The sequence below is a fragment of the Anaerostipes hadrus ATCC 29173 = JCM 17467 genome, assembly GCF_030296915.1.
GTDB classification, from domain to species: Bacteria; Bacillota; Clostridia; order Lachnospirales; family Lachnospiraceae; genus Anaerostipes; species Anaerostipes hadrus.
This window is the reverse complement of sequence record NZ_AP028031.1, coordinates 188,015-418,700: the sequence shown is the minus strand read 5'-3', so window position 1 is coordinate 418,700 and position 230,686 is coordinate 188,015. Positions and strand designations below refer to the sequence as shown.

At 38.1% G+C, this 230,686-nt stretch carries 207 protein-coding genes, 1 tRNA gene, 5 pseudogenes, 2 riboswitches and 2 other annotated features (1 of these 217 only partly in view); of the genes and pseudogenes, 28 read left to right on the top strand and 185 right to left on the bottom strand.

What is annotated here, in order from left to right; translation table 11 throughout:
• Positions 1 to 157 precede the first annotated feature (157 nt).
• Positions 158 to 1,030 carry a MerR family transcriptional regulator gene (locus QUE18_RS01965; RefSeq protein WP_081018796.1) on the top strand — a complete coding sequence of 291 codons (873 nt, stop codon included), beginning with the start codon at positions 158 to 160 and terminating at the stop codon, positions 1,028 to 1,030.
• Positions 1,031 to 1,160: 130 nt separating this feature from the next.
• Here the strand turns inward: QUE18_RS01965 and QUE18_RS01960 are convergent, their stop codons facing one another.
• The 15 genes and pseudogenes from QUE18_RS01960 to QUE18_RS01895 form a co-directional block, all read right to left on the bottom strand.
• A complete protein-coding gene (locus QUE18_RS01960; protein WP_009203270.1) occupies positions 1,161 to 1,532 on the bottom strand; it encodes a hotdog fold domain-containing protein in 372 nt (123 codons plus the stop codon).
• Between the two features lie 30 nt (positions 1,533 to 1,562).
• Positions 1,563 to 2,027 carry a hypothetical protein gene (locus tag QUE18_RS01955; RefSeq protein ID WP_009264568.1) on the bottom strand — a complete coding sequence of 155 codons (465 nt, stop codon included), beginning with the start codon at positions 2,025 to 2,027 and terminating at the stop codon, positions 1,563 to 1,565.
• 28 nt (positions 2,028 to 2,055) lie between these two features.
• Positions 2,056 to 3,237: a CaiB/BaiF CoA transferase family protein gene (locus QUE18_RS01950; RefSeq protein WP_008393996.1), complete on the bottom strand. Its 1,182-nt coding sequence runs from the start codon at positions 3,235 to 3,237 to the stop codon at positions 2,056 to 2,058.
• 21 nt (positions 3,238 to 3,258) lie between these two features.
• A complete protein-coding gene (locus tag QUE18_RS01945; protein WP_009203271.1) occupies positions 3,259 to 4,401 on the bottom strand; it encodes an acyl-CoA dehydrogenase family protein in 1,143 nt (380 codons plus the stop codon).
• A gap of 193 nt (positions 4,402 to 4,594) precedes the next feature.
• On the bottom strand, positions 4,595 to 5,008 hold the full coding sequence (atpC, locus tag QUE18_RS01940; RefSeq protein WP_008393994.1) for an ATP synthase F1 subunit epsilon: 414 nt from the start codon (positions 5,006 to 5,008) through the stop codon (positions 4,595 to 4,597).
• A complete protein-coding gene (atpD, locus tag QUE18_RS01935; protein WP_008393993.1) occupies positions 5,009 to 6,397 on the bottom strand; it encodes a F0F1 ATP synthase subunit beta in 1,389 nt (462 codons plus the stop codon). It abuts the gene before it with no gap.
• 21 nt (positions 6,398 to 6,418) lie between these two features.
• Positions 6,419 to 7,288, bottom strand: coding sequence for an ATP synthase F1 subunit gamma (gene atpG, locus QUE18_RS01930; protein ID WP_022091061.1), 870 nt, complete (start codon positions 7,286 to 7,288; stop codon positions 6,419 to 6,421).
• A 9-nt stretch (positions 7,289 to 7,297) separates the two neighbouring features.
• Positions 7,298 to 8,797, bottom strand: a complete 1,500-nt coding sequence (atpA, locus tag QUE18_RS01925; RefSeq protein WP_008393991.1) for a F0F1 ATP synthase subunit alpha — start codon at positions 8,795 to 8,797, stop codon at positions 7,298 to 7,300.
• Between the two features lie 7 nt (positions 8,798 to 8,804).
• Positions 8,805 to 9,308 (bottom strand): ATP synthase F1 subunit delta, encoded by a 504-nt coding sequence (gene atpH / locus QUE18_RS01920; protein WP_009203273.1) that lies wholly within the window; start codon positions 9,306 to 9,308, stop codon positions 8,805 to 8,807.
• Positions 9,309 to 9,311: 3 nt separating this feature from the next.
• Positions 9,312 to 9,794, bottom strand: a complete 483-nt coding sequence (gene atpF, locus QUE18_RS01915; protein ID WP_009203274.1) for a F0F1 ATP synthase subunit B — start codon at positions 9,792 to 9,794, stop codon at positions 9,312 to 9,314.
• A gap of 18 nt (positions 9,795 to 9,812) precedes the next feature.
• A complete protein-coding gene (atpE, locus tag QUE18_RS01910) occupies positions 9,813 to 10,031 on the bottom strand; it encodes an ATP synthase F0 subunit C (RefSeq protein WP_008393988.1) in 219 nt (72 codons plus the stop codon).
• A gap of 55 nt (positions 10,032 to 10,086) precedes the next feature.
• Positions 10,087 to 10,770 (bottom strand): F0F1 ATP synthase subunit A, encoded by a 684-nt coding sequence (locus QUE18_RS01905; protein ID WP_008393987.1) that lies wholly within the window; start codon positions 10,768 to 10,770, stop codon positions 10,087 to 10,089.
• 456 nt (positions 10,771 to 11,226) lie between these two features.
• Positions 11,227 to 11,655, bottom strand: a complete 429-nt coding sequence (rpiB, locus tag QUE18_RS13930; RefSeq protein ID WP_039862249.1) for a ribose 5-phosphate isomerase B — start codon at positions 11,653 to 11,655, stop codon at positions 11,227 to 11,229.
• Between the two features lie 90 nt (positions 11,656 to 11,745).
• Positions 11,746 to 12,096 (bottom strand): annotated as a pseudogene (locus QUE18_RS13925) (arsenate reductase/protein-tyrosine-phosphatase family protein); the annotation flags it as partial.
• Between the two features lie 28 nt (positions 12,097 to 12,124).
• The gene (locus QUE18_RS01895) at positions 12,125 to 13,177 is read right to left on the bottom strand and encodes an L-threonylcarbamoyladenylate synthase (RefSeq protein ID WP_009203275.1); all 1,053 of its coding nucleotides are present in this window, start codon (positions 13,175 to 13,177) and stop codon (positions 12,125 to 12,127) included.
• Between the two features lie 173 nt (positions 13,178 to 13,350).
• Between QUE18_RS01895 and QUE18_RS01890 the strand changes: the two genes are divergently transcribed.
• Positions 13,351 to 14,034 carry an N-acetylmuramoyl-L-alanine amidase gene (locus tag QUE18_RS01890; RefSeq protein ID WP_022091059.1) on the top strand — a complete coding sequence of 228 codons (684 nt, stop codon included), beginning with the start codon at positions 13,351 to 13,353 and terminating at the stop codon, positions 14,032 to 14,034.
• Positions 14,035 to 14,162: 128 nt separating this feature from the next.
• On the opposite strand, the gene QUE18_RS01885 is transcribed toward QUE18_RS01890, so the two are convergent.
• Together QUE18_RS01885 and QUE18_RS01880 are read right to left on the bottom strand one after the other, a co-directional pair.
• Positions 14,163 to 14,408: a hypothetical protein gene (locus QUE18_RS01885; protein WP_008393953.1), complete on the bottom strand. Its 246-nt coding sequence runs from the start codon at positions 14,406 to 14,408 to the stop codon at positions 14,163 to 14,165.
• Between the two features lie 316 nt (positions 14,409 to 14,724).
• Entirely contained in the window at positions 14,725 to 14,919 is a 195-nt protein-coding gene (locus QUE18_RS01880) for a hypothetical protein (protein WP_008393951.1), read from the bottom strand.
• A 276-nt stretch (positions 14,920 to 15,195) separates the two neighbouring features.
• Between QUE18_RS01880 and QUE18_RS01875 the strand changes: the two genes are divergently transcribed.
• On the top strand, positions 15,196 to 15,912 hold the full coding sequence (locus tag QUE18_RS01875) for an adaptor protein MecA (protein WP_015530665.1): 717 nt from the start codon (positions 15,196 to 15,198) through the stop codon (positions 15,910 to 15,912).
• Between the two features lie 225 nt (positions 15,913 to 16,137).
• Here QUE18_RS01875 and QUE18_RS01870 read toward each other — a convergent pair whose 3' ends face one another.
• From QUE18_RS01870 to QUE18_RS01800, 15 genes are all read right to left on the bottom strand, one after another.
• Positions 16,138 to 17,184 (bottom strand): galactitol-1-phosphate 5-dehydrogenase, encoded by a 1,047-nt coding sequence (locus QUE18_RS01870; protein WP_008393949.1) that lies wholly within the window; start codon positions 17,182 to 17,184, stop codon positions 16,138 to 16,140.
• 69 nt (positions 17,185 to 17,253) lie between these two features.
• Entirely contained in the window at positions 17,254 to 17,724 is a 471-nt protein-coding gene (locus QUE18_RS01865; RefSeq protein WP_008393948.1) for a PTS sugar transporter subunit IIB, read from the bottom strand.
• 13 nt (positions 17,725 to 17,737) lie between these two features.
• On the bottom strand, positions 17,738 to 18,736 hold the full coding sequence (locus tag QUE18_RS01860; protein ID WP_009203277.1) for a galactitol-1-phosphate 5-dehydrogenase: 999 nt from the start codon (positions 18,734 to 18,736) through the stop codon (positions 17,738 to 17,740).
• A 145-nt stretch (positions 18,737 to 18,881) separates the two neighbouring features.
• Complete coding sequence (hxlB, locus tag QUE18_RS01855) at positions 18,882 to 19,442, bottom strand: 6-phospho-3-hexuloisomerase (protein WP_040344104.1); 561 nt, start codon at positions 19,440 to 19,442, stop codon at positions 18,882 to 18,884.
• 9 nt (positions 19,443 to 19,451) lie between these two features.
• A complete protein-coding gene (gene alsE, locus QUE18_RS01850; RefSeq protein WP_008393944.1) occupies positions 19,452 to 20,147 on the bottom strand; it encodes a D-allulose 6-phosphate 3-epimerase in 696 nt (231 codons plus the stop codon).
• On the bottom strand, positions 20,131 to 21,195 hold the full coding sequence (locus QUE18_RS01845; RefSeq protein WP_008393943.1) for a galactitol-1-phosphate 5-dehydrogenase: 1,065 nt from the start codon (positions 21,193 to 21,195) through the stop codon (positions 20,131 to 20,133). The genes alsE and QUE18_RS01845 overlap by 17 nt, the downstream gene beginning before the upstream one ends.
• Before the next feature lie 10 nt (positions 21,196 to 21,205).
• Positions 21,206 to 21,595 (bottom strand): PTS sugar transporter subunit IIA, encoded by a 390-nt coding sequence (locus QUE18_RS01840; RefSeq protein WP_008393942.1) that lies wholly within the window; start codon positions 21,593 to 21,595, stop codon positions 21,206 to 21,208.
• Positions 21,596 to 21,650: 55 nt separating this feature from the next.
• Complete coding sequence (locus tag QUE18_RS01835; protein WP_008393941.1) at positions 21,651 to 22,487, bottom strand: PTS system mannose/fructose/sorbose family transporter subunit IID; 837 nt, start codon at positions 22,485 to 22,487, stop codon at positions 21,651 to 21,653.
• Between the two features lie 3 nt (positions 22,488 to 22,490).
• Positions 22,491 to 23,237, bottom strand: a complete 747-nt coding sequence (locus QUE18_RS01830; RefSeq protein ID WP_040344106.1) for a PTS mannose/fructose/sorbose/N-acetylgalactosamine transporter subunit IIC — start codon at positions 23,235 to 23,237, stop codon at positions 22,491 to 22,493.
• A 111-nt stretch (positions 23,238 to 23,348) separates the two neighbouring features.
• Positions 23,349 to 24,359: a zinc-dependent alcohol dehydrogenase family protein gene (locus tag QUE18_RS01825; RefSeq protein WP_009203280.1), complete on the bottom strand. Its 1,011-nt coding sequence runs from the start codon at positions 24,357 to 24,359 to the stop codon at positions 23,349 to 23,351.
• Between the two features lie 102 nt (positions 24,360 to 24,461).
• Complete coding sequence (locus tag QUE18_RS01820) at positions 24,462 to 25,892, bottom strand: PTS ascorbate transporter subunit IIC (RefSeq protein WP_009203281.1); 1,431 nt, start codon at positions 25,890 to 25,892, stop codon at positions 24,462 to 24,464.
• On the bottom strand, positions 25,889 to 26,185 hold the full coding sequence (locus QUE18_RS01815) for a PTS sugar transporter subunit IIB (RefSeq protein WP_008393935.1): 297 nt from the start codon (positions 26,183 to 26,185) through the stop codon (positions 25,889 to 25,891). Before QUE18_RS01815 ends, QUE18_RS01820 begins: the two co-directional genes overlap by 4 nt.
• 1 nt (position 26,186) lies before the next feature.
• Entirely contained in the window at positions 26,187 to 26,597 is a 411-nt protein-coding gene (locus QUE18_RS01810; RefSeq protein ID WP_242852702.1) for a PTS sugar transporter subunit IIA, read from the bottom strand.
• A gap of 10 nt (positions 26,598 to 26,607) precedes the next feature.
• Positions 26,608 to 28,530 (bottom strand): BglG family transcription antiterminator, encoded by a 1,923-nt coding sequence (locus QUE18_RS01805; protein WP_009203283.1) that lies wholly within the window; start codon positions 28,528 to 28,530, stop codon positions 26,608 to 26,610.
• 492 nt (positions 28,531 to 29,022) lie between these two features.
• Positions 29,023 to 29,229, bottom strand: a complete 207-nt coding sequence (locus QUE18_RS01800; protein WP_009264587.1) for a DUF1858 domain-containing protein — start codon at positions 29,227 to 29,229, stop codon at positions 29,023 to 29,025.
• Between the two features lie 266 nt (positions 29,230 to 29,495).
• On the opposite strand from QUE18_RS01800, the gene QUE18_RS01795 reads away from it, so the two are divergent.
• Positions 29,496 to 29,666 (top strand): DUF362 domain-containing protein, encoded by a 171-nt coding sequence (locus QUE18_RS01795; protein ID WP_008393929.1) that lies wholly within the window; start codon positions 29,496 to 29,498, stop codon positions 29,664 to 29,666.
• Between the two features lie 46 nt (positions 29,667 to 29,712).
• On the opposite strand, the gene QUE18_RS01790 is transcribed toward QUE18_RS01795, so the two are convergent.
• The 14 genes and pseudogenes from QUE18_RS01790 to QUE18_RS01725 form a co-directional block, all read right to left on the bottom strand.
• Positions 29,713 to 30,693, bottom strand: a complete 981-nt coding sequence (locus QUE18_RS01790) for a ribokinase (RefSeq protein WP_009203285.1) — start codon at positions 30,691 to 30,693, stop codon at positions 29,713 to 29,715.
• Positions 30,694 to 30,791: 98 nt separating this feature from the next.
• A complete protein-coding gene (locus QUE18_RS01785; protein WP_015530659.1) occupies positions 30,792 to 31,325 on the bottom strand; it encodes a helix-turn-helix domain-containing protein in 534 nt (177 codons plus the stop codon).
• Between the two features lie 113 nt (positions 31,326 to 31,438).
• A complete protein-coding gene (recD2, locus tag QUE18_RS01780; protein WP_009264588.1) occupies positions 31,439 to 33,706 on the bottom strand; it encodes an SF1B family DNA helicase RecD2 in 2,268 nt (755 codons plus the stop codon).
• A gap of 88 nt (positions 33,707 to 33,794) precedes the next feature.
• Complete coding sequence (gene mreB, locus QUE18_RS01775; RefSeq protein ID WP_008393923.1) at positions 33,795 to 34,805, bottom strand: rod shape-determining protein; 1,011 nt, start codon at positions 34,803 to 34,805, stop codon at positions 33,795 to 33,797.
• Positions 34,806 to 34,976: 171 nt separating this feature from the next.
• On the bottom strand, positions 34,977 to 35,837 hold the full coding sequence (locus tag QUE18_RS01770; protein ID WP_008393922.1) for a class I SAM-dependent methyltransferase: 861 nt from the start codon (positions 35,835 to 35,837) through the stop codon (positions 34,977 to 34,979).
• A gap of 178 nt (positions 35,838 to 36,015) precedes the next feature.
• A complete protein-coding gene (locus tag QUE18_RS01765) occupies positions 36,016 to 37,323 on the bottom strand; it encodes an ATP-binding protein (RefSeq protein ID WP_009203288.1) in 1,308 nt (435 codons plus the stop codon).
• 212 nt (positions 37,324 to 37,535) lie between these two features.
• Positions 37,536 to 38,753 (bottom strand): ATP-binding protein, encoded by a 1,218-nt coding sequence (locus QUE18_RS01760; RefSeq protein WP_009203289.1) that lies wholly within the window; start codon positions 38,751 to 38,753, stop codon positions 37,536 to 37,538.
• Between the two features lie 247 nt (positions 38,754 to 39,000).
• Positions 39,001 to 39,405 (bottom strand): glycerate kinase, encoded by a 405-nt coding sequence (locus tag QUE18_RS01755; RefSeq protein WP_040344108.1) that lies wholly within the window; start codon positions 39,403 to 39,405, stop codon positions 39,001 to 39,003.
• An 11-nt stretch (positions 39,406 to 39,416) separates the two neighbouring features.
• The gene (locus QUE18_RS01750) at positions 39,417 to 42,077 is read right to left on the bottom strand and encodes a calcium-translocating P-type ATPase, PMCA-type (protein WP_009203291.1); all 2,661 of its coding nucleotides are present in this window, start codon (positions 42,075 to 42,077) and stop codon (positions 39,417 to 39,419) included.
• A gap of 176 nt (positions 42,078 to 42,253) precedes the next feature.
• Complete coding sequence (locus QUE18_RS01745; protein WP_286259913.1) at positions 42,254 to 43,000, bottom strand: RNA-guided endonuclease InsQ/TnpB family protein; 747 nt, start codon at positions 42,998 to 43,000, stop codon at positions 42,254 to 42,256.
• Between the two features lie 117 nt (positions 43,001 to 43,117).
• A pseudogene (locus QUE18_RS01740) lies at positions 43,118 to 43,402 on the bottom strand (MerR family DNA-binding transcriptional regulator); the annotation flags it as partial.
• Positions 43,403 to 43,796: 394 nt separating this feature from the next.
• A complete protein-coding gene (locus QUE18_RS01735; protein ID WP_242852744.1) occupies positions 43,797 to 45,728 on the bottom strand; it encodes a DUF2207 domain-containing protein in 1,932 nt (643 codons plus the stop codon).
• 23 nt (positions 45,729 to 45,751) lie between these two features.
• Positions 45,752 to 46,348 carry a LemA family protein gene (locus QUE18_RS01730; RefSeq protein ID WP_009204263.1) on the bottom strand — a complete coding sequence of 199 codons (597 nt, stop codon included), beginning with the start codon at positions 46,346 to 46,348 and terminating at the stop codon, positions 45,752 to 45,754.
• A 26-nt stretch (positions 46,349 to 46,374) separates the two neighbouring features.
• Complete coding sequence (locus QUE18_RS01725) at positions 46,375 to 46,968, bottom strand: DUF5688 family protein (protein ID WP_242844375.1); 594 nt, start codon at positions 46,966 to 46,968, stop codon at positions 46,375 to 46,377.
• 118 nt (positions 46,969 to 47,086) lie between these two features.
• Between QUE18_RS01725 and QUE18_RS01720 the strand changes: the two genes are divergently transcribed.
• A complete protein-coding gene (locus tag QUE18_RS01720) occupies positions 47,087 to 47,434 on the top strand; it encodes a helix-turn-helix domain-containing protein (protein ID WP_008393914.1) in 348 nt (115 codons plus the stop codon).
• Between the two features lie 142 nt (positions 47,435 to 47,576).
• Here QUE18_RS01720 and QUE18_RS01715 read toward each other — a convergent pair whose 3' ends face one another.
• The 9 genes from QUE18_RS01715 to QUE18_RS01675 form a co-directional block, all read right to left on the bottom strand.
• Complete coding sequence (locus QUE18_RS01715) at positions 47,577 to 48,314, bottom strand: GTP-binding protein (RefSeq protein ID WP_154663019.1); 738 nt, start codon at positions 48,312 to 48,314, stop codon at positions 47,577 to 47,579.
• A gap of 69 nt (positions 48,315 to 48,383) precedes the next feature.
• Positions 48,384 to 50,063: an AAA family ATPase gene (locus QUE18_RS01710; RefSeq protein WP_173756780.1), complete on the bottom strand. Its 1,680-nt coding sequence runs from the start codon at positions 50,061 to 50,063 to the stop codon at positions 48,384 to 48,386.
• A 141-nt stretch (positions 50,064 to 50,204) separates the two neighbouring features.
• Positions 50,205 to 50,807, bottom strand: a complete 603-nt coding sequence (locus QUE18_RS01705; protein ID WP_009204259.1) for a P-loop nucleotide/nucleoside kinase family protein — start codon at positions 50,805 to 50,807, stop codon at positions 50,205 to 50,207.
• A complete protein-coding gene (locus QUE18_RS01700; protein WP_009204258.1) occupies positions 50,807 to 51,592 on the bottom strand; it encodes an SDR family NAD(P)-dependent oxidoreductase in 786 nt (261 codons plus the stop codon). Before QUE18_RS01700 ends, QUE18_RS01705 begins: the two co-directional genes overlap by 1 nt.
• Before the next feature lie 11 nt (positions 51,593 to 51,603).
• Positions 51,604 to 52,077 (bottom strand): PTS sugar transporter subunit IIB, encoded by a 474-nt coding sequence (locus QUE18_RS01695; RefSeq protein ID WP_009204257.1) that lies wholly within the window; start codon positions 52,075 to 52,077, stop codon positions 51,604 to 51,606.
• Positions 52,049 to 52,486 carry a PTS sugar transporter subunit IIA gene (locus tag QUE18_RS01690; protein WP_009204256.1) on the bottom strand — a complete coding sequence of 146 codons (438 nt, stop codon included), beginning with the start codon at positions 52,484 to 52,486 and terminating at the stop codon, positions 52,049 to 52,051. The genes QUE18_RS01695 and QUE18_RS01690 overlap by 29 nt, the downstream gene beginning before the upstream one ends.
• A gap of 37 nt (positions 52,487 to 52,523) precedes the next feature.
• Positions 52,524 to 54,194, bottom strand: a complete 1,671-nt coding sequence (locus tag QUE18_RS01685; RefSeq protein WP_009204255.1) for a PTS system mannose/fructose/sorbose family transporter subunit IID — start codon at positions 54,192 to 54,194, stop codon at positions 52,524 to 52,526.
• A gap of 12 nt (positions 54,195 to 54,206) precedes the next feature.
• Positions 54,207 to 55,211, bottom strand: a complete 1,005-nt coding sequence (locus QUE18_RS01680; RefSeq protein ID WP_009204254.1) for a zinc-dependent alcohol dehydrogenase family protein — start codon at positions 55,209 to 55,211, stop codon at positions 54,207 to 54,209.
• A gap of 14 nt (positions 55,212 to 55,225) precedes the next feature.
• On the bottom strand, positions 55,226 to 56,071 hold the full coding sequence (locus QUE18_RS01675; protein WP_009204253.1) for a class II fructose-bisphosphate aldolase: 846 nt from the start codon (positions 56,069 to 56,071) through the stop codon (positions 55,226 to 55,228).
• 272 nt (positions 56,072 to 56,343) lie between these two features.
• Here QUE18_RS01675 and QUE18_RS01670 point away from each other — a divergent pair, with 272 nt between their 5' ends.
• On the top strand, positions 56,344 to 57,105 hold the full coding sequence (locus QUE18_RS01670) for a MurR/RpiR family transcriptional regulator (protein ID WP_009204252.1): 762 nt from the start codon (positions 56,344 to 56,346) through the stop codon (positions 57,103 to 57,105).
• Positions 57,106 to 57,664: 559 nt separating this feature from the next.
• Here QUE18_RS01670 and tuf read toward each other — a convergent pair.
• From tuf to rpoB, 6 genes are all read right to left on the bottom strand, one after another.
• The gene (gene tuf / locus QUE18_RS01665; protein ID WP_008393909.1) at positions 57,665 to 58,858 is read right to left on the bottom strand and encodes an elongation factor Tu; all 1,194 of its coding nucleotides are present in this window, start codon (positions 58,856 to 58,858) and stop codon (positions 57,665 to 57,667) included.
• Positions 58,859 to 59,024: 166 nt separating this feature from the next.
• Positions 59,025 to 61,136, bottom strand: coding sequence for an elongation factor G (gene fusA / locus QUE18_RS01660; RefSeq protein WP_080786952.1), 2,112 nt, complete (start codon positions 61,134 to 61,136; stop codon positions 59,025 to 59,027).
• Positions 61,137 to 61,204: 68 nt separating this feature from the next.
• Positions 61,205 to 61,675, bottom strand: a complete 471-nt coding sequence (gene rpsG / locus QUE18_RS01655; RefSeq protein WP_022092081.1) for a 30S ribosomal protein S7 — start codon at positions 61,673 to 61,675, stop codon at positions 61,205 to 61,207.
• A 170-nt stretch (positions 61,676 to 61,845) separates the two neighbouring features.
• A complete protein-coding gene (gene rpsL, locus QUE18_RS01650) occupies positions 61,846 to 62,262 on the bottom strand; it encodes a 30S ribosomal protein S12 (RefSeq protein ID WP_015530650.1) in 417 nt (138 codons plus the stop codon).
• A gap of 1,503 nt (positions 62,263 to 63,765) precedes the next feature.
• Positions 63,766 to 67,365 (bottom strand): DNA-directed RNA polymerase subunit beta', encoded by a 3,600-nt coding sequence (gene rpoC, locus QUE18_RS01645; RefSeq protein WP_009204249.1) that lies wholly within the window; start codon positions 67,363 to 67,365, stop codon positions 63,766 to 63,768.
• A gap of 33 nt (positions 67,366 to 67,398) precedes the next feature.
• Positions 67,399 to 71,196 (bottom strand): DNA-directed RNA polymerase subunit beta, encoded by a 3,798-nt coding sequence (gene rpoB / locus QUE18_RS01640; protein WP_009204248.1) that lies wholly within the window; start codon positions 71,194 to 71,196, stop codon positions 67,399 to 67,401.
• Positions 71,197 to 71,566: 370 nt separating this feature from the next.
• Between rpoB and QUE18_RS01635 the strand changes: the two genes are divergently transcribed.
• From QUE18_RS01635 to QUE18_RS13890, 3 genes and pseudogenes are all read left to right on the top strand, one after another.
• Positions 71,567 to 71,878 (top strand): hypothetical protein, encoded by a 312-nt coding sequence (locus QUE18_RS01635; protein ID WP_242852742.1) that lies wholly within the window; start codon positions 71,567 to 71,569, stop codon positions 71,876 to 71,878.
• Positions 71,879 to 71,887: 9 nt separating this feature from the next.
• Positions 71,888 to 72,064 carry a hypothetical protein gene (locus QUE18_RS01630; RefSeq protein ID WP_009204246.1) on the top strand — a complete coding sequence of 59 codons (177 nt, stop codon included), beginning with the start codon at positions 71,888 to 71,890 and terminating at the stop codon, positions 72,062 to 72,064.
• Positions 72,054 to 72,681 (top strand): annotated as a pseudogene (locus QUE18_RS13890) (carbon-nitrogen hydrolase family protein). The gene QUE18_RS01630 and the pseudogene QUE18_RS13890 overlap by 11 nt, the downstream one beginning before the upstream one ends.
• 94 nt (positions 72,682 to 72,775) lie before the next feature.
• Here the strand turns inward: QUE18_RS13890 and QUE18_RS01615 are convergent.
• The 16 genes from QUE18_RS01615 to QUE18_RS01540 form a co-directional block, all read right to left on the bottom strand.
• Positions 72,776 to 73,432 carry an HAD family hydrolase gene (locus QUE18_RS01615; protein ID WP_009204243.1) on the bottom strand — a complete coding sequence of 219 codons (657 nt, stop codon included), beginning with the start codon at positions 73,430 to 73,432 and terminating at the stop codon, positions 72,776 to 72,778.
• Positions 73,433 to 73,502: 70 nt separating this feature from the next.
• A complete protein-coding gene (locus QUE18_RS01610) occupies positions 73,503 to 74,858 on the bottom strand; it encodes a sodium-dependent transporter (RefSeq protein ID WP_008393898.1) in 1,356 nt (451 codons plus the stop codon).
• A 120-nt stretch (positions 74,859 to 74,978) separates the two neighbouring features.
• Positions 74,979 to 76,280: a phosphomethylpyrimidine synthase ThiC gene (gene thiC, locus QUE18_RS01605; RefSeq protein WP_008393897.1), complete on the bottom strand. Its 1,302-nt coding sequence runs from the start codon at positions 76,278 to 76,280 to the stop codon at positions 74,979 to 74,981.
• Positions 76,281 to 76,415: 135 nt separating this feature from the next.
• A riboswitch (TPP riboswitch) is annotated at positions 76,416 to 76,527 on the bottom strand.
• A 90-nt stretch (positions 76,528 to 76,617) separates the two neighbouring features.
• Positions 76,618 to 77,979 carry an NlpC/P60 family protein gene (locus tag QUE18_RS01600; protein WP_009204242.1) on the bottom strand — a complete coding sequence of 454 codons (1,362 nt, stop codon included), beginning with the start codon at positions 77,977 to 77,979 and terminating at the stop codon, positions 76,618 to 76,620.
• A 42-nt stretch (positions 77,980 to 78,021) separates the two neighbouring features.
• Entirely contained in the window at positions 78,022 to 78,966 is a 945-nt protein-coding gene (locus QUE18_RS01595) for a 2-hydroxyacid dehydrogenase (protein WP_009204241.1), read from the bottom strand.
• A 208-nt stretch (positions 78,967 to 79,174) separates the two neighbouring features.
• Positions 79,175 to 79,537: a 50S ribosomal protein L7/L12 gene (gene rplL / locus QUE18_RS01590; protein ID WP_008393894.1), complete on the bottom strand. Its 363-nt coding sequence runs from the start codon at positions 79,535 to 79,537 to the stop codon at positions 79,175 to 79,177.
• A 42-nt stretch (positions 79,538 to 79,579) separates the two neighbouring features.
• Complete coding sequence (rplJ, locus tag QUE18_RS01585) at positions 79,580 to 80,083, bottom strand: 50S ribosomal protein L10 (protein WP_008393893.1); 504 nt, start codon at positions 80,081 to 80,083, stop codon at positions 79,580 to 79,582.
• A 41-nt stretch (positions 80,084 to 80,124) separates the two neighbouring features.
• Positions 80,125 to 80,259: a sequence feature (ribosomal protein L10 leader region), on the bottom strand.
• Positions 80,260 to 80,405: 146 nt separating this feature from the next.
• On the bottom strand, positions 80,406 to 81,098 hold the full coding sequence (rplA, locus tag QUE18_RS01580; RefSeq protein ID WP_008393892.1) for a 50S ribosomal protein L1: 693 nt from the start codon (positions 81,096 to 81,098) through the stop codon (positions 80,406 to 80,408).
• A 63-nt stretch (positions 81,099 to 81,161) separates the two neighbouring features.
• Positions 81,162 to 81,587 carry a 50S ribosomal protein L11 gene (gene rplK, locus QUE18_RS01575; protein ID WP_008393891.1) on the bottom strand — a complete coding sequence of 142 codons (426 nt, stop codon included), beginning with the start codon at positions 81,585 to 81,587 and terminating at the stop codon, positions 81,162 to 81,164.
• 85 nt (positions 81,588 to 81,672) lie between these two features.
• The gene (gene nusG, locus QUE18_RS01570) at positions 81,673 to 82,218 is read right to left on the bottom strand and encodes a transcription termination/antitermination protein NusG (protein WP_008393890.1); all 546 of its coding nucleotides are present in this window, start codon (positions 82,216 to 82,218) and stop codon (positions 81,673 to 81,675) included.
• A gap of 15 nt (positions 82,219 to 82,233) precedes the next feature.
• Positions 82,234 to 82,431 (bottom strand): preprotein translocase subunit SecE, encoded by a 198-nt coding sequence (gene secE, locus QUE18_RS01565; protein WP_009204240.1) that lies wholly within the window; start codon positions 82,429 to 82,431, stop codon positions 82,234 to 82,236.
• Positions 82,432 to 82,470: 39 nt separating this feature from the next.
• Positions 82,471 to 82,635, bottom strand: a complete 165-nt coding sequence (gene rpmG / locus QUE18_RS01560) for a 50S ribosomal protein L33 (RefSeq protein ID WP_179976028.1) — start codon at positions 82,633 to 82,635, stop codon at positions 82,471 to 82,473.
• Positions 82,636 to 82,954: 319 nt separating this feature from the next.
• On the bottom strand, positions 82,955 to 84,160 hold the full coding sequence (locus tag QUE18_RS01555; protein WP_008393886.1) for a hypothetical protein: 1,206 nt from the start codon (positions 84,158 to 84,160) through the stop codon (positions 82,955 to 82,957).
• An 11-nt stretch (positions 84,161 to 84,171) separates the two neighbouring features.
• Positions 84,172 to 85,116: a fibronectin type III domain-containing protein gene (locus tag QUE18_RS01550; protein ID WP_009204239.1), complete on the bottom strand. Its 945-nt coding sequence runs from the start codon at positions 85,114 to 85,116 to the stop codon at positions 84,172 to 84,174.
• A gap of 29 nt (positions 85,117 to 85,145) precedes the next feature.
• Positions 85,146 to 85,643, bottom strand: a complete 498-nt coding sequence (gene queF / locus QUE18_RS01545; RefSeq protein WP_008393884.1) for a preQ(1) synthase — start codon at positions 85,641 to 85,643, stop codon at positions 85,146 to 85,148.
• A gap of 43 nt (positions 85,644 to 85,686) precedes the next feature.
• Positions 85,687 to 88,506: a bifunctional diguanylate cyclase/phosphodiesterase gene (locus QUE18_RS01540; RefSeq protein WP_286258596.1), complete on the bottom strand. Its 2,820-nt coding sequence runs from the start codon at positions 88,504 to 88,506 to the stop codon at positions 85,687 to 85,689.
• A gap of 348 nt (positions 88,507 to 88,854) precedes the next feature.
• Here QUE18_RS01540 and hydG point away from each other — a divergent pair, with 348 nt between their 5' ends.
• Positions 88,855 to 90,273, top strand: coding sequence for a [FeFe] hydrogenase H-cluster radical SAM maturase HydG (gene hydG, locus QUE18_RS01535; RefSeq protein WP_009204237.1), 1,419 nt, complete (start codon positions 88,855 to 88,857; stop codon positions 90,271 to 90,273).
• Positions 90,274 to 90,282: 9 nt separating this feature from the next.
• Positions 90,283 to 90,876 carry an NUDIX hydrolase gene (locus QUE18_RS01530; RefSeq protein WP_009204236.1) on the top strand — a complete coding sequence of 198 codons (594 nt, stop codon included), beginning with the start codon at positions 90,283 to 90,285 and terminating at the stop codon, positions 90,874 to 90,876.
• Positions 90,877 to 91,088: 212 nt separating this feature from the next.
• Here QUE18_RS01530 and QUE18_RS01525 read toward each other — a convergent pair whose 3' ends face one another.
• The gene (locus QUE18_RS01525) at positions 91,089 to 92,219 is read right to left on the bottom strand and encodes a type II toxin-antitoxin system HipA family toxin (RefSeq protein WP_009204235.1); all 1,131 of its coding nucleotides are present in this window, start codon (positions 92,217 to 92,219) and stop codon (positions 91,089 to 91,091) included.
• Positions 92,206 to 92,484 (bottom strand): helix-turn-helix domain-containing protein, encoded by a 279-nt coding sequence (locus QUE18_RS01520; RefSeq protein WP_009204234.1) that lies wholly within the window; start codon positions 92,482 to 92,484, stop codon positions 92,206 to 92,208. Before QUE18_RS01520 ends, QUE18_RS01525 begins: the two co-directional genes overlap by 14 nt.
• A gap of 367 nt (positions 92,485 to 92,851) precedes the next feature.
• Here QUE18_RS01520 and QUE18_RS01515 point away from each other — a divergent pair, with 367 nt between their 5' ends.
• Complete coding sequence (locus QUE18_RS01515) at positions 92,852 to 94,573, top strand: ABC transporter ATP-binding protein (protein WP_009204232.1); 1,722 nt, start codon at positions 92,852 to 92,854, stop codon at positions 94,571 to 94,573.
• A gap of 186 nt (positions 94,574 to 94,759) precedes the next feature.
• On the opposite strand, the gene QUE18_RS01510 is transcribed toward QUE18_RS01515, so the two are convergent.
• The 15 genes and pseudogenes from QUE18_RS01510 to QUE18_RS01440 all read right to left on the bottom strand — a co-directional run bounded on the left by QUE18_RS01510 (position 94,760) and on the right by QUE18_RS01440 (position 115,142).
• Positions 94,760 to 95,668 carry an Rpn family recombination-promoting nuclease/putative transposase gene (locus QUE18_RS01510; RefSeq protein ID WP_009204231.1) on the bottom strand — a complete coding sequence of 303 codons (909 nt, stop codon included), beginning with the start codon at positions 95,666 to 95,668 and terminating at the stop codon, positions 94,760 to 94,762.
• Between the two features lie 345 nt (positions 95,669 to 96,013).
• On the bottom strand, positions 96,014 to 97,648 hold the full coding sequence (locus QUE18_RS01505; protein ID WP_009204230.1) for a putative manganese-dependent inorganic diphosphatase: 1,635 nt from the start codon (positions 97,646 to 97,648) through the stop codon (positions 96,014 to 96,016).
• Positions 97,645 to 98,778, bottom strand: a complete 1,134-nt coding sequence (locus QUE18_RS01500; RefSeq protein ID WP_039862620.1) for a sensor histidine kinase — start codon at positions 98,776 to 98,778, stop codon at positions 97,645 to 97,647. Before QUE18_RS01500 ends, QUE18_RS01505 begins: the two co-directional genes overlap by 4 nt.
• Positions 98,768 to 99,469: a VanR-ABDEGLN family response regulator transcription factor gene (vanR, locus tag QUE18_RS01495; protein WP_008393877.1), complete on the bottom strand. Its 702-nt coding sequence runs from the start codon at positions 99,467 to 99,469 to the stop codon at positions 98,768 to 98,770. Before vanR ends, QUE18_RS01500 begins: the two co-directional genes overlap by 11 nt.
• Positions 99,470 to 99,480: 11 nt before the next feature.
• Positions 99,481 to 100,509, bottom strand: coding sequence for a hypothetical protein (locus QUE18_RS01490; protein ID WP_009204229.1), 1,029 nt, complete (start codon positions 100,507 to 100,509; stop codon positions 99,481 to 99,483).
• Between the two features lie 84 nt (positions 100,510 to 100,593).
• Positions 100,594 to 101,427, bottom strand: a complete 834-nt coding sequence (locus tag QUE18_RS01485; RefSeq protein ID WP_008393875.1) for a patatin-like phospholipase family protein — start codon at positions 101,425 to 101,427, stop codon at positions 100,594 to 100,596.
• 181 nt (positions 101,428 to 101,608) lie between these two features.
• Entirely contained in the window at positions 101,609 to 104,557 is a 2,949-nt protein-coding gene (locus tag QUE18_RS01480) for a hybrid sensor histidine kinase/response regulator (protein ID WP_009204228.1), read from the bottom strand.
• Between the two features lie 5 nt (positions 104,558 to 104,562).
• Positions 104,563 to 106,404, bottom strand: a complete 1,842-nt coding sequence (locus tag QUE18_RS01475; protein ID WP_009204227.1) for an extracellular solute-binding protein — start codon at positions 106,402 to 106,404, stop codon at positions 104,563 to 104,565.
• A complete protein-coding gene (locus QUE18_RS01470) occupies positions 106,404 to 108,584 on the bottom strand; it encodes a hybrid sensor histidine kinase/response regulator (protein WP_009204226.1) in 2,181 nt (726 codons plus the stop codon). Before QUE18_RS01470 ends, QUE18_RS01475 begins: the two co-directional genes overlap by 1 nt.
• Complete coding sequence (locus QUE18_RS01465) at positions 108,568 to 109,383, bottom strand: substrate-binding periplasmic protein (protein WP_009204225.1); 816 nt, start codon at positions 109,381 to 109,383, stop codon at positions 108,568 to 108,570. The genes QUE18_RS01470 and QUE18_RS01465 overlap by 17 nt, the downstream gene beginning before the upstream one ends.
• Positions 109,384 to 109,455: 72 nt before the next feature.
• Positions 109,456 to 109,531, bottom strand: a riboswitch (cyclic di-GMP riboswitch).
• A 49-nt stretch (positions 109,532 to 109,580) separates the two neighbouring features.
• Entirely contained in the window at positions 109,581 to 110,984 is a 1,404-nt protein-coding gene (locus tag QUE18_RS01460; RefSeq protein ID WP_009204224.1) for an alanine/glycine:cation symporter family protein, read from the bottom strand.
• 305 nt (positions 110,985 to 111,289) lie between these two features.
• Positions 111,290 to 112,651 (bottom strand): MATE family efflux transporter, encoded by a 1,362-nt coding sequence (locus QUE18_RS01455; RefSeq protein ID WP_207641999.1) that lies wholly within the window; start codon positions 112,649 to 112,651, stop codon positions 111,290 to 111,292.
• Positions 112,652 to 112,830: 179 nt separating this feature from the next.
• The gene (locus tag QUE18_RS01450) at positions 112,831 to 114,006 is read right to left on the bottom strand and encodes an RNA-guided endonuclease InsQ/TnpB family protein (protein WP_173775250.1); all 1,176 of its coding nucleotides are present in this window, start codon (positions 114,004 to 114,006) and stop codon (positions 112,831 to 112,833) included.
• A pseudogene (locus QUE18_RS01445) lies at positions 113,969 to 114,364 on the bottom strand (IS607 family transposase); the annotation flags it as partial. The gene QUE18_RS01450 and the pseudogene QUE18_RS01445, both read right to left, overlap by 38 nt.
• Positions 114,365 to 114,467: 103 nt before the next feature.
• The gene (locus QUE18_RS01440) at positions 114,468 to 115,142 is read right to left on the bottom strand and encodes a Crp/Fnr family transcriptional regulator (RefSeq protein ID WP_009202749.1); all 675 of its coding nucleotides are present in this window, start codon (positions 115,140 to 115,142) and stop codon (positions 114,468 to 114,470) included.
• A 137-nt stretch (positions 115,143 to 115,279) separates the two neighbouring features.
• On the opposite strand from QUE18_RS01440, the gene hcp reads away from it, so the two are divergent.
• The gene (gene hcp / locus QUE18_RS01435) at positions 115,280 to 116,887 is read left to right on the top strand and encodes a hydroxylamine reductase (protein ID WP_009202750.1); all 1,608 of its coding nucleotides are present in this window, start codon (positions 115,280 to 115,282) and stop codon (positions 116,885 to 116,887) included.
• 182 nt (positions 116,888 to 117,069) lie between these two features.
• Complete coding sequence (locus QUE18_RS01430; protein WP_008393860.1) at positions 117,070 to 117,585, top strand: helix-turn-helix domain-containing protein; 516 nt, start codon at positions 117,070 to 117,072, stop codon at positions 117,583 to 117,585.
• Positions 117,586 to 117,638: 53 nt separating this feature from the next.
• On the opposite strand, the gene QUE18_RS01425 is transcribed toward QUE18_RS01430, so the two are convergent.
• The 8 genes from QUE18_RS01425 to QUE18_RS01390 form a co-directional block, all read right to left on the bottom strand.
• Positions 117,639 to 118,055 (bottom strand): hypothetical protein, encoded by a 417-nt coding sequence (locus tag QUE18_RS01425; RefSeq protein ID WP_009202751.1) that lies wholly within the window; start codon positions 118,053 to 118,055, stop codon positions 117,639 to 117,641.
• Between the two features lie 21 nt (positions 118,056 to 118,076).
• Positions 118,077 to 118,292 carry a hypothetical protein gene (locus QUE18_RS01420; protein WP_021906719.1) on the bottom strand — a complete coding sequence of 72 codons (216 nt, stop codon included), beginning with the start codon at positions 118,290 to 118,292 and terminating at the stop codon, positions 118,077 to 118,079.
• Between the two features lie 385 nt (positions 118,293 to 118,677).
• Positions 118,678 to 118,929, bottom strand: a complete 252-nt coding sequence (locus tag QUE18_RS01415) for a DUF3991 domain-containing protein (protein ID WP_009202754.1) — start codon at positions 118,927 to 118,929, stop codon at positions 118,678 to 118,680.
• A 37-nt stretch (positions 118,930 to 118,966) separates the two neighbouring features.
• The gene (locus QUE18_RS01410) at positions 118,967 to 119,110 is read right to left on the bottom strand and encodes a hypothetical protein (protein WP_244091185.1); all 144 of its coding nucleotides are present in this window, start codon (positions 119,108 to 119,110) and stop codon (positions 118,967 to 118,969) included.
• Between the two features lie 141 nt (positions 119,111 to 119,251).
• Entirely contained in the window at positions 119,252 to 120,160 is a 909-nt protein-coding gene (locus QUE18_RS01405) for a radical SAM mobile pair protein B (RefSeq protein ID WP_009202755.1), read from the bottom strand.
• Entirely contained in the window at positions 120,148 to 120,837 is a 690-nt protein-coding gene (locus QUE18_RS01400; protein WP_009202756.1) for a radical SAM mobile pair protein A, read from the bottom strand. The genes QUE18_RS01405 and QUE18_RS01400 overlap by 13 nt, the downstream gene beginning before the upstream one ends.
• Positions 120,834 to 121,271 (bottom strand): radical SAM mobile pair system MarR family transcriptional regulator, encoded by a 438-nt coding sequence (locus QUE18_RS01395; protein WP_009202757.1) that lies wholly within the window; start codon positions 121,269 to 121,271, stop codon positions 120,834 to 120,836. The genes QUE18_RS01400 and QUE18_RS01395 overlap by 4 nt, the downstream gene beginning before the upstream one ends.
• A 144-nt stretch (positions 121,272 to 121,415) precedes the next feature.
• Positions 121,416 to 121,748, bottom strand: coding sequence for a winged helix-turn-helix transcriptional regulator (locus QUE18_RS01390; protein WP_009202758.1), 333 nt, complete (start codon positions 121,746 to 121,748; stop codon positions 121,416 to 121,418).
• Positions 121,749 to 121,888: 140 nt separating this feature from the next.
• Here QUE18_RS01390 and QUE18_RS01385 point away from each other — a divergent pair, with 140 nt between their 5' ends.
• Complete coding sequence (locus QUE18_RS01385; protein ID WP_040343662.1) at positions 121,889 to 122,242, top strand: cupin domain-containing protein; 354 nt, start codon at positions 121,889 to 121,891, stop codon at positions 122,240 to 122,242.
• A 95-nt stretch (positions 122,243 to 122,337) separates the two neighbouring features.
• Here the strand turns inward: QUE18_RS01385 and QUE18_RS01380 are convergent.
• From QUE18_RS01380 to QUE18_RS01300, 17 genes and pseudogenes are all read right to left on the bottom strand, one after another.
• Positions 122,338 to 122,457 (bottom strand): annotated as a pseudogene (locus QUE18_RS01380) (DUF3784 domain-containing protein); the annotation flags it as partial.
• Positions 122,458 to 122,532: 75 nt separating this feature from the next.
• Positions 122,533 to 123,675, bottom strand: a complete 1,143-nt coding sequence (locus tag QUE18_RS01375; protein ID WP_009202761.1) for a GGDEF domain-containing protein — start codon at positions 123,673 to 123,675, stop codon at positions 122,533 to 122,535.
• A gap of 118 nt (positions 123,676 to 123,793) precedes the next feature.
• Complete coding sequence (gene lysS / locus QUE18_RS01370) at positions 123,794 to 125,710, bottom strand: lysine--tRNA ligase (RefSeq protein ID WP_009202762.1); 1,917 nt, start codon at positions 125,708 to 125,710, stop codon at positions 123,794 to 123,796.
• A 15-nt stretch (positions 125,711 to 125,725) separates the two neighbouring features.
• Positions 125,726 to 126,205, bottom strand: a complete 480-nt coding sequence (gene greA, locus QUE18_RS01365) for a transcription elongation factor GreA (RefSeq protein ID WP_008393842.1) — start codon at positions 126,203 to 126,205, stop codon at positions 125,726 to 125,728.
• Positions 126,206 to 126,274: 69 nt separating this feature from the next.
• On the bottom strand, positions 126,275 to 127,273 hold the full coding sequence (gene dusB, locus QUE18_RS01360; protein WP_009202763.1) for a tRNA dihydrouridine synthase DusB: 999 nt from the start codon (positions 127,271 to 127,273) through the stop codon (positions 126,275 to 126,277).
• Positions 127,260 to 128,024, bottom strand: coding sequence for a type III pantothenate kinase (locus QUE18_RS01355; RefSeq protein WP_008393840.1), 765 nt, complete (start codon positions 128,022 to 128,024; stop codon positions 127,260 to 127,262). Before QUE18_RS01355 ends, dusB begins: the two co-directional genes overlap by 14 nt.
• Positions 128,025 to 128,027: 3 nt before the next feature.
• Positions 128,028 to 128,360 carry a DUF6145 family protein gene (locus tag QUE18_RS01350; protein ID WP_008393839.1) on the bottom strand — a complete coding sequence of 111 codons (333 nt, stop codon included), beginning with the start codon at positions 128,358 to 128,360 and terminating at the stop codon, positions 128,028 to 128,030.
• A 45-nt stretch (positions 128,361 to 128,405) separates the two neighbouring features.
• Positions 128,406 to 129,386 carry a biotin--[acetyl-CoA-carboxylase] ligase gene (locus QUE18_RS01345; protein WP_009202764.1) on the bottom strand — a complete coding sequence of 327 codons (981 nt, stop codon included), beginning with the start codon at positions 129,384 to 129,386 and terminating at the stop codon, positions 128,406 to 128,408.
• Between the two features lie 15 nt (positions 129,387 to 129,401).
• Entirely contained in the window at positions 129,402 to 130,355 is a 954-nt protein-coding gene (gene argF / locus QUE18_RS01340; RefSeq protein ID WP_015530642.1) for an ornithine carbamoyltransferase, read from the bottom strand.
• Positions 130,356 to 130,467: 112 nt separating this feature from the next.
• Positions 130,468 to 131,118 (bottom strand): SGNH/GDSL hydrolase family protein, encoded by a 651-nt coding sequence (locus QUE18_RS01335; protein ID WP_008393833.1) that lies wholly within the window; start codon positions 131,116 to 131,118, stop codon positions 130,468 to 130,470.
• Positions 131,119 to 131,222: 104 nt separating this feature from the next.
• Positions 131,223 to 132,203, bottom strand: a complete 981-nt coding sequence (locus tag QUE18_RS01330) for an SPFH domain-containing protein (protein ID WP_008393832.1) — start codon at positions 132,201 to 132,203, stop codon at positions 131,223 to 131,225.
• A gap of 7 nt (positions 132,204 to 132,210) precedes the next feature.
• Entirely contained in the window at positions 132,211 to 132,642 is a 432-nt protein-coding gene (locus QUE18_RS01325; RefSeq protein WP_009202766.1) for an NfeD family protein, read from the bottom strand.
• A complete protein-coding gene (locus tag QUE18_RS01320) occupies positions 132,643 to 133,416 on the bottom strand; it encodes a TrmH family RNA methyltransferase (RefSeq protein WP_040343666.1) in 774 nt (257 codons plus the stop codon).
• 22 nt (positions 133,417 to 133,438) lie between these two features.
• Complete coding sequence (locus QUE18_RS01315; RefSeq protein WP_008393829.1) at positions 133,439 to 134,086, bottom strand: potassium channel family protein; 648 nt, start codon at positions 134,084 to 134,086, stop codon at positions 133,439 to 133,441.
• A 53-nt stretch (positions 134,087 to 134,139) separates the two neighbouring features.
• On the bottom strand, positions 134,140 to 135,492 hold the full coding sequence (locus QUE18_RS01310; protein ID WP_009202768.1) for a TrkH family potassium uptake protein: 1,353 nt from the start codon (positions 135,490 to 135,492) through the stop codon (positions 134,140 to 134,142).
• A 71-nt stretch (positions 135,493 to 135,563) separates the two neighbouring features.
• Positions 135,564 to 136,553: a 6-phosphofructokinase gene (gene pfkA / locus QUE18_RS01305; RefSeq protein ID WP_009265852.1), complete on the bottom strand. Its 990-nt coding sequence runs from the start codon at positions 136,551 to 136,553 to the stop codon at positions 135,564 to 135,566.
• Positions 136,554 to 136,640: 87 nt separating this feature from the next.
• The gene (locus tag QUE18_RS01300) at positions 136,641 to 140,096 is read right to left on the bottom strand and encodes a DNA polymerase III subunit alpha (RefSeq protein ID WP_008393826.1); all 3,456 of its coding nucleotides are present in this window, start codon (positions 140,094 to 140,096) and stop codon (positions 136,641 to 136,643) included.
• 161 nt (positions 140,097 to 140,257) lie between these two features.
• On the opposite strand from QUE18_RS01300, the gene QUE18_RS01295 reads away from it, so the two are divergent.
• Both QUE18_RS01295 and QUE18_RS01290 read left to right on the top strand, forming a co-directional pair.
• On the top strand, positions 140,258 to 141,616 hold the full coding sequence (locus tag QUE18_RS01295) for a UDP-N-acetylmuramoyl-tripeptide--D-alanyl-D-alanine ligase (RefSeq protein ID WP_009202769.1): 1,359 nt from the start codon (positions 140,258 to 140,260) through the stop codon (positions 141,614 to 141,616).
• 73 nt (positions 141,617 to 141,689) lie between these two features.
• Positions 141,690 to 141,931, top strand: a binding site (T-box leader).
• A 110-nt stretch (positions 141,932 to 142,041) separates the two neighbouring features.
• Complete coding sequence (locus QUE18_RS01290) at positions 142,042 to 143,745, top strand: carbon starvation CstA family protein (protein WP_008393823.1); 1,704 nt, start codon at positions 142,042 to 142,044, stop codon at positions 143,743 to 143,745.
• Positions 143,746 to 144,115: 370 nt separating this feature from the next.
• Here QUE18_RS01290 and QUE18_RS01285 read toward each other — a convergent pair whose 3' ends face one another.
• Complete coding sequence (locus QUE18_RS01285; protein ID WP_009202770.1) at positions 144,116 to 145,483, bottom strand: sodium-dependent transporter; 1,368 nt, start codon at positions 145,481 to 145,483, stop codon at positions 144,116 to 144,118.
• 241 nt (positions 145,484 to 145,724) lie between these two features.
• Here QUE18_RS01285 and QUE18_RS01280 point away from each other — a divergent pair, with 241 nt between their 5' ends.
• The 3 genes from QUE18_RS01280 (at position 145,725) to QUE18_RS01270 (ending at position 149,832) form a co-directional block, all read left to right on the top strand.
• A complete protein-coding gene (locus QUE18_RS01280; protein WP_009202771.1) occupies positions 145,725 to 146,432 on the top strand; it encodes a hypothetical protein in 708 nt (235 codons plus the stop codon).
• 154 nt (positions 146,433 to 146,586) lie between these two features.
• On the top strand, positions 146,587 to 148,170 hold the full coding sequence (locus tag QUE18_RS01275) for a glucose-6-phosphate isomerase (protein WP_040343681.1): 1,584 nt from the start codon (positions 146,587 to 146,589) through the stop codon (positions 148,168 to 148,170).
• A 162-nt stretch (positions 148,171 to 148,332) separates the two neighbouring features.
• The gene (locus tag QUE18_RS01270; protein WP_242852681.1) at positions 148,333 to 149,832 is read left to right on the top strand and encodes a M15 family metallopeptidase; all 1,500 of its coding nucleotides are present in this window, start codon (positions 148,333 to 148,335) and stop codon (positions 149,830 to 149,832) included.
• Positions 149,833 to 149,880: 48 nt separating this feature from the next.
• Here QUE18_RS01270 and QUE18_RS01265 read toward each other — a convergent pair.
• From QUE18_RS01265 to QUE18_RS01205, 13 genes are all read right to left on the bottom strand, one after another.
• Positions 149,881 to 149,953, bottom strand: a tRNA-Thr gene (locus QUE18_RS01265).
• A 26-nt stretch (positions 149,954 to 149,979) separates the two neighbouring features.
• On the bottom strand, positions 149,980 to 150,243 hold the full coding sequence (locus QUE18_RS01260; RefSeq protein ID WP_009202774.1) for an HPr family phosphocarrier protein: 264 nt from the start codon (positions 150,241 to 150,243) through the stop codon (positions 149,980 to 149,982).
• Positions 150,240 to 151,166 (bottom strand): DNA-binding protein WhiA, encoded by a 927-nt coding sequence (gene whiA, locus QUE18_RS01255; RefSeq protein WP_009202775.1) that lies wholly within the window; start codon positions 151,164 to 151,166, stop codon positions 150,240 to 150,242. The genes QUE18_RS01260 and whiA overlap by 4 nt, the downstream gene beginning before the upstream one ends.
• Before the next feature lie 3 nt (positions 151,167 to 151,169).
• Positions 151,170 to 152,024 (bottom strand): RNase adapter RapZ, encoded by an 855-nt coding sequence (gene rapZ, locus QUE18_RS01250; protein WP_009202776.1) that lies wholly within the window; start codon positions 152,022 to 152,024, stop codon positions 151,170 to 151,172.
• 15 nt (positions 152,025 to 152,039) lie between these two features.
• The gene (murB, locus tag QUE18_RS01245; protein ID WP_008393811.1) at positions 152,040 to 152,948 is read right to left on the bottom strand and encodes a UDP-N-acetylmuramate dehydrogenase; all 909 of its coding nucleotides are present in this window, start codon (positions 152,946 to 152,948) and stop codon (positions 152,040 to 152,042) included.
• A gap of 69 nt (positions 152,949 to 153,017) precedes the next feature.
• Positions 153,018 to 153,953 (bottom strand): ROK family glucokinase, encoded by a 936-nt coding sequence (locus QUE18_RS01240; RefSeq protein ID WP_009202777.1) that lies wholly within the window; start codon positions 153,951 to 153,953, stop codon positions 153,018 to 153,020.
• A 5-nt stretch (positions 153,954 to 153,958) separates the two neighbouring features.
• Positions 153,959 to 154,894, bottom strand: a complete 936-nt coding sequence (gene hprK / locus QUE18_RS01235) for an HPr(Ser) kinase/phosphatase (RefSeq protein ID WP_022091348.1) — start codon at positions 154,892 to 154,894, stop codon at positions 153,959 to 153,961.
• 61 nt (positions 154,895 to 154,955) lie between these two features.
• Positions 154,956 to 156,824, bottom strand: a complete 1,869-nt coding sequence (gene uvrC, locus QUE18_RS01230; RefSeq protein WP_009202779.1) for an excinuclease ABC subunit UvrC — start codon at positions 156,822 to 156,824, stop codon at positions 154,956 to 154,958.
• 788 nt (positions 156,825 to 157,612) lie between these two features.
• Positions 157,613 to 158,146 (bottom strand): anaerobic ribonucleoside-triphosphate reductase activating protein, encoded by a 534-nt coding sequence (gene nrdG, locus QUE18_RS01225; protein WP_008393806.1) that lies wholly within the window; start codon positions 158,144 to 158,146, stop codon positions 157,613 to 157,615.
• On the bottom strand, positions 158,106 to 160,226 hold the full coding sequence (gene nrdD, locus QUE18_RS01220; RefSeq protein ID WP_009203988.1) for an anaerobic ribonucleoside-triphosphate reductase: 2,121 nt from the start codon (positions 160,224 to 160,226) through the stop codon (positions 158,106 to 158,108). Before nrdD ends, nrdG begins: the two co-directional genes overlap by 41 nt.
• 157 nt (positions 160,227 to 160,383) lie before the next feature.
• Positions 160,384 to 160,899 (bottom strand): Ger(x)C family spore germination protein, encoded by a 516-nt coding sequence (locus QUE18_RS01215; protein WP_009203987.1) that lies wholly within the window; start codon positions 160,897 to 160,899, stop codon positions 160,384 to 160,386.
• Complete coding sequence (locus QUE18_RS01210) at positions 160,886 to 161,941, bottom strand: GerAB/ArcD/ProY family transporter (protein ID WP_009203986.1); 1,056 nt, start codon at positions 161,939 to 161,941, stop codon at positions 160,886 to 160,888. The genes QUE18_RS01215 and QUE18_RS01210 overlap by 14 nt, the downstream gene beginning before the upstream one ends.
• Positions 161,931 to 163,442, bottom strand: a complete 1,512-nt coding sequence (locus tag QUE18_RS01205) for a spore germination protein (protein ID WP_009203985.1) — start codon at positions 163,440 to 163,442, stop codon at positions 161,931 to 161,933. Before QUE18_RS01205 ends, QUE18_RS01210 begins: the two co-directional genes overlap by 11 nt.
• 312 nt (positions 163,443 to 163,754) lie before the next feature.
• On the opposite strand from QUE18_RS01205, the gene QUE18_RS01200 reads away from it, so the two are divergent.
• The gene (locus QUE18_RS01200) at positions 163,755 to 164,399 is read left to right on the top strand and encodes an Rpn family recombination-promoting nuclease/putative transposase (protein WP_009203984.1); all 645 of its coding nucleotides are present in this window, start codon (positions 163,755 to 163,757) and stop codon (positions 164,397 to 164,399) included.
• Between the two features lie 340 nt (positions 164,400 to 164,739).
• On the opposite strand, the gene QUE18_RS01195 is transcribed toward QUE18_RS01200, so the two are convergent.
• The 6 genes from QUE18_RS01195 to QUE18_RS01170 form a co-directional block, all read right to left on the bottom strand.
• On the bottom strand, positions 164,740 to 166,470 hold the full coding sequence (locus tag QUE18_RS01195; protein ID WP_009203983.1) for an ABC transporter ATP-binding protein: 1,731 nt from the start codon (positions 166,468 to 166,470) through the stop codon (positions 164,740 to 164,742).
• A 2-nt stretch (positions 166,471 to 166,472) separates the two neighbouring features.
• Positions 166,473 to 168,260 (bottom strand): ABC transporter ATP-binding protein, encoded by a 1,788-nt coding sequence (locus QUE18_RS01190; protein ID WP_009203982.1) that lies wholly within the window; start codon positions 168,258 to 168,260, stop codon positions 166,473 to 166,475.
• An 18-nt stretch (positions 168,261 to 168,278) separates the two neighbouring features.
• Positions 168,279 to 169,241 carry a helix-turn-helix domain-containing protein gene (locus QUE18_RS01185; RefSeq protein ID WP_008392439.1) on the bottom strand — a complete coding sequence of 321 codons (963 nt, stop codon included), beginning with the start codon at positions 169,239 to 169,241 and terminating at the stop codon, positions 168,279 to 168,281.
• 244 nt (positions 169,242 to 169,485) lie between these two features.
• A complete protein-coding gene (locus QUE18_RS01180) occupies positions 169,486 to 170,343 on the bottom strand; it encodes a polysaccharide deacetylase family protein (protein ID WP_009203980.1) in 858 nt (285 codons plus the stop codon).
• 18 nt (positions 170,344 to 170,361) lie between these two features.
• The gene (gene ade / locus QUE18_RS01175; protein ID WP_009203979.1) at positions 170,362 to 172,017 is read right to left on the bottom strand and encodes an adenine deaminase; all 1,656 of its coding nucleotides are present in this window, start codon (positions 172,015 to 172,017) and stop codon (positions 170,362 to 170,364) included.
• A complete protein-coding gene (locus tag QUE18_RS01170) occupies positions 172,014 to 172,634 on the bottom strand; it encodes a hypothetical protein (RefSeq protein WP_009203978.1) in 621 nt (206 codons plus the stop codon). Before QUE18_RS01170 ends, ade begins: the two co-directional genes overlap by 4 nt.
• A 117-nt stretch (positions 172,635 to 172,751) precedes the next feature.
• Between QUE18_RS01170 and QUE18_RS01165 the strand changes: the two genes are divergently transcribed.
• Together QUE18_RS01165 and QUE18_RS01160 are read left to right on the top strand one after the other, a co-directional pair.
• The gene (locus tag QUE18_RS01165) at positions 172,752 to 173,375 is read left to right on the top strand and encodes a TIGR01906 family membrane protein (protein ID WP_009203977.1); all 624 of its coding nucleotides are present in this window, start codon (positions 172,752 to 172,754) and stop codon (positions 173,373 to 173,375) included.
• A gap of 60 nt (positions 173,376 to 173,435) precedes the next feature.
• A complete protein-coding gene (locus QUE18_RS01160) occupies positions 173,436 to 174,491 on the top strand; it encodes a phosphatidylinositol-specific phospholipase C/glycerophosphodiester phosphodiesterase family protein (protein ID WP_009203976.1) in 1,056 nt (351 codons plus the stop codon).
• A gap of 822 nt (positions 174,492 to 175,313) precedes the next feature.
• Here QUE18_RS01160 and QUE18_RS01155 read toward each other — a convergent pair.
• The 16 genes from QUE18_RS01155 to QUE18_RS01080 all read right to left on the bottom strand — a co-directional run bounded on the left by QUE18_RS01155 (position 175,314) and on the right by QUE18_RS01080 (position 191,968).
• Complete coding sequence (locus QUE18_RS01155) at positions 175,314 to 176,432, bottom strand: IS110 family RNA-guided transposase (RefSeq protein ID WP_022091477.1); 1,119 nt, start codon at positions 176,430 to 176,432, stop codon at positions 175,314 to 175,316.
• A gap of 367 nt (positions 176,433 to 176,799) precedes the next feature.
• Positions 176,800 to 177,831 (bottom strand): P-loop NTPase family protein, encoded by a 1,032-nt coding sequence (locus QUE18_RS01150; RefSeq protein ID WP_009204328.1) that lies wholly within the window; start codon positions 177,829 to 177,831, stop codon positions 176,800 to 176,802.
• 102 nt (positions 177,832 to 177,933) lie between these two features.
• Positions 177,934 to 178,416: a GNAT family N-acetyltransferase gene (locus QUE18_RS01145; protein ID WP_009204329.1), complete on the bottom strand. Its 483-nt coding sequence runs from the start codon at positions 178,414 to 178,416 to the stop codon at positions 177,934 to 177,936.
• 192 nt (positions 178,417 to 178,608) lie between these two features.
• A complete protein-coding gene (locus tag QUE18_RS01140; protein ID WP_022092030.1) occupies positions 178,609 to 179,283 on the bottom strand; it encodes a GntR family transcriptional regulator in 675 nt (224 codons plus the stop codon).
• Positions 179,284 to 179,348: 65 nt separating this feature from the next.
• On the bottom strand, positions 179,349 to 180,215 hold the full coding sequence (gene ispE / locus QUE18_RS01135) for a 4-(cytidine 5'-diphospho)-2-C-methyl-D-erythritol kinase (protein WP_009204330.1): 867 nt from the start codon (positions 180,213 to 180,215) through the stop codon (positions 179,349 to 179,351).
• 95 nt (positions 180,216 to 180,310) lie between these two features.
• On the bottom strand, positions 180,311 to 181,870 hold the full coding sequence (locus QUE18_RS01130; RefSeq protein ID WP_009204331.1) for a DUF3794 and LysM peptidoglycan-binding domain-containing protein: 1,560 nt from the start codon (positions 181,868 to 181,870) through the stop codon (positions 180,311 to 180,313).
• Between the two features lie 66 nt (positions 181,871 to 181,936).
• Positions 181,937 to 182,185 carry a Veg family protein gene (locus QUE18_RS01125; RefSeq protein ID WP_008392426.1) on the bottom strand — a complete coding sequence of 83 codons (249 nt, stop codon included), beginning with the start codon at positions 182,183 to 182,185 and terminating at the stop codon, positions 181,937 to 181,939.
• A gap of 203 nt (positions 182,186 to 182,388) precedes the next feature.
• Positions 182,389 to 183,738 (bottom strand): dicarboxylate/amino acid:cation symporter, encoded by a 1,350-nt coding sequence (locus QUE18_RS01120; RefSeq protein ID WP_008392425.1) that lies wholly within the window; start codon positions 183,736 to 183,738, stop codon positions 182,389 to 182,391.
• A 64-nt stretch (positions 183,739 to 183,802) separates the two neighbouring features.
• Entirely contained in the window at positions 183,803 to 184,555 is a 753-nt protein-coding gene (locus tag QUE18_RS01115; protein ID WP_008392424.1) for a DeoR/GlpR family DNA-binding transcription regulator, read from the bottom strand.
• Between the two features lie 177 nt (positions 184,556 to 184,732).
• Positions 184,733 to 185,725, bottom strand: a complete 993-nt coding sequence (gene ydjG, locus QUE18_RS01110) for an NADH-dependent methylglyoxal reductase (RefSeq protein WP_015530635.1) — start codon at positions 185,723 to 185,725, stop codon at positions 184,733 to 184,735.
• 42 nt (positions 185,726 to 185,767) lie between these two features.
• Positions 185,768 to 186,736 carry a carbohydrate kinase family protein gene (locus QUE18_RS01105; protein WP_008392422.1) on the bottom strand — a complete coding sequence of 323 codons (969 nt, stop codon included), beginning with the start codon at positions 186,734 to 186,736 and terminating at the stop codon, positions 185,768 to 185,770.
• Complete coding sequence (locus QUE18_RS01100) at positions 186,729 to 187,568, bottom strand: class II fructose-bisphosphate aldolase (protein ID WP_008392421.1); 840 nt, start codon at positions 187,566 to 187,568, stop codon at positions 186,729 to 186,731. Before QUE18_RS01100 ends, QUE18_RS01105 begins: the two co-directional genes overlap by 8 nt.
• A gap of 36 nt (positions 187,569 to 187,604) precedes the next feature.
• A complete protein-coding gene (locus QUE18_RS01095; protein WP_015530634.1) occupies positions 187,605 to 188,660 on the bottom strand; it encodes an NAD(P)-dependent alcohol dehydrogenase in 1,056 nt (351 codons plus the stop codon).
• 105 nt (positions 188,661 to 188,765) lie between these two features.
• Positions 188,766 to 190,142 carry an MFS transporter gene (locus QUE18_RS01090; RefSeq protein ID WP_008392419.1) on the bottom strand — a complete coding sequence of 459 codons (1,377 nt, stop codon included), beginning with the start codon at positions 190,140 to 190,142 and terminating at the stop codon, positions 188,766 to 188,768.
• Positions 190,143 to 190,162: 20 nt separating this feature from the next.
• Complete coding sequence (locus QUE18_RS01085) at positions 190,163 to 190,843, bottom strand: beta/alpha barrel domain-containing protein (protein ID WP_008392418.1); 681 nt, start codon at positions 190,841 to 190,843, stop codon at positions 190,163 to 190,165.
• Between the two features lie 48 nt (positions 190,844 to 190,891).
• Positions 190,892 to 191,968, bottom strand: coding sequence for a zinc-binding dehydrogenase (locus tag QUE18_RS01080; protein ID WP_008392417.1), 1,077 nt, complete (start codon positions 191,966 to 191,968; stop codon positions 190,892 to 190,894).
• A gap of 557 nt (positions 191,969 to 192,525) precedes the next feature.
• Between QUE18_RS01080 and QUE18_RS01075 the strand changes: the two genes are divergently transcribed.
• Positions 192,526 to 193,116, top strand: a complete 591-nt coding sequence (locus QUE18_RS01075; RefSeq protein ID WP_008392416.1) for an SDR family NAD(P)-dependent oxidoreductase — start codon at positions 192,526 to 192,528, stop codon at positions 193,114 to 193,116.
• Between the two features lie 148 nt (positions 193,117 to 193,264).
• Here the strand turns inward: QUE18_RS01075 and ftsH are convergent, their stop codons facing one another.
• From ftsH to QUE18_RS01035, 8 genes are all read right to left on the bottom strand, one after another.
• Positions 193,265 to 195,304, bottom strand: a complete 2,040-nt coding sequence (gene ftsH / locus QUE18_RS01070) for an ATP-dependent zinc metalloprotease FtsH (RefSeq protein ID WP_009204334.1) — start codon at positions 195,302 to 195,304, stop codon at positions 193,265 to 193,267.
• A gap of 87 nt (positions 195,305 to 195,391) precedes the next feature.
• A complete protein-coding gene (locus QUE18_RS01065) occupies positions 195,392 to 195,796 on the bottom strand; it encodes a protease complex subunit PrcB family protein (protein ID WP_009204335.1) in 405 nt (134 codons plus the stop codon).
• Positions 195,797 to 195,833: 37 nt separating this feature from the next.
• Entirely contained in the window at positions 195,834 to 197,138 is a 1,305-nt protein-coding gene (locus tag QUE18_RS01060) for a pyrimidine-nucleoside phosphorylase (RefSeq protein ID WP_207642000.1), read from the bottom strand.
• A 461-nt stretch (positions 197,139 to 197,599) separates the two neighbouring features.
• Complete coding sequence (locus tag QUE18_RS01055; RefSeq protein WP_242852730.1) at positions 197,600 to 198,343, bottom strand: hypothetical protein; 744 nt, start codon at positions 198,341 to 198,343, stop codon at positions 197,600 to 197,602.
• A gap of 659 nt (positions 198,344 to 199,002) precedes the next feature.
• The gene (locus QUE18_RS01050; protein ID WP_008392411.1) at positions 199,003 to 200,100 is read right to left on the bottom strand and encodes an iron-containing alcohol dehydrogenase family protein; all 1,098 of its coding nucleotides are present in this window, start codon (positions 200,098 to 200,100) and stop codon (positions 199,003 to 199,005) included.
• 114 nt (positions 200,101 to 200,214) lie between these two features.
• Entirely contained in the window at positions 200,215 to 200,724 is a 510-nt protein-coding gene (locus QUE18_RS01045) for a prolyl-tRNA synthetase associated domain-containing protein (RefSeq protein WP_008392409.1), read from the bottom strand.
• On the bottom strand, positions 200,724 to 201,617 hold the full coding sequence (locus tag QUE18_RS01040) for an aldo/keto reductase (protein WP_008392408.1): 894 nt from the start codon (positions 201,615 to 201,617) through the stop codon (positions 200,724 to 200,726). Before QUE18_RS01040 ends, QUE18_RS01045 begins: the two co-directional genes overlap by 1 nt.
• Before the next feature lie 1,326 nt (positions 201,618 to 202,943).
• Complete coding sequence (locus tag QUE18_RS01035) at positions 202,944 to 203,405, bottom strand: nucleolar protein 3 (protein ID WP_179976380.1); 462 nt, start codon at positions 203,403 to 203,405, stop codon at positions 202,944 to 202,946.
• On the opposite strand from QUE18_RS01035, the gene QUE18_RS01030 reads away from it, so the two are divergent.
• The 3 genes from QUE18_RS01030 to QUE18_RS13885 all read left to right on the top strand — a co-directional run bounded on the left by QUE18_RS01030 (position 203,371) and on the right by QUE18_RS13885 (position 207,086).
• Positions 203,371 to 204,507 (top strand): phosphotransferase, encoded by a 1,137-nt coding sequence (locus QUE18_RS01030; RefSeq protein ID WP_009203769.1) that lies wholly within the window; start codon positions 203,371 to 203,373, stop codon positions 204,505 to 204,507. The genes QUE18_RS01035 and QUE18_RS01030 overlap by 35 nt on opposite strands.
• A gap of 56 nt (positions 204,508 to 204,563) precedes the next feature.
• Entirely contained in the window at positions 204,564 to 206,288 is a 1,725-nt protein-coding gene (locus QUE18_RS01025; RefSeq protein ID WP_009203768.1) for a phospho-sugar mutase, read from the top strand.
• A gap of 447 nt (positions 206,289 to 206,735) precedes the next feature.
• A complete protein-coding gene (locus QUE18_RS13885) occupies positions 206,736 to 207,086 on the top strand; it encodes a DeoR/GlpR family DNA-binding transcription regulator (protein WP_081018805.1) in 351 nt (116 codons plus the stop codon).
• 57 nt (positions 207,087 to 207,143) lie between these two features.
• On the opposite strand, the gene QUE18_RS01020 is transcribed toward QUE18_RS13885, so the two are convergent.
• From QUE18_RS01020 to QUE18_RS00920, 21 genes are all read right to left on the bottom strand, one after another.
• Positions 207,144 to 208,253: a peptidylprolyl isomerase gene (locus tag QUE18_RS01020; protein WP_008392394.1), complete on the bottom strand. Its 1,110-nt coding sequence runs from the start codon at positions 208,251 to 208,253 to the stop codon at positions 207,144 to 207,146.
• 63 nt (positions 208,254 to 208,316) lie between these two features.
• Complete coding sequence (gene mfd / locus QUE18_RS01015; protein WP_009203766.1) at positions 208,317 to 211,838, bottom strand: transcription-repair coupling factor; 3,522 nt, start codon at positions 211,836 to 211,838, stop codon at positions 208,317 to 208,319.
• Positions 211,839 to 211,847: 9 nt separating this feature from the next.
• Positions 211,848 to 212,414, bottom strand: coding sequence for an aminoacyl-tRNA hydrolase (gene pth, locus QUE18_RS01010; protein WP_008392392.1), 567 nt, complete (start codon positions 212,412 to 212,414; stop codon positions 211,848 to 211,850).
• A gap of 134 nt (positions 212,415 to 212,548) precedes the next feature.
• Complete coding sequence (aroF, locus tag QUE18_RS01005) at positions 212,549 to 213,556, bottom strand: 3-deoxy-7-phosphoheptulonate synthase (RefSeq protein WP_008392391.1); 1,008 nt, start codon at positions 213,554 to 213,556, stop codon at positions 212,549 to 212,551.
• 372 nt (positions 213,557 to 213,928) lie between these two features.
• Entirely contained in the window at positions 213,929 to 215,050 is a 1,122-nt protein-coding gene (locus QUE18_RS01000; protein ID WP_009203765.1) for a YibE/F family protein, read from the bottom strand.
• Positions 215,051 to 215,190: 140 nt separating this feature from the next.
• Positions 215,191 to 217,305: a metallophosphoesterase gene (locus QUE18_RS00995; RefSeq protein WP_242852727.1), complete on the bottom strand. Its 2,115-nt coding sequence runs from the start codon at positions 217,303 to 217,305 to the stop codon at positions 215,191 to 215,193.
• Between the two features lie 634 nt (positions 217,306 to 217,939).
• Positions 217,940 to 218,515 (bottom strand): xanthine phosphoribosyltransferase, encoded by a 576-nt coding sequence (locus QUE18_RS00990; protein WP_009203763.1) that lies wholly within the window; start codon positions 218,513 to 218,515, stop codon positions 217,940 to 217,942.
• A 39-nt stretch (positions 218,516 to 218,554) separates the two neighbouring features.
• The gene (locus tag QUE18_RS00985) at positions 218,555 to 219,169 is read right to left on the bottom strand and encodes a nucleotidyltransferase family protein (RefSeq protein WP_009203762.1); all 615 of its coding nucleotides are present in this window, start codon (positions 219,167 to 219,169) and stop codon (positions 218,555 to 218,557) included.
• 6 nt (positions 219,170 to 219,175) lie between these two features.
• On the bottom strand, positions 219,176 to 221,461 hold the full coding sequence (locus QUE18_RS00980) for a xanthine dehydrogenase family protein molybdopterin-binding subunit (RefSeq protein ID WP_009203761.1): 2,286 nt from the start codon (positions 221,459 to 221,461) through the stop codon (positions 219,176 to 219,178).
• A complete protein-coding gene (locus QUE18_RS00975; protein ID WP_008392385.1) occupies positions 221,458 to 221,931 on the bottom strand; it encodes a (2Fe-2S)-binding protein in 474 nt (157 codons plus the stop codon). Before QUE18_RS00975 ends, QUE18_RS00980 begins: the two co-directional genes overlap by 4 nt.
• A gap of 2 nt (positions 221,932 to 221,933) precedes the next feature.
• Entirely contained in the window at positions 221,934 to 222,731 is a 798-nt protein-coding gene (locus tag QUE18_RS00970) for an FAD binding domain-containing protein (RefSeq protein ID WP_009203760.1), read from the bottom strand.
• Between the two features lie 125 nt (positions 222,732 to 222,856).
• Complete coding sequence (locus QUE18_RS00965) at positions 222,857 to 223,612, bottom strand: anthrax toxin lethal factor-related metalloendopeptidase (protein WP_009203759.1); 756 nt, start codon at positions 223,610 to 223,612, stop codon at positions 222,857 to 222,859.
• A gap of 21 nt (positions 223,613 to 223,633) precedes the next feature.
• Positions 223,634 to 223,723: a YSIRK-type signal peptide-containing protein gene (locus QUE18_RS00960; protein WP_226796598.1), complete on the bottom strand. Its 90-nt coding sequence runs from the start codon at positions 223,721 to 223,723 to the stop codon at positions 223,634 to 223,636.
• A gap of 161 nt (positions 223,724 to 223,884) precedes the next feature.
• Positions 223,885 to 224,943 carry a type IV pilus twitching motility protein PilT gene (locus QUE18_RS00955; RefSeq protein WP_009203758.1) on the bottom strand — a complete coding sequence of 353 codons (1,059 nt, stop codon included), beginning with the start codon at positions 224,941 to 224,943 and terminating at the stop codon, positions 223,885 to 223,887.
• Between the two features lie 11 nt (positions 224,944 to 224,954).
• The gene (locus QUE18_RS00950) at positions 224,955 to 225,440 is read right to left on the bottom strand and encodes a hypothetical protein (protein ID WP_009203757.1); all 486 of its coding nucleotides are present in this window, start codon (positions 225,438 to 225,440) and stop codon (positions 224,955 to 224,957) included.
• The gene (locus tag QUE18_RS00945) at positions 225,427 to 225,867 is read right to left on the bottom strand and encodes a hypothetical protein (protein WP_009203756.1); all 441 of its coding nucleotides are present in this window, start codon (positions 225,865 to 225,867) and stop codon (positions 225,427 to 225,429) included. The genes QUE18_RS00950 and QUE18_RS00945 overlap by 14 nt, the downstream gene beginning before the upstream one ends.
• A gap of 8 nt (positions 225,868 to 225,875) precedes the next feature.
• Positions 225,876 to 226,331, bottom strand: a complete 456-nt coding sequence (locus tag QUE18_RS00940) for a DUF4860 domain-containing protein (RefSeq protein WP_015530629.1) — start codon at positions 226,329 to 226,331, stop codon at positions 225,876 to 225,878.
• A 23-nt stretch (positions 226,332 to 226,354) separates the two neighbouring features.
• Positions 226,355 to 226,690, bottom strand: coding sequence for a hypothetical protein (locus QUE18_RS00935; protein ID WP_009203755.1), 336 nt, complete (start codon positions 226,688 to 226,690; stop codon positions 226,355 to 226,357).
• 12 nt (positions 226,691 to 226,702) lie between these two features.
• Positions 226,703 to 227,743, bottom strand: a complete 1,041-nt coding sequence (locus QUE18_RS00930) for a type II secretion system F family protein (RefSeq protein ID WP_009203754.1) — start codon at positions 227,741 to 227,743, stop codon at positions 226,703 to 226,705.
• A 12-nt stretch (positions 227,744 to 227,755) separates the two neighbouring features.
• Complete coding sequence (locus QUE18_RS00925; protein WP_242852726.1) at positions 227,756 to 228,661, bottom strand: transglutaminase domain-containing protein; 906 nt, start codon at positions 228,659 to 228,661, stop codon at positions 227,756 to 227,758.
• A 63-nt stretch (positions 228,662 to 228,724) separates the two neighbouring features.
• Positions 228,725 to 229,591 (bottom strand): LysR family transcriptional regulator, encoded by an 867-nt coding sequence (locus QUE18_RS00920; protein WP_008392375.1) that lies wholly within the window; start codon positions 229,589 to 229,591, stop codon positions 228,725 to 228,727.
• A gap of 160 nt (positions 229,592 to 229,751) precedes the next feature.
• On the opposite strand from QUE18_RS00920, the gene QUE18_RS00915 reads away from it, so the two are divergent.
• The gene (locus QUE18_RS00915) at positions 229,752 to 230,411 is read left to right on the top strand and encodes a YczE/YyaS/YitT family protein (RefSeq protein WP_022091581.1); all 660 of its coding nucleotides are present in this window, start codon (positions 229,752 to 229,754) and stop codon (positions 230,409 to 230,411) included.
• An 81-nt stretch (positions 230,412 to 230,492) separates the two neighbouring features.
• Here QUE18_RS00915 and QUE18_RS00910 read toward each other — a convergent pair whose 3' ends face one another.
• Positions 230,493 to 230,686 carry the 3' portion of a CAP domain-containing protein gene (locus QUE18_RS00910; protein WP_009203752.1) on the bottom strand. Its footprint extends 712 nt past the window's final position, so the window shows 194 of its 906 coding nt (coding positions 713-906); the start codon falls outside the window, past its right edge; the stop codon is at positions 230,493 to 230,495.

Genomic DNA, 230,686 nt, shown 5'->3' with positions numbered 1-230,686 from the left:
TGTATTTTATACAATTTCTATAAGAATTATCTTTTTATTTTTATGCATTTTGAATAAAATCATCTATGATTTATCCATCTTTTATGATATAATGAACAGATAGGTAATATTTATTTTATGATTCGCATTCTTATTGCTTATGAATCGGAGGTAATTTATGTCAGCTAAAAAAGCGCGCTACTGTATCGGCGAATTATCGACCCTCTGTAATATACCCCAGAAGACTTTACGCTATTACGATGAGATCGGATTATTCACACCAGACTATCGAGACGACAGTACGCACTACCGTTATTATTCAAAATCACAGATCGTCAATCTGATGATCATTAAAACTTTAAAACAAATGGGCTTTCCATTAAAAGATATCCGGCAGATCATATCTGAGAACGATGCTCAGTCCCTTGAGGCGAATATCAATTCACATCTTGAGACGATGCGAGATGATATCATGAAGCGGATCGAGCAGTACACCGAATGCAGCTATCTGCTCCAAAAGATTCAAAATGGAATTGATATTCTAGAAGCATCTTCTTCTCTTCCTTCCGAAGACCTTGCAATCTCTATTGAACATATTCCTAAGATCAGTTTAATGTATGACCGTTCTGAAATGGAAGGATATGATTACTCTGAGATGTCCTTAGACCGATGGATCTCCATTCTTCGGAAAGCAGAGCATTCCAAACATAAGATCATGGGACCTGTTTATGTAACATTTTATGAAGATAATATCATGAACAAGTTCCTCTCAGCAAACTCCATGGTCGAATTTGCAGTCCATATCGAGGATACTTCTTCTACCGATGATATTCGTGATTTCGGGGATTTTGATGCCGTAACCATGATCCATATCGGTAACTATGAGGATATCCCGACTTCTTATATCCAGATGATGAAATGGATCCGCCAGAATGGCTACACTGTTACAGGACCAGCAACAGAAGAATTCATCCTTTCCCCTCTGGATGTCAACGATGAAACTCGCAGGGTGACTAAGATCATTATCCCTGTCGAGAAAGAGAGTAAATAAATTAATATTTGTTATACAAAATAAGAATGCACACCAAAAAGGCTGTAAACTTCTTTGCTTACCCCAAAGAATTTACAGCCTTTTTGCCAGGTTTATTATTTATTAATACTATGAATGAGCTTTATAAGATCTAATATTCATACCAGAACTGTACAACTGTTGATAATGGTGGATCTTCCAGAACATCAATAGAACTTGGATATGGAGGATCTGCTGGTACTTCAATTATCCTAAAAGAACGGACTTCGATCAGTACTTTATTTCCTTCCTGTTTTCTGATTCCAGCGATATATTCCATATAATCTCCGGCAAAACATGGTGTGTAAAGACGAACTTTTTTAACTTCTACACATCTTCCTGTATTTCCAAATGTTTTTGCCATCAAACGTTTTGCTGCATCTTCCATCAGTGTGATACTTCTGGCACCATTTACAACTCCACCACCGTAAAATACGTCACGGTCTGACATTCTATAACGAAAAGTGATTGTATCTTTCATCATTCTTTCTCCTTTCAATCTGTCTTATGTACTTTATTCATCTTCTGGAAAATCATCCAGATGACGCCATGGATCAATAACTGCTCCATCTGGTTGTTCTCCACGTTGTAAGTGTTTCTTAACAACCAGTCTTACATTACCTTCTGTACATAATACAGGCTCATCAAACCATACCATATCTCCTGGTTTGTAGTCTTCTTTCCCAGCTCTGTATGCTGGTGTAGCCAGCTTAAATACTTCAATCCTACAGTCTCTTGATGTATTTCCGATATGTGTTAAAGTAGCTTTGTACTCCATCATATCTCCTACATACACATCCTGATAGATCTTTACATCTTCATATCCCAGACAGAGAGATTCATCTCCATCTACCAAGATCATTTCTTCTGTTTCAACATCTCCGATAAAGTCAAACTGACGTCCAACTGGTACGATTCCATCTGGATTATTTGCATCCGCTGTCGTCATATTGTAACTTAAATAAGATACTTTTCTCATGTTGCTCCTCCTTATGAAATAAAAGTAATTAAATTACGCCTTCTTCTTTTAACTGTGCTTCTTCTTCTTCGGTTAATCCAAAGATCTCTCTGTTATGCTCTCCTAGAAGTGGGGAAGGCGTTTCTACAACTCCTGGAGTTTCTGACATCTTCGTAACACATCCCTGGAAATAAAGATCTCCTGCCGTAGGATGTTCGCAGTGAACCATCATCTCTCTTGCCTGTGTATGTGGATGTTCGATCGCTTCTTTTACATCTAATACCGGTCCACATGGAATTCCTGCTTCATCCATGATATATTCAATCTCTTTCTTTGTATGTTCCATACACCATCCACGGATCAGTTCCTGCAGTTCCGGCAGGTAATTCTTACACCTTAGATCATTGGTTTCGTATCTTGGATCACCAAGCAGCTCTTCATGTCCGATCGTATGACAAAATGTATCAAATAATCTGTCATTTCCTACCCCGAGTGCTGTAAATCCGTCCTTACAAGGGAAAATATCAAATGGAGCAATGGATGGGTCTATGTTTCCATTTCTCTGCGATATCTCCCCTGCCATTGTATAATTCACTAAGGCATTTTCAAGAAGACTGAATATTGTATCAAACATAGATACATCAACCTGCTGCCCTTCTCCGGTCATATCACGATGATGAAGGGCTGCCAATACACCAACTGTTAAATAAATCCCTGATACATGGTCTGCGACAGATGGACCAACTTTGACTGGATCTGTATCTTTAAAACCAGTCAGATTCACCATTCCGCCCATTGCCTGCGCCACGATATCATAGCAGGCTCTGTGTGTTAATGGTCCATACTGTCCAAATCCGGAACAGGATGCATAGATAATGGATGGATTGATCTTCTTTACCGTCTCATAATCAATCCCCAGCTTCTTTGTAACCCCGCCACGATAATTCTCAACAAGAATATCTGCATCCTTTACCAGATCATAAAACATCTGCTTTCCTTTTTCAGATTTCAGGTTTAATGTTGCACCCTTTTTATTTCTGTTTACATAACAGTAAAATCCGCTCTCTCCGCTCTTTTCATCAATTGGACCCCATGTTCTGCACTGATCTCCGTGTAGAGGCTCGATTTTTAATACGTCCGCTCCATAATCAGCTAACATCATCGTGCAAAACGGTCCACTTAAAGCTGAAGTAAGATCAACTACCTTAATTCCTTCCAATGCTTTTTTCATTTCGACACCTCCTATTTGTTCTTATTTACGAAACATATTTCCGCTGATGACAAGTTTCTGAATTTCATTTGTTCCTTCGTAGATCTGTGTGATCTTAGCATCACGCAGCATTCTTTCTACATGATATTCTTTCATATATCCATTTCCACCCAGCATCTGTACAGCTTCTGTGGCTACATGCATTGCTGCATCTGTACAAACCATCTTCGCTTTAGCCGCTGGTACACTGTAGCTTCTGCCTTCCTGCTTATCTGTTGCTGCTTTGTATAACATATACTGAGCCATCTCGATCTCTGTCTCTAACTCAGCCATCTTAAATGCTAAATACTGATTCTTGTATAATGGTTTTCCGAACTGTTCTCTCTCTTTTAAATAATTAAATGCGATGTCGTAAGCTCCTTTGGCAATTCCAAGTCCCTGGGCTGCAACACCAATACGTCCTCCATCCAGGTCTTTCATTGCAACAGCAAATCCTTTTCCTTCTTCTCCGAGCATGTTCTCTTTTGGAACTCTTACATTATCAAAGATGACCTCAGATACCTGTGCACATCTGATTCCGCACTTATCTTCGATCTTACCAATGGATACACCCTCCCATTCACGTTCTACGATGAATGCTGTTAATCCTTTTGTCTTTAATTCTGGATTCGTAAGAGCAACTACCATATAGTAATCTGCTAATGGTCCATTTGTAATGAAGCATTTTAATCCATTCAGAATATATTCTTTTCCATTCCAGATCGCTGTTGTTTTACATCCTGCTGCATCAGAACCTGCATCTGGTTCTGTTAAACAAAATGATCCCATTTTCTTTCCAGACAGAACTTCTGGCAGATATTTTTTCTTCTGTTCTTCATTTCCATCATTGATCAGAGCACCAGAGTATAATGAAGTACATACAGAATAAGCAATTCCTACAGATGAATTGATCTTGGAGATTTCTTCTAATGCTAATACATAGGATAAATAATCTCCTCCCTGACCACCATATTCTTTTGGAAATGGAAGCCCGACAAATCCCATTTCTCCCATTTTCTTATATGCTTCTTCTGGGAAACATCCTGCTGCATCATCTTCAAGAACTGTTTCCTGTAATACAGTCTGAGCAAACTGTCTTGCACTCTGCTGAACTGCCTTCTGCTGTGGAGTTAATTCAAAATTCATAGTTTCATCCTTTCTGCATATTGCACATTTTATTTTCTACCTCGTATATTTGTAGTGTAGTCTATCCTTTCAGTGCAGAGTCAAGCAGTATTCTTGATATTTTTTATGCAGATTGTACAAAAAAAAGACCAACTTTCCACTTACTGGATAGTTGATCTTTTTTCTCATTTAGCTATATTTGTCTTCTCAGACTCTATTTTTTCACATATTTTGATGTAACTTTCAGTCGTGCCATAGCACGTGACAATGCTGCCTGTGTATGATAGTACTGCAAACGGCTTTGTTTCTGTTTGAGTCGTTCTTCTGCTCTTGTTTTGGCCTCTCTTGCACGGATGATGTCAATGTCTTCTGGGCGTTCCACCGTATCTACCACGATGACTACGAAATCTCTGGTGACATCTGCGAATCCTTCACCAACAACACAAACTTTCCATTCCCCATCAACTTTAAAACGAAGCTCTCCTGCAACAACGGCCGTTACTGTATCTTCATGGTTTGCTAATACACCGTAAAGTCCGTCCACTGCTGGGAAAATGACGTGTTCACAAGCTCCGCTGTAGAACTTTTTGTCACTGGCAATGATCTCAAAATAAAAGGTTTCTGCCATTTACATCACCTCTTTTGCCTTTTCCTTTACATCATCAATTGTTCCGACCATCAAGAAGGCCTGTTCTGGATATTCATCCATTTCTCCATCTAAGATCGCTTTGAATCCTCGAATCGTTTCTTTGACAGGAACGTATTTACCAGGGATTCCTGTAAATGTTTCTGCTACGTTAAATGGCTGAGATAAGAATTTCTGAATCTTTCTTGCACGGTATACTGTGATCTTATCTTCTTCGTCTAATTCTTCCATACCAAGGATCGCAATGATATCCTGTAATTCTTTGTATCTCTGAAGTGCTTCTTCTACACGTCTTGCTACTTCATAGTGTTCTTCTCCAACGATGTCTGGCTCTAAGATACGAGAGCTTGATTCCAGTGGGTCTACGGCTGGATAGATACCCTGTTCAGAAATCGCTCTTGATAATACAGTTGTTGCATCCAGATGGGCAAATGTTGTTGCTGGCGCTGGGTCAGTTAAATCATCGGCTGGCACATAAACTGCCTGTACAGATGTGATAGATCCGTTCTTTGTAGATGTGATACGTTCCTGTAAGGCACCGACTTCATTTGCCAGTGTTGGCTGGTAACCTACAGCTGATGGCATACGTCCTAACAGGGCTGATACCTCTGATCCTGCCTGTACATAACGGAAAATGTTATCGATGAATAATAACACGTTCTGTTTTTCCTGATCACGGAAATATTCGGCCATTGTAAGTCCTGTCTGGGCAACTCTCATACGAGATCCAGGTGGCTCATTCATCTGTCCAAAGACTAAGGCTGTATTTTTGATAACTCCGGATTCTGTCATTTCATTCCAGAGGTCATTTCCTTCTCTTGAACGTTCTCCTACACCTGTGAAGATGGAATATCCACCATGTTCTGTTGCGATATTATGAATCAGTTCCTGAATTAAGACTGTCTTACCAACTCCAGCACCACCAAACAGACCAATCTTACCACCTTTTGCATATGGAGCTAAAAGGTCGATGACTTTAATACCTGTCTCAAACATTTCTACAACAGGGCTCTGGTCTTCAAATTTAGGTGGTTCACGATGGATCGCCCATTTTTCTTCTGATTCTACAGGTTCTCCTTTATCAATTGCTTCTCCAAGTACGTTAAACATACGTCCTAATGTCTGTTTTCCAACTGGAACTTTGATTGGTCCACCAGTTGCTGTGACTTCCATTCCTTTGTGAAGTCCTTCACTGGCTGCTAACAGGATACAGCGTACAGTACGATTTCCCATATGCTGTTCCACTTCCATAACAACTTCTTTTCCTTTATTAACAACGGTCAAGGCGTCATGAATCAAAGGGAGCTGTTCAGTTTCAAATTCTACGTCGATTACTGGACCAAGAATCTGTACGATTTTTCCTTTTTCCATTTTATTTCCCTTCCTTCACTGTTACTCTTTCTTTAATGATTTAGCTCCGGCACACACCTCAGTGATCTCCTGAGTGATCGCTGCCTGACGAGCACGGTTATACATAAGTCCCAGTGATCTTATCATTTCTCTCGCACTCTTGCTTGCACCTTCCATCGCCATCATTCTGGCGTTTAATTCACTGGAAAATGATTCTACCATCGCACCATAGACAAGTCCTTTGATATAGTTTGGTGCCAGGCGGTCAAGCACCGCCTTTACGGATGGCTGAAATTCTGTCATATGTGATCTCTTTCCTTTTCCTGCAAACTCATACTGATCTGGGTTTAATGGTAACACACGGATCATCTTTGGTTCTGAGGTAATGGATGTGATCATCTTAGTATAAATAATATAGACTTCGTCAAGTTCTCCTGATACATATTCCTCGATCATTTTTTCTGCAATTCTTCTTGCTCTGTAAATCGTAGGATCCTGTGTTGTATAGAAGAAATCCTCGTCCATCTGGGCTGCATTTCTTCGTCCGAAATAATTACGTCCCATATATCCGATCACGAACAGTTTGTCATCTTCATTAATATTCTCTTCTGCCATTTTTGTAATGTTATGATTATAGGCCCCGGCAAGTCCACGGTCTGCAGTCATCACAAGATATCCTTTTTTTGGATGTTCTTTCTTTCTTTTGTTTAAGAAAATGTGCTGAAGATCTGGCGTATGTGCCATGATATCAAGCAGAGATGCCTGAAGCATTTCAAAGTATGGAGTTGTGGCATCTAACTGCTTTCTTGCTTTCTTTAATTTGGAAGATGAGATCAGATACATCGCATTTGTGATCTTTAATGTATCTTCGATACTGTTCATCCTTGTTTTAATTTCTCTGATATTTGCCATAGTGATCACCTACTTTAAATAGGCTTCTATCGCCTCTTGGATCTCTTTTGCAATGTCATCTGTTAAGACTTTGCCTTCGTCGATCTTCTTCACTGTCTCTGGATATTTCTGTTCAAAGAATGCTGTCATTTCTTCTGTCTCTGCCTTTAATTCTTTGACTGGAACATCATTTAACATCTTATGACCTGCTGCAAACAGAAGTAAAATCTGTTTATGTAATGCCATTGGATGGTACAATGGCTGTTTTAACAGTTCAATCAGATGAGATCCATAATTTAATGTTGCTTTTGTTCCATCGTCAAGGTCTGAACTAAACTGTGTAAATACCTCAAGTTCTCGATACTGAGCTAAGTCAATACGAAGGTTTCCGGCTACTTTCTTCATAATCTTTGTCTGGGCTGCTCCACCTACACGGGATACAGAAAGTCCGACATTGACCGCTGGTCTTACACCGGAGAAGAATAACTCACTTTCAAGGAAGATCTGTCCGTCTGTGATAGAGATTACGTTTGTAGGAATGTACGCGGATACGTCTCCTGCCTGTGTTTCGATGATCGGTAATGCTGTGATAGATCCACCACCAAGTTCATCACTTAATCGGCAAGAACGCTCTAGTAATCTTGAATGTAAGTAGAATACATCTCCAGGGTAAGCTTCACGTCCAGGTGGACGATCCAGCAGTAAGGAAATTGCACGATAAGCAACGGCGTGCTTAGACAGATCATCATATACGATCAAAACGTCTTTTCCCTGATGCATAAAATGCTCTGCGATCGCTGTTCCTGCATATGGTGCAATGTACTGTAAAGATGCAAGGTCACTTGCAGATGCGGATACAACGATAGAGTAATCCATAGCACCATGTTTACTTAATGTTGTTACGATCTGTGATACTGTTGATGCTTTCTGTCCGATCGCTACATAAATACAGATAACATCCTGTCCTTTTTGATTTAAGATCGTATCAACTGCGATCGATGTTTTACCTGTCTGACGGTCACCGATGATCAGCTCACGCTGTCCACGTCCGATCGGGAACATAGAGTCGATCGCTAAGATACCTGTCTGTAATGGCTGGTCAACAGATTTTCTGTCGATAACTCCTGCTGCCTCATGTTCGATTGGTCTTCTCTCGTCAGTTTTAATCTCACCTTTTCCATCGATTGGTTCTCCGATCGCATTAACGACACGTCCGATCATAGCATCTCCAACCGGGATATCTGCCTGTACGCCGGTTCTTGCTACTTTAGATCCTTCCATTAATCCATGATCGGAACCAAGTAAAACACAACCGATACAGTTTCTTTCAACATTCAGTACAAGTCCGTGGACACCTGTTTCAAAAATAACAAGTTCTCCATACATTGCCTGGTCCATTCCATAGACTGTTGCAATACCGTCTGCGATCTGAATGATTCTTCCTTCTTCTTTGACCTCAGTTTTCTGGTCATAGTTTTCAATTTGATCTTTTAATACAGAAACGACTGTTTCTGGATTGATACTGCTCACCTGATCCTCACCTCCATGTAAGTTTCTGCTGTAATTTTCTCATTTTTCCACTCAGGCTGTTATCATAAACGTGGTCTCCAACTTTCAGTACAAAACCACCGATCAAGTCTTTCTCTTCTTTTAAAGTAAGCTCTACCTTGTCCGCCTGATATTGTTTCATAAGATACTGTTTGATTCGCTCAAGCTGTTCGTCTTTTGGCATTGTCACATAGTCAAACTCTGCCTTAATGATCTTATCTGTCTTGCGTTTTAGTTCATCATAATACTCAACTGCCTCGTCAAAACAAGCGATATCATCATTATCACATACAACTTTTAAGAAACTTTTTATATCATCAGAAAACAACTTTTCCACCACATTTTCTTTTTCTTTCTTTGTGATCGTTGGATTCTCTAATGCACTTAAAAGTTCTTCATTTTCATGAAGCATGTCCTGTGCTTTTTGCAAACTTTCTTTTTTGATTCCAAGTTCAAACAATACCTGTCCATACGTCATGGAAATTCTCTTCATATGCTAGACACCTGCCTCTTTCAGGAAATCATCCAAAAGCTTCTCGTTGCCTTTGTCGTTTGCTTCTTTTTCCACAACTTTCGAAGCTGCCATAAGTGCGATACCTGCGATCTCTGTCTGAAGACCTGCGATCGTCTTTTGTTTCTCAGCTTCAATATCTTTACGGGCATTTTCTTTCATAAGAGCAATCTCTTCTTTTGTCTGATCCATCTTATTCTGGTATTCATTCTTGGCTCTTGCTCTTGCGTCGGAAACGATCTGTCCTGCCTCATCCTTTGCCTGTGCAAGGTTTTTCTCGTATTCCTGCTTGATCTCTTCTGCTTCAGCTTTCGTCTGTGCTGCATCATCTAAGTCACTTGAGATCATTTTTTTTCTTTTCTCCATGACCTCACTGACTGGACCAAATAAGAATTTTCTAAGCAACAGATAAAATACGACAATGTTGACGATCGGCCAGATAATGCCCCAGTCTAATTTCAGAAACATATCTTCCGCCTCCTACTTCTATTTCATTACGATTAACAGAATCGCAACAACCAATCCATAAATTGATGTAGCTTCGGCTAATGCACAACCAAGTAATAATGTTTTATTGATATTTCCAGCTTCTTCTGGCTGTCTTGCGATCGCTCCAAGTGCTCCATTTGTTGCAACACCGATACCAATACCTGCTCCTAAACCTGTTAATACTGCAATTCCTGCTCCAATAGCTGCTAATCCCATAGTTCTAATCTCCTTTTAAATAAAAATTAAATTTGTGTATCTGTCATGATACATCTTACTCAATTGATTCACTGATAAACAGTGATGTTAACAATACAAATACATATGCCTGCAACAACCCATCGAAAAAGTCGAAGTAACAACTAAATGGTAATGGCACGATTGCTGGTGCGATATGTGTGATCAATTCCATCAAAACGAATGCTCCTAAGACATTTCCAAAAAGTCGCATACACAGTGATAACGGTCTTGTAAATAATTCAAGGATGTTAATGGCCGCCATCATTGGCATAGGTTCCACATAACTGTGTATATATCCCTTCAATCCTTTCTCGTGGATTCCGGAATATATGATCAAAAACAAACTGATGATCGCTAATCCTGCGGTAACATTCAGATCTTTCGTTGGCGGTTTTGCTCTGAAAAATCCCGAAATATTTGCACAGCCAAGATAAATCAGAATTGTTCCAAGAAACGGTATGTAACGTTTCCCTTTTTCGCCGACCAGACCACCGATGAAGTTATAGATGAAACCAACTAAGGCTTCCACATAAACTTGCGGTCCTTCTGGTATGACTTTCAGGTTCCGTACGAATATGATGCAGAGCAACACTACGATTGCCATGATCACCCATGTTGTTACGGCTGACTGCGGTACTGGAATACCTCCACCGATGGGGATCGTAAAGCTTGTCTTAAGTGACAACTCTTCCATCAGATAATCTCCCAATGAACCCATTTTCTCCTCACCTTCTTTAATTTTAATTTTTTGCAGAGATTCAAGGGTTTAATTCCTGCAAAAGTAAAAGAGTGTCTACGATATATCTTGTAAACACCCTTGTTCTGGAAGTTATTTTATTCCTCAAATTTTTATTTGTCAATTCTTTTTCCGTTAAGATTGTGTTTGTTTTTTGTTTAATACTTACAAAGAACCACTTCTAAATTTAGTAAAAAGCACCAAAACATAAGGGTTTTCAGTGTATACAAATGAACATTGGTCAGTTTTTTTCGTGTTAAGATCTGATAATTTTTTTCTGCTTCTTAACTGAATCTTAACTGTTTTTTATCATCTTCAAAGTGATTTTGTATACAAAAAAAGACATGCAAACTGTTGATCACTTCTAAAAAACTGTCTGCATATCTTATTTATTCATATGGCTTATATCTTATTTTTATATAACTTTGATTTTCTCTTCTAGTCTTCGATCATATTGATACGACGAATGTGTCTCTCATCATTTGAGAATTCTGTCTCAAGGAATGTATCAACGATATCAAGTGCTAAACCTTCTCCAACAACACGTGCTCCCATTGCAAGAATGTTTGCATCATTATGTTCTCTTGTTGCGTGTGCGCTGAATGTGTCACTGCAAAGTGCTGCACGGATTCCTTTGATCTTATTCGCTGTAATAGAGATTCCGATTCCTGTTCCACAGATTAAGATTCCCTGTTTTACTTCTCCGTCTTTGACTGCATTCGCAACTGCTTTTGCATAAACTGGATAATCGCAGGATTCTTCTGAATAGCATCCATAATCTTTCACTGCATATCCTTTTTCTTCCAGATGTTTGATAACTGCCTGTTTTAATGCATACCCACCGTGATCACTACCAATACCTATCATTTTGTTTCCTCCTAGTCTTTCTTGCCATATTTTCTTAACTAAACGGGCAATCTGTTCAAAACAGCGCTCGTAGTCGTCATCTTCCATGCCGTATGGGTCAATGATCGCACCTTCCACTCTGGCATATTCGTTCAATGTCGCGATCTCTTTGTATCCATGATATTCTTCTAAGATCTTATCTTTCTGCTCTTCTGTCATGGTTAAGATCAGATCGCTTTCTTCTACTTCTTCCTGCGTAAGCTGCGCCGACCGAAAATCAAGACTTTCAATCCCGCATGTCTTTATTACCATGTCTGCTGCTTTGACATGGACAGGTTCTGGAAATAATACGACCAGCCCTCTTGAGATCACTTCAACATTCTTCTGATCTGCATCCAAAAGATACTGGCGAAGGATCGACTCTGCAATAAAGCTTCGGCACGTATTATTCGTACTCACCATTATTATCTTCTTCAAAATATTCTCCTTTTTAAATACGGAGGATTTCATGTCCTGCTGCTTTTACCATACGGTTCATAATCGCCTCACTTAAGGGTTCACCTTCAAATCCTTCGGAATAGATCATATCAACATCCTTATGGTCAAATTCTCTTAATACATCATATAAATGTGCTGTTACTGTCTCGAGATGTGCTCTCTGTCCTACAGAAACAACTTCATCTGCCTGATAGAGGTCTTTTGTCTCATCCGATGCAATGATTCCTATCTTCTTACCCTGTTCCTTTTGTTCTTTCGCAAGCTGATTGATATGATCAACGACTTTCTCCTGATCATCGCCTAATACAAGCACCATCTCCGCCTTTGGTGCATAGTGTTTGTACTTCATTCCAGGTGCTCTTGGAATTCCGTGATCGCTTGCTTTTAAAGATGTATTCATCAATACTTCACACCCAAGAAATTCTTCCATGGACTCCTTTGTGATCCATCCTGGTCTTAGGATCACTGGAACTATTTCTGTAAAATCAATGATCGTTGATTCTACACCTACCATAACAGCTCCCCCATCTAAGATCATCGGAATCTTTCCATGAAGATCTTCCATGACATGTTCTGCTTTTGTCGGACTTGGACGCCCAGATGTATTCGCACTTGGTGCTGCGATCGGCACTCCTGATCTTCTGATCAGCTCTAATGCAACTGGATGATCCGGCATACGGATCGCTACTGTATCAAGTCCGCCTGTCACACAATCTGGTACCTGATCCGCTTTCTGCAAGATTACCGTCATAGGTCCCGGCCAGAAATGTTCCATCGCACGTCTTGCATTATCTGGAATCTCTTTGACCAGAGATTCTACCATCTGCATATCACATACGTGAAGAATCAATGGATTATCAGAAGGTCTTCCCTTCGCTGCATAGATCTTCTTTGCCGCATCAGGAAGTAATCCATTTCCTCCAAGACCATAGACTGTCTCTGTTGGAAATGCAACAAGTTCGCCTGCTTTGATCAGCTCTCCTGCTTCTTCCATGTCCTTTTTGCAATCTTCCATATTATTAATTTTTACAAGTCTTGTTTCCATATTAAACTCTCCTGACTTTTAATCTTTCTTCAATGATTAAATGTAGTCATTTGGATTTATTATAACATTAAATATGGAAAAAATAAAGTATTGCACCATTGAGACTTTGCAATTTATACTTTTGATACTTACATCATATAATGATTAATAAAAAGAAAAAGGATGTTCTTCCTATGAATCAACAACATCGTTTCATCTTCTGGGGTGTTCTTCTGATCGTCGTTTTATTATCTGTTTCTTCTATTACATTCCCTATCTTTGTTGCACAGACTGTCAAGAATCAGAATGTGATCTGTATCGATGCCGGACATGGCGGTTCTGATCCTGGGAAGGTTGGAAATTCGAATATTTTAGAAAAGGATATCAATCTTTCTCTTGCATTAAAGCTTCAAAAACTTCTGGAAAAGAAAAATTATAAAGTATATATGACAAGAAATGGGGACTATAATCTTGCGGATTCGAAAGAAAATGAGAAACGAAGTGATCTATCCAATCGAAAGCAGCTCATTTTTGAGAATGATCCTATGGCAGTGATCAGCATTCATCAGAATAGTTATCCAAGCAGTGATGTCCATGGAGCTCAGGTTTTCTATCCGCAAGGGTCTGAAAAATCAAAGCAGTTAGCGGATCATATCCAGTCTGCTTTGATCAAGGGGCTTGATCCGAACAATCACAGGGAGGCAAAGGCAAATGCTGAGTATTATCTGTTTCGAGATAATCCTTATCCGATCGTGATCGTGGAATGTGGTTTTTTATCTAATCCTGAGGAATTGAAAGCTCTTCAGGATGATGGGTATCAGAAAAAAGCTGTTCAATGTATCTTAGATGGCATTGAAAGCTATCTAGCAGATATATAATGATAAGAGTGTCAATAAGTATAAATTGCTTATTTGTGCAAGCACACAATTTATACTTTTGACACTTACATCATATAGTTATGAAAAGCCATTGCGGTTATATCAACCACAATGGCTTTTCATTAATTTTATATCTTTTTCCCGCAGTACGGACAATAGTCTGGTGAGAATCCTCTTAAATTCAATAATCCTCTACAGTAAGGACATCTCATAAAACAAATTGCAATAATATTTCCAAAAATAACAATTATTATTCCAATAGCGATCACAATTTTTTGCATCTTCTCATCTGGTAACAAAGCACCGAATACTACGATAACAGAAGCTAACAACCAACAAATCCAATAAATTTTTCTAACTTTTCGATGATCCATAATAGTTTTCCTTTATTTTATATTTTACAAAATCACTTGAATTAATATTATATCATATTCCAGATGGACTAGGTGGATTGGATAATATTTCATACGCTCAAGTTATCATACCTAAACAAATAGTTCAATCTATTTTACATCCATTTAGCTATACTTTTACATTATATTAACTTAATCTAACATAAAATTTACAATCATATAATTTATTCAAAAACTGTTTCTCCTAATTCAGTAAAACGTATTATATATTATTATCAGAATATAATAATAATGAGCTGGGAAATTAATCTCCCAGCTCTGCTATACTCTTTGCATATTATTCTTTGATTTTCTGATATTCTATGGCGTAGATCTCTCCTTCCTGATCGTTGACATACTCTTTCATGTAAGAATCATCTTCGTTGAGTATTAGATTTAGATGTTCCAGATTCGCATCACTTATTGTAATGCCGTCCACACGGATCGCCAGTCCTTGTGACAGATAATAAGATAATTCATCATGACTTGTCATACGTACCCTCCAATCTTATTAAGCAGATGTTTCTTGTTACAATTTCCTACCATATATAATGAAAGTTTCTTCCTTACATGGTCAGTGTTTCTTGTGGTATATAAAAATTCCGCACTGTTTCCAAATGTAAGTCTTGTCGCGACATAATGTAATTATATACATAATTGGAAATTATTTCAAGCTATTTATGGATAAAATTGTAAATTTCTTGAAAAAGCTTTACACACCGCAAAAGTAATACTATAATAACATCAAAGTAGTAAAGGAGTGATGATTATGAAAATAGAACGTATCAGTGATAATCAGATCCGATGTACTTTAAATAAAGAAGACTTAGAAGGAAAGGAAACTCTGTTAAGTGAACTGGCTTTTGGTTCTGAGAAGGCAAAGGGTCTGTTCCGGGAATTGATGAATAAGGCAGCCACAGAGCTTGGATTTGAAACAAGTGAAGATAATCCTTTGATGGTTGAGGCAATTCCTGTATCCAAAGAATGTCTGATCCTTGTGATCACAAGAGTGGATAACCCGGAGGATTTCCGTGAACATTATAAAAAACTGCCGAAAAGTCTATTGGCTGGACAGCTCGCGGGAGCTGATGAAGACATTTTATCTAATCTTCCAGATCTGCTTTCAGACTTTGGAAAATCCGCATTTTCAGCAGATTCAGGAAATGATATGAAACGTGTACTCGCCGATGATGGAGTTGGCATCTTTGCTTTTACTTCTCTCGATGACGTTGCATTTGCTTCAAAGTTACTGAACAAGTACAGCCTGTCCAGTACTTTATATAAAGATTCTGAAAACCAGTGCTACTATCTTTCATTGACGGATCTTGACGATTCGCCGAACAGCACGGTCATGGATGAGATTCATCAGCTTTTATCAGAATATTGCAAACGTCTGCCAAACACATATGCAACGAAAGCTTTATTTAATGAACATCTGACGACGATTATTGAAAAACAGGCCGTTGAAGAAATGGCTGCTTATTAAAACAAAAATAAACTTAAAACAAGAAAAAGGAATTCCCGTGGAGATTGGAATTCCTTTTTCTTTCTCAATTTATGATACATAGTATACCTAAGAACAATATAGTAATATATTTGTTCCGTTATTTGCACAATAACACACTCGTTGATAAGAGACAATATTGAAATCATATTTTTATAAAAATGGCATACTATAATCGTTCATTTTACAGTATGCCATTTCTAAATTCTATTCTCTATCTGTATAAATTGCTTTGCAGATTGTTACCTTATGATCATGAATATCATCAAATAATTGTTTCAAATGATCTAAATCTGAACGGTGTGTAATCAAATCTAATACTTCCAGTTTTCCTTCATTTAACATATCAACAGTATATTTCCATTCATTAAATGGAAGATCGCTGTAATAGTTATTCCATACACCTGTAAAACGTAATTCTTTTCGAAGGATCATACTGTGCTGGTCTAATTTGATCGTTGTATCTCTATGTGGATTTCCAAGAAGTGTTACCATCGCAAATGGTTTGCTACACTCAATGGCCTGATTCAAAGCTGCTGATGTACCAGTTCCTTCAATAACTACATCCGCCATTTTTCCTTTTGTCAACTTGCTGACTTCTTCCACACAATCCTGTTTCATGGCATTAATCACTGTAAATCCGCGTTCTCTTGCAAATTCCGCTTTTTCTTCATCAATATCTACAAGAATCACTTTCGTTCCAAACATCTTACACCATCTTCCGATCAGAATACCGATTGGACCAGCTCCGAATACAACAACAGTGTCTCCACCCTTGACTTCTCCTTTTCGAATGGCATGAAGTGCTACAGTTGCAGGTTCAACAATTGATAATTCTTCCATTGTTGTCTTAGGATTATTGGAAACAACCAAATGCCAATCGGATGGAAGCAGGCAATATTCTGCAAATCCACCATCAGTTCTTGAACCTAGATTATGATAATCACTACACTGTGCATACTGACCAATCTGACAGCTATCACATTGTCCACACGGAACAACTGGATATACAGCTCCAACCTTACCAATCAGATCAGGATCTGCATCTTCTCCAACAGCTACAACAGTTCCGGCATATTCATGTCCAAGTGTCACTGGGTATACTTTAGTTCCAAGTTCATATACTCGCGGAATATCTGATCCACAAATTCCACAAGCTCCAACTTTGATCAGGATTTCTTTTCCCCTTGGCTGTGGTTTTTCCACTTCTTCTAAACGAAAATCATTGATTGCATGCAATCGCATCGCTTTCATGGTCCTACCTTCTTTCTTCTACTCAGTTCTTTTCTGTCCGATATCTTCTATCTTTGTACTCGGTGTCTATTATAAAATGTCTTTGACTTCTACAACTTTGTCTGCAGGAATTACCTGAATCTTAACATCAATTCCTTTATCTAAGAATTCTTTAATTGCTTCTCTTTCTGCTGGACTTGCTGCAATATTTTTATACAGTGTTGTTCTGTCGTTGTTGATTCCCATTCCACCAAGGTTGATCGCTTCAAGTTCTACTCCACGATCGATTATTCCTTTGTATGAAACTGGTGATTTTGCAAGAAGAATTGTTGGTTTGCTTAATCCTGCTTGTAATACTTCTGCTGCTTTTTCTTCTGTAAATACTTTTACTTTCACGCCAGTTGGTGCTGCCATTTCAAGTACTGTGATCATAAATTCATCTTTGGCTACTTTATTATCAATTACTATGATTTCTTTTGCTGGAAGTAATTTCATCCATGCTGTCATAACCTGTCCGTGAATTAATCGATCGTCTACTCTTGCTAATAATACATTTTCCATATGTATACCCTCCTTACATTTCTGGTTTGATTAATATTTTATAGAAAAATTCTGATTTATCTTTCATCAGTTTCACTGCTTTTAATGTGTCTTCTAATGGTATTCTGTGAGAAATGAACGGTTCTGTTTTGATCACTCCTGCATTTATTGCATCAAGGCTCTGTTTCCATGCATGATGCGGGAATTCTTTGAATTCAAAACTCCATGTACCTTTGATCGTAATCTGAAAACGTAAGATCTTTTCAAATGTCTGGTTTTCAATCTCTAAAGAATGTACTGGTCTTCCTACCAGTCCTAAAGTTCCTTCCATTCTTAATAAGCTGATTGCCTGTTTAAATGCTGCACCTGCACCTGATGCTTCAAATGCCCGGTCGATTCCTGTTCCATTTGTTTTTTCTTTTACGATTGCATCAATATCATCTTTTCCGATGCATAGTGCATCAACTAATCCCATGGATTTTGCGATTTCAACTTTCTTTTCATCAAGATCGATCGCAAATACATGTTTTGCTCCAAATGCTTTTGCCCACTGTGCTACGAAGATTCCGATGGCCCAGAGTCCAAAGACTGCTACACTGTCACCATAATTAACTCTGCAGTTCTGCACAACATGAAGTGCCACACTGATCGGCTCTAAGAATGCAACTGCCTCTTCATCTACATTTTCTGGTACAAATAACAGATTAGATTCTGGTACTTTTACATATTCTGCAAATCCACCATCATTTCTTGATCCTAAAAAATCATAATGTTCGCACTGTGCATACTGACCTGTTTCACAAGATTTACATGTCTTACATGGAATCAATGGAATCACTGCAACTCTTTTTCCACAGAGTTCTTTGGATACTCCTGATCCTGCTTCTGCAATCGTTCCTCCAAATTCATGTCCTGGAATTGTTGGGAAATGATATGTTCCTGTTTCTAATACTCGTGGAATATCTGATCCACAAACACCACATGCGGAAACTTTTACTAAAACATCTTTTTCTCTAAGTTCTGGAATTGGCACCTATTCACACACTAAATCTCCTACACCGTGTAAAACTGCTGCTTTCATTGTTCCTTCCATTTTTATGTCAGTCCCTTCCTAATCTGATTCTTTCTTCTGTCTTACTTCATTTGGTCTTTGTTTTAACTTTAATAAAATTTTGTATTTATTCTAAGTTTGCATGCATCTTCCATAACGCATGAACATCTTCAATCTGCTTCTTCTCTACGATCATGCTCGCCACAGAATCTTCTAATAATAAAAGGCTCTGTTCAAACAAGCTACTCATAACCTGCTCTGATTTTACTTCATCTTCCAAACCTAATTTCGTACTGCATGGAATTCGTACAAATAAGTCTTCATATTCTTTCATGGAACTGTGTTCATTGGAACCAATATGCACAATCTTTGCATTGTATTTCTTTGCGATCTTCATGATCTCAAGTGGTACGACACTTTCTCCAGAACCAGATCCTACAACTAGTACATCATGTTCTGTAATCGCTGGTTCATCGATTGCTCCTACATAGTTTGCTTTGATTCCAAGATGGTTTAAACGTTTTGCAAATGCCTGAAGCATAAGTAACACTCTTCCGACACCTACGACAAATACCTGTTGGGCATCACAGATCATATCAACAAACTGTTCTACCTCTTCTTCTTTCACAGCCCCAAGGCTTTTTTCTAATTCATCTAATACAATTTGTTTCTTTTCCTGATATCCCATAATATTCACCTAGCCTATTGCCTCATCAAAATTATGTTTCATTATCTCTACTGCCTTGTGAATATCTGAATCAATGCTAAATAAACCTGATCCGCCTAAAATATAGATATCTGCTCCTGCTTCTTTTAAGCGTTTGAATGTTTTTGGATTACAAGATCCATCAATCTGAATCTTATAATGATATCCATTTTCTTCACGAAGTTTCTTTGCTTCTGCAATCTTATCTAACATTTCTTCAATAAATGGTTGCCCTGAAAATCCTACATCGACTGTCATAATCGTTAACAGATCGACTCTGTTTAAATAATGTTTTACAGATTCCAGCGTTGTCGCTGGATTTAATACCAGTCCTCTCTTGCAGCCTAATCTTTCAATTTCATTATAGATACGGTATGCATCTCCATTGATGGTTTCTGCATGTACAGAAATGATATCTGCTCCCGCTTCTGCGACTGTTTCAATCCAGTCATTTGGTTCGGTTGTCATCAAATGTACATCCATTGGTAATTTGCTGACTTTTTTAAACGATTTGATTAAATCTGGGGAGAGTGTGATATTCTTACAGAAATGTCCGTCCATGATATCGATATGGTACATTCCCACAGATTCATTTAATACTTCTAACTGTTCTTTAATCTTTAAAAAATCCATACACATTAAAGATACTGCAATCTGATCTTTGTTCATCTTATTCATCCTTTCCATCTTCTTTACTGCTGTACATTGCTTTACAAATCGTGATATTATGCTGATAAATATCGGTAAACAGCCGTTCCATCTGATCAAGTGGTGCTTTATGTGTAATCAGGTCATCGACTTTGAATTTCTCCTGATCCATCATCTCCACTGTATATTTCCATTCATTTCTTGGTGTACTTGCATAATAGGAATTCCATACACCATGAATGTTGATTTCTTTTCTTAGGATCTGGCTGTGGTTTGCCAGCTGGATTTCTGTATTTTTGTTTGGATTTCCAAGCAGTGCGATCGTTCCAAATGGTTTTACATATTCAATGGATTGATTAAAACCTGCTGAACTTCCTGTTCCTTCAATCACCGCATCTACCTGTTTTTTTCCAGTTACTTTTTCCAGATAATCGCCAATATCTTCTTTCAGTGAATTTACAATATTTAAATCTCTTTCTTTTGCAAATTCTGTTTTTTGCTCATCAATGTCTACCAGTATGACATGTTTTGCTCCAAAAATTTCTGCCCATCTTGCTGCCATAATTCCAATTGGTCCGGCTCCAAAGATCAATACGTTATCTCCTGCAGTCACCTCAGCACGTCTCACTGCGTGCTGGGCAACGGTTGCAGGTTCTACCATGGCAAGTGCTTCACTCGTGACATCTTTATTTTCTGAAAAGATCAGGTGCCACTTTGATGGAATGATACAATACTGCGCAAATCCTCCATCACATCTTGAGCCAAGATAATTATAGTTTGTACACTGGGCATAATGCCCTGTCTCGCAACTTTCACATTGTCTGCAAGGAATTAACGGAAATACACTTGCCTTCTTCCCTATGATGTCTTTATCTTCCTGTCTTGCTGTATCGACGATAACCCCTGAGAATTCATGTCCGATCGTAATCGGAAATGTATGAGCTCCAAGTTCAAATACTCTCGGAATGTCGGAACCGCAGATTCCACAGGCTTCCACCTTCATTAAAATTTCATCATCTTTGATATCTCTTAATTCAACATCTTCATACTTGAAATCACCAATTTTATGTAATCTCATTGCTTTCATATTAAAACGCCTACCTTTTTAATGTTTTGATTCCTTCTGTTCCTGCCTGTTCACAAAGGATTGCCAGTTCATCCATCGTAATCTCATCAGATTTTTGCAGTGCTGCTGTAATCAGCATTGCCATATTTAATCCTGTTACGATATGAACATTTAATTCTTCACTTAGCATACAGATCGTATTAAATGGTGTACCACCCATTAAGTCAACGAATACTACAACTCCATCTCCAGTATCTAATCTCTGAATCGTTTCTCTTAATTCTTCTTTGTATGTATCTGGGCTGACTCCTGGCTTTAAGGAAACACTTTCTGTTTGCTCCATTGTTCCTGCTACCATGGAAACACTATCTAAAATTCCTTCACATAATCCTCCATGGCTGATTACTGCGATTCCTACCATTTTTATTTCTCCTTCTATAACTTACAATTCATTCTCCTATCATTTTCTTCTTATCTTATGAAGCAACGGCTAAGATTCCTGTTAAGGAAGCAATGATTCCGACTACAAATAAGATAACGATAATATAGGTTGCTTTTACTTTCTTGTTCAATAATTTCCATACTAATAATGTTGCTAATAATGGAAGCATTCCTGGTAATAGTGAATCCAAAATGTTCTGGAAGTTGATTGCTACCTGACCAATCTTAAATGCGATTGGTGTCTTGATCGTTACACGGGTTGCTGCCATGTTTCCGACTACCATCAGACCTACGATACTAAAGATTTCTGTGATCTTATTTAATGTTCCCGCACTTAAAATTTTTAAGATTGCTGATTTACCTTGTTTATATCCCATCATGTACATTGCATATCCCATACCTAACATTAAGATCTTATATGCAATTTCAAAGATGATTGGTCCTGCAATATTTCCTGCTAATGCAAGACTACATGCGATACCAGCAAGGATTGGATAAGCGATTCCCTGTGAAACTGTATCACCGATACCAGCCATAGGTCCCATCAGACCTGTACGTACTGCATTGATATCTTCTGCATCAATATCTGCACCATTGGCTGCCTGCTCTTCCATAGATGCTGCAACACCATGGATAACTGTTCCGATCCAAGATGGCTCTGTGTTGAAGAATACTGTGTATTTCTTTAATGCTTTTGCCTGTTCTTCTTTTGTCTTATATAAACGACGTACGATTGGTACCATTGCATTTGTAGTTCCAAGTGCCTGAAGTCGTTCATAGTTGTAGCAGGTTTCACTGGAATATCCTAACAACCAGTGTTTTACCAAATCTTTTTTCTGTAATTTTACCTGTTCTTTCTTTTCTTCTGCCATTGTTTATTCCTCCTCTCCTTCTTTCTTCATTGTGAATAAGTAGATTAAGACACCAACGCATGCTGCGAAGATTGTGATTGCCATTGTGTCCAATTTGGCATATACAGTTGCGAAGTATCCAATGAAGAAAAATGCAACGATCTTTTTCTTAGCAAGAAAACTTAATAACATTGCGATTCCTAATGCTGGCATTAATGCACCTACAACGTTTAATGCATCGATGATATTCTGTGGAATTGCTGCAAGTGCTTTTGTTGCAAAATCTCCTCCGAAATAAACTAAGCAAAATGCTGGCACTCCATAAAGAATTGTTGATGTGATTCCTGATGGTACATAGTTCATTAAACGAACACCTGTAATATTTCCCTGTTCCAGATATTTATCTGCTTTATGTACCCAAAAAGCGTTGATAGTCATATATGCCTGATTGATCAAAATACCTAATAAACTAAATGGCACTGCAAATGTTGGTGCTAAACTTGGTGATGCTCCAGAAATAATTGTTAATGCTGTACCGAAGACTCCGGCTACCATTAAGTTTCCTGGCATTGTACCTCCGGCTGTGATCCATCCTAAATAAGTAAGCTGGATGTAAGCGGCTGCTTTCATACCATTGATTGGGTCCCCCATAACGACTGCTACCATGAATCCTGCCCAGATTGGATACAGCCATGTTCTTGTGATTGTGTGGCTGAACCACCATTGGCTTCCGATCGCAATAAGGGCAACTAAGATTGCTGAAATTAACATATACATATCCTCCTTTGCGTTAATTTTTGCTGATTTATTTTATGTCTATATTGTATCGTTACTCGTACACTGCTGCCATACCAATTGATTTCATCAATGTGGCAACTTCTATCAGGAAATGTGTACCAGAACTTTTCCGTATCTTGAATCCTTTTGTGTTCTCAGCTCTACTTCCGCTTCTTCTAACTGGATTTCTTTGCTGATAAACATAGAAGCTGAGAACTGATTACTTGATAATAAACGTACGGCACGCTCCATTGTATGCGGATTTACATAGGATGCACGGATCGTCAGTTCTTTTCTAAATGCTTCATATGGATAAAAATCGATGGCTTCTCCTTCTTTACCAAGGCCAAATAAAACAATCGTCGCACATTTTCCTGCAACCTCAAATGCTGTCCGCATTGTTACCTTTGCACCAACACATTCCATGACTTTATCAACATTTTGAATTCCATTTTGTGCAATTACCGTTTCCACATTTTCCACATTTGGATTGATAAATAAAGTTGCGCCGTAATCTTTGGCACTTTCTCTTTTATTTTCCTGTGTTTCTATGACGATGATATGTGATGCACCAGCAATACTGCAAAGTTTTACCATCATACTTCCGATCATTCCCATTCCAATCACTACAACAACATCGCCTAACTTCACATCCAGCAGATCCATTCCATGAAGGCAGCAGGATAATGGCTCCGCCAGTGCTGCTTCTCTAAGGCTTAAATGATCAGGAATATGATATACATTTGACTCTGGAGGGCAAATATATTGTGCAAATCCTTTTACCACACCTTTTCCGTTCTCGCACATATGCGGCATATTATTTTTACAAAAAAAACATGCCCCACATCCCCAGTTTGGATCAGCGACTACGCGGTCTCCAACTTTAAAATGTGTTACATGTTTTCCTGTTTCTACAACAACTCCAGACACTTCATGACCTAAAGGAACTGGCGGTTTCATTGGATGTGATCCACACTGTCCATGAAATTTGTGTACATCTGTCCCACAGACTCCGCAATACTTCACTGCGATCTTTACACCATCTTCCTTAAGCTCTGGTTCTGGAAATTCTGCCACTCTGAAATCTTCTACACCGTAATAAACTCCTGCTTTCATTTTAAAACCTCCTACTCATTTTGTGTAAGTTTATTTTAAACACTGTCAAAAACCTTTATCCAGTCCAATTGATTTCCTCTAATGTGGCAATCTATTCTTTATTCATTTATTTTTGCCTTGCGGCTTTTTATTTTTTCTTGGTTTATTCTTTTTATTCTTCTCTGGTTTCATTCCATACTGATACCATTCTTCCCCTTCTTCACGATTTACAAGCATCTCTGGAATCAAGATGATGATGATAATGATACCGATCAAGATCGTCAGCATTCCCCATGGACCAACCCTCTTGATATACTTTCCAAGAATCAATCCTACAAGTCCGATATCTGGTTCCGGAAATGTAACATGCTCTGTGGCAAACTGCCCGATATATGGAAGAAATAATTCCGGAAGTACTGACATTATCACACCTGCCACAAAACCTCCAAGCACTGCTCCTCGTCTTCCACCTGTGGAATTACCGTATACTCCGGCAGTTGCCCCGACAAAGAAATGTGCCATAATCCCTGGAATAATAACTGTGATCTGGCATGCGATCATCACACCCATGGATACTAATCCTCCAACAAATGATGCAAGGAACCCTACCATCAGGGAATTCGGTGCATAAGTAAATACAACCGGACAATCAACTGCTGGCTTTGCATCTGGAATCCATGTGTCCGCAATACCTTTGATCGCAGGTACAATCTCATTGATAAACCAACGGATTCCCGTTGTGATTATCACAAATCCTACCGTAAATGTCAGTGCCTGTAAAACAGCATAGGTCAGGTAACTCTTTCCATCTGATAAGTTTGATTCCACATAAGATCTTCCACTTGCACATGCTGCAACCACATAAAATAAGATCATAGTAACCGATACGGTAATAGATGAATCACGCAAAAAGGCCAGTTTCTTCGGGAATTTCATATCTTCTGCAGATTTTGAATTCTCTCCGTATATCTTTCCAAGCCATGCTGCTAGAAAATACACCATACCACCAAAATGTCCCACTGCTATCTTATCTGTCTTGCATATTTTTTCTGTATATGATTGTAATACTGCCGGTGAAAATACCATAGAAATTCCGAGAGCCAGACTTCCTAACACATAAACCATGATTCCATGAACATTCATTGAAGTTAATACGACAACGATCATGCTCGCCATGTAAAGCGTCTGCTGTCCTGTCAGAAACACATAATGGAATCTCGTGATCCTTGCCAGAACCAGATTTACCAACATTCCAAGGATCATGATCACTGCAATCTGTGTTCCATAACGATCCACTACAATTCCTGAAATTCCTTCAACACTCAGGATCAATCCAGTGGTATGAAAACCTCTCTTCATCATAAGTCCAAACGATGCTACTGCTTCTGATATGATATTCCCGCCGATACTGATGATCATAAATCCGATCATCGCTTTTAACGTTCCTTTTACAACGACCTCAAATCCTTTTCGCTGTAAAACCAAACCGATAAATACGATGACACCAATCAAGATTACCGGTTCTAATAAGAAGTCACGGACTATATCGATCATTCAAACGTCTCCTCTATATCTGCTTTTAATTTGTCATATAACTTATGTTCCAGCTCATCCATATCCACAATGGAATCCAATACGATCAGATTCGGAAGATAACTCAGCGTATCTTCCAGATCTTTTGCTGTAATGAAATAATCTGCATCTTCTTCTGACACCTCAAATACTGCTCCATGCGTTGTCTTATACTTATCCTGAAGTCCCCATTTTTGAAGCAGTGTTCCAATATTGATTTCTACAAAAAAACTTGATCCGAGTCCTGTTCCACATACTGTCATTATAGTCTTCATATCATTCTCCTATCAATTCCAAGAGTTCTTTCTCATCCTTGATTTCTTCTAATCTTTTCATTTTCTCTTCATCGTTGCAAAAATTAGCAATTCGATGAAGATTCTTAAAATGTTCCATCTCACCCTTTGCTGCGATCGTGATGAAAACTCTTACCTGATTATTGAAAAATCTGACTTTATTTTTTACCATCAATACGCACATTCCTGATTTTATTGCCCCGTCCTCTGTCCTGGCATGTGGCATGCAGATTCCTTTGCCAAGGTAAAAATATCCGCCGTATTTCTCGATATTATCTAAAATTGCCTGATAATAAGTATGGTTGACCGCCCCCTTCTCTTCCAGAATATCACAAGTCATCTTAATTGCACTCTGATAATCTTTAACCTCCTCTATCACTCGTGTACAAATCATATCCAGTCTCCTATCTGATTTCCCTGATGTCATCATAATTTGTTACATTCTTAAGCTTTGCTACATTGTCTTCTTTCATTAAAATCTGCATAAGTTCCACAAGATTCTTGTTCTCTTCTTTGCTTGCGATCACAATGATCACTTTCACATCTACCTTGCTTTTTGTCCCGAATTCAATTGGTTTGGCAAGTTTCAGCAATGACATATGATCTTCATTCACATGCTCTGGTGATGCATGCACAAATGCAATCTCTGGAATAAATACCATGTAGTTTCCTATCGTCTGAATGATCTTTATGATGTCATCAACATACTCTTTCTGAATATAATTATATTGTATCAATGGATCTGCCGCAACCTGTAGAGCCTCTTTCCAATCTGAAATTTTGAGATTAAACTTACAACAATCTTTTTGGAATAACTCTTCCATTGGCATCTTATGAATTGCCTCCATCTGCTTTGCCAAGTGCTCATTTCTTCGATTATAAGATAAATTGGTAAGGTTCCTTCGGATCACATTGACATCTTCTGCATTTAGAAGTGGATTTACCTCGATCACTTTATATTGATTCATTTTCAATGGTACTGTACTGATGATAAAATCCGGATTGATATTTTCTGCCTCTTTTATCACATCACTGACTCTGCAGGTAGAAATAACATTCAGTTCCGGAACGATCATATGTAACCGCTGTTTTAACAGCACTGCCGTTGATAATCCGCTGTTGCATACAACAATGACATTTACTGTAAAGTTCATATTATAATTTTCCTGAAACAATGTCTCAAAATACATCGTAGTATATGCGATCTCTGTTTCTGGAAATACTACGTCAAACATGGCTTCGTATTCTCTTAAGATCTTCTTTGTGATTTCATACACAAATAAAGAAGAATATTTAATATCTTCCATCAGAGGATTTTCAATCTCAATGTGATTCTTCAGACGATAAATAGCTACTTTTAGATGCATCATGATCTGAGTACTGATATCCTGTCCTATTTTCATATCAATCTTCGTAATCCTGCAAAATTCCTGAATCAGACTCTGCGTTGCCATCATGATCTTTCGGTCCTCGATTGTGTCTTCCAGAGATATTCCTTTAATCTTCTTTGATGCATTGAGCAGCATGATCATATATAAAATATCACCTTCTGTTACTTGTATTTCTTCTCTTTTAAGGATCTCTTCTATGATCTGAAAATTATCTGGCTTTTCTCTTCCTCTAAGATATCCTGTATCTCCTCCCATATAAAATCCGTCAAAAGCCCTGTTTAACGTTATCAGAATCATGTTCTTTAACTCTTTTACAGAATCATCCGAATACTTAATCCTCTCATTATCCTCAATCTTATAGATAATCTCTTCTGGAATCTCTTCTTTGATCACTGTATATTCTTTAATAATCTCATCCAGATTGATCGTCTTTTGTTTTGTGATCTTTAAATAGATATTAAATACCATATTTCGGATTTTTTCTTCATCTCCGCTGATCGTTAATCCATAATACGACTTTCTTTCCAATGTAATTCCATAATATTCAAATAATGCTTCGACACTGTTTAAATCTTCCACCAGTGTATTCTTGCTCACTTCCATCTGATCTGCTAACTGTTCGATCGTTGTCTTGTCAGTTAAGATCAGCATCATTGCAATCACGACCGCACGCTCATCTCTGGAATATTCTTTCATATCATTCGTATACAAAATGGAATCCAGTCCTACCTTCTCCAGAAATTCAAGACGGATTCCAAGTCTTGGTGTTCTCTCAATCTTGATTGGTAAATCTTTTGTTGAATATTCAATGGCGTCCAGATCATTTCGGATTGTTCTGGAACTGATGGAAAATTCCTCTGCCAGTTCTTTGGTTGTTGTATATTCTTCTCGTTTTTCCAGATATTTTAGTAATTCTATCTGCCTTGTTGTCAACATCTGCTTTTCACCTCATATCTTATTTTGGTGTTATTTTATCCTTATCACAAACGATATTCCAAAAAGGACAGATATTTTAAAGAAACAAAAATACCTATCCTCTTTTTCTATGAGCTATGCTACACCAATTTTCAATTCATTTCTATACCAAACTTTTTCCTTATATGTGGAAATCATTCGTGATTCTCCCATAAAATCAAAACCTCCAGCTTAACCTGTATGTGCTAAACTATCGATATCCATTTGGATAACTTCCTTTGATTTTATGTGGTTGGTGAACCATCATAATTATATCACTGGAGGTTTTTTACTGTAAGCTTAAGCAATGCTGACTTACCGGCCTAGCCGGTGGTTTATTCGTTCAGCACAGTTCCGTTTCTCTTCTGAGAAACGGAACTGTGCTGAACAGGCTTAAAGCCTAACAATAAAAAAATCCCACCTTACAACATTATCGAAATGCCATAAGATGGTATTTATCATTCTTAAGATTAATTATGCTTCTTTTGTCTGAGCATATTCGTTTAATCTTCCAAGCAGTTCATCTAAGTCCATTCCATGAACATAAGCTGCCTGTTCAATGCTTTCTCCCTGAGATGATGGGCATCCCACACATCCCATTCCAGATGCCATAAGAATTGCTGCGTAGTTTGGATCTAATGCGATCAGATCTGCGATGATCATATCTTTTGAAATTGCCATTTCGTTTGTTCCTCCATAAAATTTAATAATATTTTCAGAAAATATGTTTTGCGATACATGTTTTCTAAAATAGTTCAAACTAACATTCATAGTATAATACATTCTGTTCAAAGTGTCAAAATAACTTTATAAATTTTCCACTTATTATTGTTAAAAATACAACAAAATTACTTGATATTCCTTCCTAAGTATATTAAAATAGAAATGGTCGAGCGGGGTTTACCCGCTACTAATGATTATACTATTTATATAAGGAGGATATAACTATGGCATATGTAATTTCAGACGCTTGTATTTCTTGTGGAGCTTGCGAAGGAACTTGCCCAGCAGGAGCTATCAGCGAAGGAGATGGACAGTACGTAATCGATGCAGATACATGCATGGAATGTGGAGCTTGCGCAGACGGATGTCCAGCAGGAGCTATCAGCCAGGAATAATTTCCAGGTACGTATATTGTTCAAGCAACAAAAAAGAGATGCATTTTTATGCATCTCTTTTTTGTTCCATATATTCTCTTACTTGTTTCGATGTTGGCAGAGATTCTATTGCCCCTTCTGTTGCAATAGATAAAGCTGCTGTATAATTCGCGATCGTCAGCACTTTTCCAATAGAATCATCCGTACAGATCCTTGTACAGAATGCCCCGATAAATGCATCTCCTGCGGCTCTTGGATCGACCACCTCTACATCTTCGATCGCTTTCTTATAGTAAAAACGTTCTGGTGTGTTCATGATCACACCCTTTTCAGCCAATGTGATCAGTACTGTTGGTATTCCTCGTCCACGGATCACCGCAGATGCAACTCTTGCTTCATCGAGATTAAATCTTGTCCATTCCCTCTTCCAATCACTATGGATCTTAATACCTGTCATTGATTTTGCTGCCTGCTCATTGACGATCAGGTATGTAACGCACTCCATAAGTTCTTTTGAAAGCTTCTTTGCCGGAATAGGATTCAATACTACATCAACTTCATGTTTATATGCATAGCCCGCAATTGCTTCATTGACTTCCATCGGTATCGCATTCTGAAGCACAACGAGATCATATTTGTCCATCTCATCTTCCAGATATGCGATCTCATCAACCGTTAATTGTGTTGTTGCCCCTGGTATAACGATCGATCTTTTCTTTACTTTCTGTCCTGGAACAGTCTCTAATAATACAATCGAAGATCCTGTTGGGAGCACATCATCATAAATGATCTGTTCCGTGTTCACTCCTGCTTCCTTACATACTTTAACCAGTTCTTCTCCATCCCTGTCTCTTCCGATCTTACCGATCAACGTAACATCTGCCCCAAGGCGAGCCATCTGTACTGCCTGATTAGCCCCCTTGCCTCCGGGTGATTTCTTAATATCTTCACCCATCACTGTCTGTCCTTCTTCTGGGATCACAGATGTTTCTATGCCTTGATTCATCATAAGACTTCCGACTACCAGAATCTTTGGTCGTTTCTTCATATTCGAATTCCTCACTCTATCTATTCACTCCTCATCTGTTACAGATCAGAGCTGATAAATTTATTATAATATTGTCTGAATCCAAATACAATCTTTACTTATCTTTCTTTTCGTTTTCTTCTGAAAAATCTTCGTTTTTCTCTGGATGCTGCAATTTCTTCTCTTGCTTTTTGCTGATTTCTGATCATCTCATCCAATTTCTGAAATCTTTTTTCTTCTTCAGCTTCTCTTAGCCGAAACTGATAATCCATTTCTTTTACTACTCTGTCTGAAACCTTAGAACTGATCTGATCTGCAATATGATCTTTCTGTTCCAGAATCGCCTGTCCCATGATCTTTACCAACACTTTTTGAAACTGCATCATTTTATCAGACGTATTCATCTGTTTTTCTTCCGGAAATGGAATGATATTTCCGGATAATTTCTGTTTAATCTCTTCGCTGTCTAATCCAGCATTTCTCATATCACGGATCTGTTCAAATGTATGTATTTCTTTGTCTCCATAACAACGATATCCTTTTTCATTTCGAGGGATCGTTAAGGAAAATTCTTCTTCCCATGTTCTTAAATGATATGTTTCAAGGCCTAACTGCCTGGCTGCTTCTGATATCATACGTCTTTTTTCTTTCATATGTCCCTTCCTTTCCTCCCCTTCATTATAAGGTTTGAAAAGGACTTCAAACAAGAAAAACCGTCCTCTAAAAGATGACGGTTTCTGGCATTTTTCTCTTTATTTTTTACTTTTTATATTCCAAGATCATCCATCGGACCGCTTTCTTCGGATTCATTTGCGATCTGATCTAAGCGCAGTGCAAGGGTTGTATACCTCCGTTGCTCATTGACATTCTGGATCATGGAAAATAACATATTTCTGTCTCCTACGATCGTTAAACAGTTTTTTGCTCTTGTGACTCCTGTATACAGAAGGTTTCTGTGGAATAATACTCTTGGTCCGCTTAAGATCGGCATCACAACCGCTGGGTATTCGCTTCCCTGTGATTTGTGGATTGTGACTGCATATGCAAGTTCTAATTCATCAAGACTTGCATACGGATACTGGACTTCCCTCGTCTCATCAAATAAGACTGTGATCTTCTCTGTGTAATCATTGATTTCTGTGATGATTCCCATATCACCATTGAATACTCCAACTCCCTTATCTACGGTGAATCCTTTGCTATTTCGCATTTCCCATTCAATCTGATAATTGTTCTTGATCTGCATGACTTTGTCACCTTCCCGGAACAATCCAAAGGCGATCTCTTTTTCTTTCTTCTCATCAGATGGTGGATTCAAATATTGCTGCATGACCTGATTGAGCCTCTCAACACCAAGTTCACCTTTTCGCATTGGTGTTAAGATCTGGATATCATATGGTTTCACATGGACATATCCTGGTAGTTTATCCCGTACTAAATATACTAAAACTCCCAGTACATCCTGAATATTATTTCTCTGTAAGAAGAAAAAATCTCGGCTCTTATTATCTAATTCAACTGGTCTTCCCTGATGGATCAGATGGGCATTTCTTACGATATGGCTGCCTTCTTCCTGACGGAAGATCTGGTTTAATTCCACGACTTTAAACTGTCCTGATGCGATCATATCTTTTAAGACATTTCCAGCACCGATCGATGGCAACTGATTGGCATCTCCTACAATGACCAATCTTGTTCCAGGCACCATAGCTTGCAGGAGTGCATTCATCAGATATAGGTCTACCATGGACATCTCGTCAATGATGATCACATCCGTTTCTAATGGATTACCCGCATTGCGTTCAAACATGGATGCATTTCCCTTTTTCATGTCACGTTCCCTGTCTGCTTCCCCATTGATCTCTAACATACGATGAATCGTCATTGCCTCATATCCTGTTGCCTCTGTCATACGCTTTGCTGCTCTTCCTGTTGGTGCTGCCAGACGGATATCCAGCCCTTCATGTTCAAAATACTGGATCATTCCATTAATCGTTGTCGTCTTACCAGTTCCCGGACCTCCAGTTAAGACAACAATACTATCCTGTGCCACTGCATGGATCGCTTCTTTCTGTTTTTCAGCAAATGTGATCTGCTCTGTCTCTTCGATCATTGCGATCATTGTCTCCACCTCAGAAATGGAAACATCATAATGGATATTTAAATCCAGCAGCATTCTTGCCGTATTGACTTCCATATGATACTGTGGTGCTGCATAAACTCTTGTCTCTTCATCCTCTTCAATGACAATCTTGCGATCGATCATCATTTCTAATAAATGCTCTTCGATATCTTCTGGTGTTACCCCTAAGATATGAGCTGCATTTCTGCACAAAATACGTTTTGGCAAAAATACATGGCCTTCATTTAGTGCCCGCATTAAGGTGTAAAAAATTCCAGAAATGATGCGGTAATCTGAGTTACTTCCAATCCCGACTTTCTTTGCGATCTCATCTGCGATCTTAAATCCGACTCCTGCAATATCATCCGTCATCTTATATGGATTTTCCTGAATGATCGTATACAAATGATCCCCATATTCTTTATAAATCTTCACAGCAAGATTATTATTGATTCCATATCCAGACAGAAACATCATCGCCTGACGCATTTCCTGCTTCTCACTGAATTCCACGGCGATCGCTCTGGCTTTCTTCTCGCTGATTCCTTTTACTTCTGCAAGACGTTCTGGCTCCTCTTCGATAACTCGGAAGGTATCCATCTTAAACTTCTTTGTAATACGTTTTGCAAGTGCAGGTCCGACTCCTTTGATCGCTCCGGAACCTAAATAACGTTCCATGCTGTCAATATCATCTGGAGCCACAATCTCATAAGTTCTCATCTGAAATTGTGGTCCATGCACTGGGTGATCGACATAATCTCCTTCCAAAGATATGTATTCTCCATCATTTAAGAAAGGAAATGATCCAACGACAGTCTCTTCATCTCCATCGACATCAAGGCTTAATACAGTATATCCGTTATCTTCATTCCGAAAACGTATATGATCTACGTATCCTTTCAAATATGCCATTGTTTTCTCTCCTTTCTTCTGATCTACAGTATAACGTGAATTAAGGCCAGGATGAATTGCCATCCTGGCCTCTTTGAATCTCTAATGATTATTTGTTCTTTGATTTTTTATCATCATCTGCTAAATATTCGATATATTTTCCTGTACCGATTGCTACAGCTGTTAAAGGATCTTCTGCTGTCATTGTGTTGATTCCAGTCTTCTCTTCGATCAGTTCTTCTAATCCCTGAATTAAAGATCCACCACCTGTTAAAACGATTCCACGATCAGAAATATCAGCTGCTAATTCTGGTGGAGTTCTCTCCAGTACATTGTGTACTGCGTCTACGATCTGGTATGCAGGTTCTCTTAAAGCTTCTTCTGTTTCTTCAGATGTCACAGTCACTGTCTTTGGAAGTCCTGTTACAAGGTTACGTCCGCGAACGTCCATTGTAAGATTTTCTGGGCGTTTGTATACTGTACCTACATTGATCTTGATCTCTTCTGCTGTACGTTCTCCAATTAATAAGTTATGTTTCTTACGCATGAAACGTACGATTGCTTCGTCAAAGTCATCTCCAGCTACTTTGATAGAGTTGCTTACTACGACTCCACCTAAAGAGATAACTGCGATATCAGCTGTACCACCACCGATATCAACGATCATATTTCCACAAGGTTTTGCAATGTCGATTCCTGCACCGATCGCTGCTGCTACTGGCTCTTCGATGATGGAAACTTCTCTTGCTCCTGCCTGATATGTTGCATCTTCTACGGCTTTCTTCTCTACTTCAGTTGCACCACTTGGTACACAAACACTGATGCGAGGTTTTCTTCCAAATAAAGACTTACCAACTGTTCTGCTGATAAAATAACTTAACATCTTCTCTGTAACTGTATAATCAGAGATAACTCCCTGACGTAATGGACGAACTGCCACGATATTACCTGGTGTTCTTCCTAACATTAAACGTGCTTCTTCTCCGATCGCTTTGATCTTGTTTGTATTTCTATCAAATGCCACTACAGATGGCTCTTTTAATACTACACCTTTTCCTTTGACGTAAACTAATACGCTGGCGGTTCCTAAATCAATTCCAATATCTGTTCCTGCTGCCATAGCAAAAATTCCCCTTTCGCTTTCTCTTATCTATCATTATTATGTTATTTCTACTTTATCCGTATACGTGCAGTTCTACACACGTACACATACTCTCTTATTATAAACATTTTCCAAGAAAATTCAACGATTTTTTACATATTCTGCGAAATTTCAGTAAATCTTAAGAACTTACTTTTCCCAGCGTCCAGATGCCCCACATGGAAGGACCAATCCGTTGGATGAAACTGGTAATCCGATCTCATCTGAGACTACTTTTCCACCAAATTTCGCTGCTACCTGAGTCTCTAACATATAAGTTAAAACTGCTGGCTGTAAACCTGTTGTATAGGAGTTTACAAGGAAGAATAATGGGTCATCGGACAGAATCTTTGTACATAGTTCAATGAATGGATAAATCTTCTCTTCGATCTTCCAGATCTCACCCTTTGGTCCTCTTCCATAAGATGGAGGGTCCATGATGATCCCATCATAATGATTACCTCTTCGGATCTCACGTTCTACAAACTTCACACAGTCATCGACTAACCAGCGGATTGGTTTCTCTCTTAATCCAGAAAGCTGTGCATTCTCCTTTGCCCAATTTACCATACCTTTGGATGCGTCAACGTGTGTGACTGATGCTCCTGCTGCTGCCGCTGCAAGTGTTGCCCCTCCTGTGTAGGCAAATAAGTTTAATACTTTTACTGGACGATTTGCTTTTCTGATTTTATCTGAAAACCAGTCCCAGTTCACTGCCTGTTCTGGGAATAATCCTGTATGTTTGAAGCTGAATGGCTGTAAGTGGAATTTTAATTCTTTGTACTGAATATCCCATGTCTTAGGAAGATCAAAGAATTCCCACTGTCCGCCGCCTTTGTGACTTCTGTGATAATGTCCATTTGGCTTCTTCCACTGTCTTAACTTCTTTGGGGTGTCCCATAGAACCTGTGGGTCTGGCCTTACCAGAAAATAATCTCCCCAGCGTTCTAATTTCTCACCGTTTGATGTATCTAAGACTTCATAGTCTTTCCATTGGTCTGCTAACCACATATTGTATATTCTCACTTTCTGTTTCTTCTATAAAATATCATCTTGTGCATGTATCTACATACTTATGTTTATTATAGCCTAAAGACAAATTCTTTCGCAAGGGTTCCATATAGAAAAAAAGAACTTTCTGCATCTTTTCCATGCAGAAAGTTCTTAAACTATGTAATTCCTATGATTTTTAAGCCTGAAGTCCCATCAAATGATTGATAAACTGCTGTGCCGTACGTCCAGAGATTCCTCCGTGGCTTAATTCCCATTTATTTGCTTCGAGTTTCAGTTCATCTTCTCCCATCTTGATTCCTGCTTTGTGGGCAAGTTCGAAAACGATCTCGAAGTATTCTTTCTGACTTGGTTTTGAGTAGTTAATTGTAACACCAAAACGGTTTACCAGAGATAATTTTTCTTCCATTGTATCGGATCTGTGCATTCCGTTGCTGTTTTCCACATCAGATCTGTCATTCCATGTCTCTTTGATAAGATGACGACGGTTAGATGTTGCATAGATTAAAATGTTTTCTGGTTTTGTTTCCACGCCACCTTCGATGACTGCTTTTAAGAATTTGTATTCAATCTCAAATTCTTCGAAAGAAAGATCATCCATGTAGATGATGAATCTGTAGTTTCTGTTCTTGATCTGTGCGATCACATTGGAAAGATCTTTAAACTGATGTTTGTAGATCTCGATCATGCGCAGGCCCTGATCATAGTATTCATTTACAATCGCTTTGATACTTGTGGATTTACCTGTACCACTGTCACCAAATAACAGAACATTGTTTGCTTTTCTTCCTTCTACAAATGCTTCTGTATTCTCAACAAGTTTCTGTTTCTGAATCTCATATCCGACAAGATCGGATAATACAACTTTGTCCATGTTATTGATCGCACGGAAGCGGATGTTGTTGTCTCCACATTCTTCGATACGGAATGCTTTGTTAAGACCGAACATACCAACTCCATAGGCTTTGTAGAAGTCTGTGACCATGTCAAAGAATTCATTCTCATCTTTGGCTGTCTCTAATCTCTCGCTTAATGCCTGAACTTTCTCGCTGACATTCTTATTGTACATTAATTCTGGTTTACCGATTGCCTGATAATCAGAGATTCTGCTGAAGCAATCTACACCTAATTCATCTTCGATTCTGCTAAAGTCAAAGTCAAATAATTCTTTAAATGCCTTAAAATCACTCTTTGCAAAGTGGTTGACACTTCCTTCACTTGCTCCGACTTTCTCGCATGTGATACTGAATGGATTTTCATTTGTGATCAGTAAGTATGTTAAATAGTTGTGCCACAGATTCTTGTCAAATGCATAGTCTGTTGCAACTTCTAAGATTCTCTTTACCTGTTTAAATACTCTTGTTCTTAAAACATCTTTTGTCTGTGATCCTTCGTCCATGCAGCGGAAAATATCACTTAACTGCATTAAGATGGATTCTTCGTCCATGTCACCGTAGATCAGTAATTTTGATACGATATTATACATCTTTTTTATCCCCCAAACTTTCTCCTAAAATCATTCTTTTGTAACTGTTCTTAATTGTTACATTTATTTTGGTCTTAGGTACGATTTTATACCTTTTGGTTTGTAGTTTTCAATAGTTTTGAAAGATTTTCATGTAAAAGTTTATGTTTTTAGAAATCTGTCGTGCATCGTTTTACAATATCACATGGCACCTTAAGATTCTGGCCGATTTCTTATTCTGTTTTTCCAATCAGCCAGTCAAGCGCATTGATTCTTCTGATTCCTTCATAATCCGCTTCTGGATCTTCATCCAGTGTTAACAAAATCTTTTGATAATGGTCATGGATCTTTTGAAGCGGCAATAATTCTCTCTTTAATGTTTTTTCATCCCGTACTGTAGCAGCTACCTGATAATAGATGGTTCTTTTTTGATCCATACAAACAAAATCAACTTCCAAATCATCAAGTTTTCCTACATATACGTCATATCCTCTTCGAATTAATTCCAAATATATAACATTTTCCAATATATGCCCAACATCCGTTGATCTGCTTCCTAATAACATATATCTTAATCCAATATCTGCAACATAATATTTCTCCAATGTTTTTAAATATTGTTTTCCTTTGATATTATATCTTTTTGCCTGATATATAACATAACTTTCCATAAATGCAGCCAAATATTTTTCTACTGCTCTTACATCTATTTTTCTTCCATCGGAAGTCATTGTATCTGCGATCTTTTTCGTGGATAATTGGTTTCCTATATTATCAAAAATAAATCTCGTAACACTTTCCAACATCATCGTATCCGTGATCTTATGTCTTTGTGCAATATCTTTCACTATAATCGTATTATAAATTCCATCTAGATAATCTCTGATTTCTTTCGGATGTCCAGCTAACTCCAATGCATATGGAAAGGAACTATTTTCAAGATATGTTGTATATTTTCTTTGTAGATCATTCTCATTCCCAGTACTTTCTACATATTCTTTAAAGGACAATGGCAGCATTTTAATTTCTACATATCTTCCAGATAATAATGTTGCAATTTCAGATGATAACATATTAGCATTTGAACCTGTCACATATAAATCAACATTATTCTTTATATACAAACTATCTACAACTCTTGGAAAATCTTCACATTGCTGAATTTCATCCAAAAATATATAGTTCATTTGATCTGGCAGTAATCGTTCTTTGATATATGCATAAAGTTTTTTAGGATCTCTCAAATCGTAAAAATCATAATCCTCAAGATTTATTGCTATAATCTGCTTCTTTGTTACATTCATTTCTTTTTGCAAATAATCCTGATAAATTTCCATAATTGTAGATTTTCCACATCTTCGGATTCCAGTAATAACTTTAATCAACTGCTTATCTTTAAATGCAATTAACTTATTTAAATAATCATCACGACTGATTCTCTTGCTTACCATTTTACCATCCTCCTTTTATAAGTTTTATTATATTTTAGCTTTTTATTTTATTATTTTCAATAGTTTTATGCAATTAATGTATAAAACTTTTTAATTTTATATAATTTCTGCATTTTTTTGCTTTATTTTATTATAATTAACAAACTTTTGAAATATATTTTTTGTAAAAAGCAATATATTCATACAAAAATAGTGAGACCAGAATTTTTATTTATTCTTATCTCACTATTTTTTACTTACGATATTTTTATTTTAATGCTTTTATCACACGGAACACTTGCTCTACCGTATCTATCAAATTCTCCTGTGCATTTTTCTTCTTCATAGCATCTTCTAATGATACCGCAGATCTTACAATTGGAAAATATGCATCAATCCCTGCTTCATTGCAAGCAGTTGCACCTTTGGTCACTGCCCCTGAGAATCCCAAGACTAATTTCCCATATTTCTTCGCAAGTTTCGCTACTCCGATTGGTGCTTTTCCCATCGCTGTCTGGGCATCTAAGCATCCTTCTCCACCATCTGCAAGAGGTTTTATGACTACTTCTGCTTCTAAATCGACTTTTTTTATTCCTTTTTCTATAGCTTCTCCCGCCTGAATTGATGTTAAGCTTCCTTTTAGTGAATCAATCGCTACTACTATTTTCATCATAAAAACCTCGCCTATTTTCCACAACCAAACAGAAATTTTCTCAGACAATCCACAGGAATCATCGTCATTGATAACAATACTGTAACAATCCAGCCTTTTGCTCCAAATGGAATACAACTAAACATCTTTCCGATCCATATAAATACTTGAAATGGAATTGCCGCTGCGTTTACGATCATAATCTGTACCAGCATGATAATAAAAAATACTTTCAGAAAATCCGGGTTCTCATTTAATCTTTTGAAAATCCCAAATCGTTCATCCCTGACATTAAATCCGTTAAATAATGCACTAAAGATAAATAAAACAAAATATGCTGTTAAATGCTGTGCTTTATTATCAAATAGATTCGTGATCACTGGTAATTTTAAGAATAAGAAACTTAATATAACCAGCCATATCCCCATAAATCCTATCTGCGTCATCATATCTTTGCTGATAATACCCTCATCACGTCTTCTCGGTGCTTCTTTCATATATTTTGAAAGTGCTGGTTCATTTCCAAGCATCATTGCTCCGAGCCCGTCCATCACAAGGTTTACAAATAATAAATGTGTGACTTTTAATGGTTCTTCTATTCCCAAAAATGGTGCAACTGCACTGACAACAACTGCTGTCACATTGATTACTAACTGGAATTTACAGAACTTCAAGATATTATGATAGATCGTTCTTCCATACCAGATTGCATCCTTGATTGATGAGAAGTTATCATCCAAAATAACAATCTTTCCTGCCTCTTTCGCAGCCTCTGTTCCACTTCCCATTGCAAATCCAACATCTGCACGTTTCAATGCTGGGGAGTCATTCACTCCATCACCTGTCATACCTACAACAAGATTCATTTCCTGACACAGGCGCACCATTCTTGACTTATCCGTTGGCAATGCTCTTGCGATCACACGGATCTGCGGTAAAATAGCTTTGACTTCCTCATCACTCATCTGATTTAACTGTGCAGAAGATAAAGCTCTATCTGATTCATTTTTTAACAATCCTGCATCTTTTGCGATTGCTACTGCCGTCTCCAGGCGGTCTCCTGTGATCATAACAACCTGAATTCCAGCTTCCTGTACCTGCCTGATGGCATCTTTGGCTGATGGTCTGACATCGTCTCTGATCGCCACTAGTCCAATGATCACAAGGTCGTCGTTGATCTGATTCTTCACAAGCTCTTTTTCTGAATATCCAAAAGCAAGAACACGCATTGCTTTCGCTGCCAGAGAATCAATCTTTTGATTTAATGCTTTCTGATTGATCTCTTTGATCTGTCCATCACCATCTAAATATTTTGTTGCTTTTGCAAGCAATCGTTCGGGTGCTCCTTTATAAAATGTCTTGCCTATGCTCTCAATTCTCGCCTGACTGAACTTATTGGAAGAATTGAATCCTTGATGGGCACTGACCTTACATCCGTCATTCCCATCCAACATACAAAATGTCTCTTCACCAATAAATTTCAACAACGCCTGATCCGTTGCATTTCCACCAATGACCTTATGATAAACATCAAACATCGCCTGTGTATTCTTCCCGATCGCAAGATCTAACAGCCCTTTCACCTTCCCATGATGTCTTAATTCATTTGCAGAAATTGAAGTTCCATCCGCTGTAAAGAAATCTACAACTTCCAATTCTCCCTTTGTGATCGTTCCTGTCTTATCACTGAATAAAATATTTAAAGATCCTGCTGTCTCAATTCCTTCTGCCTTACGAACTAATACATTATGATCTAGCATTTTACTTGTATTTTGCATTAATACAAGAGATATCATAAGCGGCAATCCTTCTGGTACTGCACATACAATGATCACAACCGCAAGTGACACTGCATCGATCAAATCCTGCACGACCTTTGCTGGTCCCATAGAAAAATATGCCTGAAATCCACCTGCCATTATAATAAAATATACAAAATACATAACTGCGATCACGATCGCACCGATATATCCAAACTTCGATATCTGATCAGCAAGTTTTGAAAGTTTTACCTTCAATGGAGAATCTGGTTCTTCTTCCTGCATCTCCTCAGCCATCTTCCCCATCATCGTATGAAGTCCAACCTTCTGAACATCCATTATACCTTCACCATCAAAGATCACAGCTCCACGAAACAGAGAATATGAATCAACAAATGTATCTCCTGTAATCTCTTCTGCAAGATAAACACCCTCTCCGGCTGCTTTCTTCTCACACTCCTCTGCTTCTCCATTTAAAGCAGAATTATTGACTTTCAGGTTTCCTGTATGCAAAATACCATCCGCAGGAATCTTATCCCCAGACTGCAGTAAAACCTGATCCCCAACAACCACGTCATCAACATCGATCACTGCAACCACACCATTTCTGTGTACCTTACACTGATCCTTCTTCGTACTCTTCTTCAACTCTCGGTACTTTGTATCACTCGCAACCCCTGTCTTCGCCGTAACAAAAGCAACGATCAACACCGCAATGATCGTCCCCATCGGTTCATAAATCTCAGCATATCCAAAGAAAAACATCACGATCATCAACACCGCGATCGCAAGCAAAATTCGAATCATCGGATCCTGAAACGTCTCTTTAAACTCCTGCCAAAACGTCGTAGGTTCTGAATCTGGAATCTCATTGGAACCAAACTTCTCTCTCGATTCCTTAACTTCTTTATCTGTAAGCCCTTTTATATCCATGTCGCTCCGTTACTGAAAACTTATAAAAAATTATAAACCTTTATGTTTCATTCCTACTTCAACGAGTATGCTTTTGTAACGAATCAATTCATGTACTACTCACAAGTTCCTGTACTCTCCATAGGCGTTAATTCCTGACTAACGTATCAGTACATATCTGTAATCACTTGAATATATTATGCTACAGATCGTTTCAGAACATCCTCTCCATATTTTTTAAGATTCAAAGCTGCCTGAAGATCTCTGTCAATTACATTTCCACATTCACATTTGTAAATACGTTCTGATAACTTCAGATCTTTTTTGATCTTTCCACAACAACTGCATAATTTAGAACTTGGAAAAAATCGATCTGCAATGATCACCTGAATATTGTTCCACTTAGATTTATATTCCATCTGCCGCCTAAATTCATAAAATCCCTGTTGTTGAACTGTTTTGGATAAATGTCTGTTTTTCATCATTCCATTTACATTTAGATCTTCGATACAGATAAAACTTGGTTCTCGTTTTACGATCTCTGATGTTATATGATGTAAATGATCATGACGGATATTGGTTAGTCTATGATTTAATATTAATAAAAGTTTTTCCTTTTTGATCACATTCTTCGTTTTACAGTATTCCTTTCCTTGTTTATTGTTCTCGTATGAACGAGAGATGCTACGCTGTAATCTGCGTTTTTGTTTCTCTAGTTTCTTAACTTTTTTCGTTTTATTGATGTTCTTATATTTATTGTCATCAGAACATATCGCTAAATCTTTGATCCCTAAATCAATCCCTATCCCATCATTGGAGGGAACGGTAACAGAGTCTTCGTATTCAATGCCTACTGTGATCCACCAGTTGATCCCATCATATCTAATACGGGGATTACTATAGTTACAATCCATAGGTATCCGATTCTTTTCCGCAAGTCTGATCCAGTTTATCTATTCTGTTTATTATTTGGGATCAGCATGACTCGAATTGTTTTTATCATCTTCTTCACCACCATCATCTATCAGTTCTTTTACAAGTTTTCTTGCTTTATTGGCACGTTTGCCCTGTGCAGTAAGATAGAATTTCATATTCTCTATTTGTCGTTCCAGATCATCTTTTTGTTTATTACTTGAAACTCTGCAATAACCTATTACAATTCTATCTAAATTAAGTTTTACATTCATAACTTGATTTAATTGCTCATGCGAATAATATCTATATCCATTACTGGAAGTGTGATGTGGATGAAGTTTACCCTTTTTATCCCAATTCCTTAATGTTTGAGCCGATACACCTAATATTTTTGAAAATTTATTGATAGAATAATATTTATAATTTTTTATAAGATTATTTTAACAGTTAAACACCTCCTAACCAAATAGCTCGTCAAATTGACTTTCAATTTTCTTTAGTATAACAGAAAATCAAAAGAATGAAACATTTTTGTAACATTTTAGCTATTTTTTTGCAGAAGAGACTTCATCGAAATTTCCTATGAAATAAAAAATGGGCTGCTTCTATGCAGCCCAATCTAATGAAAAGAGAGGATTAAAATATATATGAAAAACTATGTCTTAAGTATACCAAAATCCCCACTCCATTCAATATTCTAAATCTAAACAATTCTAAAGAAAATATAAACTTCTATAAAGAGAAAATTATCCACAGTCGGATTTAGTGTCCGCTACGCGCGAATCCGAGCGAGAGCGCATCACCAGATAGTTTATATGAAGCGGTCTACCAACTGCCGCCTCCTCCGCCTCCGAAGCCGCCTCCTGAGAATCCTCCATCTCCTCCAGAAAAGAATTCTCCAACTCCTCCAGATTCTGATGGTTCTACAACTGTCAGGTTCTCAGAGACCACATGATCCATGTAGTGCCCCATCATATAATAATGGAAATAAGGATCACTGCCGCCATAGACATACCAGTCTGGCGCAGGAAGTTTTAATGCATCAAGTTTCTTTGCATAAAGATCAAACAACCCAAATACCATGGAATAAGGCAGAATATGATAAAACATGTCTGGATGATCTTTCGCCAATACCTTCATTCGGTCTAATTCCGCAGTTTCAATAAAATCACGAAGTCCTGCTAGATATCCCATCCATTCCACACATTGATGGGTTCTCTTCTTCATAAATGCAGTCAGGATCACTCCGATAAATGATACTGCAACGATCACAAGATACACATGGAAGAAATCAAATAATTCTCCTCTTTGTATCTTCACATAATAATATAATCCATAGAAAATAAATCCAAGAATAGACAATACTGCCGATGCGATCGGAAGTCCCGTTCTTGCTCCCTTTGAAATCGCATACCATTTATCTACACTGTGACATGCAAGAAACATTCCTATAAAATACAATACCCACGCCATCAATGGAAGGATCAGATTTAAGATCCCATCTGGACTAAATATCATCATAATAAATGCAAATAAACAGATTGGAAGCTGCAACAATACAAAGGATACGATCCTTGCAACTTTCGAGGATGTTGCATAAATATTTTTCTTATAATCATATTTGATATCATCTTTCACTACCTGCACGGTATCTGCAAATTTGTACTGTAAAGAAGAAGCTTTCACTTTTTTTCTGTTCTTAAATAAAGCTTCAAACATTGTTTTCTGATATCTTGGTTCTGAGTCTGGAATATCTTTGAGTTTGATAAATTCCATGTCCTTTTGACCTTTTTCCTTCATCTTCAGGTAGCCCTTATCGGCCCAATAAAGGATCAAAGAAATAACATCCTTATCATCCACAGAACCGTCCAGAACATATCCGACAACTGCACTGTCCATTCCTTCTGGCGGCTGATATTGAATCGATGGGATGATCTTTTCATCACGTCCGAACAAAACAAATAAGGCAGCTGTGATCACAAGAATTCCTATTGATAGTCCAAAAATCCATCGATCTACTCCGATTTCATGTTTTGCTGTAAAATACCCATCACCCAGATCACTATAGCATGTCAATCCATTTTTAAATGGCAGTGTCTTCTTTAATGTTCCTTGGATCTGGTTCTTCTCCTCATCATATTTCAAAGTGATCACATCTTTTGCATACTTTGATTCCCCATAACGTCCATAATAGAAATTTACGCCCTTAAGATCTGTTTTCTTTGGAAAATGAATTGTAAAAGTACTTCCTTCTGGAATCTTATTTCTCCAAAGTGTCGGGAAAATATTGTAGTACAAATAATCGTAGGTATCTCCCTGATATTTAGGGATCAGTTGATACGTAAATCTATAGTTTCCTTTACTTACGGTATAATCCGCAGAACCAAACCTCAATACCTGACTATTACCGTCAGAATCTTCATCTACATCTGTCTTACTGTCATTTGATAACAGTGTAAAATCCGCATAATAAAGTAGTTTTTTCTGATCTCCATTTTTATCGCTTGTTATCACCTTCCCTTTGTATGGGATATAACGATAAATTCCATGCCTCGGATTGACAAACTTGACTTTGATATTCTCTGTTACTGTATAACTTCCATCTTCTCCGACTTTGACATCTACATCAAATTTCTTTGTCTGCATATTAGAGTCATAAGTGACTTCATCATTTGCAAACACATTGTTTCCTGTCCCCATAAAAATCATGGCAGCCATCATGACTGCCATTATGGTACAGGTGATCCACTTTCTCATAGTGCTTTCCCCCTGTCCGTTCCTTAGAATTTTACTTGTACATTCTCACGCTCAGATTCATTCGAAACTTCAAATAATGGTTTTCTCTTAAATCCAAAAATTCCTGCGATGATATTGCCTGGGAATAATTCTGTCTTGGTATTATAGCGGTTTACAACTCCATTATAATATCTTCTGGAACCTGCGATCTCTTCTTCTAATCTCTGAAGCTGATCCTGCAATTTATTAAAGTTCTCATTAGCTTTTAATTCTGGATAGCTTTCAGACACTGCAAATAAAGATTTCAGTGCTCCTGACAGTGCATTTTCCTGTTTGATCTTATCATCGATATTTGTCGCTGTCATCGCCTGATTTCTTGCGGCTACGACTTTCTCTAATGTCTCTGATTCGTGTTTCGCATAACCTTTGACGGTTTCTACATAGTTTGGAATCAAGTCGTAACGCTTCTTTAATGACACATCGATTGCTGAAAATGCCTCTTCTGTCTTATTTCTTAATGTTACAAATCCATTGTAGGAACTGATCAGCCATATCACAATGACAAGCACGATCACTCCGATTACGATCCCTGGTATCATAAGCTCTACCCCTTTCTTTGTTTGGTCAGTTTTCTTTATCATACGTTATTCGTACCAAAACTTCAACATTAAAATAAACTGATCAACTCTCCCATATATTTGTCATAATAATAGATATTATCGGACAGAAATTCTTCTTTGCTTAATTGCTGATCAGACTTCTCTAGTATATGCAATAGATCCTCTTCCTGATCTTCTCCGTCATCAAACAGTAATAACATTTCATGAATACTGGTTGGCAGAAGATACAAACTCTTATTATATTTTCTTGAAATGTCGCCTAGAAAATCTTCATAGCAAATCACACCTGCTCCATATCTCTGTATTTTGTTTGACACCATAAATACCGGTCTGTCTTCGGTATGTCCTCGAAAATCTTTATATACAGGCTCAAATTTAGCAGGCAGAAACTGTTTTGTATTCTTCTTTGCACTCTCCCATAAAAACTGATCCGACCATTGTTCTTTGTTTGCCTTTTTATGATCGATTCTTTGTATGGATCGATCATCCAGATCAAGAATATCAAAAACAATTGCCATATCTTCCAAGAGTAAATATGGTCTCTCACTCCACTCCTTATCCTTCTCATCAAAATGCATCAAATGATAGATAATACGCTCGTTTTCTCTCTGCATAACTCCTTCTTTCTCGTTTTTTCTCATTTTCCTATCTATCATAACATTCAATGTTGCTGTCAGCAATATTTATAGTTGCCACTATCACTGTTGGATAGTGGTTTTTCATAACTCCTGGTAATACTATTTTTTATGGAGGTATTTTATGAAAATCGATTTAAAAGAATTAGGAAAACGCATCAAACTTACCCGAAAAGGGCAAGATCTGACACAGGAAATGCTTGCTGAAAAAGCTGGTGTCAGTCAGCATTATATCTATGAAATCGAAGCTGGACGCAAAGCCATGTCTATTCATAGTTTTGCTTCTCTTACTACTGCATTGGATGTATCTGCTGATTATCTTTTATTTGGTGATGGGCAAAGAATATTTGATGTTGATACCCCGGCTCATCACAATAATCAATTGATGGAAATTGCAGCTGAACTTAATCCATCACAGAGAGATCATGTGCTTGAGATTCTGGAAGTGATGGTTCCTTATATTAAAAATTGATTGATTGCAAAATACGATAGATTTTTCTAACGTAAAATAGTGCCAAGATTTTTATTGATCTTGACACTATTTTTATTTGATCTGATATTTATTTTTTGATTTTTACTTTTTTTACACTACTCCATGAAGAATAGTGTAAGAATTACTCGATGATCGTAGCAACTCTTCCCAATCCAACCGTACATTCATCATCACGAATGATAAAAGGTTCTTCTTCTGTTATCTTAATTGGTTGAATTAATTCAATTGTTATATCCAGTGTTTCCCCTGGCATAGCCATATCTATTTCTATTGGCAATTGAATCTCTCCTGTTACATCTGTCGTTTTGAAATAAAACTGCAGACGGTCATCATCAAAGTATCCTGTGTCTCGTCCACCTTCATTGATATCTAACATGTATACTTCTGCTGTAAACTTTGTATGTATAGAGGAAGCTTGATCTATTTCAGACTGTGAATCTGGAATATATTTATCCACCGCATCCATCAATTCCATGATCTTATCTCCCCATTCTCCATCTGGACCTTCAAGGGCTTTTAAAGCAGATCCATAGATAAACGGAATATCAGATCCAACAAATCCACACTGATATAGTTGGTCACGAATCTCCATTTCTACCAATTCCAGCATTTCCATATCATCTACCATATCACATTTATTCATAAATACTACGATATGTTGCATTCCCATATGATGAGCAATCATGATCTGTTCTGCTGTTTGTGACATGATTCCATCTATTGCAGATACTACTAGGATAGCTCCATATTCAATGCTAGATGTCAAGCTTATATTTCTCTCTTCTCTTGTTGTAAGAGTTTTTTTAATTGCATCTGTTAAAGTCGTTTTTCCATGACCTCGATGTCCAATTATTCCTATCGTGCAATGAGTTTTTTTCCTTCAAATGTTTCTTTCCCCATATTTATATCTCCCATCATCAGTTGTTTTTTATTCTTCATAAATCATGACTTTACAGTCTTTCTTATAACAAGCAACACCATATTTAATGAAATTTCGCATTCCATCTTGCTTCAATTTAGCAATATAGTCTTTATCTTCAATCTGTTTTAAAGCCTGCTTGCACGCTGCATCCATATTTCCATCTTCGGCATACTTTAATTCAATGACGATTCCCGTTCGATTCTCCGGAGCCTCTATCAGAATATCACTGTATCCGATTCCTGATTCTGCATTTGACTTTATCAGCCAGCTTGACTTATATCCAAGAAGACCGAGTAAAATTCCGTGATAAAAATTTTCTTTCTTCTCTTTTGCGATTGCTGTATCTCTTATACTGATCGTATTCCATAGATAATCTCCAAAAAGCTGTTCAATTTTTTCTGGTTTTTTCTCTATAAACGCATTACAAAATATTTCTAGTGTTTTTCCATCATTTTTTGAAACATCACTAAACCATTCTTTGATCTTTTTTGTAAATAGATTTCTTATCTCTGTATTTGGTATCGACAAAAGATATTTACCATTTTGAGTTCGTCCCTGTTGTGTTAGATATCCTGTTGTAAAAAGCACACTCCACAAATTTTCTATACTCTTATCCAACTCATTATAGGTAAGCTCCTCTACAATTTCCTTTTCAATACACTCTCCACTGATCAAACGCTCAATCTCATTCTTTGTCTGAATATCTGCCTTATCTATAAATCTGCGAACAATTTCATTTCCACTAGAATTAGACCAAAAATCTTCTGGTAATGCATCGGGATCCGCACATAGACTTTTACAATAACGAATCACATCCCATGGGCAATAGATATCTGTATTTCCGAAACGATAACCATCATACCACTCCCTAATCTGAAGGTAATGATCTGATAAATTATAATCGCTAAGAATCTTTTTCACTTCTGTATCGGTAAATCCAAAACATTCATCATACTGAACATTGAGAATAGATAAAACTTCAAAATTATTAAGTCCGGTGAAAATGCTTTCTTTCGAAATTCTAAGACATCCTGTCAAAACTGCAAATTGTAGAAAATCATTTGTTTTTAGTACTTGCCCCAAAAGACCTCTCATAAGTTCAACCATTTCATCATAATAGCCTTTCTGAAAAGCTTTATCTAGCGGAACATCATATTCATCAATAAGGATAATCGTCTTTTTCCCATAATGTTTGCACAAAAGTTCTGATAATAGTCTGATACTATCTGTTATATCATCAGCTTTTCCATCTAAAAGGCTCTGAAATTGCTTAATCTCTTCTTCTATTAATTTATCACTATTTTTTAGATAATGGTGTCTTCGTGCTTCATTTTTAATAACCGTTGTAATCCGAATAATCGCTTCTTCAAAAGTTAATCCATCGATTCCTTTCAATGACAGAAAGATTACTGGATACTTACCCATATATTCATCACATAATTCTTTATTTTTAGAAATATATAGGCCTTCAAAAAGTGATTTATCTATACCAATTTCAAAAAAAGTACGTAACATACTCATATTGAGTGTCTTTCCAAAACGACGTGGTCGTGTAAACAGATTTACTTTTCCCCAATTTTGTAAGAGCTGTTCAATTAATTTTGTCTTATCTATATAATAAAATCCTAGCTTGCGAATATCTTCAAAATTCTCAATTCCAACTGGCAGCTTTAATGTTTGATTCATTCGGATCCTCCTATTAATTTTGCCTTACGACCAATGTTTCCTTTTTATTATAACTTGTTTTATATTTACTCACAACAAAGAATCCATTATAGAGAGATTAAATGAAGCAAAAAACAGGAGAATTAAAATTCCCCTGTTTTTTCACACTCTGTCTTCTAACCACTGTAGTATCTTTGGATATTCAATTTTCTCATAATCACTGACATCTACTTCTATCGTATCTCCCAAATCAAATTCGCCATAACCTCTTTGCGTACATCTTTTATAAAATTCTGTATAATCTAAAAGGTTGTCCGCATTTTTACGTTCTATTTTACTATCTGATCTATGGTAACTTGTTAAAATATGCCCTAAATGTCTGGAATCATCCAAATCTCTTTGTTTTTGTCTTTCAAATAAAACTTCAATCTGTCCAATAAGACGAATCGTACATACCTGATATCCATATTGTTTTGTCAACTTTTCCAATGTTGGTTTTTGTTTTAAGCTAAAAGGATAATCAGAAATCAAACTTTTCCCATGTAAAAAATCTTGTTCCATTTCATCATAGTATGTGTTCCATGCTCTCACAATTAATTCTTCTTTTTGTTCTAAAGTATCAAACCCATATTTATCCCAAAATTTTTCTTTTATATCATCTGGTGACAATAATCTTAATTCTGGAAAGTTTTTAATAATGATATTTGCCATATAACTTTTTCCAGTTCCTGGATATCCAGCTAAAAGAATCAATGTCTTTTTCATTAATCCATCCACTCTCCACCAACTAAATTAATAGATTGACCTGTTAAATAAGAAGAACAATCTGTCAGTAAAAAGATGGCTGCCTGAATCACATCTTGAAGATCTACCAATTTATGCATTGGAATGTTTTTCTTAAAATAAGGTAGTACTTCCTCTGGATCTAAATCACGTTTTTTCGCATATTCATATTTCAATCGATCCCACATTTCCGTATGTACAATTCCTGGACAAATAGAATTTACACGAATATTCTTGTCCGCAAATTCTTTTGCGATAGACTGTGTTAATCCCTGTACTCCAAATTTACTTGCACAATAGATTGTCTGCCATGAGCTCGCTTTTTTCCCTGACAGAGAAGACATATTAAGGATTGTTCCTCCACCATTTTTTAACATTTTATCAATTGCTACCTGACAACATAAAAATGTTCCTTTTAAATTAACATTCATCGTAAGATCCCAAAGTTCTTCATCACAATCAAGAAATGGTAACATCTTTGAAACTCCTGCAGAATTTACCCAAGATGTGATTGGTCCAAATTTTTCTTCTACATCTGAAGCTGCCGTCTCAATCTGTGTTTTGTTTGTGATATCTGTCTTATAAAATGTTGCAACACCACCTGCTGCCTCAATTTCTTTTATAACTTCCTGCGCTTTTTCTTCATTCATATCAAGAATCGCTACTTTGGCTTCTCTTGCTGAAAAGTCTTTTGCCATTGCTGCTCCCATTCCACTTGCTGCTCCTGTAATGACAATAACCTTTCCTGTTAATTTTTCTGTATTCATATGATCACTCCTTATTTTAAATAGCTACTGATATCTACTGGTTTGTTGTTTGGCATTACCTGAATAAAAACATTGACATTTTTACCTAATAATGCTCTGAACTGATCATTTTCTTCTGAACTAGTAGAGATATTTTTGTATAATACACTTCTATCATTTCCAGCTCCCATTCCTCCAACATCAACTTCTTCAATGTTGATTCCATGGTCTACCAGATAATTTAATACTTCCGGTCCTTTCACAAGAAGTATCGTTGGTTCATCTAATCCTTGTGAAAAGAATGTAACACCATCTTCTTTGTTGAAGATTCCGATGGCAATTTCTTCTGGAATTGCCATCTCTAAAACTTCGATCATGTAATCATCTTCTGCTACAAGATCATCTACGATCACCACCTGTGTTGCTTTTTTATTTTTGATCCATGCTGTCATTACCTGTCCATGAATCAAACGATCATCAATCCTTGTTAATACTAAGTTTTCCACGACGCTTTGTTTCTCCTTTCTCAAATAAAGTTCCTTGAATTCCATGATAATCCGGATTTGTTGCAATCTCAATTAAGTCTTTTAGTGTACTGCTTTCAGTTCTTTCGGAGGCAACTGCAACCAGCATTGGCATATTCATTCCTGATACCAGACCGATCTTATGTGTTTTTGACATATATGCTGCACTCTGAAATGGTGTTCCAAAAACAATATCTGCTAAGATCAGTGTTCCTTCTGAATTCTCATTTTCTAAAATTATCTGATCTAGTTTTTCCCTATATGTATCTGCCGTCATTCCAGGATACAACGCTAATGTTTTGATTCCATAATCGTCTCCTGTTACCATGATCAGTGATTTTAATAGTCCCTCACAAAACTCTCCATGACTGATCAAAATTATGTTTACCATATTTCTTGCCTCCTATTTTTGCTTTATCTCCTTTTTATTATCCTACATATCCTAAAATTCCTGTATAGTATCCAATGATACCAACAACAAAGATCGCTACGATGATCCATAATGTATTTACTTTCTTTCGAAGCATCCACCATACAAGCATTGTAATTCCAAGTGGGATTAATCCCGGTGCTAATGAATTTAAAACTGTCTGGATTTTTGTAACTCCCTCACCAACTTTAATTGCTAATGGTGTATCTACTGCTACACGAGTTGCTGCCATAGAACCTACTACCATTAATCCAACAATACTGAAAGAATTAATAATTTTATCTACTGTTCCATCTTTTAAAATCTTTAACAGTGAAGTTTTTCCTTGTTTATATCCTGTCATAAACATAAAATATCCACATGCAAAAATCAATACTTCAAATACAACTGTCGCGAAAATTGGTCCAAGATAACTTCCATCTAATGCCATTGAGCATCCAATTCCAAATAAGATTGGGAAAAGGATTCCCTGCATTACTGTATCTCCAATACCTGCTACTGGTCCCATCAATCCTGTTCTTACTGAGTTGATATCTTTTGCTGTAACATTTTCTCCGTTCGCTCTTGCCTCTTCCATTGAACATGTAATACCATTAATGATCGGTCCAATTGTAAATACTTCTGAATTATAAAATACAAGGTATTTCTTTAATTCTGCTACCTGATCTTCTACTTTGTCATATAATGCTCTGATCGGTGTGATCATTAAGTTCGCAATTCCTAGTGCCTGTAATCTTTCATAATTGTAACATGCTTCTGTACTTGTAGTTAAAAGCCAAGTCTTGATCAATGTTTTCTTTGATAATTTCTTTTTCGGTCCATCAATTGTTTTTGTAATTTCCTCAGCTACTTCTGTACTCTGACCTACCTCTTTTACTTCTACTTTCTTATTTACAGACAAACGTCTAACTTTCTTCTTTTCTCCCTGCTGCGCTGTTGTAGTTTTCTTATCATTAAAATATAAAATGATCGCTATGACCGCTGCAAAGATTGAAACTGCTGTCAAATCAAGTTTGCTATATTCTGTCAAGAAAAATCCTGCGAAAAACCATGGCATTAATGTTTTTTTACCAAGATAATTTAATAACATTGCAATACCTAAGGCAGGCATGATTCCTCCAACAACCTCTAATGCATTGATGATGCTTCCTGGAATCGCATTTAACATAGACTGTGACCAATCACTTCCAAACATGATCATTGCAAAAACTGGTACTCCATATAAGAGTAATGCCATACAAAATGATGGCAGGTAGTTCATGATCCTTACACCTTTAATGTTTCCTTTTTCCAATAACTTGTCTGCTTGATGAATCCATGCTGCATTTACTGTCATATATACCTGATTTAATAATAATCCAAGCATACTAAATGGGATAGCAAATGTTACAGCCATTTTAGGGTCTGCTCCAGACATGATCGTAAGTGCTGTACCAAAAATTCCAGCTACGATCGTATTACTTGGCATGGTACCTCCTGCTGAGATCCATCCAAGATATATTAACTGAATGGTCGCTCCTGCGATCATACCAGTCATAGGTTCTCCCATAAATACACCAACCAATGTACCAGTTGTTAATGGATAAACTAAACATTTTGTGATTGGCCCAAAGAACCACCATTGTCCACATGTTGCTAATAAACCTACTAAAATTGCAGATATAACCATATATTATCCTCCTTAATGTTTCCCACTAAGAGAAACCATTACTTTTCCTTTCCTTGAGTACTTCTTTGTTTTGAGTTCTTCCCCCATCTCCTCTAATGATAATCTTGCACTAATGATTTTCTTTGTATCGATTACTCCACTTTCAAGCAATGAAATTGCTTTTCTGCTCGTATGTGGATTTAAATAAGATGTATAAATGCTCAATTCTTTTGTATATGCTTCAAATTGATTAAATGATACATTTTCTTCTGGATCACCTAATCCAAATAACAACACCTTTGCTCGTTTTCCCGCAATATGAATCGCCTGTTCCATTGTATTTTTTAAGCCTATACACTCTATCACATAATCGACATTTAATTTGTCAGCAATTTCTTCTATCTCTTGATCTGTACATGCCTTCGTTGCACCCAATTCTATTGCTAACTCTTGTTTATTCTCTTCTCGTTCAACAACGATCAGATTTTTTGGAGCTGTTAATTTTAGCAGTTGTAACATTAAACTTCCAATAGATCCCATACCATACATAACAATGTTAGAACCACTTTCTATATTCAGAAGATCCATCCCATGTAATACACATGATAAAGGTTCTGTAAATGCTGCATCTTCTAAATCCAGAGAATGATCAATTTTATATACATTTTCTTCTGGCGGATAAACATATTCTGCAAAACCTTTTGCTACACCATGTCTATGAATACAGAAATTTTGATATCCTTTTTTACACCACTCGCACCTTCCACAGCCCCAGCTTGGATCACAAGCTACCCTGTCTCCAGGTTTAAAATTTTCACAATTTTCTCCGACTTCTGTGACAATTCCTGAACATTCATGTCCTAAAATAATTGGAGGTACGACAACACTCGCTCCATTTTTTCCTTCAAACTTATGAATATCTGTTCCACAAAGTCCACACCACGCAACTTCAATCTTTACTTCATGATCTACTGGCTTGCGGTCTTTTATTTCTTTCACTTCATAAGTATGATTTCCTAGATAAAATCCAGCTTTCATTGTTGCCCTCCTTATTATTTTATATTTTTAAATAAGTTAATCTTTCGTTCAACAATTTCATCTATCGTATTTAAACATGGAACAACATTTTCTCTGTTTGAAATATTTTCTTTATTTTTATCATAACATTCCTTTGCTTTTTTGTTCCATCCAACAAGAAGTTCTGTTCCTACATTAAATTTACGAATTCCTAAATTAATGACTTTCTTAACGTCTTCTTCTTTGACTCCAGTCCCCCCATGAATGACAAGTGGAATATCAATAACTTCTTTAATTTCTTTCAGTCTTTCAAAATTAATATTTGTTTTTGATTTATATTGTCCATGATTTGTACCAATTGCTACTGCTAATGCATCTATTCCTGTCTGTTTCACAAATTCTACAGCATCTTGTGGATCTGTATAACAAACATCTTTTTGATCAACAACAACTCCATCTTCTGTTCCACCAACAGTTCCTAATTCAGCTTCTACACTAACACCATTTTTCTTTGCATACTCAACCACTCTTTTTGTTCCAAGAATGTTATCTTTTAGTGGCAAGGATGATCCATCAAACATAACAGAACTATATCCGGCATCAATTGCTTTTCTAATCTCATCATAGTCTTTTGCATGATCTAGATGAAGAACTACATCAATTCCATATTGTTCTGCCATAGATTTGCAGACACTGACCAAATTTTTATGTCCAATATAATTTGCTGTTCCGCAACTTGTCTGAATGATCACGGGTGTTCTCTGATTAACTGCTGCCTTAATAATTGATGGTAACATTTCTAAATTATGTGTATTAAATGCTCCAATAGCCATATTAAGATCTTCTGCTTCCTTGAGTACTTCCTTTAATGTTGTATACATATTTCCTCCTTATTCTTTTTCATTGACTTTTCTTATCACGTTGTCACATCAAGTTATTCATGGCCATTGAATTTCTCATTTGTTTTACCTGATGTAGTTATTTTAATCAATTTTGAAAAAGAAATAAATAGATTTTGACCGAAAATACTTTCATCCTTAAGCCTTCATGAAATTAATTATGAAACGATTTTCATCCATAAATTGAAATTATTTTCGTGTACATGGTACAATTATTATAAATATTTAAACTCACTATTTATGGAGGTCCTATCATGATTTTTCAAATTGATAAAACTATATATGAACAGTTATCAGAAACCGAACGATATATTGTTGATTTTATTAGCCAAAATGAAGACAAAATTTCTTATCTGTCCATTACAAATATTGCCGATAAAACATTTTCATCCCCAGCCACAGTATCTAGAACAATTCAAAAATGTGGTTTTAAGGGAATCGCAGAATTGCGTTATCTAATTTCAAAAGAGGATAAGGATAAAAGTAAAAATGTATCTCCTTATGCCATCAATAAGTTATTAGATAAGGTCTATCAGGAATCTACACAAACAATTGAAAATATTCCAATCCCTGCAATTTTAAAAGCCATAGATCATATTAATAATGCTGAAAAAATTTTCATCTATGCCCGAGGTTTTACAGCGATGTTTGCAGAACATTTTCAGATGTATCTCCAATTAATGGGATATAATGCTGTCGTTGTCAAAGACGTAAAATGGATGGAACAAACAAAAAATTTAGTTACTTCTGCAGACACTGTGTTTGTCTTATCTGTGAGAAATACGACTCCAGAACTTGCTCAATCTCTCCGTGTCGCTCGTCACATTGGTGCAAGAACTGTTGTATGTTGCTGCAAGTCTATGACTGAATTAGAAAAATATGCAGATGTTGTTTTAATTGGACATTCCAATGTTATCATGGAAGAAAAGGGTCTTACTGTGTATTCTCATCTTCCTCTATTGATCATTACAGAAACCATTATTAATTATCTTAGTACAGATGCTGAAGCTTTGTAAAATTCCATTTTCTTATCAAAAAAAGGAATACAAAAGGTCTAAGCCTTCTCTCTCCTTCCGTTTCCTTAAAATACTTCACTGTATTTTTCAATTCATCATAAAACATATCTATAGAACTTGTACATCGAAAATCATGCATCAATTTTCCAACAGGATCATCATCATTCTTATAACTTCCATTCACATAAATTATATGTGAGCCATCTTCAAATCTTTCCTTCGTTTCTTGTATAATTCGTTCTACATGATATAATGGCAAACCTTTGTCCATATAATCATTCTATGTAATGAAAATTACATATGAATCATGAAGTTCCTTAAACTTCTGTTTTGCTTTTAACATCTTTGTATCTAACATGCTACTATGAAATCTTGCTCTATGAGCATCTGCTCCCACATCGGCTCTTTGAACTTCAATATTTCGATCATGTTATTGTTGTAATATTAATTATATTATAATCATTTTAAAAGTATATGCATTTATCTAAAAAAGACCCAGAAAGCCTAAACTTTCTGAGTCTCATAAATATTATCCTAAATTCAATCGTAGAAGTAAGAATTACTCGATGATTGTAGCAACTCTTCCTGATCCTACTGTACGTCCACCTTCACGGATAGCGAAAGATAATCCCTGAGCCATAGCGATTGGGTGAATTAATTCGATAGTCATTTCTACGTTGTCACCAGGCATGCACATTTCTGTTCCTTCTGGTAATTCGATAACACCTGTAACGTCTGTTGTTCTGAAGTAGAACTGTGGACGATAGTTGTTGAAGAATGGAGTATGACGTCCACCTTCATCTTTTGTTAAAACGTATACCTGAGCTGTGAATTTTGTATGGCATGTGATTGAACCTGGCTGGCAAAGAACCTGTCCTCTTTCGATTTCGTCTCTCTGAACACCACGTAATAATGCACCAATGTTATCTCCAGCCTGAGCTTCGTCTAACAGTTTACGGAACATTTCTACACCAGTTACAACAACTTTTCTTGTTTCTTCTTTGATACCAACGATTTCAACTTCGTCAGATACGTGAAGAACACCACTTTCTACTCTACCAGTTGCTACTGTACCACGTCCTGTGATAGAGAATACGTCTTCGACTGGCATTAAGAAAGGTTTGTCTGTATCACGCTGTGGATCTGGAATGTAGCTGTCAACAGCATCCATTAATTCCATGATCTTATCTCCCCATGGTCCAGCTGGATCTTCGATAGCTTTTAAAGCAGATCCCTGGATGATAGGAATATCGTCTCCTGGGAATTCGTATTCATTTAATAATTCACGAATTTCCATTTCTACTAATTCTAATAATTCTTCATCGTCTACCATATCACATTTGTTCATGAATACTACGATGTAAGGAACACCTACCTGACGAGATAACAGGATATGTTCTTTTGTCTGAGCCATTACACCATCAGTAGCAGCTACTACTAAGATAGCTCCGTCCATCTGAGCTGCACCAGTGATCATGTTCTTTACATAATCGGCATGGCCTGGGCAGTCAACGTGAGCGTAGTGACGTTTTTCTGTTTCATACTCAACATGAGCTGTAGAGATTGTGATACCACGTTCTCTTTCTTCTGGAGCTTTATCGATATCTTCAAAGTTCTCAGCTGTGTTTCCTTCTACTCTTTCAGCTAAAACTTTAGTGATTGCTGCTGTTAAAGTTGTTTTACCATGGTCAACGTGTCCAATAGTACCAATGTTGCAATGAGGTTTAGTTCTCTCAAACTTTTCTTTTGCCATTTTAATTGTCCTCCTTATTCGCCCTATGGGCAATTACAATAATGTTTCAAACTTCAATATAGTTGCCCAGCAAAGGGCCGTCCTAAATTTGATTATATTTCATTTAAACAAATATTTCAAGACTATTTTGACAAAATAGCCTCGAAATATTTATATATTAATTTTCTTACTTGTCAGCAAGTACTTTTTCCTGTACGTTCTTTGGTACTGGTTCGTATTTTTCAAAGAACATAGAGTAGTTACCACGTCCCTGAGTTCTAGAACGTAAGTCTGTAGAATATCCGAACATTTCAGATAATGGAACGAATGCACGAACCATCTTACCGCTCGCGATATCATCCATACCTTCGATACGTCCACGACGAGAGTTGATATCTCCGATAACGTCTCCCATGTATTCTTCAGGCATTGTAACTTCGACTCTCATGATTGGCTCAAGCAAGATAGCTCCAGCTTTCTGCATAGCCTCTTTAAATGCCATAGATCCGGCAATGTGGAAGGCCATTTCACTAGAATCGACATCATGGTAAGATCCATCATATACTGTAGCTTTAACACCAAGTACTGGGAATCCTCCTAAGATACCAGACTGAGCTGCTTCTTCGATACCTTCTCCAACTGCTGGGATATATTCTTTAGGAATAGATCCACCAACAACTGTAGATTCGAATTTGAACAGTTCTTCTCCATTGGCATCCATTGGCTCAAAGTGAACTTTACAGTGACCATACTGACCACGACCACCAGACTGTTTAGCATATTTGCTGTCAACGTCAACTGCTTTTGTAAATGTTTCTTTGTATGCTACCTGAGGAGCACCAACGTTAGCTTCTACTTTGAATTCACGAAGCAGACGGTCAACGATGATTTCCAGATGAAGTTCACCCATTCCGGAAATGATTGTCTGTCCTGTTTCATGATCTGTATGAGCTCTGAATGTAGGATCTTCTTCAGCAAGCTTAGCAAGTGCTTCAGCCATTTTACCCTGATCACCTTTAGTTTTAGGTTCGATCGCTACGTCGATAACTGGTTCTGGGAATTCCATGGATTCCAGAATTACAGGATGCTGTTCATCACAGATTGTATCACCAGTTGTTGTAGATTTGAAACCTACTGCAGCTGCGATATCTCCTGAATATACGATATCTAATTCTTCACGCTTGTTAGCATGCATCTGTAAGATACGTCCAACACGCTCTTTTTTGTTCTTTGTTGCATTTAATACGTAAGATCCTGATTTGCATGTTCCAGAGTAAACACGGAAGAATGCAAGTTTACCTACGAATGGGTCTGTCATAATCTTAAATGCTAAAGCTGAGAATGGTTCATCATCAGATGAATGTCTTTCAACTTCGTTACCATCTTCATCGACACCTTTGATAGCTGGGATGTCTGTTGGAGCTGGCATAAATTCGATAATAGCATCCAGTAATTTCTGAACACCTTTATTTCTATATGCTGTACCACAGCATACTGGAACTGCTTTACATTCGCATGTTCCTTTTCTTAATGCAGCTTTTAAATCATCAACACTTGGTTCTTCACCTTCAAGGTACTGCATCATCAGATCGTCGTCTAATTCACAGATCTTTTCGATTAATTCTGTGTGATAAAGTTCTGCTTCTTCTTTCATATCTTCTGGGATTTCAACGATAGAGATGTCTTCACCTTTTTCATCATTGTAGATGTAGGCTTCCATCTCGAATAAGTCGATGATTCCTTTGAAGTCGTCTTCTTTACCGATAGGTAACTGAAGTACTGCTACGTTAGCTCCCAGACGATCTTTCATCTGATCAACTGCTCCGTAGAAGTTAGCACCTAAGATATCCATCTTATTGATGAATGCCATTCTAGGTACGTTATAAGTATCAGCCTGTCTCCATACGTTTTCAGACTGAGGCTCTACTCCACCTTTTGCACAGAAGACTGCTACTGCACCATCAAGTACACGCAGAGAACGTTCTACTTCAACTGTGAAGTCAACGTGCCCTGGAGTATCAATGATATTGATACGATGCTCTAAAGCACCTTTTTTAGGCTTGCAATGATCCTGCAGTGTCCAATGACATGTTGTAGCTGCAGAAGTGATTGTGATACCTCTTTCCTGTTCCTGCTCCATCCAGTCCATAGTAGCAGTACCATCATGAGTATCACCGATTTTATAGTTTACACCAGTGTAATAAAGGATACGCTCTGTTGTTGTTGTTTTACCAGCATCAATATGAGCCATGATTCCGATATTTCTGGTTCTCTCTAATGGATATTCTCTTCCAGCCAAGATTTTTTCCTCCTATAAGTTTTAACATAGAAGCATATCTGGCAAGACGCCAGAACAGATTCTTGAAATTAGAATCTGTAATGTGCGAATGCTTTGTTTGCTTCTGCCATCTTGTGCATATCTTCTTTTTTCTTTACAGATGCTCCTGTATTGTTGGAAGCGTCAAGAAGTTCTTTTGCAAGACGTTCTTCCATTGTTCTTTCTCCTCTTTTACGTGAGAAAGTTGTGATCCAACGAAGCGCTAATGCCTGTCTTCTGTCTGGTCTAACGTCGATAGGCACCTGATATGTTGCTCCACCGATACGTCTAGCTTTTACTTCAAGAACTGGCATGATGTTGTTCATAGCTTCTTCGAATACTTCTAAAGCTGGTTTTCCAGCTTCTTCTTCGATACGGGCAAATGCTCCGTATACGATTTTCTGAGCAACTCCTTTTTTACCATCTAACATAATGTTGTTGATTAATTTTGTCACAACCTTATTGTTGTAAATAGGATCTGCTAATACGTCTCTTTTCGCAATATGTCCTTTACGTGGCACGGTTCTTCCCTCCTTAATAATCATTAATTCATCGGTACTCATACTTAGTTATTGCATGTTCGTGCAGGACTTTTATATCTCCTGTAACCTTTGTAGGAAACAATAAAGTTCCGGCACAACTATACAAGGTAGCGTTTAATTACGCTGCTTTGTACCAATTTAGTTTTGTTTTATTTTTTCTTAGGTCTTTTAGCTCCATATTTGGAACGAGCCTGCATTCTGTTAGCTACACCTGCTGTATCAAGTGTACCTCTAACGATATGGTAACGAGTACCTGGTAAGTCCTTAACACGACCACCACGAATCAGAACAACACTATGTTCCTGTAAGTTATGTCCTTCACCTGGGATATAACTTGTTACTTCGATTCCGTTAGAAAGACGAACTCTGGCGATCTTACGTAAAGCAGAGTTAGGCTTTTTAGGAGTTGCAGTTTTAACAGCTGTACATACACCTCTCTTCTGTGGTGAGCTTGTGTCTGTAGCTTTCTTCTTTAAAGAGTTAAATCCTTTCTGAAGTGCTGGTGCTGTAGATTTCTTTACAGATGTTTTTCTCCCTTTTCTAACTAATTGGTTAAAAGTTGGCATTGATTTCACCTCCATACATGTTTTCTACTGTGGTTACTTAAATTCACCTTGTGACTATACATGCACTTCTTGGTTTTGCTCCCCAAAAAGGCATGCTAGGCTATTATAAAATGCCTGCATGCCTTTGTCAAGACCTTTTCCCAAGATTTTTATTAATTTCTATATATTTTTATCTTTTTGGAAATCTCATTCTATGGATCTTATTCGAAATCTTTTCTTATCCTACTGCCTTCAGAAATGCTTTCTCGTCACATCTCTGATATCAACCCTGACAGCTTCTATTCTGATCTCTTTTCTTGATCTCAATGTTTCGATTTCTTTGTTATATGGCTTCTTTACGCCATTTTCTTAATATATAAAAATCAATCTCTTATTCTTGAGAAAATATTTAGTTAATAAGTTCCAAATTATTTTGTTAACGGGTTACACTTTGCTTTAGTTACTAGTTACAAATTTTTTAAATGCTCCACCGGTCAGCTGATCGAATGTTTGTTGATCTCTTATCTGAATCTTTCTTGTTTTGATTCCTCGTCTCTTGGAATCTTTCTTGTTTGGATTCTTTTTCTTTGATCATCTTCTGATCTTATCTTAAGATCTTGTTCATTCTCTCTATTCTTCGTATTATCTTTATGAGGTTGACTCCTTTACCGTTCTATCCGCTTCTAGGACTCTTATGTTCTCTCCCGAGATCATAATATCCTGTTGAGTCAGTCTCATGATTCCCAATCATCTTAATACTTCTGATCCATCAGCTGCCGGTTTTAAAAGCCTTTCCGTTAGCCTTATGGAGCAACTTGGGCGATTCTCCTTTCTTTTAAAACTTATCTTTCATTTGTTGATTTTATTATATCAATATCTGTTTACTTTGTCAATTAAATAGTTTTTTCAGATTTCTTAAGGATTTTACATACAATAAACAGATTATAGTTTGATAGACTGAAGTTGGTGGAATATTATAAAAATGGTTATCTGTCTGCGACGCGCTTTCGCTCGACTCACACGTAACTGTACTAAGCTCCTGAATGGTCATCCGACCATCCACTCGCTAAGTGCAGACGTGTTCCTACGGTCGCCAACAGATAACCATTTTTATAATATTCAATAATTTCAGTTATCGAAACCACTATGAGATATGTATGTTGAACGGTATTGGCTTGCGCTCTGGGTATCGATAAATGAAGATAAAATATTTTACGTATGCACCAAATACTGTAATTGTCCACACTATAGTCTTCTGGTATATGATAAAAAATAAATAAAAAACCACAAACGCAGCATTGGAATTTTGCCATATTTTGAATAAATTCGCAGCCCAATTGGACGATTGTCTGAGCTTCAGAGACTCTTGTCTTAGATAAACTTCAGAGCGAGTTATCGTAGGAAATTGGGCGGATAAGCGATTTGTTCAAAATATGAGCAAAAATTCCACCGCTGCGTTTGTGGTTTTTTATTTATTTTTTATCATATACTCAAAGCCTACAGTTGGCCAACTACAAATTCAAATTATTCTTCAATATCAAATTCTTCATCATCGAAATCGATTTCATCTCCGATCGTGAAATCATTTTCGTCTGTGCTGATCTTGACATCTCTGTAACGTCTCATACCTGTTCCGGCTGGAATCAATTTACCAAGGATTACGTTTTCTTTTAATCCTACTAATGGATCGACTTTTCCTTTGATCGCTGCATCTGTAAGAACTTTTGTTGTCTCCTGGAAAGAAGCTGCTGATAAGAAGGAATCTGTTGCCAAAGATGCTTTTGTGATACCAAGCATGATCTGGTCTGCTATTGCAGTCTGAAGACCCTGTTCTTCCATCTCTTTGTTTCTCTTCTCAAGTTCTAATACATCAACCATTGCTCCTGGTAAGTATCCTGTGTCTCCACCGTCTTCGATACGTACTTTCTTAAGCATCTGACGTACGATAACCTCAACGTGCTTGTCGTTGATATCTACACCCTGTAAACGGTATACTCTCTGTACTTCGCGGATCATGTAATCCTGTACTGCACGGATTCCCTTGATTCTTAATAAATCGTGAGGGTTGATAGAACCTTCTGTAAGTTCATCTCCGGCTTCAAGGATCTGTCCTTCCTGTACTTTCAGACGAGATCCGTAAGGGATCAGATATGTCTTCACATCGCCAGTTTCTCTGTTTGTGATGATGACTTCACGTTTCTTCTTTGTATCTTTTAACTGCACTTCTCCACCAAATTCTGCGATGATCGCAAGTCCTTTTGGTTTACGTGCTTCAAATAACTCTTCGACACGAGGAAGACCCTGTGTGATATCATCACCGGCTACTCCACCGGCATGGAATGTTCTCATTGTAAGCTGTGTACCTGGCTCACCGATTGACTGTGCTGCGATGATTCCGACAGCTTCTCCAACCTGTACGGCCTGACCTGTTGCCATGTTGGATCCATAACACTTCGCACAAGCTCCAACTCCGGATTTACATGTTAACATCGTACGGATCTTAACAGATGTATATCCTGCATCACAAACGGCTTTCGCACGTTTTGGTGTGATCATGTGGTTTGCTTTTACAATGACTTCACCAGTTTCTTTATTCACAAGCTCTTCTGCTGCGTATCTTCCTGTGATACGTTCTTCTAAGCTTTCGATAACTTCCTGTCCATCCATGAATGCTTCTACATACATTCCTGGAATTTCCTCTCCAGTACCTTCACAGCAATCCTGTTCACGAATGATCAGATCCTGTGATACGTCTACCAGACGACGTGTTAAGTATCCTGAATCGGCTGTACGAAGGGCTGTATCGGACAGACCTTTACGAGCTCCATGCGCTGAAATGAAGTATTCCAGTACGTCAAGACCTTCACGGAAGTTAGACTTGATTGGTAATTCGATCGTACGTCCTGATGTATCGGCCATCAGTCCACGCATACCTGCTAACTGTTTGATCTGCTGGTTAGAACCACGGGCTCCGGAATCGGCCATCATGAAGATGTTATTTAATCGGTCTAATCCTGTGATCAGTTTATCTGTTAAAACGTCATCGGCGTCGAACCATGTCTTAACAACCGCTTTATAACGTTCTTCTTCTGTCATCAGACCACGTTTATACTGTTCTGTAATGAATTCTACCTGTTTCTGTGCATCTCCTAAGATCTGAGGTTTCTCAGGTGGCACTGTCATATCGGAAATGGATACTGTTAAGGCTCCTCTTGTAGAGAATTTGTATCCGATCGCTTTGATATCATCTAAGACTTCTGCAGTCTTTGTTGCTCCATGAATGTTGATACATTTATCAAGGATCTGTTTTAACTGTTTCTTTCCTACGTGGAAATCAATCTCATATGCTAAAGCATTCTCTGGTTTGCTTCTGTCTACAAATCCTAAATCCTGTAAGATGATCTCATTAAACAGGATACGTCCAAGTGTACAATCTACAATCTGAGAAATAGGATTTCCGTCTTTGTCTACACCTGTACGTCTTACTTTGATCTTAGAATGAAGTGTGATCACCTTATTTTCATAAGCTAAGTATGCTTCGTTCTCAGATTTGAAGTATTTACCTTCACCTTTGTCTCCATCTTTCTCTAATGTCAGATAGTAGATACCAAGTACCATATCCTGAGAAGGAACAGCTACTGGACCACCATCAGATGGTTTTAACAGGTTGTTTGGTGATAACAGAAGGAATCTACACTCTGCCTGTGCTTCCACAGATAATGGAAGATGGACAGCCATCTGGTCACCATCGAAATCGGCATTGTATGCTGTACATACCAGTGGATGCAGACGGATTGCTTTACCTTCTACCAGGATAGGCTCAAATGCCTGAATTCCCAGTCTATGCAGTGTCGGTGCACGGTTTAACATAACCGGATGTTCTTTAATGACGTCTTCTAAGACATCCCATACTTCTGGCTGAAGTTTTTCAACCATTTTCTTTGCTGATTTAATGTTGTGAGCTAATTTGCGCTCTACTAATTCTTTCATAACGAATGGCTTGAATAATTCGATCGCCATTTCTTTTGGAAGACCACACTGGAAGATCTTTAAGTCTGGTCCTACTACGATAACGGAACGTCCAGAATAGTCTACACGTTTTCCTAACAGGTTCTGACGGAAACGTCCCTGTTTACCTTTTAACATATCTGATAATGATTTTAATGCACGGTTTCCTGGTCCTGTAACTGGACGTCCACGTCTACCATTATCGATCAGGGCATCAACTGCTTCCTGTAACATTCTCTTTTCGTTTCTTACGATGATATCTGGCGCTCCAAGTTCTAATAATCTCTTCAGACGGTTATTTCTGTTGATGATACGTCTGTAAAGGTCATTTAAGTCAGATGTAGCAAAACGTCCACCATCTAACTGAACCATTGGACGGATATCTGGAGGGATGACTGGAACTGCATCCAAGATCATCCATTCTGGTTTATTCTCTGAGTTGCAGAATGCTTCTACAACTTCCAGTCTCTTAACGATTCTGGCTCTCTTCTGACCTGTAGCAGTTTTGAACTCATCCTGTAAGGATTTTGCTTCTGCTTCCAGATCAATGGCCTGAAGCAGTTCTTTCACTGCTTCAGCACCCATTCCTACGCGGAATGTATCTCCGTATTTTTCATACGCTTCTCTATATTCTTTTTCAGTTAATACCTGTTTATATGCAAGATCTGTATCTCCAGCATCTAAAACGATATAGCATGCGAAATATAAAACCTTTTCCAGTGTTCTTGGTGAAATATCAAGAATCAGACCCATACGGCTAGGAATTCCTTTAAAATACCAGATATGAGATACTGGAGCTGCTAATTCGATATGTCCCATTCTTTCACGACGGACACTTGCTTTTGTCACTTCAACACCGCATCGGTCGCAGACAACACCTTTATAGCGAACTTTTTTGTACTTTCCGCAGTGACACTCCCAGTCCTTTGTAGGCCCGAAGATCTTCTCACAGAAAAGCCCGTCTTTTTCAGGTTTTAATGTTCGATAGTTGATCGTCTCAGGTTTCTTTACTTCTCCTCTAGACCACTCACGGATCTTTTCTGGGGAAGCCAACCCGATCTTAATTGCATCAAATGAAATTTTATTGCTTTGATATTCATTGCTTGATTCCATCATTTAAGGCTGCTCCTTCCTAAATTGCTCGCCAATCTACATGATTGTGTTATCTTCACCTTCTGATAAGTCTCCGTGTTTATATCCTAAAGCACCGAGTTCAGATTCGCTTTCTTCATAATTGTTGAAGACACCGTCTCCTTCGATCATTGGTGCAAGATCCTGATTTGCATCTCCACCATCAACATCTTCTCTTAATTCAACTTCTTCAGCGTTCTCGTCAAGAATTTTAACATCTAATGCCAGTGACTGGAATTCTTTTAATAATACTTTGAAAGATTCTGGAACACCTGGTTCAGGGATGTTATCACCTTTGATGATCGCTTCGTATGCTTTCACACGACCTACAACATCATCGGACTTGAATGTCAGGATCTCCTGAAGTGTGTATGCTGCACCATAAGCTTCCAGTGCCCATACCTCCATCTCTCCAAAACGCTGTCCACCGAACTGAGCTTTACCACCCAGTGGCTGCTGAGTTACTAATGAGTAAGGACCAGTAGAACGTGCATGGATCTTGTCATCTACCAGATGATGCAGTTTCAGGTAATGCATGAATCCGATTGTTACAGGGCTGTCAAATTCTTCTCCTGTACGACCGTCTCTTAATCTTACTTTACCAGTTGTATCAATTGGTACACCCTGCCATTCTTTTCTATGGTCTCTGTTTTCATATAAATAATCCATTACATCATCATTAACTTTATCACGCCATTTCGCGTCAAATTCTTCCCATGATGTATTGGCATAGTCATTTGCCATTCTTAATGTATCTGCGATATCGTTCTCGTCTGCACCATTGAATACTGGTGTAGCAACATTAAACCCAAGAACTTTTGCTGCTAAGGACAGATGGATCTCTAACACCTGTCCGATATTCATACGTGAAGGCACACCTAATGGGTTCAGTACGATATCTAATGGACGTCCGTTTGGTAAGTATGGCATATCTTCTACTGGCAAAATACGGGAAATTACACCCTTGTTACCATGTCGACCAGCCATCTTATCTCCTACAGAAATCTTTCTCTTCTGAGCAATGTATACACGAACGCTCTTGTTTACTCCAGGAGGAAGTTCGTCTCCATTCTCTCTTGTGAAGATCTTCGTATCCATAACAACTCCGTAAGCACCATGTGGCACTCTTAAAGATGTATCACGGACTTCTCTTGCTTTCTCACCGAAGATCGCACGTAACAATCTCTCTTCAGCTGTTAATTCTGTTTCTCCCTTAGGAGTAACTTTTCCTACCAGGATGTCACCGGCACGTACTTCTGCACCAATACGGATGATACCGTTATCATCTAAGTCTTTTAAGACATCTTCACTTAATCCTGCAAGATCTCTTGTGATCTCTTCCTGACCAAGCTTAGTATCTCTGGCTTCTGCTTCATATTCTTCGATATGAACAGATGTGTAAACGTCATCCTGTACCAGACGCTCACTTAACAGTACCGCATCCTCGTAGTTATATCCTTCCCATGTCATGAAACCGATCAATGGGTTCTTACCAAGAGCCATCTCTCCATTGCTTGTTGAAGCACCGTCTGCTAAGATGTCTCCCTTTTCTACTCTGTCTCCTACAAATACGATCGGACGCTGATTCATACAGTTACCCTGGTTGCTTCGTGCAAACTTGATAACATTATATTCATCTCTCTGACCGTCATCATTACGAACTACGATCTTTGTACTTGTAGATCTTTCTACGACTCCGCCATTTCTTGCTGTGATGCAGACTCCAGAGTCATATGCAGCCTTGGATTCCATACCTGTTCCAACAACAGGAGCTTCTGTAGAAAGAAGTGGTACTGCCTGACGCTGCATGTTGGATCCCATCAGCGCACGGTTGGCATCATCGTTCTCCAGGAAAGGAATCATGGATGTAGCCACTGAGAATACCATCTTTGGAGATACGTCCATTAAGTCAAGGTTCACTTTATCAAATTCTGATGTATCCTCGCGGAAACGTCCGGATACATGAGTATTTACGAAATGTCCATCTTCATCAACAGGTTCGTTCGCCTGTGCTACTACATAATTATCTTCTTCATCAGCTGTTAAATAAACAACTTTGTCTGTAACAACTGGATTCTCAGGATCTGATTTATCCAGTACACGATATGGAGCTTCGATAAATCCATACTCGTTAATTCTCGCATAAGTAGCAAGAGAGTTGATCAGACCGATGTTAGGTCCTTCAGGTGTCTCGATTGGACACATTCTTCCGTAATGTGTGTAATGTACGTCACGGACTTCGAATCCGGCACGATCACGAGACAGACCACCTGGTCCTAATGCAGATAAACGTCTCTTATGTGTTAACTCAGACAGTGGGTTGTTGTGGTCCATGAACTGAGATAACTGAGAACTTCCAAAGAACTCTTTCACTGCTGCTGTTACTGGTTTGATATTGATCAATGACTGTGGTGAGATAGATTCAATATCCTGAGTTGTCATTCTTTCACGAACAACTCTTTCCAATCTTGAAAGACCGATACGATACTGGTTCTGAAGCAGTTCACCTACAGCACGGATACGACGGTTTCCTAAGTGGTCAATATCATCATCATGTCCAATTCCATACTCTAAATGGATATTGTAGTTGATGGATGCTAAGATATCTTCTTTTGTAATATGTTTTGGAATCAATTCATGAATATTCTTCTTCAGAGCTTCTTTTAATTCTTCTCCTTCATATCCTTCTTCTAAGATCTTCTCTAATACAGGATAGAAAACATCTTCATGAACACCGATCTCTTCTGGATTGAAATCTACATATTCAGCAAGATTTACTTCCATGTTGGAAAGTACTTTTGTAGCACCTTCTTCTGTCTGGATCATAATACTTGCTACGGCTGCGTTCTGAATCTTATCTGCAAGTTCCATGTCCACATTCGTTCCAGCTTCTGCTAATACTTCTCCAGTTGTTGGATCTAAAACATCTTCTGCTAAGATAAATCCACTGATACGATTTCTTAATGCTAATTTTTTATTGAATTTGTAACGTCCAACTTTCGCAAGATCATATCTTCTTGGATCGAAGAACATGCTGTTGATCAAGCTTTCCGCACTATCTACAGATAATGGTTCTCCCGGACGGATCTTCTTATATAATTCTAACAGACCATCTTCATAGTTATCAGATGGGTCTTTTTCAATACTTGCAAGGATCTTTGGTTCTTCACCAAATAATTCTTTGATCTCTGCGTTTGTTCCGATACCTAATGCACGGATCAAAACTGTGATAGGCACTTTTCTTGTACGGTCTACACGTACATTGAATACATCATTGGAATCTGTTTCATATTCAAGCCAAGCACCACGGTTTGGAATAACTGTGGAAGAGTATAACTCTTTACCAATCTTGTCATGAGCAATTCCATAATAAATTCCAGGGGAACGCACTAACTGACTGACGATAACACGTTCAGCTCCGTTGATGATAAATGTTCCTGTTGCTGTCATTAAAGGAAGATCGCCCATAAAAATCTCATGCTGCTTGATTTCATCAGTCTCTTTATTATGAAGTCTTACTTTCACTTTTAAAGGTGCAGCGTATGTTGCATCTCTTTCTTTACATTCTTCAATTGAATATTTGACGTCATCTTTACATAATTGATAGTCAACAAATTCCAAGCTTAACTGATCGCTGTAATCTTCGATTGGGGAGATATCTTCAAATACCTCTGCTAATCCTTCTCTTAAAAACCAATCATAGGAATCCTTTTGAATTTCGATCAGATTTGGTACTTCAAGGACGTCATCCTGTCTGGCATAGCTGATTCGCATCCCTGTACCTGATTTTATTGGCTGTATTCTGTTCTTTTCCATGGACGTTTTTCACCTCTTGATCTAAACCTGGTTTATATACTACATCAACTGTAAGAAACCCTCTATCTTACTATATCTTTCTTACAATCTTATTCTTAATTTTACATAGAGTGTGGGCAGACAAACCCACATTAAGACATTTTCTTATATTACCATATAGAATTTATCATGTCAACAACTATTTTTAAATACATGAAAAAAGCACCTGAAAATGTTTCTCATCTGCCTTTTTCATTAAATTCTTCACTTCTTTTCACTCTTATCTTGTGATAAAAAGATTTTGTATGTTACACTAGTCATAAACAAAGGCGTTGTAAACAGATATATGTTTATAGCGCCTTTTGCATTTATTAAGAAAGGAAATCTTAACGTGGGAATCACTTTAAAACACAACAAACTACTTTTTGCCGCCCCATGTGCTGCATTTATTGCTGGATTGATCTGGGATAAAGTATCCTCAAGAGTTGCCGTTACATCTATCTTTATCGGTATGATCTGTGGACTCATTGCTTACTTTATGATTCCTGATGATAATATTAACTATTTTGTAGGTAATGTATTTTCTCTTTGTGTTCCGATCGTTGTTATCATGATCGGCTCTCTATTCGAGAAAGAACATTTTGATTTTGAACAATTAAAAGCATATCAACCAGATCATCTGGTCCATGCTTCTAAAGAATAGGAGGTTCTTATGATCAGTTTTACAGCATTTAAATTATTTATTCTAATTGTCTATGTATGGTTTGCCGTTGGAATTGCAGTAATCAGTGTATTTGCAATTCAAGAATTGTTTAGCTGGTTCAAGGTTCCAAACGAGCATATATCACAAAGCATTCAGAAAGGACCGAGAAAAAATTATGAAATGTAATGTTGTTTGTATACAAACTTATCCAAAAATGAATCAAAAAGAGGAAAATATTTCTCATATGGAAACGCTTCTTCGCAAAGCTATGGAATCTCATCCAGATACTCAACTCATCGTTTTCCCTGAGCTTGCTGTTACTGGTTATCAATGTGGTGAAAATTTTAAAGATTTGGCAGAAACTGCCATGATTGACTCTACATCCATAAAAAAGATGAATGCTTTAGCTAAGGAATTTCATGTTCATATCGTCTATGGAATGGCTGAAAAAAGAAGAAGATATCCTTTATAATTCTCAATTTTTCCTTGATGACACTGGTGTTCTTCTTGGAACTTATCGCAAAGTTCATTTATTTGATTCCGAGAAAAATTATTTTACACCTGGGGATCAATTTAAAGTATTTGATACAAAGATCGGTCGTATCGGCTTGTTTATCTGTTATGACGCATTCTTTCCAGAAGCTGCCAGAATTCTTGATCCATTAGGAAGGATTCTCGCATCGATCAATGATGAAAAAGATGGAATTATCCATGCATCTCTGGATTATGATATAGCAAAACAAATGAAGCATGACTATTACACAATGTTGACAGAACGTCGTCCAGATGTTTATATTGCATGAATGAATATTGTGTCCTATCTTCTCTTTTTACGAGAAAGTTTTTATAAAAAAATAGACAGCGCTCTTTTTCATAAGAACGCTGTCTATTTTTTATTTACTTATTTCCCATAATATATTCTATAAGTTTATCTGAAAATTCCTTCACCACTGTATCTGCCTGATGGAGATCTTGTTTGATTGCTCCTTCTGGTGCATATCCAATGCATTTCATTTTGGCAGATTTGGCTGCCTTTACTCCTGCTTCGGAATCTTCGACCACGATACAGTTTGCCGCCTTCTGTCCAATTGCCTCAGCCGCCTTTTGAAAGATTTCTGGATTCGGCTTTCCGTTTTCACATTCGGAACCGCTTATAAATGCTTCAAAGCAGTCTGTAATCCCAAACGTATTCATATTTGTCATGATATCTTCTTTCAATGAAGACGATGCAACTGCCAGATGAAATCCTTTTTCCTTTAATATACGGATCAGATCAACAACCCCCGGCATCGGCTTTAGTCCTTCCTGATTGATCAACTCTTTTCTGGTTTTAACCCACTGATCTATATAATATGAAACTTCTTTATCAAGACTTTCAAATTCTTTCTTCATCTCTGTCCACATATATTCATGTGTCGTACCCAAAAACTTATCATGATAATGCCAGTCAACTTCAATACCTGCTTGTTTTAAGATGAGATGCTTTGCTTTGACATTAAAATATTCTGAATCAGCGATCACACCGTCCATATCAAAAATCACTGCTGTAATCATACTTTCCTCCTAATAAAACAGAAACGCACAAAATGTTAAGTAGTCATCTGTGCGTTTCTATATCTTCTTATTAAACTGTAATAAATCCTAATCCTTCAAGTACTGAGAATACTAAGATCGCAACAATGCAGATTGGTGCAATATACTTAACCATAATAAGGAATAGTGATTTTCTCTTAAATTCCCCAGAGCTTTCAACTTCATCAACAATTACTTTTGGCTTGATGATATAACCGACAAATAAACATGTTAAGAATGCTGCGATCGGCATTAATACACTGTTACTGATGAAATCAAAGAAATCAAGGAAGTCAAATCCTAAAATCGTAATATTGCTCCATGCTCCAAATCCTAAAGATGATGGAACTGCTAGTAACAGAGCAATGATAAACATTGTAATACATGCAGTTCCTCGTTTCATATGGAACTTATCCATCAGAACTGCTACGAGTGTCTCAAGCAGCGAAATGGAAGAGGTAAGTGCTGCAAGTAACACTAAAATAAAGAATACTGCTGCAATAACACTTGAAAAAGCCATACTGTTAAATACTTTTGGAAGCATCACAAACATCAAAGATGGACCTTTTGCAAGCATGGATGAATCTCCGTTTGAGAATACAAACACAGCTGGTACGATCATAAGTCCTGCAAGGAAAGCAACCCCTGTATCAAAAATCTCAACCTGTGTGACTGATTTCTCAAGGTCAGCTTTCTTTGGCATATATGATCCGAATGTGATCATAATACCCATAGCAAGGGACATCGAATAAAATAACTGTCCAAGTGCAGCTAAGATCGTTGTCGGACCAAATCCTTTTAAACTTGGTTTTAAATAATATGCAACTCCAGCCATCGCCCCTGGTCTTGTGATACAGAATAAAGAAACTCCGATCAACAAGACGATCAAAACTGGCATCATGATCGTGCTGACACGTTCTACTCCGCCTTTGACTCCTCCTGCAACAACCACTGTTGTAGCGATCAGGAAAACAAGAACACAGATCATAGGTTCTGCTGATTTGCTGATAAACCCTGTAAAGAATGTATCAGAGGCGGCATTATGAATCCCTCCCTGAAGCGATACCAGTGCATATTTTGTAACCCATCCACCGATAACACAGTAGTACGGGAAGATAATAAACGGAATGATCGTTGTAAGATATCCGATAAATGTATGCTTCTTGCTAAAGTGTCCAAATGCACGGATCGCACTGGTTCCTGCCTTTCTTCCAAGGGCAACTTCTGTGATCATCAGTGAAAATCCAAATGTTAATGTAAGGATCAGATAAGTTAATAAAAATGTTCCTCCGCCATACTTGGCTGCAAGATATGGAAATCTCCAGATGTTTCCAAGACCTACAGCAGACCCAGCCGTTGCAAGAACGAACCCTAAACGGCTCGAGAATCCACTTCTTTCATTACTCATAATATTAAGTACCTTCTTTCATATATATTCAGATACGTAAGGATATGTATCTGGCTCTGCCGGAGATCTTAGATATGAATCCTGCATGGCAGGATTCCCAGCCTGGATGCTGAATTCTATTTAGATGACGTCCACATCTTCTCCGGCAAGGACGGCATTCATATTACGTACAGAACACATCTTTCCACACATTGTACATGTATCTTCTCTCTCTGGTGTTGATTCTGCACGGTATCTTCTTGCCTTTTCAGGATCAAGAGCAAGTTCGAACTGTTTCTCCCAGTCAAGTTTCTGTCTCGCAGCTGCCATCTGGTTATCCCAATCCATAGCGCCTTTTACACCTTTGGCAATATCTGCTGCATGTGCTGCGATCTTGGAAGCCATGATTCCTTCTTTCACATCATCGACATTTGGAAGACGCAGATGTTCTGCTGGTGTTACATAACATAAGAAGCTTGCTCCAGAAGCTGCAGCGATCGCTCCACCAATTGCAGATGTGATATGGTCATATCCAGGTGCAATATCTGTTACCAGAGGTCCAAGAACATAAAATGGTGCTCCATGACAGATCGTCTGCTGGATCTTCATATTCGCCTGAATCTGATCCATTGGCATATGTCCAGGTCCTTCGATCATAACCTGTACATCCTTCTTCCATGCACGTGCTGTTAATTCTCCTAATGTTACTAATTCTTCGATCTGTGAAATGTCACTTGCATCAGCAAGGCATCCTGGACGACATGCATCGCCAAGGCTTAGCGTTACATCATATTCGTTACAGATATCAAGGATTTCATCATAGTATTCGAAGAATGGATTCTCATTGCCTGTTGCTTCCATCCATGCAAAGATCAGAGAACCACCACGAGACACAATGTTCATCTTACGTTTCATTGCCTTAAAACGTTCCGCTGTGTTTCGGTTGATCCCACAATGGATCGTCATAAAATCTACACCATCTTCTGCATGCATCTTAAAAACATCGATCCATTCACGAGACGTGATATCCTTTAATGCTTTATTGTAATAAACAATCGCATCGTAAATAGGCACGGTACCAAGGATTGCTGGACATTCATCGACAAGTTTCTTACGAAATACATGAGTATGTCCAAAAGAAGAAAGATCCATGATAGCTTCTGCACCCATCTCTACGGCTTTATTAACTTTCTCCATCTCAACATCTAAGTTTAGACAGTCTCTGGATGTTCCAAGGTTTACATTGATCTTTGTCTTCAAAGAATTCCCGATTCCAAATGGCTTTAAACACTTGTGGTTCTTGTTTGCAGGGATGACAATAGTTCCAGCTGCAACTTCTGCCATAAGGTCTTTCACGTCAATTCCTTCATAGGCAGCAACTGCTTCCATCTCTTTCGTTACAATTCCCTGTCTTGCTGCATTCATCTGTGTTGTGTACTTCATGATTGAAAACCTCCAAAATATAAGATTTTGGGAGACTCTTATTCGGTTTTGTTTATTTTATCATCATTCTGTCTTGTTGAGATAAAAAAAGACAAACTTTAAAAAGCCTGTGATGCTGCTTTACAGTTCGTCTTGTATTCATAGCATCCAAATCCCTACGACGGCATTATCCGTATCAGGTCCATGGTCGAAACTCTCGTTTCCTCTCAGCTAAGGTATCACCTTTTAAGCTCCCATTTCAGTTACATCAATATTGTACCATCCTAAAAGGCAGATAGCAAGAATTTTGTATCCTTGTTATCTGCCTTTTGTACTTCTTTATCTTTATATTTTTCTTTTATTTTACTGGTCTGGCGATTGCTGCAACTTTGCGGTACCATGGATAGCTGTAAGACACACTGCTTCCATCTGCATGTACGATCGTGTCATTTCCAACATACATGGCGATATGGTCGATATTTTTATATCTTCCATTCTTTCCACTTCGTTTACGGTAAAAGATTAGATCTCCCGGAAGTAATCTGTCTGATTTTCCGTTATATGTAGAAAGTTTTAATAATTTCTTCTTTTTTCCACACCATTTAGCAATATCTGCAGCTGTTGGTGCATAGCTCTTACTTCCAAAATTCACACCATATGGTTTATAAGATTTCCACACAAAAGAACTGCAGTCTACATAATCTTTCCGCATTCGTTTTGCCTGACTGTATCTTGGTTTTGTCTTACAGATCGCTTGAGCTTTACTGACTCCTTTGTATACTTTGGATTTTAAGATATAAATATTAAAAGATACACTCGCATTATCAGCACTGATCGTTAAGGTTGTCCTTCCGTATTTTTTTCCTTTTGTTAATCCATTTGATGATACAGATGCATATTTTGTATTTCCAACTTTATATGTAACTGGTGTATATCCGCTGGCTCCTGATACTTTGTAAGATACTTTTTGCCCTTTTTTCAGAATACAACTGGCTCTATATTGTGGATCTGTGCACTTTACAGTTGCTTCCAGACAAATTCCATCTACATATACGTATATCTTTCTGGTTTGTTTTGCATATCCGTAAAATGTCCCATCATCCGATACATAAAAATTATGGTTATTATCTGCTCGATAGATAATGCGTTCTTGTCCATTCGCCGAGTTGCCTTCTAATTCAACTTTCCCTTCGTTATAAAGAACCGTTGCAAGTTTGTTATTCTTTAATCTCGGATTGGAAATCTGGATATGCATTTCTTTTGTTTCAATACTTTGATATTCTGTTCCTTCATCTGTTATGATATTTAATCGGACTGTTGCATCTCCTATGGATCTTCCTGTAATCCTTGCAGTCTTCTGATCTGCTGATACCTCCATCGCAATATGATCATTTCCATTGACGATCTGCCAGTTATATTTCAGATTATCTCCATAATCATAAGAATCGTTATATTTTAATGAAATATTTCCGCCAACAGCAACACCTGCATTGATGCCAGAATCATAGAAATCAATATCATATGTTGCTGCTTCTTCCGGTGAATCGTATCCGCCCCATAAATTATATCCTGCTTTGTTTATCTTATTCGTTATCTTTCCCATGCCAGTCTTACTTGCTGCTGATACGGGCATGATCTGAATCGATAACATTCCTATAACCACTGAAAGCGTACATACGCACAGCTTTTTCATCACTTTTTCCACTTTATTTTTCCCCATTTATCTTGTTTCTCTTAATGTATATTCGACTATTTACAAAATTTAATTCATTACATTGACTGGTTTTCCTTCCATCCAACATTTCACATTATCAAAATCAATGATCGCACGTTTTACCAATGCTTCTTTTGTTGCAAATGCAACGTGTGGTGTCGCGATCAGATTCTTTGCATGTAAGAGTGGATGATCTTTTGATACCGGCGGTTCATTCTCAAAGACATCAACGGCTGCTCCTGCAATCTTACCGTTATTGAGTGCTTCAGCTAATGCTTCACTATCAACAACCGGACCTCTTGCCGTGTTGATCAAAACTGCATCTGGTTTCATCAATGCGATTTCATCTTTACCGATCAAACCTTTTGTTGATTCATTTAAAGGTACATGCAATGAAATGATATCACAATTATATAAAAGTTCTTCTAACCCTACAAATTGAATTCCTGGAAGATCTTTTACTGTCCTTGAATATGCGTAAACTTCACATCCAAATGCCTGGGCGATCTTCGCAACTCTGGTTCCGATCGCTCCGGTTCCGATCACACCAAATTTCTTTCCTTCCAGTTCAAAGCCAACCAGACCATCCTTGGTTCCTTCTTCTCGGACTACCTGATCGCAAGAAATGATATTTCGATACAGTGAGATTAAAAGTCCAAAGACAAGATCTGAAACTGCAGCATTTGAATAGCCTGCACAGTTGCATACTGTAATCCCCTGTTCTTTGCATGCAGCCATAGCAATATGATCGATCCCTGTAAATGCTACCGCCAACATCTTAAGGTTTTTGCAGCCTTTGATGACTTCAGCATTCAATGGCAGGTTTGCAACCATAATAATGTCCGCATCCTTTCCACGTTCGATCAGGCTTTCTGTGTCAGTTACTTTGGTCTGGTAAGATACGATCTCGACAGAATCTGGCAATGCCTTATGTGCGATTTCCATCAATTTCTCTTCTTCCACACCTAGTGGTTCAATAATTACTAATTTCATAATTGTCGAATACTCCTTTCGTATGATTTTACTCTCCTATTCTATCATCAAATATACGATTATAAAAGCTTAGAAATATTTTATTTCATAGAGGATTCCATCGAAGTTTCTTATGATCCATATAAAGTAAAAAAACTGCCACACTAGTTTCCACCAATGTGACAGTTTCATATACTTTATAGAAAATCTACTGGAGTAAATCTCTTAATTATTTAAGAGTTACTTTAGCTCCCTGTTCTTCTAATTTAGCTTTGATGTCTTCAGCTTCTGCTTTAGATGCACCTTCTTTAATTACTTTAGGAGCTCCATCAACTAATTCTTTAGCTTCTTTTAATCCTAATCCTGTTACTTCACGAACAGCTTTGATGACTTTAACTTTAGCTCCACCAACTTCTGTTAATTCTACGTCGAATTCGTCTTTTTCTTCTGCTCCACCTTCAGCTCCAGCTGCTGCTACTACAACACCTGCTGCTGCAGATACTCCAAATTCTTCTTCACAAGCTTTTACTAAATCGTTTAATTCTAATACTGATAAACCTTTGATAACTTCAATAATTTCCTGAGTTGTCATTATAATTTCCTCCTAATATTTTAAATTTACTGATAACTGATCTTACTCAGCTGCAGCCCCTTCTCCGTCTTTTTCAGCGATCTGCTTAATAACACGAGCAAAGTTTGTAATTGGGGACTGAATGCTTCCAAGGAATTTCGCAAGTAATTCGTCTCTTGATGGGATGCTTGCGATAACCTGGATACCATCTTTGTCATAGAATGTTCCTTCTACAACACCAGATTTCATTTCTAATACTTCGATGTTCTTAGCGTGTTTTGCAAGGATTCTTGCAGGAGCTGTAGCATCTGTTTTAGAAACAGCGATTGCTGTAGGTCCTTTTAAATCATCAGCTAATGCTTCAAATTCTGTTCCCTGGATTGCAAAACGAATCATTGTATTCTTATATACTTTGTATTCTACATCAGCTTCTCTTAATTCTTTACGCATTGCTGTATCCTGTTCTACAGTGATTCCGCGGTAAGAAACTAATACTGCTGACTGAGCATCTGTAAGTAATTCTTTAATTTCGTTTACTACTGGTTGTTTTAACTCAACTTTTGCCATTGAAATGGTGCACCTCCTTGATTTATTTTGTGTACCACCGCACATATAAAAAGAAAACTCTATATCCGCACAGACATAGAGTGTTAATTAGCATATTCACTAATACTCTCCTCGGCAGGTTGTTCTACGTTGCGCCTTGCGGCACCTGCTGTCTTCGGCAGTAATACTTTACATATAATACACGACATTTATATATATGTCAAATGTTTTTTTACTTTTTTTGAAATGTTTTTATTTTTATGCAATTCCCATATGGCAACATAGGATTTTGCATAAATCTGGGGTCAGACTACATGAGACTGACCCCGCTTAAAGTTAAATATTAAGCAAATTTTGTTGTATCAATTTTCACTCCAGGTCCCATTGTAGAAGTAATTGTTACGTTTCTAAAATACTGACCTTTTGCTGCTGCAGGTTTTGCTTTTACGATTGCATCGATTAACGTCTGGAAGTTGTCCGCTAACTGTTCTTCTGTGAAAGAAGCTTTTCCAACTGGTACATGAATGATGTTGGATTTATCTAATCTATATTCGATCTTACCTGCTTTGATTTCTTTAATGGCATTCGCAACGTCCATTGTTACAGTTCCGGCTTTAGGGTTAGGCATTAAACCTTTAGGTCCTAAGTCACGTCCTAAACGACCTACTACACCCATCATGTCTGGAGTAGCTACTACTACGTCGAAGTCATACCAGTTTTCTTTCTGGATCTTAGGAATTAATTCTTCTGCTCCTACGAATTCTGCTCCTGCTGCTTTCGCTTCTTCAGCTTTTGCATCTTTAGCGAATACAAGAACTTTAACTTCTTTACCAGTTCCGTGTGGAAGTACAACTGCTCCACGGATCTGCTGGTCTGCCTGACGTCCATCTACACCAAGACGGATATGTGCTTCGATTGTTTCGTCAAATTTAGCGTTTGCTAATTTTTTTACTAAAGCAACTGCTTCCTGTGGATCATAATTGTTTGTTCTGTCCACTAATTTTGTAAGCTCTGCGTATCTCTTACCTTTTTTCATTCTAAAATACCTCCTGTGGTAATATCGGGAGTTCACCCTCCCACTTTCGTTTCAAATTTGTGATTACTCTTCTACTGTGATTCCCATACTTCTTGCAGTACCGGCGATCATGCTCATTGCTGCTTCGATAGAAGCTGCGTTTAAGTCTTTCATCTTTGTTTCAGCGATCTGCTGAAGATCTGCTTTAGAAATAGTAGCTACTTTAGTTCTGTTAGGTTCTCCTGATCCAGACTGGATTTTGCAAGCTTTCTTTAATAAAACTGCTGCTGGTGGAGTCTTTGTGATGAAGCTGAAGCTTCTATCCTGATATACAGTGATTACTACAGGGATGATCATGTCTCCCTGATCAGCTGTTCTTGCATTAAATTCTTTTGTAAACTGTACAATGTTTACTCCGTGCTGTCCAAGTGCTGGTCCAACGGGTGGTGCTGGTGTTGCCTTTCCTGCTGGAATCTGAAGTTTGATATAACCTTCTACTTTCTTTGCCATAATCGTTAACCTCCTGATTATTGTGGTAATTACGGGATAGCCCTCCCACTTTGTTTCAAATAAGATTCTCTATTCTTATTCTTCGTTACGCTTTCTTAATATCTAAGAAATCAATTTCTACTGAAGTTGCTCTTCCGAACATCTCGACTTCAATAGTTACTGTCTGTTTGCTTTCATTGATTGCAGTAACCGCACTTGTTGTTCCTTCCCAAGCACCGGAAGTCACAACGATCATATCACCAACTTCGATATCAAGTTCAATCTTCTCTCTTGCTGGTGTTTCTTGCTGTTCTCCTCCAATCTGGATTCCTAATGGTTTCATCTCTGCAGGAGTCAGCGGTACTGGTTTTGATCCAGGTCCTACGAATCCTGTAACACCTCTTGTGTTACGAACCACATACCATGTGTCGTCGTTCATGATCATATGGATCAGAACATAACCTGGGAACATTTTTCTTGAAACTTGTTTCTTCACACCGTTTCTCATCTCTACCACGTCTTCAAGTGGTACGCGGACTTCCAAGATCTCATCCTGAAGCTTACGGTTCTCGATGGTTTTCTCAATATCCACTTTTACTTTATTTTCATAACCTGAGTAGGTGTGAACAACATACCAATTTGCCTCTGCCATAAAATCTCCTTACTTCTATCCAACCAATGCCTGAATTCCATACTGGATTCCAACATCAAGAACTGCAACAATGACTCCGATAATAATAGCACAGATCACTACAACTGCTGTTTCTTTTGCAATTCTTTCTTTCGTTGGCCAGATAATTCTGTTAAATTCAGCTTTTAACTCTTTGAACCAACTTGGTTTCTTTGCTTTGTTAGTTTTCTCCATGTTTTCACTTCCTTTTCTCTCAAAGGGAATTACCGGAAATTATTTTGTTTCTTTGTGTAATGTGTGAGTTTTACAGAATTTGCAATATTTTTTTGTTTCCATGCGTTCAGGATGAGTTTTCTTATCCTTTGTCATGTTGTAATTACGCTGTTTACATTCTGTACATTCTAATGTTACTCTTGTGCGCACAACTTCCACCTCCATTTTGTTTGTTGTTCATTAAAATAAGGCATAAAAAAAAGACCTTCTTCCAACGCTAAAGTCTAGCGTGTTTATCATATCATCCATATGTTGGTCCGTCAATAGATTTTTCGTTTTTTTTACAATACAATCTTGTTTCTTTACATATAAAACGAAATAATACCGCATCAACATCTCGGCTGATACGGTACTTATTTTCAAAAAGAGAGGATTAAAAATATATATGAAAAACTATGTCTTTATTATATCAGGATCCTCTCTTCATTCAATATTCTGTTTCTAAACATTTCTAAAGAAAGTATAAACAAATATGAAGGAATTATTATTTAGTGTATTTTACCTGATATCCACTTGTACCTTTGGATCCTTTTTTGATCTTAATATAGTAAGTTCCTTTTTTTGCCTTTCCATAGATACGGAAACCTTTTGATATTGTTTTATTTTTTAATCTTGCTGCTCCTGTGACTGTTACAGAAATCTTGCTTTTATTTCCAAGTCCTGTGATATCGATATATGTCATTCCAGTCTTCTTAACTTTGATCTTATACCAGTGTGTTTTACTTGTACTTTCATTAGACAAGAATACCTGCTTCTTGGATTTCTTACGCTTGATCTCTTTTGCTTTTTTCTTAGATGTTCCATAACTGTCAGATGCTTTTTGATTTGCATTGATGAAATAAAGGATCTCTCCAGATGCCGCATTTACAACGACACGATAAGTCCCTGCAGCAAGTCCTGTTGTTACTACATAGTTATTTTTTGCTGCACCCGATAATCCGGTTGCTACAGTTTTCCATGTCTTTCCACTTAATTTCTGAACAGAATATGTAACACTAGAAACATTTCCCGCTGAATTTTCTTTATAAACTGCGATCGCTGCAACTCCTCTTTTGGATACTTTAAACTGCTGATATGTAGCTGCTCCAGTACTTGCACTAGCGATTACATTATTTCCGCCAAAAGTTCTGTTATTCTGGCTTGATATCACTGCTGCTCCAAATGCTGCAACCACTGGTGTATTTGCATTCTCACATGCTGTTTCAAGGTATAATGCATATGTTCCTGCTTTGACTGCACCAGCCCAGATCATTTTTCCATTATTCGTCTGTGAAAGTGTCATAGCCGGATTCCCATTATAACACAGTTTTAAACGTCCACCATCTACTCCTGCGACCTTTGTTGCATATGGGATAACAACCGTTCCATCAATTCCTACACGAATTGTTCCAACTTTCACATATTCATTTGCATCACTATATCCTTGATACAACATCATTTCCTGATTTGCCTGCCATTTATTTGACAGCGTATCAAAATCAGACAGCGTGTAAACATTCGTTGCATTTAACTGCACTGCCGCTGCAGATGCTTTTGCCTGTTTTGCTCTTACTCTTTGTGATGCTGTGATCGCAGGAAGTTTGCTGTGAATACTTTCTGTTTTTGTTTTTGCTCCTACCATTACAGTCCCTGTCATCATTGCAAATGACAACACTATACATAACGTTCTCTTTAAAAAGTTTTTAACCATATTACATCTCCCTATTTGTATACATATGCACTTGCTACGGTTGATACGTCACTGGAATATGTTTTATTTCCAAATTTAACTTTTGGAGTCACCTGAACATAATATGTTCCTTTTTTAAATTTTTTCTTTCCGTTTTTTGTGATCTGGAAAGAGTAGCTCTTCTTCTTAGAAACCTTGACTGTTTTTACTTTTTTAAATCCAGATTTTGAGTTCTTTGATACAGAAACTGTATACTGTTTAATTCCTGTTCCCTTTTTCAGAACTACTTTGATCCCTTTTTTCTTGTTTGTTGTCTTTCCTGAAATAGATGGCATTGCAAAATAGCGATAGTTACTCCATCTTCCATAGTATGTCTGATTATTACTTCTGTTTGTATAGTAGTATCTTGCACGATATTTATACGCCATATCTTTTGACACATTCATAGACTCATAACCCATAGATGTTGATGTCTTAGATAGTACTCTTTTATTCTTTGCATTATATACTTCCAGCTGTACTCCTGTTGCCGTCTCAGGTTTATTAACTGCAAATGCTACTTTCTTAATATTAGCGTATGCTGCTGTGATCCCAAAATTATTCTTCGCTACATCAGCAGGTGTTGTGTTAACATAAACACTGTCAACTGACCAGTTATATTTTTTTCCTGTGGAAAGATGTGTAAGTCTGTATCCCAGTCTTATATATCCTGAATATCCTTTTTTTTCCTGAACTGTTACCTGCGTTGTATCTGCAGAACCCTGCCAGATCATTTCCTGCGTTCCAATTTTCTCAAGATAATAGCCATCCACTCTATATCCATTCAAACTCTGTGGAGTCCACTGAATCGTAATGCTGTTATCATTAAATCCAGCCATCCATACCTTTCCTGCTGCCTTTGCATCCTTAGGCGATACAACGATCACTGCTGCCAGCAGTAAAACACTAAATATTACTTTTTTCAAATTCTTTCCCATACTTTTTCCTCCTTTTCGTATGTGATCACTTATCTATTATCCACCTTCTCTGGATAAAGATCATGGTTTGAAAGTCTGTTCCATGCAACATCTTCCCATTTTGTTCCTGGTCTTCCGTAGTTGCAGTATGGATCAATGGAGATTCCTCCTCTTGGAGTGAATTTACCCCATACTTCAATGTATTTTGGATCCATCAGTTTGATCAGATCTTTCATAATGATATTCATGCAGTCTTCGTGAAAATCTCCATGATTTCGGAAGCTGTATAAATACAATTTTAATGATTTACTTTCTACCATGCGCTCTCCTGGCACATAAGAAATGTAGATCGTTGCAAAATCCGGCTGTCCTGTGATCGGACATAGACTTGTGAATTCTGGTGCATTAAATTTGACAAAATAATCATTCTCTGGATGTTTATTCTCAAATGTTTCTAACACCTCCGGTGCATAATCATCTGGGTATTTTGTTTTCTGGTTTCCTAATAACGTAATTCCTTCTAATTCTTGGCTCTTTCTGCCACTCATTGTATTTTCCTCTCTTTCAAATTTTCATTGCCTAAAGTATATCTTAGGATTTTTTTCCTGTTTGGGTGTTTTGCCCCCCCCCCTTGGAAATTTTTTCCGTCTGGAGAAGTTCTTTGTAGTCTTCCATCTTCAATGGCTTCGAATACCAATATCCCTGAATCTCATCGCAGCCGATCTGTCTTAATATTTCAATCTGCTCATCTGTTTCTACACCTTCACAGATTATCTGATATCCTAGATTCCGAATCATATCGATCAAATGTTTCAGGAAATAGATTCCACGGTCTGTTTCTAAGCAGCTGGTAATAAATCCTCGATCGATCTTGATCACATCAACTGGGATATCAACGATCGTATTCAGGACAGAATATCCGCTTCCAAAATCATCCATCGCTGTCTTAATCCCATGTAACTGAAAAGAGTCAAATAATTTTCTAACACTTTCATATTCAAACACAACTGCTGTCTCAGTAAGTTCAATCTCAACCATTGTTGGATCAACACTATATTTCTTCAAAATATTTATATAAGTGTTGATCGTCTGCGGATCAGATGCATGGAGACTAGATGCATTGATCGATATCGGCACCTGTTCTCTTCCTGCTTTTAGATTCTCTGCAATGAATTCTACAACTGTCTCAAAGACATAGAAGTCAAGTTCTATGATCTTTCCATTATTTTCATAAACTGGAATAAATGCATTGGGACTTAAAACGGTTCCGTTATCTCTCTCCCAGCGCACCAATGCTTCCGCACCTATGATCTCATGACTTTTTATGGAATATTGGGGCTGAAAATATACTTTGAACTGTTTTTGTTCCATCGCTTCCTTCATATCATTGACGATCTCATTTTCCAACTCACGTTGTTTCTGCATCTCATCGTCATAAAATCTTACGCTGCCTTTTTCTCCACCTTTCACTTTCTGTCTCACATAGTTTGCCGCATCGATCGCATAGGAAGTGCTCCTGCATTCTGGTGTCACATAATAGATTCCTGTTCTCAATACCACGTTGGATTTTGGGAACTTCTCCTCCTGCCGCAGCATAAATTCTTCATTGATCTTTTCTGTTTCTTCAATGATCGCTTGATATTCATCCTTCTCATGGCTAGCTGTACGAAACATTAAAAACTGATCCGATACAACTCTTGTAAAGTACAGATTATGTTTTTCTTCTGTTTTTCCAATAATGAAACTGCAAAAATCCTTTAATACCTGATCTCCTAGAGTATATCCATACTTATAATTAAAATATTTGAAATTTTCAAAATCCGTATATATCATCATGTAATCACTTGTCTTATTTGCAAGAATGATACGTTCCACTTCCTCATGAAATCTTCCAAATGAGATCAAACCTGTCAGCATATCATGCTCCATTCGTGTGATCGCTCCCTGATAGACATGATTCATCACCTGATTCTTGGCAAAATGTGCGGAGATGATCTTCGTTACTTCGGATAACTGCTTCAACATCTCGTTTGACCAGCTTCTCTTCTCCTTACACACAGCATATGTGATCGCTCCCGTATAGCGTCCTTCACAATACATTGCAACACATACGATTGTCTTTGCCTCTCCCTGTATCAGGATCTTCGTTGCTGATTCGGAATATCGTTGCATATGATCATGCTGTAAAACAAGCACCCCATTCTCATCAAAATCATTAAATACTGTGAGAAAATCCTCTTTATCAAAATGTCTGACCGTCTCTAAAACCTTCGGAATTCCTTCTCTGTTCCATTGATAATCAGAATATATCTCTCGATCCTTGATATCTGTCTGCACGATCGTGATACGATCAAGTTCCAGACGAACTCCAATCACTTTCAGTAATAAATATATCGCCACCTCAAAATTGTTGGTTTTCTCGAAGATTTCAAAAGCTGTAGCAACAATATCATTCTGAAAATATCTTGCTTCCAACATCTCTTCCTGTTTCTCTTGTTCAGCGATCATGGATGAAAAATGCTGCAGGCTGTCACAGTAAACATAACAGTTCTTTCCTCGCTCTTTTGCTTTATATAAGGCAATGTCCGCATTCTCAAACAGTTGGTCATAGGTATAACCTGATACATTCTCTGGAAGATAACAACATCCTGCACTACATGTGATCGTATAACCTGTCTTCCCGAATTGAAGATCCCTGATCTTCTGCATCAGCTCCACATTCTTCCTAACCAACTCAACGTTCAAGATATCTTTTACAAAAATAACGAATTCATCCCCGCCAGCTCTCATTAAAATACTATCGTTATCTCTAAATACTTCTTTCAACAGCATCGCCAAACGGGCTAGAACTTTATCTCCAAATAAATGGCCATAATTGTCATTCACCAATTTAAAACAATCCACGTCTAATACGATCATTCCACACGAATCAAAAGGCTTCTTCCGATTCAGATATTTGTTGATACATTTTTTCCCATATACCTGATTATAAAGCCCTGTCAAAGAGTCTTTTCTCGCTCTTTCTTTGAGCTTCTTCTCTTGTTTTCTTTGTTCTGTGATATCCCTTGTACTTCCTATCAAGGTCAGCTTTCCATCTTCATTCACGATCTTCGTAAACTCGAGTACTGAATGTTTAATATCCCCATCCTCCCCAAACTCACGGATCTCTACCGTTGCTTCTTTTGCTTCCTTATAAATCTGCTTTATCTTTTCTCGGTCTTCTGGATGAATCTTGCTTTTGTTGTCTATATAGTCCATGTATCCAGCTATCGTTTTCTCGATATGAAATTTATTATTATAAACTACAAGTGTATCTTCATCCACAAGATATTCAAATATCTTAATCCGAGAATTATTTAAAACTGTTGACAGTTTCTCTATTTTTTTTCTGTTAACTTGCAGTGTTTCCATATCCTATTATTTCTCCCGTAGTATTGCTATTTCCCATTACCAAAAGTATACAATGAAACGCTTAGAAACACAATCTTAATCGTTCTCTTTTTTTCTTTCATTGACTTTTTGTCTCATTTATTTATAATGAATATATAAGTGCATATTCATTCTGAAGCCAAGGATTTCCTGATGCCAAGATTGAGCTTACAAAGTACCTGTTCCCTTGGGGATCTTACGTACTTTTTTATTCGACTATCTGGCATATTCATTTCCGAATATGCTTTTTTATTGCATAGAAAATATCGATAAAATCTCCTATGCAATAAAAATATTACGTATTAACTAATTTAGGAGAAGGAGAAAACTATGTACAGACCAGAATCCGGTATCGCAGAAGAATTTATTGATGACCAGGAGATCAAAGATACACTTGCTTATGCAGATGCCAACAAAAACAATAAGGAACTGATCCTGTCTATCATTGAAAAAGCAAAGAAATTAAAAGGTATTTCCCACAGAGAAGCTTCCGTACTTCTTGCATGTGAAGATAAAGAACTGATCCAGAAAGTTTTTGATCTTGCGATCAAGATCAAGGAAGAATTCTATGGAAATCGTATCGTTATGTTTGCTCCATTATATCTTGCAAACTATTGTGTCAACGGATGTACTTACTGTCCTTATCATTATAAGAATAAACATATCCGCAGAAAGAAATTAACTCAGGAAGAGATCAAGAAAGAAGTTATCGCTCTTCAGGATATGGGGCATAAGAGACTGGCTCTTGAAACAGGAGAAGATCCTGTGAATATTCCAATTGAATATGTATTAGAGAGCATTAAAACAATTTACAGTATCAAACACAAAAACGGTGCGATCCGTCGTGTAAACGTAAATATCGCTGCTACAACAGTTGAAAATTATAAGAAATTAAAAGATGTTGGTATCGGAACATATATTTTATTCCAGGAAACCTACCACAAAGACAATTATGAAGTTCTTCATCCAACAGGACCAAAACATGATTATGCTTACCATACAGAAGCTATGGACCGTGCGATGACAGCTGGTATCGATGATGTTGGTATCGGTGTTTTATTCGGTCTTGATATGTATCGTTATGACTTTGCTGGTCTGTTAATGCATGCAGAACATCTGGAAGCAAAATTCGGTGTTGGACCTCATACGATCAGTGTTCCAAGAATCCGTCCTGCTGACGATATCGATCCTGACGATTTCGAAAATGCAATCAATGATGATATCTTTGAGAAGATCGTTGCAATCCTTCGTATTTCTGTTCCTTATACAGGAATCATCGTATCTACTCGTGAGACACAAGAATCAAGAGAACGTGTCTTAAAAGTCGGAGTATCTCAGATCAGTGGTGCTTCTTCTACAAGTGTCGGTGGATACGCTGAAAAAGAAAAACCAGAAGATAACTCTGCACAGTTTGAGAAAAATGATAACCGTACCTTAGATGAGATCATCGGATGGCTGATGGATCTTGGTCATATTCCAAGTTTCTGTACAGCATGTTACCGTGAAGGACGTACTGGTGATCGTTTCATGACTCTTGTCAAATCCGGTCAGATTGCAAACTGCTGTGCACCAAATGCTTTAATGACTTTAAAAGAATACTTAGAGGATTACGCTTCTGATGAAGTCAAAGCCAAAGGTGAGGTATTGATCAAACAGGAACTTGAGAAGATCCCAAATCCTGTTGTCAAGCAGAAAGCTACCGAATATATCGAAAATATTCATGAAGGAAAACGTGATTTCAGATTCTAGGAGATTTTTATGTTCAAACACTTAAACACCCGAATTCCAAAAAGAATTGAACAAGAAAAGGACAAGGTATCTGCCGTTATGATCCCTCTGATCAAGAAAAATGATGGATACCATATCCTATTTGAAGTCCGTTCCAATAAACTCTCACAACAGCCTGGGGAAATCTGTTTCCCGGGCGGCCGGAGAGAACATGATGAAACATCCATGGAGACTTCGATCCGTGAAACTTGTGAAGAATTACTGATTTCTGAATCTAATATTAAATTATATGGGCCTTTAGATTACTTTTTATCTCCTGCTGGTCTGCGGATCGATCCTTATCTTGGGGAATTAGTAAATTATGATGGTCAGTATAGTAATGATGAAGTTTCTGAAATTTTCACTGTTCCATTAGCATTCTTTCAGAACACCCCACCGAAATGTTATTATAACAAAGTGACTATGTATCCAACAGATAACTTTCCATTTGATAAAGTACCTGGTGGAAAAGAGTACCCTTGGGCACGTGGGGAATATGAGGTTTTATTCTACGAATATGATGACCGTATCATATGGGGACTTACGGCGAAGATCTTGTATTATAATTTGAAAATGATCCAGTAATACAGATTTGTTTTGAATCTGTATTACTGGATCAACTGGCATTTACAATAATTTCTTTAGAACTGTTTATACTTTCTTTAGAATTGTTCATACTTTATATATTGAATAAAGGAAGGATTTTGCTATACTTAAGACATAGTTTTTCATATATATTTTTTAATCCTCTCTTTTCAGAAAAGTAACCGCTCATTATATCGAGCGGTCTTTTTATTTCATAAATATTCTCCTAACATATCTCTTACACATTTCTCTATCTGATCCATAATATCCACACATACCTCTTTTTTCATCCCTGACGTAATTCCAACTGTTAAAATTTCCTTTCTTCCAGGATTACGTCCATTCCCGTCAACTGTCGTGGTATGTTCTCCATAATATGTGCTGCTATAAGTTAGATCATATGCTGGGCTTAGTCGCCAACTATCTTTCTCTTCATCATATAAATATGTGAAATTCTTTGAATGATCATCTCGATTATGTGCAAAAACGTTAAAACACATTCTACGAAACATATTTTCAATATCCTCCGTATTATCTCTTGTTAATATCTTTGTCAATTTCATTAAACTATGATAATCAAGACTTGGCTGCTCGAAGTCCAATTCCAAAAGAGCTGCAGCAGTTAACATATGAATTCTTTTTTTTCCTGTTTGGTCTATTCTTCTATCAAAGCGTTTCGTTCCAAAATAACCATCACACTGTTCTGATGGAAAAAGTCTTGTTTCACTCATTGTAATCCCACTTTTTTTCGCACAACATGAATAATCATATTCCATTTTCCCTGCATTTTTTCCATCTACATGAGCTGGAAATTTTATGATCCATTCTTCCTCATCGATTGTCGTCATGATCTTCGGTCTTGCACCACCACTGGTTCCTCCAAGGCGATATAATTCATCTAGTTTATCTGAATATTCTGTATTGAGAATTTTCTGACATTGTTCTGCCAGTTCATCCAGGTTTGTATTTCCATTTGTTTGTTCCAATGTCCGCTCAGGATGATAGGTAATTGCTCCCATTCCTGACTTTCCAACAATCTCTAAGCGGTCCAAAACAGTTAATCTATCTGGATTCTGTTTATGTACACGCAATAATCGATTCAATAATAATCTTCCCCAGTTATCTGGCAAACTGTCCGCAAATACTCCGAAAAGGCCATCAAAATAATCCTTTTGCGGAACAAACACTTGATTTTTTAAAGGTAATGAAAATGGGCTGATTGAAAAACCATCTTCTAACCATTCCTCACTATACTGGAATGCAACTTTATGCCCTGATGCCATAGCCAGTGTTCCCACAAGCTTTTCATCATACATAACTTGTAACGTTTTAGTTTCGCTCATTGATAACCTCCTGAATATTCCGATATGGCACTTGTGTAAAAATATTTCGAAGTTCATCTGCAATATCTAATGCCATTGCTATCTTAGTTAATGAAATTAATGAAATCTGTCCTGTTGTCTCAAACCTTTTGATCGAACCATAACTTACACCACTCATAGAAGCTAATTTCATCTGAGAAATAGAACGCCGTTTTCTGATCTTTCGTACTCTTTGTGCAAGTTTCTGATCTAATTCTTCTGCTGTTTCCCATACTAATTGTTCCATTTATTTCTCCTCATTTTATAGATAATATTTTATCCAAAATCTCATATTTTTAATAATAATAGATAATATTTTATCTATTATTATTTTATCATTTATACTTCATTTAAACAAGTTTTGTTTGAATATATTCAATTTCTTTAGAACTGTTTATACTTTCTTTAGAATTGTTCATACTTTGTATATTGAATGCTTCGAGGATTTTGGTATACTTAAGACATAGTTTTTCATATATATTTTTTAATCCTCTCTTTTCAGAAAAGTAACCGCTCATTTTATTGAGCGGTCTTTTTATTTTTCAAAAATTAGTGTATGATAGTCTCTGGTTGTTTGTATACAATCAAATTTTTCTTTAAAGGAGTTATCACCAATGAGTACTTTTCAAAAATTCATCCAATATTATAAACCCTACAAAAAAGTCTTCATTTTTGATCTGATCTGTGCAGCATTTATCAGTCTGGTTGATCTTGCTTATCCACAGATCCTTCGTTCACTTACAAAGACTTTATTTCTTAAGGATGCTTCTATGATCCTTAAGACTCTTCCGATCATCGGGGGAATTTTATTTATCTGCTATATTTTTCAGGCATTCTGTAAATATTATGTCAGCTGTCAGGGACATATCATGGGAGCTCAGATGGAACGTGATATGCGCCGTAAACTGTTTGACCATTATGAAAATCTTTCTTTTTCCTATTATGATCAGCATAACACCGGACAAATGATGAGCCGTCTTGTTTCTGATCTGTTTGATATTTCCGAAGCTGCCCATCACGGCCCTGAGAATTTATTTATCTCTCTTGTAAAGATCGTTGGATCTTTTATTTTCCTGTTTATCATTCAGTGGAAATTAGCGATTATTCTTCTTGCGATCGTTTTACTGATGATCTTCTTCAGTGCAAAGCAAAACCGTAAGATGCAGGCTACCTTCCTTGATAACCGCAGGAAGATTGGTGATGTCAATGCTTCTTTGCAAGACTCCCTTGCTGGAATCCGTATTGTGCAGTCTTTTGCAAATGAAGATATTGAACGTGAGAAATTTCGTGTTGGAAATGAGGCATTTTTAGATTCCAAGCGTGATAATTATCGTGCTATGGGAAGTTTTCAGAGTGGAAATACATTTTTCCAAGGAATGATGTATCTTGTCACTTTACTTGCTGGTGGTTATTTTATCGCTCTTGGCCAGATGAGTGCTGCTGACCTTGCTATGTATGCATTGTATATTGGAATCTTTATCAGCCCGATTCAGATTCTTGTAGAATTAACAGAAATGATCCAGAAAGGTATGTCTGGTTTTATCCGTTATCAGTCTGTTATTGATATTGAATCTGAGATCACAGATTCTGTTGATGCCGTTAATATGAAACATCCTGATGGGGATATCTGTTATCATGATGTCTCATTTAGTTACGAGGATAATGAGATTGTATTAAATCACATTGATTTCACGATCAAATCAGGAAAATCCATTGCACTCGTTGGACCTTCCGGTGGTGGGAAAACAACGATCTGTTCTCTGCTGCCTCGATTTTATGATATTACAGATGGTTTGATTACGATCGGTGGTCAGAATATCAAGGATATAAAATTAGAGAGTCTTAGAAGCTCCATCGGTATTGTTCAACAGGATGTTTATCTATTTGGCGGCAGTGTCAAAGAAAATATTGCTTACGGAAACCCTGATGCAACCTTTGATGAAATTGTCGAAGCTGCTAAGAAAGCCAATATCCACGATTTTATTATGACATTACCTAATGGCTATGATACTTTCGTTGGAGAACGTGGTACAAGATTATCCGGTGGTCAGAAGCAAAGAATCTCTATTGCAAGAGTCTTCTTAAAGAACCCGCCAATCTTAATCTTAGATGAAGCTACCAGCGCATTAGATAATGAAAGCGAGCAGCATATCCAGAAGAGTCTGGACGCCTTGTCTGAAAATCGAACAACGATCACGATCGCCCATCGTTTATCAACGATCCAGAATGCAGATGAAATTCTTGTTATCGATGGACAAACGATCAAAGAACGAGGAACACATGAAGAACTAATTGCCTCTGGCGGTCTTTATGCTAAATACTATCATATGATGTAAGTGTCAAAAGTACAACAACGTCGAAACCTATTTTGTTTAGAACTGTTTATAAATTCTTTAGAATTGTTCATACTTTGTATATTGAATGCCTCAGGGATTTTGGTATACTTAAGACATAGTTTTTCATATATATATTTTTTAATCCTCTCTTTTCAGAAAAGTAACCGCCCAGATGGGCGGTCTTTTTTATATTCTTTCATAGATTTTATACTCTTCCATTAATTTATTTCTATACTGTATATCATTGTATATCTTATCTATATCTTGATTTTTATTATTAGCTAATAAAATTTTTACTAACTGTAATGTAGCATTTTCCCCTATAATTTTTCCCTGCGCTATACCTTGTGTTATTCCTTGACTTATTCCTTGCTCAATTCCTTTATTAATTGCTGTATCTAATATTGTACACATAGTAACCTCTCCTTCCTCATTTTTCTTTACATCCAATTGCAAAAATCTTTCGTCTTCTGCAAAAATCCTCATAAATTTTAACATTTCATCCACATGTTTGATTGGTTTATGATTTTCAATTGTTTTATAACCTTTTCTTCGTTTTACAAAATAATCCGCAATAATTCCAAAGTCACTTTGAAACATTTTTATTTGTTCTTCTGTCAGATATGCTATGTCAAATACATTCAATTTATAATTTTGAAACAGCTCCTCATTCACACTTTCTTGATTGATAACTTCTCTTAGTTCTTTATCATCTTTCCATTGATTATCTCCAAAATGTAAGATCAGTGTTATTACTTTACAAAATTCTTTTGCACCTTTCTTTAACATCTGAGAACGATAACTTGCTCCATCGTATGCAATTACACGTAGTGGCATCTTTTTATCTTTGATTGTCTGATTTTCAATTCCAAATAATACCTTGAAACCTTTTTTATTATTCCATTCTTTCAAAGTATCTCTCTCTTCTTCATGAAGCACATCATCTGATGCTTTATATTGTGACCGTATATTTGTTGTCCGTAGTTCCTCTGGTTTAACTACCTCTTCTCCTTGATAAACTAATACATTGATAATATCTGCAAATACATCTGGATAATCTTCCAATAACTTTTCAATCTTATCCTTTTCTCCCATTCCTGACTCCTTGTTTGTAAACTATCATTTGGTTATCTTATCTGCAGAACTGCATATTCATAGAATTTCTCTGAATCGAATTACAATTATATAGAACTTCTTTGACTTTAATCTAGATTATTGATGTTTATAGTTTACATTAATTTACAAATATTGGCAAGTATTTTTTACAGTTTATTCCACATATTTTATTTATTATTAGTATACTGCACTTATTTCATATTTTCAATACTTCTTTTAGAAGCACTAATAACAGAAGAGCCATCCGGCGAGCATAAATTCTCTGGCGGATGGCTCCTATTCTTATTTATTTTTTCTCATATACATATCAAAGACTATTACAATCTACTGCTGAAACGCATTCAAAAGATTAGGGATCATCTGTTTCTTACGTGACATAACTCCAGGAAGAATTGCAACTTTATCTTCTGGTGTTACACCAAATCCGCGTTCGATCACTCCCTCAGCTTCTGGTCCGCAGATCAGCAGATGTGTTGTTTCCTCTAAGATGTTTGTTAGCATAAAGAATACGTAATCAAGTCCCTGTTCTTCTTTCACAGAATCCATATATTCAAGGATTGATGCTTTGATATCATCTAATTCTCCCTGATCCATGGATGTGATCTGTCCAACACCAAAATCAATTGTATCGGCATTGAATTTCTTATAATCCATGTAGAAGATCTCGTTTGGAGTCTTACCACTTAAATCACTTCCTGCACGGAACATTGCTTTGGCATGTTCTTCTACATCAATTCCTGCGATCTGTGCTAATTCTCTCGCGATCTGTTCGTCCACTGGTGTACATGTTGGAGAACGGAACATTAATGTATCAGAAAGAATTGCAGAACACATTAATCCTGCCATCTCTTTTGTAATCTCGATTCCCTGTTCACGGTACATCTGAGCAACGATCGTTCCTGTACATCCAACTGGCTGATTTCTGAAGTAAACTGGTGATACAGTTTCCACACTTCCGATTCTGTGGTGGTCGATGATCTCCATGATCTCACATTCTTCTAATCCTTCGACTGCCTGTGATACCTCATTATGGTCAACTAAGATTACCTGTTTCTTGTTGAATTCTAAAATACGACGTCTGGAAATAAATCCTACAAATTCGTTATCTGCATTCAATACAGGGAAGTAACGGAAACGTTTCTTTGTCATCTCTTCTTTGACATCATCTACAAAATCTGTTTCATTGAAAGATACGATCGTATCTGTTGCCATGATATAAGATACTGGCATTGCCTGACAGATCAAACGGCTTGCTGTAAATGTATCATATGGTGTTGTGATGATTCTGCAGTTCTTTTCCTTTGCAAGTTCTAATACTTTATCAGTAACTTCTGTACCCATGCATACTACAACACACTGTACTCCTGTCTGGATCGCACCAATCTGTGCATCTTCACGGTTTGCAACGATCACTGTATCTTTAGCTGTTACAAATTCTTCCATTGTATCAACACTTGCGGCAGATACTGTTAACTTACCTTCTGTGATATATCCTTCGATATCTCCTGCCTGAAGTGTTCCATCTAATGTTTCTACAACATTTTTATATGGTGTTTTTGCTTTGGCAAGGATTTCATTGTCATAAACATCCATGTCTGCTTTCAACACATCACTGATGGATACCAGACCGATCATTTTCTTTCCATCTAATACTGGAAGAGACACAATCTTCTCTGTCTGCATCATTTCACGTGCAGATTTCAGGGAATCTGTCGCTTTTGCACCTTTAACTAGATTTAAATTTACGTCTTTTAATCTTGGTCTTACATCACTAACATATTTTGGATCTTTAATTCCAAATGTATCCAATACATATCTTGTTTCGCCGTTGATATTACCGGCACGATATGCTTCGTATCCATTTCCTTCCACTTGATTCTTTAAGTTTGCGTATGCGATCGCAGAACAGATGGAATCTGTATCTGGATTGCGATGTCCAATGACATATACTTTTTTCATTGTTCCTCCTTCTTTCTTGGCAGCCGTATTATGAATGTCGTATACTCATTCTGGCTTTTTGCTTTGATAGTTCCATCATGAAGCTCTATGATCTCCTTCGCGATCGCAAGTCCAAGACCTGCCCCGCCAGTTTCAGAAGATCTTGCTTCATCTAATCTGTAAAATTTCTCAAACAGGTTATTTAATTGATGTTCTGGTATGGTCTTTCCCTGATTCCTGACTAAAATCTCTGCGTTATCTCCATCGATCATTCCATAAACCTCAATGAGAGAATTCGGATAACAATACGATACTGCATTCCTTAACAGATTCTCAAAAACCCTGGCAAGCCTGTCCGGATCACCATAAATTAATATTTTATCATCTACCTCTATCTTCCACTCTAATCCTTTCTGCTTAAATACCGCAGCAAAAGAATCCATCACCTGTTCAAGCAGAACATAAAGATAAAATTCCTTTTTGTCCAAGGTAATATTCTGAAGATTATACCTTGTAATTTCAAAGAACTCATTGATCAGTTCTCCAAGACGTTTCGCTTTCTCAAGAGAAATTCCTATATACTTAGCTCTTTGTTCTTCCGACATATCCGGCGATTCATTTAACAATGATAAATATGCAATGATCGACGTCAACGGTGTCTTCAGATCATGAGCAAGATAGACGATGATATCATTCTTTCTCTGCTCACTTTCTTCTGCAATCCGCCTCTGTTCTTTCAACGTTCCTTTGATCTCATTTAATTTATTCTCCAAAGGATTCAACTCTGGTGGGAGCAATATGCGGTCTTTGGATTCATTTAAGATCATCTGGATCCCGCCTTCAACCTGTCTTAGGTATGTCGTGAATTTTGACATACCCAGATAAAAGCTTAACAAAAGCAGCACAAAAAATCCAGCACCAATGATCATTGTTTTATTTTGTACAAAGATCAGACGATATACACGGATCGCTTCCAGCTCATCCATCCCAATCCGTTCAAATATATAAACAACCGTTTTGGCAAATGGATCCTGAAATACACCATCTACAAATATATCAAGTACAAAATATCCGATACATGCAACGATCAAACTGATTCCCAATGTCTGTAGTATGATCCTTATCTTTAAACTTCTGTATTTACTCCTCAACTTTGTATCCAACTCCCCAGACTGTCTTGATCAATTCTTTGTGTCCCATAACCTCTCCCAGCTTCTCACGGAGATGTCTGATATGTACCATAACTGTATTATTGTTATTCTTAAAATACTTTTCTTTCCATACCTGCTCAAAAAGATTCTCTGAGCTTATAACCTTCCCGCGGTTCTGTGTCAGAATCCATAAAATTGAAAATTCCAGCGGTGTCAATGTAATTTCTTCTTCTCCATAAGTACACTGGTGTGTTGCACGATTTAAGATAAGACCTGCGATCTCCAGTGTATCTTCCTGATTCATACCGCTTCCATCGTTGTATCTTGTAAATCTTCGAAGCTGTGCCTTCACTCTTGCCATCAATTCCAACGGCTCAAATGGTTTCTCAATATAATCATCAGCTCCCAATGTCAATCCATTGATCTTATCCATGGAAGATACTTTCGCTGTCAGCATGATCACAGGGAAATTGTGTGTTAAACGGATCTGTTTTAAAATCTCAAATCCATCAATATCTGGCAGCATCACATCAAGGATCGCCAGATCAATATTCTCATGTTCTACACATGCCAAGGCATCCTTTCCATTGTAAAATTTATGTACATTATAATTTTCATTCTTTAAATATAATTCAATAAAGTCAGCAATCTCTTTCTCGTCATCTACTACTAATACAGTTGACTGTCTCATTCGCTTCCTCCTTACTCTTTACCACCCTGAATCACATGAAATCTTGCTTCTTGGCTTTCTTCTTCCACTTCTGTTCTCGTATGTCCCTTGAGACTATATAATGGTACAGTTTTATAAAGCGTACGGATCAATTCACAAAGGATCCTTTGATGTTCTTTATCTTCTTCGTCCAGAAGATTCACATACGCAGATGTAATCTCTTCATAAGTCAATCCATTTTGAATCTTAACAACCAGTGATTTTACGATCATCATAACCTTATACTGATCATTCTCGATATTCTTCATCACAAAATCATATAATTCTGGGATTCCATCCCAGCCTCCAATTCCATTGCCTAGTGCCAGATTCTTATATTCATCTTCACTGTAACGTTTCCATGATAGATCTTCCCTAAGGCTCCACTGAATAAATACTTCGTTACGATTTTCTACCTCACGGCTTGCCAGTAACAGTCTTGAATTCATCTGATTTCTTAATAAGATTCCTGACTGCCAGAATACAATACGGAGTAATATAAATTCTTCCAACTCATCATATGTCAGCTCTGGGAACATCTCTTCCTGGATCATCTGGCAACACTCATAAATATCTAAAATACCATATAAAAACAACATTCCAAAGAGAATATTCTCAAGTCTGGTACCCTCTTCTAACTCTTCCTGAACTCTGCGGCTTTTCAGAGAGAAGAAAAAATTATCCTTTGCTTCTATATTCAATAAGATCATATCGTCTTCATATGAGAGAAATCCAAGAAAATGTAACTGCTCAATCTCTCTTGCGTACATCTCAGCAATCAGACTCTCACCTTCCATATCCCAGCATTGCAGCAAGAATTCGATTGCTTCCTGCTGTAATAACTTAGTGATCAATTGTGGCATATCATAAAGTTTCTCTGCTATCTTCTCTGCCAGAGATACTTCACTTTCGTCTTCATGAAACACAATATCGATTCGTTCCGATAAAACCATCAGGTTGACTCTTGGATTGGTCGCAAGTTCTTCTATATAAGTTCGTTTTGATTCTTCAATTCTTGCCATCGCCCGATCCCTCCTTTGTCTTAATCTTATAAAGTATATCTTATCGAGCTTCTTCCGTCCAGTGGAACAGGCATAAAGAGTCGTCTAAAATAATTCTTTAATTCGGTTTATATTCTCTTTTGTGACACGGTATCCCATATCATACGTTTGTTTTAATACATCAATGTCTTTCTCTAAACTATCGATTGTATACTCTGGTCTTAGGATCACTGCCTTTCCTTCCCTCTCTAACTGCTCACAATATCTAACTGTTTTATTATATCTTATATGACGATTTAACAGCAGTTCCGGTAAATGTGGATATTTTCTCTTGAGAAGTTTTGCCGCAGCTTTGTTGCTCTTGCTTAATTCTTTTCTATACCCTTCTGGCCTTGTCAGTACGATCAGATTCTTATCATTCCCATCTTCTATTGATCGTCTGATCGGAATCGGATCTGCAATTCCACCATCATAATAAGGCTTTCCATCTACTTTGATCGTTGGAAATGCAAACGGGATCGCACAAGTTGCTCGAAGCATCGTACACTTCTTATCCAGTTTCATTCCATCTTTGTATTCTGCTTTCCCTGTCCATGCATTTGTTACACCGACCTTGATCGTTCCCTTGTATTCATTGAATGTCTTCCAGTCAAATGGATACAGTTTGTTTGGGATCGTGTCATATACGAAATCCAGTCCAAAAAGACTTCTCTCTTTCAGTAGATTCCCCGCTCCCATGTATCTTTTATCATTCCTGTGGTTCATCAGGATCTTTAAATTTCTTTCCTTTTGTTTGGATATATAGGAAAAACCATCACAGATTCCCGCAGATACTCCGATCATATAAGGAAACATGATATCTTCATCCAACAGTGCATCCATCACTCCTGCACTAAAGATCGGACGAAATGTTCCTCCTTCTAAAATAATACCAGGCATCTTTATGCCCTCCTCATCTTCTTATGTTTCGTAAACTTGTCTTATGTTGTGTCATGTGAGTTCTATAGACACTTGCTCTTTATTATATCACGTTTCGATTCTCCATTGTTACATTTTGTCAAAGATTTTCTTAAGAGATTTCGAAATTTTTGTGAATAAAAAAGATATCGCTTCCTTTCATTTATTTCAAATTGGTTTGTAACGTATGGATCAATTCCTCAATAACAATTGGTTTGGATAAAAATCCATCCATACCACATTCCAGTGCTTTCTTTCTATCTTCATCAAAAGCATTGGCAGTCATAGCAAGGATCGTAATTTCTGCCAGTGCTGGATCATCCAATGCACGGATCTGCTTTGCAGCCTCATATCCATTCATTACAGGCATCTGAATATCCATAAGTACAAGCTCATAATCGCCTGGTGCTGAATTCCTGATTTTCTCCACTGCCTCTGCTCCATTTTCTGCTGTATGAACCTGAAATCCATATTCATTAAGAATCGCAATCGCAATCTCACTGTTTAATTCATTATCTTCTACAAGCAGAATACTTCTGCCTCTGAAATCTGAACTTACTGCCGGAAGAATATCATCATTCGTCCTATCCTGCTTCTGACCGATCGCTGTCATCAAAGTATCTCTGATGTCTGACATGAATATAGGTTTCGCACAAAATGCATTGACTCCTGCTGCTCTTGCTTCCGCTTCGATCTCTGACCAGTCGTAAGCAGTCAGGATAATGATCGGTGTATCATCACCAAGACTACGGATCTGTCGGGTAACTTCAATACCATTCATATCTGGCAAGCGCCAATCGATGATATAGGCATGGAATGCATCACCCAGCTCTATAGACTGCCTTGCACGGAGAACCGCCTCCTTACCAGAAAGTGTCCATTCCGAACGCATTCCAACCTTTGCAAGCATCTTTGTCACGCTGTCACAGGTATTAAAATCATCATCTATCACCAATGCCTTAAGACCTTCCAACGCTGCGATCTTCTCTACACGATGCTGCTTAGACTGGGTCCGCAACGGCAGTCGTACAATAAATTCCGTACCTTTGCCCTGTTCTGTCTGGATCTCAATATTTCCGCCCATCATATCCACGATATTCTTGGTAATGGCCATGCCCAGTCCTGTACCTTGAGTCCTGCTGACTGTAGAACTTCTCTCCCGCTCAAAAGGAGAAAAAAGTTTCTGTACAAAATCCTCACTCATACCGATTCCGTTATCCTTTACCCGGATCTCATATAACTGACGCTCTCGCTGTGTTCCCGGATATTGTTTCAACCGAACAGAAATCATTCCGCCTGCAGGAGTAAACTTGATCGCATTGGACAAAAGATTCAGCAGTATCTGGTTTAGCCGTGTCTTATCGCAATACACATCCTCATTCATAACATCCATGGCATCCATATAAAGTTCCAGCTGCTTCGCATGAATCTGTCCACTGATGATCGTCTTCAGATCATGAAGTACATCCGACAAACTAACCTCTGTTTCTTCCAGATGGATCTTGCCACTCTCAATACGACTCATATCCAATATATCATTGATAAGTGATAACAGATGATTGCTGGACGAAAGGATCTTACCAAGATAATCTCTGACCATTTTCTTGTTATCAATGTTGCTCACAGCCAATGTCGTAAACCCAATGATAGCGTTCATTGGTGTCCGGATGTCGTGAGACATGTTAGAAAGGAAAGTACTCTTTGCCTGGTTGGCATTCTCCGCAGCATGGACTGCATCAGAAAGTGCCTGATTCATTTTCTTGTCAGCAGTACGATCCGACATAACCAGTATATATTTCTTATTCCCATTTACCTCACTACCCATTGCAACACTATGAAACCAGCGTCGTTCTCCTGTTTTCTGATGAACACACTCAAAATCCCATTCCTGCTGTTCATGAACCTGAATCTCCTTTAGATAATCCTTCTTCGAATCTTTCATATCCTCGGAATGCAGTTCTCCTAAAATACAAATATCTTCCCGGATCTGTTCTATGGTAATTCCCAACAGTTTTTCCACATTTGGACTAACATAATCTGCCTGATATGTTTTTGCATCCAACATTAAGAATACGTCATCCACATTCATTGACAACTTTTGAAACATCTCATCCCTGTACAAGATCTCTGTGTCTTTTTTCTTCAATCTTACACTGTTTTTTCGTAAAATAAATCCAATAAGAATGGCTGTAATACAAAGCACTACCGCCCCAACAAGAAGCATCGTACTAAGTTGCAATGTGTTCATACTGGCATTGACGATATCTGCCTGGACAAGTCCCAGAAATACCCAGTCCTGAATATCTGATTTTTCATAAACAAGATAGTAATCCTTTCCATCCAGATTTAGTAACATCGCACCTGTATGTCCCTCTTTAAATTTCTTCGAAATTTCAAGGATCTCTTTTTCGGAGATATCTGTATGTTCTCTCAGAATGCCAAAAAAGTTATACACGTTTCCCCATGACTCTAAAGAATGATCGATCACAACACGACCATCTGGATGAAGAACATAACTCTTTGCTTTTCCATTAAACGCAGAGATATCGAGTACATTTACTATATCAGCGTTTTCATAGGCAATAGCAATTGCATCATATTTAAATCCCTGATAACTTCCATGAGCCTTCGGGCTGGCAAAAACAAGCATCTGGGATTTTCCGGGAACTGCTGCATTGGTTATGATATCATTGCCTTTTTGAATCTCATCTTCAATATTTTCCTGTAATCCAAGATAGCCTGTTTCACCTGTTGTCATCTTATAGTTACCGTCAGCTGATAGAAAATAAAAATATAAAAATCCCGCATCTTTCTGCGCTTTATCTATATAATCACGAATTTTGCTTTCACTTGGAGCATCCTGCAGATACTCACTCCACATATGAAGATACATCAGATTCTTATGTGTCAGTTCACCTAACATATTATCCGACTGATGGAAAACTTCGGTCAGATGAGAAACGCTTTCCTCATAGACAGTTTTCGATACAAACTCAAAATATTGAGAAACAGCCATAACGATTCCAAAAAAGAACGCAAGAAAGGCAATGATCCTGAATCGTTTTCTCATGATAGGTTTCTCTTTATTCATATTATGATTCTTAATATCCATTCTTCTCACCTCAAAGTCATATAGTCTTCAGGCTTCGCGAGAACGGCATCACCCTTCAAAACACATTTTGTCCAGGTATCTTTCACCTCTCCATCAAATACAATGTTTTTACCCGCTGGATACGATTCCATATGTTGTGGTGTCGCAAGACAGGTTACAGTAAAGGTATCCTCGTCCTGAACTGGTTTTCCATTCTTTGTAACTTTACTTAATGTATAACCATCATCCGTTTCCTTGATCTCTACAGAAATACCACTGACCACAGGCAGAGAGCCACGGTTAAATGGATTGAAACCTCCCTGATAACCTTCTACAAAATTTCTGACCGTCTTTTTCAGCTCAGCCCCACTCATCTTCTGTTTGTAAGCTGAAAGATCATTTGGCATGATCATATTGCCAGCCATTTTTTCCGTATATCCTGCCTTCCGCACACTTCCTGTAAAGCTGTTTCCTGTTGCGATCAGCACATCCGTACCATAGACGCCACGCAAAGTATTTGCCATAACAGAATACGCTTCATTCCCCCCGCTGGTATGAAAATGATTGGAATAAGCTTTCTTTGAATCGAGCACGATCTTCTCAGAATCAGATTTCTTCTTCAGAAGCTTTGTATTAAATGACTGGTAAGCCTGTTTGGCATCGTATTTTCCTGAAATCATCTTAGAGACTACATCTTGGGATACGTTGAAAAAGTCATTGGATGCGATTCGAATATACATATGATTTTCTTCGATCACAGGTCTGACATCTTTGAGATATTCTGTGAGATGTGTATCTACATCCTGACTATAGCTTAATATATCCTGACCATCATAAACGATCCGATTCTGTGCATCCTCTGACAGCATTACATTCAACACTTTCATTGCTTTCTGCCGGCGTGTTTCATCCTTTGTCAGGTTACGGTTCAGCGCCACCTGAAAATATGGTGTCGTCATCAGCCATTTTTCGCCGTTTTGTTGAAAGAATGGAAGAAATGTTGTATCAATGCCCTGATCCTGAAATATTTTTACACCAGAAGAACTGCCAAAGTACATAGCAAGCTTACCACTTTTATACATCTCCATCACATTATCATAATCCATATTCAGATCATCTTTGTTCAACCCTGTATCCTGAATGAATTGCTCCATACGTTCAAAAGCCTCCGGCCAGACTTTACTGTCCAAACCCTCTCTCTTTGTATTATCAGGGTCACTATAGACAGTACGCCATTTACGTCCAGCCGCTGTAGACAGCTCTGATGCAGATAGTCCCTGCAGTGTTTCCATGCAAGTATAATCATAAAAATAATCTGCCGTAAATCCACGGATCCCCACTTTTTTGAATGCCTGACAGGCAGAAACAAAACTTTTGTAATCTGTTGGCAGAGGAATATGATACTTTTTAAAAAGGTCTTTGTTAACTACAAACCCATGTGCATCCGCACACACTGGAAGCCAGTTTACACTGCCATCCTGATTCATAAAATTGTTGAGATATGTATTATAGACAGCACCTGCTTCATTGGTTGTGGAAAGATCCATCAGGCTGTCTTTCAGAGGATTTGCATCATGTAGTGAAAAACGACAGCAAGTTATGATATCCGGCAATCCGCCATTTTCCTTAAGAAACCGATAGAAATCCAGATCATTGTTGCCCACTACAAATTCAATATTAATATCTGGAAGCTGTTTCTGAATGTATGGGGCATATTTTTCATATAGATTTGTGCTCCATAAATATACAGTGATCGTATCTTTCTCTTCATTTTTCGCGCTCTTCCTATCACATCCTGACATAAGTGATATGACTGTCACCATCACCAAAAGTATAGAAAGAACTCTATTCCATTTTCTCTTTTTCATTATGAATCCTCCTCTTTATTTTCCACGAATTCACTGATCACTTTTACTAATAATTTTGCATCTATAGGTTTCGCGATATGTTCATTCATTCCCGATTCTTTTGACTTTAATCTATCCTCGGTGAACGCATTTGCCGTCATTGCTATGATCGGAACCGTTTTTGCATCATCTCTGTCCAGTGCACGGATCATCTTTGCTGCTTCATAACCATTCTTGATCGGCATCATGATATCCATCAGAATGACATCAAATTCATCTGGTCTGCTTTTTTTGAATACCTCAACAGCTTCTTGGCCATTCCATGCTTTCGTCACAGATGCACCTTCATTCTGAATCACAAATTCTGCAATTTCCATATTCAGCTCATTATCTTCCACCAGAAGGATCTTCAGATCTTTTATAGATTTTTCTGATATAGCTTCCTGTTCTTCACGTTGATCAGCATCCTGATCTATTTTAAATGGAATCCTGATCACAAAGGTCGTTCCTTTTTCTTTCTCACTTTCAAACGTGATCGTTCCTCCCATTTTTTCGATCAGTTTTTTCGTGATCGGCATTCCAAGCCCTGTTCCGGAAAATTTTGTACGGCTTCCAGTATGCTCCTGTGCAAACGGTTCAAAAAGGCGTTTCTGGAAATCCTTTGTCATACCAATTCCTGTATCTCGGCAGATAAATTCAATCGTCACTCTTCCCTCCTGCTCCGATGTAAATTCCTGGCAGCTGATGTAGATATATCCGTTTTCTTTATTATATTTTACCGCATTTGACAAAATATTCATCATGATCCTTTTTACATATCCTGGACTTCCGAGCAGATTCCAGTGTGTGATTTCTTCTTTCTCCCACACGATTCGAATATTTTGTTCTGCAGCTATCTGTTCGATCACAACAAAGATTTCCTTGGAAATATTGCTTAGATTAAATGGAATTTCTTCCAGAACTACTTCGTCCGATTCCAGCTTACTCATATCCAAAACTTCATTGATCAATTCCAGTAACAGATGAGATGTTTCTTTGATCTTTGTCCTGCATTCTGTCTGTTTTTCCATATCATCTGCATAATACTCCGCCACATCGATCATACCGCATATTCCATTGATCGGTGTCCGGATATCATGGCTCATCCTCTGGAGAAACTCAGTTTTCGCCTCGTTCGCTGCCTCTGCTTTTTTTGCCGATTTCAGAAGTTCTGCTTTATATTTCTCATCTTTTTCCTGTTCCTGTTTCTGATGTGCCAGATTGGTTGTATATATCCAGAACCATAAAAAACTAAGAATGATAAGATAAAGGAATACAACACCTGTTACACTGAGTGGCAGATTACTGAATACCTCTTTATCTGGTAAATACATGTAGATATAATAATCCCTTTGTTTCAGCATGATACCATAGCATCCAGTTCCTTTATTCTTCAGATGAAAGATATGCCGACTATCTGTATGCTTCTTCATTTTCTGAATAATCTCATTGTCTGCGACATCCTGTGCCAATAATTTCTCATCGTTACTGGCAATAATCTTCCCTTTGTCTGCAACGATGATCGTCCCGTCTTTCTCAGTATTGTACCCCTTTAAAAGACTCTGGATCGTTAAAGTATAATTTCTGATAAATCTCGGAGATGTGTAATAGTAAACTGCAACGATCCCTGGGGCATCTTTTCTGGCGCAGGCTGCGATATCGATACGTGATCCATCTCCTCTGACAATCCGTTCTGAATAAGATCTTTCTTTATATCCTGTGTAATCCATGATGATATCTTTTTGCAGATAATCAATCATCTCATCCATCAAACCTTCATCCATACTGTATTCACAGACTTTCTTTCCTTCTTCATCCAATACAAGAATACCATCCACCCAGAGTGACTGCAGATTCTCTTTCAGAAACTTTCGGTCTAACTGCTTTCTATTCTTTACTTCCATATCAATATTTGTACTCATCTGTCTGGCATTTTCGATCGCACGAAGGAGACTTTTTGATTCTGAAGATTCATTATAATGAGTATAGGTTGAGCACTGTACTTTGACATAGTTTACAATCTCCACCATTCTTTTCTCAGCTTCGTTTTTTTCCGTATGAAAAAAACAAAAAATTGCAGTGACAAACATACAGATGCCAAGCAAACCAACAACTATCCAGAATCGTTTTGCTTTTTCTCTTCCATTAATATCCAAGATCATCCACCTCCAAATATTTCTCTGGATCATCCATATATTTTTTTATGATCTTCAGGGAGGTACCATCCTTGTGCATTTCTTCCAGCTTCTGTTTCATCTGCTCGCAGATTCCTCTGTCATCATTCTTTGCAAAAGCAGCTCCTATCCCGACGACCATCAATGGTTCCTTCAGAATGCGGAAGCTTGTATCATAATCTTTCATATACTGAATGATGGATTCCTCATGCACAGCCACAGCATCCACATACCCTTTTCCCAGAAATGTATAGATCAATTCCCTGTGTCCAAGACTGATCAGATTGCCAAGTTTTGGAATTCTCTTATCTGTCCGCTTCAGAAAGATACCTTCCGGTTTGGTTGTAGACTGGACTGCAAGATTCTTTCCTTTCAGATCACTCAATTTATGAATGTCACTGTTCTCATTTACAGCAACCACCTGACGGCTTGCTATATATGGTCCGGCCCAACGATAATCGTTAAGTCGCCCTTCCATTGAAAAACATCCCATGATACAATCAATTTTCCCACTTTCTACCAGCTCTTTTTTCTTTTCCCAATTGATCTGAACGATCTCCGTCTTATACCCCATCCTTCTGAATGCTTCCGTTGCCAGTTCAACATCTATACCTGTCGGGATACCATCCTCATTCAGGAAATTATAAGGCGGATAATTGTCACTTCCAATTTTTATAACAGGTTTTTTTGTTGTGTCAGACACTTTATCTGCCTTATCACATCCTGCCAAAGTTGCCATTAACATAGAAAATATCAATACAACAGTAAAAATTTTTCTTTTTTTCATCTTATAACCTCATTTTTATATCTCATCCTTATGAAATAAAACAGCACTGCCACACAGACAGTGCCTATCATTTTCTACAACCGGCTGCCATTTTACAGGCCCTTTAGCTTTGCGTCACAGACTTTCGTCTGTTTTGCTTAGAATCTTTCTTTAATTATACCATGATAATGTCAGTATCAAAAGTAAAAAATATAAATCTAGCTCCAATAATCCGTCTCGTATTCCATTCCAATATTCCGAGTCTTAAACACTGGATCCTCTCCATTTTTCTTCTGCTTTTCATAATCCTCCAATGCTTTCAGTGCTGTATTTGACAAAATCAAGATCACTGGAATATTGATCAGTGCCATAACTCCCATCAAAACATCTGAAATATTCCAAAGCATAGAAACTTCCATTCCTGCACCAATGAACACAACCAGTGCAGATACTATACGAAATCCTTTCATGAATGTCTTTGATGGCTGTCCTTTGTGGATATAATTTAACAAGTTATCACAATAAAAACAATTCCCAAGAAGTGTTGTAAATGCAAACAATACCATCGCTACTGTGATAAAGAGTGGTCCGAAGTTTCCTAAGGATTCATGCAGTGCTGCCTGTACCCATGGTGCCCCCTGTAATTCTTGCGCAGGGGCGATTCCTGATGACAAACACATCATGGCTGTTGCTGTGCATAAAAGCAGGGTATCAATGAATACGGATAACATCTGTACTAAACCCTGTTTGATTGGATGACTTACTTGTGCGGATGCAGAAGCATTTGGTGCTGATCCAATACCTGCTTCATTGGAGTACAGACCTCTTCTGATTCCCTGCATCATAGCTGATCCTGCAAATGCACCAAAAATTGCTTTGAAATCAAATGCTTCGCTGATGATCTTTGAAAATACAACTGGCAGATATGCACGGTTGATGATCATAACGATCACAGAGATCAGAATATATGCAACCCCCATAGCTGGCACTAATGTAGATGTTACTTTTACAATTCTTGATCCCCCGCCTAAGAGACACCATCCTGTGATCACTGCAAGAATTCCTCCGATGATCCATGGCGTCCATTTTACATCATAAAATGAGAATCCTGAAAATGTAGATTGTAAATTATAAGATGCGAGCATATTAAATCCAAATGCATACGTTGCGATCATGGAAATACAGAATATGATCGCTAATGGTCTGCAGTGAAGTGCTGCTTCAATGTAATATGCCGGTCCTCCGTAACATTCTCCATCTTTTCCTTTTCTCTTATAAATCTGTGCCAGCGTACTTTCGATCAGTGCGGATGCACTTCCGATGATCGCAATGATCCACATCCAGAATACAGAGCCAAATCCTCCAATGCAGATAGCTGACGATACTCCAATGATATTTCCTGTTCCAACTCGTGATGCGGTAGATACCATTAATGCCTGAAACGATGATACTCCATTTTCATCTTCTGGCTTTTCTACAACGGCTTTGCAGGCATCTTTAAATAATCTCATCTGTGGCAGTTTTGTACGGATCGTAAAATAGATTCCCGCTCCGATCAACAGTATTACTAGCAATTTACTGTACATAAAAGTACTGATGCTGTCAATGATGATTCCTAACATAAATTCTCTCCTTGTACGATATTCTCGTATAATAATCTGGATCAATAGTTACAATTTTTATTGCAGCTACTTTAATTCAACAGAAAAATAGACAGTCCCTGCCTGAGGGACTGCCCATTCATTTTAAAAGTATGCGATTTTACTGTCTGCGTCGTTTTTGTATCTTATGATATAATCGCGATTTTCAGAATTCTGATAAATGATGAATATCCCGTTTTCCTGCCGTCTGTCGGCAGAAAGGTCCGTTGAACCTTCTTCGTATGGCTTCAGAAGCTTTCGCTGCTGGTTTAAAAACCTATCTGTTATTATAATAACTCATTCGTATTGATTACGCAATTACAATTATCACTTGGCCATGATTTTCTGAGTGCCGCATAGGAGATCAGAAAGTTGGCAAACCAGCCAGCTGGTACAGCGAGCCAGACAAATGCAATACCAAAACGCGGTGCAAAAATCAAAGCAACTGACAAGCGGATCGCAAGATTTACCATGTTAGCAACAAGAAATGGTCGCATGATCCCAAGACCGCGAAGGACTCCATCTGTTGCCATCTTGATTCCCATGAAGGTGAAGAAATAACCGAGCCATCTCATATAATTTCCAGACACCTGATATGCTAAAGCAGTTCCATCTTTCCCTAGGAACAGTGAAGAAATCTGGGTATGCAAGGATTCGATGATCATGAAAGCAAGGATTGCGAAACATATATCTAACACCAATGCAGCATGGTATCCCTTTTTGATACGTTCGATCTTCTTTGCACCAAGATTCTGAGAAACATACGGCGAAACTGCATTACCAATGGATACAAATATCAATGAAAAAACATTTTCTACTCTCATCGTTGCTGAATATCCTGCAAGTGCCTGTGTACCGAATGGATTCACAACTGCCTGTACGATCATCATGCCAATTGACACTGTGGACTGCTGAAGAACTGACGGTACAGCAATTTGAAGCATAGAATGTAACTCCTGTCTGTCAAACCAGTCAAAGCGACTTTCATATCGACGCATCCGGCACAAGAAAATCAAAAGTGACAACACTGCGGAAATCCCCTGTGCAATGAGAGTTGCGAGGGCTGCACCGAACACACCGAGTCCAAGTCCAGCTACCATCCAAAGATCCATCAATATATTTAACATCGATGAGAATATTAAAAGAGCCAACGGTATTTTCGATTCACCGATTGAAGTAAACATCGTTGAAAGAATATTATACATAAACAAAAATGGAAATCCCACAAAATAAACTCTTAGATACAATACCGCTTCATTCAATATATCAGCAGGTGTTTGTAATACACTCATCATCAAATGAGAAAAGCAAAAACCAAAGACACCCAAAAATATACTTAAGACCAGAAAACTGATCAATGATGTTGACACGATCGTTTTCATTTTGCCATAATCTCTAGCTCCAAAATAGCGGCTCACAAGCACACCCGCACCTACACCCGCACCCAATGCTACACAAATGAAGACATTCGTAAGGGCGGCACAGGCACCAACAGCTGCAAGTGCAGAAGAACCCACAAACTGACCGACTATGATCGAATCAGCCATGTTATACACTTGCTGAAAGAAGCTGCCGAGGATCATGGGCATTGCAAAAACAGTCAGCGCTTTAAGGGGCGCATCTGTGATCAAATATTCATCTTTTGACATTATCATATTCCGTTACTGAAAACTTATAAAAAGTTATAAACCTTTATGTTTCATTCCTACTTCAACGAGTATGCTTTTGTAACGAATCAATTCATGTACTACTCACAAGTTCCTGTACTCTCCATAGGCGTTAATTCCTGACTAACGTATCAGTACATATCTGTAATCACTTGAATATATTATGCTACAGATCGTTTCAGAACATCCTCTCCATATTTTTTAAGATTCAAAGCTGCCTGAAGATCTCTGTCAATTATATTTCCACATTCACATTTGTAAATACGTTCTGATAACTTCAGATCTTTTTTGATCTTTCCACAACAACTGCATAATTTAGAACTTGGAAAAAATCGATCTGCAATGATCACCTGAATATTGTTCCACTTAGATTTATATTCCATCTGCCGCCTAAATTCATAAAATCCCTGTTGTTGAACTGCTTTGGATAAATGTCTGTTTTTCATCATTCCCTTTACATTTAGATCTTCGATACAGATAAAACTTGGTTCTCGTTTTACGATCTCTGATGTTATATGATGTAAATGATCATGACGGATATTTGTCAGTCTGTGATTTAATGTTAATAAAAGTTTTTCCTTTTTGATCACATTCTTCGTTTTACAGTATTCCTTTCCTTGTTTATTGTTCTCGTATGAACGAGAGATGCTACGCTGTAATCTGCGTTTTTGTTTCTCTAGTTTCTTAACTTTTTTCGTTTTATTGATGTTCTTATATTTATTGCCATCAGAACATATCGCTAGATCTTTGATCCCTAAATCGATCCCTATCCCATCATTGGAGGGAACGGTAACAGAGTCTTCGTATTCAATGCCTACTGTGATCCACCAGTTGATCCCATCATATCTAATACGGGGATTACTATAGTTACAATCCGTAGGTATCCGATTCTTTTCCGCAAGTCTGATCCAGTTTATCTTCTGCTTATTCTTCTTTTTGGAAGCAGCAAAACCCTCAATTTTTACATGCGTATCTGAAAATTGGATCTTTACATTATCCTGATAAAAAGATGGTATAGAAAATTTTCGGCTTTTGAATTTCGGAAACTTGGAACATCCTTTGAAAAAGCTCTTATATGCATGACAAGCATCTTTGATTGCCTGTTTTGTTACATTATTTGAGACTTCATTTAACCAGGAATATTCCTCTGTTTTCTTTAATTGTGTAAATTCTTTTCTCAGATCACTATCCGATAGGAACTTACCACCATTTTTATAGTTTTCTTTTTCTCTTCCTAACGCCCAGTTATAAGCGAATCTGGCAGTATTGGCATATCGAAAAAGTTTTGTATTCTGTTTATTATTTGGGATCAGCATGACTCGAATTGTTTTTATCATCTTCTTCACCACCATCATCTATCAGTTCTTTTACAAGTTTTCTTGCTTTATTGGCACTTTTGCCTTGTAATTTACAACTAAATACAGTTATTATCTGAACTAAATCCTCAAGAAGTTCTTGTTGCTCTGTCTTTTCAGTATGATCAATGATTTCAATATCACAATCATATAGACTTGCAATATATTCAACTAATTCAAATCCAAATCGTAACAATCTGTCTTTATAAAAAACAACCACCTTGTCCACTTTATTTTGAGATATTCGTTTCATAAGTTCTTTTAATCCTTTTTTCTTATAGTTTATACCAGAACCTATATCACTAATTATTTCAAATGGTTTGCCCTGTGCAGTATAATATTTATAATTTATTCTACCAATAAAAATTATAAAATCCAACACATATTTATAATTTTTTATAAGACTATTTTAACAGTTAAACACCTCCGTGGATTTCTATTTATTATCTGAAAGCACTAACGATCAACTCAAAATGCTTTCGATTTGTTTTTATATAACCATCTTTTTGTAATTTTGATATCTCCGTAGACATTGCTGCACGATCAATACAAAGATAATCTGCCAATTGCTGTCGGTCAAAAGGAATGTCAAAAGACAACGATGAATGCCTGATGGATTCTGCTGACAAATAAGATAACAGTTTATCTCTGGTCGTTCGCTTACCGACATGTGTGATCTTGTCGTTCAGGATCAATATCTTATTTGCCAAGACACTGACCAGGTTACGGATCAACTTCTGATGATGTTCGCATGCCGTTGGACAGGAAACCAGAAGCCTCTGAACATTTAAAAAAATGATCTCACAATCCTCATCTGCTGCCACGCTGACATTCAAAACGGCTCCCGGACTTGCTGCATATGGCTCGCCAAAAAAATCACCGGTATGGCATTTTGACAGAATATTCCGATGTCCCCACAGGTCTTCCTGCATAACAAGAACACAGCCTGACACCACAAGTCCCATTACTTCGGTAGCGTCCCCAGCTCTGAAAATATACGAACCTCGTTCTCTGTAAATTGTCGTTGCATTTACGCAATGTAATATAGATAGTATCTCATTATCCGTAAGGCCTTTAAAAAAAGGACTGTTTCTTAAAATAGGCAAATATTTTTTCAAAATAATTCCTCCTGTTGGAAATCAAACATACATGTTGCAATTATTATACTATATTTTTTACAGAAACCCAAGTTGTATACTATTGACAGAGGATGGAAATGATAAAAAAGATCTTAGAATAAAAGGAGAATATAGTAATGGATAAGAAAATGTTTTGTTTTCAGTGTGAACAGACGATCGGATGCAGTGGATGTACAGGAAATTCTGGTGTCTGTGGAAAAACGGCAGATACAGCAAAATTACAGGATGAACTGACAGGTGCGTTGATTGGTCTGGCAAGAGCTGTTGACAGCACAACAGCTGTTTCTAAAAAAACTAGTCAAGTCATAATTGAAGGACTGTTTACTACAGTTACAAATGTCAATTTTGATAATGCTTCAATTGAAAGCATGATACAAAAAGTCAGAGCAGAGAAAGAAAGGCTGGCTCCTGATTGCAGCAAATGTCAGTCTCCGTGTGGTAAAACAGACGAATACGATATGCAGCAACTATGGAATGCAGACGAAGATATTCGATCCCTGAAGTCCCTTATTCTCTTTGGCATTCGCGGAATGGCTGCATATGCCTATCATGCAAATATTCTGAATTATGAAGATGATGAAGTGAATCTGTTCTTCTGCGAAGCACTATTTAAGATTGGTTATGAAGAGAGCACCGAAGCACTGCTTTCTACAGTTCTCAAAGTAGGAGAGATCAATTTGAAGTGCATGGCACTTCTTGACAAGGCAAATACAGAAACCTATGGAACACCAGAACCGACGGAAGTTACACTTACCGTAGAAAAAGGACCATTTATCGTAGTAACTGGTCATGATCTAAAGGATCTGCAGCTTTTACTTGAACAGACAAGCGGAAAAGGGATCAATATCTATACTCATGGTGAAATGCTCCCAGCCCATGCCTATCCATTCTTAAAGGAATTTCCTCATCTAAAAGGAAATTTCGGAACCGCATGGCAGAATCAACAGAAAGAATTTGATCATCTTCCCGCTCCGATCCTTTACACTACCAACTGCCTGATGCCTCCAAAAAACAGCTATGCTGACAGAGTGTTTACAACAGAAGTTGTTGCTTTCCCAGGCACTGTTCATATCGATGAGAAGAAAGATTTTACACCGGTTATTGAAAAAGCACTAGAACTGGGTGGTTACAAAGAAGATCAAATACGCACAGGTATCAACGGTGGTACGAAAGTGACAACTGGTTTTGGTCATGCAGCCATCCTGTCCCATGCAGATACTGTAATAAAAGCCGTAAAATCAGGCGATATCAGCCATTTCTTCCTGGTTGCCGGCTGTGATGGTGCTAAGCCAGGTCGAAATTATTATACAGAATTTGTAAAACAGACACCTTCTGACAGTGTGATCCTCACTCTTGCATGTGGGAAATTCCGTTTCAATGATCTCGATCTGGGAGAAATCGGTGGCCTGCCACGACTAATGGATATTGGCCAGTGCAACGATGCTTATGGTGCGATCCAGGTTGCTGTCTCACTTGCGGATGCATTTGGATGTTCTGTTAATGAGCTTCCGCTTTCCTTCGTTCTTTCCTGGTATGAACAGAAAGCCGTCTGCATCCTGTTAACACTTTTGCATCTGGGTATCAAAAACATCCGTCTTGGTCCTTCTCTTCCAGCGTTCTTATCACCTAACATTCTGAACTTTCTGGTAGAAAATTATGGTATTGGACCTATTACTACACCGGAAGAGGATATTAAGGCACTTCAATCAGGTTGTGTGCAGTGACATCCACGCTCACTACAGCATCTATTTCGTGGCTTGTCTCCTTTCCACAATCCTTCCTGTTATCTCTTGTTGTTTCTTGATGCTTCCAGTATAATAAGATCCATAGAGAAAACACACGCACAGCATGTGGACTTAACACCTGATAATCCTCATGTTTTGCGATATACAGGGAGGAAATTCTCATGGGTAAACAATCTACCAGAGAAAACAAAACAATTTACCAGCTTTGCCGGGAAGCCGCAGGGCTTACAAGGGCAGAAGCAAGTGATAAAATGAAGGCTGTCTCGGATTCTAAAATCGAAAAATTCGAATACGAAACACAGGAGCCTACACCTTATGATATCATTCAAATGGCTGATGCTTATAAGAGACCGGATCTCTGCAATTATTATTGCTCACACAAATGTGAGATAGGCCACCGCTATGTTCCAGAAGTAGAAGTAACTGACTTGTCAAATATCATCCTAGAAACCATTGCCGGTCTAAATGAAATCAACCCTCTTACCGGTCGGCTGATCCAAATCGCTCGTGACGGCAAGATCAGTGATGATGAGATGAGGGATTTTGCTTTTATCAGTAAAAAACTGGATGCAATTTCTTTAGCCATAGACTCTCTGAATCTTTGGGTAGATAAGACGGCCAGTGAACAGGGTCTCAATCTTGAACTTCTAAATGCTGAAAAAGAAAAATTAAAATAATCCATAAATCGCACGAACGGCAACGAATCACTTCTGATTCATTGCCGTTCTCTTTACATACGCTGTAATTGATTGACGATACTTTCCGTTCTTCGAATAGCTTCTTCTACCTGTCTTTTTGCAGTATTGATTCGATCCTGGACCATCCAGTCCACCACAAATCCATCGAAAAAATAATCTGCAAATGAAAGAAAATCTCCGGTATCGATGTGTAGATCACATGCCATATTTACATCATTTAATTCCCTGCTGAAATTACGGAGGTCATACTTTGCCTGATCCATATTCTGCTTTGCATGATCCATTTTAGAATGTTTCAGCATCGTACTGAAAAACCCTCCACCAAACATATCTACCAGACCCCAGTTTTTTGCACTGTTCAGATTCTCTTTTGCTGCACTAAGACTATTTAAGGCTCTGCGTCCGGCTTCAATTGCTTCTCTTTTTTCTTTTTCAATATCATATCCCATCAAAAACACCTCTCTGACTTTTTATGAATGTGACGTTACAAGTCCGATAATCCCACCAATGATCAATAGTGGAAAAGCTATATACATTAATCCGCCTACTACCATTCCAATCAATATCACTGGAAAGAAAATAACCATACAAAGTAATTTCATGATTCCCCAGGATGCTTTTAAGCCAAATATAAAAAATTTTCCAACAAACCAAATCATACAAATAGTAAATAATACTGTTAACATCTTTTTCTCCTTCTAACACTCATCCAGTTGTGAGTGATTCATTTTTCGTTGTTTATCTGATATAAAATCAGATGTATTTTTCACTCCAAGCTTGTTACTGAATTTCGGATTTTTTTCAATCTTTTCTATTATCCGAATTAATCGTATTCTCTGCACTGCATTCATCTGATCACCTCGCTAATATCCACCTTTTCTGTTGATATTGTCAGTATAGCAAAATAATCTTTTACAATACACATCCGTAGTAAAGAATTAAATCTTTATAATTCCCATTTTTTGTGGAATAACAATCGAGTAGGAAGCTAATCATTAATTGATTAGCCGACCTCTCACACCACCGTGCATACCGTTCGGTACACGGCGGTTCTTTAGTTTTCACATACTGTTAGATAATAGTCAGACATGGACGTGTATCCCAATCAATAGCTGCTTCAAATACAAACAACTGATTATCCGTTCCTCTGTAGCTGAATCCATAAGATTTATCAGAACCTGCTACATCTCCACGATATTTTATTTCACCAGTTCCCCGGCAGTGTGCATATCTTGGAATACCATCTGCATCTCTGCCGACAAATATAACATTATGATGCTTCTTTTCCTCGTAAATATCACCTCTGTCAATCCACTCTTCCACCAGTTTTTCTCAATTTCTCTTTTTTCTGTCAGATACTTTATGATTTTTTCATTATCCTCGTTTTTTCCCGGTAATCGAAAGTCTTGGGACGGGGCGGGGCAGGACTTCTGCCTGCCTTCGCCTTCTTCTCCGACCACTCCGAAACAAGCTCCGGATGTACTTCTGTTAAACTGTTATTCATAGCCAAACCTCAACCTCCTTGTGCTTAGAGTATATGAAGTTTTGGCTTTATCTTGTAGTTTGCGAATATCCGTATAAATAGAAAAAGCCCTTTGAGAAAAGGATTTCTCCTCTCTCAAAGGGCAAGTTGGCAAACAGGAAGTTAGCGATTTCTTTTTCCGGTATTCTCTGTCCCACGGATTTCCTCATGATAGAAATAATCTACGATCACCGGATGCCCCTGCGGGACTCTGCCATATGGCATTTCATTATCCACAAAGGCACAATCATACTTCTGAGCCATTTTCTCAGCTTTTACTTCAAGTTCTTCAAAGTAGCTGCGGTTATGCTTGTTATAGATCTCGTCGTAAAGTGGTACAAGATCAGGATATTTTCCGGCGATATAATCCATAATTGTCTTTTTGAAACCGCCTCGAAGATTGAGATTTTCGAGCCAGAACAGATCGCACTGATCCTTTACCCGCTCAAAGATTGCTTCAAAATCCGTGATACCGGGGAATACCGGGGATACGAAACAGACTGTACGGATACCTGCTTCATATACCTGCTTCATAGCAGCGATACGGCGCTCAATGCTCGAAGCAGAGTCCATATCGTTCTTGAAATTTTCATCTAGTGTGTTGATCGACCATGAAACGGTTACACGTCCAAGCTTCTTCAGCAAATCAATATCCCGTACCACAAGATCCGACTTTGTGCAGATCAGAATATCTGCGTCACTGCCGATCAGCTGCTCCAGAAGTTTTCTGGTATTCCCGAATTGCTCCTCCTGTGGATTGTAGCCATCTGTCACAGAACCGATGACCACCCGCTGTCCGGCATATTTCTTCGGATTTTTAATTTCCGGCCAATGCTTCACATCAAGGAAAGTGCCCCATTCCTCCTTGTGCCCGGTAAATCGCTTCATAAAAGAAGCATAGCAATACTTGCAGGCATGTGTACAGCCCACATAGGGATTGACCGAGTAACCGCCTACCGGCAGACTAGACTTAGTCATGATGTTCTTTGTTTCCACCTCACGAATGAGGATTCCATTTATTACTTCTTCCATGATTTCTGTACCTCTAACACTTTATTAAATTCTTCCGGCATTTCCTGAATCATATTTTCATCCCCTATGATAGGAACAAGGTCTTCCTTCATAAACACCGGAATGCCGAGCTTATGTGCCTGGTCCGTCAGAGACCATGCCCATTCCGGCTCCGTATGAATCTTCCTGCTCTGAGCTCCGGTCATGGTGCCGACAACGATCCAATTGATTCCGGAAAGGTCAACTGTGCCGGGATCGTCGAATAACGGCTCAAAGGTAACATGGTAATGTTTTGCTCTGACGTTTTTCCGAAGGGCATCGATACGCCACAGTTCTGCTTTCCTCGTCACCGTAACGCCAAACCATGCGTTTTCCAGATTGATATCAAAATCCAGCAAATCGGGTCGCTTGGTAAGGAACAGGAACTGATGCTGTGGATTTTCACGGATCTTTGCAAATACCTCGTCTCTCCATTCCGGCTTCCATCCGGAGAAATCGCTCATGCCGGTAAGAAGAAAGTTCTGCGGACGTTTCTTTTCCATCATCTTGAGCTTACCCGGAAAGAATTCAGGGTCAGCGAAATCATCAATCATATGCCAGCGTTTCACGTTGTTGCGGGCATAGCAATATGTACACCCCACTGTGCAGCCAATGACGATATTCATGTTCTGAATCTGATCTTTGATACAAATACTCATGACTTCTGCCACTCCTCAAGATTCTTTCTGATGCGGTCGAGGCATTCCTCAAACCGGGTAATTTCTTCCTCTGAAAAACCTTTGTAGTAAATACTGCCCATCTCATCAGATACAGAATCGTACTCGCCCTTTAAGGCATGTGCTTTCTCAGTCAAAAACAGGAGTGTTTTCCTTTTGTCCGTTTCAGACTGAACACGGCTTATCAGCCCATGATTTTCCATTCTTTCCAGCATCGTAGTAAGAGATGTTATCGCTAATCCGCATTTAGTCGAGAGTGACCTGATTGAGATACCATCCTCCTGCCACAGCACATAAAGAATACGCCCCTGGGCTCCATTAAACGCATCAATATTCTTTTCACTGAGAATCTTCTCGAAAATCCGGTCTCCAAGCTGTTTTATTTTGGTGACAAGAAATCCTCCATTCATTTCCATACAAAAGCTCCTATATAGTAGTTTATTAGAAATAATACTATATAGGAGCTTTATTGTCAACAGTTTATATGTCTTAATAGGTAAATTCCGTTTTTTTCAATTCTCCAAACTGGAATTGTTCGAGCTTTTCAAATACTAACGTCCTTAATTCTGTTCAATAATTGATTTATAGTAGTTACCAAAGTCAGCAAGTGAATTAACAATTGGAAGCATTTTTGTTCCAAGTTCCGTTAAGCCGTATTCAACTCTCGGTGGCTGTTCATGGTAATCGTTGCGATATGCCAATCCATCACTCATCATTTGTCTTAAACTATCTGTCAAAACCTTTTGTGAAATACCATCTATACTTCGTTGTAGCTCATTGAATCTCCATGGACGCTCTTTCAAGTTACGCAAAATCAGCAGTTTCCATTTTCCTCCAATGAGAGATACTGCTGTTGCAACCGGGCATTCCGGTAATTCTTCTTTTGCACGCATAATTCTCACCTCCGAGTCTATTGTAACACATTCATTTTTGAGTGCACAGTTACAAAAAGGTGCGTACTTGTTTTTGTATGTGTCTCACACTATACTAATACCAAGCAACCAGAAACTACAAATTAACTATGGAGGTTATTATGGCAAATTACACAAAAATAACTATTGGAAAGGAAAACCGAATTGAGCTGCATGAAAAGTTGTCTTTAACAGGTGCAGAAATCAGTTTAAACGAACTACCTGCAGGAGCAAATGTCCCATTTGTTCATTCTCATAAAGAAAATGAAGAAATCTATGGAATTCTTTCAGGTAACGGCAAGGCCATAATTGATGGAGAAGAAATCAGCCTTTCAACTGGAGACTGGATAAAAATCGCACCTGCTGCAAAGCGTCAGTTTTTTGCATCCGATATTTCCGGAATTACTTATATCTGCATTCAGGTAAAAGAAAATTCTCTGGAACATTTTACAGCAGAAGATGCCGTAATCGGCTAATTAAAAGTATTTATTTACAAAAATGCACAGTTCACGATAAGCTAAGAACTGTGCATTTCTTTTTTGTTCAATATTACGTTTTCTCAATTTTTCAAATATCCAGAAATGAACCAGCTTCCATGTCCAGAAAGTAAAATAATAGAAAGTACAGCAAATATCGCAAAGACAATCCACACTATCCAATCAGAGCCTGTTGCTAAATCTGCTAATTTCATTTACATACTCCTCCTTAAATTCCATTTTCTTAATTTTATAAACTTGAATTTTACAAGTAAAATGACCGAAATTATTTATTTGCTATTTCTACGATCATTATGCTCATAGTATTTCATTTTATCTTGATACATCTGTTCATCGATTCTATTCATAAAATCATCTATTGTTTCGTTACTTAGATTAGTTATTGCGTATCCCATAGATGCAGATAACTGATACAGTTTATCGTTCTTTTCATTCTCTGTCACAAAATTCTTTTTAGCAGATTTGATTATTTTTTGTATGAGCTGATCATCTGTTGTATTTAGCATTATAACAAATTCATCACCAGCATATCTTGTTACTACACCATATTCAGAGAACGATTTCAGAAGTAAATCAGCAACAATACACAATGCCAGATCTCCTTCTGCGTGTCCGTAGTTATCGTTAATCTGTTTAAATCCGTTCAGATCAATCATAATACCGGATACCCAGCAGTCCTTTTTATTACAGGCTCGCTTATGTAAAAATTCCAGATACTCGCGATTATATAATCCTGTAAGGCAATCTGTAAAAATAATCTCGTTTTTTAGTGCTGTCATTATTCCCGCGACCGATATTGCAATAGATGTCCAGGTGATTGCAATTTCAACGAAAAATGCCTGAATAACTACCCCTAATATAACAGGAATTAGAAATATATGTACTGGAAATAATTTTAAACTGCCATTTTTTTTTACACGCTTAACATACAAATACAAGCTGTCCAAAATGTAAAAAGCAGCAAAAATCAGAAAAATAATATATGTGAATCCTCTCTGATACCTACCATCACTTACCGAAAATACCAATGGATAAAAAATATTGATTACTAACAGTACAATAGAAATAAGTCCAATTGTTCGGTAAATATTTCTGCGTATATCAGAAAATGGGATATTCATATGTACCATTATGAATTTAGCCCACAAATATCCAATCATTACATTTCCTAAAAAGAGCCCTGATCCGCTCAAAAAGACCAAAACTTTGATAACTATATTAGAACTGCCAGCAAGATAATAAACGCAACAGTCAGAAATACTGGCAATCCCTATAGTTACCATCATTTGCTGTAGAAGTCGCATATCTCTGTCGTACTCCGCTTTTTGTCTGTTAGCGAGATACAACGTTCCAATTAGCAGTATACTAATAATATTTGCTGTAAGTACAGAAAATGAAAGATTCATATCCATAGCAAGTCTCCTTTAAAAATCCCGATTTGTATTTCTGTTTGTTTTAAAAATGGGCAACTCCGATTGGAATTGCCCACTCATTGCACTAATTATGCGTTTTTTTCTTGCTTACATCATCTTAATAGAGCTTTGCACCAGCCGGGATGTGGTTATCAACCATCAGAAGATGGAGCTTTTCTTCTCCCTCTTCCTCATGGATTGCACTGAGGAGCATTCCACAGGATTCAATTCCCATCATGGCTCTCGGTGGCAGGTTAGTGATCGCAATTAAGGTCTTTCCAACCAGCTCTTCCGGCTCGTAATAAGCGTGAATACCGCTTAAAATCGTACGATCTGTGCCTGTTCCATCATCCAGAGTGAACTGTAACAGCTTCTTGGATTTCTTAACAGCTTCACACGCTTTAACCTTTACAGCTCTGAAATCTGACTTGCTGAAAGTATCGAAATCAACAAATTCCTCAAATAAAGGCTCTACCTTTACCTTGGAGAAGTCGACAACTTCTTCCTTCTCAGGTGCTGCTGTGGAAGTGCTGTTTTCTGACTTCGCAGACTTCTTGTCAGCATCCAGGGACTTCATTGTCGGGAATAATAATACGTCTCTGATCGCTGTAGAATTTGTTAATAACATTACCATTCTGTCGATACCGAATCCGATACCACCTGTAGGTGGCATACCGATCTCTAATGCATTTAAGAAGTCTTCATCTGTTGTGTTGGCTTCTTCGTCACCCTGTGCAAGAAGTTCTTCCTGTGCTTTGAAACGTTCTCTCTGATCGATCGGATCATTTAACTCAGAGTATGCATTTGCCATCTCCCATCCATTCATAAAGAACTCAAAACGTTCTACATAATCTGGATCTTCTGGTTTTCTCTTTGTTAATGGAGAGATTTCTACTGGGTGATCCATAACGAATGTTGGCTGGATCAGTTTATCTTCTACGAATTCTTCGAAGAATAAGTTTAAGATATCTCCACGTTTGTGGCGTTCTTCGTATTCTACATGGTGTTCTTCAGCAGCTGCTCTTGCTTCTTCTAAAGTCTTGATCTCTTTAAAGTCTACTCCAGAGTATTTCTTAACTGCATCTACCATTGTGATTCTCTCAAAAGGTTTTCCAAGATCGATCTCGAAATCTTTATACTGAATCTTTGTTCCACCGCATACTTCTTCTGCAAGGTAACGATATAAGTTCTCTGTCAGATCCATCATTCCGTGATAGTCTGTGTATGCCTGATATAATTCCATTAATGTAAACTCTGGGTTATGACGTGTGTCAACACCTTCGTTACGGAATACACGTCCGATCTCGTAAACTTTCTCAAGTCCACCAACGATCAGTCTCTTTAAGTATAACTCTAGGGAAATACGTAATTTTACATCTTCACTTAATGCATTGTAATGTGTCTCAAATGGTCTTGCTGATGCTCCACCTGCATTGGATACTAACATCGGAGTTTCTACTTCCATGAATCCCTGTCCATCTAGATAAGAACGGATCTTACTGATGATTTTAGAACGTTTGATGAATACTTCTTTGGATTCTTCATTCATGATCAGGTCAACATATCTCTGACGATATCTTGTATCTGTATCTGTTAATCCGTGGAATTTCTCTGGAAGTGGTTTTAAACTCTTAGATAATAAAATCACTTCTTCTGCATGGATAGATTTCTCTCCTGTCTTTGTAGCAAAGACTTTACCTTTGATACCTACGATATCTCCGATATCCATCTTCTTGAAATCCTGATAAGATTCTACACCGATCTCATCTCTTGCTACATAGGCCTGAATTCCACCCTGAAGGTCCTGTACGTTACAGAAAGATGCTTTACCCATCACACGTTTGAACATTAAACGTCCTGCAACTGCTACTTCTTTTCCTTCTAATTCTTCAAAATTATCTTTGATTTCTTTTGAATGATGTGTTACATCATATTTCATGATCTCGAACGGATTCTTCCCAGCTGCCTGTAAGTCAGCCAGTTTCTGTCTTCTTACTTTGATCAGTTCGTTTGTATCTTTATTCTGCTGTGCCACTTTTCTTACTTCCTCTTACTTTCTCTGTACATCAATGACTCTGAAGTCGTTTACCTGATTGATTCCTTCTACGGATACGACATCTCCGATTTTCTTTCCAAGTAAAGCTCTACCGATCGGTGCTTCATTGGAAATCTTGTTCTGAAGGATATCTGCTTCTGTAGAACCTACGATATGGTATGTTACTTCTTTTCCAAGAGTGATGTCTTCTAATAATACGTGACATCCAAGGCTGATGACACCTTTTTCAAACTTCTCATCGATAACAACGGCGTTCTTTAAGATCTTTTCGATCTCTTCGATACGTGCTTCCATGTCACGCTGTTCATCTTTGGCTGCATCATATTCCGCGTTCTCTGATAAGTCACCCTGTTCTCTTGCTTCTTTGATCTTCTGTGCGATCTCTTTACGTCTTACGACTTTTAATTCTTGTAATTCATCTTCTAATGCTTTTAAACCGTCTGGGGTTAATATATTCTTCTTTGCCTCTGCCATAACACTATTCCTTTCGTTCTAAATGTTAACTGATTAATTATATCTTACCTAAGTTTCTTTTGTCAATTCCTAATCCCTGCCATTCGTGGCTTTGAGATAATTTTGCAGTAATTCTTCTAAGTCTTCGTATGTCTCTGTATGATTTACCTTCTCGCGAAGTTTTGCTGCCCCTGGAAAACCGAATGTATACCATGCGACATGTTTCCGCATCTCACGGACTCCGATGTATTCTCCTTTAAAATCGATCATCATCTGTCCATGTCTCAACATCATGGTGACAACTTCTTCTAAGGATGGTCTTGGCATTTCTTCTCCTGTCTCAAAGAAATGTAAGATCTCTTTGAAGATCCATGGATTCCCTTTGGCTCTTCTTCCGATCATAAATCCGTCACATCCTGTCTCTTCCTGCATTCGTAGTACATCTTTTGCACATGTGATATCACCATTTCCAATTACCGGAATATCAACAGCTTCTTTTACCTTGCGAATGATCGACCAGTCTGCTGTTCCTGAATAGTACTGTTCTCTTGTTCTTCCATGAACTGCGATCGCTGCTGCTCCATTCTCCTGTGCAACCTGTGCCATCTCTGGTGCATTGATCAATTCATCGTTAAATCCCTTTCGGATCTTAACTGTAACCGGGATATCCACAGCATCTACAACTGCTTTGATCACTTTCCCTGCTAATTCCGGATTCTTCATCAATGCGGATCCATCACCGTTATTCACGATCTTTGGAACCGGACATCCCATGTTGATATCGATCATCTGAAACCGCCCATCGTTGACTTTCTCTGCCATCTGACCCATGATCTCTGGATCGGATCCAAAAATCTGGATCGCTACTGGAATTTCCTTCGGATCTGTTGCCATCAATGGCTCAGATTTACGGTTCCCATAATATAATCCTTTGGCACTTACCATCTCAGTGCACATCATTCCAGCACCCTGTTCTTTACATAACAAACGATATGGTAGATCTGTAACTCCTGCCATCGGTGCAAGTGCTAACGGGTGTTCAATTGTAATATCTCCAATAACCAGAGGTTTTAATTTATTGCTTCTCATAAATGATCTGTAATCCCTTCAATGTTAATGTTGGATCGTAATAGTCGATCTCATCAACCGTCTGTGCGATCATATTTCCAAGGCCTCCGGTTGCGATAACTTTCATGTTATCAAAGCCTGTCTCTTCTTTCATCTTCTGTACCATATATTTTGTCTCACCAACAACTCCATAGTACAAACCTGCCTGCATACTGTCAATCGTGCTGTTTGCAAGGATCGTCTTTGGTTTTAAGATTTCAATCTCTGGCAGACGTGCTGCATCTCTATATAGTACATTTGCTGAAGTGCGAATTCCCGGTGCGATCACACCTGCTAAGAATACGCCATTCTCTGTGACAATATCGTATGTTGTTGCAGTTCCATAGTCAATGACGAGTGCTGGTCCGCCATATATTTCATATCCTGCAACCAGATCCACGATCCTGTCTGCTCCAACTTCTCTTGGATTAAATCTTCCAAGATTAATCCCTGTCTTGATCCCAGGTCCTACAATGATCGGTTTTACATCAAAATATTTGATCAAACCACTACTCAGTGAATGCATGATATTTGGCACAACGGATCCTATGATCGCTGCCTTCACTTCACCTTCATCCAATCCTTTTTCCTTTAATAGGCTTGAAATCAGAATTCCAAATTCATCGGATGTTCTTGGTAACTTTGTTGTAATTCGAAATACCTCTATAATCTCTTTTCTTTTGAATACGCCGATCGTTATATTGGTATTCCCAACATCGAGTGCTAATAACATAATTTATACCTCATCTTCTCCCAAAAGGAATATTTTATAATATAGTTCCAAGGACTCCCAGAAATCCTGTTTTTCCTGTCTTAGTTTCTTGATCATCAGTTCACTTCCGATCTCATCGTAAAAGAAATCATTATCTTCCACATGAGTAACAAAATTTAATTTGCCTTCTTCATCGAACTCTAATGTCAAGACTCCGCCGACTTCTGCTGTAAATAGTACACATGCAATCTGCAGTTCCTGTTTGATCTGTTCTGGTAATCCAGAAAAATCAGGGTTTAAGTAATATTTCTTCTCATATGCATTGGAACCGCATAATGTAACTTTATCCTGATACATGTTTTTGTATTTCTCCTTGTTTCTTGTATATATTCTCGGAATCTCTTATACGTATCCCAAGATACCTCTTACTGATACCTCTCCGGATGAAACTTCTGATACCTTTCCATCTTCATCCTCTACCAGTAATTCTCCACGATGATTGATGCCTCTTGATAAGAATATCTCTTCTTTGGAACCTCTGACAACCTTGATCTTCTGGTCTGTATGTACCAGAAGTTTATTGTATTCATCTTGCAACATGCTAAGATCTTCTGTCTTCAAAAACATATCGTAATATTTCTCAAAACATTCTAACACTTTCGCTGCCAATGGAGCTCTCTTGATCTTTCTTCCTCCCTCGATCTGGAGTGAAGTTGCCTTATCACTTAAATCTTCTGGAAAATGATCGATATTTACATTGATACCAAGTCCCACTACAATGTAATTGATCTCATCCATCTGAAGGCTCATCTCTGTTAGGATTCCACAGATCTTCTTTCCATTCACAATGATATCGTTTGGCCATTTGATCTTTGCCCGAATTCCTGTTGTCTCACAGATTGCTTCATTTACCGCTAATGCAGTAACTAACGTAAGCATAGAAGAATTCTGAGCTTCGATCTGAGGTTTTAGAAGAAAGCTCATCGCGATCCCTGCTCCAGCTTCTGCCAACCAGCTTCGTCCTCTTCTTCCTTTTCCCATCGTCTGTTCTTCTGTGATCGCAACGGTTCCGTGACCGGCACCTGCCTCTGCCAGACGGCGGATCTCAAGATTTGTAGAATCCATTGTCTCATAACAATAAAGATCTTTTCCAAGCCATTTGGTATGAAGGCAGGATGCTACTTCTTCTTTTGTCAAAAGATCTGGTTCCATCATAAGTTTATAGCCTTTATTTGTCACAGAATCAATCTCGTAACCTTCTGCTCTTAATGCTTTGATATGCTTCCAGACAGCAGTCCTTGAAACTCCCAACCGCTCACAAAGCTGCTGTCCTGATATATAATCATCTGCATTCTTTAATTCCTTGAGAATCTTACTTTTCATTGAATATCCTATCTCCTAATATTCTCCTAAAGTCGCTACCATAACAGCTTTGATCGTGTGCATACGATTTTCTGCTTCATCAAAAATCACATCTGCATAATGTTCAAAAACATCTTCTGTGATCTCATGTCCTTTAACTGCTGGCAGGCAATGCATAACAACTGTAGTATCTTTTCCTGTCATCTCTAACATTTCTTTATTTACCTGATATGGTCTTAATAAAGCAATTCTTTCTGCTGCCTTGTCTTCTTCACCCATAGATGCCCATACGTCTGTGTAAATGCAGTCTGCACCTTCCACAGCTTCTTTCACATCTTCTGTAAAACGGATCTTAGCTCCAGATTCTTTCGCATACTCTTCGCACTGTTTTACCAGTTCTTCATTTGGCCATAAACTCTTTGGTGCTAAGCATGTGAAATTCAATCCCATCTTACTGCATCCAATCATTAAAGAGTTGCTCATGTTATTTCTTCCGTCTCCAGCGAATACAAAGTTTAATCCTTTGATCTCTCCAAACTGTTCTCTTAATGTTAAGAAGTCCGCTAAGATCTGTGTTGGATGGTAATCATCTGTTAAACCATTCCATACTGGAACTCCACTGTATTTTGCTAATTTCTCTACGTTCTCATGTAAGAATCCACGAAATTCTATCCCGTCAAACATTCTTCCAAGAACTCTTGCTGTATCTTCTACAGATTCTTTGTGTCCTAACTGAATATCATCTTTTCCTAGATATTCTGGGTGTGCACCCTCATCAACACATCCGATCGTAAATGAACATCTTGTTCTTGTACTTGGTTTTTCAAATAAAAGAGCAATATTTTTCCCTTTTAGACTGTTTCCTGTGATCCCTTTTTTCTTATCTGCTTTTAATTTCGCTGCTAAATCTAAAAAATAACCAATTTCTTCTGGTGTAAAGTCTTTTAATGTTAAGAAACTTCTTCCCTTTAAGCTTGTCTTTGCGTCCATCTTTTGTTCCTCCATTTTGTTGTGTCTTGGATGTCTCTGCCCTTTGATCCCTGTCAGACATCATATAGTTGTTATTATATAGGAATGCATCTTTGAAAACAACCCGAAACCCTTATATTTCAAGGATTTCCTTGCATTTTTTCGCAACCATTTCACCTAATTTCCTATGACTTTCTCTTGTCAGGTGGCAGGCATCGATTTCGGAAGCTTTTGCATATTTTGCTGCATCCAGAAATTCAATGTTATGAAACTTTGCCCAGTCTTCATAAATCGGTGCCAATCTCTTGGAATAACTGATCCCTCTTTCAAATCCCATCTCTTCTCCACTTGGAATCTCTGTCAGATCATCCCCAAGATGCGGTGGTGCCATTAAAAGGATCTTTGCGGATCGTCCATCTTGTCTCTTCTGTGGAGTGATCGATTTGATCATCTTGATCAGACGGTCGATCCCTTTTCCGATATCTGTTGGTGTTGCCTGAAAACGGATCTTAAGGTCATTCGTTCCAAGCATTAACACTACCAGATCGATCGGTCCGTGGCTGTGTAAACATGGATCTAAATATGTTGCACCATTTCTTCCTGGTCTTAACTCATCTTCAAAACTTGTTGTTCTGCCGTTTAATCCTTCCGGAATCACGATCGCAGAATCTTTCAGTTCCTTTTGCAAAATGGTTGTCCATCGTTCTTCATATTCATAACGGAATCCATTTTCCGGATTATAGCCATAAGTATTAGAATCTCCATAACAAACGATTGTCTTCATCTTTTATCTCCCATCAATATCAAACATGGCAAAAGCCGGAACACCTCTTCAGTGCTCCGGCATACCGCCAAGGGTTGTCATATTTTCATAAACATTTTCTGATCTTACTGTTCTTTTACAGTGTCTTGTACCTGCTCTTCGATCAGATCTGCAATATTCTTCTCATCGTCTTTGGCAACTTCTGTAATTGATTTTACAAGACCTGCCATCCCCTGAATCTCAGATGGGATAATGATCTTTGTAGCTTTTCCGTCAGCTGCTTTAGCAAATGCTTCTAAGCTCTTTAACTGGATGACTGCATCGTCAGCTTTGGCTGCCTTGATTGATTCAATACCCTGTGCATTCGCTTTCTGAATCGCACGGATTGCTTCTGCCTGACCTTCTGCTTCACGGATCGTTGCTTCTTTCTTCGCTTCCGCACGAAGGATTGCTGCTTCCTTATCTCCCTCTGCCTGAAGGACCATAGATTCTTTCTGTCCTTCTGCACGTAAGATCGCGGACTTCTTCTCACCTTCTGCGATCAGAATCGCTTCTCTTCGTTCACGTTCTGCTTTCATCTGTTTCTCCATGGCATCCTGAATGGCTGCTGGTGGAATGATGTTCTTAAGTTCCACACGGTTTACTTTGATTCCCCATGGATCTGTCGCAACGTCAAGTGTTGCTCTCATCTGTGTATTGATCGTCTCTCTGGAAGTTAATGTCTCATCTAATTCCAGATCACCGATGACATTTCGAAGTGTTGTAGCTGTCAGATTCTCGATTGCCATGATCGGGTTCTCTACACCGTAACTGTATAATTTTGGATCAGTGATCTGAAAATATACAACTGTATCGATCTGCATCGTAACGTTATCTTTTGTGATAACTGGCTGTGGTGGAAAATCCACAACCTGCTCTTTTAAGTTGACTTTTCTTGCAACACGATCAATAAATGGGACTTTGACATGAAGTCCTACAGACCATGTTCCCTGATAAGCACCCAGTCGTTCTACAACATAAGCATGTGCCTGCGGCACGATACGCACTGTGGATGAAATGATCATCGCAAGCAATGCGATAACAATAATAAATAAAATAATCGACATAATCATCTTATACCTCTCTTTCTACGATCAGTTTCACGCCTCGGATTTCTTTTACGATCACTTCGCTGCCTTCTGGAATGATCTCTCCAGCCTCAAAGCTTCTCGCAGTCCAATCCTGGCCATTTAACTGAACCAACCCTTTGCTTTCCATGTTATTGATCGTTTCTTTGACAAGTGCTGTCTGTCCGATCAATGCATCGGTATTCGTTTTTTGCACCTTGCTGTTTAAATATCGTTTGGCAACTGGTCTTGTCAGTGCAAACAACAGACATGTTACCACGATAAATATCAACATCTGTACCCAAAATGGAACACCAAATAGTGCTGCGATCGCTGCAGCAACGGCTCCACCTGCAAACCAGATACTTGTAAGTCCAAGTGTCATGATCTCAACAAGTAAAAATACCGCGGATGCGATCAGCCAATAAACTGCATACATTTAATCCACCCCCTGTCTCTGGCGTCTTGCCTCATAAACTAAAAGACCTGATGCCATGGCTGCATTTAATGATTCTACCTTACCACACATTGGAATCTTGATCTTCTTCTGTGCTTTGTCTGTCAACTTATCTGTCAGACCATTTCCCTCATTGCCAATGAAAAATGCGGTTCCTTTTTGATAATCTTCCTTCGTATAGTCTGTTCCATTGAGATGTGCTGCATACGTGATGATATTCTTTTGTTTCATCGTTTCTGCAACTTCTAAAAGATCATCGACATAGACAAATGGCACACGAAATATTGATCCCATCGTGGAGCGCGTAACCTTTGGATTATAAATATCTACTGTATCATGACTCATGATAACACCATTGATCCCTGCACCCTCTCCTGTTCGAAGGATCGTCCCGAGATTCCCCGGATCCTGAAGATTCTCAAGCACCAGAAATAATGGTTTTTCCTGTTCTAGAAGATCTTCTAAAGAATATTTCATCATCTTCACCAGTGCAAGAACTCCCTGTGGTGTCATCGTATCGGAAATCTCTTTCATAACTTGAGGTGATACCAATTCCACATCCATATGTTCAAAAATCACTCTATGTTCGTTATAAAAATCTTCAGATGCATAGACTTTATATAAATATTCTTCTGGGATCTCTGTAAACATACGAATTCCCTCTACAAGAAATAATTCTTGTTTTCTTCTTTCTCTTGCACTCTTCTTTAATTTGATGATCTGTTTGATCTGCTTATTCTGAGTGGTTGTGATCATATTCTTATCCACCTCCGATCTATTATTTTCTTAATTTGACCAGATCTTCTTTCTTACCGATCAGCACAAGATTTTCCTCATCTTTGATCGGTTTCGTTGGATCTGGAGCCCCGTCAACACCACCTTCTCCTTCGATCGCGATGACGTTAACGTTATATTTTCCACGGAAATTAATGTCTACTAATGATTTGTTGATCCATTCTTTTCTTGCTGGTACTTTAACGATACTTGTGTCTGCAGAAAGATCAAACAGATCTGTCATACTTCCTCCAAGCAGATTGTTTGCGATCCTTGCTCCCATCTCTTCTTCTGGATAAACGATCTCATCGGCTCCAACACGTTTTAATATCTCTCCTTTTAAAGTTCCGTCTGCCTTCGCAAGAACATATGGCACACCGATCTCTTTGACGATCATCAATGCCATAACACCGGAATCTAAATGCTCTGCAGTTGCGATCACAACTGCATCCATTCCTTCCAATCCGATGTTGTTCATCATTTCCTTATCAGATATATCCACACAGACTGCACAAGTTACTTTATCTGCGATATCTCTTACAAGATCCTCATCTTTATCAACTGCCAGTACTTCTGCTCCACCTTTGGCAAGTGACCTTGCGATACTGCTTCCAAACTTTCCAAGTCCTAAAACTGCAACTGACTTCTTCATTCTTCTCCGTTACCTCCGTTGCGATATCATGTTATAATATGAATCTATTTCACTTATAAGATCAGATCCTGTTCCGGATACATGACCATCTTTTTCTTATTCTTCTGTGAAAAACCGATCGCCATAGAAATCGGTCCGACACGCCCTAAATACATGGTAATGATGATAATCACTTTCCCTGCGATTGTCAAATTCGGTGTCAATCCTTTGGTTAAACCAACTGTCGCGAGTGCTGATACACATTCATAGCATGAATCCATAAAAGTCCCATGATCAAATACCAACAGCAATAACACAGATGTCATCAGCACGATCAAGTTGATCACAATGATTGCAAGCGCTTTAGCCAACAGATTCTGTGGAACTCTTCGTTTAAATAACGTAATTGATTCTTCTTGTTTTGCCACAGAGAGCACACAAAATACAAGAATTGCGAATGTCACTGTCTTGACACCGCCTGCAGTACCAGTTGGTGATCCTCCGATGATCATCAGAAACATAGAAACCAGCGAAGATGCATCCGTCAATGCGCCCTGTGCTACCGTCTCAAACCCTGCGGTACGTGTCGTCACAGACTGAAACAGTGATGCCTGTATCTTCTGTGGCAATGACAGACTCTCCATAGTTGCTGGATTATGATATTCAAACAGAAAGATCAATATTGTACCAAACAAGATCAAAAATGACGTAATGGATAACACGATCTTGGTCTGAAGTCTCCATTGTTGTATCATCCTTTTTACAGGAACTTTATCTTTTACGATCTTTTTGAATCCCTGCCAAAGATCTTTCCATACAACAAATCCAAGACCTCCCAGGATGATCAGCCCCATTGTCGTAAAATTCATAACTGGATTCGTTACATAGCTTCGCAGACTGTCGTCTCTTACAATATCCATTCCTGCATTACAAAATGCCGAGATTGAATTAAAGATTGCTGCCCATACTCCATATCCAATGCCAAATTCCGGCACATACTGAGTCGCATAAAGAACTGCTCCAATTCCTTCTATGATCCCTGTCCCGATCAGAATCTTCTTAACTAATGGAACTAAACCTGTCATTGTATTAAGACCCATAGACTCCTGAATCAACATTCTATTTCCAAGAGTGATCCTCTTTCGAAGCATAAAAAACATTCCTGTTGTGATCGTAATGACACCAAGTCCTCCGATCTGTACAAGCAATATGATCACTGCCTGCCCAAATATACTCCAATGTGTCATTGTTGTCTCAACGATCAAACCCGTCACACACACAGATGTTGTTGCTGTAAATAATGCATCAATATAAGGCGTTGCCTGCCCGCTTTGTGTTGCGATCGGCAGTGCAAGCAGTATCGATCCTGCAAATATTGTAATTAAAAATCCAAGCAATATGACCTGTACCGGTCGTAACTCTTTCATAAAATAATGCTCCTATATAGAGAAATAGAGGAATCCTAGATAAACAGGATTCCTCTAAGATCATGTTTTATTTATTTTCCTAATAAATGTGCGATCTGAAGCTGATATTCATCGATATCTTTTGTCATTGCGAGTCCTTCGTCAATGTCCATATCCATGAATCTTCCGTTCTGGTATCCAACAACACGGTTTGTCTTTCCTGCACATAATAAGTCAACTGCGTAAGCACCCATCATAGAAGCGTATACACGGTCTTTTGCTGTTGGGCTTCCACCACGCTGCATATGTCCAAGGATCGTAGCACGTGTTTCAATACCTGTTGCAGATTCGATTCTCTTCGCCATACTATAAGAATGTCCAACACCTTCGGCATTGATTACCATATGATGTGTCTTACCTTTTGCTCTGTTACGAAGTAAATGTTCGATGATCTGCTGTTCTACCTTAGGAAGGTTTCCATCAAAGCTTTCTGGGATCAAGATATCTTCTGCTCCTGTTGCCATACCACACCATAATGCGATATATCCAGCTCCACGTCCCATAACCTCTACGATACTACATCTTTCATGAGATGTTGATGTATCACGGATCTTGTCGATCGCTTCCATCGCTGTGTTAACAGCTGTATCGAATCCGATCGTATATTCTGTACATGCGATATCTAAGTCGATCGTTCCTGGAACAGCGATCGTGTTGATTCCAAGCGCTGCTAACTTCTTAGCTCCCTGGAAAGAACCGTCTCCACCAATAACTACCAGTCCGTCGATTCCATGTGCTTTACAGATCTCAGCACCACGTTTCTGACCTTCTTCTGTCTTAAATTCTTCACATCTGGCTGTGAAAAGGATTGTACCTCCACGGAAGATCGTATCGGCTGTTTCTGTTGGTGTTAAATCGATGATGTCTTCGTTTAACAGTCCATTGTAACCTTTACGGATTCCCTTGACTTTTAATCCTCTTTCTTTACCAATTCTGGCTACGGCACGCACTGCTGCGTTCATAGCAGGTGCATCTCCACCACTTGTTAAAACTCCAATTGTTTTAATGTTTGGTTTTCCCATTTGCAATATCCTCCAATTATTAATCCATACAATTCTTAACTTGGCTTTTATTCTAATCCATTTAAAGAAATTTTTCAATAGTCTTTGTTATATTCCTAACGATCTAACCCGAATATTTTCTTTTCCATATCGTTTTTCGAGATCAAATAATAAATTCTCGTCACCAGAAACCATATAATCTCTCCCTAGACGGTTCACAGCACGTTCTGTTTTGCAATAGATCACCACTGGATTTTTACCGGGATAGGAAGTTAAAATACCTTTTAATGCATCCTCTTCTTTAAAAAATGCTTCTTTATCCGCAAATTGTACCCATAATTCCTGTCTGCTATCCTCAAAACTGATGATCTGATTACATATGACTTTGCTTTCTTCTTCAGAAATCTGTGTTGTTCCTTTGATAAATACTTTGGCATCTTCTCTTAAAAGAGACTGATATGTCGCATACTGTCTTGGAAATACGACAACTTCCACGGTTCCTCTTAAGTCTTCCAGTGTGATAAATGCCATATTCTGATTCTTCTTCGTAAGTTTCACACTCATCTCACTGATCAAACCGCCAATGATACAGCTTTCCCGATCGTGAATCTTTGTCTTTCCTGTTTCTTCATCGATCACAAAATCAGAAGTATGTGCTGTTACACTTCGTTCAAGGCGTTCTATATCATCCTCTAAAGGATGTCCACTGACGTAGATCCCAAGCACTTCCTTTTCCATGGCAAGTTTCTGCTCTTTCTCATATTCCCCAACATCTGGATAGGAAATCTGAAAAGACTGCTGGTCTTCTTCTCCAAGAAGGTCCATCAGACTCATCTGTCCTGCGATCTCATTTTTCCGTTCTTTCTGGATACTGTCGATCACACTGGCGTAGACGATCATCTGCTGCTTTCTTGTTACATGAAAACAATCTAAAGCTCCCGATTTGATCAGATTTTCTACAGTTCGTTTATTGATCTCTTTGCTTGATAATCGTTCCACGAGATCTTTAAAATCTCTGTATGGTCCATTTAAATTTCGTTCTCTTATGATCGCTTCAATGACTGGCCGTCCCAGACTCTTGATCGCAGTCAGTCCATAGCGGATATTTCCATGGTCTACAGAGAACGCACCCTCTCCATAGTTAATATCTGGTGGCAAAATCTTAATTCCTAACTTCTTGCAGGCATAACTGTATTCTGAAATCTTGTTTGTATTTCCAAGAACAGAGGTTAACAAGGCTGCCATAAATTCTACTGGATAATGGCATCTTAAATAGGCTGTACGATAGGCAACTACTGCATATGCTGCCGCATGAGATTTGTTAAATGCATATTTTGCAAAGTCTAACATCTCATCCCAGATCTGGTTCGCTGTCTTTTCATCAATACCGTTATTGATACATCCTGGAATTCCTTCTTCTTCATTTCCATAAACGAAATTCTGTCGTTCTTTGATCATGACATCGCCTTTTTTCTTGGACATCGCACGACGTACAAGGTCACTTCGTCCAAGCGTATATCCGGCTAGTTTCATAACGATCTGCATAACCTGTTCCTGATAAACGATACATCCATAGGTTGGCTCCAGAATCTCTTCCATCTGTTCACATTCATAATGTATGCTTTCCTGATGATTCTTTCCCTCAATGTATCGTGGAATAAAGTCCATTGGTCCCGGTCGATACAAAGAAATTCCAGCAATGATATCTTCCATATTCTGTGGTTTTAGTTCTTTCATAAATGACTTCATTCCTGAACTTTCCAACTGAAACACACCTTCTGTATGACCATTTCCAATCATCTCATAAACTTCTTTGTCTGTCGGATCAATTTTCGTGATATCAAAATCCGGCACTTTTCTTCGCACCATTTTCTCTGCATCCTGAATGACTGTTAATGTACGAAGTCCCAAAAAGTCCATCTTCAACAGACCAAGTTCTTCAATCGTTGTCATCGTAAACTGAGTAACAGCTGCGTTATCTGCACCTGTTGCTAATGGCACATATTCATCAATCGCTGTCTTACCGATCACGACCCCAGCTGCATGCATGGAGGCATGTCTTGGAAGTCCTTCTAGTCTCTTCGACATATCGATCAGATAATGTGTTTCTTCGTCCTGCTCATAAGCATTTCTCAAGTCCTTGCTGATCTTTAATGCTTTATCGATCGTAATATTTAATTCATTTGGAACCATCTTTGATATTCCATCTACTTTTGCATATGGAATATCCAAAACTCTTCCGACATCACGGATCACAGCCCTTGCAGCCATAGTTCCAAAAGTGATGATCTGTACCACTTGATCTTTCCCGTATTTTCTTACAACATAATCAATGACTTCCTGTCTTCTCTCATAACAGAAATCCACGTCGATATCGGGCATGGATACACGTTCTGGATTTAAGAAACGTTCAAACAGCAGTTGATACCGGATCGGATCGATATCTGTGATCTCCAAACAGTAAGAAACGATACTTCCGGCTGCGGAACCACGACCAGGTCCCACTGCGATCCCATGTTCTTTTGCATAATGAATGAAATCCCATACGATCAGAAAATAATCAACATATCCCATATTTTCAATAGTTTTCAATTCATAATCCAGCCGCTCTCTTAATTCTTTTGTAATATTCGGATAACGACGTTTTAAGCCTTCTTCGCATAAATGGTTCAGATACGTAACTGCAGTGTATCCTTCTGGCACATCATATTCTGGCACTTTCTGTTCTCCAAATACGATTTCAACATTACAACGTTTGGCAATCTTGCCTGTATTCTCGATCGCTTCTCTTGCATATGGGAACAATCTCTGCATTTCTTCCGGAGATTTTAAATAATACTGACCTCCTTCATAACGCATACGGTCTTCATCCTGCACTTTCTTCCCCGTCTGGATACAAAGCAGGATATCGTGTGCCTCGGCATCTTCTTTAAATGTATAATGAATATCATTTGTAGCAACCAGATCAATTCCTGTCTCTTTTGACATCTTAAGCAGTGCCGTATTTACTTTTGTCTGGTCTGGAATTCCGTGATCTTGCAATTCCAGGAAGAAATTGTCTTTTCCAAAAAGATCCTGTAATCTCAACGCCGTATTCTTTGCTTTTTCGTAGTTATTTTCACGGATATAAGTTGCAACTTCCCCAGCAAGACATGCACTTAATGCGATCAGACCTTCCTTGTATTCTTCCAGAACTTCATAATCTACTCGTGGCTTGTAATAAAATCCTTCGGTAAACCCCCTGGAAACGATCTTCATCAAGTTATGGTAACCCGTGTCATTTTGGGCAAGAAGTACCAGGTGATAGTATCTTTTATCTCCCTGACTGGCTTCTTTATCGAATCTCGAACCAGTTGTTACATAAATCTCGCATCCAATGATCGGTTTGATCCCTTCTGCTTTCGCTGCCCTGTAAAAATCGATCACTCCGTACATCGCTCCATGATCGGTGATCGCAATGCTGTCCATGCCAAGCTCTTTTGCCTGATGAACTAGCTCCTTGATCTTGCTGGAACCATCCAGCAGACTGTATTCTGTATGGACATGTAAATGTGTAAAACTCATGAACCCTCTTTTCTAATATGTTTTTTGTATTTTCTGGCTATCATTTTATCATACAACTTCATTTTATGCTATAATCTGTAGATAACAGCATAAATTTTTTAAACCGTTATCATCAATCACACCTATGCTGAAATCTAACAGTGAAAGAAACGAGGTTTTCTATGGAGAATATAACAATTCAAGACATTTTAGAAGCAACAGACGGAACACTTTTATGTGGTGATCCTTCCATGAAGATTGACCACTTAAGTACGAATTCTATGGAGATCGGTCCTAACACTTTATTTGTACCGATCATCGGAGAACGTGTTGATGCCCATATTTTTATTCCTAATGCATTAAAAGAAGGCGGTGCCTGCTTAACACAAGAACATACAGAAGCTTCAGGAAATGCTCCATACATCAAAGTTCCTGATACTTTGACAGCCATGCAGCAGATTGCTGCCTATTACAGAAATAAAATGTCTCTTCCGATCATCGGCGTTACTGGAAGTGTTGGTAAAACAACAACCCGCGAGATGATCGCACATGTTTTAAAGGGCAAATACAAAGTATTTGAAACAATTGGAAATCAAAACAGTCAGGTTGGTGTTCCATTAACATTAGATCATCTGACATCCGAAGATGAGATCGGTGTTCTTGAGATGGGAATGAGTGAAAAGGGACAGATCACAACTCTTGGTAATATCATCCATCCAAACGTTGGTGTTGTCACAAATGTTGGTGTTTCACACATTGAGATGATGGGTTCCCGAGACAATATCTGTATCGAAAAATTAGATATCCAGAATGGTCTGCCTGAAGATGGTGTCCTATTCTTAAATGGAGATAATGATATGATCCGTAAACATATCGATTATGTCAAAAAACCATATGAATTTTACGGTTTCGCAGATGATTGTACTTACCGTGCAGAAAAAATCCGTGAAAAAGGTGGACAGACTTTATTTGAATTCCACTATGGTGATATGAAAGAACCTATCACTTTAAATGTACTTGGAAAGCATAATGTATCCAATGCATTAGCCGCCATTGCGATCGGACTCCGCTATGATGTTCCAATGAGTGCGATCAAGGCACAGTTATCCACATTTTCTGGTCAGCGACAGAATATTATCCACGTTAACGACTATATTCTGATCGATGATGCGTATAATGCAAGCCCAGATTCCATGAAAGCAAGTTTAAGTATTTTATCTGAATTTAAGACACGTGGAAGAAAGATCGCTGTCTTATCTGACATGTTAGAACTTGGACCAGATTCACCGGAATACCACAAAGAAGTGGGACGTTTTATCGCTACAACAAAAGTGACAGATCTCTTTATCACTGGTGAACTTTCCAGACATTATATTGAGGAAGCATGGAAGGAAAATCCTTCTCTTCATACCCGTGCATTTTCTTCTAACGGAGAACTGATCGCTTTCCTTGAAACTTACTTAAAGAAGAACGATGTCGTACTGATCAAAGGCTCTAACGGTATGAATCTTAAGGAAGTAAGCAAAGCCTTAATGGCTTGATTGTATCAAAAATAGAACATTATTTTCTCTTGACATTCTTTTTTTACAGGACTATTATGAATGCAACGAAATACAGAATGCAATGAGCAGGACACATTGATATTTGAATTCTTTTTCAGAGAGTTGTCGGTTGCTGTGAGGCAATAAAGAACTTATGTCCATATCCCCTGCGAGCAGTCAGCTGAACATGATGATTCATTAGTAAGTGCGACCGGAATCCTTCCGTTATCAAGGAGCACATTAAATGATGTGACTAAGGGATTACGATTTGAGTAATAAAAAGAAGTGGTACCGCGGAGAATATTCGTCTTCTGAAATGCTGAGCAGGCATTTCAGGAGATTTTTTTTACTCATTTTTATTGTATCCTGTGTTTTGAATACATTTTATTTTATGATAGAGTTTATTTTAAGAGGAGTGATTAAGAATGAATAGCTTAACAATCGTAGCAATCGCAATCGTCGTATTAGTTGCTGGTTATGCCCTTTACGGACGCTGGTTAGCTAAGACATGGGGAATCGATCCTAAAGCGAAAACCCCAGCTTACACACACGAAGATGGTGAAGATTACATCCCGACACCAAAAGCCGTTGTATTTTCCCATCAATTTTCATCCATCGCAGGTGCAGGTCCTGTTACCGGACCGATCATCGCCGCAATGTTTGGATGGCTGCCAGTTCTTCTCTGGCTGTTGATCGGTGGTATCTTCTTCGGAGCCGTTCAGGATTTTACAGCTCTTTACGCTTCTGTAAAGAACGAAGGAAAATCCATGGGTGTCCTGATCGAGAAATACATTGGTAAAACAGGAAGAAAATTATTTCTTCTGTTCTCCTGGTTATTTACTTTACTTGTAATCGCAGCTTTCACAGATATGGTTGCAGGAACATTTAACGGATTCACAGTAACTGGTGCTAAAAGTTCACCAAACGCTGCCGCTGCTTCTATCTCCATGTTATTTATCTTAGGAGCTGTTGTTTTCGGATTATTCACAAAATATGTAAAACCAAACCAGAAAGTAGAATTTGTTGCAGGACTTGTATTACTGCTCGTTATGTTAGCCGTTGGTATTGCCTTCCCATTATATTTTACAAAAAATACATGGATCGCAGTCGTTATGGTTTACTTATTCCTTGCATCTGTTATGCCAATGTGGCTAATGATGCAGCCTCGTGACTATTTAAGTACCTTCTTATTAGTCGGAATGATCATCGGTGCTGTTCTTGGTGTATTTGTTGCCCATCCAGCAATGAATTTACCAGCATTCAGCGGATTTAATGTTGGTGGAAAAAGCTTATTCCCTACATTATTTATCACGATCGCCTGTGGTGCTGTTTCAGGATTCCACAGTTTGGTATCTTCCGGAACATCATCTAAGACAGTCAGCAATGAAAAAGACATGCTTTGTGTTGGATATGGATCTATGATGGTAGAATCTTTATTAGGTGTTATCGCCTTAGTTGTTGTCGGTGCAGCAGCTGTCGGTGGTAAAATGCCTGAAGGAACACCATTCCAGATCTTCTCAGGAAATGTAGCTGGATTCTTAACATTACTTGGAATCCCTAAACATGTAGCTACTTGCTTTATGACAATGTGTGTTTCTGCACTTGCATTAACATCCCTTGACTCTGTAGCAAGAATCGGACGTATGTCATTCCAGGAATTATTCATGGGAGAAGCTGCTGATGGCTCTGATCTTACAGGGGTAAGAAAATTATTTACAAACAAATATTTCTCAACTGTTATCACATTATTCTTCGGATTCTTATTATGCTTAGGTGGATACAACAACATCTGGCCATTATTCGGAGCCGCAAACCAGTTATTAGCATCTTTGGTATTGATCGCATTATCTGTCTTCTTATTAACAACAGGAAGAAAAGGATGGATGTTATACGCACCTATGTGCATCATGTTAGTTGTAACATTTACAGCCCTTGTACAGGCCGTGATCGGAATCTTTACAAAGATCTTTGTAACAGGTGGATTCGTATTTATGATCGATGGATTACAGTTGATCGTCGCTTTACTTCTGATGGCACTTGGACTTATGGTTGCAGTTTCCTGCTTTAAGAAACTGTTCCAGAAAAGCCATGAAGGAGCAGATAATAGATCTACACATGCAACTGTGTAAATTTTTGTAGTGGTAAACAGATATTTATTATAAATACCAATAACGTTTAACCTACATCTATCACCTTAAGTTTTCCAATCTTGTAATTGTCCACACTTTAGACTTCAGGTATATGATAAAAAATAAATAAACGATCGGAAGAGCAGCATTAGAATTTTGCCACGTTTTTTGCGGATTCGCAGCCGGCTTGGTGCGTTGTTTGAGCCTCAAAGAGTTTCTGTTTTGAATACCCTTGAAGGCGAGTTACGCAAGGAAAGCCGGCGGATCAGCGATCTGTAAAAAACGTGAGGAAAATTCTCTAGCTGCTCTTCCGATCGTTTATTTATTTTTTATCATATACTCGAAATCTAAAGTTGGCCAACTCTACAAATTAAAACTTCTCTATGTACCCCTGCACAAGGATAAACAAAACGATCAATGGTAATATATAAGTAATGTAAATACGTGGCCATTTTGGGAATTTGATTCCTTTTCCTTCGTTGGCTTCTTTCATAAAGTTGTCCCATCCCCATCCGTATTTTGTAACGCAGAATAACAGATAGATCAGAGATCCTATTGGAAGAATATTGTTGCTTACGATGAAGTCCTCTAAATCCTGGATCGTTGTTCCTGCTCCTAGTGGCTGAATAAAACTCCATACGTTAAATCCTAGAGCACATGGTAAGGATAACACAATAATGAGTACTGCATTAAATACGATCGCTTTCTTAAGGCTCCATCCCCATAGGTCTTGTGCAAATGACAGGATGTTCTGAAATACTGCAATGATCGTTGATAGTGCCGCAAAGCTCATAAATAAGAAGAACATCGCTCCCCAGATCCTGCTTCCTGGCATTTCGTTAAATACATTTGGCAGTGTGATAAATACTAAGTTTGGTCCGCTTCCTGGGTTTACTCCGAATGCAAAACATGCTGGAAAGATCACCAGTCCTGCCATTAATGCTACTAACGTATCAAGAATTGCCACACTGATTGCTTCTCCTGTCAGTCTTCGACTCTTGTCAATGTAACTTCCAAAGATTGCGATCGCCCCTATTCCAAGACTTAGTGTAAAGAATGCCTGTCCCATTGCTGCGGATACGACCGTCATCACACCTTGTTTCTTCACTGCTGCAAAATCTGGGATCAGATAAAATTTTAATCCTGCAGAGGCTCCATCTAAAGTTACACTCCTTGCGATCAATACCAGAATTACGATAAACAAACATGACATCATAACTGTTGTGATCTTCTCTACTCCATTTTGAAGACCAAGAGAACATACTAAAAATCCCAATGCAATAACTACTAACATCCAGAAGATCTGTGCCTTTGGATCTGACAGCATTGTTCCAAAAGTATTTTCTACCTGTGCTGGATTTTTCCCAACAAAGTCTCCTTTTAACATCTTAAAAAAATAGCTGATCATCCATCCTGCTACTGTCGTGTAAAACATCATCAACAGATAATTTCCAGCCATGCCAACATAACTGTACCAATGCCATTTCGTTCCTTTTGGTTCTAACACCTGAAAGGATCTTGCAATACTCTTCTGGCTGGCTCTTCCGACTGCATATTCCATAACAAGGATTGGCAGCCCTAAAATGATCAGGAAGAACAGATAGATCAGTACAAATGCAGCTCCACCGTATTGTCCTGTGATAAATGGAAATCTCCACACATTTCCCAAGCCGATCGCACAACCAGCCGAGATCAAAAGAAATCCAATTCTAGATGAAAATTTTTCTCTATTTTCCAAATTACTTTCCTCTTTTCTATATATTTTGACTCACAAAAACTTATTGTACCATAGCTTAGCAATATTAGAAACCCAAAAAACAATTTCACAAAAGACTTCCTATTAAATTTGGTTTTATTACACAAAACGCTGAATCTTCGAATTTTGCTTGACTTGGATTGTATATTGTATTTATAATGTACCCAATTTAAGAAAATGAAGATTAATACTTACAATTACACGAAAGGAACCAAGAATATATATGATAAAAAATATCATGGGTGCTGCCGTCGCTGTTGCTCTCGCAGTTGGTATCGGTACAACCGGAGTAAGATCAAACACAACTTATAAAAAGCCAACACAGATCATAGCAGCTGCCAAAACAACAACTTTAACTGATTATCATTCCAATACAGAATTCACAAAATCCTCTGATGTGAAGAAGATCATTTCCACTTATGGTTTAAAAGATTCTGATAAGACAAGCAAGATCGTATACATTCCAGTCAATAATTATTCTGTGAACGATGCAGATGGTCAGAATAATGAAGTTTCCGTTGATACAAGACTTGCAAGCTATTCTGTAAAAAAAGAAGGATACAAAGATCAGGTTTCTTATGTAAGATCAATCACTGCTGATACTTCTTTAACTCAGTCAATCAAAGAATCTGCAGCAACAACTTATGATTTCTCAAATATTGCATCTGTATCTGGAAAAAATACGACATTAGAATCATGTTTAACATCTGCATATGGTTTTTCTGTCTCAAACAGATCAAATATGAATGAAACTTTTAAACTTTCCTCAGAAAACGGTGCTGATTTAAATATCTATGTTTTGAATCGTACTTATGACTATCAGCTTTGGGAAACTGATCTGTCTCATGATATTTCTTCTGACAGCTATCTTGGTAATGGAACCATAAAACGTCCAGTTGGTCTCATCATTACTGTTAGCAAAAATTCATAAAATGAGTTAATACTTAGTCCCATTTCAGATTGCATTTACAGCGTTTTTTTTGTATAATTATTCTATGATATTAGTGCGTGCAGATACCCATTTGTATCTGGATTTCCTTATATCTTTCATTTTATATTTATATGGACTTAAGGAGGATTTATTTATGGTAACATGGAACAATCTTGATACTTTAACATCTTATGCTAAACTCAAAGATCTTAAAGATCATGTAGACATCAAAGAAGCTATGACAGGTGAAAACGGTGCGAAACGTGTCGCTGAATATTCTGCACCTATGGCTTCTGGTTTAAGCTTTAACTACGCTGCAAAACAGGTAGATGATGAAGTTCTTGATGTATTAGCTGAATTAGCTGATGAACATCAGTTAGTTGACAAATTCGAAGAATTATACAACGGAGCGATCATCAACACAGGAGAACAGAGACTTGTTCTTCATCATTTAGCCCGCAGACAGCTTGGAAAAAACGTTATCGTTGATGGTGTCAACAAACGTGATTTCTACGTTGAACAGCAGAGAAAAGCAGCTGACTTTGCAAACAAAGTACATGCTGGTGAGATCACAAATGAAGCTGGTGAAACATTCACTACAGTTGTTCAGATCGGTATCGGTGGTAGTGATCTAGGACCTCGTGCTTTATATATCGCTCTTGAAAACTGGGCTAAGACAAACGGATGCGCTAAAATGGAAGCAAAATTCATCAGTAACGTAGACCCTGATGATGCAGCTGCTGTTTTAAATTCTATCGATGTTTCCCGTTCTTTATTTATCGTTGTATCTAAATCTGGAACAACATTAGAGACATTAACAAATGAAGCTTTCGTTAAAGATGCTTTAGTAAAAGCTGGATTAAATCCTTCTAAACATATGTTAACTGCAACAAGTGAGACTTCTCCTTTAGCTAAGAGTGATGATTATCTTGCTGCATTCTTCATGGATGACTTTATCGGTGGACGTTATTCTTCTGTATCTTCTGTAGGTGGAGTGATCCTTTCACTTGCATTTGGACCAGACGTCTTTGCAAGAATCCTTGATGGTATGGCTGAAGAAGACAAGCTTGCTACTAACAAAGACATCAAAGCAAACCCTGACTTATTAGATGCCCTGATCGGTGTTTATGAAAGAAATGTACAGGGATATCCTGAAACAGCTGTTTTACCATATTCTCAGGCATTAAGCCGTTTTCCAGCACATTTACAGCAGTGTGACATGGAATCTAATGGTAAATCTGTAAACCGTTTTGGTGAACCTGTAGATTATGTAACAGGACCTATCATCTTTGGAGAACCTGGTACAAATGGACAGCATTCTTTCTATCAGTTATTACATCAGGGAACTGACATCGTTCCTTTACAGTTCGTTGGATTCAAAGACAGCCAGCTTGCTACAGATGTTGTGATCGAAGGAAGCACAAGCCAGAAGAAGTTATGTGCTAACGTTGCAGCTCAGATCGTTGCTTTCGCATGTGGTAAAGATGATGAAAACAACAACAAGAAATTCGAAGGTGGACGTCCATCAAGTATCATCATCGGAGATCAGTTAACACCTGAATCACTTGGATCTCTGTTAGCTCATTTCGAGAACAAGATCATGTTCCAGGGATTCATCTGGAATGTAAACAGCTTTGACCAGGAAGGTGTTCAGCTTGGTAAAGTACTTGCAAAACGTGTACTTGCACATGAAACTGAAGGAGCACTGAAAGCTTATAGTGATTTATTTGAGATTTAGTTTCCTGGATCAGTAGATACTATTTACTGTATCGACACTTGTAAGCTAAAATAGAATATTAAAAACCACAGTATGCATTTTTCATTGATTTTTGCATTACTGTGGTTTTTTTATGTTATAATGAGACCGTATAGAATATATATGAAGAAAGGGGAATATAAATTGAAAAAACAAATTTTTAGGAATCTATGCAGATTTTTGGTATTTATTTTAATGTTTAGCTGTTTTTTTGTCTTTGGTAAGAAGGTTTCTGCCAATGAAAATCAAAATGCTGCACCAATTATTACTTATTATGGATTAAATGGTAATGATATAACCATACAATGGAAGGCACCTGATGGAGTTTCTTATTCTAAAGTAGATATTTATTCAGCAACTTCCCCAAACGGTTCTTATCGCTATGAAAATACCGTATCTGGCAATTCCTATACAAACACCTATGTTGCAAAAGGTGTTCCTTATTATTACAAATTAGAAGCTTCTTATGAAGATAATGAGGGATATAAAACTGTAACCACTTATGCAGGCAAATGTATTATTAATCCATTGCCAGCTCCTTCTTCTTTGGAAGCCAGCACTGGAAATTCACATAGTATTACTGTTAAATGGAAAGCATCCGATGATTGTGATGGTTATCAAATTTATCGAAGTGTTTCTCCTGATGGAAATTATGAGTTAGTCCAAACTGTATCTAATGAAAGTAGAAGTTCTTGGTGGTACGATGATGATGACGAATCTTTCCAAACATATACGCAGAAAAATCTTGAGCTAGGGAAAATATATTATTACAAGATCCGTCCATACACTACATATATTGATGAAACATTTTATGGGGATTTTTCTAATTATATTTCTTGTCAGGTTACGATCAATGGTACGAAAGTAAAAAGTGCTTCTTCCAAGAAAAAAAAGATCAATACGATCACATGGGCAAAAAATGATGAGGCTGATGGGTATATCGTATATTATTCCAAAAAGGAAGATGGAAATTACACAAAATTAAAGACTTTCACAAGTCGAAACAACTTATCTTATACTCATACGAAATTAACAAACGGAACTGCTTATTACTACAAAATTCAGGCATATAAGAACTTTAATGGCGGTAAACTGTATGGTCCAATGACGCCTTATCTAAAATACTGTGATTACTATTCTTATGCAGACGAATCTTATGAAAGTCGCTGCCGCCGTGCTTTTGGGAAGTCTTATTATGCTGACTATAAGAGTGCTAAGCAGGCAAAGAAACATATGAAAACGATTACAGTAAAAGTATGGGATAAGAAAGGTAAGAAAAAATATACAAGAAAATTCCGTATCACTGTAAACAAAGGGCTTGCACCTTCTATCAAAGAAATGTTTAAGGAAATCTACAAGAGCAAAGAACGTTTCCCTATCCATGAGATCGGGTGCTACAGCTGGCGTGGTAAGAATTCCAGTTCTGAACATTGTGAGGGATTAGCTTTTGATATTAACTCCAATGAAAACTATATGATCCAGGGTAAAAAGGTATTGGCTGGTTCCTTCTGGAAACCTAAGAAGAATCGTTATTCAATTCCTTTGAACTGTAAATTGGTTAAAATCCTCGAGAAATATGGTTTTCATCGTGGATTGTGGGGATCCCGCAGAGATTATATGCATTTTTCTTATTTTGGTGGTTAATACAAATCAAACAAAGGATCAGGCATTTGCCTGATCCTTTGTTATGTAAGCCGAAAACCGGACTTGAACCGGCGACCCCTTCATTACGAGTGAAGTGCTCTACCAACTGAGCTATTTCGGCATATATGAAAGCACAGATATGTGTATCTATGCTCCTTTTGTAAGATAATATTCAATCTTGCTGATTGCTTCTTCTTCATCGACTCCGTCAGCTACGACTGTTAAATCCTCTAAACGATCTAAGTCTAATCCAAGACTCATCATTCCCATCATACTCTTTACATTGACTTGCTTATTCCCTGTCTCGAATAAAATCTTGCTCTCAAACTGGCTCGCCATCTGTACAAGAAAAGCTATTGGTCTGTCTTCTTCTCTTAAGGCTACTTCCACTTTGACGTTCTTTGAAATCATTCCTGTCCTCCCAATCTTATCTCTTCCGCAATTCGGCCGATCTTCTTTAACCGGTGGTTCACACCAGACTTGCCTACTGGCGGTTCTAGCATATCTCCAAGTTCTTTCAGTGTAGCTTCCGGGTGTTCCAGACGTAATCTTGCAATATCCTGCAACCCTTGATCTAAAAAACGGAGGCCTTTGTGCTTATCAATATATTCAATGTCTTCCACCTGCTTGACTGCGGCTGAAACCGTCTTATTAATATTCGCTGTCTCGCAATTGACACGACGGTTTACTTTATTACGCATATCTTTCAGGATTCTTACATTCTCCAGCTCCATCAATGCGACGTGTGCTTCCATAATATTCAACACATCTACAATCTTTGATCCTTCTTTCATGTATACCACGTAGTACTTTTTACGCAAAACAATTTTAGCATCTAAATCAAAAAAATTCAAGACCTCTTTTAATTGTTCTGCTGTCTGTACATTAGTAGATACAACTTCAAAATGATAATTCTTCTCTGGATCACTCATGGAACCAGCTGCCTGAAAAGCCCCTCGAATATATGCCCGCTTACAACATGTGTTCTGTAAAACAAGTCCAAATTCTTTGGAATCTAAAAGTTTCACTGCTTTCAATATTAAAACACAATCCTTATGCTTGTCAACACTTATCGTATAATTTCGACTTCTTTTTAAAAATTCGTTTCGTCCAACATCAATCTTCGCATGAATATCAAACACATCTTTGATAAGTTTATAAAAACGTTTCGCAGCAGATACCGTCTCCGTCTGGATCTGAATCTCATAATGTTCTGGCTCTAGACTGATATTCCCTCCAAAACGTAAGAATCCTGCGATCTCCGCAATCTTACAGTGTCTGGCACCGGTTTCATTTCTTGATAATTCCTCTTTAATATTACTTGAAAATGACATTGCCTACCTCATAATATCTCTATGCTCTACTTTGACAGAATATGGCAGTTGTTTTAATCTCTCTGCCAATTTATTCGTGATCGTAACAGATCGATGCTTTCCTCCAGTACATCCGATTCCGATCACAAGATTATACTTGCCTTCTTTAATATAATTTGGGATCAAGAATCTCATCATATCATCTAACTTATCAAGAAATTCCACAGATTCTTCATGCTTCATCACAAAATCCTGAATTGGTTTGTCATTTCCAGTTAATGGTCGCAAATTCAGATCATAGTATGGATTTGGAAGAAATCTGACATCAAATACCAGATCTACATCCGCAGGAATCCCATGTTTAAATCCAAAAGAAACAACTGCAATCTGGAATCGTTCCCCTTCTTCTCCGTCTACAAAAATACGATCGATCTCTTCTTTTAACTCCCTTGTCAGAAGCTGGCTAGTATCGATCACATACGTTGCCTGATCTTGCAGAAATTTCATGATCTCCCGCTCTTTTGCAATTCCATCCTCAACTCTTCCATCTCTTGACAGAGGATGATTTCTTCTTGTCTCTTTATAGCGTTTTAATAAAATACGATTACTTGCATTCAGATAGAGAATCTCATACTTGATCCCCGCTGCCTCGATTTCTTTTAATTTGTGTGCTAACTCGCCAATTCCTCTTCCATTACGGATATCAATCCCAAGAGCAACATTTTCAATCTTGGCAGTTTCATCTAACAACATGTCTGCAAATTTATCAAGTAAAGCCACTGGAAGATTATCAACACAAAAATATCCAGCATCTTCTAATGTCTTTAATGCACTGCTTTTTCCTGCTCCTGACATTCCTGTTACAATTACAAATCTCATCTGTACTGCTCCTTTTTAGAACCTTCCAACACGTTTGACTTCTGGCTCCATCGTAACTCCAAACTGTTCTTTTACTTTATCTTTCACGTCACTGATCAACTGCATAACATCGGATGCTGTAGCATTTCCACGGTTGATCACAAAACCACTGTGTTTTTCAGATACCTGTGCATCTCCCACCTGATATCCCTTTAATCCTGCATCCTGAATCAATTTTCCGGCAAAATATCCTTCTGGACGTTTAAATGTACTTCCGGCACTTGGATATTCTAATGGCTGTTTTGTTTTTCTCGCCAATGCGTACTCATCCATTTTTGCTTTGATTTCTTCTTTATTTCCTTTCTTAAGTGCGATCACACCTTCTAAGACAACGTATTCATTCTTTAAAACGTTACTTGTACGGTAACCAAGCTCTAATTCTTCTGCTTTCAGAGTTTTGATCTCTCCTTCTTTTGTAAGAACTGTCACTTCTTTTAGTACCTGCACCATCTCACCACCGTATGCACCAGCATTCATAACGACAGCTCCGCCAAATGTTCCAGGAATTCCACCTGCAAACTCAAATCCAGTTAATTCTTCATTGAGTGCTGCTCTGGATGTAGAACTTAATAAAGTTCCTGCTTTGACGATAAGTTCATTACCACGGACTTCGATTCCACTGTAGTTTTTGTAAATCTGAAGAACAATTCCGTCCATTCCATCATCTGCGACCAAAAGATTACTCCCATTTCCTAAAACAAATAATGGAATTCCCTCTTCTTTTGCAAAACGACTGACCGCTTTGATCTCTTCCATATTCTCTGGTGCCACAAAAATATCGGCGGGTCCCCCAATACGGAATGTTGTATGATTTTTCATCGGTTCCTGTCTTAAAATATATTTTTCTGGTATGATCTGTTTTAACTGATCAATCTTTGTATCCATAATTTCTCCATTCTTAATATTAATGCAAGATGGAATCCTGTATATCACAGGATTCCAAATCTCTTCATCTTATGAAAGCATCAGACTAGCTGCACCATAAATTCCAGCATCATTTCCAAGAGTCGCAAGTACAAATCCTGTCTCCTGTGCTTTTCCAAATGTATACTTCTTAAAATGTGCATTGACCGCATCTAAAAGGATCTGTCCAGCTCTTGATACGCCTCCACCGATAACAAACACTTCTGGGTCGACCATCAATGCGATATTCCCTGCTGCAAGTGCTAATTTCTGTCCAAGATCATCTACCCGTTCTTTGGCAAATGTATCTCCTTCTTTAGCAGCATCAAAAATGTCTTTTGCAGTTACTTCATCAAGGTCTCTTAGTATAGTCGCTTCTTTATAATCCTTTAATGCTTTCTTTGTCTCATATACAATTCCCGTTGCAGATGCATAAAGTTCCAGACATCCTGTCTTTCCACAATTACATACACGATCATCAAAAGGATCCACAGTCATATGACCGATCTCTCCACCATATCCACGGCTTCCATCAATGATCTTTCCATCAACGATGATACCGCCTCCGACTCCTGTTCCAAGAGTGATCATCACCGCGCTGTTATAATCTGCTGCTGCTCCCATCCAGATCTCTCCTAAGGCTGCTGCATTGGCATCATTTGTTGCCTTTACCTTACACCCTGTAAGCTTTGACAATTCTCCTGCCACATCCACGCTTCCCCATCCAAGGTTCACACATTCATTAACTTTTGAAAACTCAAGAACAGCTCCTGGAACTCCAACTCCGAGTCCGATCACATCTTCCTTATCAAAACCATTTGCTTTGCTGTGATCATTCACTGCCTGTGCAATATCTGGCAGGATGTTCTTTCCATTTTCCTCAGTTCTTGTCTTGATCTCCCATTTCTCTTTTAATGTTCCATCTTCTCCAAACAGACCCATTTTTACTGTTGTTCCACCAATATCAATTCCATATAAATATTTCATATCATTTAATCCTCCATCTGACCTGTAACACGTTTATAAAGTTCTTCGGCTGCATTATATCCCATCTTCTTCTGTCTGTGATTGATCGCTGCTGCTTCTACGATAATCGCCAAGTTACGCCCTGGACGAATTGGCAGTGTATGTGCTGCAACTTTATTGCCAAGATATTCTACGTATTTCTCTTCTAATCCTAAGCGGTCATAATCCGCATCTTTGTTCCAGTCTTCCAACTGAATGACCAGATTGATCTCCTGCTCCATCTTAACGCTTTCAACACCATACAGATTCTTAACGTCAATAATACCGATTCCTCGCAGTTCGATAAAGAACCTTGTAACTTCCGGAGATGTTCCGATCAATGACTTCTTGCTGACCCTCTTGATCTCTACAACGTCATCAGATACCAGACGGTGTCCTCTTCGGATCAACTCTAAAGCTGCTTCACTCTTACCGATCCCACTCTCTCCTGTGATCAGGATTCCTTCACCAAATACATCGACTAAAACTCCATGGATCGTAATGCTTGGAGCCAATACAGTTCCCAGCCAGCGGATTACTTCTGCCATAAATTCAGATGTCGTATCCTGAGATATCAAAACCGGTACCCCATACTCTTTGGCAACTTTTATCATCATCTCACTTGGATGCAGATTCCTGCAAAATACAATAACTGGAATTCCAGCTCCGATAAATCTTTTATAAATATTTTTCGCATTTTCAACATCTTTTTCTACCTCTTCAATAAAAAGGTGTTCTGCTTTTCCGATGATCTGAACTCGATTCTGTGCAAAATTTTCAAAAAAACCTGCCAACTGTAATGCTGGACGGTTGATCTCTGCCTGTTCAATGTAAACTTCTTTTGAATTGATCTCTGGTGTTACTTCTTTTAAATTTAATTCCTTGACCATATCATATACTGATACTCTATGCTCTTTATCCATAATCTTTCTCTCTTTCTGCACCCTTGATTGTCTGTCTCTTTCTCTATTTTAACATATTTCCTTACTGCTTGGAATCGTGAAAAAACCCATAAATAGACTCTGCAGTACTTTGATTCATGCCAGGAACATTTAAAAGTTCCGTAACTGTTGCTGTCTTGATTTGTCCAAGATCTTTAAAATACTTCATTAATTCTTTTCGTCTCTTTGGTCCAACGCCTTTGATGTCATCAAGAACAGAATGTACTTGCCCTTTTGCACGCAATGACCTGTGATATTCGATCGCAAAACGATGGGCTTCATCCTGTATCCTCGTCACAAGTAAAAATGCTTCGCTGTTTGGCGCAAATATGATTTCCTCGTTGTTATAATACAAGCCTCTCGTTCTATGATCATCATCTTTGACCATTCCACATACTGGAATATCAAGTCCCAAATGATCCAGCACACGAAGTGCAACATTGACCTGTCCTTTTCCTCCATCCATCATCAGAATATCCGGAAATTTTGTAAAACTGCCAAGTGTAGTGTCTTTTCCTTGTTCTTTCAGTTCTTCTAGCTCTTTCTTTCCATGAAGAAATCTTCTGGTCAAAACTTCTTCCATACTGGCATAGTCATCCGGACCTTCAATGGTTCTTAAACGGAACTTGCGATAATCTCTTCTTCTTGCTTTTCCTCTTTCAAATACGACCATGGATGCTACGGTCTGAAATCCACTGATATTAGAAATATCAAATGCCTCCATTCGATTCAAACCTTCCATCCCGAGCAATTCTTCAATCTCATGAACTGCCCCGATCGTCCTTCTTTCTTCCCGTTTGATCTTTTCACGATCCATTCTTAATACATTCTGGGCATTTTCCTTTGCCATCTCTACCATCTTGTGTTTTTGCCCACGCACTGGTATCTTAAAATGTACTTTTGCTCCTCGTTTCTTTGACAACCATTCTTCAATGATCTCCTTTTCTGAAATATCCTGTTCCAGAAAGATTTCCCCTGGAAGATAAGGTGTCCCCGCATAAAACTGTTTAACAAAAGCTCCTAAAACTTCTTCCTTTGAACTTTCCTCGTCTGCTTCCATATGAAAATGTTCTCTTCCAAGAAGCTTTCCTTGGCGGATAAAGAAAATAGATACAACAACATCCTTGTCATCCTGTGCCATTGCAATAATGTCACGGTCCTCAAACGCATACGTATTGATTTTCTGACGGTCCATGATCCGCTCAATACTCTTCAGCAGATCCCTGTATTCCATCGCCTGTTCAAATTCCAGTTCATCCGATGCTTTTTGCATTTTCCCCTGAAGCATTTTTGCAACCTGTTTATAATTTCCATTTAGAAACTTGATTGTTTCTTCGATCTGTTTTGCATATTCTTCCTTGGATATATATCCTTGGCATGGTGCATCACACTGCTTGATCTGATAGTACAGACAAGGCCTGTCCTTCCCTGTATCTTTTGGAAGTCTTCGGTTACAAGTACGGATCTTAAAGATCTTGCGAAGCAGCTCGATCGTATCATTTACTGCTCCTGCACTCGTATAAGGTCCGAAATACTTTCCTCCATCTGCTTTCATCTTCCTTGCCAGCATGATTCTTGGAAATTCTTCATTGACCGTTACTTTAATGTAAGGATAGCCTTTGTCATCTTTCAGTTTTGTATTATATTTTGGATGATGCTCTTTGATCAGATTGTTCTCAAGCACTAAAGCTTCCAGTTCTGAATCCGTGATGATATATTCAAAATAAGCAACATTCTTTACCATATGCTGAATCTTCACAGACAGATTCCGGCTGTCTTGAAAATACTGACGCACACGATTACATAACTTGATCGCTTTTCCAACATAAATGATCTCATCTTTGCTATTATGCATCAAATAAACTCCAGGCTTTGCCGGAAGCTTCTTTAATTCCTGCTGAATGTCAAACATGAACTTCCCTCCATCTTTATTCTGTATATTTTATGGCTGCAAAATACACTTATCTTTAATCATAGCATAAATTTATAGGCAAAAAAAGTATCGATTTGAAGTGTAAGCTTGCATGTATGTGACGGAAATAAAAGAAAAACAAATATTTCAAAGAATCCGGGGCAACTCCGCATTTTTAGCAAGTAGTTTGATGAACTGAAGTTATTGGTGGAATATTATAAAAATGGTTATATGTCTGCGACGCACTCTCGCTCGACTCACTACGCAGCTGTACTAAGCTCCTGAATGATCTTACGATCATCCACTCGCTAAGTGCAGGCGTGTTCCTACGGTCGCCGACATATAACTATTTTTATAATATTCAATAATTTCAGTTATCGAAACCACTGGTAGGTGTGTATGTTTTACTGTATTGGTATTTATAATAAACACTGTCAGTCACTACAAAAATTGAAAACCGATAACACTCAACATACACACCCACTCAAATTTTCCAATCTTGTAATTGTCCACTCTATAGACTTCAGGTATATGATAAAAAATAAATAAGCGTCTGAAAAAGCAGCATTAGAATTTTGCCACGTTTTTTACGGATTCGCAGCTGGCTTGGTGCGATGTTTGAGCCTCTAAGAGTTTCTGATTTGAATTCCCTTGAAGGCGAGTTTCGCAAGGAAAGCCAGCGAATCAGCGATCTGTAAAAAACGTGAGCAAAATTCTCTAGCTGCTTTTTCAGGCGATTATTTATTTTTTATCATATACTCGAAATCTACAGTTGGACAACACACAAATTAAAATTCACACAACACTATTTCTTTTCGTCTCAATGTTTCCTGCACATCGATAACTCTCTGATTCTTACTTCCCTTCCAATGAAGTTTTCCATCAAATTCTTCCTGTACAAAAGGTCCATCTACGATCACATCGCAATATTTCACAACATCCAGTGTCTTGATCTCATCCCAGCAGAATCCTGTATACAGCCAGATTGTCTTATTTGGAAATGTTTCTTTGATCTCTTTTGCCAGAACTGCAACTTCTACATGGTTTGCTGGGTGAAGTGGATCTCCTCCGCTGAATGTGACACCTGAGATATAGTCTGGTTTGATCGCTTCAAATAATTCTTCTTTTGCTGCATCATCAAATGGAATTCCCCCTTCGATATCCCATGTGACTGGATTGTGGCAGCCTTTGCATTTGTGGGTGCATCCTGCAACCCATAGGACGGCTCGCAGACCGTCCCCATTTAGCATATCATCTTTCGTAATATTATGGTAACGCATTTTACATGGATTTCCTTTCCGCAATTTCTGCCATTTTGGCATCGTTAAGTCTTGTATCTCCTTTAACTCTGGAATAAGAGAGATATCCGTTCATACGGTCGATCTTTGTGAGATTTTTACTTCCGCATACCGGGCACACATCCATCTCTAATTCTTCGTGTCCACAGTCATCACAGTATGCTAAAGACAGGTTAACTCCTTCATAGAATCCTTTATCCATCGCTCTTCTTACTAATGTTTTCACTGCTTCTTTGTTATAGTTGATCGGATATTTTACATACTGGATCTTTCCACCATTGCATAATTCCCAGAAACGTCCTTCAAGATCTTGTTTCTCGATCGGTGTGATGTCTTCTGTGACATGGCAGTGGAAGGAATTGCTCACGTATTCTCTGTCAGATACATTTTCAATAACACCGTATTTCTTACGGAACTGTTTTACCTGAAGACCGCATAAGTTTTCTGCTGGTGTTCCATAGATCGCATATAGATTTCCGTCTTCTTTCTTAAATTTTTCTACCTGTTCATTAATATAGCGCAATGTTTCTAATGCAAACTCACCATCTTCTGCCAGAGACTTATGGTTGTATAACTGCTGTAATTCATTCAACGCTGTGATCCCAAAGGAAGCTGTTGCACTCTTTAAGATTGGTTTGATCTTATCATGAATTCCCAGATGTCCACCTAAGAATCCCCCTTCACAATATGCCAACGGATTCGTAGAGGCTTTCATTTCTCCTAAATATTCATAAGTCCTGATATGTAATTCACGGATCAGGTTCAGATAATAATCTAATACTTCATGGAAATCTTTACCTTCCTGTTTTGATTTTGCATAGATCATTGGCAAATGAAGGCTGACTGCGCCGATATTAAATCTTCCGACAAAAATCGGCTCATCTTTTTCACCTGCCGGCTTCATACCGCCTTCTTTATACCATGGAGATAAGAAAGCACGGCATCCCATCGGACTGATGATCTTTCCGTATTTCTTATACATGCTTGCGATATATCCCTCTCCTGTTAAAGATAACCAGTCTGGATACATGGTCTGTCTGGAACAGCGGATTCCTGCTTCAAATACATCTTCCAGCTCACATCCCGGTCCATGAAGATTCTTGTCATATAAGAATACAAGTTTTGGGAATAACACAGGCTTCTTGTGTCCTTCTTTTCCCTGTCCTCTTCTTCTAACGTCTAACATGGAGATCGTTGCCATCTTGGCAAATCTTCCAGTTCCTGTTCCTGCTGTCATTGTGATAAATGGATAATCTCCGCGGCTTGAAGACACACTGTTAAATTTGTACTCTAATCCTTGGAATCCTTGTTCAAATTCACGTTTGACATCTTTCATCGCTTCTTCTTCTGCGCGTTCTCTGGATAATCCAAGTCCTTCGTATCGTTCGATTCCTGCTTCATAGGATTTCTCGGCATATGGTTCTAAGATCAGTTCGATATTCGGTACCGTAAATCCACCATACTGCTGGCTTGCAGCGCTTAATACGATATCTCCGATCACGTCAAAAGCAACATCTAATGTCTTTGGTTCGTTGTACCAGAGATTTCCCATCTCAAATCCGCCTTTTAACACTTCCTGTACATTAAACAGACAGCAGTTCATCGTATCACGGCGGGCAGACATATCGTGAATATAAATATATCCGTCACGGCATGCCTGTATTTCTTCCGTTGTCATGAAAAATTTCTGATAGAGTTCTTTATTTAATTCATTAAAGATCAGGCTTCGTTTGGTAGAAACCAGTGCACTGTCTGTGTTGCTGTTTTCCTTATCACCAATATACATGATAGACTGGCTCTTCTTGTATACTTCATCTAACATCTGTACAAAATCCTGCTTATAGTTACGGTAATCTCTGTAGCTCTTTGCTACCAGTGGATTGGTCTGTTCTAATGCACCTTCGACCACATTATGCATATCCGAAATCGTAACTTCCTTCTTGCGCATCTGCTCCACTTTTTCCGTGACAAAGTTGCAGATAAAATCAAGTTCTTCCTCTGTAAATGTTACCAGTGCACGATATGCTGATTTATTCACTGCCACTACGACTTTTTGTACATTAAATTCTTCTTTTGTTCCGTCTTTTTTAATTACCTTGATCATAATTCTCCCTTCTCTATCAGATTCTCTTATCTTTCACTCATTATATTGTATACTAGATGTAGTATTTTATTTTTCTTTTACACACTAGATAGTGTAGCTTTTCAAGTTTAACACCGCTATCTGGTAAAGTCAATGTTAACTTTTTATCTCTTTCCCTTTATCTGTAAATCCTTCCAAGAGTAAGATTCTTACTATCCTTTATTTCCAGTTTTTTTGACAGATATTCTCCGAATGAGATCGACAATTTGTCTTCTTTTTTAAAAATATCAGAAAGATTGCGATCTGTTTTTAATACATAAACAGACTTCGCGATCTGAGGTTCATTTACTAATTCTTTGATAATCTTTTCATCTTTTTTTCCATTTGCAAAAAGCACGACTTTTAGATGTCCAAAATTTAACTGCTGACTTTTATATTGTTTCCATTTCTTATTTGCATCTTTTAAGGACGTTGCCAAAAATGTCACTGACCTTGATGGTATTTTTGTTCCAGAATCACTCTGTGCCTTGTCGAAATCCGCATACGAATAACGAACCAATACTTTCTTTTCATTGAGCCGTTCAAATCCCATCGCCAACACAAACCTATGATCTTCTACATCTTGTTGTTTGCTGCATCCTTGTATGCAAAATGCAATTAGCAGCACCAAAAGATACCCTCTATATTTTTTCATCTTTCTGTTCCTTTCTCCACATCAGAAATAAAATAAGTGGAAAAAACAATCCGATCACCAGATTCCCATAGATAAAAACAAAAAAATACCGTCTGATCCATGTTGCAAATGTTGTCATGATCCATGGACTTATGACGTAAATTCCACCATATGACAAACTCAATCCCACGATCCTTCCTTTTGAAAATGCATGTTTGATACTTTCATTTCCATAAAATAAGTAACCGCTGAATACGCAAAAGACACCTACGATCCAAAATGCGATCAAAAAAAGATCCAGTCTTGCCATGATCCCTCCTGGCATTGCCACTCCCTGTGCCATAGACATCACAGGTTCTGGATCGACCATCGTAAGCTTCTTTCCAAGGGAACCTACAGTACTTGCAAACACCCCAAGAAAAAGGATCATCAAACCTGCAAATGATCGCATCCTGATCGGTCCATCTTTCATATCTCCACGGTAAAACCACACGAACTCGATCGGATGCATCAGCGCAAATACAAGAATACTTCCATTGAGCATCTCTCTGCCACACCAACTCCTGACTGCTAACTCATCCCATGAAAGATTTGCCATACTCAAGATCAGTACGAAGATCAGCGGTAGCAATACAAACCAAAAAATTCCTTCCATTACTCTGCCTCTTTTTGTTAAACCTCCCTGATTTATCAGATAAGCCAGAAGAAGCAATGGAAATCCAATAAAAAATGTTGATTTGTCTGGAAGAAGATATTTTTTTGTAAGAGACAAAATACATAAATAAAAAAAAGCTCCATTCAGCAGAAATCTTACATAATAAATGATGGCTGCAAAACGATATCTTTTTAGTACATTTTCAATAGAAACCCCTCTTGCTGCATGATCTACGATCCACAAATAAATTCCTGCCATCACACTTGCCATGACCACCACAACAATTCCTGAATGATATGATTTTTGTAGTGCGATCTGTGGAAGAAACATTGCAGCTGCCGAAAATATTTCAAGGATCATGATCCGATTCCCCTGTCTTGCCGTGATCATCTGCGAATTATTTTTCATCCTCGTCCTCCTTCTGCCTTACCCTCGCCCCTTCTTTTGTGAATTCTGGACGGTATTTCATCCGCTTTAGTGGATAACGAACCATAAAATCCTGAAATGCTGTAGATAATCTTCCTCTTTCTTCAACCATTGGATGTGCATATGGAATTCCATAATTCTCCAGATAGAATAAATGAATAAATATTGCCAGAAATCCTAAAAAGAATCCATACAATCCCCAAAAGGCACACAGAATGATCAGAAAAAACTTCATCAGACGAAACGCACTGGTGAATAACTCATTCGGAATCGAAAATGTAGCAATCGCAGTCAATGCCACCACGATCACTACGATCGTACTAACAAGATGTGCATCAACTGCTGCCTGTCCAACGATCAGACCGCCAACAACACCCATCGTTCCTCCGAGCTGTCCCGGAAGTCTGATTCCTGCTTCTCTTAATAACTCAAACGATAATTCCATCAGCAGTACCTCCACGATCACCGGAAATGGAACTCCTTCTCTCGCCGAGATCAACGCCAGCAAAAAAGGCGTTGGCAACACCTCCGGATGAAATCCCGCAATTGCCACATAAAATCCAGGAAGTCCTATGGAAATGATCGCTGCTATATACCGTAAGATTCTTACAAATGTCGTAATTTCCCAACGATTATAATAATCATCACTTGCCTGAAAGAACACATTGAATGTTACGGGCAGCAATAAAACCATTGGCGAATTATCAAGAACAACTGCAATCCGGCCCTCCATGATACTACTCGCAACCTTATCCGGCCGCTGCGTCAGCTGATACAGTGGAAATGGAGTTTTACTGTCTTTTTCCAGATATTGCTGTAACATTCCATTATCAAAAATTCCATCGACACAGATCTTATCCATCTGTTTCTGAATTTTATTTAAAATGTCCTTCTGTACCAGATCCTCAATATACATCAATGCATAATCCGTTTTACTTCTCGTTCCAATCTGCTTCTGGATCACTTTTAACCTCGTATCCCGTATCCTTCTACGGATCAATGCCGTATTCATCCTCAGACTCTCCGTAAAACTATCCTTGGGACCAACGATCGCCACTTCCTGATCCGCATTCTGTACCCCTCTTGTCGGAAATAATTTGCTGGAAAATAAGATAGCCCTTGCTTCTCCACCCAGAAATAAAATCGTATTCCCAGATAAAACCGCTGTCATAGCATCTTCCATTGTATCGATCCATTTCCAGTCTGCGGATTCGATCACATATTGGCTGATTGCTGTTCTTTCCTGCGGAAAAGAATCCTGAAGCAACGGTCTGATGACAGATTCCTGAAGCATTTCTGTATTTACTAAGCCGTCCATGTATACAATATATATGCTGATTTCGTGATCGATTCCGATTTTGAATTGTTTTTGTACCAGATCGTTGCAATCCTGCATGATTTGGGTTGTGTATTTTATGTTTTCTTGGATATCTGGGGAGATGTTTCCTTTTAGTTTATGAGTTCTTGTGTGGAAGTGATCCATGGGTTTTTTTCCTCTTTTCTTTTTTGGATAGTATGTGGGATTTTGGCAGGTTATATACTTACGATATTGGTTTGCAATATTTTATATGGAATAAAATGTAAAAAATAGTTATTGTAAATATATGGTTTTTCTGGTAATATAAGAAACATAAGTCGATTTATAAAAACATAGTACATTTCAACAAAAAAACAAATCAAACAAGCAATTCTTAAAATTCAAACACTGTAACTACAGTCATATATAATATTGCAGTTCTACAATTAAGAATTTCAGTTCAGAATTGAAGAATTTATGCACACAGGAGGATAACCTATGGCAGAAAAGCTAAAGAATAAAGTTACCGATGGTTTTCAAAAAGGTCATCCCTACAGAGAACTCCCACCTTGTATCCATGTAGGTATCTTAAATTTCAACCAGATGATAAGCCCAAATTATTACCATAAATTCTGTCTCATGGATGAGAAAACGAAGGAGATATATAGTAGAAAATTTCAATTTCATATGTTAGAATTAAAGAAATTAAAGTATGCAAAAGAGAAACAAAAAAGAAAGCCATTATATCAATGGGCAAAACTGATAGCTGCACAAACATGGGAAGAACTAGAGCAGGAATCAAAAGGTAATAAATACATGGAAAGGGCGCTGGAAGAGATGATAAAAATCAGTCAGGATGAAATGGAAAGATACCTATATTTACGAGAAGAAATGGCAGAAAGCGATAGAGTCAGTCAGATACAAAGTGCAAAAAGGATTGGACGTAAGGAAGGAAAAAAAGAGGGAGAAATACTAAAATTAATCACACAGGTACAAAAGAAAATAGCAAGGGGAGATTCTCTAGAAAAGATAGCTGATGATTTAATCGAAGACGAAACCGTAATTAAGCCCATTTATCAATTAGTACAAGGAAATCCGAATAAAACAGAAGATGACATTTATCAGATGTTGAATTTACTTTAAAGCCTACAGAGCATTATGAAAAAAATTATAAATCTCCGTTCATAAATACAAAAATTAATAGCCAATAACGTATAACATACACACCGTGGTGGTTTGAATAGCCGTCCGTGTATATGAGAAAAACAAAATAATAATATAAAGGATCCAGAACCATTGAAATTTTGCCGTTATTTTGACAGGTTCGCAGCAAGCTTGGTGTGCTGCCTGAGCGAAGCGAGACAAGGAAAGCTTGCGGATAAGCGACCTGTCAAAATGACATGCATAAATTTCCTGGTCTGGATCCTTTATTATTTTGTTTTTCTCATATACACTCCCCACGACTACCATTTCAAACTACAATTTACATCTTCCAATTAGCCGCCTCCACCTGCAATTCCACCATATGTCGATAAATCCCATCACAAGCTTTCAATTCATCCGGCGTTCCGTTTTCAGCAACAACCCCGTCTTTCAACACAACAATCTTATCAGCGCCATCCACAGTTCTCATTCGATGTGCAATAATTAATACAGTCTTATCCTTGATTAATTTTGATAATGCTTCCTGTATCAATGATTCATTATCTACATCCAAAGATGCCGTCGCTTCGTCCATCAGGATGATTGGTGCATCTTTTAAGAATGCTCGTGCTATCGAGATTCTCTGGCGTTCTCCGCCGGATAGTTCTGAGCCGTTTTCTCCGATCATGGTATCCCATTTCTGTGGCATTTTCTCGATAAAGTCTTCACAGTTTGCTAATTTTGCTGCTGCCATAACTTCTTCGTCTGTTGCATCTTTTCTTCCGATTCGGATGTTTTCCATAATCGTGTTGTTAAATAGTGTTACATCCTGAAATACAATGGAATATAGTGATAATAATGTTTCTGGATCGATCTTAGAGATATCCATGCCTCCGACCGTGATCGTTCCTTTGTTGATATCCCAGAATCTTGCAGCTAATCTTGATACGGTTGTTTTTCCACTTCCGGATGGTCCGATCAGTGCGGTTACTTCGCCTTGTTTTGCGGTGAAGCTTACGTCTTTTAAGATCTGTTCATTTCCATCGTAAGAAAATCCTACGTGATCAAAGTTGATGTCATATCCCTGATTGCTTAGTGTTTTATTTCCATCCTGTTCTTCGTGGCTTAAGATTTCATCCATTCGTTTGCACTGTGTGTCTGTAGAGATGATCGCGGATAAATTCTCTAATGCTACCTGGAATGGATCGTACATCCTTGATACGACCAGCAGATACATGAAGAATGTTAATGCATCGATTTCTCCTTTTGCAAATAAGATTCCTCCGACTAAGGTTGTCGTTCCGATTCCTACTTTTAAGATCAGCTGTGACAGGCATACGAACATTGCGTTGATCGCTTCGGATACTACGGCGTGTTTTTCAACGGCCTGAATCTTTTTGTTTAAGCCTTCCATATAGGTATTTGTTGCGTTGTATGATTTTAAATCTCTAACGGTTTCCAGCCCTTCCTGAATTCCATCCTGGCATTCCAGTTTGTATTTCATTGCATTTTCATTTAATCGGTGTGAAATTGGTCTTGCACCGAATACAACAAAAAATGCAACTGGTAATACCCATACAGCTGCCAATGTCATTTTTACATTGAAAAAGAATAAACAGATCGTTACGATCGTTGTGGAACACATGGAACCGAATAACTGTGGGAAAAAGTGAGAACTTGCTGTTTCCAGCCATGCACAGTCTCCCATGATCGTACTTGTAAGGTCTGCAAGGTCCTTTTTACCGAAAAATGATAATGGAATCTTTCTTAATTTCTCTGCCAGTGTACGTCTTCTGACTCCACTTTCCACATAAGTTGCGAGGAATGTTGCGTTGTACTGGAAGTATGTTGTAATAATAATCAACAATATTGAAATAACCATTCCTCCGATATACATTGGCAATTTTGAACTTGGAATTCCACCATTTAAAATATCAGATGCCAGCAGATATAGAAGTCCGACTGGAACCATAAATGCTAAGTTTGCAATTGTTACGATGATGACCGCTTTAATCATATCATTGACACCCTGTTCAGAAAGGGCATATTTATGTTTTAATCTTTCTCTCATAATTATAATACACCCCCTACTTTCCAGTTCACTGATTTGTTATATTCTTCCCACATATGGGCGTAAATGCCGTGACTCTTTAATAATTCGCCGTGGCTTCCTTCTTCTGCGATCGCTCCGTCTTTCAAAACATAGATACGGTCTGCATTTGTAACGGTTGATAATCGGTGGGCGATCATGATGACGGTCTTGTCTTTTGATAAGTTTTCAAACGCTTTCTGTACTTTCTGTTCGTTATCTGGATCTGCAAATGCAGTTGCTTCATCAAGGATCAGAACTGGAGCATTTTTAAGAAATGCTCTGGCAATTGAAAGTCTCTGTGCTTCACCACCGGATACATGAATTCCTTTGGCTCCGATCATTGTATGGACGCCGTCTTTAAATTTGTCGATGATATCCATACACTGCGCATCTTTTAATGCCTGCATAACTTCCTCGTCGGTTGCATCTGGTTTTCCAAGTCTGACATTTTCAAGGATGGACATCTTTAATAATTTGCTGTCCTGAAATACATAAGAAATCTGATTCATAAGTTCACTGCTTGTGATATCTCTCACATCAACGCCGCCGATCTTTACGCTTCCTTCTTTGACATCCCAGAATCTTGCGATCATGGATGCTAAGGTTGTTTTACCGCCGCCAGAAGGTCCAACAAATGCGACATGTTCTCCCGCTTTGATCTCAATGGAAATATGATCGACTGCATTTTTCTTTGCCCCTTCGTATGCAAATGTTACATCCCGAAGAGATACGGAACTGTCTTTTGGAATCTGTCCGTTGGTTGTCTCTTTTAATGACTGTCTGTTCATCACATCACCCATACGTTTTAATCCATCAACGACCTGCATCTGGGCTTCGCCTGCGTATGCAAGTTTCATCAATGTTGTTGTTAAAATTGGTGTGATGATGATATAGAATAATAAGTTTAACCCAAATGCTGCTGTGATCTCATGTCCGCCAAATACATAGGCTGCAATGATGATAAATACAAAAATGGAATTGACCGCTGTTGTAAATCCAACCATTGGTTTTCTCATTTTTTTCGTAAATCCCAGTGTCCATTTTTCATATTCATCAATTGCTTCTTTGAATCTCTTAAATGAAAATACCGTCTGTCCAAATGTTTTGACAACGGGAACTCCACGAATATATTCAACCGCTTCTGCTGACATGACTTCCAAGGAATTCTGATACTGTTTCATACTTTCTGCCAGATCTTTTCCACTCATGGAACTCATGAATACGAATCCAATCGCTGCCGGAATCAGACACATGATTCCTAACCTCCAGTCAAAGACTGCCATTAAGATGATAAGTCCGATCGGTGTTGCCTTGGAAACTGCTTTATCTGGAAGGGTATGTGCCAGATATGTTTCTGTTGCTGCACTGGAATCTGTGACGATCTTTCGAATCTTACCAGTTCCTTCGCTTTCAATATATCCTAATGGTAATGTCATGATGTGGTTCATCATTGCTGTTCTCATCTGTGCCTGTACATGGAATGCTGCGATATGAGAGCACATGAGGCCCGCCATATAGATGATCATTCCAAGAATCGCAAATCCTACCGCACGCCATCCATAAGTGCTGATTCCTGCTGCCTTTGAGAAATCAAATCTGACTCTTAACACTTCCTGCATCACTTTCCAGATATAATAAAATGGAACTAACGCAACAAATGCACTGATCGCTGCAAGAATGGTTGAGAGAATGCTTAAATATTTGTAACTGCCTGCGAAATGGTATAACTGCTTTGTCAGGCTTTCTTCTTTTTCTTTCTTTTCTTCCATTATATTCACCTCCGTAAATTATTTATTGTCGGACAATTCCATCTGTCTGCTGTCCTTATTTAAATTGTGCTTGCGCTTATATTCAAGCGGTGCAGCCCCGTAATAATTCTTAAATGCTTTTGCAAATCTTGATTGTGTCGCAAATCCTACTGCATCACTGATCTCTGATATTTTCATTGAATTTTTCAGAATCAATTCTGCTGCCTTTTTCATTCGGATCTCATTCAATAATTCGCTGTATCCTCTTCCATATACTCCCTGGAAATAATTCTTAAGACTTGTCTCACTGATTCCAAAATGTTTCGCAAGTGTCGCTGCAGAATATCGTTTGCTTAAATCTTCTGTCAGAATATCCATGGTCTTTCTCGCAATCTGAATCTGTGAACCTGAGTAGTACACCCTGTTTGTCTCCACTGCATCCCTTTTGCTGCAAAGAACCTGAAGCCACCGGCTGACATCCACCGCAAGAAGATTCATATCTGCATCTGCTTCAATGTCATCTTGAATCACTCTCACTGCCTGTTCAATTCTTGCATCTGCTTTTGAAATAAATGGTGTCTCTCTTCCCAGAAACCGTTCTTTTAATTCAACGCTCATTTTGGTATTCCTGCCATTTAATGACAGTTCTTTGTCAAGTTCTGGACATGGATACAAGATCAACTCCATTCCATGATACTGTGCTCTTGGATAGTAAAATTCATCCGCTTCTCTTGAAGCAGTCCCATAGTCGATTGAATATTCCCCGGTATCCACATAAGTACCGCCACCATTTTTCAAAAGAACCTCACACTTGCCAAGGAAACTGAAATTCACTGTCATGACCGCTTCCCCTTCGTAGGCCTGAATCTGGACTTCTGGGATTCTTCTTGATCTGATATCAATATACAAAAGCTCCAGATATGAGCTGATCCGATAACAGACGATCTTTCCTTTCTCTCCTGAAAAATCTGATGGCAGGATTACTTCTCGTTTCTCATTCATGAAAAACTCCTTCTCTCTTCCTTTCTTTTATAATTTACGGTTATATGTTAGTATACACTAACTTTTGATTCAAGAACAAAACAGCAAAATAGCTCCTTTTAGCATCTGGTTTGTTCTTGATTTTGTCTTTTTGGTAAAAAGAATCCTGTTTTATGGAATCTCCTGCAAACAAAAAAAGGAAAGGATCTTCACAAAACATGATAATCCTTTCCAATTTGTTTAAAATTTCAAATTCTAAATCTCATTATTTTCTAATAATATCAGTTGCACTGAAGACTTTATCACCTTTGCCTGCTTTCACACCCTTAGCTTCTAACAGCTCGGATACTGTACAAACTTCATATCCTTTCTTCTTAAGGATCGGTAATACTTTCTCTACTGCTGCAACAGTTGGCTTATGAATATCATGCATTAACACGATATCTCCGTCTTTTGCATGTTTTAAGATTGTTTTAACAGTCGCATCTGTGTTCTTTGTCTTCCAGTCTAAGGTGTCAACACTCCAAAGGATCAGTGGTGTATCAATTCCTTTTTTAACATTCTCATTGATCGCTCCATATGGAGGTCTTACGCTGACTGGTTTACTTCCACATGCTTTGTAGATTGCATTCGCTGTCTTGTCTTCCTGTTCTCTTACCTGTGCAGCACTTAACTTTGGAAGGTATGTATGATTCCATGTGTGGCTTGATACTTCATTACCTGACTCTAAGACTTTCTTGACTGTCTCTGGATAATAATTTGCATTCTGTCCTAACATGAAAAATGTTGCTCTTGCATCGTTCTTCTCTAATGCTGCTAATACTCTTTCTGTATTTCCTTTTAATGGACCATCATCAAATGTAAATGCGATCAGTTTCTTTGTCTTATCGATCTTTCTTGGAACGTAGAGTGATTTCTTCAATTCTTTGTCTGTTCCTTTACCGAGCAGATCATCATTTGCCTTTACCATGTATTCTCCCATGGATTTGTTCACTGATGCATAACTTGTTCTTCCAAATCTTGTCGTTACAAAAAATATTCCTGCTGCGATCACCAGGATAATGATCAATAGTGCTGCAACTCTTCCTTTGTTGATGCGTCTTCTTTTTCTTCGTCTTGCCATTGTACCCTTCTTCTTTCCTTATGATTTTAATAATTGAAATGTATCTACATCCACAAGTCCAAGGTCTGTCAGTCTTAATGATGGAATCACTGGAAGTGCCATAAATGATAATGTGATAAATGGATCAATATCTCTGGATATTCCTAGTTTCCATGCCTTCTGTAACAGCTCATCGATACCTTTCTGGATGTCTTTCGCCGATTTCTGGCTTAAAAGCCCCGCAACCGTCAGCGGTAAAGTACCTAAAACTCTGCCTTCAGATACCAGTGCGTATCCTCCCTGAATCTCCTCTATCGTCTGTACAGCTTTGATGATATCTTCGTCATTATCTCCTGCCGCAATGATGTTATGTGAATCATGTGCTACAGATGTTGCGATCGCACCGTTGGTTATCCCATATCCCTTGATCGGTGCCGCAGCTGCATTGCCTGTTCCGCGGTGACGTTCAAATACACATAATTTAGAATATTCACTATCTGGAGTAAATAACCCCTCCTTTGATGGAACCTCTTCCTGTAAAAACTTCGTGACGATCTGCCCTGGGATCATCCCGATCACAGGGATCTTTCCTTCTGCTTTTACCTGAATCTTATCTTTGGAGATATTCTTTAATACAACGGTGTGAAGCATTGATTCATTCACTGGTTTTGCTTCTTTTGTAAAGAATTCTGTGTTCACAATTCTTCCTTGTTTGTATACAGAATGTACTTCGACACTCTCCAAAGAATCAAGGATCACGATATCCGCATCTTTTCCCTCTTCTAATACTCCGATATCATTTAAACCATATGTCTTTGCAGCATTATATGTTGCCATCTTTACCGCTGATATTGGATTCATTCCAAGCTGGATACTCTTCTTTATATTGTAACTAATATGTCCTTCATTTTCAATAGTATCAAGATGTTTATCATCGGTACAGAACATAAAATGTGCAATAAATTCTGGTTCTTTGACAAGTCCCGGAACTATATTTTCTACATTCCTTGCTGCACTTCCTTCACGAACTAAGATTTTCATGCCTGCAAGACATTTTTCTTTGGCTTCTTCAAAAGATGTACATTCATGATCTGTCATAACTCCTGCTTCCACATATGCCTTTAAGTCTTCTCCGCTAAGTCCTGGTGCATGTCCGTCAATGACCATTCCTTTACACAGCTCTAATTTCTTCATGATCTGCTCTTCTTTGCTTAGAACCGCTGGATAACACATCACTTCTCCAAGTCCTAAGACAAGCGGATGGTCCTTCCACTGCTTCATATCTTCCGCCGTAAAATCTGCCCCATTTGTCTCAAATGGTGTCGCTGGAATGGATGAAGGCATCATGACATAGATTCCAAGTGGGGCATCGCCTGCTGCATCCAGAATGTATTCCATCGCTTCATTTCCTTTGACATTGACAAGTTCATGAGGATCTGCGATAACCGTCGTTGTACCATGCGGCATAACTGCTTTGGAAAATTCCATTGGTGTCGCCATACTAGATTCAATATGTACATGTGCATCAATGAATCCAGGTGTGATATATTTTCCTGTACAATCTATTACATTCTCCCCTGAAAAATGACCAATTCCTGCGATTTTTCCATCTTTCACTGCAATATCTGCCTGAAGGATCTGTTCATTTTTCACATCAACGACATTTCCATTTTTAAAGATCACATCATACATCATTCTTCCTCCTTAAATTTTACGATTCCTACATAATATTTCTTATCTGTATCAAATAGCATATTCCAGTCGATTTCTTCGCACTCTCCACAATTCGACCAGATCAATTTCTCTTCTTCCTCATCAAATCCTGTGATCGTCACCCAGTGCCAGTTATCTTCTCTTAATTCATGCGCCGGATGTCTTAAGATCAGAAATGCAACTGGATGGTCTTCCTTTAATGCTGGCAAGATAAAATCCAATGCCTGTTCTCTACTTTTGGGTAAAAATAGCTGTTCTGAACTTAATGTGATTCCATGATCTTTTGCATATCTTTTGAAATCTTTCGCAAATCTCCCAATCAGTGGATATCCCATAAATCCAGGTTTCATATAGCGATACATCGTCTGCATCAAATTTAAATATTGTTCATAGTCTGCTGCTTTCTGACTATCTTTTATCGGATATAAATCTTTAAAATCTTCCCGACTGAGTGCATAAATAGCTGCAATATTGCTGCCTGTCACACTTCCACATCCTGCCAGGCGCTGAAAATCTCCTGGAAACCATTCCTGATTGCCGCCATATCCTATGGTTTTACCGTCCTTTATGATCTGTGGACAGTGAAGTTCTTTCCTCATAGTCTGTCCTTCCTGTTATACTCTTAAATTCATTGAATTCTTTTATTTCTTTATGTTAAGATTGTTATCATTAGCAGATATGATCATTTACAATTTACAGAAAGGATGAGAACATCTATGAAAAATATCCTGATATCCTTATGTCTTGCACTATTTATCATCAGTGCATCCGTAACGATAACATTAAACTTCCGACCTTTATATTATCATGATATTTCCTCTTTGAAAATAGAAGAAACTTCCGGTTTTTCCAAAAAAGTGATTCGTGAAAATTATGATGCTTTGATTGATTATAATCAGTTCTTTTATTCTGGCAAATTAAAACTGACCTTGCCTATGTCAAGAGAGGGCAAGATTCATTTTGAAGAAGTAAAACGAATCTTTGTTGGTATCGAATATCTTTGCGTGATCACACTGATCTTATCTTGTTTCCTCATAAAGAGAAAAATAAGGTCACGAAATATTGATTTTTTGAGATCAGCTTCTATTATAACTGTTTTATTACCCGTAATCGTTGGTATTTTATGTGCGTTCAACTGGGATGCCGCTTTTACTTTGTTTCATGAGGTCATGTTTCGAAATGATTATTGGATTTTTGATGAAGCTACTGACCCTGTGATCATGATCCTTCCAGATGCATTTTTCCTTCACTGCGCCGTTATGATCATCTTACTAATCTTAATTGGCAGCTTACTTTGTATGGGATTTCGTTCTTTTTTTCGACACAGGTTTATGCTATAATGGATAGATATTAATTATTTATTTCAAATGTTACATTTTTATTAAGCTAGGAGTTTAGCAATGAGACTTTCAAAAATAAAAACAAAGGAAATCCGATATGTAGTCTGGAAATATCGATTAAAACGATTTCTTCCACATATCTTAACACTTTGCCTTGCTGTTATTGTTGCTGGCGGAGCTTTTAGTGCTTATTCGGTATATCATAAAAAGCATCAAAAGCAACTGGCAAAACAATCTGAGGTCCAGCGTGAAAAAGATGTTAACACTGCTCGTAAAAAGGCACAAAAAGAAAAAACAACACTGAAACCTTGGTATACTTACCACAGCATTGCCCATGCAATGGGCGGGCTTGATGGCAAAGATTATTTGAATTCCATCGATGGCTTTTACCCTGCTTATCAGAAGGGTTATCGTGTCTTTGAAATGGACATCCTTCTTACTAAGGACAACGTTGCGATTGGTAAGCACCAATGGGGTCGGAAACTTTCTGATCCAACCAGTAAAAAAGGCGACCCAGTCAGTTACCGTAAATTCAAAAATACTAAGATCTATGGGAAATATACACCAACTTCTTTCCTTGATGTATTGAATCTCATGGAAAAATATCCTGATTTCTATCTGATGACAGACTCAAAAAGCACAGAGCCTGCAGATGCAAAAAAGGAATTTAATGTTCTTGTACAGACAGCTAAAAAAGTCGGTAAAGAAGACCTCTTAGACCGTGTGATCGTTCAGGTCTACAATCAGAGAATGTACTGGGCTGTAAAAAGCGTGCATCCATTCAAGCATTTTGTATACACCACTTACAAACAGCCCGATGCAGCATTTTATAAAGTCGTAAAGTTCTGTAAACAAAATGGTATTGAAGCGATCACTTCTCCTAAGAATGATATCAATGATTATCGTATGGAACTGCTTGCAAAACAAGGAATTTATTCATATACACATTCCGTGAATAATGCTTATTTTGCGAAAGAGTTTATGAAACTTGGGGTTTATGGAGTATATTCTGATTTTCTTAGCCCAGCACAGGTGAATAATAGTTATATTAGGGCGAATTGTCCGAAGTTTGCTTCACGGTATGTGAAGACGATATTGCCGGGGATCAATCAGTAAATCCTGTAGGTAGTGTTGGTCCTGTATGAGTCAGAAAGAAGATAAGAAGAACTATTTCTAAGAAAAAAGGATGACACTCCGCATTTTTGAAAGCGTTTTTTACAAATCGCCTATCCGCGCCTGTTCCTTTGAAAACTGATATGTAATGACCTTTGTCAATAGTAAATTAACAGAAATCACAACAAATTTTTATTTTATTGTTTCTGAAGATATCCAGAAAGAGTTCCGATGTATCAGTTCCCGGCATTGGCCACTCTGATATACGTGGATTGGTTACCAACAGGTCAATGGTCCGCCGCGAACTCTAGCTGTCTCCCTCACGTGGATCACAGATATTACTGTGCCAACAGAGTTTCCTCGTAGATAGTTCAAACCTAAACATGTTCGAAACTGATATGTAATGACCTTTGTCAATAGTAAATTAACAGAAATCACAACAAATTTTTATTTTATTGTTTCTGAAGATATCCAGAAAGAGTTCCGATGTATCAGTTCCCGGCATTGGCCACTCTGATATACGTGGATTGGTTACCAACAGGTCAATGGTCCGCCGCGAACTCTAGCTGTCTCCCTCACGTGGATCACAGATATTACTGTGCCAACAGAGTTTCCTCGTAGATAGTTCAAACCTAAACATGTTCGAAACTCTTTCGGGATGCCTTCAGTTGCAACTTTAATTACAGGCTGGATGATGTATGCGGCAGAGACCGGCTTACATCATCTTGATTATCATTTATAGCACATCGATCAGTATGTCAAGACTACACAGTACCGCCTTTGGCGGCTTGGTCTTGATATGGTGATCGATGTGTTATATTTATATTAGTAAATATTATCTGTCATCATTCCCCATATGAAACAAGCAAGCTCTCTCGCAATTGCTGTTTTTGCAATATTATATTTCTTGCCATCTTTCAGAACCATCTTATAATAGCGCCGTCTCAGACGCTCATTTGCCCTGTCTGCATAATTGATTACCTGCGGTGAATTTCCCGCCTGTCGTGATCTTAAGACTCTTGATTTATATCCGATCTTTCCACGGGTATAACTTTGTGCGGATTCTACCAACAGTCTGCGTACATGGGTGTTCCCTGCTTTTGTAATGCCAAGTCCGTTTCTGTCATCGCCACTGGAATGCTGTCCAGGTACCAATCCAAGATACCCTGCAAACTTTCGTGCAGATACAAAACGCTGAAAGTCTCCAACTTCAACAATTACAGATAACGCAGTATGTGTCTTGATTCCTAGAAAACAGGTTAACTTACTGACAGATTCTTTATACTCTTCTTTGGATGCTAGTTCTTCAATCCTCTGATCCAGACGGTTCAGTTTATCTGTCAGAATTGTATAAGTCAGCAGATATTCATCCAGGATCTCTTTGTAAAGCCCTGCTGGTTTTAATGATCTCAGCCATTTCACATGTTTTGCTGTCCAGTTACCACTTCCATCATACTGATAACCCTGACGTAAACAGAAAGAAAGGATCTGTTGTTTGATCTTTTTCAATTCCGCTTTATGATCATCACGCATACGGATGAATTCTTTTGTCTGATTATCTGTTTCCGTTGGAATATGTACCGGACTGTAATTGTGCTGTGCCAAGGATCTGGCAATGATCTCCGCATCTCTTTTGTCTGTTTTGATCCGTCTTTTGCTTCGTTGTTCGAGCATTGTAGTTGGTGCAAGGATCACACATTCCACATTAAAATTTTCCAATTGATGATACAAAGAATACCCAAGGCATCCTGCTTCGTAGCCACACACAAATCTTGTATCCTCTCCATATATAGTGCGAAGAAATGCAAGATATCTTAATACATTCTTGTAACTGGCTGGTGTTCTCTGGTAATGAGATGCCTTTTCATCTTCATATTTGCAAGAACAAAGAGTAAAACTTTCCTTATGAACGTCCATTCCTACGTAAACTGTGTTATAATTCATATAATGACCTCCAATTTGTATGCGGTAATCCCTGTTACCATTGTTAGTTTCCAATTCATAGTATACAGGTAAATCCACGATCCTACAAACTTGGGGGTCATTACATATTGTCTCCCTCGCTGCGAACCAAAATGTCCGCAGCTACGGTCAGACATTCAACCACAGGGCGCTGCGAATTTGTAAAAAACGCATTCAAAAAGTGCTCATGTTGTCATCCTTTTTTCTTAGAAATAGTTCTTCTTATCTTCTTTCTGACTCATACAACAAAACACTATTCAAATCACTACACAGTGTGTATGTTATATGATATTGGTTAATAATTTTTGTATTTATCAACTACTTCGTAGATCTGACCTTGAATTAATTTCTATGAATTATCAATCACATACTCATCAAATAATGGTAATGTAAAGTATACATATCCTCTCATTTCACCTGACAAGATTCCCTTTTTTATCAAACGTTTTCGATATGGATTAAATTCATTCGTCTCCATTCCTAAACGTTCCCGGATATCTTTGATCTTCCCACCATCAAACTCTGCAATTCCTCTTGCTACTATCCTATCTTTCTGTGATAATTCTGACCAAATCTTATCATAAACAAATTCACTCAAATACTGTTCATATTCATCAATGACTGCTTCGTAATCACCCTCATGATTCCATGTTAAATATCCAAGAACCTGAAATGCAAATGGATAACCTTTTGTAAGTTCTGCCATCTTCGCAGCTTGTTCTGATTCAATTTTAAAAATTGTTTTATATTTATTCATGATTGCCCGATTATTTAACGGTTTTAATTGTATCTTTGGTGCTCTATATAAGAATGTAAGATTCTTTTCATTCTGTAACTCATCGATGTTCTCATATAAACCCGTTGCTAATAAAAATACTGGTAGATCCTGCCTTACAAAAATCTGAAAAGATCCAGCAAAAACCTGCATAAATTCATTATTCGTAACTTCATCAATTGTGATCAAGAGCCTCTTCCCATTCTTTTTCATCTTTTCCAGAATTGCTATGATCGCTGTCTCTTCATCTGTAATTGGTGACATTCCTTCAATTGCTACTCCAAAACCGAAAAATGACAGATCAATTTTGGCAGATTTAATGATTCCAGCACATACCTTGTTGCTATTTAACTTTGATAAAAGTCCTTTCAATAAATCTGTTGCTGGATTCAATTCTATTACGATCCATTGATCATTTTCTCTCAATTTCTGTGAAATCTCAGTCATCATTACAGTCTTTCCTGACCCACGCACTCCTGTAATAATAAACATCTGCTGATTGATCTGTTCTGCTGTAAATGTATCAATGATCTCTTTCGTCTGTACTGGACGTTCCACTGGTTCTAACGGACTTTTTCCAAATGTAAGTGTAAAAGGATTTTGCATTTCTTATCACCTCTTATCTCTTTTACTGTTCTTTACTGTTTTTATACTATTTTACTGTTCTTTACTGTTTGTGTCAACATCCCAAATCTTGCAGCATTATGATCAAAATTTAAGCCTCATCTGATTCCACTTCACTCCTCCATGCTCAGACTCAGATACTCCCTCATTCTCAAATCCAAATTTCGCATAATAATGCACCAAATGATCCTTACAAGTAAGCACTAATCCTTTTCTTTCCTGCTTTCTTGCATCTTCGATCGCACATTTGATCAACTCTCCTGCATACCCATGTTTTCTGTATGCAGGTATCGTATTCACCCCAAAGATCATCTGCCACGCTCCACTTTCATTGTGCAACTGAGCTTTTGCATACATCTCATCTGTCAGATCTTCTTCATCTGTTACAAATCCATCTACAAACGCAATTAATTTATCTCCATCAAACATCAGCCAGAAATGATCAGCATAGTATTTTAATCGTTCTGCTAATTCTGCTCTTGTTGCTGCTTCTGCTGGTGGAAAGCATTCTGCCTCTACAGATGTTACTGCTTCTAGATCTTTGATTGTTGCGGTTCTTATATTCATATTTTCCCCTTTTTTGTTCCTTGTAGTTTATTATATGATGTAAGTGTCAAAAGTATAAAAATCTATCTACCACTACATAAAAAATAAATAAACGATCGGAAGAGCAAAATTCTCTAGCTGCTCTTCCGATCGTTTATTTATTTTTTATCATATACTCAAAATCTACAGTTGGCCAACTACAAAAATTAAAATTTAATATTCTTCCTTAATATTACGGATCACTGTCATTTCCTGATTTGTAATATGTTTCTTCATGATCTTGCGTGCTTCTTCTTTCTTACCTGCTCTGATCGCATTCACAAGCTCTTTATGCTCATTCAACAATACAATATGGTAATCTGTATCCTTTACATATTCCAGACGATAACGGTAGAACTGTTCTCTTAAATTTCCAATGATCTGAATCAGTCGTGGATTCCCTGTTGCATCGAAGATGATGTCATGGAATTCCATATCGCTGTCTGCGATGGCTGCATTATCTCCAGATTCGATTGCTGATTCGAATTCTACTAATGCCTGATCTAACTTCTCCTGTCCTTCTTCATCCATACGTTCCGCTGCAAGTTCTGCTGCTAATTCTTCTAAGGAACAACGTACTTCTAAGACATCTCTTAAATCTTTTTCTGTGATCCTTGCAACTTCTGCTCCCTTTCTTGGGATCATGACTACAAGTCCTTCCAGTTCCAGTTTACGGATTGCTTCTCGGACAGGTGTTCTGCTGACTCCTAATCGATTCGCAAGTGCGATCTCCATCAGACGTTCTCCTGGTGCAAATTCTCCTGTGATGATCGCCTGTCTTAATGTATTAAATACCACATCTCTCAATGGCAGATATTCATTCATGTTTACCTTTAATTTATCGCTCATAGTTTCTTCTCCTCCTGCTTTCTCCAATGTATCTTCCATACTGCTTTCTTATTTGTGAAAATACATTATTGTATCGGTCTTACTACGTATGCCTGTTTGATGTCCTCAATACTTCGTAATGATTCCATTGCATCGTCCGCTGTTTTCTTATCCTCAAAGATCGCGAAGATCGTTGGTCCACTTCCACTCATTAAAGCTCCCTTTGCTCCCTGATCCATCAGATGTTTCTTAACTTTCTCAATGATCGGATATTCCTTGATCGTGACTGTCTCCAGTACATTCTCCAGACGATCACAGATTCCTGAAAGATCTTTCTCTTTCAGACACTCCAACATTCCATCGATATCCGGATGCTTCGAAAGTGCTGGAAGATCAAGATTCTTATATACAAATGCTGTTGATACACTGATCCCTGGTTTTGCGATCAGAATATAGCAATCTGGCATCGCATCAACCCTTGAAAGTTTCTCTCCGATTCCTTCTGATAGTGCTGTACCACCCCAGATACAGTATGGAACATCTGCTCCAAGCGTTACTCCTATCTCACATAATTCATCGATCGATAATCCTAGATCAAACAGCTGATTCATTCCTTTTAATGCTGCTGCGCAATTAGAACTTCCGCCAGCCATACCTGCTGCTACCGGAATCCGTTTGCTGAGATTGATCTCAACTCCATCTTTAATATGATACTTATCCTTTATGAGTTTTACAGCCTTATAAACGAGATTACGTTCATCGGTTGGAAGAAACGAAAGATTACAGGTCATCTCAATCTTGTCATCTTTCCTTTTCTTCATTGTAAGCACATCATAAAGTCCAACCGTCTGCATGATCATACGCACTTCATGGTATCCATCTTCGCGTCTTCTTAAAACATCCAGACCAAGGTTGATTTTTCCATATGATTTTAGAACAATACTATGATCCATATGCACTCCTTTATCTTATGTGAAATAGTTTCTATCTCACACCTTGTATACAGAATATTATAGTATTGTTCTGAAAAAAATGCAATCCTTATTTGCTAAAATATTTTCATTTCTTTTACGATTAAAAGCTTATCTCCTGGTTTGATATCGGAAATGTCCTCATTTTGCTCCCGAATGCTCTCAACCGTTGTAAAATACGCCTTGGCAATAGACCATAGAGTGTCTCCTTCTTTGACGATATACCCAACGATCCCTGGGATCTCACGTATTTTGTCGTAGTCTAGCGGTCCTTGCTTCATATCCGTCATAATCCGCTGTCTGACTCTGTGAAAAGCGATAAAATCAAATAAAACAGAAGCTCTGATCTCTATCTCTTCTCCTTCTGTTGGAATCGCTGTCATCTGATCTACCCGCACATCCAGTTGATAGTCCTCATTTCCAGTCAGATTCTTCGTCTCAACAAAAAATGTAAACGGCTCCATATAAGAACTGCTCATCACTGGTGTCATATCTTCTGTGGACAGATACAAGACATCTGCCATCCACACACCTTCTACAGATAATCCTTGTGCTGTCATTTCCACATCGTCTACGGTTGCACTTCCTTTAACGGATAACACTTGCAACAGCTTTCCTGACTCTTGTTCCAGCCGAAAGCGTTTGTCTGCTTTCATCACCGCTTGGTTCTTTCCTACCAGTGTCTCAAAATCGAACATATGATATTCTGGAATTAGCGTTTCTTCCATACTATATCCGTCATCAATATATGAAATCTTATGATCTTCATAAATTTTAATATCACAGTCGATCGTAACATCCAAAGAAATAATTCTTTCTTCTCCATCCTCATCAGGTCTTATCTCCAACTGCTGTCCTCCGAGTGTCATCCCGATCCGTCCGATCATTCCTGGCATACATTCATAACATTCCAGCTGCGTATCTACCGGAATCTCCCATCTCGCATACTGTACCGGCATCTGGGCATCTTCTCCAAGATATAATACAAATATATGCATTGCACCCTGAATCTCGATCATGTGCTCTCCAATTTTTGCCTGCAGATTTTCCATATCTACCTGTGTCCATAAAATCTGATAAATGTTCGCCTTATTTGCAGGAAGTACCAATTCTTCTTTTAATCTCGCGATATCCTTTTTATTTACGATCAGATCTGTGATCTGTACATCTTTCTTTAACACGGATACATTTTCTTCATGAATTTCAATGATCCCTTTTTCTTTCATTTCTTCCGTGATCTGAAAGGAAAACGTCAATAATACACGAATGCTTATTTTCCTTGAATTGATCAAAATCGTATTGATGTCATCGATCGTATATTTTACTTTTACATAATCCGATGGGAGCACTCCTTCTATATGTACATATTCCTCAAACGGAAGTGAATATTCTAGCGATTCAAGGTATGCTGACGTATCATTTGTACCATATAGCCCCTGAAATACAAATTCCCCCTTGATCCTTACCCGGTCAACCATCATTTCCGTTTCCTGTATCTTTACGATTCCTCTGGTCTGGATCATCTTTTCTACATCTGGTTTTGTATCTGCAACATTGCAGTCCTGATCGATCGTGATCTGCATCTGTTTCTTCGCTTTCGCCACGATCCCATAAAATTCTTTCTTATCAAAATCCATAAAAAAATTCCTCCCTGTCTGTATATACAAATATATTCAGACAAGAAGGATTCTATGCATCACCCATTAGTTTTCTAATAACATCATACGGACATCTCTTGTGATCACGTCCTGGTAGCTGAAACTTACAGTTTTATTCTGGTCATTGCCATCTGCATTCTCTAACTCTACCAAAAAGATATTAGGATATGTCTGTGTGATCACTCCCTTAGCTGTTACAAATTTATGTCGTCCTCTGTTTGCACTAATCTTGATTTTGCTGCCAATCTGATTCTTGATGGATTGGCGTACTCTGTTAAGATCTAATTGTGTCATAAATTCACCTCTTCCATATACAGAATATTCTGGAAATTCTATATAATGATTTTAATATTATAACATTTTGCCCAGTTTTTGTCAAATTTATGCATACAATATCCAGTTTTATCACTATTATTACCAAACAAGAAAACTGTACACCGATGAGGCGTACAGTTTTCTTAACATATTATATGGAGTTTATTTTTATATGGAGTGTTTTAACTATTATAGACATCCTTGTCTAATTCATTTTCTTTATAGCTGACGATCACTGTCGTTGCCGCATCACCAACAACGTTCAATGTAATTACAGCCATACCCGGCAGATAACTGATCGCAAGTACTAATGCGTATGCTACCATACACAGATCAGAACTCAATCCTAATCCTGACATGATAACAAAAATCAATGTTGTTCCAGCTACCGGAATCGCAGGTGTTCCCATCGCTACACAAATAGACAGGAATGCTGCTGTGATCAGCTGGGTTGGTGTGATATTGATCCCAGCTGCTGTTGCGATAAATGTGATCGCAACCATATGCATGGCAGTTGTTCCGTTCATATTAATAGTCATTCCCATTGGAAGTACGAAACTACTGATTTCCTTGCTGCATCCAAGTTCTTCCATGCATGTTTTTCTGTTTAAAGGAAGTGTTGCTGCAGATGACTGAGTCGCTGCTGCGAACATTCCAACTTTAAAAATCTTCTTTGCAAACTTAAATGGATTTAAGCCGGTTAAGAGGAAGATACCGATTGGATAAATCGTTACAACCAATGCTAAGCTGATAAAGATCGTTGCGATCATAAATGTTAACGTTGGTCTGATATATTCTGTTCCATAAGTTGCAAATGTTCTGGCTAACATACAGAAGATCGCAATTGGACTGACCTTGTTGATCAAAAAGTCCATATATACCTGTACGATATCATTGAGATTCTGTAATAAACTCTTAATGGTTGCTGCTTTGTCTCCCAGAGCATTCATTGAAAGCCCTAAGATCACAGCTACTACTACAACTGCCAGAATGCTGTTGTTTGAACCAAGTACTTCCACAACATTTGATGGCACCGCATTGATCACTGTTGTCAATGGATTATATGCCTCCAGTGTTGCTACATTAGAAGTTGTTGTTTCTGGAAGATTCACAGAGAACCATCCCATGGATTTGATAAAGTATGCAAACAATCCAGCTAATGTTGCACCGCATACATAAAACCCTACGAATGTTCCAATTGTCTTTCCTGCGATCTTTCCAAGTCTCTTTGGATCTGCCATGCTGCATAATGCAAGGCTTAATGATGATAAAACAAGTGGTACGATTGCCAGCTGCAGACCTCTCATAAATAACTGCTGTATGATATAGAATAATCCAAGGGAATAAAATCCCTTTTCCTGTGTGATGTCCTGAAAGAAGATTCGATTGATCAGCTTCCACGTTCCTTCATTGCCGCCTGCTGTTAGTGATTCACGCAGCCACAAGCAAACAACTCCTAATAGAATTCCTGTTACCATCGCGATCATGATCTTCTTCATGATAGACATGCTTTCTTTCCGTTTTGCGTCCATTGTGCACCTCCGTTTTACCATGTGGTGCGATTGAAACGGTAGCATCACAGACTATCATATCTTCTTAATAAATCAACGTGATTTCTTTTTCTTTACAAAATTCAACCCATTGATCTGACGGTCTTTCATCAGTTACCAGATAGGTTACCTGATCCCAGTCTAAAAATTGTACAAATGCCGTTCTCTCAAATTTTGTATGATCTGCAAGAAGAGCTACTTCTAGTGCCTGTTTTACCATCTCTGTCTTGACATCTGCTTCTCGTTCACTGGAGTCCATGATACCTTTGTCCATATCAAGTCCTTTACAGCTAAGCAGTGCAAGATCCACATGATACCTTCTAATATTTTCTTTTGCTAAGTTCCCTTGCAGAGAGAGGGAGTCCTCATTGAACACGCCGCCTGTTGAAAGAATATGAATCTCTGATCCTGTCATCTCACGGAAAATCTCTGTTGATGAACTCAGTACGGTAATATTACGGTTTGCCTTCAGTAAACGAATGGCTTCCATGACAGTTGTACTGGCATCTGCTGCTATCGTTCTCTTCTGATCTAATACTTCCTTAAAGAGTTGCGCGATCTTAGCCTTTTCCTTTTGATTGATCGATGTTCGCTTGTAAAAATGGATATGTTCCTTCTGACTTGCACTGTTTAATACAGCACCACCAAATGTTCTCGTCAAAAAACCTTCCTTTTCCAGCTTCTCAAGATCTCTTCGGATCGTCTCTTCCGTTACCTTGTAAATCTTACTTAGTTCGGATACTGTGACTTTCTTCTCATTCTTAACTTGTTCTCTTATATGTTCTAAACGGTTCTTCACGGGACACCCCCCCCTTGTAAATTTTTTAATATAGTATATATTCTTATTTGTCACATACTTCTTAAATGTTCTGTGACTTTCTTTTATTCTATCATTGATTTTGTGGAATTCAAAGACTTTTTTCCATGTTTTCCAACATTTTCAATTTTTCTCTCACAAGGGATCTCTTTCTGATTTTTATTTATCGATTGCTTCTGCTGATTCTCTCATGAATGCTACATCTTCAGGATCTAATTCTAATTCTGCAGATTTTACATTTTCTCTGATTTCGTCTACTGTTGTAGATCCACTTAATAAGTTTAAGAAATCTCCCTGTGCAAGAATCCATCCAAGTGCTAAGTTAGCAATTGTGCAGTCATATTTTTCACATAATGGTTTCCAAGATTCCATCATATCCATTGCGTTCTGCATGTTTTCTGGCTGGAACCATTTCTTAGGAATCTGAGCTCCTACTGGTTTGTAGTCTCTTGGGAATGTTCCAGATAATAATCCCATTTCAAGTGGAGAATAGCACTGGATCGTGATGCCATTTTCACGAGCACATGGAATAATTTCATCTTCGATTCCACGGTCTAAGATAGAATATTTGCACTGGATGATATCAAGATCACCATATTTGATGTATTCCTGGATATGGTTGATGTCTACGTTAGCAGCACCGATTGCTTTGATTTTTCCCTGTGCTTTTAAGTCATTTAAAACGTCCATTGTTTTCTGGATAGGAACGAAATATTCTGTTCCTGGTGTAGCTTGCCAATGTGTCATATATACATCAACATAATCTGTTCCAAGACGTTCTAAGGAAGCTTCGATCTCTTTTTTCACAGATTCACTGTTTAAGTTCTTGTATAACTGAATTCCGTTAACTTTGTTGAACAGGTCACCTTTCATTTCCTGATCCCATGTTACACCACATTTTGTGATGATCTTAACATCTTCACGGTTCATTCCTTCTAAGGCTTTACCAAGGATCTTTTCACTGTTACCAAAGTTGTATCCTGGAGCTGTATCGATTAAGTTAACACCAGCTTTTGGAGCTTCTCTGATCGTATCTACCACTGTCTGAAGATCGTGGTCTCCACCCCAGGCAGATCCACCACCGATTGACCATGTTCCAAGACCGATTCTTGAAACGTCCATTCCTGTTTTTCCTAATTTCATTGTTTTCATTTTAAATTTTCCTTTCAGATCTAACAACCAATTAACCAAATTCTATTTATAATCTTCTTTATACTTCTTGAGCATATCTTCTACCATCTGACGATTCTGTACTCCTGATGTTGCTCCTGGATGCTGTACTGCGATCGCCGCTGTACAGTTTGCATATTCAGCACATTCTTTGATGTCTTTTCCCTGAAGCAGGGCTGCGATGAATCCAGATGCGAAGTTATCTCCTGCACCGATCGTATCAACTGCTGTAATTCCTTTACATGCTGGCACGATCATAACACCATCTTTGTTGCGGATGTAGCATCCACGAGTACCGATCTTCATAACTACGTTTTTGATTCCGTAAGAGAACAGTTTATCTGCCACTTTTGCTTCATCTTTTTCACCTGTCATCAGACAAGCTTCATCGTAGTTAGGGAAGAAGTAATCTACATACTGTAATGCACCAGCGATATCATCTAATGTCTCTCCTAATCGAGGCATGATCATATCAGCTGTAATTGTCATTCCGTGTTCTTTTGCGAATGAGAAGATCTTTTCTAATGTTTTTCCATCCAGTAAAGGACAGTTAAAAATACTTGCTAAAGATAAGATTTTTGCTTCTTTGATCTTGTCAAAATTTACATGTTCGATATTCTCTTTCCAAAGACTTCCGTTACGGTTTGTGATAAATGTTCTTTCTCCATCCTCTGTTACAAGTCCGATATTAATGGATGTATTTAAGTTTGGATCAATTGTCACACCTTCTGTATCGATATTGTCTTCATCGCAAGAACGTAAAATGAATGCTCCTGCTGCATCATCACCGATCGCTGCCATCAGACCTGTCTTGCATCCAAGACGGCTGATGATCGTTGACTCATTCATAGCGTCTCCACCGACAGCCATCGCGATGTTATCAACCGGATATGATTCTATATCAAAAACTTCTCTTGATACTGGGCGCAGCGGAATATCTACTACCGCTGCTCCCAGACACAATACGTCTAACTTTTTCTCCACTTTATTCATCAGCCCTTCCGTCATCACCAAATAATTTGATCTTGTACATAGCACGTTCTTTTACTGCCTGGCGAACTGCACGTTCTACAGCTAAGAAAGGTTCGTCTTTATGTTCGTTAATAGCTTCCATAGCAGCCTGGCAAAGTTCTGTATGGATGTTGATCTTAGCAATACCACACTGGATCGCTTTTTTGATGTCTTCATCACCGATACCAGAAGCTCCATGAAGTACAAGTGGTACACTAACTTCTTTGTTAACTTCTTCGATGATATCGAATCTGATCTTTGGTTCAGCAGAGTAAACACCATGTACATTTCCTACTGCTACTGCTAAAGAATCACATCCTGTTCTTTCTACGAAATCTTTTGCCTGAGAAGGATCTGTGTAAGCATACTCAGCTAAAGCTTCTTCGTATACTGTTTCATTTCCTACATGTCCTAATTCAGCTTCTACTGGAATGTTGTATGCATGGAAGTAATCTACACATCTCTTGATCTCTGCAACGTTTTCTTCATATGGTAATGCAGACGCATCACGCATTACAGAGTTCATGCAGTGATCTACAGCGTTCTTTAAGATTGTCCAGTTACGTCCATGATCCCAATGTAAGATCACTGGTACTGTAGCTTTTTTAGCCATGGATTCCATCATATAACAGAAATCTTCAAAAGAAGTATTTCCTGTAAATCCTGTTCCGAAAGAGATGATGATTGGTGCACGAAGTTCTTCTGCTGCATCAATAACTCCCATTAACATTTCTGCGTTCCATACGTTAAAGTGAGGGATTGCATAATGTCCTTCACTAGCTTTCTGTTCCCAAAATCTGATATCTGCGATCATTTTAATTTCTCCTTTTCTTGTTCTAAATGTTGTTGTTTATTCAGCGACTTTGATAACACCTTTTACCATGTCAGTTTTCTTTTCTGGATCGATTGCATCCATGAATGCCTGCTGTACATCTTTGTAATCATATACATGTGTTACCATATCTTTTACATTAAACTTACCGCTTCTGATTGCTTCAATTGTCTGAGGATAATTGTTACAGTAACGGAATGATGTCTGGATCGTTACTTCACGGTTGATCTTTAAGAAGTCGATCGGAACTGGTTTAGACTGTGTTCCTACCATCATGATCTTTCCACCACGAGCTACGATCTGTACTGCCTGATTTGCTGTAAATGTAGATCCTGCACATTCAAATACAAGTTCCACACCATGATCTCCGAATAATTCTTCTGAACGAAGAAGGGCAACTGTGTCTTCTTTTGCACCATTGATCGTTCTGGATGCTCCAAGTTCTTTTGCAAGGTCAAGTCGTTTGTCCATAACATCTACAACTGTGATGTCTGTTGCTCCAAGACTCTTACAAGCCTGAAGTACCATAAGTCCGATCGTTCCTGCTCCAAGGATTACAATGCTTTTTCCTAATCTTGCTTCTCCAAGGATCGCTGCATGCATACCAACTGCTGCTGGCTCTACTAATGCTGCTTCCATTGTTGTCATTCCTTCTGGTACATGGTATGTCCATTCTTCTGGATGTGTCATGTACTCACAAAGAGCACCTTTGTAATTAGGCTGTGTTGCCATGAAATCTACGTCTGGACAAATGTTGTAACGTCCTGTACGACAATATTCACAAGAATCATCTGGTACACCAGGTTCGATCAGTACTTTATCTCCTGGTTTGAATTTTGTTACTTTTGCTCCGACTTTTACAACTTCACCAGCTACTTCATGTCCAAGACCGATTTTCTGGTTAGGATCTTTAGGTGGGATGAATGGTCCAAACTCGAATCCGTGAATATCAGATCCACACATTCCAACATATTCAACTTTCATTAAGATTTCATGATCTTTTGGTTCTGGAACTGCACATTCCTGAATCTCAAATTGTTTTGGTGTTACTAAGATTGCTTCTGAATTTTTCATAGCAAATGCTCCTTTTTTGTTTTGGTGCCCAACCAACAAAGGACGGGCACCAATTACTGATTGTTATATTTTATGTTAAGTTATTTTTAGGATTCCCTAATTTGATTACTCTACGTTACCGATATCTTCGACAGATTCTCCTCTTGTCTCAACACCGAATACGACGATTGATACAGCGATGATCACTGCTACTGCAGAGATCAGTGCGAATACACCGTTAGATCCCATAGATCCTGCTGCTACAGATGTAACTAAGAATGGGAAGAAGATGTTACTTACACGACCCATTGCATTACAGAATCCAGATCCTGATAATTTTGCAGATGTTGGCCACATTTCTGGTACATATACTGCTGATGCGTAACATACATACATATAGATGAATGTATTTAATACGAATGTTGAAGCGATCAGTGCTGTCATTGTTGTCTGTTTAGAAGTAATGATACCCATAACAGCCATGGCGATCAGTAAGATAACACCTGTTGCTTTTCTTGGTACTTTATCCATGTATAAAGATGCAAGGAAGATTCCGAATGGTGCACCGAACAGACCGAACATTGTCATGAACTGAGACTGTGATGTATCATATCCTAATGAACTTAATAATGAAGGCATCCAGTTCATCAGTGTGTACTGAATTGTGTTCATACCGATCAGTACTAAAGAACCACAAATTGTTCTCTTTAATAATTTACCTTTAAATAATGCAGAGTATGGTAAGTTTTTAACTGCTTTTGCTTCAACTGCTTCAACTGGTGGTAATGGTTTACCTGTAGATGCTTCAATTTCTTTTTCGATTGATGTCATAATAGCATCTGCTTCTTCAACTCTACCCTGAGATTCTAACCAACGTGGAGATTCTGGGTATTTGTTGTAAATAATGATACTTGCAATGATAGATAATACAGAAGGGATGATGTACTGGATTCTCCAGTTCATGTTCATGCTGACTCCTGTAGAAACAATCACTAATGCAATACCATTACAGATTGGATGAGCAAAGTTACCGATGAATGAGTTTCTGGAAGACCATACACCACGGTTCTTACCAGGTACATACTCAGTAAATGCTGCGAATAATACGACTAATAATGCTCCTAATCCAAATCCCTGGATCAAACGGAATACATATAATACTGTTACGTTAGGTGCTGCTGCTCCACCGATCATAGCGATGATGTGGATCACTTCATATAATAAGATAGATTTTTTACGACCAATCTTATCACCGATCGGACCACCAACTAATGCTCCGAATAACTGACCTGCTGTGTAAGTTGTTCCCCACATAGCCAGTAATGTTGATCCTGGCTCTAACCAGTGTAACTCATTTAAAAGTACGTTCTGTACTGCTCCACCGATACCATTTGACCAGCATACTAATAATGCGAATGCGGATACTAACCACATTTTGATATGCCAGCCAGAGTTTGGCAGACGGTCGAGTCTTGCTCCGATATTTGCGTTTTTGTTTGACATTTGTTTTTTCCTCTCTTTGTTTAGTTAAGCTCGCTTTCAAGCTCATTTTCCATGATAGCCCATGCTTCTTCGAAGTCATCAGCCTTATTCCACAGTGCTGGTGGTCCTAGGACTACCATATCTGCTCCTGCTTCGTATAATGGACGATAGACATCTCTGTTCATAGATCCATCGGCTTCAATTAAGAAATCAAGTCCCTTTTCTTCACGTATCTTAACCAGTTTACGTATCTTGTCATATGTTTGTTCAATGACTTTCTGTCCAGAAATACCTGCGTCTACGATCATGATCGTTACCTTGTCAAGTAATGGTAAATAATACTCAATCGTCTCTAAAGGTACGGATGGATTTAATGCAATTCCCGCTTTACATCCAAGTTCTTTGATCTTGTTGATCGTTACGAAAGCATCTCCTTCGATGCAGTCTGTGTGGGGCGTAATATAGGCCGCCCCTGCCTTTGCAAACGTTTCAAGGTACTGTTGTGGATGCTTGATCATTAAATGTGCATCCATTGGTGTACTAACTTTGTCCTTTAATGCTGCTAGAAATTCTGGTCCGATTCCAAAGCTTGGTACATATACACCATCTTTGATATCCATATGTAAGAAGTCTGATTTTTCATCGATGATACGGACCTGACGTTCCATATCAAAGAGATCACAGCAACCCATAGATGGTGCGATCATTAATTTTCGTTCCATACTCTGCTCCTTTATAGACTGCTTAATTGTCTTTAAATCTGATAATGATTAATCTTCAAAATCATAGTGGAAGATTACTTTGATAGCTTCTTTTGCTGCCATAGCATCGAAACCTTTTTCATATTCAGATAATCCTAATCTATGTGTGATCAGTGGCTGAACTTTGATCTGTCCAGATTCAAGTAATCTGATCGCATTTCTCCAAGATGTAGAATCATAAGCCATATGACCGATCAGACTCTTATTCCAAGATGTGATATCGTTGATAGAGAATTCTAATGGTTTGAATCCCATACCTACACGAACGATCTCAGCGTTTGGTCTTGTCATTTCGATTGCCTGTTTTAATGCGATGTTAGCTCCAGAACACTCGATCACTAATCCTAAGTTGTCTCTTCCGCAGATTTCTGTACAACGTTTTACAACATCTTCTTTAGATCCATTAACTACGTGTGTAGCTCCAACTTCTAAAGCAACTGGGAAACGAGTATCAACGTCTTCATCAAGGCCTACCATAACGATGTTTACAGCTCCCATTAATCTTGCGATCTGTACTGAGAATAATCCAAGTGGTCCAGTACCGAATACTACAACGTCCTGTCCTGGGATCAGGTGAGACTGCTGAGCTACTGCTTTGTATGCGTTACAGATAGGATCAAGTACTGCTGCTTCTTCATATTTAACACCTTCTGGAATCTCCCAGATCGCATGTTTGTGGATTCTTAAGATTTCTCCAGGAATCTTGCAGTATTTTGAGAATCCTCCACCCCATGTGTTATTATCTAATCCAAGGTTAACTTTTTCTTCACAGCAAAGGAAATCTCCCATTTCGCAAGCTGGGCAGACACCACATACGTGAGCACTGTTATCAGAAACAACTCTCTGTCCTACTTTCCAATCTGTTACTTTTTCTCCAACCTGAACGATCTCTCCTGCAAACTCATGTCCACGGATTGAGTTGAATTCATCAGATCCATTATCAACTCTCCAGTGTTTCATATCAGCTCCACAAATTGCTGCTGCTTTGATCTCTAAGATGATGTCTTCTGGTCCACATGTTGGTTCTGGAACGTCTCTCATTGTATAACCACCAAATGCCTGTCCATATCTTACAATCGCCTTCATATTTTTACCTCCAAAATGTTGATTACATAATTCCTTAAATAACCTTTTATCTTTTAATTACTCTATCAAAAAGCGCTTTCTTTATTTGATGTCTTTATTTTAATACACTGTTATGTTTTAGTCAATCATTTTTTGTTGATTTCAAACATTTTAGTTCTATTTCACAGATTTTGAGCTTTGTTTCCAAAGAAGGCATCTGTTTTTTGTGCAGTTTTACTAATGTTTGAATATTGTATACAGAATTTTGAGTTTTATATCGTAAGATCCCATCTATGAATTTTGTATTATCGATAGTTTTTATTTATTCTTTGTGAATTTTCTGTCAGAAATCGCTCGTTTTCTATTTGTTTTTCTGCGGTTTTCTTTTTATTCCTTTCTTTTTTCTGTAAGATACAGATTTTTTTATGTTGTTCCAAATTTAGTTCATTCCGGATCGGAATCTTTTCGTTAATTAATAAATTAGCATAATTGTCAGATAATTAACGAAATTATTCCTTGATTCCACACAATTTATTTGTTATGATTGTCTCATCACTTAATAATGGAAGGTAAAACTTATGGGATTTTTAAAAGGTAAAACAGCCATCATCACTGGTGGCGGAAGATCTGTATTAAAAGATGGAAGCTGTGGGTCTATTGGTTATGGAATTGCAACTGCATACGCAAAGGAAGGTGCAAACCTCGTTATTACAGGAAGAAATAAACAGAAACTTGCCGATGCCAAAGAGGAACTCGAGAGATTATACAATATCGAAGTTCTACCAGTCCAAGCCGATGTAAGTGCCGGTGCTGACAACGAGACAGTCGTGCAGAATGTCATTGATGAAACAATCGCCAAATTCGGACGGATCGATGTTCTGATCAATAATGCACAGGCATCTGCTTCTGGAGTTGCCGCAAATGAATGGGGTCCTGACGGCATCAATGCTAATATCATTTGTCCACTCGCATGGACAGCACAGCTTGAAAATTTCCAGCAGGCTTATCCTGAAGCCTTTGAAGCTAATGTTAAAATGCCTCCTGCAGGACATTATGGAGATGTTGAGAAAGAAATCGGAAGAGTATGCGTTCAGTTAGCTTCGCCTGATTTCAAATATATGAACGGAGAAACACTTACCTTAGAAGGTGGAATGGGATTAAGGCCGTAACAAGACCTGCTGAGGATAGAATGTATTTTTTACCTTTGGCATCCTTTTATATCAGCTATATGGAAAAATGCGGAGACATTCGTTTGATCGATCGTCTCCGCATTTTTATGCTTTTCGCTATTTTATTTTGTTCACTGACTCTGACAGATTATTCTTCATCGTCATCATCTTCCACCCACTGGGCATATCCAGTATTATATGTCGATGTATTTTCTTCTTCTGTCTTGATCTCAGAATCTGTTTTCACCTCTGCTTCTGAAATTTCTGCATCATTTTCAGCTGTCTCTGATACGTTTTCATCTGTCTCTGATACATTTTTATCAGACTCTTCTACTGGATTCTTGTATTTGTTGAAGATTTCCATGAATTCTTTTCCTGTGATCGTCTCACGCTGGATCAAAAACTCTGCTGCTTCGTCAAGAATGTCCATATTTTCACGAATGTATGTGACTGCTTTGGCGTAAGCTTCTTTTAACATCTTCATGACAACTTCATCGACTTTCGCTGCTGTTGTCTCTGCACAGTTCATAACTGCACGTCCATCTAAGTATCGGTTTGTAATGGACTCTAAACCGATCAATCCAAATTCATCGGACATACCATACTGTGTTACCATCGCTCTTGCGATCGCTGTGGCACGCTCAATATCATTGGATGCTCCTGTTGTGACAGAGTTAAACTTCACTTCTTCTGCCGCACGTCCACCGAAGAATGATACAAGGTCTGCTAACATCTCATCCTTCTTATTTAAATATTTTTCTTCTTCTGGACGCTGCATTGTATATCCAAGTGCTCCCATGGTACGAGGTACGATGGTGATCTTCTGTACTGGTTCTGATTCTTTTTGCAATGCCATAACCAGTGCATGTCCGACTTCATGGTATGCAACGATGTGTTTCTCTTCATCGCCAAGAATTCTGTCCTTCTTCTCCTTACCAGCAATGACAACTTCCACTGCTTCAAATAAGTCTTTCTGTGAAACAGCCTTTCTTCCTGCCTTGACAGCTCCAAGTGCTGCTTCGTTGATCATATTTGCAAGATCAGATCCAACAGCTCCACTGGTTGCCAGTGCGATTTCTTCAAAATCAACGGTCTCATCCATCTTCACATCTTTGGCATGTACTTTTAATGTCTCAATTCTTCCCTTTAAGTCTGGGCGTTCTACAATAACACGGCGGTCAAAACGTCCTGGACGAAGAAGGGCTTTGTCTAAGACTTCTGGACGGTTTGTTGCTGCAAGAATAATGATACCTTTGGATGTATCAAATCCATCCATCTCTGCAAGTAAAGCATTCAATGTCTGTTCACGTTCATCATTTCCTCCACCATGCATTCCATTATCACGACTCTTACCAATAGCGTCGATCTCATCAATAAAAATAATACATGGTGCCATCTGCTGTGCCTGTTTAAATAAGTCACGAACTCTGGATGCTCCGACTCCGACAAACATCTCTACAAAGTCAGAACCAGAAAGTGAAAAGAATGGAACTCCTGCTTCTCCTGCTACTGCTTTGGCAAGCAATGTCTTACCAGTACCCGGAGGTCCTACAAGCAATGCACCTTTTGGCAGCTTCGCACCAATCTCTGTGTATCGTTCTGGGTGATGAAGAAAATCTACCATCTCTGTCAGTGTTTCCTTCGCTTCTCCCTGTCCCGCAACATCTGCAAATGTCACTCCTGTCTTCTTCTCAACATATACCTTCGCATTGGACTTTCCAACCCCCATCATTCCGCTGCTTCTTCGCATCATCATGACAAGGAATCCAAAGATCACGATCGTAGGGATCAAACTGATCAATATCGATAAGAAAGTATCCATCGGATCTTCTGGTTCCTGTTCAAATGCGATCTTACTCTTGATCAGACGATTCACCAGTTCATAATCTCCGCTGATCCTCTGTACCGTATATGTTGTCTTGTAAAAAGGATTTCCCTCGTTCTTTGGTGTCACTTTCAACTGGCTGTCTGTGACCTTTACACTTTTTACCTGATCTTTATCAAGCATTGTGACAAATTTATTGTACGAAATCGTTTTCTCCGTTCCGTTTCTCCATTTTGTTAAAATCGAATTAAAAAAGAAAGTACCAAGAATTGAAACGATCAGGAAGATTGCAAGAATCTTCGCGTTTTTCTTCTTGTTATCTTTATCATTTTTATCATTCTTATTATTCTGTTGATTATTCAAATGTCAGCTCCTCCTTTGATTCATAAGCACCATTATATGTTTTCTGATTTTATAAATCAATAAAACTATTCTAAACTTTTTATAATTTTAGTGAAAAATCACATCTTTTTCGTAAAACTGGCTTTTTAGTACAATATATGGATAAGATTTTCCATGCTTCTGGTGCTCTTTTGTAACCCCTGTCAGTATCGTATCAATATAAATATGTGTCCGGTCTGCACTAAATTCTCTAACCTTGATCTTATAGCCGCTCCCCGGCTGTCTTCCATATCCGATCACATAATAAGTAAAACCACCTGTTGTATATGTAAAATGAAATGCTTCCCTCTTTTGTTCATCGATCAGTTTGCCTAATTGTACTGGGATCACACTTCTTCTACAGACAACATATACAACCTTCTGTTTTTGTCCTCGTTCATCCTTTTTGATACATCCTGTCAAAATCACACATAAAATAATACTAAAAATAAATATCCAGATTCTTTGTTTCATGGATCTCTATCCTTTTTATCATTTTATGCAAATAGATTTAAGATAATACTTCCCGGATCATTATCGGTTTCATTGGTTTTTCTTCTATTATATGGTAGTTTTCTTTAAAATGAAGAACTGCCTGTTTTACTTTTTCTTCATCATTTCCATAAATTGTTGCAAGCACATCGCCTTTCTTCACAGGATCCGCAACCTTCTTTGAGAAAACAAGTCCAACCGTTGGATCGATCACACTTTCCTTCGTTTCTCTTCCTCCACCAAGGATCAAAGAGCAGATTCCCATTTCCTGTGCATCAATACTTCCGACAAATCCATCTTGTTCTGATCGTATTTCTTCTATAGTATCTGCCTGTTCAAATAACTCTGGATGATCGATGTATTTCGTATCACCACCTTGTGCAGCAACAAATTGTTTGAATTTATCCAATGCTTTCCCACTTTGAATAGATTCCCGGACTCTCATAAGTCCTTCATCAAAATCCTTCGCCGCACCGCCAAGGATCAGCATATGCGAAGCCAATGTCTCAATAAGCTCCACAAAATCATCTGGTCCATTGCCTTTTAATGTATCGATCGCTTCTTTGACTTCCAGAATATTTCCAACTGCCATTCCAAGAGGTTCATCCATATTCGTGATCACAGCCGTCATCTTCCTTCCAGCACTCTTTCCAATCTCTACCATCTCTTTGGCAAGTTGCATCGCATCAGATTCTTCCTTCATAAATGCACCGCTTCCGGTCTTTACATCCAACAAGATCGCATCTGCTCCTGCTGCCAGCTTCTTACTCATAATACTGCTTGCGATCAAAGAAATCTGATCCACCGTTGCGGTCACATCCCGCAATGCATACAACAATTTATCTGCTGGTGCAAGATCCTTCGTCTGCCCCATGATTGAAATACCAATTGAATTCACTTGTTCTTCAAACGCATCATCTTCAAGCTGTGTTGAAAAACCTGGAATACTCTCCAGTTTATCGATCGTACCCCCAGTATGACCAAGTCCACGCCCAGACATCTTAGCAACCGGGATTCCAAGCGAAGCAACAATCGGTGTCAACGCCAAAGAAGTCTTATCTCCAACCCCTCCCGTACTATGCTTATCAACCTTGATCCCCTGAATCTGAGACAGATCAAGCATCTCACCACTTCGCGCCATTGCCATCGTAAGCTCATAAGTTTCTTCTTTATCAAGCCCTTGAAAACAGATCGCCATCAACAAAGCTGACATCTGATAATCCGGTATCCTGCCATCTGTGTATTCACGGATCATCCATTGAATCTCATCTTTCGTCAAAGGTTTCCCTTGTCTCTTTTTTAGTATCAGATCATACATTCTCATAGATTCGGCCTCCTTTGCTTTTTGTTGTATATAGTATAACACAAAATTGTGATTTGTAGGTAGTGTTGCATGTATGAGTCAGAAAGAAGATAAAAAGACTTTTAAAGCACCGATTTAGCGAGATATTTTGGAATATAATAAACATCTGTCTACCACTACAAAAATTGAAAACCAATATCGTTTAACATACACACCCTTCCGTTTGAAAATTCTTAATTTTATACGAGAATGTCTTCAGGTATTCATAAAAACATAAAAAAAGATAGATGTACGAAATGATAGAATTCCATAGGATCTTTTGCAAAATCGCAGCCAACACGGGCACTGTTTGAACGCAGTGAGTTGTGCAGGAGTGTTGGCGGATCGGCGTTTTGCAAAAAATCCGTCAATGGAATTCGTTTTTCGTACCTCTATCTTTTTTTATGTTTTTATGAATACTCGATACATTTCCGTTATACAAATTAATTTTTCTTCTTCCGATTCTTAAGCAGCCCAATAACTACCACAATTGCTGCCATATCAATCACAAACATAATCCATTTTCGTGTTTTAAACGTCGTTTTTTCTTCTATATCATCTACCAGACTTGTTTTATGATCCATTTGTTTTAGCTTCTCTGAATTTCTAATCTCTTCAATCGTTAAATATTTCTTCATATTCCACCTCGCATCATAAATCTTTTTGCTTTGGTAATAAACTTTGCTTCCATCTGTGTTACAGGAGAATTTTTTCATCATTCCATCTGTGTTAACGAAGTATTTTAACATAATACTTTGGACATCCGGATTTTTATTATATGCTTTTACGGCTAGTGTCTGATAATCATCACTGTCTGTTTCATATAACCCGTTGGAAATGGTCCATTTCCCTTTTGTCTTCTTTAATGATGCAATCACATGATCTCCTTCTTCAACCGTTGTTTTCTCATGATAGGATGACGTATATTTTATATTTTCATTCTTCATGATGACATATCGATGATCTTCCGTTCTTTTTGCAATTGCTTCTGATGTTGATTCTGTGTTGATATAATCCTTTGCACTTAAAACAAAATAGTTATCTGAAACATAAGTTACAGATCCCACAAACAAAACATCTTGATTTTTATTGTTCATGATCCTGTTGATCTCTGTATCTGCGGATACGAATTTTATATTTCCTAGCATCATGAAGAGGCAGATAAAATAAACTGTTATACGTCTCATCCTGCAATGCACCTCCTTATGTTGTTATTATACATCGAGCGGTGTTGCGAAATATAACGGAAAATGTGAAATATACTTATGATTTTCTTAAATTGTGATTTGTAATAGTGTTTCATGTATGAGATAGAAATAAGATAAGAACAAATATTTATATCTCATACAACGGAACGCTATTCAAATCACTACAGGGTGTGTATGTTAAACGGTATTGGATAATAATTTTTGTATTCGTAAACGGAAATTTAAAGAGATGCATAAGCACCGATTTATCGAGATGTTTATGACACATAATAACATTACCTTCTGTTTAAAAATCCCCTATTTTACAATCAATACTGTTCTCCATACACATCCACTTAAATTTTCCAATCTTGTAATTGTCCACACTTTAGACTTCTGGTATATGATAAAAAATAAATAAACGATTGGAAGCGCAGCATTAGAATTTTGCCACGTTTTTTACGGATTCGCAGCCGGCTTAGTGCGTTGTTTGAGCCTCAAAGAGTTCTGATTTTCAATACCTTTGAAGGCGAGTTACGCAAGGAAAGCCGGCGAATCAGCGATCTGTAAAAACGTGAGGAAAATTCTCTAGCTGCGCTTCCAATCGTTTATTTATTTTTTATCATATACTCGAAATCTACAGTTGGCCAACTTACAAATTAAAATTTTATACTTCTACCATATTCATCTGTTTCTTTCATACACTGAATAAAGCTTTCCTTCGTAACCCCAGCATTCTCAGGTTTGAAGTCCCATTCTGTAGTGGTCATTGCTTTCTCTGCCATTGCATCAAAATCATCTTCTGTGATCTCAATGTCTTCAAAGCATACTGGCAGTCCCATACTTAGGTTGAATTTTGCGATTCGTTCTCTTTCTTCGTATTCTTTTCCGAATGTTAACAAGCATAGCACACCTAATGATACGATTTCTCCATGTAAATGTTTTTCTCCGCCTTTTGTAACGGTTGATCCGTAATATACACAGTGTGCAAGGCTTGAGTTATAGTAATATTTTGGTGCTGCACTTACCATGTTAGATACTAATCCTGTACTGATGATGATGTCTAACGCTACCTGTTCTAATTCATAAGATACTTTATTCGCTCTTAAGTCGTCCAATGCTTTCTTTCCATATTCAACAAGTGGTGTAGTACAGATCTTACTTAGCTGTACTCCCATCATTGGTGTATGGGATAATTCGTCTTCTTTGGATGCAAATACTGCTTCACATTCTTTGCTTAATGCATCTCCGATTCCTGCCCATAATAATTCTTCTGGTGAATCAGCGATGATGGATGATTCGATGAATGTATGGTTTGCATTCTTTGGATAGTAATATTCTCTGAATGATCCATCTGGGTTATAAATTACAGAGATTGCTGTGACAGATGCACAGTTTGATGCTACGGTTGGGAAGCAGAATAATGGTTTATCCATTTCATTTGCCACGTATTTACATGTATCACAGGCACGTCCTCCACCGACTGCGAAGATCATGTCTGCTTTCTTGACAACGTCCATGTCGATCAATGCGTTACCATTTTCATAGGTGGAATCACCACCGTACCAGATAAAATCAAGGATTTCTACATCGGAATCTTTGATTCCTTCTAAGATCTTATCTTTTGCTTTAGACATCGCGATCTTTCCACCGATCACAACAGCTGTTTTTCCATAAAATCTTGTTGTATGCGGAATCTCTTTATAACATCCCTCTCCGATCGTATAACTTGGTAAATTCACACTATAATAACTCATCTTGTTCGTTGCCTTCTTTCTCTTTATTCTTTTGACTCTTTATATTGGCTACATTATAGTCCTCAATTCTCAAAAAATCAAAGAATCTTGTGTTCTTTTTCTTATTCATGAATTTTATTCCACATTGATAAATTTCACTTGATTTCCATGCAACTTTATGACATTCACAAGATCAGCAAGTTTCATCCAGATCGTTGCTGTATTATCATTTGGATGGACTGCAATGTATTCATATTCTTTCAGATCTTCGTCAAAGAATACCGGAATCACACATTCCTGATCGTTCAAAACGCCTAACGGCGAAACAGATCCGGGTTCAATATTTAAATATTTCATTAGACGCTCGGCTGAGGCAAAACTTAATCTGGAACTTCCAATCTCGTCTCTTACTTTCTTAAGGTCTGCCTGCTTGTCTTCCCGAATGATCACAAGAAAATGATGCTTTCCGCTGCCATCTCGTAAAAATAAATTCTTAGCCCCTATTCCATTCTCATGATTCCACAGGTCAGAGTCTTCGATTTCATCGACTGTGTATACCGCTTGATGTTCAAACATTTCATATTCGATGTTCTGCTCATTTAAAGTATCTAACACGATTTTTCTATTTTCATTCATTTTATTCATTATCTTATCTGCTGCTGTCCGCTTGCTGCATAAATCTCGTACCATTCATAATGCTCTAATTTAACATCCATTGCTTTCACTGCAGATTCAATCCTCTCAACCTTTCTGCTTCCAACGATCGGCATTGCCTGTACTGGATGATACATGATCCATGCATACACGATCGTATCTGGTTCACAGTTATGTCTCTCAGCGATTTCTTTGATCTTATCCATTGCTTTCTTACATTGTAGATCATCTTCTTGAAATAATCTTCCTCCTGCAAGTGGTGACCATATCATTGGATGAATTTTATTAACTGTCAGATAATCCATCATTCCAGAATTGAAATGTTCAAAACATACTGGGTTCCATTCAATCTGATTCGTTACAAGTGCTCCGTCAACCGCTTTATTCATTGCATCAAATTTAAATGGATCAAAATTTGACACTCCGATTTCTTTGATCAGCCCTTCTTTCTTCAGATCCAGCATTGCTCTGCCTGCCTCCCATGGATCTAAAAGAGGATCTTCTCTGTGAATTAAATATAGGTCAAGATAATCTGTATGTAATCTCTGAAGACTTTCTTTACAGGATCGTACGATTCTATCATAAGTTGTATTATAATACCCAAATGATTCTCCATTAATTTCTTGTTTGTAAATTCCTGTTTTTGAAATCAGCTCTACTTTTCCCCTTAATGCCGGGTCTTTGGCAAATGCTTCCCCTATCTGAGATTCACATAGAGTATCTGCATAAATCTCTGCTGTATCAAAAGATGTTACACCTAAGTCTATGCTTGATTTCATGTTATCAATAAGTTCGTCTGTTGATAATTCCCAAGTATCTAGTCTCCAAAAACCTCGGATGATCTGAGATAAGGAAAGGTTATCTGTTAATTTAATCTTTGTCATATTAATATCCTTTCTGTTTTTCTTTCATCATAACATATTTTCTTTTAACAACGCATATTTTTTTACCTGCAGGAGCTTGTGATTTCTTAAGGTCCCAGGGACCTTAAGGTTGGCGGAACGTTGACAGACAAAGAAACATGGACGTTGGCACGAATCTGTAAAACATCATATTACAAATACAAAAGAGAACTGCAGCAAGAACTACTTCTGGAAAAGGGGCCAAGACAGAAAAATGATCGCCCTAAACCTGTCAATTTAAGCGATCATTTTTTGATTCATTAAATATCAGGTGACCGTCATATCGGTAGCACCTTTTTCTATTATTAGAATATCATTTCATTTTTTTATGTCAAGACTTACTCCATTAACAACATAACATACTTCTTTCATTGTTATTGTTCAACGGTTAGCTAGACATTAACTAAAAAAGAAAACCTGTGCCATTGAACTTTCTTTTTTATAATATCTTAAGTGTACGTTCTAAGTACTCCCAATAATAAATCAAAAACTCTTCAAATAAGAAATTAAAAATAAGAAAAAGAAACCATACATACTAACCATTATCTCAAAACTAACTCTTACTATCTTGGACACTTTATTTTTTAAATAACAATGCGAAAAAATAAAAATTATTATCATTAATGCTAAGCCAATAACTATAGTATTTCTATTCATGTTTATTTCTGAAAATGCTCCCAAACATATATTAGCTATTAATACACATATAGTCGAAATACTTTTTTTGAATACGGCCCTCCAAATCCATAATGATCTACAGGATTTATCAAAAAACGACTTATAATAATTATTGGTAATATCCAAAATGTCCAAATCATCCATAACTTAACAATTGTTATCATAATAAAGGTATTGTTTTGATTTACTGAAAACAGCCACCAGTTGGGAATTAATGATATTAAAAAAATAATTTCTGGAATTGATCCATATTTAATTTTAGTTATTTCGAATTGTGATTCTTCTGCATTTTTATAGGTATAAAACATCATATATACAAAAAAAATCCCGACCGCAATAGTTACACTTATTAATAACATCCACATTAATTGATTGATATTCTCACACCTTTGTATCTGCTTAATAAGAAGATAATTTTTTTCATCTACTTTTAAAGATAACACCATTTTATTGTTATTTATCAAATATGTTATTTTCTTATTATGTTTTATTTCATTAGGAATTTGTGGATATTTAGGGAATTCTCGCTCTCCTATTAAAAAAACAGGCCCAACATAAATATCCCTTTATCCTCGGCTTTTATTTATGTTGAGTCTGTTATTTCTTTATTCAGATAGATAAAAAACTAAATTATTCAATAGAAAGAATCTCCATATTCGCCTGTCCTTCCACAGCTCCATATGTAAATGTGATCTTAGTTCCTTCGTCCATATCATTTAATTTATTCACAAGTTCTTCATCATTCACCATAAATGTCTGGTAACTTCCGTCAGACATCTCAATCTCTACAGAACTTGTGTCTGCAAATCCATTATAAGTACCTGTTGCACTCTTTGGTTTGGCCTGTTCATCTTTCTTTGTTGCTGTTGTTGTCTTTGTCTGTTCTTTTGTGCTTTCTTCTGATGTTGCTGTTGCAACTGGTTTTTCTTCTTCTGTCGTATCTTTTTCTGTGTTTTCTTCTGTTGTAGGTTCTGCTGTTGTCGTTTCGCTGTTTGTTGATTCAGGGCTGCTTGGGCTCTTCTTTCCGCAAGCTGCAAATGTAAATGCGCTTAGCACGATGATTGTTGAAATTAATAAAAATCTTTTTCTCATAGTTCATGTACTCCTTTCTGAGATAAGTTCAGTATATCCTATTTATACTTTCATGGCAAGTTTCTATCATATTCCTAGTCTTATTTTCATATCATTAGAGGTAGAACATAAAGGAGGATCTATGTTGAACGAAAAATATCAGGCACTACTGGATCAATATGATATTTCTGTCTCTCATACTCGACGGGGCCGAGGCTGTGTTTTGTGTTTTGGGGAAAATGATGTCTATGCTTTATCCCAGACTTCTCTATCAGAAGAACGTCTTTGTGCTGTTTCTGAATGGACTTTGGCAATGCATGACCATCATTTTTATAAAACCGACCAGTACATTTTAAATAAAGACGGATATTTTCTTACTTTTGACCGGTATTACGAAACATTTGCGCTTAGAAAAACTTATTTGGGTACGGAATGTGATATTCATGCTTTAAAAGATATCAGATCTTCTGCAGAAAATCTCGCAAGCTTTCATAATCATTGTCTTGCTATTTCTTTTTCATCTGAAAATCTTAGAAAATATACATCCATTTCCACATATTATGAGCAAAAATATTTGGAATTAAAAAGCATTGCACGTTACATACGCAAACGCAAAAAGAAAGGGATTTTTGAATATTTATTTTTGGAACAGACGAAAGCCTTCTGGGAACAGATGGAGCGTTCCATCCAAATCTTAAATGAAACCACACCTTCTCGCCGTGGATGGTGTCATGGGGCTTATAACCACCATAATATCATCATGACATCCTCTGCCCCTGCTACGATCCATTTTGAACATTTTTACCATGGATATCCAATTCTGGATGTTTATTATTTCCTAAAGAAGGCACTTGAGAAAAATAATTATAATTTTGCCTTTTGTGAAACCTTTTTATCAAACTATGACCGCTTTATGCCTTTGTCAAAAGATGACCTTTTATGCCTGTATGGATTGTTTTTATTTCCGGAAAAATTCTGGAAGATCTCGAATCAGTATATGGCACACAAAAAACATTGGATTTCTCCACGATATATCGAGAAATTAGAGGAGTTTATTCACAATAAAGAAGCTCGCTCGATTTTCCTCGAAAAATATGTACAAATTTATAATGTTTTTTCATGAGTTTTAAGGTATAATTAAACAAAAGGCATTTTTATAACTTAAAGGAGGAGTAATTTATGAACTACAAAGAAACTTATCAGGAATGGCTTTCTAATCCTTATTTTGATGAAGATACAAAAAAAGAATTAACAGCTATCGAGAACGATGAAAATGAAATCAAAGAACGTTTTTACGCAGATCTTGCATTTGGTACTGCTGGACTTCGTGGAATCATCGGTGCTGGTATCAACCGTATGAATATTTATGTTGTAAGAAAGGCTACTCAAGGATTAGCTGATTATATCTTAGAACAGGGAACAGATAAGAAACGTGTTGCTATCGCATTTGATTCAAGACATATGTCTCCTGAATTCGCTGACGAAGCAGCCCGCACTCTTGCTGCTAACGGAATCAAAGCATTTATCTTCGAATCCTTACGTCCAACACCAGAATTATCATTTGCCGTAAGACATTTAGACTGTATCGCTGGTATCAACGTAACAGCCAGCCATAACCCACCTCAGTACAATGGATACAAAGTATACTGGGAAGATGGTGCTCAGTTTACAGATCCTCATGCTTCAGGTGTTACAGCGAAAGTTAATGCGATCACTGACATTTCAACTTGCAAGACAATGTCTAAAGAAGATGCCGTAACTGCAGGTTTATATGAAGTGATCGGTAAAGAAGTTGATGACGCTTATATCGCAGAAGTTGAAAAACAGGTGATCAACCAGGCTTCCATCGATGAGATGGCTTCCAAATTAAAGATCGTTTATACTCCTCTCCATGGAACAGGTAATCTTCCAGTACGTCGCGTACTTGACGATCTTGGATTTAAGAATGTATATGTTGTTCCAGAACAGGAACTTCCAGATGGTGACTTCCCAACAGTCAGCTATCCAAACCCAGAAGCAAAAGAAGCATTTGCATTAGGTCTTGCTCTTGCCAAAGAAAAAGATGCTGATCTTGTTCTTGCTACTGACCCTGATGCTGACCGTTTAGGTGTATATGTAAAAGATGCTAAGAGCGGAGAATATATTCCTTTAACAGGTAATATGTCTGGTTCTTTATTATGCGAATATGTATTAAGCCAGAAGAAAGAAAAAGCTGGATCTCTTCCAGCAGATGGTGCTGTTGTTAAATCTATCGTTACAACAAACCTTGTCGATGAGATCGCGAAGGCTTACAATGTGAAGCTGATCGAAGTATTAACTGGATTCAAATGGATCGGTAAAGAAATCCTTGGATTTGAGCAGTCTGGAAAAGGTACATATCTGTTCGGATTAGAAGAAAGCTACGGATGCCTGATCGGTACATATGCAAGAGATAAAGATGCTGTTTCTGCTACAGTTGCTCTTTGTGAAGCTGCTGCTTACTATGCAACAAAAGGTAAGACATTATGGGATGTTATGATCGACATGTATGAGAAATACGGATACTGCGTAGACAGCATCACAGCAATGGACTTCCCAGGATTAGAAGGTATGGATAAGATGAAAGCTATGCTTGCTAATTTACGTGAAAACCCATTAAAAGATATCGCTGGTTATAAAGTTCTTAAGATCCGTGATTACAGCAAAGATACTGTTCTTGATGTAGAAAGTGGTAACGTAGAACCTACAGGACTTCCTGCTTCTGACGTTCTTTACTATGAACTTGAAGGTGGAGCTTGGGTTTGCGTTCGTCCTTCTGGTACAGAACCTAAGATCAAATTCTACTATGGTGTGAAAGCTTCTAGTATGGATGAAGCTCAGGTTGAAAGTGCTAAATTTGCTGAGTGGGCTAAGGCTCAGGCATAATTTTTGATTTGAAAAGTAGTCTTTAGTATATGTGACAGAAATAAGATAAGAACAAATATTTATAAAAAACCGATGACAACACGCATATTTTAAGAGCGTTTTTTACAAATCGCCTATCCGCGCCTGTTCCTTTGAAAACTCCCTCGCTGCGAGCCGAAATGCCCGCAGCTACGGTCAGACATTCAACCACAGGGCGCTGCGAATTTGTAAAAAACGCACTTAAAATCTGCTAATCGTTGCCATCGGTTTTTTATAAATATTTGTTCTTATCTTATTTCTGTCACATAAAACTGAAGACTATTCAAACCACTACACAGTGTGTATGTTAAACGGTATTGGTCAATAAGTTTTGTATTCGTTGACGGAAGATGAAAGGAACTCTTAGACACCTATTTGGCGAGATGTTTGAAAAAATTTTTAACTTAATTTCTACGAGACCTTAAGAAGATAATTTCTCTGGGTGGAGAAATACGTCATAATTCACTTACTACACCTGGTCAGATTGCCGAATCGAATCTGAATTCATTCCAGCTTGACTGTGCTTTTATTGGAGTTAATGCTGTTGATGAAGAAGGAAATATCTTTTTAGGAAGTATGGCTGAGGCATCAATTGTACGCCTGCTCTGTCACATGGTTCCTGAAATCTATTTTCTCGCAGATGAAACCAAACTTATGAAGAAAGATTTTATCTACATCTGTCAACTTGGAAAAGGTCGCAATCTTATTACGAATCCTTCAATCTCAGAAAAATGCATTCATACATATGAACAACTCGGTGCCTGTGTAATCACGGAATAAGGCAAAAAGACCGGAGATAACTATTCCCGTTATCTCCGGTCTTTTTATTTCTTGTAATTATTTATTCTTCGCAGCTGTTGTTGTGTTCTTAGCTGCTGTTGTAGTAGTTGTTGTTGCTGCTGTAGATGCTGTTGTAGCTTTATATTTAAACTTAACTTCTTTCCACAGATCCTGATCTACAGACTTCTTGTCATCCCACTTCTTGTCAGCATCTTTTGTCCACTTCTTGTAGACTTTCTCGTATGCTGCCTGCTGTTTTTCCTGAAGCAGTGTGGATTTGTTTGATGCAGCTGCTGTTGTGTCGTTTGGATTTAACATCTTGATGATCACGTATGCATCGTCTAATTCTACGACTCCGCTTACCTGGTTCTTCTTAAGTTTTGCTGCTGCTGTTTCGAATTTTGTTCCTAATGCAGCTTTTCCTTTTGTATAGGATTCTTCGTTGTCAGAGTTTACGCTGAACTTCTTAGCTACAGAGCTGATACTCTGACCTTTCTTGATCATCTTTAATGCGGATTTTGCTTTCTTTAGCTGATCTTTCTTCTCAGCGGCTGTCATGTCTTTTTCTTTTCCTGTCTTGCTGTCTGTTGTCTTTGTTGTGAAAACAAGTTTGTAGACTTTGACAGTTTTGGCTTCGTCATCTGTTACTGTAACGTTTGCTTTCTTGATGATCGCCTGCATAACTTTACTTGCGATCGTGCTTTCTTCGTACAGTTTCTGGATCATATCTTTATCTGCTTCTGTCTTCTTCATGACTTTCTTACCTGTTGAGTCTTTTGCGAAGGCAGTTACGCTTTCTTTGATCTGCTTCTTCTCAGATTTTGTTAACTTCACGTTGTAGTCGTCTGCGTGTGCTGCTAAAACTTTGATCTGTTTTAACTGGTTGATAACGCTGTCTTTGACAGACTGCTGCATTGTGATCTTCTTTCCTTTGCTGTCTGTTCCGACCTGCATAGACCACATGCTGTCTCCGAAGTATGCTCCGTACTGAGCTTCTGCCTGATACTGCATGATTCTTGCATATACATGTGCTTCCTGGAATGTTACTTCTTGTCCTGCATATTCAAATAATGTCTTCTCATTCTTGCTTTTACATCCTGTAAATAAAGAAAGAGTTAACGCAAGAACTGCAGTTAAACATAGCAACTTCTTTGCTAATTTCTTCATTTCATTTTCTCCTTCATATTATGATTATATTAGGCTAATGTCTGGCGATATTATAGCACAAACTTATCGGATTATCAATGAATTGAGCGAGTTCACACAATGTTCAATCTTTTCTAACTGCTTCACTTTCTTTGTCTTTGACAGATCCAGTACAAACGTCGGATTCTTGCCTGCCTGGAAGGATAATTCACGTTTGTATTCTTCTAATATCGCTGGGATTTTTTCTACATCCACGGCTGCATCTGGTTTCATTTCAAATGAGACTTTTTCTCCTTTTTGTTTCACATCTGTCATATAAGCGTGGTGAGCTAATGATTTCAAATATGCAACATATAACAGATTGTGGACTGCTTTCGGCATTTCCCCAAAACGGTCGATCAACTCATCTGTCATATCTTCCATTTCATCTTCGGATTCAATGGATGAAATACGTTTGTATAATTCCAGTTTTTGATATTCATTATACACATACGTTGATGGAATAAATGCATTGATGTCGAGATCGAGTGTTGTGTCAAATTCATCCTCGTCTTTTAATTCGCCTTTTAATCTCAAGACTGCTTCATTCAGCATCTTGCAATACAGATCGTATCCAACTGCTTCCATATGACCGGATTGTGCCTGTCCCAAAAGATTTCCTGCTCCGCGGATCTCCAGATCTCGCATTGCGATCTTATAACCGGATCCAAGATCTGTAAATTCCCGGATCGCCTGTAATCGTTTTTCTGCGGTTTCTTTTAACAGTGTGTTCTTTTTGTACATCAAAAATGCAAATGCATTTCGATTCGATCTTCCGACACGTCCTCTTAACTGATACAACTGGGACAGTCCAAGCTGGTTGGCATCGTGAATGATCATTGTATTTACATTCGGAATATCTAGTCCTGTCTCGATGATTGTTGTAGATACCAATACATCGATCTCATGGTTCATAAATCCCATCATGATCTCTTCCAGTTCGCGTTCTTTCATCTGTCCATGTGCAAATGCAACTTTCGCATCTGGAAGCAATCTCTGTAATTCGGCTGTCACCTCTGCAATATTATTGACGCGGTTATACACATAATATACCTGCCCGCCACGTGTCATTTCGCGGTAGACCGCTTCTTTGACCAGTTCTTCATTATATTCCATAACATATGTCTGGATCGCTCTTCGGTCATGCGGTGGTTCTTCTAATACACTCATGTCACGGATTCCGATCAGACTCATATGCAGGGTTCTTGGAATTGGTGTAGCAGATAAGGATAAGACATCGACATCTTTTTTCATTGTCTTGATCTTTTCTTTATGTGTCACTCCAAAACGCTGTTCTTCATCAATTACGAGCAGTCCCAGATTCTTATACTGCATGTCTTTGGACAATAAGCGATGCGTTCCGATCACGACATCTACCGTTCCATTTTTGAGTCCTTCAATCGTCTCTTTCTGCTCTTTTGCTGTGCAGAATCTGGACATCATGCGTACGGTGATCGGGTAATCATGAAATCTCTGTGCAAATGTATTGTAATGCTGCTGTGCAAGGATCGTGGTTGGTACGAGATACGCCACCTGTTTTCCATTGTCTACTGCCTTAAATGCTGCACGGATCGCTACTTCTGTCTTGCCATACCCGACATCTCCACAGATCAGTCGGTCCATGATCTTCTTGCTTTCCATATCCCTTTTCGTATCATCGATCGCATTTAACTGATCCTGCGTTTCATCGTATGGAAATAATTCTTCAAACTCTTTCTGCCATACAGAGTCCTTATCATAAACATATCCTTCTTTTGCCTGTCTTAGTGCATATAACTGCACGAGTTCTTCCGCAATATCTTTGACTTGACCTTTGACACGTGTTTTCGTCTTCTTCCATTCATTTCCACCTAATTTATGAAGTTTCGGCTTTCTTGCATTTGCACTTGCGTATTTTGCAATCTGGTCTAGGGCTGATGCTAAAATAAATAAATTATCACCGCCCTGATATTCAATACTGATGTAGTCTTTTTCAACCCCATCTGTTGTGATCTTTTCGATTCCGCGGTAAATACCGACTCCATGTTTTTCATGAACAACGTAATCACCGATATTGATATCTGCAAAACTTCGGATCTTTTCTCCTTGTTTTTTCTTCTCTTTCTTTCGGCGCTTTTTTTCTTCTCTTCCTTTGAAAATGTCTCCTTCTGAGATCAATACCCATTTGGCTGCCGGATATTCAATTCCTGTCAGAAGCTTTCCTGCTGTGACAACAATCTGCCCTGCTTCCACTCCATATTTCAAGTCCTTATCATATGTCACAACCAAACCATTTTCTCTCAGATCACTGCTTAGACGTTTCGCTCTTGTAACAGATGGAGAAGCAACAACGATCCTGTAGTCCTTACTCTGATATTTGGTAAGATCTTTGACTAACTGCTCAAAACTGTTGTTATAAGACTGAATGGATTTTGTATCCATAAATAAGGTTCTAGCAACTCTAAAATCATTAATCTCAGCAGATAAGATCGAATAACATAGCATCTTATGTTTCTCGATCTGATATAAAATACTCTCATAATCTGTCACCGTATTTGCCTGTTTAGGCAAAAGATACCCACCTTCCAGACGGCTTTTCATACTCTCTGAGAATTCCAGATAAAATGCATCTGCACGTTCTCTGATATGTTTTGGTTCATCCATATAGATCATGCTTTCTTCTGGAAAATAATCTAAGATGCATTCTGTATTTTCATAAAAATATGGGAGATAACCTTCTACTCCGATCAACATATGAAGTTCCCTTAATTCCTCACGAACACGGTCCATTTCTTTTCTTAGGCGGGCTTCCTGATCATATTTTTTTTCTTTTTTAAACTTCTGTGATAACTTCTCATAATCTTCTTCCATATTTCGAAGACCATGTTCAATCCTTGGCTGATTTAAAATGATCTCTGATGCCGGATAAATGGTCAGAGCATCGACTTCTTCGATGGATCTTTGGCTTTCTTTATCAAAACTTCGGATCGAATCAATTTCATCTCCCCATAGTTCGATACGATATGGGCTTTCCTGCGTGTATGGGAAAATATCAATGATTCCTCCTCGCACAGCAAACTCGCCTGGAGCCTCAACAAATGGTGCTTTTTCGTAGCCTCTGGCAACAAATTCTTCTGCGATCGTTGCCTCTTCCAGTGTCTCTCCCATTTTAAACGTCATCTTATGATTCTTAATATCACTTAATGGAACAACCTGATCCATCACAGCATCGATCGTCATCACAAAGGTTCCACATTTGTCATCCACGATCTTCTTGATTGCCAGCATACGGTCTCTTGCGATTGCATTTCCATGAACATCGGCTGTATAGAATAATGGATCTTTTGCTGGAATATACTGAACCTTTTCTCCAAAGAAATGACTTGCCTCAACCCATTGTCTTGCTTTGTTCTCGTCTGGTACGATGATGATCTTAAATTGCTTTTTCTTATGATTTCCGATCAGACTGGTCAGATGCCATTTGGCTGTATCGGTGCATCCTGATACAAGAACCGGGCCACAGTAATCTTCGACCTCATCCTTTAATTGTCTGTATACCGGATCGTCTTTTAATATATGTTCTAACACTTTCTATCCCTACTTTTTCTTATTGTGGCGGTTCATCGCTTCTGTGATGTCGCCCATAACGATCAGCTGTACTGCATCGTACACTTCATCAAAACGTTCCGCAAAGATTGCCTGTTCTTCTTTCGTAAAATGTCCTAATACATAATCTGCCAGATCATATCCTTTTGGTTTCTCTCCAACACCGATCTTCACCCTTGGGAAATCCATACTTCCTAAATGACTGATGATACTTTTCAGTCCATTATGTCCCCCTGCACTTCCCTTTCTTCGGATACGCAGTCTTCCAACATCAAGGTCGATATCATCATGAATAATGATAAAATCTTCTGGCTCTAATTTATAGAAATCCATGATTGGGCGAAGACTTTCCCCGCTTAAGTTCATAAATGTCTGTGGTTTCACAAGAAGGACTTTTTCTCCTCCCATATAACCAGTTCCGATCAATGCTTTGTGTTTCCCTGTATTTATACTTATGCCTTCTTTGTCTGCAATATAATCAAGGGCTTCAAATCCAATATTGTGTCTTGTGTTGTCATATTTCTTTCCCGGATTCCCCAGTCCGACGATTACTTTCATAAGATATCTCTCCTTTTTCCCTAGAATCTATAAAACTGACAAACACCCGGAAATCAATGGATTCCCGGGTTGTCTTTTTCTTTCTTTAGTTATAGTATATCCCAATTTACAATTCTCAGCAAGATTTTTTCTAGTTATAATGCCTGAAAGAATTCTCTTGTCTTATTTACCTTCTTCATCAATGTATCAAACTGTTCTGGTGTCAGTGACTGTGGTCCATCACATAATGCTTTGGCTGGATCATTATGAACTTCTACCATTAATCCATCGGCCCCAGCTGCGATCGCTGCTAATGCCATTGGCTCTACCATATCTCTGATTCCTGTTGCGTGAGATGGATCTACCATGACTGGAAGATGGGATTTCTTCTTGATCATAGGGATTGCAGAAAGATCTAATGTATTTCTCATGGCTGTTTCGTATGTTCGGATTCCTCTCTCACAAAGGATTACATTTTCATTTCCACCTGCCATAATGTATTCTGCACTCATTAACCATTCTTCGATCGTTGCTGCAAGTCCTCGTTTTAATAAGATTGGTTTGTTGATCTTTCCTAATTCTTTTAATAATTCAAAGTTCTGCATATTTCTTGCTCCAACCTGAATCAGGTCCACATCTTCGAATAATGGAAGATGACTTGCATCCATGATCTCCGTAACAACTGGAAGTCCTGTTGCTTTCTTAGCTTCTAATAATAATTCTAATCCTTCTCCATGAAGTCCCTGGAAAGAGTATGGGGAAGTTCTTGGCTTGAAAGCTCCTCCTCTTAATAATCCTGCACCAGAATTCTTCACATCGTTTGCGACTTCTGTGATCTGTTCTTTTGTCTCAATAGAACATGGTCCTGCGATCACCTGGAAGTTTCCACCACCGATCTTTACTCCGTTTACATCAACAACTGTATCGTTTGGATGAAATTTTCTGTTGGCCTTCTTGTATGGCTCCTGAATACGCTGTACATTTTCAACGATGCTGTTTGCCATGATATGACGCATATCTACAACAGATGTATCTCCCACTAATCCAAGGATCCTTGTGTTAACACCTTCGGATTCGTGGATTCCCAGTCCCTGCTCTTCCATCTCTTTCTTTAATGCGTTGATCTTTGCTTCTTCTGCCTGTTTCTTTAAAATAATAATCATGATGTTCGTCCTTTCCTGGCAAGTCGTTTCTATCTTGCTTCTCTGGTGCGGCCTTTGTTTCTTTGAGTAAAAAGAAAAGGCATGCACTCTGTTGCAAGAATGCATGCCTTAAATGTTTTACTCTGTCGGTTTAAAGTGACATAAGTTTTGGCGATGATTCATTGCAACAAAAATAGTCAGGATAAAAATAATAACCCTGAAAGCTAAAGTAATAAAATGTGCAATTATTCATCTTACTTGTTGTCATCTTAGTTTCTCCTTGTTTTGATGTTTTTACGATACATGAAATTTTTTTCTGTGTCAATAGATTTATAGATGTTTTTTATAAAATCCATAGACCGTATTTATGATTTATTTTATGAATTATAAAATTTATTTTTTGCGCACTGCAAGAAATGATGCGATCAATGCTGTGATCGGTACTGTTAATACAACACCAAGACTTCCAGATAGTCCTTGCATGATCTCAATTCCGATCACATAAGAGTTCGCTAACTGTCTGTAGCTTAGATCATATGCGTAATTGATCACTAATGTTGTCATTGCACCTCCCACATAAGCAAAGATCAGTGTATTCGTCATCGTTCCCATCATATCTCTTCCAACATTGATTCCTGATACAAAAAGTCGTTTCATGGACAGTGTTTTGTCTGTTTCATAAATTTCCTGAATCGTAGATGCAATGGACATACCAACGTCCATGACGGCTCCTAATGCTGAAATGATGATTCCGGCAAAAAGCAATTCTCCGATCTTTATCTTTGTATTTTGTCCGACATAGTTCAATGCTTCGATATCCGATACATTATACCCCGTGATCCCTGCTGCTTTTCCAAATGCCATCGCTGCCACTGCTGCGATCACGACTCCGATCGCTGTTCCAAGGATCGCGGACACTGTTTTGCCCGAATATCCACCAAGAAGTCCTAATGTTACGATCGTTGTCAACACTGCCACAATGATCGTCAACACGATCGGTGAAATTCCCCGATACATCATTGGGAACATAATACCGATAATACATGCAAACGCAAATACAAGGCTCAAAATAGCATAAACGCCTTTCTTCCCGCCGATCGCACATACCACTGCCGCAAAGATCAACGCAAATCCATAGATTGCCATGGTACGGTCCTGACTATATACGGTAAATCCTGCATTTGTTCCACTTTTATTTACGATCACGATGATCCTTGCTCCTACTTTACAGTCCGCTCCAAATAAAGTTCCGCTCGGATTGATCGCCTGTTTTTCTTTTCCTTTGTAGGTTCCCGTTGTTATTTTGACCAGAACTTTCTGCGTTCCATAACGACTTCCGTCTTCTGCAAGATTATCTTTTATGATCTTTGTTACAACTGCTTTTTCATATTTTTGTCCTTTATAAGATGCCAATGGCGTTTTCTGAAACTGATTGCATTTGACTATGATCCCTGCAAATAAACACACTGCTATTGCGAGAATCAAGATTTTTTTCCATGATACTGCTTTTTCCATAAGTTGTCTTCTTTCTATAAATCGTAGCCTTTTATTTATAAAGAAAAATCAGAGAATGCCTGTGTCCGGATCTATCATTCCGGGCGCAGGCTTTTGCTCTGTCTGATAAATTAAATTACGACACTAATTCTTTATCATCTCTATTTGATTGTTGCTTTTTTGGCTGTGCTGTAGGCTCCATAAATACGTTTTCCATTTACTGTTTTGTAAGAACGGACTTTGACGTAATATTTTTTCCCTTTTTTCAGACCTTTGATCTTGTAAGATGTTGTTGTTTTCGCTTTTCTTACTGTCTTTTTACCTGTAAATTTCTTGTTTGTAGAATATACAACTTGATATCCTGATGCTTTCGTATTCTTTTTCCATTTGATCGTTAGCTGTTTTTTGATCTTATTTACTAAAGAGATACCCTGTTTCTTTGGTGCTACAGTCACTGTAACTGTTTTGGAAGTTGCTTTGTAGTCCGTAGTTGCTGCTGCTTTGACTGTGATCTTGGCAACTCCTGGTCCTTTGACTGTTACTTTTCCTGCGGCATCAACTGTTGCAACTGCTTTGTTTGATGTTGTGTAAGTGAGTTTTCCATTTCCATTTGTTTTTGCATTTAATTTGAATGCTTTGGATGTTTCACTCTTCTTATAAGATGCTGTTGCTGTAATCGTCTGGTTTTTTGCCTGTACTGCTGTTGTATCATCTTTCTTTGTTGTATTTGAGTTCGCATCATCTTTTTTGGTATCTTCTGCTTTCTTCACGATCTTATATGAAGATGATCCGTCTAATACTTTTCCTGTGTCCGCATCGTATGTTGTAACTTCAAAAGAGTCATCTGTTACATTGACTACAGAATAACTTGGTGTCCATGTCTGGCTTCTCTCAGAAATGAAATCCTGTTTTGCCGTGATCAGATTGTAGAATTTAGATCCTGTTGCTGAGTTTGCTTCTAAATATACAGTTCCTTTTGGATTTACAACCGTTCCACCTTTTGTTGTATCAACGATTTCGTAGCAGTTGTTTTCTTTTGCGTAATTTGCTGTATTTTCTGTTTTTGTGAATTTATCATGTGCCTGTCCATCACTCTGTAACTGATATGTTCTGGAGTATGTATGGTCATGTCCCTGAAGTACAACATCAATATCATATTTATCCATTAATGGTGTTAACTGTGTTCTTAAAACCATTCCGTCAGAATCTGAATGATCATATCCTGATCCATAAATGTCCTGGTGGAACATTACAACTTTCCATTTTACATTTGGATTTTCTTTGATCGCTTTACGCATAACATTTTCGTGAGTTGCACAGTTGTAATTGTTTGTGTCTAATACGATAAACAATGTATTTCCATATGTGTAATAATAGTCTGTTCCTGCTGCTGTCTTTCCTTCTGTATACTTTGCTGTGTTTCTATATCCACCTGTATCAAATGCATTTGGATTGTTGTAATGCATCTCATACTGTGCTGATCCAGAATCGTGGTTTCCGATCGTTGTTGCTACTGGAAGAGATCTTAAAGCATCTGCTCCAAGGTAACCTGCATACTGTTTTTCATTGTTATTGTTATTTACCTGATCTCCTGCGGATGCAACAAAACTTAGATTTGGATTCTGTTTTACCGCGTTATTTAATACGTTGTTCCAGTTATAACTATCATTTCTTGCTGCATAGTTATTATCTTTCATCGCATCTCCTTCAGTACTTGTCTGTCCTGAAGATGCTCCGATCTGAGGATCTCCTACATATAAGAAAGAATAGTTTTTAAATGATTTTGTAGAATATTTCTGTACATCCTGATATTTTCCGTTCTGGAATACCTGATAGTAGTAAGTTGTATTTTCTTTCAGGTCATTTACAGATGCTTTGTTAGAATAGTACTGAACACCTTCGATCGCTACTGCCTGTGTCTGTTTTCCTTCGACTTCTTTTGCATCAGACATATCTGCTTTTGTTGCGATCTTAACTTTTGGTGTTTCTTTTGTCTTGCTGTAGTATGCAAAATTAAGCTGTGATTCTGTCGCTCCTGGTGTTAGGGATACATTTTCATAGTTTGTGCTGTATTTATCCCAGTTTGCTTTCCATGTGGACCAGCTTTCTGTTTTAGAAGCAGATGCATCATTCCAATGTTCTGTCGCTGCGCTGACTGTTGATGAAAGGATTGGAGATGCCATCATAACTCCGCCTGCTAACATCATGGCTGATACAGTTGCTTTTGCTGCATATTTTTTTGCATTTCTTGCTATGTTTCTGCGAATTGTTCTCACAATAAGATCCTCCTTTGATATAGTCAATCATTCTCTGTTGAGTTTAACTATACACTTGGGAGATTAAGGAAAGGTACATGGGAATGATAAGTTTTTGTAAAATTTTTTAATTGTATGATGGGAATATATTGAGTATTCATAAAAAGATAAAGAAAGATAGCGGTACGAAAAACGAATTCCATTAACGGATTTTTTGCAAAACGCTGATCCGCCAACACTCCTGCACAACTCACTACGTTCAAACAGTGCCCGTGTTGGCTGCGATTTTGCAAAAAATCCTATGGAATTCTACCATTTCGTACCGCTATCTTTCTTTATCTTTTTATGAATACCTGAAGACATTCTTGTATAAAATTAATAAAATTCAAGCTGATGGGTGTATGTTAAACGTTATCGTTTTTTAATTTTTATAGAGGTGGACAGATATTATTAATGCTAATACAGTAAAACATACACACTGTGTAGTGGTTTGAATAGACTTCATGTGTATGTGACAGAAATAAAAGAAAAACAAATATTTAAAAGCATCAAGGTGGCAAAAATGCGGAGTTGCCACCTTGATGCTTTTAAATATTTGTTTTTCTTTTATTTCTGTCACATACATGCAAGACTACCTACAAAAATGTCAAAGACATTATTCACGGAATGTGATTTCTCCTGTTTTCTCGTCCATAGCGTCTACGATCGCAAGGGATTCTAAGTGTGTCTGTTTTCTTAAGAAATCTCCTCCTGGCTGGAATCCTTTCTCGATCACAACTCCTGCTCCGACCAGTTCTGCTCCGGAATCTTTGACTAATTTCGCTAATCCTTCTAAGGCTTTACCGTTAGCAAGGAAATCGTCGATCAGCAATACATGATCTCCTTCTCCTAAGAATTCTTTGGATACAATGATGTCGTAGACTCTTCCATGTGTGAATGATTCTACCTTTGTTGTATATACATCTCCCGCGATGTTCTTTGTCTGTGTTTTCTTTGCAAATACGACTGGTACATCAAAAATCTCTGCCACAACACAGGCGATTCCGATTCCTGATGCCTCGATCGTAAGGATCTTATTGATATCTTCGCCTTCAAAACGTTTCTTAAATTCTTTACCGATCTCACGGAATAATTTTACATCCATCTGATGATTCAAAAAGCGGTCTACTTTGAGGACATTTCCTTCTTTCACGACTCCATCTTTTCGAATTCTCTCTTTTAATAATTCCATCACTTGGCCTCCACGCTCTTTTGTATTTTAAATAATATTTTAACTACTTTTTCCTCGCTTTGCAAGCATTGCTTGCATTTCTTTTGGATAATCTATATCGCAAAGTTCAGTTTCTTCCAATACCTTGAAAAATCTGGCATTTTCTATGTGTTTTTTGAGGATTTTCTTGCCACCTTGATCTTTTGTAAGCGATAACAATTCTCGTTTATATTTCTTTGAGAACCATACGGGATTTCCAAGGTTTTCTTCTGTTCTGACACAGCCAAGTTCACAAGATTCATCTGCCATAAAAGAGAGAAATCTTTCGATTGTCTCTCTTTTCATATTGGGCTGGTCTGCTACGAAAAATGTATAGAATTCTGCATCTTTCGCTGCTTTGATCCCTGCTTTGATCGACCATGAAATCCCATATTTACTTTCTGGACAAAACACTGTTGTTATTGGGTCGTATTGCGTTTGCTTCATAATTTCCTGATACTGTGTGACAACAATGATCTCAAACCCTTCATGATCTTTGCATAGATCGATCAATCGGTCCAATCCATAACGATACATTGGCTTGGTTCCGATCATTTGCAATAATTTATTCTCCTGACCGAAACGTTTGCTGTTTCCTGATGCAAGATAAATGACCGCTGCTTTTATTTTATCCATGTTATATTATTCTTTCTCCAATAATCCCATAACGATCTTTTCACTGGTGATCGGCAATTCTCTGATCCATAATCCGGTTGCATTAAATACGGCATGGGCTAATGCTGGAGATGGTGTGTTGATAACGATCTCTCCAATGGATTTTGCTCCAAATGGTCCTGTTGGCTCATAACTGCTCTCAAATTCTACACGAAGCTTTCCAACATCGACTCTTGCTGGAACTTTATACTGCATGAAAGAATTTTGTTTTACATATCCATTTGGTGTGTAATCAACTCCCTCATACAATGCCATTCCGATTCCCTGACCGAGTCCGCCTTCTACCTGAACTCTTGCAAGATTTGGATTGACTGGTGTTCCACAATCTACAACCGCAACATAATCTAAGATTTCAATATGTCCTGTCTCTTTATCAAGCTCAATCTCAACCATTCCTACCATAAATGGTGGTGGGGATACTGGAGAACTGTTTGTCTCTGTCACCTGGAAAGTTTCATTATTGTTGCACATAGATGCTGTTGCGATGTCCACTAATGAAACTTCTTTGCCGCTCTCTGCATCTCTGACTTTCTTTCCGTCAAATTCCAGAGTATCTGTATCTGCAACTTCCATCATCTCAGCTGCTTTATTGAAAATATGTCCCTTTAATTTTTCGCAGGCACGTTCCACTGCTTTTCCTGTGACGTAGGTAGAACTTGATGCGTAAGATCCAGAATCGTATGGTGATGTATCTGTATCTGCTCCGCTGACCATGATATCATCAATAGAACATTCCAGACATTCTGCCGCCATCTGGGCCAAGATCGTATCACATCCAGTTCCCATATCCGCTGCTGCAATAGAAAGTGTATACAATCCATCGTCATTTAATTTGATCGTTGCAGAACCAACGTCAACGCCAGAAATACCGGAACCCTGCATCGCCATTGACAGTCCGACACTTCGAACTTTTCCATTTCCCATATCTTTGCATGGATATTTTTCATCCCATTTGATCATCTCTTTTGCACGGGCAAGGCATCGATCCAAAGCACAGCTGTTTGCTGTTTCTCCATAATATGCTGGCATCACATCGCCTTCACGGACCATGTTCATCTCACGGATCTTCGTTGGATCCATTCCTATCTTAGCTGCAAGTTCACTGACTGCTGATTCCAGCGCAAACACACCCTGTGTCGCACCATATCCACGATAAGCCCCAGCTGACATACGATTTGTATACACAACATCATATGCAAAACGATGTGCTTCCAGATCTCGATATAACGGAATTGATTTATGCCCAGATAACCCTACCGTTGTTGGACCATGTTCTCCATAGGCTCCTGTATTGGATAATGTATAAACATCGATCGCACGGATCTTTCCATTCTTGTTTGCTCCGACACGAACTGTTACCTGCATCTCATGTCTTGGTGAAGATGCGATCTGAGACTCTTCTCTTGAAAAAATAATCTTGGATGGTTTCTTTGTCATCCATGTGACAAATGCTGGATATACTTCGGAGATAGAACTCTGTTTTGCTCCAAATCCTCCACCAATTCTTGGTTTTGATACACGAATCTTTGATTTTGGAATGCATAATGCATTGGATAAGATCCTTCGTACATGGAATACGATCTGTGTGGAACTAACAACGTTCAATCTTCCATATTCGTCAATAAAACAATAAGTTCTGAATGTCTCCATCATTGCCTGCTGATTTGCTTTTGTATGATATGTATGTTCTACAACCACGTCGCAATCTGCTAATACCGCATCGACATCTCCTTCGTGTGTTTCTTCTGTTGCACACAGGTTTTTCTTATTATCTGCACCAATATTACATAATGCTTTCCAGTTATCTTCTGGATGCACTAGCGGTGTATCTTTATCCATTGCCTTACGTGGATCTAAGTTTGCTGGCAATACTTCGTATTCCACACGTAACATCTTGATCGCCTGATCAACGCACTTTTCATTCTCCCCAGCAACGATTGCAACGGGATCTCCAACATAACGGACATGCTGATCCAGAATCTGTCTGTCATATGGGCTTAATTCCGGATATGTCTGTCCTGCCATCGTAAAACGTTCCTGTGGCACATCTTCCCATGTATAAATCGCCTCAATCCCTGGCACTTTCATAGCAAACTGAGTGTTGATCGATTTGATCATTGCGTTCGCATATGGACTTCGAAGTAATTTCACGATCAGACATTCTTTTGGTGCCTTATCGTTTGTAAATACAGGTTTCCCTGTCACAAGTGCCATAGCGTCTTTTTTCATGATCGGCTGGTTAACTACTTTCATTCGGCACCTCCATCTTTATTTTTCTTATATTCCAAAAAGTCTAAGATTCCTCGAAGCTGTCCTTCATATCCAGAACATCTGCAAAGATTCCCCGCAAGGTATTCTTTGATCTCTTCTTCACTCGGATCTGGAATCTCTCTAAATAATGCAATCGCATTCATGATCATTCCTGGGTTACAAAATCCGCACTGTTCAGCCCCTTGGTTCGCAATAAAAGCTCCAAACTCAGCTGCTTCTTCCTGCAATCCTTCTAATGTATCGATCTTGTGTCCATCAACTCTTGCTGCAAGAATGGAACATGATAAGATTGGCTGGTCATCCATAAATACCGTACATAATCCGCAATTTGATGTCTCGCATCCACGTTTCACACTGTAACAACCAAGATCTCTGACGAGATCGATCAGGAGAGTGTCTGCATCAATCTGTGGGGTTACTTTCTTTCCATTTAATGTAAATGTAATCTCCATGTTTATTTTTCTCTCCTTTCTTCTAACTGTTCAAAGCCTCTTCTTAATAAGACTTTTGATAACTGTTCACGGTAAGCAGCACTTCCTCTCATGTTGCTTCCAAAATTCATCTGACCTGTCACTTCATCTGCGAGTTTTTTTCTTCCTTCATCATCTTTGATCTGTTCCATCCACTGATCTGATAATCTGACTCTGCAAGCTCTGGATGGTCTTGCACCGACAACCGCATATGCCTCTTTCTCACCTAATGAAACAGCGCAGGTCAAAACTGGAAAATCTGTCTTTGTATTTCTATGAGAAAGATAAACACTTTCCTGCGGATGCTTCTTAATGATCAGACGCACTAAAATATCATTTGGATATTTATTTGCTGCAAATTGATCTAATGGAATGATTCCTTCATGATGTAACTCCACATAACTGTCAAACGCCAGAAAACAGCTTAATACATCAGAAAAACCGAACTTTCCAAAAATACTTCCACCTACTGTCGCAAGATTACGGAACTGCACTCCGACAATGTGTGTCACACTTTCTTTTACCGCTCCCTGACTCCATGTATTTAATCCTTCATGAAGTTCGATCTGTCTTAGTGTTACCATTGCTCCGATTGAAAATTCCTCATCATTTTCTTCGATCTGATCAAGTCCAAGACCCGACAGATCAATTGCTTTTTGTACATTTCTTGTGACCATCTTAAGCCACAACATGCCACCGATCACGCAGTTGGTCTTCTTCTGATTCAGCTCATAAGCTTGCTCAAGACTTTCTGCTTTGACGTATTCCTTGATCTTTAACATCTTATTTCTCCTTTAATTTTTTAAAATATCCCTTGTTTATACATTCTTTCACATTCTACAGAGCAACACAGGCAATTGGCAAAAAAAAGAGTACTTTCTGAGAAAGTACTCCTTCAGGTATCGTCCTATAATCCCCAGTATTCTCCATAGGTATCTTTGATGTTCTGTACATCGCTGTCTGTAATTCCATCAATCGTACTCTTAACAAACTGGTAAGTTCTTGGTCTCTTTGATCTTAATGCGGATGGATGCTCCTTATAATCCTTGTAAGATTCTGCAAAATACTCAGATGCTGATTTGATCGCATATGCTTTGTTATATCCATCATATTTATTCTTCTCAGCATTGTAAATTGACTTCCATTCACTCGTTCCAACTTTATCTCCTGCAAGGAAATTAGCAAAATGTCCTAATTCGTGAAGCAATACAGAAGATCTCGCACTCTGAAGTGCGATCTTATGGCTCTTAACGCTAAATACACCTGTCGCTTCCGCATTTTTATCAATCACCATCTTAAACTTCAGATCTTCAAATGCATTCAAGATCTTACCATCTGCCTGAGAACCAAGTGTTCTTAATGTTGTTCCAGAAACACCAGACATCTGACTCAATTCAACCGTTGTTGTCTTGATCGTTGTCTGAACGACTGTCTTGATCGTTCTCTTCTTAGAACCCTTCTTGTCATAATCCTTCTGTGTTTTGACAACTTTTGTATTCACAACCTTACGTCTGGAATGATTCTGAGATGTTGTTGTTCTTCTCTTTGTTGTTTTCTTCGTCGTTACCTTCGGTTTCTTGCCAAGCGGTACTTGAATCCCATCAATTGATGTTGTTGCTTCGCTTGGATGCTGCATAGTATCAACGCTTTCATAGGAAGCCATCTGCTTCTCAAACTTCTCCTGCTAACAGTTATTGTAAAATGTGACTCCACCAAAAACCAATGCAACAGCTACTACTACGGACACCAATCCGACCATGACTTTCTTCTTCATAACTCTCGCCCCTTCTTAATATTAATATCTATACTCTTTGCTTTTATCTCTCAATCCCCATGTGAGAGACACTCACCCTATAATATATTTTTATCGTACAATATTCGCACTTTTTTGTCAATAAATTCCGATGGATTTCAGCCTGTTTCTGACCATATTCCTTAGCGGATCCTTTTTATTATCATTTCTGGATTGGATGCATATAAAATCGCAGTTTCTTTGCTGATCTGTCCTTCTTTATATAGATTGATCAATGACTGGTCCATAGATATCATTCCGCTCCCTGTAGAGGAATAGATCAAACCATCTATTTGATGCACTTTATTTTCACGGATCATATTGCGGATCGCCGGAGTCACTTCCATGATCTCAAACACAGGGATCAATGTTCCATCCATCGTTGGTATCAGCTGCTGGGAAATCACTGCCTGTAATACAGAAGCCAGCTGAATCATGATCTGACGTTGCTGATTTGGTGGAAATACATCTATGATACGTTCGATCGTATTCGCTGCCCCGATAGTATGAAGTGTTGAAAATACCAGATGCCCTGTTTCTGCAGCTGTCATAACTACCTGAATCGTTTCATAATCTCTCATTTCCCCAAGCAATATCACATCCGGACTTTGTCTTAATGCGGCTCTTAAGGAAGTAACATAATTTACAGTATCCATGTTTACTTCTCTCTGACTGACGATACTTTTCTTATGTTGATGTAAAAATTCCAAAGGATCTTCCAATGTGATGATGTGATCTTCTTTTGTTTCATTGATTTCTTCTATCATGCATGCAAGTGTCGTGGATTTTCCACTTCCCGCTGGTCCTGTTACAAGCACAAGTCCTTTGTTTAATTCACTTAATTTCATTACCTGCTCTGGTATTCTTAATTGCTTATAGTCTGGCAGGCGGAATGCGATCACACGGATCACTGCCGCTAAGGATCCTCTCTGTTTATACGCACTGACACGAAATCTTGACAACCCAGGAATTGCAAATGAGAAATCATCATCTCCTGTCTTCAACAGTTGATCTATGTCTCTGTCTAACGCTTTCTCATAAATCTCCCGGATCATTTTTTCCGTATCTTGCGGCATCATTTTTTCTTCATTGATACGACGCATCACTCCATTTACTTTCATCGTCAATGGAAGCCCTGCTACAATAAACAGATCTGAGGCTTCCTCTTTTGCTGCTAATGTTAAAAATTCTTCAATATTCATACTGACCCCTTTTACTTATTTCGATAAACCGGAAGGAAATCATCCTTCTTCCATGCCCCAACAGCTTCTTTCTTCCATTTGATCACTTCATAACACGGATCATTCTTTTTCTCCGGATAATAAATCTGCAATTTCACAGATAACTGCTGTTTGTCTGTGATACTTTCCTGAAATGCAATTGTTTTCTCTTTTTTATTATATGAAATCCCCTTGCTTTTTGTAAACGATCGACTAACCCTTTTCATATAATCTTTTTTATCCTTAGATCTGCGATACAACTTCCATAGTTTCTCATCGATCGCTCCAACTTGTTCATTCGCCGCATTGGATGCCTGATAAAAAGCCGACGTACGTTCCAAATTCTTTTTACTTAACGTATGATCTGCCTTGGCACTTGAAAATGTCAAAGCCGCAAAAACTGCTAAACAGACCATAGCTAACACGAGCACGATCGAAGCTGCTCCAATCCCTAAAAATGGCATTTTACGATCTTTCATTATCTTTCCTTTCCTGCCTGTATCTTAAAATATCAAGCCGATAAATCTGTTGGTTTCCCCTCCACATCGTAATCTTTCCCAGAACTTTCGCTGGCTGCCTTTCAAGCTTTATCGTCATATGATAACGGGCTTTTGTTTTCTTTATCTCATTCCAATCCTGATCATAATAACACTGATAATCTCCGGCTTTACCATCTATTTGTGTAAAATATTCTTGAAAATCTTTGATGTCATAAGCACCCGCTTCTATCAGTTCTGCAGCTTGTGTTACATAATTTTTTGTTTCTGTCATTTCTCTTGCTTTTGCACTGATGTTATGAGCTTTTACAAATACCTGAAGCAGGATTGATCCACAGATTGCAAAAAAGAATAATACCATCATTAATTCCATCAGGATCAGGTGTGTTCCATTGCTTTTTTGTCTCATACTTCCTCCTAATTCCTGCTGTGTCTGTATACACAGTTCTGATATATCTTGCCATCACTTCCCTGAATCTTTATATGATACAGCTGTTTTGTTTCTATTACAGAAAAATCTTTTGCTGCCACGATCTTTTCTCCCTGCATCGTTGTTGTATCCAGACCTTCTCTTACCATTAATTCTCTCAACGCACCCTTCTCTTGATAGAGATATGTATTGTATTTTTTCCCATTGATCTTTTCTGTATGGATCAGGGCTGTGCGTCCATGAAAGCTGCCGATCTCGATGCTGTCCTTTTCATCCCACTGTCTTATCTTTTCTGTTACATAAGAAATATCGATCCGTTCCTCATAATCCTCATTCATCACAGAAGCTGTATGACTATATATATTCGCCCCGATCATACTCAAGGAAAACGCACAAACTGCAAACACTGCAAATAAGATCACAAGAAACATCTGATCTGTCATATGTCTTTGTCTCTCCAAAAACCTCACCTCTCATTCAATGGGATCACCGTAACTTGTGGCATGCGGTTAGACCCAATGATCTCATATGAGATCACAAACTCGTCTTTGTCATACTCCAATCCATAATGTTTCTCCATATAAGAAAGACTTTCTGGATATCGCCCTTCTACACTGTAACATTGTACCGCCCCTTTGATCACGGCTTCTTTCAGACTTTCTTCCTGTCTTTTCTTTGTTTCCCGAAAAATCTGGCTGCTGCTATTCCATAACACAGCCACCATAATGCCACAGATCATAACTGGCAGGAAAATTCGAATTTTATTGTCAATTTTTCTTTGTTTTTGAAAACGATTTCTCAAAATCTGCCTCCCTTATCCAATTCCAGCCATAATACCAACTAGTGGCAACATGACAGATAATAAAATGATCCCTACGATCACACATAAGATTCCTACCAGCGTCGGTTCTAACACAGCGATCATCTTCTGAATCTGATCCTGCAGTTGTTTCTGATACAGATCTGCTGCCTGTTCCATTACCTCATCTACGGCACCCGTTTCATAACCAATGATCATCAATCTTTCCTGCATTCCATCAAAAATATGTGCTTCTTTCAATGCTTTCGGAAATGTTTCTCCTTCTTTGATCTGTTCCTGACATTGCTGAATCTTCATTTTCAATGGTTCATAATCTGTCAGTTTCTCAGAAAGTGACAAACTTTCATCCATGTCAAGTCCACTCTTTAAAGCCATCGCCATTCCACTTGCGAATCTTGTTCTTGCACGTTTCCATGCGATTTTCTTCATAAATCCGATGGTTTGTATCTTCGAGATAAATTCAATTCTTGCCTTTTTATAAAAAATAACGAAAAATACTATGATCAAGATCACCACTGCCAAAACTACCAGAACAATTGCTGACTGCCTCATCCAACCTCCAATATTCAATAACTGACGTGCAACTCCTGTCATCTCTTGCCCTAATTGCATATATACCTGTTCAAATACTGGCATAACTTTTATAAATAATACTGCAACGATCACTAACAACATCCCGAGCATCGCAACCGGATAAGTCACTGCACTCTTGACCTCATCTAATATTTCTTCTTCCCTCTGGTAATATGCCGCCAATGCTTCCATCGTCTCATCCAGTCTTCCTGTCTGTTCTCCGATCTCCGTCATATGAAGTGCATATTCTGGGAAAACCCCTGTTTTCTTCATTGCAGGATAAAGCATTCCACACATTTCAAGTTCTTCGCGGATCTCTTTTAATATCTCCCCGCCTTCTGTCTGGACATCTCCATCTTCCATAATGTAAATCCCCTCAAGCGATGAAATCCCAGATTTCAAGATCAGCGCCATCTGACCACAAAATGTGATCAGTTCTTCGTTGCTAAGTTTCTTCTTCATATCTATCCCTTCTTAATAACTATACTGAAGTACATAATGTTCTCCATTCCCAATATATTCTTTCACATCTTCCTTGTTATCACTATTCGCTGCCAGTGTCGGATCCATTAACTCCCAGCTTTTCCCATCGAACTGAATGATATTATCTACCCATCCCTTTTCATTCAGCCAGGTACTGATCCAGGCATGATAGATATCCCCTGAATACCCGATCTCAAGCTTGGTCGGAATTCCCTGCGAACGCAGCATCGCCGTCATCAGAGCAGCATAATCAAAGCAGATTCCCTTCTTTGTCTTCAATGTCTCATCTACCGATGGCAGATATCCACTCTGAACATTCTGCGCTTTCTCATCATCATATTTTACATTTTTGACCACATAATTATAAACAGCTTTGACGATTGCCAGATCATCTTTGGAATCTTTTGCCAGTTTCTTCGCTTCCTTTACTGCTTTCGTCTTACTTGTAAATTCTACATACTGGTTAGGATATAAAAATGGCAGAAATTTATTTTTTAATTTCACCTCAAAACTATCCATCATCAAAACACTGTATTCATCGTCCTGCACATTTTCATATACAGAGATCTGATATGTACCATTTCCACTGGTCAATGGAAAATATGTCGGCTCTTCTGTCCGTTCAATAAAATATTTATATACTTTATTATTCTTTCCGATCACTTCAACACTGATCTTCTTTGCACTTCCCTTATATCGCAGTGCTACATAGCCTTGAGCCACATTCGATATATCAACCACAGCCTCCCCATGATCCAAAACTTCCTTCCCCGGTGCTTCTGGCTTTAATACTCCTGCTTTCTGAGCTGTTACCTGCTTCTTCCGGCCACATCCGCCAAATGGTAACATAATGATCAGGCATGTCACGATCAGTATTATTTTTATGACATACTTCATAAGAATTCTCCTTGTATTTACTTCCTCTAGTATAACAGATTCACAATATGCCTTCTAATTTTTTTACGTATACAAATGCTCTCTTACATAATTTAAAAACTGCTTCTTTGCATAATCCAATGGCTTATTTTTTCTATAAAATAGTGATATCACAGAATGTAATTCATCTTCTAATGGTATCATTTTAACTCCAGCACATTTAGCTTCTCTATAAACCGTTGAAAATGTGATCGTAACCCCAACCCCTTCACTTACAAAACTCATGATTGTATTTGCTTGTGGAAATTCAAAAGCTATTTTCGGTTCAAATCCTGCTTTCTCACAACTCTTATAAAACACTTCGTAACTTCCGCTGCCTCTCTCTGGGAAGATAAAAACATCATCTTTCAATTCTTTCAGTTGAAGTCGATCTCTTCCATAAAGCGGATGTTTTTCATATAACACTGCACACAATTTATCATCATACAGTGGGGAAAAACGGAATTTTTTCTGATCTTCCATCATATTTTCTCTCAAGATCAAGAAATCATAACGATCGGAGTTTTCCTGAATATCACTTGCGATTCTTTCATCAATCACAAGTTTGATATCTGGATATTCTTTTCTGAAATCCGCCACCAATCTTGCAAAATGATATGGTGCAAGAACCGGCATACAACCAATCTTAATTTCCTGATTTTTCTGAACATTTTTCAACATCTCTTCATAGGTTCCCGTCATTTTCTTTGCATAAGACAAAAAGATCTCTCCTTCTTTGGACAACTCAAATTTCCTTGTATTCCTGCGGATCAGTGTAATTCCTAACTCATTTTCCAACTTACGGATCTGTTTTGATAATGCACCTTGTGTCATGTTACAGGCATATCCAGCTTCTGTGAAATTTTTCTGTTTACATAATTCCATATAATAATATAATTGCTGTATTTCCATTTTTCCATACCTTTTTCAAATATCTTCGTATATTCCTATTTGGAATATATCAAATCTCAACTGGAATTGCAATACTTCGCTCTCTATATATATAATAAGAAACACAAAGGGAATACGATTGATAAAATATGAAATTTTGATGAAAGGAATCGTTGATATTATGAAAAACAAAAAAAGATTTTTTTACCATAGATTGTTATTTTATATTTTAGGACTGTTGATCATGTCTGTTGGTTCTAATTTATTTTTGAAAGCAGCTCTTGGAGTTGCACCTAGCTGTACGATGGCTTTGACATTAAGTTATCTTTCCCCAGTTCACAGCTATGCCTTATTTAACTTCCTGATCAACTCTACTTTCTTAGTTTGCGAAGCTCTGATCCTTCATGAATTCGGGAAAATGCAGTTGACTCAGCTTGGTTTGACTTTTGTTTATTCTTTATTTATCGAATTTACTTCTTATGGTTTATTCTTTATTGAACCTCATGGACTTGCCGCTAAGATTTTACTATCTGTCATCGCATGTGCCGTTCTATCAATAGGTGTCGGATTCACGATCAGTTCCGGGTTCGCTGTTATGCCAATGGAAGGACTTGTGAAAACTATCTCTGATAAGAAAAATATAAGCTTTGGCGCTGTCAGAGTTTGTCTGGAAGTTTTATTTACTGTATGTTCTGCGATCTCTTCTTTTGTATTGCTTCCAGAATTACCATCCGTTGGAATCGGAACCGTGATCGCCGCTTTCTTAAGTGGTAATATTACAAATATATTTTCTTCTCTATTTCATAAGAGAATCAATGCCTACCTTGGATTTCAGGCATAATCCTATAGAAAAAAAACGTAATCTCAAATGAACCTCTTGAGATTACGTTTTTTTATTCTATCCTGCTTCTTTAGTTTTTGCCTATTCCCATGGATCGATTTGCTGATTCGTCGGTACAACTTTGATCTTCTTTGAAATCGTTATCTTTGTCCCTGTTTTTAATTTTGCAGAAATCGTCACTGTTCCAGCTTTATTTCCTGTGATTCTTCCATTCGAGTCAACAGATGCCACGGATGGATTACTACTCTTCCATGATGTGAAAGATGATGTATTGA

Excerpts from the sequence above, each read along its gene's own strand:
- QUE18_RS01540 (WP_286258596.1), bottom strand. The coding sequence starts at position 88,506 with ATGGAAACACTGCAAGTTAACAGAAAAAAAATAGAGAAACTGTCAACA.
- whiA (WP_009202775.1), bottom strand. The coding sequence starts at position 151,166 with ATGTCATTTTCAAGTAATATTAAAGAGGAATTATCAAGAAATGAAACC.
- QUE18_RS01825 (WP_009203280.1), bottom strand. The coding sequence starts at position 24,359 with ATGAAAGCAGGAGTTTATTACGGTGTAGAAGATTTCAGAGTGGCAGAA.
- nrdD (WP_009203988.1), bottom strand. The coding sequence starts at position 160,226 with ATGATCAAGGTAATTAAAAAAGACGGAACAAAAGAAGAATTTAATGTA.
- QUE18_RS01375 (WP_009202761.1), bottom strand. The coding sequence starts at position 123,675 with ATGGATATGAATCTTTCATTTTCTGTACTTACAGCAAATATTATTAGT.
- QUE18_RS01155 (WP_022091477.1), bottom strand. The coding sequence starts at position 176,432 with ATGAATTATAACACAGTTTACGTAGGAATGGACGTTCATAAGGAAAGT.
- QUE18_RS01615 (WP_009204243.1), bottom strand. The coding sequence starts at position 73,432 with ATGATTACAGCAGTGATTTTTGATATGGACGGTGTGATCGCTGATTCA.
- atpH (WP_009203273.1), bottom strand. The coding sequence starts at position 9,308 with ATGAAGAGAATTTCCATGACGTATGGACAGGTATTGTTTGAACTTGGA.
- QUE18_RS01815 (WP_008393935.1), bottom strand. The coding sequence starts at position 26,185 with ATGAAGACTATAATGACAGTATGTGGAACAGGACTCGGATCAAGTTTT.
- QUE18_RS01690 (WP_009204256.1), bottom strand. The coding sequence starts at position 52,486 with ATGGTAAACATAATTTTGATCAGTCATGGAGAGTTTTGTGAGGGACTA.
- QUE18_RS01890 (WP_022091059.1), top strand. The coding sequence starts at position 13,351 with ATGAATCAACAACATCGTTTCATCTTCTGGGGTGTTCTTCTGATCGTC.
- QUE18_RS01785 (WP_015530659.1), bottom strand. The coding sequence starts at position 31,325 with ATGAAAGAAAAAAGACGTATGATATCAGAAGCAGCCAGGCAGTTAGGC.
- QUE18_RS01730 (WP_009204263.1), bottom strand. The coding sequence starts at position 46,348 with ATGATAAAGAAAACTGACCAAACAAAGAAAGGGGTAGAGCTTATGATA.
- QUE18_RS01355 (WP_008393840.1), bottom strand. The coding sequence starts at position 128,024 with ATGTTATTAGCACTCGATGTTGGGAATACCAATATAACGATCGGCGTA.
- QUE18_RS01755 (WP_040344108.1), bottom strand. The coding sequence starts at position 39,405 with ATGATGAAAATAGTAGTAGCGATTGATTCACTAAAAGGAAGCTTAACA.
- QUE18_RS01710 (WP_173756780.1), bottom strand. The coding sequence starts at position 50,063 with ATGAATCAAACATTAAAGCTGCCAGTTGGAATTGAGAATTTTGAAGAT.
- QUE18_RS00940 (WP_015530629.1), bottom strand. The coding sequence starts at position 226,331 with ATGACAGATCAGATGTTTCTTGTGATCTTATTTGCAGTGTTTGCAGTT.
- QUE18_RS01705 (WP_009204259.1), bottom strand. The coding sequence starts at position 50,807 with ATGAAAAAGACATTGATTCTTTTAGCTGGATATCCAGGAACTGGAAAA.
- ydjG (WP_015530635.1), bottom strand. The coding sequence starts at position 185,725 with ATGAAAACAATGAAATTAGGAAAAACAGGAATGGACGTTTCAAGAATC.
- QUE18_RS01295 (WP_009202769.1), top strand. The coding sequence starts at position 140,258 with ATGGAGAATATAACAATTCAAGACATTTTAGAAGCAACAGACGGAACA.
- rplA (WP_008393892.1), bottom strand. The coding sequence starts at position 81,098 with ATGAAAAAAGGTAAGAGATACGCAGAGCTTACAAAATTAGTGGACAGA.
- QUE18_RS01885 (WP_008393953.1), bottom strand. The coding sequence starts at position 14,408 with ATGGATCATCGAAAAGTTAGAAAAATTTATTGGATTTGTTGGTTGTTA.
- QUE18_RS01475 (WP_009204227.1), bottom strand. The coding sequence starts at position 106,404 with ATGAAAAAGAGAAAATGGAATAGAGTTCTTTCTATACTTTTGGTGATG.
- hcp (WP_009202750.1), top strand. The coding sequence starts at position 115,280 with ATGGATAAGAAAATGTTTTGTTTTCAGTGTGAACAGACGATCGGATGC.
- atpD (WP_008393993.1), bottom strand. The coding sequence starts at position 6,397 with ATGGAAAAAGGAAAAATCGTACAGATTCTTGGTCCAGTAATCGACGTA.
- QUE18_RS01835 (WP_008393941.1), bottom strand. The coding sequence starts at position 22,487 with ATGGCAGAAGAAAAGAAAGAACAGGTAAAATTACAGAAAAAAGATTTG.
- QUE18_RS01880 (WP_008393951.1), bottom strand. The coding sequence starts at position 14,919 with ATGACAAGTCATGATGAATTATCTTATTATCTGTCACAAGGACTGGCG.
- QUE18_RS01455 (WP_207641999.1), bottom strand. The coding sequence starts at position 112,651 with ATGTCAAAAGATGAATATTTGATCACAGATGCGCCCCTTAAAGCGCTG.
- QUE18_RS01185 (WP_008392439.1), bottom strand. The coding sequence starts at position 169,241 with ATGAATGAGAAACGAGAAGTAATCCTGCCATCAGATTTTTCAGGAGAG.
- QUE18_RS01045 (WP_008392409.1), bottom strand. The coding sequence starts at position 200,724 with ATGAATAAAATGAATGAAAATAGAAAAATCGTGTTAGATACTTTAAAT.
- QUE18_RS00965 (WP_009203759.1), bottom strand. The coding sequence starts at position 223,612 with ATGGCTTCCTATGAAAGCGTTGATACTATGCAGCATCCAAGCGAAGCA.
- QUE18_RS01025 (WP_009203768.1), top strand. The coding sequence starts at position 204,564 with ATGAACTACAAAGAAACTTATCAGGAATGGCTTTCTAATCCTTATTTT.
- QUE18_RS01465 (WP_009204225.1), bottom strand. The coding sequence starts at position 109,383 with ATGAAAAAAAGAAAAATTTTTACTGTTGTATTGATATTTTCTATGTTA.
- QUE18_RS01700 (WP_009204258.1), bottom strand. The coding sequence starts at position 51,592 with ATGAATACAGAAAAATTAACAGGAAAGGTTATTGTCATTACAGGAGCA.
- QUE18_RS01350 (WP_008393839.1), bottom strand. The coding sequence starts at position 128,360 with ATGTATCAGGATAAAGTTACATTATGCGGTTCCAATGCATATGAGAAG.
- QUE18_RS01125 (WP_008392426.1), bottom strand. The coding sequence starts at position 182,185 with ATGACACAATTAGATCTTAACAGAGTACGCCAATCCATCAAGAATCAG.
- dusB (WP_009202763.1), bottom strand. The coding sequence starts at position 127,273 with ATGAGAAGCAATAAATTAAAACCTCTGGTTATTGGAGATATTACAATT.
- QUE18_RS00975 (WP_008392385.1), bottom strand. The coding sequence starts at position 221,931 with ATGGAGATTACATTTACATTAAATGGAAAGAAAGTAACCCCACAGATT.
- QUE18_RS01600 (WP_009204242.1), bottom strand. The coding sequence starts at position 77,979 with ATGGGGAAAAATAAAGTGGAAAAAGTGATGAAAAAGCTGTGCGTATGT.
- QUE18_RS01335 (WP_008393833.1), bottom strand. The coding sequence starts at position 131,118 with ATGAAGACAATCGTTTGTTATGGAGATTCTAATACTTATGGCTATAAT.
- greA (WP_008393842.1), bottom strand. The coding sequence starts at position 126,205 with ATGGCAGAGGCAAAGAAGAATATATTAACCCCAGACGGTTTAAAAGCA.
- QUE18_RS01770 (WP_008393922.1), bottom strand. The coding sequence starts at position 35,837 with ATGTGGTTAGCAGACCAATGGAAAGACTATGAAGTCTTAGATACATCA.
- rpiB (WP_039862249.1), bottom strand. The coding sequence starts at position 11,655 with ATGATAGGTATTGGTAGTGATCACGGTGGGTATGCATTAAAACAGGCA.
- QUE18_RS01765 (WP_009203288.1), bottom strand. The coding sequence starts at position 37,323 with ATGTATAATATCGTATCAAAATTACTGATCTACGGTGACATGGACGAA.
- rplK (WP_008393891.1), bottom strand. The coding sequence starts at position 81,587 with ATGGCAAAGAAAGTAGAAGGTTATATCAAACTTCAGATTCCAGCAGGA.
- QUE18_RS01595 (WP_009204241.1), bottom strand. The coding sequence starts at position 78,966 with ATGAAATTAGTAATTATTGAACCACTAGGTGTGGAAGAAGAGAAATTG.
- QUE18_RS01830 (WP_040344106.1), bottom strand. The coding sequence starts at position 23,237 with ATGTTAATTTCAGCAATCTTAGTTGCCCTTATTGCGATCGGAAGCCAA.
- rapZ (WP_009202776.1), bottom strand. The coding sequence starts at position 152,024 with ATGAGATTTGTAATTGTAACAGGAATGTCAGGAGCAGGAAAAAGCAGT.
- nrdG (WP_008393806.1), bottom strand. The coding sequence starts at position 158,146 with ATGCCAAAATGGCAGAAATTGCGGAAAGGAAATCCATGTAAAATGCGT.
- hprK (WP_022091348.1), bottom strand. The coding sequence starts at position 154,894 with ATGGATAAAGAGCATAGAGTATCAGTATATGATATGGTCAAGGAATTA.
- QUE18_RS01675 (WP_009204253.1), bottom strand. The coding sequence starts at position 56,071 with ATGTATACAACATTAAAGGAAGTACTCAAGGAAGCAGAAGATCTTAAT.
- rplJ (WP_008393893.1), bottom strand. The coding sequence starts at position 80,083 with ATGGCAAAAGTTGAGTTAAAACAACCAGTAGTAAACGAAATTAAAGAA.
- QUE18_RS01260 (WP_009202774.1), bottom strand. The coding sequence starts at position 150,243 with ATGATTTCAAAGAACGTCAAAGTGGAAGTAGCCTTAAGAGAAGAAGAC.
- QUE18_RS01325 (WP_009202766.1), bottom strand. The coding sequence starts at position 132,642 with ATGTATGCAGTTTATTGGCTGATCGCATCCGCGGTATTTTTACTTGTT.
- uvrC (WP_009202779.1), bottom strand. The coding sequence starts at position 156,824 with ATGTTTGACATTCAGCAGGAATTAAAGAAGCTTCCGGCAAAGCCTGGA.
- tuf (WP_008393909.1), bottom strand. The coding sequence starts at position 58,858 with ATGGCAAAAGAAAAGTTTGAGAGAACTAAACCTCATTGCAACATTGGT.
- QUE18_RS00920 (WP_008392375.1), bottom strand. The coding sequence starts at position 229,591 with ATGGAAATACAGCAATTATATTATTATATGGAATTATGTAAACAGAAA.
- QUE18_RS01395 (WP_009202757.1), bottom strand. The coding sequence starts at position 121,271 with ATGGAAATGAATGGAGGATTTCTTGTCACCAAAATAAAACAGCTTGGA.
- QUE18_RS01530 (WP_009204236.1), top strand. The coding sequence starts at position 90,283 with ATGTTCAAACACTTAAACACCCGAATTCCAAAAAGAATTGAACAAGAA.
- QUE18_RS01950 (WP_008393996.1), bottom strand. The coding sequence starts at position 3,237 with ATGAAAAAAGCATTGGAAGGAATTAAGGTAGTTGATCTTACTTCAGCT.
- QUE18_RS01965 (WP_081018796.1), top strand. The coding sequence starts at position 158 with ATGTCAGCTAAAAAAGCGCGCTACTGTATCGGCGAATTATCGACCCTC.
- QUE18_RS01725 (WP_242844375.1), bottom strand. The coding sequence starts at position 46,968 with ATGAGAAAAAACGAGAAAGAAGGAGTTATGCAGAGAGAAAACGAGCGT.
- aroF (WP_008392391.1), bottom strand. The coding sequence starts at position 213,556 with ATGATTATTATTTTAAAGAAACAGGCAGAAGAAGCAAAGATCAACGCA.
- QUE18_RS01610 (WP_008393898.1), bottom strand. The coding sequence starts at position 74,858 with ATGAGTAATGAAAGAAGTGGATTCTCGAGCCGTTTAGGGTTCGTTCTT.
- ade (WP_009203979.1), bottom strand. The coding sequence starts at position 172,017 with ATGATGTATGATGTGATCTTTAAAAATGGAAATGTCGTTGATGTGAAA.
- QUE18_RS01000 (WP_009203765.1), bottom strand. The coding sequence starts at position 215,050 with ATGGAAAAAGCAGTATCATGGAAAAAAATCTTGATTCTCGCAATAGCA.
- thiC (WP_008393897.1), bottom strand. The coding sequence starts at position 76,280 with ATGAAGTACACAACACAGATGAATGCAGCAAGACAGGGAATTGTAACG.
- QUE18_RS01525 (WP_009204235.1), bottom strand. The coding sequence starts at position 92,219 with ATGAGCGAAACTAAAACGTTACAAGTTATGTATGATGAAAAGCTTGTG.
- QUE18_RS01450 (WP_173775250.1), bottom strand. The coding sequence starts at position 114,006 with ATGATAAAAACAATTCGAGTCATGCTGATCCCAAATAATAAACAGAAT.
- pth (WP_008392392.1), bottom strand. The coding sequence starts at position 212,414 with ATGAAAGTAATCGTCGGACTGGGGAATCCGGGAAAGAAATATGACAAC.
- QUE18_RS01095 (WP_015530634.1), bottom strand. The coding sequence starts at position 188,660 with ATGAAAAATTCAGAAGCAATCTTAGTAACACCAAAACAATTTGAGATT.
- QUE18_RS01790 (WP_009203285.1), bottom strand. The coding sequence starts at position 30,693 with ATGAAGAAACGACCAAAGATTCTGGTAGTCGGAAGTCTTATGATGAAT.
- QUE18_RS00970 (WP_009203760.1), bottom strand. The coding sequence starts at position 222,731 with ATGTTAAAGATCAAGGAATACGTCAAAGCAGAAAGTCTTGAGCAAGCT.
- QUE18_RS01240 (WP_009202777.1), bottom strand. The coding sequence starts at position 153,953 with ATGAAATATTTATATGGAATTGATATTGGTGGAACAACAGTAAAAATG.
- QUE18_RS01520 (WP_009204234.1), bottom strand. The coding sequence starts at position 92,484 with ATGGAACAATTAGTATGGGAAACAGCAGAAGAATTAGATCAGAAACTT.
- alsE (WP_008393944.1), bottom strand. The coding sequence starts at position 20,147 with ATGGAAAGGATGAATAAGATGAACAAAGATCAGATTGCAGTATCTTTA.
- QUE18_RS01195 (WP_009203983.1), bottom strand. The coding sequence starts at position 166,470 with ATGAGAGAAAGATTAAAACATAAATATGCCCTTTCTGAACAGGGTGTC.
- rplL (WP_008393894.1), bottom strand. The coding sequence starts at position 79,537 with ATGACAACTCAGGAAATTATTGAAGTTATCAAAGGTTTATCAGTATTA.
- QUE18_RS01735 (WP_242852744.1), bottom strand. The coding sequence starts at position 45,728 with ATGAGAAAGTGGATCACCTGTACCATAATGGCAGTCATGATGGCTGCC.
- QUE18_RS00915 (WP_022091581.1), top strand. The coding sequence starts at position 229,752 with ATGAAAAACAAAAAAAGATTTTTTTACCATAGATTGTTATTTTATATT.
- QUE18_RS01895 (WP_009203275.1), bottom strand. The coding sequence starts at position 13,177 with ATGGAAACAAGACTTGTAAAAATTAATAATATGGAAGATTGCAAAAAG.
- QUE18_RS01390 (WP_009202758.1), bottom strand. The coding sequence starts at position 121,748 with ATGCGTGCAAAAGAAGAATTACCGGAATGCCCGGTTGCAACAGCAGTA.
- secE (WP_009204240.1), bottom strand. The coding sequence starts at position 82,431 with ATGGAGAAAACTAACAAAGCAAAGAAACCAAGTTGGTTCAAAGAGTTA.
- QUE18_RS01955 (WP_009264568.1), bottom strand. The coding sequence starts at position 2,027 with ATGAGAAAAGTATCTTATTTAAGTTACAATATGACGACAGCGGATGCA.
- QUE18_RS01555 (WP_008393886.1), bottom strand. The coding sequence starts at position 84,160 with ATGGTTAAAAACTTTTTAAAGAGAACGTTATGTATAGTGTTGTCATTT.
- mreB (WP_008393923.1), bottom strand. The coding sequence starts at position 34,805 with ATGGCAGCAGGAACAGATATTGGAATTGATTTAGGAACCGCCAGCGTA.
- QUE18_RS01400 (WP_009202756.1), bottom strand. The coding sequence starts at position 120,837 with ATGAGTATTTGTATCAAAGATCAGATTCAGAACATGAATATCGTCATT.
- atpF (WP_009203274.1), bottom strand. The coding sequence starts at position 9,794 with ATGTTTCTGAAATTAGACTGGGGCATTATCTGGCCGATCGTCAACATT.
- QUE18_RS01050 (WP_008392411.1), bottom strand. The coding sequence starts at position 200,100 with ATGAGTTATTATAGTGTGAATTTACCAAGTTATACGATCGGAGAGGGA.
- QUE18_RS00960 (WP_226796598.1), bottom strand. The coding sequence starts at position 223,723 with ATGAAGAAGAAAGTCATGGTCGGATTGGTGTCCGTAGTAGTAGCTGTT.
- argF (WP_015530642.1), bottom strand. The coding sequence starts at position 130,355 with ATGGACGCAAAGACAAGCTTAAAGGGAAGAAGTTTCTTAACATTAAAA.
- QUE18_RS01630 (WP_009204246.1), top strand. The coding sequence starts at position 71,888 with ATGATCAGTTTTACAGCATTTAAATTATTTATTCTAATTGTCTATGTA.
- vanR (WP_008393877.1), bottom strand. The coding sequence starts at position 99,469 with ATGAGACAGTCAACTGTATTAGTAGTAGATGACGAGAAAGAGATTGCT.
- QUE18_RS01055 (WP_242852730.1), bottom strand. The coding sequence starts at position 198,343 with ATGAGACGTATAACAGTTTATTTTATCTGCCTCTTCATGATGCTAGGA.
- QUE18_RS01960 (WP_009203270.1), bottom strand. The coding sequence starts at position 1,532 with ATGATGAAAGATACAATCACTTTTCGTTATAGAATGTCAGACCGTGAC.
- QUE18_RS01505 (WP_009204230.1), bottom strand. The coding sequence starts at position 97,648 with ATGAAAAAAGTATATGTCATTGGACATCGCAATCCAGATACAGATTCC.
- QUE18_RS01330 (WP_008393832.1), bottom strand. The coding sequence starts at position 132,203 with ATGTCGATTATTTTATTTATTATTGTTATCGCATTGCTTGCGATGATC.
- QUE18_RS01515 (WP_009204232.1), top strand. The coding sequence starts at position 92,852 with ATGAGTACTTTTCAAAAATTCATCCAATATTATAAACCCTACAAAAAA.
- QUE18_RS00990 (WP_009203763.1), bottom strand. The coding sequence starts at position 218,515 with ATGGAATTATTAAAAGAGAGAATTCGAAAAGATGGAGTCGTGAAAGAA.
- nusG (WP_008393890.1), bottom strand. The coding sequence starts at position 82,218 with ATGGCAGAGGCAAATTGGTATGTTGTTCACACCTACTCAGGTTATGAA.
- hxlB (WP_040344104.1), bottom strand. The coding sequence starts at position 19,442 with ATGGGATATCAGGAAAAGAAACAAATTGTATTAGATGAATTAGAAAAA.
- QUE18_RS01160 (WP_009203976.1), top strand. The coding sequence starts at position 173,436 with ATGAGACTTTCAAAAATAAAAACAAAGGAAATCCGATATGTAGTCTGG.
- QUE18_RS01490 (WP_009204229.1), bottom strand. The coding sequence starts at position 100,509 with ATGGCAAGAATTGAAGAATCAAAACGAACTTATATAGAAGAACTTGCG.
- QUE18_RS01460 (WP_009204224.1), bottom strand. The coding sequence starts at position 110,984 with ATGTTAGGAATCATCATTGACAGCATCAGTACTTTTATGTACAGTAAA.
- QUE18_RS01485 (WP_008393875.1), bottom strand. The coding sequence starts at position 101,427 with ATGCCTGGTATTATTTTAGAAGGAGGAACATTTCGTCCGATCTTTAGT.
- QUE18_RS01170 (WP_009203978.1), bottom strand. The coding sequence starts at position 172,634 with ATGAGGAAAGAACTTCACTGTCCACAGATCATAAAGGACGGTAAAACC.
- recD2 (WP_009264588.1), bottom strand. The coding sequence starts at position 33,706 with ATGGCATATTTGAAAGGATACGTAGATCATATACGTTTTCGGAATGAA.
- ispE (WP_009204330.1), bottom strand. The coding sequence starts at position 180,215 with ATGGATCATAGTATTGTTCTAAAATCATATGGAAAAATCAACCTTGGT.
- QUE18_RS00950 (WP_009203757.1), bottom strand. The coding sequence starts at position 225,440 with ATGAAAGATCGTAAAATGCCATTTTTAGGGATTGGAGCAGCTTCGATC.
- QUE18_RS01205 (WP_009203985.1), bottom strand. The coding sequence starts at position 163,442 with ATGGATCACTTCCACACAAGAACTCATAAACTAAAAGGAAACATCTCC.
- QUE18_RS01845 (WP_008393943.1), bottom strand. The coding sequence starts at position 21,195 with ATGAAAGCAATGAGATTACATAAAATTGGTGATTTCAAGTATGAAGAT.
- QUE18_RS01875 (WP_015530665.1), top strand. The coding sequence starts at position 15,196 with ATGAAAATAGAACGTATCAGTGATAATCAGATCCGATGTACTTTAAAT.
- QUE18_RS01300 (WP_008393826.1), bottom strand. The coding sequence starts at position 140,096 with ATGAGTTTTACACATTTACATGTCCATACAGAATACAGTCTGCTGGAT.
- rpsL (WP_015530650.1), bottom strand. The coding sequence starts at position 62,262 with ATGCCAACTTTTAACCAATTAGTTAGAAAAGGGAGAAAAACATCTGTA.
- QUE18_RS01100 (WP_008392421.1), bottom strand. The coding sequence starts at position 187,568 with ATGATCGCAGATATCAGATTTTGGGAACAGAAAGCTAGTGAAGGACAT.
- QUE18_RS01310 (WP_009202768.1), bottom strand. The coding sequence starts at position 135,492 with ATGAAAGAGTTACGACCGGTACAGGTCATATTGCTTGGATTTTTAATT.
- QUE18_RS01085 (WP_008392418.1), bottom strand. The coding sequence starts at position 190,843 with ATGGAACGAAAATTAATGATCGCACCATCTATGGGTTGCTGTGATCTC.
- QUE18_RS01405 (WP_009202755.1), bottom strand. The coding sequence starts at position 120,160 with ATGGAAGAAGTAATAAATGGAATCCTCATTCGTGAGGTGGAAACAAAG.
- queF (WP_008393884.1), bottom strand. The coding sequence starts at position 85,643 with ATGAGTGGCAGAAAGAGCCAAGAATTAGAAGGAATTACGTTATTAGGA.
- QUE18_RS01760 (WP_009203289.1), bottom strand. The coding sequence starts at position 38,753 with ATGGTAAGCAAGAGAATCAGTCGTGATGATTATTTAAATAAGTTAATT.
- QUE18_RS01075 (WP_008392416.1), top strand. The coding sequence starts at position 192,526 with ATGGGATTTTTAAAAGGTAAAACAGCCATCATCACTGGTGGCGGAAGA.
- QUE18_RS01180 (WP_009203980.1), bottom strand. The coding sequence starts at position 170,343 with ATGGCAAGACGAAGAAAAAGAAGACGCATCAACAAAGGAAGAGTTGCA.
- QUE18_RS01470 (WP_009204226.1), bottom strand. The coding sequence starts at position 108,584 with ATGATCTTGGATATTAATGGAAGAGAAAAAGCAAAACGATTCTGGATA.
- QUE18_RS01670 (WP_009204252.1), top strand. The coding sequence starts at position 56,344 with ATGATTTTTCAAATTGATAAAACTATATATGAACAGTTATCAGAAACC.
- QUE18_RS01130 (WP_009204331.1), bottom strand. The coding sequence starts at position 181,870 with ATGGATTTTGATAAGAAAGAATTTTATGGGATCGTGGCGAAAGCGAAG.
- QUE18_RS00930 (WP_009203754.1), bottom strand. The coding sequence starts at position 227,743 with ATGAAGAAGAAACTTAGCAACGAAGAACTGATCACATTTTGTGGTCAG.
- QUE18_RS00945 (WP_009203756.1), bottom strand. The coding sequence starts at position 225,867 with ATGAGACAAAAAAGCAATGGAACACACCTGATCCTGATGGAATTAATG.
- hydG (WP_009204237.1), top strand. The coding sequence starts at position 88,855 with ATGTACAGACCAGAATCCGGTATCGCAGAAGAATTTATTGATGACCAG.
- QUE18_RS01150 (WP_009204328.1), bottom strand. The coding sequence starts at position 177,831 with ATGCAAAATCCTTTTACACTTACATTTGGAAAAAGTCCGTTAGAACCA.
- QUE18_RS01480 (WP_009204228.1), bottom strand. The coding sequence starts at position 104,557 with ATGGATATTAAGAATCATAATATGAATAAAGAGAAACCTATCATGAGA.
- rpoB (WP_009204248.1), bottom strand. The coding sequence starts at position 71,196 with ATGGAAAAGAACAGAATACAGCCAATAAAATCAGGTACAGGGATGCGA.
- QUE18_RS01210 (WP_009203986.1), bottom strand. The coding sequence starts at position 161,941 with ATGAAAAATAATTCGCAGATGATCACGGCAAGACAGGGGAATCGGATC.
- QUE18_RS01080 (WP_008392417.1), bottom strand. The coding sequence starts at position 191,968 with ATGAAGGCGATTGTAAGATATGGACAGGCATTTGGTGGTTATACAATG.
- QUE18_RS01190 (WP_009203982.1), bottom strand. The coding sequence starts at position 168,260 with ATGGAAGAAAAGAAAGAAAAAGAAGAAAGCCTGACAAAGCAGTTATAC.
- QUE18_RS01430 (WP_008393860.1), top strand. The coding sequence starts at position 117,070 with ATGGGTAAACAATCTACCAGAGAAAACAAAACAATTTACCAGCTTTGC.
- QUE18_RS01800 (WP_009264587.1), bottom strand. The coding sequence starts at position 29,229 with ATGGCAATTTCAAAAGATATGATCATCGCAGATCTGATCGCATTAGAT.
- rpoC (WP_009204249.1), bottom strand. The coding sequence starts at position 67,365 with ATGATGGAATCAAGCAATGAATATCAAAGCAATAAAATTTCATTTGAT.
- QUE18_RS01945 (WP_009203271.1), bottom strand. The coding sequence starts at position 4,401 with ATGAATTTTGAATTAACTCCACAGCAGAAGGCAGTTCAGCAGAGTGCA.
- QUE18_RS01425 (WP_009202751.1), bottom strand. The coding sequence starts at position 118,055 with ATGGGATATGATATTGAAAAAGAAAAAAGAGAAGCAATTGAAGCCGGA.
- QUE18_RS01290 (WP_008393823.1), top strand. The coding sequence starts at position 142,042 with ATGAATAGCTTAACAATCGTAGCAATCGCAATCGTCGTATTAGTTGCT.
- QUE18_RS01105 (WP_008392422.1), bottom strand. The coding sequence starts at position 186,736 with ATGAATAAAGTGGAGAAAAAGTTAGACGTATTGTGTCTGGGAGCAGCG.
- QUE18_RS01410 (WP_244091185.1), bottom strand. The coding sequence starts at position 119,110 with ATGAATAACAGTTTAACAGAAGTACATCCGGAGCTTGTTTCGGAGTGG.
- QUE18_RS01820 (WP_009203281.1), bottom strand. The coding sequence starts at position 25,892 with ATGATCGATATAGTCCGTGACTTCTTATTAGAACCGGTAATCTTGATT.
- QUE18_RS01385 (WP_040343662.1), top strand. The coding sequence starts at position 121,889 with ATGGCAAATTACACAAAAATAACTATTGGAAAGGAAAACCGAATTGAG.
- QUE18_RS00980 (WP_009203761.1), bottom strand. The coding sequence starts at position 221,461 with ATGAAAGTAGTTAACCAGCCGATCATGAAAAAAGACGCTATGGCACTT.
- pfkA (WP_009265852.1), bottom strand. The coding sequence starts at position 136,553 with ATGGGAAAACCAAACATTAAAACAATTGGAGTTTTAACAAGTGGTGGA.
- QUE18_RS01020 (WP_008392394.1), bottom strand. The coding sequence starts at position 208,253 with ATGAAGAAATTAGCAAAGAAGTTGCTATGTTTAACTGCAGTTCTTGCG.
- QUE18_RS01275 (WP_040343681.1), top strand. The coding sequence starts at position 146,587 with ATGGTAACATGGAACAATCTTGATACTTTAACATCTTATGCTAAACTC.
- QUE18_RS01840 (WP_008393942.1), bottom strand. The coding sequence starts at position 21,595 with ATGGTAGGAATCGCAGTAATCAGCCATGGAGGATTATGTGAAGGAATT.
- murB (WP_008393811.1), bottom strand. The coding sequence starts at position 152,948 with ATGGATACAAAGATTGATCAGTTAAAACAGATCATACCAGAAAAATAT.
- QUE18_RS01865 (WP_008393948.1), bottom strand. The coding sequence starts at position 17,724 with ATGGAAAATGTATTATTAGCAAGAGTAGACGATCGATTAATTCACGGA.
- QUE18_RS00925 (WP_242852726.1), bottom strand. The coding sequence starts at position 228,661 with ATGAAGTATGTCATAAAAATAATACTGATCGTGACATGCCTGATCATT.
- QUE18_RS01120 (WP_008392425.1), bottom strand. The coding sequence starts at position 183,738 with ATGGACGCAAAACGGAAAGAAAGCATGTCTATCATGAAGAAGATCATG.
- QUE18_RS01320 (WP_040343666.1), bottom strand. The coding sequence starts at position 133,416 with ATGATCACAACCACTCAGAATAAGCAGATCAAACAGATCATCAAATTA.
- QUE18_RS01040 (WP_008392408.1), bottom strand. The coding sequence starts at position 201,617 with ATGACAAAGATTAAATTAACAGATAACCTTTCCTTATCTCAGATCATC.
- QUE18_RS01200 (WP_009203984.1), top strand. The coding sequence starts at position 163,755 with ATGGCAGAAAAGCTAAAGAATAAAGTTACCGATGGTTTTCAAAAAGGT.
- QUE18_RS01750 (WP_009203291.1), bottom strand. The coding sequence starts at position 42,077 with ATGGATATAAAAGGGCTTACAGATAAAGAAGTTAAGGAATCGAGAGAG.
- QUE18_RS01870 (WP_008393949.1), bottom strand. The coding sequence starts at position 17,184 with ATGAAAGCGATGCGATTGCATGCAATCAATGATTTTCGTTTAGAAGAA.
- QUE18_RS01345 (WP_009202764.1), bottom strand. The coding sequence starts at position 129,386 with ATGAAAAGTAAGATTCTCAAGGAATTAAAGAATGCAGATGATTATATA.
- QUE18_RS01905 (WP_008393987.1), bottom strand. The coding sequence starts at position 10,770 with ATGGGTTCATTGGGAGATTATCTGATGGAAGAGTTGTCACTTAAGACA.
- QUE18_RS01030 (WP_009203769.1), top strand. The coding sequence starts at position 203,371 with ATGATTGTTGAAATTAATAAAAATCTTTTTCTCATAGTTCATGTACTC.
- QUE18_RS01795 (WP_008393929.1), top strand. The coding sequence starts at position 29,496 with ATGGCATATGTAATTTCAGACGCTTGTATTTCTTGTGGAGCTTGCGAA.
- QUE18_RS01720 (WP_008393914.1), top strand. The coding sequence starts at position 47,087 with ATGAAAATCGATTTAAAAGAATTAGGAAAACGCATCAAACTTACCCGA.
- QUE18_RS01420 (WP_021906719.1), bottom strand. The coding sequence starts at position 118,292 with ATGTTAACAGTATTATTTACTATTTGTATGATTTGGTTTGTTGGAAAA.
- QUE18_RS01035 (WP_179976380.1), bottom strand. The coding sequence starts at position 203,405 with ATGAGAAAAAGATTTTTATTAATTTCAACAATCATCGTGCTAAGCGCA.
- QUE18_RS01510 (WP_009204231.1), bottom strand. The coding sequence starts at position 95,668 with ATGGGAGAAAAGGATAAGATTGAAAAGTTATTGGAAGATTATCCAGAT.
- QUE18_RS01680 (WP_009204254.1), bottom strand. The coding sequence starts at position 55,211 with ATGAAAGCTGGATTTTATCTAGGAAATCATACTTATGAAGTGAAAGAA.
- QUE18_RS01060 (WP_207642000.1), bottom strand. The coding sequence starts at position 197,138 with ATGAGAATGTATGATCTGATACTAAAAAAGAGACAAGGGAAACCTTTG.
- QUE18_RS01145 (WP_009204329.1), bottom strand. The coding sequence starts at position 178,416 with ATGAATATAAGAACCGCAACAATCAAAGATCTAGAAGCAGTAACATCT.
- QUE18_RS01140 (WP_022092030.1), bottom strand. The coding sequence starts at position 179,283 with ATGAGCGATAAATTAAAGGTAAACATGAATGAATATCTGCCATTGAGA.
- QUE18_RS00955 (WP_009203758.1), bottom strand. The coding sequence starts at position 224,943 with ATGAATATTGAAGAATTTTTAACATTAGCAGCAAAAGAGGAAGCCTCA.
- QUE18_RS01165 (WP_009203977.1), top strand. The coding sequence starts at position 172,752 with ATGAAAAATATCCTGATATCCTTATGTCTTGCACTATTTATCATCAGT.
- QUE18_RS01065 (WP_009204335.1), bottom strand. The coding sequence starts at position 195,796 with ATGAAACAAAGAATCTGGATATTTATTTTTAGTATTATTTTATGTGTG.
- QUE18_RS01550 (WP_009204239.1), bottom strand. The coding sequence starts at position 85,116 with ATGGGAAAGAATTTGAAAAAAGTAATATTTAGTGTTTTACTGCTGGCA.
- QUE18_RS01315 (WP_008393829.1), bottom strand. The coding sequence starts at position 134,086 with ATGAAGAAGTCAGTTGCAGTTTTAGGACTTGGAAAGTTTGGAAGCAGT.
- rpmG (WP_179976028.1), bottom strand. The coding sequence starts at position 82,635 with ATGGAGGTGGAAGTTGTGCGCACAAGAGTAACATTAGAATGTACAGAA.
- QUE18_RS00985 (WP_009203762.1), bottom strand. The coding sequence starts at position 219,169 with ATGGATAAAATAAAAGCAGCGGTCATTTATCTTGCATCAGGAAACAGC.
- QUE18_RS01810 (WP_242852702.1), bottom strand. The coding sequence starts at position 26,597 with ATGATTTGTACACGAGTGATAGAGGAGGTTAAAGATTATCAGAGTGCA.
- QUE18_RS01215 (WP_009203987.1), bottom strand. The coding sequence starts at position 160,899 with ATGAAAAAATATAGAGGGTATCTTTTGGTGCTGCTAATTGCATTTTGC.
- atpE (WP_008393988.1), bottom strand. The coding sequence starts at position 10,031 with ATGGGATTAGCAGCTATTGGAGCAGGAATTGCAGTATTAACAGGTTTA.
- QUE18_RS01090 (WP_008392419.1), bottom strand. The coding sequence starts at position 190,142 with ATGTCAAACAAAAACGCAAATATCGGAGCAAGACTCGACCGTCTGCCA.
- QUE18_RS01685 (WP_009204255.1), bottom strand. The coding sequence starts at position 54,194 with ATGGTTATATCTGCAATTTTAGTAGGTTTATTAGCAACATGTGGACAA.
- atpC (WP_008393994.1), bottom strand. The coding sequence starts at position 5,008 with ATGGCAGAAACCTTTTATTTTGAGATCATTGCCAGTGACAAAAAGTTC.
- QUE18_RS01280 (WP_009202771.1), top strand. The coding sequence starts at position 145,725 with ATGATAAAAAATATCATGGGTGCTGCCGTCGCTGTTGCTCTCGCAGTT.
- atpG (WP_022091061.1), bottom strand. The coding sequence starts at position 7,288 with ATGGCAAATATCAGAGAAATTAAAACAAGGATGAACAGTATCGAAGAT.
- QUE18_RS01805 (WP_009203283.1), bottom strand. The coding sequence starts at position 28,530 with ATGTTGACAACAAGGCAGATAGAATTACTAAAATATCTGGAAAAACGA.